This window comes from Ornithinimicrobium sp. INDO-MA30-4 (genome assembly GCF_021535045.1).
Classification (GTDB): Bacteria; Actinomycetota; Actinomycetes; order Actinomycetales; family Dermatophilaceae; genus Ornithinicoccus.
The window spans coordinates 343,935-569,189 of record NZ_CP091056.1 but is presented as its reverse complement, the minus strand read 5'-3'; the positions used below and the strand labels follow the sequence as shown (position 1 = coordinate 569,189).

At 61.8% G+C, this 225,255-nt stretch carries 218 protein-coding genes, 4 tRNA genes, 3 rRNA genes, 1 other RNA gene and 65 pseudogenes (1 of these 291 cut by a window edge); 112 read left to right on the top strand and 179 right to left on the bottom strand.

Annotation, left to right across the window (positions count from 1 at the left end):
- From L0A91_RS19495 to glnA, 43 genes and pseudogenes are all read right to left on the bottom strand, one after another.
- Positions 1-634 (bottom strand): annotated as a pseudogene (locus L0A91_RS19495) (AAA family ATPase) (its annotated part extends 74 nt beyond the left edge of the window); the annotation flags it as partial.
- Positions 635-788: 154 nt separating this feature from the next.
- Positions 789-2,602: pseudogene (aspS, locus tag L0A91_RS03320) on the bottom strand (aspartate--tRNA ligase).
- 3 nt (positions 2,603-2,605) lie between these two features.
- Entirely contained in the window at positions 2,606-3,304 is a 699-nt protein-coding gene (locus tag L0A91_RS03315; RefSeq protein WP_235245862.1) for an NUDIX hydrolase, read from the bottom strand.
- Positions 3,301-3,909 carry a glutamine amidotransferase-related protein gene (locus L0A91_RS18210; RefSeq protein ID WP_311197979.1) on the bottom strand — a complete coding sequence of 203 codons (609 nt, stop codon included), beginning with the start codon at positions 3,907-3,909 and terminating at the stop codon, positions 3,301-3,303. Before L0A91_RS18210 ends, L0A91_RS03315 begins: the two co-directional genes overlap by 4 nt.
- Before the next feature lie 11 nt (positions 3,910-3,920).
- A pseudogene (locus L0A91_RS18205) lies at positions 3,921-4,975 on the bottom strand (CTP synthase).
- A 29-nt stretch (positions 4,976-5,004) separates the two neighbouring features.
- Positions 5,005-6,123, bottom strand: coding sequence for a glycosyltransferase family 4 protein (locus L0A91_RS03305; RefSeq protein WP_235245861.1), 1,119 nt, complete (start codon positions 6,121-6,123; stop codon positions 5,005-5,007).
- 40 nt (positions 6,124-6,163) lie between these two features.
- On the bottom strand, positions 6,164-7,525 hold the full coding sequence (gene murJ / locus L0A91_RS03300) for a murein biosynthesis integral membrane protein MurJ (RefSeq protein WP_235245860.1): 1,362 nt from the start codon (positions 7,523-7,525) through the stop codon (positions 6,164-6,166).
- The gene (locus tag L0A91_RS03295; protein WP_235245859.1) at positions 7,503-7,796 is read right to left on the bottom strand and encodes a lipid II flippase MurJ; all 294 of its coding nucleotides are present in this window, start codon (positions 7,794-7,796) and stop codon (positions 7,503-7,505) included. Before L0A91_RS03295 ends, murJ begins: the two co-directional genes overlap by 23 nt.
- 205 nt (positions 7,797-8,001) lie before the next feature.
- Positions 8,002-8,445 carry a hypothetical protein gene (locus L0A91_RS03290; RefSeq protein WP_235245858.1) on the bottom strand — a complete coding sequence of 148 codons (444 nt, stop codon included), beginning with the start codon at positions 8,443-8,445 and terminating at the stop codon, positions 8,002-8,004.
- Positions 8,439-8,609 carry a hypothetical protein gene (locus tag L0A91_RS03285; protein ID WP_235245857.1) on the bottom strand — a complete coding sequence of 57 codons (171 nt, stop codon included), beginning with the start codon at positions 8,607-8,609 and terminating at the stop codon, positions 8,439-8,441. Before L0A91_RS03285 ends, L0A91_RS03290 begins: the two co-directional genes overlap by 7 nt.
- The gene (locus tag L0A91_RS03280; protein ID WP_235245856.1) at positions 8,606-9,616 is read right to left on the bottom strand and encodes a copper transporter; all 1,011 of its coding nucleotides are present in this window, start codon (positions 9,614-9,616) and stop codon (positions 8,606-8,608) included. The genes L0A91_RS03285 and L0A91_RS03280 overlap by 4 nt, the downstream gene beginning before the upstream one ends.
- Positions 9,613-10,799 (bottom strand): annotated as a pseudogene (gene steA / locus L0A91_RS03275) (putative cytokinetic ring protein SteA). The gene L0A91_RS03280 and the pseudogene steA overlap by 4 nt, the downstream one beginning before the upstream one ends.
- Before the next feature lie 88 nt (positions 10,800-10,887).
- Positions 10,888-12,642, bottom strand: a complete 1,755-nt coding sequence (gene recN, locus L0A91_RS03270) for a DNA repair protein RecN (protein WP_235245855.1) — start codon at positions 12,640-12,642, stop codon at positions 10,888-10,890.
- Between the two features lie 2 nt (positions 12,643-12,644).
- Positions 12,645-13,554 (bottom strand): annotated as a pseudogene (locus L0A91_RS03265) (NAD kinase).
- Entirely contained in the window at positions 13,451-13,861 is a 411-nt protein-coding gene (locus tag L0A91_RS03260) for an SAM-dependent methyltransferase (RefSeq protein ID WP_235245853.1), read from the bottom strand. Before L0A91_RS03260 ends, L0A91_RS03265 begins: the two are co-directional and overlap by 104 nt.
- Before the next feature lie 8 nt (positions 13,862-13,869).
- A complete protein-coding gene (locus L0A91_RS03255; RefSeq protein WP_235245852.1) occupies positions 13,870-14,118 on the bottom strand; it encodes an SAM-dependent methyltransferase in 249 nt (82 codons plus the stop codon).
- A gap of 35 nt (positions 14,119-14,153) precedes the next feature.
- A complete protein-coding gene (locus tag L0A91_RS03250; protein WP_235245851.1) occupies positions 14,154-14,372 on the bottom strand; it encodes a S4 domain-containing protein in 219 nt (72 codons plus the stop codon).
- Positions 14,369-14,572, bottom strand: a complete 204-nt coding sequence (locus tag L0A91_RS03245; RefSeq protein ID WP_235245850.1) for a hypothetical protein — start codon at positions 14,570-14,572, stop codon at positions 14,369-14,371. Before L0A91_RS03245 ends, L0A91_RS03250 begins: the two co-directional genes overlap by 4 nt.
- Positions 14,573-14,633: 61 nt before the next feature.
- Positions 14,634-15,419: an HAD-IIA family hydrolase gene (locus tag L0A91_RS03240; protein ID WP_235245849.1), complete on the bottom strand. Its 786-nt coding sequence runs from the start codon at positions 15,417-15,419 to the stop codon at positions 14,634-14,636.
- On the bottom strand, positions 15,412-16,149 hold the full coding sequence (locus tag L0A91_RS03235; RefSeq protein ID WP_235245848.1) for a lipopolysaccharide assembly protein LapB: 738 nt from the start codon (positions 16,147-16,149) through the stop codon (positions 15,412-15,414). The genes L0A91_RS03240 and L0A91_RS03235 overlap by 8 nt, the downstream gene beginning before the upstream one ends.
- A gap of 434 nt (positions 16,150-16,583) precedes the next feature.
- Positions 16,584-16,700, bottom strand: a 5S ribosomal RNA gene (rrf, locus tag L0A91_RS03230).
- Positions 16,701-16,875: 175 nt separating this feature from the next.
- Positions 16,876-20,000: ribosomal RNA gene (locus tag L0A91_RS03225) — 23S ribosomal RNA — on the bottom strand.
- 502 nt (positions 20,001-20,502) lie between these two features.
- Positions 20,503-22,023 (bottom strand): 16S ribosomal RNA (locus L0A91_RS03220).
- Together the 16S, 23S and 5S rRNA genes form the textbook arrangement of a ribosomal RNA operon.
- A gap of 449 nt (positions 22,024-22,472) precedes the next feature.
- A complete protein-coding gene (tyrS, locus tag L0A91_RS03215) occupies positions 22,473-23,732 on the bottom strand; it encodes a tyrosine--tRNA ligase (RefSeq protein WP_235245847.1) in 1,260 nt (419 codons plus the stop codon).
- Positions 23,733-23,741: 9 nt separating this feature from the next.
- Positions 23,742-25,162, bottom strand: a pseudogene (gene argH / locus L0A91_RS03210) (argininosuccinate lyase).
- A gap of 51 nt (positions 25,163-25,213) precedes the next feature.
- Positions 25,214-25,726: an arginine repressor gene (locus L0A91_RS03205; RefSeq protein WP_235246507.1), complete on the bottom strand. Its 513-nt coding sequence runs from the start codon at positions 25,724-25,726 to the stop codon at positions 25,214-25,216.
- A gap of 71 nt (positions 25,727-25,797) precedes the next feature.
- Positions 25,798-26,610, bottom strand: coding sequence for an SDR family NAD(P)-dependent oxidoreductase (locus L0A91_RS03200; RefSeq protein WP_235245846.1), 813 nt, complete (start codon positions 26,608-26,610; stop codon positions 25,798-25,800).
- A gap of 17 nt (positions 26,611-26,627) precedes the next feature.
- Positions 26,628-29,146 (bottom strand): annotated as a pseudogene (gene pheT / locus L0A91_RS03195) (phenylalanine--tRNA ligase subunit beta).
- Positions 29,146-30,240 (bottom strand): phenylalanine--tRNA ligase subunit alpha, encoded by a 1,095-nt coding sequence (gene pheS, locus L0A91_RS03190; RefSeq protein ID WP_235245844.1) that lies wholly within the window; start codon positions 30,238-30,240, stop codon positions 29,146-29,148. Before pheS ends, pheT begins: the two are co-directional and overlap by 1 nt.
- Before the next feature lie 10 nt (positions 30,241-30,250).
- Positions 30,251-31,066, bottom strand: a complete 816-nt coding sequence (locus L0A91_RS03185) for an RNA methyltransferase (RefSeq protein WP_235245843.1) — start codon at positions 31,064-31,066, stop codon at positions 30,251-30,253.
- 32 nt (positions 31,067-31,098) lie between these two features.
- Positions 31,099-31,479: a 50S ribosomal protein L20 gene (rplT, locus tag L0A91_RS03180; RefSeq protein WP_220120715.1), complete on the bottom strand. Its 381-nt coding sequence runs from the start codon at positions 31,477-31,479 to the stop codon at positions 31,099-31,101.
- Between the two features lie 58 nt (positions 31,480-31,537).
- Positions 31,538-31,732: a 50S ribosomal protein L35 gene (gene rpmI / locus L0A91_RS03175; RefSeq protein ID WP_220120716.1), complete on the bottom strand. Its 195-nt coding sequence runs from the start codon at positions 31,730-31,732 to the stop codon at positions 31,538-31,540.
- 95 nt (positions 31,733-31,827) lie between these two features.
- Positions 31,828-32,487, bottom strand: a complete 660-nt coding sequence (gene infC / locus L0A91_RS03170) for a translation initiation factor IF-3 (RefSeq protein WP_397333842.1) — start codon at positions 32,485-32,487, stop codon at positions 31,828-31,830.
- 253 nt (positions 32,488-32,740) lie between these two features.
- On the bottom strand, positions 32,741-33,070 hold the full coding sequence (locus L0A91_RS03165) for an MFS transporter (protein WP_235245841.1): 330 nt from the start codon (positions 33,068-33,070) through the stop codon (positions 32,741-32,743).
- The gene (locus L0A91_RS03160; RefSeq protein WP_235245840.1) at positions 32,974-33,966 is read right to left on the bottom strand and encodes an MFS transporter; all 993 of its coding nucleotides are present in this window, start codon (positions 33,964-33,966) and stop codon (positions 32,974-32,976) included. The genes L0A91_RS03165 and L0A91_RS03160 overlap by 97 nt, the downstream gene beginning before the upstream one ends.
- Positions 33,967-33,975: 9 nt before the next feature.
- A pseudogene (locus tag L0A91_RS03155) lies at positions 33,976-34,742 on the bottom strand (SseB family protein).
- A complete protein-coding gene (locus L0A91_RS03150; RefSeq protein ID WP_235245839.1) occupies positions 34,714-35,493 on the bottom strand; it encodes a HisA/HisF-related TIM barrel protein in 780 nt (259 codons plus the stop codon). The pseudogene L0A91_RS03155 and the gene L0A91_RS03150 overlap by 29 nt, the downstream one beginning before the upstream one ends.
- On the bottom strand, positions 35,490-36,080 hold the full coding sequence (locus L0A91_RS03145; RefSeq protein WP_235245838.1) for a hypothetical protein: 591 nt from the start codon (positions 36,078-36,080) through the stop codon (positions 35,490-35,492). The genes L0A91_RS03150 and L0A91_RS03145 overlap by 4 nt, the downstream gene beginning before the upstream one ends.
- Before the next feature lie 61 nt (positions 36,081-36,141).
- On the bottom strand, positions 36,142-36,672 hold the full coding sequence (locus L0A91_RS18200; protein WP_311197978.1) for a hypothetical protein: 531 nt from the start codon (positions 36,670-36,672) through the stop codon (positions 36,142-36,144).
- A 77-nt stretch (positions 36,673-36,749) separates the two neighbouring features.
- Positions 36,750-38,188, bottom strand: a pseudogene (locus L0A91_RS18195) (bifunctional [glutamine synthetase] adenylyltransferase/[glutamine synthetase]-adenylyl-L-tyrosine phosphorylase); the annotation flags it as partial.
- The gene (locus tag L0A91_RS18190) at positions 38,173-38,871 is read right to left on the bottom strand and encodes a hypothetical protein (RefSeq protein WP_311197977.1); all 699 of its coding nucleotides are present in this window, start codon (positions 38,869-38,871) and stop codon (positions 38,173-38,175) included. The pseudogene L0A91_RS18195 and the gene L0A91_RS18190, both read right to left, overlap by 16 nt.
- Positions 38,823-39,119: a hypothetical protein gene (locus L0A91_RS18185; RefSeq protein WP_311197976.1), complete on the bottom strand. Its 297-nt coding sequence runs from the start codon at positions 39,117-39,119 to the stop codon at positions 38,823-38,825. The genes L0A91_RS18190 and L0A91_RS18185 overlap by 49 nt, the downstream gene beginning before the upstream one ends.
- Positions 39,116-40,452 (bottom strand): annotated as a pseudogene (glnA, locus tag L0A91_RS03135) (type I glutamate--ammonia ligase). Before glnA ends, L0A91_RS18185 begins: the two are co-directional and overlap by 4 nt.
- Before the next feature lie 41 nt (positions 40,453-40,493).
- Here glnA and L0A91_RS03130 point away from each other — a divergent pair.
- From L0A91_RS03130 to L0A91_RS03105, 6 genes and pseudogenes are all read left to right on the top strand, one after another.
- Positions 40,494-42,286, top strand: a pseudogene (locus L0A91_RS03130) (NAD+ synthase).
- Positions 42,287-42,325: 39 nt separating this feature from the next.
- Positions 42,326-43,325: pseudogene (locus L0A91_RS03120) on the top strand (TIGR03557 family F420-dependent LLM class oxidoreductase).
- Positions 43,326-43,341: 16 nt separating this feature from the next.
- Entirely contained in the window at positions 43,342-43,989 is a 648-nt protein-coding gene (locus L0A91_RS03115) for a bifunctional 2-polyprenyl-6-hydroxyphenol methylase/3-demethylubiquinol 3-O-methyltransferase UbiG (protein WP_235245835.1), read from the top strand.
- 34 nt (positions 43,990-44,023) lie between these two features.
- A pseudogene (locus tag L0A91_RS19490) lies at positions 44,024-44,134 on the top strand (NAD-dependent epimerase/dehydratase family protein); the annotation flags it as partial.
- Position 44,135: 1 nt separating this feature from the next.
- Entirely contained in the window at positions 44,136-44,594 is a 459-nt protein-coding gene (locus L0A91_RS03110) for an NmrA family NAD(P)-binding protein (RefSeq protein WP_235245834.1), read from the top strand.
- Positions 44,595-44,822: a hypothetical protein gene (locus tag L0A91_RS03105; RefSeq protein WP_235245833.1), complete on the top strand. Its 228-nt coding sequence runs from the start codon at positions 44,595-44,597 to the stop codon at positions 44,820-44,822.
- 89 nt (positions 44,823-44,911) lie between these two features.
- On the opposite strand, the gene L0A91_RS03100 is transcribed toward L0A91_RS03105, so the two are convergent.
- The 7 genes from L0A91_RS03100 to L0A91_RS03070 all read right to left on the bottom strand — a co-directional run bounded on the left by L0A91_RS03100 (position 44,912) and on the right by L0A91_RS03070 (position 49,642).
- Positions 44,912-46,039, bottom strand: a complete 1,128-nt coding sequence (locus tag L0A91_RS03100) for an HNH endonuclease signature motif containing protein (protein WP_235245832.1) — start codon at positions 46,037-46,039, stop codon at positions 44,912-44,914.
- A gap of 262 nt (positions 46,040-46,301) precedes the next feature.
- On the bottom strand, positions 46,302-46,661 hold the full coding sequence (locus tag L0A91_RS03095; protein WP_235245831.1) for a hypothetical protein: 360 nt from the start codon (positions 46,659-46,661) through the stop codon (positions 46,302-46,304).
- Positions 46,662-47,066: 405 nt separating this feature from the next.
- A complete protein-coding gene (locus L0A91_RS03090) occupies positions 47,067-47,279 on the bottom strand; it encodes a hypothetical protein (RefSeq protein ID WP_235245829.1) in 213 nt (70 codons plus the stop codon).
- A gap of 19 nt (positions 47,280-47,298) precedes the next feature.
- Positions 47,299-48,099, bottom strand: a complete 801-nt coding sequence (locus L0A91_RS03085) for a M20/M25/M40 family metallo-hydrolase (RefSeq protein ID WP_235245827.1) — start codon at positions 48,097-48,099, stop codon at positions 47,299-47,301.
- Positions 48,063-48,254 (bottom strand): hypothetical protein, encoded by a 192-nt coding sequence (locus L0A91_RS03080; RefSeq protein WP_235245826.1) that lies wholly within the window; start codon positions 48,252-48,254, stop codon positions 48,063-48,065. The genes L0A91_RS03085 and L0A91_RS03080 overlap by 37 nt, the downstream gene beginning before the upstream one ends.
- An 8-nt stretch (positions 48,255-48,262) precedes the next feature.
- The gene (locus tag L0A91_RS03075) at positions 48,263-49,432 is read right to left on the bottom strand and encodes a PLP-dependent aspartate aminotransferase family protein (protein ID WP_235245825.1); all 1,170 of its coding nucleotides are present in this window, start codon (positions 49,430-49,432) and stop codon (positions 48,263-48,265) included.
- Between the two features lie 24 nt (positions 49,433-49,456).
- A complete protein-coding gene (locus L0A91_RS03070; RefSeq protein WP_235245824.1) occupies positions 49,457-49,642 on the bottom strand; it encodes a methionine aminopeptidase in 186 nt (61 codons plus the stop codon).
- A 36-nt stretch (positions 49,643-49,678) separates the two neighbouring features.
- Here L0A91_RS03070 and map point away from each other — a divergent pair, with 36 nt between their 5' ends.
- Both map and ppgK read left to right on the top strand, forming a co-directional pair.
- A complete protein-coding gene (map, locus tag L0A91_RS03065; protein WP_235245823.1) occupies positions 49,679-50,536 on the top strand; it encodes a type I methionyl aminopeptidase in 858 nt (285 codons plus the stop codon).
- 42 nt (positions 50,537-50,578) lie between these two features.
- On the top strand, positions 50,579-51,340 hold the full coding sequence (gene ppgK, locus L0A91_RS03060; protein ID WP_235245822.1) for a polyphosphate--glucose phosphotransferase: 762 nt from the start codon (positions 50,579-50,581) through the stop codon (positions 51,338-51,340).
- A 2-nt stretch (positions 51,341-51,342) separates the two neighbouring features.
- Here the strand turns inward: ppgK and L0A91_RS03055 are convergent.
- Positions 51,343-52,804 (bottom strand): annotated as a pseudogene (locus L0A91_RS03055) (GuaB1 family IMP dehydrogenase-related protein).
- Positions 52,805-52,890: 86 nt separating this feature from the next.
- On the opposite strand from L0A91_RS03055, the gene L0A91_RS03050 reads away from it, so the two are divergent.
- From L0A91_RS03050 to L0A91_RS03010, 10 genes and pseudogenes are all read left to right on the top strand, one after another.
- Positions 52,891-53,559 carry an MBL fold metallo-hydrolase gene (locus L0A91_RS03050; protein WP_235245821.1) on the top strand — a complete coding sequence of 223 codons (669 nt, stop codon included), beginning with the start codon at positions 52,891-52,893 and terminating at the stop codon, positions 53,557-53,559.
- Positions 53,444-54,395 (top strand): annotated as a pseudogene (locus tag L0A91_RS19485) (SDR family oxidoreductase). The gene L0A91_RS03050 and the pseudogene L0A91_RS19485 overlap by 116 nt, the downstream one beginning before the upstream one ends.
- A gap of 152 nt (positions 54,396-54,547) precedes the next feature.
- A complete protein-coding gene (locus L0A91_RS03030) occupies positions 54,548-55,489 on the top strand; it encodes a 2Fe-2S iron-sulfur cluster-binding protein (protein ID WP_397333780.1) in 942 nt (313 codons plus the stop codon).
- Between the two features lies 1 nt (position 55,490).
- Positions 55,491-55,649 carry an FAD binding domain-containing protein gene (locus tag L0A91_RS19480; protein WP_397333779.1) on the top strand — a complete coding sequence of 53 codons (159 nt, stop codon included), beginning with the start codon at positions 55,491-55,493 and terminating at the stop codon, positions 55,647-55,649.
- Positions 55,640-56,056 carry a hypothetical protein gene (locus tag L0A91_RS18180; protein WP_311197975.1) on the top strand — a complete coding sequence of 139 codons (417 nt, stop codon included), beginning with the start codon at positions 55,640-55,642 and terminating at the stop codon, positions 56,054-56,056. The genes L0A91_RS19480 and L0A91_RS18180 overlap by 10 nt, the downstream gene beginning before the upstream one ends.
- A gap of 28 nt (positions 56,057-56,084) precedes the next feature.
- Positions 56,085-58,409: pseudogene (xdhB, locus tag L0A91_RS03025) on the top strand (xanthine dehydrogenase molybdopterin binding subunit).
- A 94-nt stretch (positions 58,410-58,503) separates the two neighbouring features.
- Positions 58,504-58,602, top strand: a pseudogene (locus tag L0A91_RS18175) (XdhC family protein); the annotation flags it as partial.
- Positions 58,603-58,996: 394 nt separating this feature from the next.
- On the top strand, positions 58,997-59,269 hold the full coding sequence (locus L0A91_RS18170; RefSeq protein WP_311197974.1) for an XdhC family protein: 273 nt from the start codon (positions 58,997-58,999) through the stop codon (positions 59,267-59,269).
- The gene (locus L0A91_RS03015) at positions 59,266-59,580 is read left to right on the top strand and encodes an amidohydrolase family protein (RefSeq protein ID WP_235245817.1); all 315 of its coding nucleotides are present in this window, start codon (positions 59,266-59,268) and stop codon (positions 59,578-59,580) included. The genes L0A91_RS18170 and L0A91_RS03015 overlap by 4 nt, the downstream gene beginning before the upstream one ends.
- Positions 59,544-60,539 (top strand): guanine deaminase, encoded by a 996-nt coding sequence (locus L0A91_RS03010; protein WP_235245816.1) that lies wholly within the window; start codon positions 59,544-59,546, stop codon positions 60,537-60,539. Before L0A91_RS03015 ends, L0A91_RS03010 begins: the two co-directional genes overlap by 37 nt.
- 3 nt (positions 60,540-60,542) lie before the next feature.
- Here the strand turns inward: L0A91_RS03010 and rnpB are convergent.
- The 13 genes and pseudogenes from rnpB to L0A91_RS02945 form a co-directional block, all read right to left on the bottom strand.
- Positions 60,543-60,935, bottom strand: an RNA gene (gene rnpB, locus L0A91_RS03005) — RNase P RNA component class A.
- 10 nt (positions 60,936-60,945) lie between these two features.
- The gene (locus tag L0A91_RS03000) at positions 60,946-61,740 is read right to left on the bottom strand and encodes a hypothetical protein (RefSeq protein ID WP_235245815.1); all 795 of its coding nucleotides are present in this window, start codon (positions 61,738-61,740) and stop codon (positions 60,946-60,948) included.
- Positions 61,641-62,060 (bottom strand): RNB domain-containing ribonuclease, encoded by a 420-nt coding sequence (locus tag L0A91_RS02995; RefSeq protein WP_235245813.1) that lies wholly within the window; start codon positions 62,058-62,060, stop codon positions 61,641-61,643. The genes L0A91_RS03000 and L0A91_RS02995 overlap by 100 nt, the downstream gene beginning before the upstream one ends.
- Positions 61,963-62,400 carry a hypothetical protein gene (locus L0A91_RS02990; RefSeq protein ID WP_235245812.1) on the bottom strand — a complete coding sequence of 146 codons (438 nt, stop codon included), beginning with the start codon at positions 62,398-62,400 and terminating at the stop codon, positions 61,963-61,965. The genes L0A91_RS02995 and L0A91_RS02990 overlap by 98 nt, the downstream gene beginning before the upstream one ends.
- Positions 62,401-62,435: 35 nt before the next feature.
- Positions 62,436-63,253: pseudogene (locus L0A91_RS02985) on the bottom strand (HAD family hydrolase).
- A gap of 108 nt (positions 63,254-63,361) precedes the next feature.
- Positions 63,362-63,712: an SRPBCC domain-containing protein gene (locus L0A91_RS02980; protein ID WP_235245811.1), complete on the bottom strand. Its 351-nt coding sequence runs from the start codon at positions 63,710-63,712 to the stop codon at positions 63,362-63,364.
- The gene (locus tag L0A91_RS19475) at positions 63,664-63,810 is read right to left on the bottom strand and encodes an SRPBCC domain-containing protein (RefSeq protein ID WP_397333778.1); all 147 of its coding nucleotides are present in this window, start codon (positions 63,808-63,810) and stop codon (positions 63,664-63,666) included. The genes L0A91_RS02980 and L0A91_RS19475 overlap by 49 nt, the downstream gene beginning before the upstream one ends.
- A pseudogene (locus L0A91_RS02975) lies at positions 63,807-64,957 on the bottom strand (cystathionine gamma-synthase). The gene L0A91_RS19475 and the pseudogene L0A91_RS02975 overlap by 4 nt, the downstream one beginning before the upstream one ends.
- Positions 64,954-66,324 (bottom strand): annotated as a pseudogene (locus tag L0A91_RS02965) (cystathionine beta-synthase). The pseudogenes L0A91_RS02975 and L0A91_RS02965 overlap by 4 nt, the downstream one beginning before the upstream one ends.
- A complete protein-coding gene (locus tag L0A91_RS02960; RefSeq protein WP_235245809.1) occupies positions 66,303-67,619 on the bottom strand; it encodes a histidine phosphatase family protein in 1,317 nt (438 codons plus the stop codon). Before L0A91_RS02960 ends, L0A91_RS02965 begins: the two are co-directional and overlap by 22 nt.
- Complete coding sequence (locus L0A91_RS02955) at positions 67,616-68,359, bottom strand: zinc ribbon domain-containing protein (protein WP_235245808.1); 744 nt, start codon at positions 68,357-68,359, stop codon at positions 67,616-67,618. Before L0A91_RS02955 ends, L0A91_RS02960 begins: the two co-directional genes overlap by 4 nt.
- Positions 68,349-69,133: pseudogene (locus L0A91_RS02950) on the bottom strand (Nif3-like dinuclear metal center hexameric protein). The gene L0A91_RS02955 and the pseudogene L0A91_RS02950 overlap by 11 nt, the downstream one beginning before the upstream one ends.
- Before the next feature lie 94 nt (positions 69,134-69,227).
- Positions 69,228-69,300 (bottom strand) — tRNA-Val (locus L0A91_RS02945).
- A gap of 27 nt (positions 69,301-69,327) precedes the next feature.
- Between L0A91_RS02945 and L0A91_RS02940 the strand changes: the two genes are divergently transcribed.
- From L0A91_RS02940 to L0A91_RS02915, 6 genes are all read left to right on the top strand, one after another.
- A complete protein-coding gene (locus L0A91_RS02940) occupies positions 69,328-69,813 on the top strand; it encodes a GntR family transcriptional regulator (RefSeq protein ID WP_311197973.1) in 486 nt (161 codons plus the stop codon).
- Positions 69,810-70,502 carry an ATP-binding cassette domain-containing protein gene (locus L0A91_RS02935; protein WP_235245807.1) on the top strand — a complete coding sequence of 231 codons (693 nt, stop codon included), beginning with the start codon at positions 69,810-69,812 and terminating at the stop codon, positions 70,500-70,502. Before L0A91_RS02940 ends, L0A91_RS02935 begins: the two co-directional genes overlap by 4 nt.
- 169 nt (positions 70,503-70,671) lie before the next feature.
- Positions 70,672-71,505: a hypothetical protein gene (locus L0A91_RS02930; RefSeq protein WP_235245805.1), complete on the top strand. Its 834-nt coding sequence runs from the start codon at positions 70,672-70,674 to the stop codon at positions 71,503-71,505.
- 12 nt (positions 71,506-71,517) lie between these two features.
- On the top strand, positions 71,518-71,856 hold the full coding sequence (locus tag L0A91_RS02925; protein ID WP_235245804.1) for a hypothetical protein: 339 nt from the start codon (positions 71,518-71,520) through the stop codon (positions 71,854-71,856).
- Between the two features lie 29 nt (positions 71,857-71,885).
- The gene (locus L0A91_RS02920) at positions 71,886-72,260 is read left to right on the top strand and encodes a hypothetical protein (RefSeq protein WP_235245803.1); all 375 of its coding nucleotides are present in this window, start codon (positions 71,886-71,888) and stop codon (positions 72,258-72,260) included.
- Between the two features lie 557 nt (positions 72,261-72,817).
- Entirely contained in the window at positions 72,818-73,063 is a 246-nt protein-coding gene (locus tag L0A91_RS02915; protein WP_235245802.1) for a hypothetical protein, read from the top strand.
- A 266-nt stretch (positions 73,064-73,329) separates the two neighbouring features.
- Here the strand turns inward: L0A91_RS02915 and L0A91_RS02910 are convergent, their stop codons facing one another.
- Together L0A91_RS02910 and L0A91_RS02905 are read right to left on the bottom strand one after the other, a co-directional pair.
- Positions 73,330-73,641 carry a redoxin domain-containing protein gene (locus tag L0A91_RS02910; protein WP_311197972.1) on the bottom strand — a complete coding sequence of 104 codons (312 nt, stop codon included), beginning with the start codon at positions 73,639-73,641 and terminating at the stop codon, positions 73,330-73,332.
- A 168-nt stretch (positions 73,642-73,809) separates the two neighbouring features.
- Positions 73,810-74,223 (bottom strand): DUF3052 domain-containing protein, encoded by a 414-nt coding sequence (locus L0A91_RS02905; RefSeq protein WP_235245801.1) that lies wholly within the window; start codon positions 74,221-74,223, stop codon positions 73,810-73,812.
- Positions 74,224-74,447: 224 nt separating this feature from the next.
- On the opposite strand from L0A91_RS02905, the pseudogene aceE reads away from it, so the two are divergent.
- A pseudogene (gene aceE, locus L0A91_RS02900) lies at positions 74,448-77,208 on the top strand (pyruvate dehydrogenase (acetyl-transferring), homodimeric type).
- 136 nt (positions 77,209-77,344) lie between these two features.
- On the opposite strand, the gene L0A91_RS02895 reads toward aceE, so the two are convergent.
- Positions 77,345-78,259, bottom strand: coding sequence for a glycerophosphodiester phosphodiesterase family protein (locus L0A91_RS02895; protein WP_235245799.1), 915 nt, complete (start codon positions 78,257-78,259; stop codon positions 77,345-77,347).
- 80 nt (positions 78,260-78,339) lie between these two features.
- Between L0A91_RS02895 and L0A91_RS02890 the strand changes: the two genes are divergently transcribed.
- From L0A91_RS02890 to L0A91_RS02845, 10 genes and pseudogenes are all read left to right on the top strand, one after another.
- Complete coding sequence (locus tag L0A91_RS02890) at positions 78,340-78,594, top strand: hypothetical protein (RefSeq protein ID WP_235245796.1); 255 nt, start codon at positions 78,340-78,342, stop codon at positions 78,592-78,594.
- A 29-nt stretch (positions 78,595-78,623) separates the two neighbouring features.
- The gene (locus L0A91_RS02885) at positions 78,624-79,541 is read left to right on the top strand and encodes a CdaR family transcriptional regulator (protein WP_235245794.1); all 918 of its coding nucleotides are present in this window, start codon (positions 78,624-78,626) and stop codon (positions 79,539-79,541) included.
- 95 nt (positions 79,542-79,636) lie between these two features.
- Positions 79,637-80,558: pseudogene (locus L0A91_RS02880) on the top strand (ACP S-malonyltransferase); the annotation flags it as partial.
- A gap of 59 nt (positions 80,559-80,617) precedes the next feature.
- Positions 80,618-80,815 (top strand): biotin/lipoyl-containing protein, encoded by a 198-nt coding sequence (locus tag L0A91_RS02875; protein WP_235245792.1) that lies wholly within the window; start codon positions 80,618-80,620, stop codon positions 80,813-80,815.
- Positions 80,812-81,852, top strand: a pseudogene (locus tag L0A91_RS02870) (beta-ketoacyl-ACP synthase III). Before L0A91_RS02875 ends, L0A91_RS02870 begins: the two are co-directional and overlap by 4 nt.
- Before the next feature lie 69 nt (positions 81,853-81,921).
- Positions 81,922-82,170 (top strand): acyl carrier protein, encoded by a 249-nt coding sequence (locus tag L0A91_RS02865; protein ID WP_220120756.1) that lies wholly within the window; start codon positions 81,922-81,924, stop codon positions 82,168-82,170.
- A 120-nt stretch (positions 82,171-82,290) separates the two neighbouring features.
- Positions 82,291-83,540, top strand: a pseudogene (gene fabF, locus L0A91_RS02860) (beta-ketoacyl-ACP synthase II).
- A gap of 58 nt (positions 83,541-83,598) precedes the next feature.
- Positions 83,599-84,995: pseudogene (locus L0A91_RS18165) on the top strand (acyl-CoA carboxylase subunit beta).
- 63 nt (positions 84,996-85,058) lie between these two features.
- Positions 85,059-85,697: a glycosyltransferase gene (locus tag L0A91_RS02850; RefSeq protein ID WP_235245791.1), complete on the top strand. Its 639-nt coding sequence runs from the start codon at positions 85,059-85,061 to the stop codon at positions 85,695-85,697.
- Entirely contained in the window at positions 85,687-86,154 is a 468-nt protein-coding gene (locus L0A91_RS02845; protein ID WP_235245790.1) for a glycosyltransferase, read from the top strand. Before L0A91_RS02850 ends, L0A91_RS02845 begins: the two co-directional genes overlap by 11 nt.
- Before the next feature lie 23 nt (positions 86,155-86,177).
- Here the strand turns inward: L0A91_RS02845 and L0A91_RS02840 are convergent.
- The 4 genes and pseudogenes from L0A91_RS02840 to L0A91_RS02825 form a co-directional block, all read right to left on the bottom strand.
- Positions 86,178-86,680: pseudogene (locus L0A91_RS02840) on the bottom strand (DUF3145 domain-containing protein).
- Positions 86,681-86,848: 168 nt separating this feature from the next.
- A complete protein-coding gene (locus L0A91_RS02835) occupies positions 86,849-87,298 on the bottom strand; it encodes a hypothetical protein (RefSeq protein WP_235245788.1) in 450 nt (149 codons plus the stop codon).
- Between the two features lie 12 nt (positions 87,299-87,310).
- On the bottom strand, positions 87,311-87,955 hold the full coding sequence (locus L0A91_RS02830; protein ID WP_235245787.1) for an FAD-binding oxidoreductase: 645 nt from the start codon (positions 87,953-87,955) through the stop codon (positions 87,311-87,313).
- Positions 87,919-88,728, bottom strand: a complete 810-nt coding sequence (locus L0A91_RS02825; protein WP_235245785.1) for an FAD-binding oxidoreductase — start codon at positions 88,726-88,728, stop codon at positions 87,919-87,921. The genes L0A91_RS02830 and L0A91_RS02825 overlap by 37 nt, the downstream gene beginning before the upstream one ends.
- Positions 88,729-88,821: 93 nt before the next feature.
- Here L0A91_RS02825 and arsB point away from each other — a divergent pair.
- The 5 genes and pseudogenes from arsB (at position 88,822) to L0A91_RS02805 (ending at position 91,922) form a co-directional block, all read left to right on the top strand.
- A pseudogene (arsB, locus tag L0A91_RS02820) lies at positions 88,822-89,914 on the top strand (ACR3 family arsenite efflux transporter).
- Positions 89,911-90,402 (top strand): ArsR/SmtB family transcription factor, encoded by a 492-nt coding sequence (locus L0A91_RS19470; protein WP_397333776.1) that lies wholly within the window; start codon positions 89,911-89,913, stop codon positions 90,400-90,402. The pseudogene arsB and the gene L0A91_RS19470 overlap by 4 nt, the downstream one beginning before the upstream one ends.
- Complete coding sequence (locus L0A91_RS19465) at positions 90,327-90,896, top strand: three-helix bundle dimerization domain-containing protein (RefSeq protein WP_397333775.1); 570 nt, start codon at positions 90,327-90,329, stop codon at positions 90,894-90,896. The genes L0A91_RS19470 and L0A91_RS19465 overlap by 76 nt, the downstream gene beginning before the upstream one ends.
- Before the next feature lie 11 nt (positions 90,897-90,907).
- On the top strand, positions 90,908-91,315 hold the full coding sequence (locus L0A91_RS02810; protein ID WP_235245783.1) for an arsenate reductase ArsC: 408 nt from the start codon (positions 90,908-90,910) through the stop codon (positions 91,313-91,315).
- Between the two features lie 211 nt (positions 91,316-91,526).
- A complete protein-coding gene (locus tag L0A91_RS02805) occupies positions 91,527-91,922 on the top strand; it encodes a tyrosine-type recombinase/integrase (RefSeq protein ID WP_235245780.1) in 396 nt (131 codons plus the stop codon).
- Here L0A91_RS02805 and L0A91_RS02800 read toward each other — a convergent pair.
- The 4 genes and pseudogenes from L0A91_RS02800 to L0A91_RS02785 form a co-directional block, all read right to left on the bottom strand.
- Positions 91,919-92,722, bottom strand: coding sequence for a hypothetical protein (locus L0A91_RS02800; RefSeq protein ID WP_235245778.1), 804 nt, complete (start codon positions 92,720-92,722; stop codon positions 91,919-91,921). The two genes, L0A91_RS02805 and L0A91_RS02800, sit on opposite strands and share 4 nt — an antisense overlap.
- Before the next feature lie 396 nt (positions 92,723-93,118).
- On the bottom strand, positions 93,119-93,331 hold the full coding sequence (locus tag L0A91_RS02795) for a DUF5343 domain-containing protein (RefSeq protein ID WP_235245777.1): 213 nt from the start codon (positions 93,329-93,331) through the stop codon (positions 93,119-93,121).
- A gap of 370 nt (positions 93,332-93,701) precedes the next feature.
- Positions 93,702-94,871: pseudogene (locus L0A91_RS02790) on the bottom strand (IS481 family transposase).
- Positions 94,872-94,961: 90 nt separating this feature from the next.
- Positions 94,962-95,035: transfer RNA gene (locus tag L0A91_RS02785), tRNA-Ile, on the bottom strand.
- Between the two features lie 178 nt (positions 95,036-95,213).
- Here L0A91_RS02785 and L0A91_RS02780 point away from each other — a divergent pair.
- The 4 genes from L0A91_RS02780 to L0A91_RS02765 all read left to right on the top strand — a co-directional run bounded on the left by L0A91_RS02780 (position 95,214) and on the right by L0A91_RS02765 (position 98,482).
- Entirely contained in the window at positions 95,214-95,972 is a 759-nt protein-coding gene (locus tag L0A91_RS02780; RefSeq protein WP_220120766.1) for an amino acid ABC transporter ATP-binding protein, read from the top strand.
- 12 nt (positions 95,973-95,984) lie between these two features.
- Positions 95,985-96,830, top strand: a complete 846-nt coding sequence (locus L0A91_RS02775; RefSeq protein ID WP_235245776.1) for a glutamate ABC transporter substrate-binding protein — start codon at positions 95,985-95,987, stop codon at positions 96,828-96,830.
- Positions 96,831-96,983: 153 nt separating this feature from the next.
- The gene (locus L0A91_RS02770) at positions 96,984-97,586 is read left to right on the top strand and encodes an ABC transporter permease subunit (protein WP_311197970.1); all 603 of its coding nucleotides are present in this window, start codon (positions 96,984-96,986) and stop codon (positions 97,584-97,586) included.
- Positions 97,583-98,482: an amino acid ABC transporter permease gene (locus L0A91_RS02765; protein WP_235245775.1), complete on the top strand. Its 900-nt coding sequence runs from the start codon at positions 97,583-97,585 to the stop codon at positions 98,480-98,482. Before L0A91_RS02770 ends, L0A91_RS02765 begins: the two co-directional genes overlap by 4 nt.
- 173 nt (positions 98,483-98,655) lie before the next feature.
- Here L0A91_RS02765 and L0A91_RS02760 read toward each other — a convergent pair.
- The 5 genes from L0A91_RS02760 to dnaG all read right to left on the bottom strand — a co-directional run bounded on the left by L0A91_RS02760 (position 98,656) and on the right by dnaG (position 101,316).
- A tRNA-Asn gene (locus L0A91_RS02760) sits at positions 98,656-98,728 on the bottom strand.
- Between the two features lie 100 nt (positions 98,729-98,828).
- Complete coding sequence (locus L0A91_RS02755) at positions 98,829-99,383, bottom strand: hypothetical protein (protein WP_235245772.1); 555 nt, start codon at positions 99,381-99,383, stop codon at positions 98,829-98,831.
- A gap of 6 nt (positions 99,384-99,389) precedes the next feature.
- A complete protein-coding gene (locus tag L0A91_RS18160) occupies positions 99,390-99,854 on the bottom strand; it encodes a hypothetical protein (RefSeq protein ID WP_311197969.1) in 465 nt (154 codons plus the stop codon).
- Positions 99,854-100,270: a hypothetical protein gene (locus L0A91_RS18155; protein WP_311197968.1), complete on the bottom strand. Its 417-nt coding sequence runs from the start codon at positions 100,268-100,270 to the stop codon at positions 99,854-99,856. The genes L0A91_RS18160 and L0A91_RS18155 overlap by 1 nt, the downstream gene beginning before the upstream one ends.
- The gene (gene dnaG, locus L0A91_RS18150; protein WP_311197967.1) at positions 100,228-101,316 is read right to left on the bottom strand and encodes a DNA primase; all 1,089 of its coding nucleotides are present in this window, start codon (positions 101,314-101,316) and stop codon (positions 100,228-100,230) included. Before dnaG ends, L0A91_RS18155 begins: the two co-directional genes overlap by 43 nt.
- Before the next feature lie 78 nt (positions 101,317-101,394).
- Here dnaG and ligD point away from each other — a divergent pair.
- Positions 101,395-102,358, top strand: a pseudogene (gene ligD, locus L0A91_RS02745) (non-homologous end-joining DNA ligase).
- Between the two features lie 36 nt (positions 102,359-102,394).
- Here the strand turns inward: ligD and L0A91_RS02740 are convergent.
- From L0A91_RS02740 to L0A91_RS02725, 4 genes are all read right to left on the bottom strand, one after another.
- Positions 102,395-103,126: a hypothetical protein gene (locus L0A91_RS02740; RefSeq protein WP_235245769.1), complete on the bottom strand. Its 732-nt coding sequence runs from the start codon at positions 103,124-103,126 to the stop codon at positions 102,395-102,397.
- 91 nt (positions 103,127-103,217) lie between these two features.
- On the bottom strand, positions 103,218-103,502 hold the full coding sequence (locus L0A91_RS02735; protein ID WP_235245767.1) for an HD domain-containing protein: 285 nt from the start codon (positions 103,500-103,502) through the stop codon (positions 103,218-103,220).
- Between the two features lie 97 nt (positions 103,503-103,599).
- The gene (locus L0A91_RS02730) at positions 103,600-104,121 is read right to left on the bottom strand and encodes a hypothetical protein (RefSeq protein WP_235245763.1); all 522 of its coding nucleotides are present in this window, start codon (positions 104,119-104,121) and stop codon (positions 103,600-103,602) included.
- A complete protein-coding gene (locus tag L0A91_RS02725; RefSeq protein ID WP_235245762.1) occupies positions 104,118-104,393 on the bottom strand; it encodes a DUF2277 domain-containing protein in 276 nt (91 codons plus the stop codon). The genes L0A91_RS02730 and L0A91_RS02725 overlap by 4 nt, the downstream gene beginning before the upstream one ends.
- Positions 104,394-104,417: 24 nt before the next feature.
- Between L0A91_RS02725 and L0A91_RS02720 the strand changes: the two genes are divergently transcribed.
- From L0A91_RS02720 to L0A91_RS18135, 4 genes are read left to right on the top strand one after another with little or no spacing between them, the layout of a single operon-like run.
- Positions 104,418-105,011: an antibiotic biosynthesis monooxygenase gene (locus tag L0A91_RS02720; RefSeq protein WP_235245760.1), complete on the top strand. Its 594-nt coding sequence runs from the start codon at positions 104,418-104,420 to the stop codon at positions 105,009-105,011.
- Positions 105,008-105,178: a hypothetical protein gene (locus L0A91_RS18145; protein ID WP_311197966.1), complete on the top strand. Its 171-nt coding sequence runs from the start codon at positions 105,008-105,010 to the stop codon at positions 105,176-105,178. Before L0A91_RS02720 ends, L0A91_RS18145 begins: the two co-directional genes overlap by 4 nt.
- Before the next feature lie 53 nt (positions 105,179-105,231).
- The gene (locus L0A91_RS18140; protein WP_311197965.1) at positions 105,232-105,630 is read left to right on the top strand and encodes a rhodanese-like domain-containing protein; all 399 of its coding nucleotides are present in this window, start codon (positions 105,232-105,234) and stop codon (positions 105,628-105,630) included.
- Entirely contained in the window at positions 105,534-105,869 is a 336-nt protein-coding gene (locus L0A91_RS18135; RefSeq protein ID WP_397333840.1) for a sulfurtransferase, read from the top strand. Before L0A91_RS18140 ends, L0A91_RS18135 begins: the two co-directional genes overlap by 97 nt.
- Here L0A91_RS18135 and L0A91_RS02710 read toward each other — a convergent pair.
- The 8 genes and pseudogenes from L0A91_RS02710 to L0A91_RS02675 all read right to left on the bottom strand — a co-directional run bounded on the left by L0A91_RS02710 (position 105,866) and on the right by L0A91_RS02675 (position 112,550).
- On the bottom strand, positions 105,866-106,201 hold the full coding sequence (locus tag L0A91_RS02710; RefSeq protein WP_235245758.1) for an anti-sigma factor domain-containing protein: 336 nt from the start codon (positions 106,199-106,201) through the stop codon (positions 105,866-105,868). The genes L0A91_RS18135 and L0A91_RS02710 overlap by 4 nt on opposite strands.
- A gap of 13 nt (positions 106,202-106,214) precedes the next feature.
- Entirely contained in the window at positions 106,215-106,565 is a 351-nt protein-coding gene (locus L0A91_RS02705; RefSeq protein ID WP_235245756.1) for a hypothetical protein, read from the bottom strand.
- Positions 106,566-106,667: 102 nt separating this feature from the next.
- On the bottom strand, positions 106,668-107,138 hold the full coding sequence (locus tag L0A91_RS02700) for an RNA polymerase sigma factor (protein WP_235245755.1): 471 nt from the start codon (positions 107,136-107,138) through the stop codon (positions 106,668-106,670).
- 186 nt (positions 107,139-107,324) lie between these two features.
- Positions 107,325-108,545 carry a tRNA dihydrouridine synthase DusB gene (gene dusB / locus L0A91_RS02695; RefSeq protein ID WP_235245754.1) on the bottom strand — a complete coding sequence of 407 codons (1,221 nt, stop codon included), beginning with the start codon at positions 108,543-108,545 and terminating at the stop codon, positions 107,325-107,327.
- A gap of 31 nt (positions 108,546-108,576) precedes the next feature.
- Positions 108,577-108,822, bottom strand: a complete 246-nt coding sequence (locus tag L0A91_RS02690) for a hypothetical protein (protein WP_235245751.1) — start codon at positions 108,820-108,822, stop codon at positions 108,577-108,579.
- Positions 108,819-109,244, bottom strand: coding sequence for an NAD(P)H-dependent oxidoreductase (locus L0A91_RS02685; RefSeq protein WP_235245750.1), 426 nt, complete (start codon positions 109,242-109,244; stop codon positions 108,819-108,821). The genes L0A91_RS02690 and L0A91_RS02685 overlap by 4 nt, the downstream gene beginning before the upstream one ends.
- Positions 109,244-110,373: pseudogene (locus tag L0A91_RS02680) on the bottom strand (LLM class flavin-dependent oxidoreductase). The gene L0A91_RS02685 and the pseudogene L0A91_RS02680 overlap by 1 nt, the downstream one beginning before the upstream one ends.
- Positions 110,374-111,503: 1,130 nt before the next feature.
- Positions 111,504-112,550, bottom strand: coding sequence for a hypothetical protein (locus L0A91_RS02675; protein ID WP_235245748.1), 1,047 nt, complete (start codon positions 112,548-112,550; stop codon positions 111,504-111,506).
- A 168-nt stretch (positions 112,551-112,718) separates the two neighbouring features.
- Here L0A91_RS02675 and L0A91_RS02670 point away from each other — a divergent pair, with 168 nt between their 5' ends.
- From L0A91_RS02670 to L0A91_RS02660, 3 genes are read left to right on the top strand one after another with little or no spacing between them, the layout of a single operon-like run.
- Positions 112,719-113,168 carry a hypothetical protein gene (locus L0A91_RS02670; protein WP_235245746.1) on the top strand — a complete coding sequence of 150 codons (450 nt, stop codon included), beginning with the start codon at positions 112,719-112,721 and terminating at the stop codon, positions 113,166-113,168.
- Positions 113,152-113,385 (top strand): hypothetical protein, encoded by a 234-nt coding sequence (locus L0A91_RS02665; RefSeq protein ID WP_235245745.1) that lies wholly within the window; start codon positions 113,152-113,154, stop codon positions 113,383-113,385. Before L0A91_RS02670 ends, L0A91_RS02665 begins: the two co-directional genes overlap by 17 nt.
- On the top strand, positions 113,370-113,699 hold the full coding sequence (locus L0A91_RS02660) for a transposase (protein WP_235245743.1): 330 nt from the start codon (positions 113,370-113,372) through the stop codon (positions 113,697-113,699). The genes L0A91_RS02665 and L0A91_RS02660 overlap by 16 nt, the downstream gene beginning before the upstream one ends.
- Positions 113,700-114,090: 391 nt before the next feature.
- Here L0A91_RS02660 and L0A91_RS02655 read toward each other — a convergent pair whose 3' ends face one another.
- Entirely contained in the window at positions 114,091-114,399 is a 309-nt protein-coding gene (locus L0A91_RS02655) for a GNAT family acetyltransferase (protein WP_235245742.1), read from the bottom strand.
- A 19-nt stretch (positions 114,400-114,418) separates the two neighbouring features.
- Positions 114,419-115,818: pseudogene (locus L0A91_RS02650) on the bottom strand (glycine--tRNA ligase).
- A gap of 178 nt (positions 115,819-115,996) precedes the next feature.
- On the opposite strand from L0A91_RS02650, the gene L0A91_RS02645 reads away from it, so the two are divergent.
- The 6 genes and pseudogenes from L0A91_RS02645 to L0A91_RS19460 all read left to right on the top strand — a co-directional run bounded on the left by L0A91_RS02645 (position 115,997) and on the right by L0A91_RS19460 (position 119,449).
- Complete coding sequence (locus L0A91_RS02645) at positions 115,997-116,206, top strand: DUF6703 family protein (protein ID WP_235245740.1); 210 nt, start codon at positions 115,997-115,999, stop codon at positions 116,204-116,206.
- Between the two features lie 44 nt (positions 116,207-116,250).
- Positions 116,251-117,204, top strand: coding sequence for a metal ABC transporter solute-binding protein, Zn/Mn family (locus L0A91_RS02640; RefSeq protein ID WP_235245739.1), 954 nt, complete (start codon positions 116,251-116,253; stop codon positions 117,202-117,204).
- A complete protein-coding gene (locus L0A91_RS02635; protein WP_235245738.1) occupies positions 117,201-117,992 on the top strand; it encodes a metal ABC transporter ATP-binding protein in 792 nt (263 codons plus the stop codon). The genes L0A91_RS02640 and L0A91_RS02635 overlap by 4 nt, the downstream gene beginning before the upstream one ends.
- Positions 117,961-118,185, top strand: coding sequence for a metal ABC transporter permease (locus L0A91_RS18130; protein ID WP_397333774.1), 225 nt, complete (start codon positions 117,961-117,963; stop codon positions 118,183-118,185). Before L0A91_RS02635 ends, L0A91_RS18130 begins: the two co-directional genes overlap by 32 nt.
- 41 nt (positions 118,186-118,226) lie before the next feature.
- Positions 118,227-118,708: pseudogene (locus L0A91_RS18125) on the top strand (metal ABC transporter permease); the annotation flags it as partial.
- An 87-nt stretch (positions 118,709-118,795) separates the two neighbouring features.
- Positions 118,796-119,449 (top strand): Fur family transcriptional regulator, encoded by a 654-nt coding sequence (locus L0A91_RS19460; protein ID WP_397333839.1) that lies wholly within the window; start codon positions 118,796-118,798, stop codon positions 119,447-119,449.
- A 10-nt stretch (positions 119,450-119,459) separates the two neighbouring features.
- Here L0A91_RS19460 and L0A91_RS02620 read toward each other — a convergent pair whose 3' ends face one another.
- The 8 genes and pseudogenes from L0A91_RS02620 to dhaK all read right to left on the bottom strand — a co-directional run.
- Complete coding sequence (locus L0A91_RS02620) at positions 119,460-120,260, bottom strand: isoprenyl transferase (protein WP_397333773.1); 801 nt, start codon at positions 120,258-120,260, stop codon at positions 119,460-119,462.
- Entirely contained in the window at positions 120,257-121,006 is a 750-nt protein-coding gene (gene recO, locus L0A91_RS02615; protein ID WP_235245736.1) for a DNA repair protein RecO, read from the bottom strand. Before recO ends, L0A91_RS02620 begins: the two co-directional genes overlap by 4 nt.
- Before the next feature lie 70 nt (positions 121,007-121,076).
- Positions 121,077-121,394 (bottom strand): putative PEP-binding protein, encoded by a 318-nt coding sequence (locus L0A91_RS17165; RefSeq protein ID WP_260115274.1) that lies wholly within the window; start codon positions 121,392-121,394, stop codon positions 121,077-121,079.
- Positions 121,395-121,461: 67 nt separating this feature from the next.
- Positions 121,462-122,292, bottom strand: a complete 831-nt coding sequence (locus tag L0A91_RS02610) for a putative PEP-binding protein (protein WP_260115273.1) — start codon at positions 122,290-122,292, stop codon at positions 121,462-121,464.
- 301 nt (positions 122,293-122,593) lie between these two features.
- Positions 122,594-122,698, bottom strand: a pseudogene (locus L0A91_RS19455) (hypothetical protein); the annotation flags it as partial.
- Positions 122,699-122,706: 8 nt separating this feature from the next.
- Positions 122,707-123,564 carry a dihydroxyacetone kinase phosphoryl donor subunit DhaM gene (gene dhaM / locus L0A91_RS02600; RefSeq protein WP_235245735.1) on the bottom strand — a complete coding sequence of 286 codons (858 nt, stop codon included), beginning with the start codon at positions 123,562-123,564 and terminating at the stop codon, positions 122,707-122,709.
- A 108-nt stretch (positions 123,565-123,672) separates the two neighbouring features.
- On the bottom strand, positions 123,673-124,287 hold the full coding sequence (dhaL, locus tag L0A91_RS02595) for a dihydroxyacetone kinase subunit DhaL (RefSeq protein ID WP_235245734.1): 615 nt from the start codon (positions 124,285-124,287) through the stop codon (positions 123,673-123,675).
- 34 nt (positions 124,288-124,321) lie between these two features.
- Positions 124,322-125,318: pseudogene (gene dhaK / locus L0A91_RS02590) on the bottom strand (dihydroxyacetone kinase subunit DhaK); the annotation flags it as partial.
- Between the two features lie 113 nt (positions 125,319-125,431).
- Between dhaK and L0A91_RS02585 the strand changes: the two are divergent.
- Positions 125,432-126,526 (top strand): M4 family metallopeptidase, encoded by a 1,095-nt coding sequence (locus tag L0A91_RS02585; RefSeq protein ID WP_220120797.1) that lies wholly within the window; start codon positions 125,432-125,434, stop codon positions 126,524-126,526.
- 35 nt (positions 126,527-126,561) lie between these two features.
- On the opposite strand, the pseudogene era reads toward L0A91_RS02585, so the two are convergent.
- The 10 genes and pseudogenes from era to hrcA form a co-directional block, all read right to left on the bottom strand.
- A pseudogene (gene era, locus L0A91_RS02580) lies at positions 126,562-127,472 on the bottom strand (GTPase Era); the annotation flags it as partial.
- A 90-nt stretch (positions 127,473-127,562) separates the two neighbouring features.
- The gene (locus tag L0A91_RS02575; protein WP_235245733.1) at positions 127,563-128,930 is read right to left on the bottom strand and encodes a hemolysin family protein; all 1,368 of its coding nucleotides are present in this window, start codon (positions 128,928-128,930) and stop codon (positions 127,563-127,565) included.
- A gap of 24 nt (positions 128,931-128,954) precedes the next feature.
- Positions 128,955-129,460: pseudogene (gene ybeY / locus L0A91_RS02570) on the bottom strand (rRNA maturation RNase YbeY).
- A complete protein-coding gene (locus L0A91_RS02565; RefSeq protein ID WP_235245732.1) occupies positions 129,457-130,488 on the bottom strand; it encodes a PhoH family protein in 1,032 nt (343 codons plus the stop codon). Before L0A91_RS02565 ends, ybeY begins: the two are co-directional and overlap by 4 nt.
- An 8-nt stretch (positions 130,489-130,496) precedes the next feature.
- Entirely contained in the window at positions 130,497-131,711 is a 1,215-nt protein-coding gene (locus tag L0A91_RS18120; protein WP_311197961.1) for an MFS transporter, read from the bottom strand.
- Positions 131,651-132,181, bottom strand: coding sequence for an MFS transporter (locus L0A91_RS02555; protein WP_235245731.1), 531 nt, complete (start codon positions 132,179-132,181; stop codon positions 131,651-131,653). Before L0A91_RS02555 ends, L0A91_RS18120 begins: the two co-directional genes overlap by 61 nt.
- Positions 132,181-132,633 (bottom strand): RsmE family RNA methyltransferase, encoded by a 453-nt coding sequence (locus L0A91_RS02550; protein WP_311198127.1) that lies wholly within the window; start codon positions 132,631-132,633, stop codon positions 132,181-132,183. The genes L0A91_RS02555 and L0A91_RS02550 overlap by 1 nt, the downstream gene beginning before the upstream one ends.
- On the bottom strand, positions 132,534-132,926 hold the full coding sequence (locus tag L0A91_RS18115) for an RNA methyltransferase PUA domain-containing protein (RefSeq protein WP_311197960.1): 393 nt from the start codon (positions 132,924-132,926) through the stop codon (positions 132,534-132,536). The genes L0A91_RS02550 and L0A91_RS18115 overlap by 100 nt, the downstream gene beginning before the upstream one ends.
- A pseudogene (gene dnaJ / locus L0A91_RS02545) lies at positions 132,923-134,045 on the bottom strand (molecular chaperone DnaJ). The gene L0A91_RS18115 and the pseudogene dnaJ overlap by 4 nt, the downstream one beginning before the upstream one ends.
- A 22-nt stretch (positions 134,046-134,067) precedes the next feature.
- Positions 134,068-135,091 (bottom strand): annotated as a pseudogene (gene hrcA / locus L0A91_RS02540) (heat-inducible transcriptional repressor HrcA).
- A 99-nt stretch (positions 135,092-135,190) separates the two neighbouring features.
- Here hrcA and L0A91_RS02535 point away from each other — a divergent pair.
- Together L0A91_RS02535 and L0A91_RS02530 are read left to right on the top strand one after the other, a co-directional pair.
- A pseudogene (locus L0A91_RS02535) lies at positions 135,191-136,067 on the top strand (DUF3097 family protein).
- Between the two features lie 68 nt (positions 136,068-136,135).
- The gene (locus L0A91_RS02530; RefSeq protein ID WP_235245730.1) at positions 136,136-136,660 is read left to right on the top strand and encodes a DUF4870 domain-containing protein; all 525 of its coding nucleotides are present in this window, start codon (positions 136,136-136,138) and stop codon (positions 136,658-136,660) included.
- Positions 136,661-136,713: 53 nt separating this feature from the next.
- Here L0A91_RS02530 and hemW read toward each other — a convergent pair.
- From hemW to lepA, 3 genes and pseudogenes are all read right to left on the bottom strand, one after another.
- Positions 136,714-137,943, bottom strand: a pseudogene (gene hemW, locus L0A91_RS02525) (radical SAM family heme chaperone HemW).
- Between the two features lie 3 nt (positions 137,944-137,946).
- Complete coding sequence (gene trmB / locus L0A91_RS02520) at positions 137,947-138,690, bottom strand: tRNA (guanosine(46)-N7)-methyltransferase TrmB (RefSeq protein WP_235245729.1); 744 nt, start codon at positions 138,688-138,690, stop codon at positions 137,947-137,949.
- Positions 138,691-138,697: 7 nt separating this feature from the next.
- Positions 138,698-140,556 (bottom strand): annotated as a pseudogene (gene lepA / locus L0A91_RS02515) (translation elongation factor 4); the annotation flags it as partial.
- A 113-nt stretch (positions 140,557-140,669) separates the two neighbouring features.
- Here lepA and L0A91_RS02510 point away from each other — a divergent pair.
- Complete coding sequence (locus L0A91_RS02510; protein WP_235245728.1) at positions 140,670-141,209, top strand: type II toxin-antitoxin system PemK/MazF family toxin; 540 nt, start codon at positions 140,670-140,672, stop codon at positions 141,207-141,209.
- Between the two features lie 100 nt (positions 141,210-141,309).
- Here L0A91_RS02510 and L0A91_RS17160 read toward each other — a convergent pair.
- Both L0A91_RS17160 and L0A91_RS02500 read right to left on the bottom strand, forming a co-directional pair.
- Positions 141,310-141,983, bottom strand: a pseudogene (locus tag L0A91_RS17160) (fasciclin domain-containing protein).
- Positions 141,984-142,035: 52 nt separating this feature from the next.
- Positions 142,036-143,610 (bottom strand): molybdopterin-dependent oxidoreductase, encoded by a 1,575-nt coding sequence (locus tag L0A91_RS02500; RefSeq protein WP_235245725.1) that lies wholly within the window; start codon positions 143,608-143,610, stop codon positions 142,036-142,038.
- Between the two features lie 233 nt (positions 143,611-143,843).
- Between L0A91_RS02500 and L0A91_RS02495 the strand changes: the two are divergent.
- Positions 143,844-145,019 (top strand): annotated as a pseudogene (locus L0A91_RS02495) (IS481 family transposase).
- A 53-nt stretch (positions 145,020-145,072) separates the two neighbouring features.
- Here the strand turns inward: L0A91_RS02495 and L0A91_RS02490 are convergent.
- Positions 145,073-145,145, bottom strand: a tRNA-Ala gene (locus tag L0A91_RS02490).
- 154 nt (positions 145,146-145,299) lie between these two features.
- On the opposite strand from L0A91_RS02490, the gene L0A91_RS02485 reads away from it, so the two are divergent.
- A complete protein-coding gene (locus L0A91_RS02485) occupies positions 145,300-145,893 on the top strand; it encodes a nitroreductase family protein (protein WP_235245717.1) in 594 nt (197 codons plus the stop codon).
- An 84-nt stretch (positions 145,894-145,977) separates the two neighbouring features.
- Here L0A91_RS02485 and L0A91_RS02480 read toward each other — a convergent pair whose 3' ends face one another.
- The 4 genes and pseudogenes from L0A91_RS02480 to L0A91_RS02465 form a co-directional block, all read right to left on the bottom strand.
- Positions 145,978-146,598 (bottom strand): histidine phosphatase family protein, encoded by a 621-nt coding sequence (locus tag L0A91_RS02480; RefSeq protein WP_235245715.1) that lies wholly within the window; start codon positions 146,596-146,598, stop codon positions 145,978-145,980.
- 2 nt (positions 146,599-146,600) lie between these two features.
- Positions 146,601-146,987, bottom strand: coding sequence for a ribosome silencing factor (gene rsfS / locus L0A91_RS02475; protein ID WP_235245714.1), 387 nt, complete (start codon positions 146,985-146,987; stop codon positions 146,601-146,603).
- Positions 146,984-147,555: pseudogene (nadD, locus tag L0A91_RS02470) on the bottom strand (nicotinate-nucleotide adenylyltransferase). The gene rsfS and the pseudogene nadD overlap by 4 nt, the downstream one beginning before the upstream one ends.
- Before the next feature lie 14 nt (positions 147,556-147,569).
- Positions 147,570-147,785, bottom strand: coding sequence for a hypothetical protein (locus L0A91_RS02465; protein WP_235245713.1), 216 nt, complete (start codon positions 147,783-147,785; stop codon positions 147,570-147,572).
- 41 nt (positions 147,786-147,826) lie between these two features.
- On the opposite strand from L0A91_RS02465, the gene L0A91_RS18110 reads away from it, so the two are divergent.
- A complete protein-coding gene (locus tag L0A91_RS18110; protein ID WP_311197959.1) occupies positions 147,827-148,174 on the top strand; it encodes a glycosyltransferase in 348 nt (115 codons plus the stop codon).
- A complete protein-coding gene (locus L0A91_RS02460) occupies positions 148,143-148,841 on the top strand; it encodes a hypothetical protein (protein ID WP_311197958.1) in 699 nt (232 codons plus the stop codon). The genes L0A91_RS18110 and L0A91_RS02460 overlap by 32 nt, the downstream gene beginning before the upstream one ends.
- On the opposite strand, the gene L0A91_RS02455 is transcribed toward L0A91_RS02460, so the two are convergent.
- Positions 148,779-149,480 (bottom strand): CDP-alcohol phosphatidyltransferase family protein, encoded by a 702-nt coding sequence (locus L0A91_RS02455; RefSeq protein WP_235245712.1) that lies wholly within the window; start codon positions 149,478-149,480, stop codon positions 148,779-148,781. The genes L0A91_RS02460 and L0A91_RS02455 overlap by 63 nt on opposite strands.
- A 122-nt stretch (positions 149,481-149,602) precedes the next feature.
- Between L0A91_RS02455 and L0A91_RS02450 the strand changes: the two genes are divergently transcribed.
- The 7 genes from L0A91_RS02450 to L0A91_RS02420 all read left to right on the top strand — a co-directional run bounded on the left by L0A91_RS02450 (position 149,603) and on the right by L0A91_RS02420 (position 152,399).
- Positions 149,603-150,061 carry a hypothetical protein gene (locus L0A91_RS02450; protein ID WP_235245711.1) on the top strand — a complete coding sequence of 153 codons (459 nt, stop codon included), beginning with the start codon at positions 149,603-149,605 and terminating at the stop codon, positions 150,059-150,061.
- Positions 150,058-150,429, top strand: a complete 372-nt coding sequence (locus tag L0A91_RS02445; RefSeq protein WP_235245710.1) for a hypothetical protein — start codon at positions 150,058-150,060, stop codon at positions 150,427-150,429. The genes L0A91_RS02450 and L0A91_RS02445 overlap by 4 nt, the downstream gene beginning before the upstream one ends.
- Positions 150,384-150,530 (top strand): hypothetical protein, encoded by a 147-nt coding sequence (locus tag L0A91_RS02440; protein WP_235245709.1) that lies wholly within the window; start codon positions 150,384-150,386, stop codon positions 150,528-150,530. Before L0A91_RS02445 ends, L0A91_RS02440 begins: the two co-directional genes overlap by 46 nt.
- 87 nt (positions 150,531-150,617) lie before the next feature.
- A complete protein-coding gene (locus L0A91_RS02435) occupies positions 150,618-150,926 on the top strand; it encodes a 6-carboxytetrahydropterin synthase (protein WP_311197957.1) in 309 nt (102 codons plus the stop codon).
- Between the two features lie 465 nt (positions 150,927-151,391).
- Complete coding sequence (locus L0A91_RS02430; RefSeq protein ID WP_235245708.1) at positions 151,392-151,694, top strand: glycosyltransferase; 303 nt, start codon at positions 151,392-151,394, stop codon at positions 151,692-151,694.
- Entirely contained in the window at positions 151,604-151,954 is a 351-nt protein-coding gene (locus tag L0A91_RS02425; RefSeq protein ID WP_311198126.1) for a glycosyltransferase, read from the top strand. Before L0A91_RS02430 ends, L0A91_RS02425 begins: the two co-directional genes overlap by 91 nt.
- Positions 151,944-152,399: a class I SAM-dependent methyltransferase gene (locus L0A91_RS02420; RefSeq protein WP_235245707.1), complete on the top strand. Its 456-nt coding sequence runs from the start codon at positions 151,944-151,946 to the stop codon at positions 152,397-152,399. The genes L0A91_RS02425 and L0A91_RS02420 overlap by 11 nt, the downstream gene beginning before the upstream one ends.
- A gap of 4 nt (positions 152,400-152,403) precedes the next feature.
- On the opposite strand, the gene L0A91_RS17155 is transcribed toward L0A91_RS02420, so the two are convergent.
- A complete protein-coding gene (locus L0A91_RS17155; protein ID WP_260115271.1) occupies positions 152,404-152,532 on the bottom strand; it encodes a hypothetical protein in 129 nt (42 codons plus the stop codon).
- 9 nt (positions 152,533-152,541) lie between these two features.
- Here L0A91_RS17155 and L0A91_RS02415 point away from each other — a divergent pair, with 9 nt between their 5' ends.
- Complete coding sequence (locus L0A91_RS02415; protein ID WP_235245706.1) at positions 152,542-153,135, top strand: lysylphosphatidylglycerol synthase domain-containing protein; 594 nt, start codon at positions 152,542-152,544, stop codon at positions 153,133-153,135.
- On the top strand, positions 153,132-153,665 hold the full coding sequence (locus L0A91_RS02410; RefSeq protein ID WP_235245703.1) for a hypothetical protein: 534 nt from the start codon (positions 153,132-153,134) through the stop codon (positions 153,663-153,665). The genes L0A91_RS02415 and L0A91_RS02410 overlap by 4 nt, the downstream gene beginning before the upstream one ends.
- On the opposite strand, the gene L0A91_RS17150 is transcribed toward L0A91_RS02410, so the two are convergent.
- The 13 genes and pseudogenes from L0A91_RS17150 to L0A91_RS02355 all read right to left on the bottom strand — a co-directional run bounded on the left by L0A91_RS17150 (position 153,595) and on the right by L0A91_RS02355 (position 164,459).
- Positions 153,595-153,867 (bottom strand): dihydrofolate reductase family protein, encoded by a 273-nt coding sequence (locus L0A91_RS17150; protein WP_260115270.1) that lies wholly within the window; start codon positions 153,865-153,867, stop codon positions 153,595-153,597. The genes L0A91_RS02410 and L0A91_RS17150 overlap by 71 nt on opposite strands.
- A gap of 121 nt (positions 153,868-153,988) precedes the next feature.
- The gene (locus L0A91_RS17145) at positions 153,989-154,507 is read right to left on the bottom strand and encodes a dihydrofolate reductase family protein (RefSeq protein WP_260115269.1); all 519 of its coding nucleotides are present in this window, start codon (positions 154,505-154,507) and stop codon (positions 153,989-153,991) included.
- A 5-nt stretch (positions 154,508-154,512) separates the two neighbouring features.
- On the bottom strand, positions 154,513-154,773 hold the full coding sequence (locus L0A91_RS02400) for a hypothetical protein (RefSeq protein WP_235245701.1): 261 nt from the start codon (positions 154,771-154,773) through the stop codon (positions 154,513-154,515).
- Positions 154,774-155,041: 268 nt separating this feature from the next.
- Positions 155,042-156,291 (bottom strand): annotated as a pseudogene (locus L0A91_RS02395) (glutamate-5-semialdehyde dehydrogenase).
- 85 nt (positions 156,292-156,376) lie between these two features.
- On the bottom strand, positions 156,377-156,523 hold the full coding sequence (locus L0A91_RS18105) for a hypothetical protein (protein ID WP_311197956.1): 147 nt from the start codon (positions 156,521-156,523) through the stop codon (positions 156,377-156,379).
- Entirely contained in the window at positions 156,460-157,506 is a 1,047-nt protein-coding gene (gene proB, locus L0A91_RS02390; RefSeq protein WP_311197955.1) for a glutamate 5-kinase, read from the bottom strand. The genes L0A91_RS18105 and proB overlap by 64 nt, the downstream gene beginning before the upstream one ends.
- A 107-nt stretch (positions 157,507-157,613) precedes the next feature.
- Positions 157,614-159,112: pseudogene (gene obgE, locus L0A91_RS02385) on the bottom strand (GTPase ObgE).
- A gap of 88 nt (positions 159,113-159,200) precedes the next feature.
- Entirely contained in the window at positions 159,201-159,482 is a 282-nt protein-coding gene (rpmA, locus tag L0A91_RS02380; RefSeq protein WP_235246501.1) for a 50S ribosomal protein L27, read from the bottom strand.
- A 37-nt stretch (positions 159,483-159,519) separates the two neighbouring features.
- A complete protein-coding gene (gene rplU / locus L0A91_RS02375; protein WP_220120829.1) occupies positions 159,520-159,828 on the bottom strand; it encodes a 50S ribosomal protein L21 in 309 nt (102 codons plus the stop codon).
- A 166-nt stretch (positions 159,829-159,994) separates the two neighbouring features.
- Positions 159,995-162,924: pseudogene (locus L0A91_RS02370) on the bottom strand (Rne/Rng family ribonuclease).
- Between the two features lie 339 nt (positions 162,925-163,263).
- On the bottom strand, positions 163,264-163,764 hold the full coding sequence (locus tag L0A91_RS02365; RefSeq protein ID WP_235245699.1) for a hypothetical protein: 501 nt from the start codon (positions 163,762-163,764) through the stop codon (positions 163,264-163,266).
- A gap of 61 nt (positions 163,765-163,825) precedes the next feature.
- A complete protein-coding gene (locus L0A91_RS02360; RefSeq protein ID WP_235245697.1) occupies positions 163,826-164,011 on the bottom strand; it encodes a hypothetical protein in 186 nt (61 codons plus the stop codon).
- Complete coding sequence (locus tag L0A91_RS02355) at positions 163,983-164,459, bottom strand: hypothetical protein (RefSeq protein WP_235245695.1); 477 nt, start codon at positions 164,457-164,459, stop codon at positions 163,983-163,985. Before L0A91_RS02355 ends, L0A91_RS02360 begins: the two co-directional genes overlap by 29 nt.
- 99 nt (positions 164,460-164,558) lie before the next feature.
- On the opposite strand from L0A91_RS02355, the gene L0A91_RS02350 reads away from it, so the two are divergent.
- From L0A91_RS02350 to L0A91_RS02335, 4 genes are all read left to right on the top strand, one after another.
- Complete coding sequence (locus tag L0A91_RS02350) at positions 164,559-164,723, top strand: hypothetical protein (RefSeq protein WP_235245691.1); 165 nt, start codon at positions 164,559-164,561, stop codon at positions 164,721-164,723.
- Entirely contained in the window at positions 164,723-165,520 is a 798-nt protein-coding gene (gene serC, locus L0A91_RS02345; RefSeq protein ID WP_235245690.1) for a 3-phosphoserine/phosphohydroxythreonine transaminase, read from the top strand. The genes L0A91_RS02350 and serC overlap by 1 nt, the downstream gene beginning before the upstream one ends.
- Positions 165,521-165,654: 134 nt before the next feature.
- Positions 165,655-166,686: a 3-phosphoglycerate dehydrogenase gene (locus tag L0A91_RS02340; protein WP_235245687.1), complete on the top strand. Its 1,032-nt coding sequence runs from the start codon at positions 165,655-165,657 to the stop codon at positions 166,684-166,686.
- Positions 166,644-166,820 (top strand): hypothetical protein, encoded by a 177-nt coding sequence (locus tag L0A91_RS02335; RefSeq protein WP_235245684.1) that lies wholly within the window; start codon positions 166,644-166,646, stop codon positions 166,818-166,820. Before L0A91_RS02340 ends, L0A91_RS02335 begins: the two co-directional genes overlap by 43 nt.
- A gap of 67 nt (positions 166,821-166,887) precedes the next feature.
- On the opposite strand, the gene L0A91_RS02330 is transcribed toward L0A91_RS02335, so the two are convergent.
- The 9 genes and pseudogenes from L0A91_RS02330 to rimP form a co-directional block, all read right to left on the bottom strand.
- A complete protein-coding gene (locus L0A91_RS02330) occupies positions 166,888-167,448 on the bottom strand; it encodes a riboflavin kinase (protein WP_235246500.1) in 561 nt (186 codons plus the stop codon).
- A pseudogene (locus L0A91_RS02325) lies at positions 167,440-167,810 on the bottom strand (adenylyltransferase/cytidyltransferase family protein); the annotation flags it as partial. The pseudogene L0A91_RS02325 and the gene L0A91_RS02330, both read right to left, overlap by 9 nt.
- A gap of 60 nt (positions 167,811-167,870) precedes the next feature.
- Positions 167,871-168,803, bottom strand: coding sequence for a tRNA pseudouridine(55) synthase TruB (gene truB / locus L0A91_RS02320; RefSeq protein WP_235245682.1), 933 nt, complete (start codon positions 168,801-168,803; stop codon positions 167,871-167,873).
- Complete coding sequence (gene rbfA, locus L0A91_RS02315) at positions 168,800-169,252, bottom strand: 30S ribosome-binding factor RbfA (protein WP_235245678.1); 453 nt, start codon at positions 169,250-169,252, stop codon at positions 168,800-168,802. Before rbfA ends, truB begins: the two co-directional genes overlap by 4 nt.
- 129 nt (positions 169,253-169,381) lie before the next feature.
- Positions 169,382-172,367: pseudogene (gene infB, locus L0A91_RS02310) on the bottom strand (translation initiation factor IF-2); the annotation flags it as partial.
- A 206-nt stretch (positions 172,368-172,573) separates the two neighbouring features.
- Entirely contained in the window at positions 172,574-172,801 is a 228-nt protein-coding gene (locus tag L0A91_RS02305; RefSeq protein WP_235245676.1) for a YlxR family protein, read from the bottom strand.
- A gap of 102 nt (positions 172,802-172,903) precedes the next feature.
- Positions 172,904-173,896 carry a transcription termination factor NusA gene (gene nusA, locus L0A91_RS02300; RefSeq protein WP_235245673.1) on the bottom strand — a complete coding sequence of 331 codons (993 nt, stop codon included), beginning with the start codon at positions 173,894-173,896 and terminating at the stop codon, positions 172,904-172,906.
- Positions 173,896-174,072 carry a hypothetical protein gene (locus L0A91_RS02295; protein ID WP_235246499.1) on the bottom strand — a complete coding sequence of 59 codons (177 nt, stop codon included), beginning with the start codon at positions 174,070-174,072 and terminating at the stop codon, positions 173,896-173,898. The genes nusA and L0A91_RS02295 overlap by 1 nt, the downstream gene beginning before the upstream one ends.
- A 38-nt stretch (positions 174,073-174,110) precedes the next feature.
- The gene (gene rimP, locus L0A91_RS02290) at positions 174,111-174,416 is read right to left on the bottom strand and encodes a ribosome maturation factor RimP (RefSeq protein ID WP_235245672.1); all 306 of its coding nucleotides are present in this window, start codon (positions 174,414-174,416) and stop codon (positions 174,111-174,113) included.
- Between the two features lie 358 nt (positions 174,417-174,774).
- Between rimP and L0A91_RS02285 the strand changes: the two genes are divergently transcribed.
- The 4 genes from L0A91_RS02285 to L0A91_RS18100 are packed head-to-tail and all read left to right on the top strand — an operon-like array spanning position 174,775 to position 177,646.
- Positions 174,775-175,251, top strand: a complete 477-nt coding sequence (locus L0A91_RS02285) for a hypothetical protein (RefSeq protein ID WP_235245670.1) — start codon at positions 174,775-174,777, stop codon at positions 175,249-175,251.
- A complete protein-coding gene (locus L0A91_RS02280) occupies positions 175,167-175,610 on the top strand; it encodes a DUF4439 domain-containing protein (protein ID WP_235245669.1) in 444 nt (147 codons plus the stop codon). The genes L0A91_RS02285 and L0A91_RS02280 overlap by 85 nt, the downstream gene beginning before the upstream one ends.
- Positions 175,611-175,643: 33 nt before the next feature.
- Entirely contained in the window at positions 175,644-177,452 is a 1,809-nt protein-coding gene (locus L0A91_RS02275; RefSeq protein WP_311197954.1) for a thioredoxin domain-containing protein, read from the top strand.
- An 11-nt stretch (positions 177,453-177,463) separates the two neighbouring features.
- Positions 177,464-177,646, top strand: coding sequence for a hypothetical protein (locus L0A91_RS18100; RefSeq protein WP_311197953.1), 183 nt, complete (start codon positions 177,464-177,466; stop codon positions 177,644-177,646).
- 1 nt (position 177,647) lies between these two features.
- Here L0A91_RS18100 and L0A91_RS02270 read toward each other — a convergent pair.
- From L0A91_RS02270 to L0A91_RS02245, 6 genes and pseudogenes are all read right to left on the bottom strand, one after another.
- A pseudogene (locus L0A91_RS02270) lies at positions 177,648-178,396 on the bottom strand (sulfite exporter TauE/SafE family protein).
- A gap of 31 nt (positions 178,397-178,427) precedes the next feature.
- A complete protein-coding gene (locus L0A91_RS02265; protein ID WP_235245666.1) occupies positions 178,428-179,165 on the bottom strand; it encodes an HAD family hydrolase in 738 nt (245 codons plus the stop codon).
- Positions 179,162-180,941, bottom strand: a pseudogene (locus L0A91_RS02260) (proline--tRNA ligase). The gene L0A91_RS02265 and the pseudogene L0A91_RS02260 overlap by 4 nt, the downstream one beginning before the upstream one ends.
- Positions 180,942-180,998: 57 nt before the next feature.
- Entirely contained in the window at positions 180,999-181,535 is a 537-nt protein-coding gene (locus L0A91_RS02255; protein WP_235245665.1) for an aminotransferase class V-fold PLP-dependent enzyme, read from the bottom strand.
- Positions 181,522-181,953 (bottom strand): aminotransferase class V-fold PLP-dependent enzyme, encoded by a 432-nt coding sequence (locus L0A91_RS02250; RefSeq protein ID WP_235245662.1) that lies wholly within the window; start codon positions 181,951-181,953, stop codon positions 181,522-181,524. The genes L0A91_RS02255 and L0A91_RS02250 overlap by 14 nt, the downstream gene beginning before the upstream one ends.
- Positions 181,950-182,210 carry a hypothetical protein gene (locus L0A91_RS02245; protein ID WP_235245660.1) on the bottom strand — a complete coding sequence of 87 codons (261 nt, stop codon included), beginning with the start codon at positions 182,208-182,210 and terminating at the stop codon, positions 181,950-181,952. Before L0A91_RS02245 ends, L0A91_RS02250 begins: the two co-directional genes overlap by 4 nt.
- 114 nt (positions 182,211-182,324) lie before the next feature.
- Between L0A91_RS02245 and L0A91_RS02240 the strand changes: the two genes are divergently transcribed.
- On the top strand, positions 182,325-182,657 hold the full coding sequence (locus L0A91_RS02240) for a hypothetical protein (protein ID WP_235245657.1): 333 nt from the start codon (positions 182,325-182,327) through the stop codon (positions 182,655-182,657).
- Positions 182,617-183,027 carry a hypothetical protein gene (locus L0A91_RS02235; protein WP_235245655.1) on the top strand — a complete coding sequence of 137 codons (411 nt, stop codon included), beginning with the start codon at positions 182,617-182,619 and terminating at the stop codon, positions 183,025-183,027. Before L0A91_RS02240 ends, L0A91_RS02235 begins: the two co-directional genes overlap by 41 nt.
- Positions 183,028-183,109: 82 nt before the next feature.
- Here L0A91_RS02235 and L0A91_RS02230 read toward each other — a convergent pair whose 3' ends face one another.
- Both L0A91_RS02230 and L0A91_RS02225 read right to left on the bottom strand, forming a co-directional pair.
- A complete protein-coding gene (locus tag L0A91_RS02230) occupies positions 183,110-183,613 on the bottom strand; it encodes a hypothetical protein (protein ID WP_235245654.1) in 504 nt (167 codons plus the stop codon).
- Complete coding sequence (locus L0A91_RS02225; protein WP_235245652.1) at positions 183,580-184,623, bottom strand: APC family permease; 1,044 nt, start codon at positions 184,621-184,623, stop codon at positions 183,580-183,582. Before L0A91_RS02225 ends, L0A91_RS02230 begins: the two co-directional genes overlap by 34 nt.
- On the opposite strand from L0A91_RS02225, the pseudogene L0A91_RS19450 reads away from it, so the two are divergent.
- From L0A91_RS19450 to L0A91_RS02190, 5 genes and pseudogenes are all read left to right on the top strand, one after another.
- Positions 184,535-186,279, top strand: a pseudogene (locus L0A91_RS19450) (aldehyde dehydrogenase). The gene L0A91_RS02225 and the pseudogene L0A91_RS19450 overlap by 89 nt on opposite strands.
- 2 nt (positions 186,280-186,281) lie before the next feature.
- Positions 186,282-187,235, top strand: coding sequence for a catechol 1,2-dioxygenase (locus tag L0A91_RS02210; protein ID WP_235245642.1), 954 nt, complete (start codon positions 186,282-186,284; stop codon positions 187,233-187,235).
- A gap of 8 nt (positions 187,236-187,243) precedes the next feature.
- The gene (locus L0A91_RS02205; protein WP_235245640.1) at positions 187,244-188,107 is read left to right on the top strand and encodes a fumarylacetoacetate hydrolase family protein; all 864 of its coding nucleotides are present in this window, start codon (positions 187,244-187,246) and stop codon (positions 188,105-188,107) included.
- A 30-nt stretch (positions 188,108-188,137) separates the two neighbouring features.
- Positions 188,138-189,642, top strand: a pseudogene (locus L0A91_RS19445) (aldehyde dehydrogenase family protein).
- Between the two features lie 15 nt (positions 189,643-189,657).
- Complete coding sequence (locus L0A91_RS02190) at positions 189,658-190,356, top strand: gamma-glutamyl-gamma-aminobutyrate hydrolase family protein (RefSeq protein ID WP_235246498.1); 699 nt, start codon at positions 189,658-189,660, stop codon at positions 190,354-190,356.
- Here L0A91_RS02190 and L0A91_RS02185 read toward each other — a convergent pair.
- A complete protein-coding gene (locus L0A91_RS02185; RefSeq protein WP_235245636.1) occupies positions 190,353-190,859 on the bottom strand; it encodes a MarR family winged helix-turn-helix transcriptional regulator in 507 nt (168 codons plus the stop codon). The two genes, L0A91_RS02190 and L0A91_RS02185, sit on opposite strands and share 4 nt — an antisense overlap.
- Before the next feature lie 38 nt (positions 190,860-190,897).
- Positions 190,898-191,638, bottom strand: a complete 741-nt coding sequence (locus L0A91_RS02180; protein WP_235246497.1) for an acetoacetate decarboxylase family protein — start codon at positions 191,636-191,638, stop codon at positions 190,898-190,900.
- A 180-nt stretch (positions 191,639-191,818) separates the two neighbouring features.
- Here L0A91_RS02180 and L0A91_RS02175 point away from each other — a divergent pair, with 180 nt between their 5' ends.
- Together L0A91_RS02175 and L0A91_RS02170 are read left to right on the top strand one after the other, a co-directional pair.
- On the top strand, positions 191,819-193,171 hold the full coding sequence (locus tag L0A91_RS02175; protein WP_235245629.1) for a glutamine synthetase family protein: 1,353 nt from the start codon (positions 191,819-191,821) through the stop codon (positions 193,169-193,171).
- Positions 193,172-193,201: 30 nt separating this feature from the next.
- Positions 193,202-194,464 (top strand): cytochrome P450, encoded by a 1,263-nt coding sequence (locus tag L0A91_RS02170; protein WP_235245627.1) that lies wholly within the window; start codon positions 193,202-193,204, stop codon positions 194,462-194,464.
- A 68-nt stretch (positions 194,465-194,532) separates the two neighbouring features.
- Here L0A91_RS02170 and L0A91_RS02165 read toward each other — a convergent pair whose 3' ends face one another.
- Both L0A91_RS02165 and L0A91_RS02160 read right to left on the bottom strand, forming a co-directional pair.
- A complete protein-coding gene (locus tag L0A91_RS02165) occupies positions 194,533-195,558 on the bottom strand; it encodes an aromatic ring-hydroxylating dioxygenase subunit alpha (RefSeq protein WP_235245625.1) in 1,026 nt (341 codons plus the stop codon).
- 19 nt (positions 195,559-195,577) lie between these two features.
- Positions 195,578-196,543, bottom strand: a complete 966-nt coding sequence (locus tag L0A91_RS02160) for a PDR/VanB family oxidoreductase (protein ID WP_235245624.1) — start codon at positions 196,541-196,543, stop codon at positions 195,578-195,580.
- 119 nt (positions 196,544-196,662) lie between these two features.
- On the opposite strand from L0A91_RS02160, the gene L0A91_RS02155 reads away from it, so the two are divergent.
- The 4 genes and pseudogenes from L0A91_RS02155 (at position 196,663) to L0A91_RS02145 (ending at position 198,695) form a co-directional block, all read left to right on the top strand.
- Positions 196,663-197,646 carry a hypothetical protein gene (locus tag L0A91_RS02155; RefSeq protein ID WP_235245622.1) on the top strand — a complete coding sequence of 328 codons (984 nt, stop codon included), beginning with the start codon at positions 196,663-196,665 and terminating at the stop codon, positions 197,644-197,646.
- Positions 197,553-198,230 carry a prolyl oligopeptidase family serine peptidase gene (locus L0A91_RS17140; protein ID WP_397333769.1) on the top strand — a complete coding sequence of 226 codons (678 nt, stop codon included), beginning with the start codon at positions 197,553-197,555 and terminating at the stop codon, positions 198,228-198,230. Before L0A91_RS02155 ends, L0A91_RS17140 begins: the two co-directional genes overlap by 94 nt.
- A pseudogene (locus tag L0A91_RS17135) lies at positions 198,227-198,301 on the top strand (hypothetical protein); the annotation flags it as partial. The gene L0A91_RS17140 and the pseudogene L0A91_RS17135, both read left to right, overlap by 4 nt.
- A 217-nt stretch (positions 198,302-198,518) precedes the next feature.
- Entirely contained in the window at positions 198,519-198,695 is a 177-nt protein-coding gene (locus tag L0A91_RS02145) for a hypothetical protein (RefSeq protein ID WP_235245620.1), read from the top strand.
- Here the strand turns inward: L0A91_RS02145 and L0A91_RS02140 are convergent.
- Positions 198,692-198,850 carry a hypothetical protein gene (locus L0A91_RS02140; RefSeq protein ID WP_311197952.1) on the bottom strand — a complete coding sequence of 53 codons (159 nt, stop codon included), beginning with the start codon at positions 198,848-198,850 and terminating at the stop codon, positions 198,692-198,694. The two genes, L0A91_RS02145 and L0A91_RS02140, sit on opposite strands and share 4 nt — an antisense overlap.
- 309 nt (positions 198,851-199,159) lie before the next feature.
- A complete protein-coding gene (locus tag L0A91_RS02135; protein WP_235245612.1) occupies positions 199,160-199,549 on the bottom strand; it encodes a DUF4081 domain-containing protein in 390 nt (129 codons plus the stop codon).
- Positions 199,550-199,652: 103 nt separating this feature from the next.
- Here L0A91_RS02135 and L0A91_RS17130 point away from each other — a divergent pair.
- The 4 genes and pseudogenes from L0A91_RS17130 to glpK all read left to right on the top strand — a co-directional run bounded on the left by L0A91_RS17130 (position 199,653) and on the right by glpK (position 203,823).
- Positions 199,653-201,393: pseudogene (locus L0A91_RS17130) on the top strand (glycerol-3-phosphate dehydrogenase/oxidase).
- A gap of 94 nt (positions 201,394-201,487) precedes the next feature.
- Positions 201,488-201,697, top strand: a pseudogene (locus L0A91_RS19440) (aquaporin); the annotation flags it as partial.
- Entirely contained in the window at positions 201,673-202,209 is a 537-nt protein-coding gene (locus L0A91_RS02120) for an MIP/aquaporin family protein (protein WP_397333838.1), read from the top strand. The pseudogene L0A91_RS19440 and the gene L0A91_RS02120, both read left to right, overlap by 25 nt.
- Positions 202,210-202,276: 67 nt before the next feature.
- Positions 202,277-203,823: pseudogene (gene glpK, locus L0A91_RS02115) on the top strand (glycerol kinase GlpK).
- Positions 203,824-203,970: 147 nt separating this feature from the next.
- Here glpK and L0A91_RS02110 read toward each other — a convergent pair.
- The 12 genes and pseudogenes from L0A91_RS02110 to L0A91_RS02060 form a co-directional block, all read right to left on the bottom strand.
- The gene (locus L0A91_RS02110) at positions 203,971-204,294 is read right to left on the bottom strand and encodes a hypothetical protein (protein ID WP_235245610.1); all 324 of its coding nucleotides are present in this window, start codon (positions 204,292-204,294) and stop codon (positions 203,971-203,973) included.
- A 300-nt stretch (positions 204,295-204,594) separates the two neighbouring features.
- On the bottom strand, positions 204,595-205,764 hold the full coding sequence (gene ispG / locus L0A91_RS02105) for a flavodoxin-dependent (E)-4-hydroxy-3-methylbut-2-enyl-diphosphate synthase (RefSeq protein WP_235245609.1): 1,170 nt from the start codon (positions 205,762-205,764) through the stop codon (positions 204,595-204,597).
- A 14-nt stretch (positions 205,765-205,778) separates the two neighbouring features.
- Entirely contained in the window at positions 205,779-206,138 is a 360-nt protein-coding gene (locus L0A91_RS18095) for a site-2 protease family protein (protein WP_311197951.1), read from the bottom strand.
- 50 nt (positions 206,139-206,188) lie between these two features.
- Positions 206,189-207,103 carry a site-2 protease family protein gene (locus L0A91_RS02100; protein WP_311197950.1) on the bottom strand — a complete coding sequence of 305 codons (915 nt, stop codon included), beginning with the start codon at positions 207,101-207,103 and terminating at the stop codon, positions 206,189-206,191.
- Positions 207,100-208,335 (bottom strand): 1-deoxy-D-xylulose-5-phosphate reductoisomerase, encoded by a 1,236-nt coding sequence (gene dxr / locus L0A91_RS02095; RefSeq protein ID WP_235245607.1) that lies wholly within the window; start codon positions 208,333-208,335, stop codon positions 207,100-207,102. The genes L0A91_RS02100 and dxr overlap by 4 nt, the downstream gene beginning before the upstream one ends.
- On the bottom strand, positions 208,332-209,003 hold the full coding sequence (locus L0A91_RS02090; RefSeq protein WP_235245605.1) for a hypothetical protein: 672 nt from the start codon (positions 209,001-209,003) through the stop codon (positions 208,332-208,334). The genes dxr and L0A91_RS02090 overlap by 4 nt, the downstream gene beginning before the upstream one ends.
- 142 nt (positions 209,004-209,145) lie before the next feature.
- Positions 209,146-209,292: a hypothetical protein gene (locus L0A91_RS02085; protein WP_235245604.1), complete on the bottom strand. Its 147-nt coding sequence runs from the start codon at positions 209,290-209,292 to the stop codon at positions 209,146-209,148.
- 8 nt (positions 209,293-209,300) lie between these two features.
- Positions 209,301-210,224 carry a hypothetical protein gene (locus L0A91_RS02080; RefSeq protein WP_235245603.1) on the bottom strand — a complete coding sequence of 308 codons (924 nt, stop codon included), beginning with the start codon at positions 210,222-210,224 and terminating at the stop codon, positions 209,301-209,303.
- A gap of 247 nt (positions 210,225-210,471) precedes the next feature.
- The gene (locus tag L0A91_RS02075; RefSeq protein ID WP_235245602.1) at positions 210,472-210,819 is read right to left on the bottom strand and encodes a hypothetical protein; all 348 of its coding nucleotides are present in this window, start codon (positions 210,817-210,819) and stop codon (positions 210,472-210,474) included.
- Positions 210,820-210,877: 58 nt separating this feature from the next.
- Positions 210,878-211,216, bottom strand: coding sequence for a hypothetical protein (locus tag L0A91_RS02070; protein WP_235245601.1), 339 nt, complete (start codon positions 211,214-211,216; stop codon positions 210,878-210,880).
- A gap of 25 nt (positions 211,217-211,241) precedes the next feature.
- Positions 211,242-211,559 (bottom strand): annotated as a pseudogene (locus L0A91_RS02065) (hypothetical protein); the annotation flags it as partial.
- A gap of 64 nt (positions 211,560-211,623) precedes the next feature.
- A complete protein-coding gene (locus tag L0A91_RS02060; protein ID WP_235245599.1) occupies positions 211,624-211,794 on the bottom strand; it encodes a hypothetical protein in 171 nt (56 codons plus the stop codon).
- Positions 211,795-212,333: 539 nt separating this feature from the next.
- Between L0A91_RS02060 and L0A91_RS18090 the strand changes: the two genes are divergently transcribed.
- The 3 genes from L0A91_RS18090 to L0A91_RS18080 are packed head-to-tail and all read left to right on the top strand — an operon-like array spanning position 212,334 to position 213,114.
- Positions 212,334-212,597: a hypothetical protein gene (locus L0A91_RS18090; RefSeq protein WP_311197949.1), complete on the top strand. Its 264-nt coding sequence runs from the start codon at positions 212,334-212,336 to the stop codon at positions 212,595-212,597.
- Positions 212,579-212,854: a hypothetical protein gene (locus L0A91_RS18085; RefSeq protein WP_311197948.1), complete on the top strand. Its 276-nt coding sequence runs from the start codon at positions 212,579-212,581 to the stop codon at positions 212,852-212,854. Before L0A91_RS18090 ends, L0A91_RS18085 begins: the two co-directional genes overlap by 19 nt.
- Positions 212,833-213,114, top strand: a complete 282-nt coding sequence (locus tag L0A91_RS18080) for an LOG family protein (RefSeq protein ID WP_311197947.1) — start codon at positions 212,833-212,835, stop codon at positions 213,112-213,114. Before L0A91_RS18085 ends, L0A91_RS18080 begins: the two co-directional genes overlap by 22 nt.
- A gap of 6 nt (positions 213,115-213,120) precedes the next feature.
- Here the strand turns inward: L0A91_RS18080 and rlmN are convergent.
- The 5 genes and pseudogenes from rlmN to pyrH form a co-directional block, all read right to left on the bottom strand.
- Positions 213,121-214,271: pseudogene (gene rlmN / locus L0A91_RS02050) on the bottom strand (23S rRNA (adenine(2503)-C(2))-methyltransferase RlmN); the annotation flags it as partial.
- 32 nt (positions 214,272-214,303) lie between these two features.
- On the bottom strand, positions 214,304-214,618 hold the full coding sequence (locus tag L0A91_RS17125) for a phosphatidate cytidylyltransferase (RefSeq protein ID WP_260115267.1): 315 nt from the start codon (positions 214,616-214,618) through the stop codon (positions 214,304-214,306).
- A gap of 77 nt (positions 214,619-214,695) precedes the next feature.
- Positions 214,696-215,007, bottom strand: a pseudogene (locus tag L0A91_RS17120) (phosphatidate cytidylyltransferase); the annotation flags it as partial.
- A gap of 184 nt (positions 215,008-215,191) precedes the next feature.
- A complete protein-coding gene (gene frr / locus L0A91_RS02040; protein ID WP_235245598.1) occupies positions 215,192-215,758 on the bottom strand; it encodes a ribosome recycling factor in 567 nt (188 codons plus the stop codon).
- A gap of 41 nt (positions 215,759-215,799) precedes the next feature.
- Positions 215,800-216,551, bottom strand: a pseudogene (pyrH, locus tag L0A91_RS02035) (UMP kinase).
- Positions 216,552-216,669: 118 nt separating this feature from the next.
- Here pyrH and L0A91_RS02030 point away from each other — a divergent pair.
- From L0A91_RS02030 to nadC, 6 genes and pseudogenes are all read left to right on the top strand, one after another.
- Positions 216,670-217,416 (top strand): hypothetical protein, encoded by a 747-nt coding sequence (locus L0A91_RS02030; protein WP_235245597.1) that lies wholly within the window; start codon positions 216,670-216,672, stop codon positions 217,414-217,416.
- A complete protein-coding gene (locus tag L0A91_RS02025) occupies positions 217,416-217,559 on the top strand; it encodes a hypothetical protein (protein ID WP_235245596.1) in 144 nt (47 codons plus the stop codon). Before L0A91_RS02030 ends, L0A91_RS02025 begins: the two co-directional genes overlap by 1 nt.
- 124 nt (positions 217,560-217,683) lie before the next feature.
- Positions 217,684-218,661 carry a quinolinate synthase NadA gene (gene nadA, locus L0A91_RS02020; protein WP_235245595.1) on the top strand — a complete coding sequence of 326 codons (978 nt, stop codon included), beginning with the start codon at positions 217,684-217,686 and terminating at the stop codon, positions 218,659-218,661.
- Positions 218,662-218,663: 2 nt separating this feature from the next.
- The gene (locus tag L0A91_RS02015) at positions 218,664-220,193 is read left to right on the top strand and encodes an L-aspartate oxidase (protein ID WP_235245594.1); all 1,530 of its coding nucleotides are present in this window, start codon (positions 218,664-218,666) and stop codon (positions 220,191-220,193) included.
- Positions 220,190-220,618 (top strand): hypothetical protein, encoded by a 429-nt coding sequence (locus tag L0A91_RS02010; RefSeq protein WP_235245593.1) that lies wholly within the window; start codon positions 220,190-220,192, stop codon positions 220,616-220,618. The genes L0A91_RS02015 and L0A91_RS02010 overlap by 4 nt, the downstream gene beginning before the upstream one ends.
- Positions 220,555-221,041: pseudogene (nadC, locus tag L0A91_RS02005) on the top strand (carboxylating nicotinate-nucleotide diphosphorylase). The gene L0A91_RS02010 and the pseudogene nadC overlap by 64 nt, the downstream one beginning before the upstream one ends.
- A gap of 75 nt (positions 221,042-221,116) precedes the next feature.
- Here nadC and tsf read toward each other — a convergent pair.
- Both tsf and rpsB read right to left on the bottom strand, forming a co-directional pair.
- Positions 221,117-221,949, bottom strand: a pseudogene (tsf, locus tag L0A91_RS02000) (translation elongation factor Ts).
- Between the two features lie 38 nt (positions 221,950-221,987).
- A complete protein-coding gene (gene rpsB, locus L0A91_RS01995) occupies positions 221,988-222,899 on the bottom strand; it encodes a 30S ribosomal protein S2 (RefSeq protein WP_235245592.1) in 912 nt (303 codons plus the stop codon).
- 242 nt (positions 222,900-223,141) lie between these two features.
- Here rpsB and L0A91_RS18075 point away from each other — a divergent pair, with 242 nt between their 5' ends.
- The 3 genes and pseudogenes from L0A91_RS18075 (at position 223,142) to L0A91_RS18065 (ending at position 225,235) form a co-directional block, all read left to right on the top strand.
- Positions 223,142-223,819 (top strand): aminotransferase class I/II-fold pyridoxal phosphate-dependent enzyme, encoded by a 678-nt coding sequence (locus tag L0A91_RS18075; protein ID WP_311197946.1) that lies wholly within the window; start codon positions 223,142-223,144, stop codon positions 223,817-223,819.
- Positions 223,801-224,274 carry an aminotransferase class I/II-fold pyridoxal phosphate-dependent enzyme gene (locus L0A91_RS18070; RefSeq protein ID WP_311197945.1) on the top strand — a complete coding sequence of 158 codons (474 nt, stop codon included), beginning with the start codon at positions 223,801-223,803 and terminating at the stop codon, positions 224,272-224,274. Before L0A91_RS18075 ends, L0A91_RS18070 begins: the two co-directional genes overlap by 19 nt.
- A gap of 45 nt (positions 224,275-224,319) precedes the next feature.
- A pseudogene (locus L0A91_RS18065) lies at positions 224,320-225,235 on the top strand (tyrosine recombinase XerC).
- Positions 225,236-225,255: the final 20 nt, after the last annotated feature.

Here is a 225,255-nt window from a genome sequence, read left to right as displayed (position 1 = left end):
CGTAGGCAGCATCGGCAGCCACTCCAGCCGAGGCCTCCAACGTCGTCAGGGCACGCCGACCATCGCCGCCGCAGAGGCGCACGATGGCGGATTTTGCCTCCTCGTCCAACTCCACCGAATTGTCGAGGCCACGCTCATCGCTCAGCGCCCGGTCAATCAACGTGGCGATGTCCTCATCGGGGATCGAGCCCAACGTGACGAGAACAGAGCGGGACAACAGCGGCGCGATGATGCTGAAGGACGGGTTCTCGGTGGTCGCAGCCACCAAAATGATCAGACGGTTCTCGACACCGGGCAGCAGAGCATCCTGCTGGGCCTTGGTGAATCGGTGGATTTCGTCCAAAAACAGAACGGTGGCCCGCCCGTGCATATTGCGCTGACGAGTTGCCTCATCCATCACAGCACGAACGTCTTTGACCCCCGCTGTGACGGCGGAAAGTTGCACGAACCGTCGCCCACTAGCTTGGGCGACCAAGTTGGCCAACGTGGTCTTGCCCGTTCCAGGTGGACCCCACAGAATGGCTGACAGTGGACCAGCCTGTCCTGCGCCGCCCTCGATCAGCCGCCGCAGCGGACTGCCGGGACGCAACACGTCGCCCTGTCCGACCACCTCGTCGAGCGACGCCGGACGCATACGCACCGCTAGTGGAGGTCGAAGATCTGGGCCGCTGGTGTCAGCGCCAGAGTCGAACAAATCGGCTGGTTCAGTCATCGTCACTCACACTAACCCTCGGGGCTGAACGTCAAGGCCGCCTCGCGTGCTGCGAGACGGCCTTTGACGATGGTGATCAGCCCTGCTGGGCCTCATCGGTCTTGGCAGGTGCTGGCTTGGAATCCACACCAGCCTCCTTGCGCTGCTCGGACGTGATCGCGGCCGGAGCAGAGGTCAACGGGTCAAAGCCGCCACCAGACTTGGGGAAGGCAATGACATCGCGGATCGAGTCAGTGCCAGCAAGCAGTGCCACGACGCGGTCCCAACCGAAGGCGATCCCGCCGTGCGGTGGGGCGCCGAACTTGAACGCCTCGAGCAAGAAGCCGAACTTCTCGTCGGCATCTTCGGGGCTCAATCCCATGACGCCAAAGACGCGCTCCTGGATGTCGCGACGGTGGATACGGATAGAGCCGCCACCGATCTCGTTGCCGTTGCAGACCATGTCGTAGGCATAGGCAAGCGCTTCGCCAGGCTCAGTGTCAAGGAGTCCATGAACTCGGCCTTGGGCGAGGTGAAGGCGTGGTGGACAGCGGTCCACTTGCCAGCTCCCACGGCAACGTCACCGGCAGCAACCGCCTCAGAGGCGGGCTCGAACATGGGGGCGTCGAGAACCCAAAGGAAGGACCACGCCGACTCGTCGATGATGCCAACGCGGTGGCCGATCTCCAGACGTGCCGCACCCAACAGCGAGCGAGAAGCCTTCGCAGCGCCGGCGGCGAAGAATACGCAGTCGCCGGGCTTGGCGCCCACGTGCTCGGCAAGGCCGGCCCGCTCTTCTTCGCTCAGATTCTTGGCGACTGGCCCAGCCAGCGTGCCGTCGTCGACGATGGTGACGTAGGCCAGCCCCTTGGCGCCGCGCTGCTTAGCCCAATCCTGCCAGGCATCAAACTGGCGACGAGGCTGGCTGCCACCACCGGGCATCACGACCGCACCGACATACTCCGCCTGGAAGACCCGGAAAGGTGTGTTGGCGAAATAGTCAGTGCACTCCACCAATTCCAAACCAAAACGCAGATCTGGCTTGTCCGAGCCATAGCCAGCCATAGCGTCGGCATAGGTCATCTGCGGGAAGGGCGTGGGCAGGTCGACACCGATGGTCGCCCACACGGCCTTGGCGATCTGCTCACCGAGCGCGATGACGTCTGCTTGCTCGACAAAGCTCATCTCAACATCGAGTTGGGTGAACTCGGGCTGACGGTCAGCGCGGAAGTCCTCGTCGCGGTAGCAGCGAGCGATTTGGTAGTAGCGCTCCATGCCACCAACCATCAGCAACTGCTTAAACAACTGGGGGCTCTGCGGCAAGGCGTACCAAGCGCCAGGCTGCAACCGCGCCGGGACCAGGAAGTCGCGAGCACCTTCAGGGGTTGAGCGCGTCAGGGTCGGCGTTTCGATCTCGACGAAGTCTTGCTCGGCCAAGACCGACCGCGCGGCTGCGTTGACCTTGCTGCGTAGGCGCAGGTTGGCACCAGCAGAGTTTGCGCCGGGGCGACGCATGTCGAGATAGCGGTGCCGCAAGCGGGCTTCCTCGCCAACGGTCACCCGCTCATCAATCTGGAACGGCAACGGGGCCGCTTCGCTGAGCACCTCAAGGTCGTTGGCCAGCACTTCGACGTCACCGGTCGGCAACTCAGCGTTGGCGTTGCCCTCAGGGCGGCTGCGCACCGTGCCGACAACCTTGATGCAGTATTCGTTGCGCAACTCGTGTGCACCGCCCTGGGCAAGCACCTCGTCACGGGCAACAACCTGGACGACTCCAGAAGCGTCCCGCAAATCCAAGAACGCCACTCCGCCGTGATCGCGACGACGATCAACCCACCCGGTCAGGGTCACAGTTGCGTCGTTGGCGGCATGCTCGGCTCGAAGTGAGCCAGCCTGGTGAGTGCGGAGCACAATTCATCCTTTGTTCTTGGTTGTTGTGGAATCGGTAAGTCTACGGCGTGGGTGAGACAGCCACGGCTCACGGGGATCGCGCAGAGACTGCCATCCCGTTTCCATGGCACGCGCAGCGCTCAGCACCCCGATCATGGTCGTTGCGTTGCGCAACTTGCCAGCCATCACGGCCTCAACGGCATCGTCAAGAGCGACCCAGCGCAGGACCAGATCGGCCTCTTCGTCGGTCCGCTCAAACCGCTCATCCGCAGGTATGTCAGTCAGGTCGCGGGCCAAGAAGATCCGCAAGGCCTCGGACACACCGCCCGGCGAGGAGACTTCCTCAGCAAGCAGGTCCCATCGCTGCGCCCGCAGATCGGCTTCCTCGGCCAACTCCCGAGCAGCGCCAACCACCGGCTCCTCACCCTCGACATCGAGCAACCCGGCCGGCAACTCCCACTCATTTGCTCGAACTGGGTGACGGTACTGCTGCAACAGCAAGATCTCAGGCTGGCCGCGATCCTCGCGCAGGACCAAGATCGCCACTGCCCCAGGGTGATCCACGAAGTCACGAGTGACTTCACCGGCGTCACCAAGATCGACGCGCTCGGACACGACGTCCCACACTCGACCCTGATAGACGACTGCGGATTCCAGGACGGTCTTGCTGGTTAGTTCATCGACTAGTTCCGCGCGGTCAGCAAGCGGGACGTTCAAGGTCATGACGCAGCGTTCCGTTCGACCTCGACCAGTCGCTGGCTGCGCTGTGCCTCGACGGCGGCCGCGACCAAACCTTCAAAGAGCGGGTGTGCCTGATCGGGGCGACTCTTGAACTCTGGGTGGGCCTGGGTTGCCACGTAGTAGGGGTGCTCATCTGCGGGTAGTTCGACGAACTCCACCAACTGCCCGTCCGGCGACGTGCCGGAAATGACGAATCCGGCTGCCGTCAGGTGGTCGCGATAGTCGTTGTTGACCTCGTAGCGGTGTCGGTGCCGTTCGGTCACCTCGGTGGTGCCGTAAGCCTGGGCCGTGACCGAGCCCGCCACCAATGTTGCTGGGTAGGAGCCCAGCCGCATGGTGCCGCCCAGGTCCCCTGCTCCTTCAACGAACGCCATCTGTTCAGCCATGGTGGCGATCACCGGCGCTGGGCTGTCCGCCTCAAACTCCGTCGAGCTGGCACCCTCAATTCCAGCCTGGTGGCGTGCATACTCGATGACCATGGCCTGCAACCCGAGGCAGATGCCCAGGGTGGGCACCTTGCGCTCGCGGGCCCACCGCAAGGCACCGATCTTGCCCTCGATGCCGCGTACGCCGAAGCCGCCGGGCACCAAGATGGCGTCTACTCCCCGAGCGCCTTCGCTGCGCCTGATTCAGTCGCGCACTGGTCGGAGGCAACCCAGCGAATGTTGACCTTCGCGTCGTTCGCGAAGCCACCGGCGCGCATCGCTTCGGTGATCGACAAGTAGGCATCCGGCAGATCGACATATTTGCCGACCAAGGCGATTTCGACATCGTGCTCAGGTTGATGCACGCGCCGTAGCAGTTGATCCCACTGGCTCCAGTCGACGTCGCGGAACGGCAGACCGAGGTGCCGCACCACATAGGCGTCGAGGCCCTCGGAGTGCAGCACCTTAGGGATGTCATAAATGCTCTCGGCATCGATGGCGTTGGCCACGGCGTCGTCGTCAACGTCACACATCAGTGAAATCTTGCGCTTGATGGAGTCGGGGATGGGCCGGTCGGCGCGACAGACGATGGCGTCAGGGCTGATACCAACCTGGCGCAGCATGGCCACCGAGTGCTGAGTCGGCTTGGTCTTCAACTCCCGCTTGGCGCCAGATACGGGATGAGCGAAACGTGGAGGAAGAAGCAGTTGCTGCGACCCACGTCGTGACGGACCTGGCGAGCAGCTTCGAGGAATGGCAGCGACTCAATGTCACCGACTGTCCCACCGATCTCGGTGATGATGATGTCGGGGCGATCGGCTTCGTCGCCTGCAGCGTCGGCCCGCATCCGAGACTTGATCTCGTTGGTGATGTGCGGGATCACTTGCACCGTGTCACCGAGGTACTCGCCGCGTCGCTCCTTTGCAATGACGTTGTCGTAGACCTGCCCGGTCGTCACATTGGCGCGACCACGGAGGTTTACATTCAGGAAGCGTTCGTAATGCCCGATGTCTAGGTCGCATTCGGCACCGTCTTCGGTGACAAACACCTCGCCATGCTGGAACGGGTTCATCGTTCCCGGGTCCACGTTGATGTAGGGATCAAGCTTTTGCATCGTGACTTTCAGACCACGGCTACGGAGCAAGAATCCGAGGCTCGAAGCAGTCAGCCCCTTGCCCAAGGAAGAGGCGACACCGCCGGTGACAAAGATATGTTTCGTTGTTTCCACCACGGGATTCCAGCCTACGCGACTTCTGCTCAGATTGTTGCACCAACGCTGCCGTAGGCCAGCAATACAGCATCCAGAGCATCATCTGTGGTGGGGAGTTGGCCCGACCTGGCCCGTGCCCGCTGCGCCCAAATCTGTTGCTCACCATCGTCGGCCAACAACTCAGCGAATGCATAGCGCAGCCCCGAGGCAACACCGCGGTCATCTCCGTCGACGAGCCACCCGGCGCCTGCCAACACGGTGTTGGTCCCGCCGACGTTCGTCGCGACGATGGCGCAACCGGCGTGTAATGCTTCCTGAATCCACACGGGCTGTCCTTCCCAGCGCGCTGCAGAAACCGCCACGTCTGCGAGCGCCAACAAACTGGGGACATCCGTGCGGTGACCAAGAAGACCAATCGGCAGGCTCTCATTGATGATTCGCGCCTGGAGGCGTTCCCGGTCCGGCCCATCCCCGGCGATTAGCCATCGCGCGTTGAGTGGCCCCTCTTCCCGGGCCAGTTGCGCGACAGCCTCCAGCAGTCGGGTCAGACCTTTCTGTCGGGTCAGGCGGGCGGCCGTGACAAAGATCGTTTGGCCTTCTTCAAGGCCCAATTCAGTCCGCAATGCCTGTGCTTGGGCTGGCGTCAGTTCCGCACGAGGATTTGGCACGGCCGGGACGACGGCAAGCTCACACGCCACATCGGGCCCTGCGCTGATCTCGGCGGCCAGATCCGGTGACACTGCCAAGACGAGGTCACTGCCCTTAGCGACCACCCGTTGCAACTGCTGGTGTATGACGCGGGAGAGCCCGCGCTCTGGTGCCGCATTGTGCAGGGTCACGACCAGGGCCGGAATCTCCTGCGTTTCCATGGTCATCAGGCGTCGTCGGGCAAACACCGCCAGAGCCCCGGCGCGGACACCATGGGCGTGCACAACATCCTGACCGACCATGCGCTGAGCTAACGCCGAGAGCGCCCGACGATCTGCCGCCAAGGATGGACGCGAGCCAACCTCAAAGGCTGCCGCTGAGTCGGAGAACTCGTGCATCTCGAACTGGTCAATCACCGACTGTGGGGCAGCCACCGAAATCTGCTGACCCCTGCTGGCAAGACCTCGGGCTAGCTGGCGGACATGCTGCCCGATGCCGCCCGCGACGAGACCTGTCACGAGCAAGACACGGAGATGATCAGGTTGTTGAGGCACGGCCCTAGTGTGACCGACGGCGCAAGCGCTGGGTAACAGCGCCACCCAAACTTCGGTAGGTCGAACGGTCAATAACAGCAAGAACCAGCGCCAAAGTCAGCAGGGCCGCGACCGAAATCAAGCCGGCGGAAATGAGGGCTCCCCACCAAGTGCTCGCCCCGGCCAACGCGTCATAGGGCCAGAGCAAGGGGGCCGCCAGGACCAGGATGGCGGTCACGCCCAGACTGGCGAGCAACCGCAATGGCGGCCCTAGTTGAGCACCGGCAAATTCTTGGCTCGCCCACCGCGCAAGTACCAGGCCGCCCACCGTCATCCCCAGCGATGAGGCCAGACCGATGGTCGCCAGCGCCGGCGCAGCACCCCAACCGGCACCACCAAACCAGACGATCAGCGGCCCAAGCCCAGCGACAACCCAGGCGAGGCTTTGGCCAATGGCTGCCCGCCGAGGCCGGCCCGCGGCATACAGCGCTCGGGAGGCAAGCGCCATCAGGCCGAAACCCACCAGGCCAGGAGCGAAGGCTGCGATCGCCGTGGGCGATGCGCGCAGGGCCACGTTGCCAGGTCCGTCGCCGCCAGCATCAATGGCCAACCAGAAGTCCCCGATCTGCTCCCTGCTCGCGATCAGGATCAACGCGGCAGCAGTGCCGGTGACCAGGATCAGACTGGCCGTCCGGCTGAGCACCTGGCTTGCTTGCGATTTATCCGCCAACCGGGGAAAAGCCACTGTCGCGACCGGAACGACGAGCACCGCATACGGCAGCAAATAGACCGTCTGGGTGTAGTTGTAGGCGTTCACGACGCCGAGGTCGACTCGCCTGCTCGCGACAATAGTCAGCAGGACGGTCAGTTGTTGGGCCGCGACGGCGATGACACCGGCGAGCGCTAAGGCGCGAGCGATCCGAGCACTGTCGTCGGGGAAGCGCCAACTCAGACGCATCCGGGCGCCAGTGCGCCACGCCGGAATGATGAGGGGCAGACTCATCGCGACGACCCCGAGGGTTGTGCCGCCCGCCAGCAGCACGATAGAAGCAGTCGAAGCCACTTCCGCCGCCGGATCGGCAACCTGACCAAACGCAAAATAGGTGGCGATCACGACCACGCTCGAGAGCAATGGTGCGGTGGCGGCAGCCAAGAACCTGCGGTGTGCCTGCAGTATGCCGGTGAGCACCACCCCTACCGCGTAGAAGACAATCTGCGGTGCAAAAGCAGCAGCATCAAGGCAGCCATGTCTGCCGTTGCCGCCGCTGAGCACCCCTGGCTCGACCCCATCAGCGCACCCGAGATTGGCCCCGCTGTGACCATCAGCAGCAGCGCGATCGGAAGGGTAATGGAGATTGCCCAGGTCAGCGCCGCGCTGCCAAAGCATCAGCGGATCGCTCGTCTCCTTCGGCCAAGTATCTCGCCACGATCGGCACGATGACGGCGGCTAAGGCTCCGCCGACTGCCACCTCATACAAGACATTCGGAAGTTGGTTGGTGGTGGCGTAGGCGTCACCAACGCAGGTCGCACCGACCATGCTGGAAAAGACAACCCAACGGGCTAGACCAACAAGCCGCGAGAGCAGCGTCATGATGGCGACCCCGCCCGCAGCAGCAGCGAAGCCACCCGTGGCTAGCCGCGGGCTAGACCCGCTCACGGCTACTTCGCTTCACGCGCGTCCCCACTGATCCAATTCACGCAGCACGGGGTGTTGGCGATCACCGCTGAAAAACTCACGCGCTCAGAAAGCAAAGTAAGCCCAACCACGGCACTCGTGGCGACCAGCCTCTCAGTGCGACTCAGTGACCGCATGGCCCCCAGACCGAGCAACGCACCGATCGGGTTGGCGCCGGTATCCCCCATCATCGACTGACCAGCGAGGTCAGCGGAAGGCCAGCCAGGGACGCACCAAGCACGGCAGCCACTGCAGAGTCGCGGCGGTGCCACAAGGCCAGTGAAGAGAGCGCCGCGACCTTCAGCGCCCGCCCAGGCCGCAGATCAAAGAGGTTAATCAGGTTTGCAGCCCCAGCGACCAGGACTGACCCCAGCACGAGGTCTGCCCATCCCGCGTTTTCATCGCCGCGTTGATCCACCCAGGCGGCGATGACGGCGCTACTGCCCAATCCAAGGATTTTTAGCGCACCCGGACTGACCTCTCCGCGCGTCAACGCACCCAAGTGTCCGGCCAGGCCCTTGCGCGCTGCATCGGGATGTAGGTCATCCCACGCCCCAACGCTGCCCCCAGCCAGACACAACACCGCGCTGGTCGGGTCGCTGCAGGCAAGAGCCGCTGAGGTGCCTAACACCAGGGATGGACCTTCGAGCAGGCTGACGTTCTGGCCAGCGTGGTTAGTCCGGCTCCACCGCTGGTGTCCCCTGGCACGCCACGGTTTCGCCACCAGGCTGTGGCTGCTGCAGTGAAAGCTGCGCTGCCAGCCAAGATCGCTAACTGGTGGCCAGCGGTGCTCACGGCGTCGGAACTCGATCGTTAGTGGTCACCGGGTCTGGCGCACTAGAGGCACCCGCATCGTCTGCGAATCCGAAGTGGCCGACCTGGTCTGAGGCTAGCCAGGCCAGGGACCAGACAACGCTTAGCCGGCCGAGCGCCGAGTCGACGTTATCGACGGTGGAGACTTCGCTCGCCAAGTCTGAGTCTGCCCGGACAGTGCTCAATAGTGGGTGAGCAGCGAGGGCTTCAACATTGCCGGAAGGCTGTTCTGTGCCTTCGCCAGCAACCAAGATTGCGCTGTCTGTCTGGCCAAGAGCCTGAACGAGTGACGTTTCTTGGGGCTCGGCGTCGGTGTCGGCGCTTTCCGGCTCAGGTGAACTGCCGGCAACCAAAATCACCATCGAAACCGGCTCGATCGCTGACGTGCCCGGCACGATGGCACCGCTGCCAGCGCGAGACACCGAGATGAAGCCAGCCTCTTCAAGGATGCTCTGCCCCAAATCACCTGAGTAGACGCTGCCATCTGGACCCCAGCCGGTGATCGCTGTTGCCAAGGTTGCCTCAGCGGTCGCATTCTCTGGAGTGGCGAATCCTGCACCCCAGACGGCGGACATTTCTTGGGCTGCAGCTGCACGTTCCTCGGCAAGCTCAGGGTCATCCCAATCGTTCAGGATCTGCAGCCGCGGTGCGACTGTCCCACCCGCTTGGGTCACCGCTAGAGCTAGGTCATCTGCAGCATCAGTGTCGGCATCAGGAAGCTCGACGACGGCAACGCTCTGATCCGTCAGGAGCCCAGCAACGAGATCCGGCGTGACCTCATCCAAAAGGTCTTCACGAGTGTCTGCGCGTCGCTCCTGCAGGGCCAGGTCAGCCCGCAGCACATTGCGCTCTTCGCCGAGCTCAGCCACTTGACCCTCAATGGTGTCCGACAACTGCCCCCGCAGCGGCCCAGCACCCAGCACGATCCCCACCGCTAGCGCGATAAAGACCGCCACCAGCGAGACGACGTGATACCTAAAATCAATCACCAGGGAAGCACCCCACCTATCCATGCAAACAAGTCATCAAGGCGCAGCATAAACACGCTCAGAATGGTTCGCCCACCAGCCGTCGCGCCCAGCGCAGCCAGCAAAGCCAGTGCTCCAGCCAGCACCAACCACATCAGCGAGATCGTGGAAATCCGCGACCGGTAGAGCAAACTCACGCCTTTAGCGTCGACTAGCTTTGACCCGACCCGGAGTCGGGTCAAAAGGTGCTGGCCATACCTTTGCGGCCCTTGTCCAAGAACTCCACCAGGGTCGCGTGGGTGCCCACTGCGACGATCAACGATGCGCCAAGGCCATCAGCCAGCAACATCGCGATGTCTTCGCTGGTCCCGGTGGCAGGCAGCACGATGGGTTGCTGGACCCCGAGGGCCTCGACTCGCTCTAGCCCTGGAGCACGGCCGTCACGATAGGCGTGCACCACGATCTCGGCTCCGCTGGTCAGGGAGGCGTCACTGACTGAGTCCATGTCGCCGACGATGACGTCGGGGCGATAGCCCAACTCCAGGAGCGCGTCGGCTCCGCCGTCGACGCCGATCAAGACGGGGTCTGCTTCGCGGATAAACGGACGCAGCGCGACCAGGTCTTCTTTGTAGTGATATCCGCGCACCACAACCAAGACGTAACGGTCCTGCATTGGGGTACGCAGTGGTGGCAAGTCGATGCCGTCGAGCAGCAGGTCTTGCTCAACCTGCACATACTCCATGGTGTTGCGGGCGAAAGACTCGATTTGTGCGGAAACTTGGGTCTTTGCAAGCTCGGTCGCAGCCGCTACGTCCTCGGCACTGAGCAGATCACCGTGAGCGACCGCCTCGTCATCAACGAAAACCGTGTTGCCTTCGATGCGAGCTAGGCTCCCCTCGGGCAGCGCATCGAGAACTTCAGCCCCCGCGGCATCAATCAACGGAATGCCCGCATCAATCAAGATTTGCGGGCCACGGTTCGGATAGGCACCACTGGTCGATTTAGCCCCATTGACGACAGCCACTGGTTTGCACGCCACAAGTGCGTTGGCAGAAACCTGATCCAGGTCCTCATGCAGGATGACGGCAATATCGCCGACCTGCAGCCTTTTGGTCAGATTTTTCGTTCGCGCATCAACCCGGAGGGTCCCTTGTACTGGGCTTCCATCCGGGTCAGCGGAAGGTAGCCGACCGAAAAGTGACATGTTGTCCCCATCGTGTCATGCCCGACACCCCGTTGGAGCGCTTCTCGTGCGTGCAACTGATCACCTTTGGACGCTTAGCGACTAAGCCCTAACCGTGTGAAGCGAAAGTTCGCGAGTTGTCGGCGAGCAACTCACGCGCGTGTTCCAGTGCGGCGGCCGAGTCCGTGACCCCACCTAACATCCTGGCAATCTCGACCACGCGGTCGTTGCCGGTGACCGCGTGCACGTCGCTGGAAGTCACCTGTCCATCGGAGTCTTTCTGGACCACCAGGTGGTGATCGGCAAAGGCAGCGACTTGCCCTAAGTGGGTGACGACGAGGACCTGTGCCGTTTGCGCCAGTTTCGCCAATCGGGCGCCAAGGTCAAGCGCCGCACTCCCACCTACCCCGGCATCGACCTCATCGAAGACATAGGTCGGCACGTCGTTAGCCGAAGCGACCAGCTCCAGTGCCAACATCACGCGGGACAGTTCACCGCCGGAGGCAGCTTTGGTCACCGATCGTGCGGGCGCACCAGGGTTGGCCGCAAGCCGTATTTCAACGTCCTCTAACCCGTGTGGCCTAGGTATGCACCGTGCGCCAGCTACCTCAAGGGCGCCGTCGTCACCAGATTTGGCCGTCCTGGGGATGACCACTACCTCAACCGTTGCCGACCCCATCGCTAGGTGGCGAACCTCGGAGGTAACGTTCGCCGATAGTTCTGCTGCGCCCTTCTCGCGTGCTCTGCGAAGACTTTTTCCGTGCTTGACCACGGCAGCGGCCGACTCTTTGACCTCAGCTTGGGCCGCCTCGATGCGCTCTGATGAAGTGTCCAAATCAGCCAATCGAAGTGCTGATGCCTGGGCCCATTTCAAGACCTCAGCGGTGCTGTCACCGTAGTTACGCAACATCGCTGTGATGGTCGAGCGGCGCTGCTGGACTTGAGCTAGCCTGCCGGGGTCCGCATCAATCGAGTTCGCATAAGAGGCCATCTCTGTGGCCAAATCTGAGGAAAGATAGCTGATCTCATTCAGCCGCTCTCGGAAACCTTCAATGGCTGGGTCGTGCTCGCTGACCTGTGTCAGCTCATGCGCTGCCTGAGCAAGCAACTCCAACACCGAGGTGTCCTGCGGTCCGCCATCGTCATCGCCGCCTAAGGCAACTTGGGTTGCCTGCGCGGCCGACCTGAGACCAGTGGCATGACCCAATCTCGCCTCATCAGCTTGCAGGTCATCTTCTTCGCCCTCAGCTGGGTTGATTGCACCAATCTCATCCAGGGCTGTGCGCAGCATCTGCGCCTCACGAGCCCGCTCGGCGCCGCTGGTCGTGAGGTCAAGCAGTGTTTTCTGAGCTCGCGTCCACGAGCTAAATGCCCCTTGGTATGCGGTTCTCGCCTTCGCTAGCACTGTTCCGCCAGCCGAGTCCAGCATCATCCGGTGTTGCTCTGGGTCGCGCAAGCGCCACTGATCGGCCTGGCCATGGACGGCGACGAGATGTTGACCAACCTCAGCCAACACGCCAATGGGGGCCGCTCGTCCGCCGACATGCGCCTTTGAACCACGCTCGGCGTTAATCGTCCGCACCAAAATCAGGCTGCCGTCGTCAACCTCGCCGCCAGCCTCAATGACGCGCTGGCTGGCCTGATGCCCTTCACCGACTTCGGCGACACCTTCGACTACAGCGGCTCTAGCACCGACCCGCACGAGTCCAGCGTCAGCCCTCGAGCCCAACAACAGACCCAAACCGCTGACGACCATCGTCTTTCCGGCACCGGTCTCACCGGTGATCACGTTAAGGCCAGGCGAGAGCTCTAACTCGGCATCGTCAATGACCCCGAGCTGAGAGATCCGCAAACTGCGCAGCATGCTTAATCCTTCTGCTGACTGGCTGGCGGAGCGCCGCGCCAGCCTTGGACGTTGAGGCCAAATTTGGCCACCAGCCGGTCGGTAAAGGGCGAGTTTGTCAGCCTGGCGAGGCGCACTGGCGTCGACGAACGCTTGACCTCAACGCGGGCGCCGTGGGGCAGGTCGAAGGCTCGACGGCCATCGCACCACATGACGCCTCGACCGTGCGATTGCGGCGAGACTTCAACCGCGAGTTGGGTGTCGGGGCCAAGCACGAGCGGTCGGGCAAGAGCGCATGCGCCGAGATCGGCACAACCAAGATTGCCGCCACGTCAGGCCAGACAACCGGGCCGCCCCCGGAGAAGGCGTAGGCAGTTGAGCCAGTCGGGGTTGCCACGACGACTCCGTCGCAGCCCCAACTCGACAGGGGCCGTCCGTCGACCTCCACCAGCAACTCCAAGAGGCGCTCGCGTGCGGCCTTCTCGACCGTGGCTTCATTCATTGCCCAGCTCTGACAAATGACGGCGTCTTCGTGGATGACCTCGACGTCCAGAGTCATTCGCTCTTCGACCGAGTAGTCGCCAGCGACGATGCGCTCAGCAGTCCACGACATCTCTTCACGCTCAGCCTCAGCCAAGAAGCCGACCCGCCCGAGATTGACCCCCAGCAAGGGAACACCGGCAGGCCTGGCCAGCTCAGCTCCCCGCAGAATCGTGCCGTCGCCGCCAAAACGACCACCAGTTCGGCGCCTGCGGCAGCCGTGGGGTCGTCGTCTTCCGTCGCTGATCGGGGATTGGACGCATCAACAACCCGGGATTCGGGAAGGAGGTCAACCTCGATGCCGTGTCGGCCGAGTTGCTCGGTGAACTCGGCGATCAACTCCGGAACTTCCGGACGGCCAGGGTGCGAGACGAGCAGGATCCTGCGAGTCATTCGTGCTCCTTCGGATAATTTCTTGAACGTTGTCCCGGGCGGTGTCTTCATCCCAGAGCCCGGGCTGTTCCGGCTTAGCCCACACGACATACTCCCGATTGCCACCGCCACCGGTGATGACCGACGGCATGATGTCTTTGATCGCCAACCCAGAGGTGTAGATAGATCGCGTCACAGCCAGCAGCGCGTCGCGTCGGGCTTCGTGACTGCGCACGATGCCGTTGCGACCCACGCGGTCCGGCCCGACTTCAAACTGCGGTTTTGCTAGCAATAGAAGGTCAGCATCGGACGTCACCAGACTAGCCATCGCCGGAATCACGATTGATAGGGGATAAACGAAAGGTCGGCAACCAAAAGGCTGACTGCCCCATTGATCTCCTCAACCGTTGTTGACCGGATGTTTTTGCCCGACATGTCTGTCACTCGGGCATCGTTGGCTAGCTCGGCCACGAGTTGATCATGACCGACGTCGAGGGCGATGACGTGAGTGACTCCCGCGTCGAGGAGGACCTGGGTGAAGCCTCCGGTGGAGGCCCCGACATCAAGCGCCTTGCGACCGGACACCCTCAACTCGGCGCTCCAGTGGTCCAGTGCGCCGGCTAATTTTTGCGCCCCCGACCAACCCAGCGCTGCTCAGCTGTTGCCTCGACTGCAACATCGTGCGCCGAGACGACCGCGGACGGCTTGGTGACGACCTGTCCACCCACGCTGACTGCACCGGCAAGAATCAGCTCTCTGGCTTGGGTCCGAGAACGGGCAAGGCCTAGTGATGTCACCATCCGATCAAGGCGATCGGCGGCTGGAGTCTCAGCATTCACGATGAAGCCAGCCGAGCCTGGAGTCCCCGTTGGGCCGCCGAAACTGCTTCGACTGAGTCGCCTTCTGGGGCGCTGACTGCCCGGTGAAACTCGGCTAAGAGCGCGTCAACCTGGTCATCGCCCGTTCTCGTGGGGGCGGTGACTTCACAGGGAGCACTGATTTCGAGCGGCTCGCCGACTGGGGTGGGCTCACTATCCATCAGCCGGAAACAGATTCCTTGCCGAGCCACGTAGCGCGCAGCTCGGGGATCCCGGCCGCGATCAAGGTGGGCTGGTCTTGAGAAGGCCGGGCCTGCGCGTCCGCGGCCGTGTTGACCCGGTCAACACCAGCGCGGCCGGCACGTTCGCAGCGATGGCGCCGTCGATATCAGTGTCCAAACGGTCGCCGATAGCCAAGACCCGCTCAGCGGGTAGGCCCAACCGTTTCAGTGCCATCTCGTATGCGAAGGGCTGCGGCTTGCCGACAACCACCGGTGTGGCTCCCGTTCCGTGAGCCACGGCTGCAACCAACGCACCGTTGCCAGGCACCATCCCTCGCGGGGTGGGCAGAGTCGCATCCGTGTTCGTGGCGACCCATAGGGCTCCTGCGTTCACGGCCAGGCCTGCCTCGTGCAGATCCGTCACGCGCAACTCTGGGCCATAGCCCTGAACAACGGCAACGAAAGGTTGTGACGGGCCATCGCTGGCGATCTGGGAAGGCAGCATCGGACTAACGCCGACCTCATTGAGGGCATAGGAAACCCCGGGGCCTCCAACAGCCAAGACGCGTCCCTGCTCAATGTCATCGCCCAACTCACTCACGACATAAGCGGCAGCCACCTGGCTAGAAGTGAGGACTTCATCCGGGGTCGCCGCGACCCCAACGGACTCAAGGTGCGCCACCACGTCCGCAGGTTTCTTGGCCGCGTTGTTGGTCATAAAGAGAATCTTCAGACCATCTTCACGGGCCGAACTGATGCCTTCAGCAGCACCTTCGATCGGGAGTGCACCGGTGTAGACCACACCGTCCAAATCGATGATCAGTCCGTCAAAGGCCCGTTCAGTCACGACCTGACTCCCGTGGCCGCTCATCCGCACCACGCTCGTTGTCTTCGGCGGCGTCAAAGTCGTCCTCAGCGAAGTCGTCGAGGTCAATGAACTCCTCCGCCGGGTCGCCTAGCCGCTCTGCAGCATCGGTCTGCCCCTGGTCGTCGGCATCCGCGGCGCGCTGCAGCCACTCGGCCGCGTCCTCTTGCTTGTCGTCGGCAATCAGGGCATCGGCGTATGCGTAGTAGACGCGAGCAGACCACGGCTGGTTGGCGGGAATGGTGCGGGCAATCTCGCGCAGCGTTTGAACAGCGGCACCTGTCTGGCCAAGGTCGCGACGTGCACCGGAAACGACGACCGCCATTTCCATCCGCTCGGCCACAGCCAGCGTGTCGACCTCACGGCTCTGGCCCAACTCGATGGCCTTCTCCGGCCGGCCGAGGCCACGCTCGGTGTCGGCAATCAGGGGCAACAAGTGGTGAGAACCCGACATCCGTCGAGCCGTGCGGAACTCGGAAAGAGCCTTTGACCACCCCTTGCGGTAATGCACCAAGCCCATGTATTCACGGACAATCGGCACTCGTCCCGCTCGGCGAACTGCAGTTTGGGCGTGCTCCTGGGCGCGGTCCAACTCTTCATTCTCAAGGAACTCTTCAATCGCCAACAAGTGCAAGGCGACGCCTTCAGCGTTGTCTTTGGTGAGTGTGCGCAACTCACGGAAAACCGAGCGGTCAGCCTGGCTCGCTTCCAAGTGCGACGGAATCTCTGGCTCCTTGGCCCGAGGCGGCCCAACAGGTCGATCCGACGGGCCCCGATCATCACGAGAACCAAAGCCGCGGCCTTGACGCGAGTCGTCTGAACCCCGATAGCCCCCGGGCCCCGAGCGAGACGCACCCTGTCCACTCGAACCACCACGTGGGCTGTGGCCCTGCCGGCCACTGTCACCACGGAATCCACCGTTACGTTCACTCACGCAAAACTCCCAAACATCGAAAAAGACTTACCCCGATTGTCTCACGGACGCACGGGACGCAGCCGCGTCATGCACGGCCCGCCGCCATGGCGTTGTGCTGGTGCGTGCGCCCGTATAAGAGGCTCTGCTGGCTGGTCGGGTTTGGGGGGAACGCAGTTAGACCCCGCGAACACAACCCTGGGGTTGTGTTCGCGGGGCTAACCGTAATGGTTGTCCGGCGGTGTCCTACTCTCCCACACCGTTCCCAGTGCAGTACCATCGGCGCTGTCAGGCTTAGCTTCCGGGTTCGGAATGTGACCGGGCGTTTCCCTGACGCTATAACCGCCGTAACGTTGTCGAGTGTTACGAACAGATGTTTGAACCTTTTTCACACACACAGTGTTTACTCCTGCCGGCACCCTGTTGTGCAACCTTGTGGGGTTGTTTTGGGTGTGGTGGTGTGGTGTGTGTTGGGGTTCCCTGTTTGTATCTCGGGAACCACACAGTGGACGCGTAGCATTTTTGTTGTTTAAGTTATCGGCTTATTAGTACCGGTCAGCTTCACACATTACTGTGCTTCCACATCCGGCCTATCAACCCAGTAGTCTAGCTGGGAGCCTCTCCAGGAATTAACCTGATGGAAACCTCATCTTGAAGTGTGCTTCCCGCTTAGATGCTTTCAGCGGTTATCACGTCCGAACGTAGCTAATCAGCGGTGCCCTTGGCAGGACAACTGACACACCAGTGGTTCGTCCATCCCGGTCCTCTCGTACTAGGGACAGCTCTTCTCAAGTTTCCTACGCGCGCAGCGGATAGGGACCGAACTGTCTCACGACGTTCTAAACCCAGCTCGCGTACCGCTTTAATGGGCGAACAGCCCAACCCTTGGGACCGACTCCAGCCCCAGGATGCGACGAGCCGACATCGAGGTGCCAAACCATGCCGTCGATATGAGCTCTTGGGCAGGATCAGCCTGTTATCCCCGGGGTACCTTTTATCCGTTGAGCGACGGCGCTTCCACAAGCCACCGTCGGGTCACTAGTCCCCACTTTCGTGTCTGCTTGACATGTCTGTCTCGCAGTCAAGCTCCCTTGTGCACTTACACTCGAAACCTGATTACCAACCAGGCTGAGGGAACCTTTGGGCGCCTCCGTTACTCTTTGGGAGGCAACCGCCCCAGTTAAACTACCCATCAGGCACTGTCCCTGATCCGGATCACGGACCGAGGTTAGGAATCCAAAACGACCAGAGTGGTATTTCAACGATGACTCCACACACACTGGCGTGCATGCTTCATAGTCTCCCACCTATCCTACACAAACCGTTTCGAACACCAATACCAAACTATAGTAAAGGTCCCGGGGTCTTTCCGTCCTGCTGCGCGTAACGAGCATCTTTACTCGTAGTGCAATTTCGCCGAGTTCGCGGTTGAGACAGTGGAGAAGTCGTTACGCCATTCGTGCAGGTCGGAACTTACCCGACAAGGAATTTCGCTACCTTAGGATGGTTATAGTTACCACCGCCGTTTACTGGCGCTTAAGTTCCGAGCTTCACCAACCAAAGTTGATTAACCCATCCCCTTAACGTTCCAGCACCGGGCAGGCGTCAGTCCGTATACATCGTCTTACGACTTCGCACGGACCTGTGTTTTTAGTAAACAGTCGCTTCTCCCTGGTCTCTGCGGCCTTCAACGCTAACCAGCAAGTGGTTTCACGTATCCGGCCCCCTTCTCCCGAAGTTACGGGGGCATTTTGCCGAGTTCCTTAACCACGATTCACTCGATCGCCTTAGTATTCTCTACTTATCCACCTGAGTCGGTTTGGGGTACGGGCGGCTCGAACCTCGCTAGGAAATTTTCTAGGCAGCATAGGATCACCCTACTTCCCGCATACGCGGTCACTATCAAGCCTCGGAACATATCGGGCGGATTTACCACTCCCGGTTCCTGCGCTCTTAGACGTGGACAACCATCGCCACGCGGAGGCTACCTTCCTGCGTCCTTCCATCGCTTGCCTACTACAGAATCGGGTCACACGCTCCACACACAAGAATCCCGAAGGATTCAGCGCGCGTGCTTTGGGTGTTTAGCATCAACTGATTCAGCATGGGCGGTTCTTCGCCGGTTCCGGAATATCAACCGGATGTCCATCGACTACGCCTGTCGGCCTCGCCTTAGGTCCCGACTTACCCAGGGCAGATTAGCTTGACCCTGGAACCCTTGGATATTCGGCGGACGGGTTTCTCACCCGTCTTTCGCTACTCATGCCTGCATTCTCACTCGTGTGGCATCCACGACTGGATCACTCCGCCGCTTCACTCGCCACACGACGCTCCCCTACCCATCAATACGCTTGGACCACCCAAACACGTTGGGTAGCCGGGCAATGTATCAATGCCATAGCTTCGGTGGTGTGCTTGAGCCCCGCTACATTGTCGGCGCGGAATCACTTGACCAGTGAGCTATTACGCACTCTTTAAAGGGTGGCTGCTTCTAAGCCAACCTCCTGGTTGTCACAGCAACTCCACATCCTTTCCCACTTAGCACACGCTTAGGGACCTTAGCTGATGATCTGGGCTGTTTCCCTCTCGACTACGAAGCTTATCCCCCGCAGTCTCACTGCCACGCTCTCACTTTCCGGCATTCGGAGTTTGGCTGACGTCAGTAACCTGGTGAGGCCCATTAGCCATCCAGTAGCTCTACCTCCGGAAAGAAACACGTGACGCTGCACCTAAATGCATTTCGGGGAGAACCAGCTATTACGGAGTTTGATTGGCCTTTCACCCCTATCCACAGCTCATCCCCTCAGTTTTCAACCTAAGTGGGTTCGGTCCTCCACGCCGTCTTACCGGCGCTTCAACCTGGCCATGGATAGATCACTCCGCTTCGGGTCTAGACCCAGCGACTCAAACGCCCTATTAGGACTCGCTTTCGCTACGGCTTCCCCACACGGGTTAACCTCGCCACTGAGCACTAACTCGCAGGCTCATTCTTCAAAAGGCACGCTGTCACCAGACCGCAGTCCAGCTCCAACGGATTGTAAGCACACGGTTTCAGGATCTATTTCACCCCCTCCCGGGGTACTTTTCACCTTTCCCTCACGGTACTTGTTCGCTATCGGTCACCAGGGAATATTTAGGCTTAGCAGGTGGTCCTGCCAGATTCGCACGGGATTTCTCGAGCCCCGTACTACTTGGGAACAAACCAACGAAGTCACACACATTTCAGCTACGGGGGTCTCACCCTCTATGCCACGTTTTTCCAAACGTCTCGCCTATGCACATGATTTTTTACTCCGCACTGAGTTAGTAGACTCAGAACTGGTATGTCCCACGACCCCGACCATGCAACGCCTACTAGCTATCACACATGACCGGTTTAGCCTGATCCGCTTTCGCTCGCCACTACTCACGGAATCACTATTGTTTTCTCTTCCTGTGGGTACTGAGATGTTTCACTTCCCCACGTTCCCTCTACCTGCCCTATATATTCAGGCAGGAGTAACTGGAGATGAATCCAGCCGGGTTTCCCCATTCGGAAATCCTCGGATCAATGTCTGGTTATCGACTCCCCGAGGCTTATCGCAGATTCCTACGTCCTTCTTCGGTTCCTGGTACCAAGGCATCCACCGTGTGCCCTTAAAAACTTAAAGTTCACAAAGATGCTCGCGTCCACTGTGCAGTTCTCAACATACAAACAGAACCTCAACCCAACCCAACACCTACCCACACACGTGAGTGGTTTGTTGAACAGTTAAGGCCCCAACCACCAAACCCTGCTTCCCAACAACCCCAACAACCACACCCTCCCCAAAGGGAAGACCTGACTGCCACAGCTGTGTACTCACAGACTTGTTTAGTGGCCTAAGCAACCAACCACTCATCGTGGCCGATCCCTCAGGACCCAACAACGTGCTACACACCACACCCCATAACCCAGACACGTTCCACACCACACCAACACCCACAGCAAAAACTGTGAACATCTTCGGGTTGTACTAGCACCAGGCCACACGGCCGGCATGAACTAAATGATGTTCCACCCTTGAGCAGTCACCCCACGAACACTCGCCGTGGAAAGTAACTACCTTCTCACCACAACCACAAGACCCATAACGGGAAGTAGTTGCTTAATTGGTGTGAAGTGCTCCTTAGAAAGGAGGTGATCCAGCCGCACCTTCCGGTACGGCTACCTTGTTACGACTTAGTCCCAGTTACCAGTCCCACCTTCGACGGCTCCTTCCCACAAGGGGTTAGGCCACCGGCTTCGGTGTTACCGACTTCCGTGACTTGACGGGCGGTGTGTACAAGGCCCGGGAACGTATTCACCGCAGCGTTGCTGATCTGCGATTACTAGCGACTCCAACTTCATGGGGTCGAGTTGCAGACCCCAATCCGAACTGAGACCAGCTTTTTGGGATTCGCTCCACCTCGCGGTATCGCAGCCCTTTGTGCTGGCCATTGTAGCATGCGTGAAGCCCAAGACGTAAGGGGCATGATGATTTGACGTCATCCCCACCTTCCTCCGAGTTGACCCCGGCAGTCTCCTATGAGTCCCCACCATCACGTGCTGGCAACATAGAACGAGGGTTGCGCTCGTTGCGGGACTTAACCCAACATCTCACGACACGAGCTGACGACAACCATGCACCACCTGTATACCGACCCAAAGGGAACACCCATCTCTGAATGCGTCCGGTATATGTCAAGCCTTGGTAAGGTTCTTCGCGTTGCATCGAATTAATCCGCATGCTCCGCCGCTTGTGCGGGCCCCCGTCAATTCCTTTGAGTTTTAGCCTTGCGGCCGTACTCCCCAGGCGGGGCGCTTAATGCGTTAGCTGCGGCACAGATCACGTGGAATGTGACCCACACCTAGCGCCCAACGTTTACGGCATGGACTACCAGGGTATCTAATCCTGTTCGCTCCCCATGCTTTCGCTTCTCAGCGTCAGTAATGGCCCAGAGACCTGCCTTCGCCATCGGTGTTCCTCCTGATATCTGCGCATTCCACCGCTACACCAGGAATTCCAGTCTCCCCTACCACACTCTAGCCTGCCCGTACCCACTGCAGACCCGGGTTAAGCCCCGGGCTTTCACAGCAGACGCGACAAACCGCCTACAAGCTCTTTACGCCCAATAATTCCGGACAACGCTCGCACCCTACGTATTACCGCGGCTGCTGGCACGTAGTTAGCCGGTGCTTCTTCTGCTCCTACCGTCACTTTCGCTTCTTCAGAGCTGAAAGAGGTTTACAACCCGAAGGCCGTCATCCCTCACGCGGCGTCGCTGCATCAGGCTTTCGCCCATTGTGCAATATTCCCCACTGCTGCCTCCCGTAGGAGTCTGGGCCGTGTCTCAGTCCCAGTGTGGCCGGTCACCCTCTCAGGCCGGCTACCCGTCGTCGCCTTGGTGAGCCATTACCTCACCAACAAGCTGATAGGCCGCGAGTCCATCCTTGACCGAAAAACTTTCCACCCCCACCATGCGGCAAGGAGTCATATCCAGTATTAGCACCAGTTTCCCAGCGTTATCCCAGAGTCAAGGGCAGGTTACTCACGTGTTACTCACCCGTTCGCCACTAATCACCACCAGCAAGCTGGCAGATCATCGTTCGACTTGCATGTGTTAAGCACGCCGCCAGCGTTCGTCCTGAGCCAGGATCAAACTCTCCGTAAAAAAACAAACTCTTTTAACAAGAGAAGTTCAATACCCAACTATAAAAAACTACAAAATCGCTGACCACAATTTCCCGGGGGAGGAAAACACGGCCAACTAAACAAACTTGGCATCATTTTTTAGCACGCTGTTGAGTTCTCAAAAATCGGACACACACCAAACACACCACAAACAAACCTGTTTGCAACACCATTTGGGGCAACCCAGCCAACTTTACTACCGCGCACCCTCACAGTCAAAAGCCACGTTCAACCCACCAAAACAGTGAGGAACCACAAACTCCATCAACCCATGCCGCGTATGTAGCGAGACAAGACCAATCTCATCCACCAACCCCGGGACCAGCCAACCAAGCAACTTCTTGCTAATTGTCCGTGCCTCCCTGTCGGGCTGACAAAGAGAACACTACGGGCGGTCTAGCCAAACCACCAAATCAGCAGGTCACAGGCCTAGACGAGGTTGAGGGCAGCCAGGTTCTTACGGCCACGCTTCAGCAACGCTAGGCGAGAGTGCAGGAAGTCAGACTCACTCAGCACCTGTTCGGCATCAGTAATCTTGATGTTGTTGACGCTCACCGCACCGTCCGCGATCAGTCGTCGGGCAGCGCCCTTGCTTGCCGCCAGCTCAGTCGCCACGAGGGCATCGACCACGGACGTGCCGATGCTCCCCTCGCTGGCCCGCAGTTCGCCAGTGACGTCAACAAGGGTCTGCTCTTCCAGCTGAGCAGGATCTGCCTTGCCAAACAGCACTTGGCTCGCTGCCTCAACCTGCTCGGTGGCGTGGGCACCATGCACCAAGGTAGTGACCCGCTGCGCTAACTCACGTTGCGCTGCTCGGGCAGCTGGGCGCTCGGCTGTGGCCTGCTCCAACTCGACAACCTCGGCAGGAGTCATATCGGTGAACACCTTCAACAGGTGGACGACCGAAGCGTCTTCAACATTGATCCAGTATTGGTAGAAGGCGTAGGGGCTCGTCATCTCCGGACTCAGCCACACGGCGTTGCCTTCTGACTTGCCGAACTTGCGCCCGCTCGAATCGGTGATGAGCGGAGTCGTCAACGCGTGCACCGTGCTGCCTTCGGCTCGGTGGACCAAGTCAACACCGGCCGTCAGGTTGCCCCACTGGTCCGCTCCCCCGGTCTGCAGCGTGCAGCCGTACTCACGGAACAGGTGCAAGTAGTCGAGCCCCTGCAAGATTTGATAGCTGAACTCCGTGTAGGAGATGCCCTCTTGGCTCTCCAGGCGAGCAGCAACCGCGTCCTTACGAATCATCTGGTTGACCCGGAAGAACTTGCCGACATCCCGGAGGAAGTCCAGCGCCGACATTGGCGCAGTCCAGTCCAGGTTGTTGACCATGATGGCGCCGTTATCGCCCTCAAAGTTCAAGAACGGTCGAACCTGGTGCTGAATCTTGTCGACGTATTCAGCCGTCTGCTCTTTCGTCTTCAAGATTCGCTCGGAGCTCGGCCGAGGGTCACCAATTTGCCCGGTGGACCCGCCAACCAGGCAAATGATTCGGTGACCTGCCTGCTGCAGATGACGGAGCAGGATGAGTTGCACCAAGTTGCCGAAGTGCAGCGATGCTGCTGTCGGGTCGAAGCCCGCATAAATCGTCATACCGCCGCCATCGACGGCAGGCTTCAGCGCTTCTTCGTCGGTCGACTGGGCAATGAGCCCACGCCACTGCAACGAATCCCAGGTGCTAGTCACGACGTCCTCTCAGTCCCGGATCTTCGGGGCATCTTCAACCCAATGCCGGGCACGGGCTACTTCCTTCAATTGGTGCGCGCGCTGCTCTTTGACTCGTACGGGGCGGTGCCACCATGCGCATCCCTCGACGCCAACGAACCGTGCACGCTCAACACCTCGCGCACTGCTGGGGTGAGATGTTCACTGATCCGGGCCAAGTCTTCGTCGCTCAGTTCGTTCAAGGTGATGTCGCGAGCTTCGCACTCCTGCACGCAGGCGCCAGCAACCTCGTGAGCAATCCGGAACGGCACGCCCTGGCGAACGAGCCACTCGGCAACATCGGTCGCTAGCGAAAAGCCAGCCGGCGCCAACTCTTCGAGTCGTTCGGGGTGGAAGGTCAGGGTGTCGACCATTCCAGAGACGGCAGGGAGCAGCAGCTCGAAGGTGTCGATTGCGTCAAACACCGGCTCCTTGTCTTCCTGCAAATCGCGGTTGTAGGCCAGCGGCAAACCCTTCAGGGTTGCCATCAGACCGGCCAAGTCGCCAATCAAACGGCCCGACTTGCCACGAGCCAACTCTGCAACGTCAGGGTTCTTCTTCTGCGGCATGATGCTGGAGCCAGTGGAGTAGGCATCACCCAAGGTGACGAAGTTGAACTCAGCCGTGGCCCAGAGGATGACCTCTTCGGACAACCGCGAAATGTCGACGGCGATCATCGCCATGATGAAAGAGAACTCCGCGGCGAAGTCTCGACTCGCAGTGCCATCGATGGAGTTTTGCGTCGCCCCAGACATACCCAGATCGTGGGCGATTGCTTCTGGGTCCAGGCCAAGCGACGAGCCGGCCAGGGCACCACTGCCATACGGAGACCAGGCGGTCCGGGCATCCCAGTCACGCAGTCGATCGACGTCACGCAGCAGAGCCCAGCCGTGCGCCTGAAGGTGGTGGGACAGCAACACCGGTTGGGCGTGCTGCAGGTGGGTTCGTCCGGGCATCGCGACCTCAGGGTGGCGGTTGGCCTGGTCAACCAGCGCCTGGACGATGTCGAGGACCCCGGTAGCGACTCGGCGCGACTCCTGGCGCAAGTACATGCGGAACTGGGTTGCGACCTGGTCATTGCGTGACCGGCCAGCGCGAAGACGGCCACCGACATCGGAGCCGACTCGCTCAATGAGCCCGCGCTCAAGGGCGGTGTGCACGTCCTCATCACCTTCAGCGGGCAGGAACTCACCGCTGGTGACGTCATCGAGGAGCACCTTCAGGCCGCGCAACATCTCATCGAGGTGTTCGCGGGACAGGAGGCCTGCCTTGTGCAGCACCCTGGCGTGGGCGCGCGACCCCGCGATGTCGTATGGGGCCAAGCGCCAGTCAAAGTGCGTGCTCTTAGACAGAGCAGCCAATGCATCGCTAGGCCCGCCGGAAAATCGACCACCCCACAAACTCACAGTCATGCCCCCATTGTGGCCTAAAGGTGCACTGGGAGATAAACCGCTATGCCTGGGTTAGCCGCGCTCCAACTCAACGCCCGCCAAGGACAGCAGCCGCGCTGCCAACTCGGCTCCACCCTCGGGGTCCGCTGCGATGACCAGGATGGTGTCATCACCAGCAATAGTTCCCAGGAGGTCAGTCGCGTCGCTACGGTCAATGGCCGATGCCAAGTATTGGGCCGCACCTGGCGGGGTGCGCAACACAACTTGGTTGCCACTATGCCGCGCACTCACCAACAGTTCTTCGCAGAGTCGCATCAGGCGAGCGGACACCTCGGCGTTGTCCTGGGCTGGGCGAGGCGTGGTGTCCCCACCTTGCGCGGGCACCGCATACACCAAAGAACGTCCGGGTCCGGGGCGCACTTTGACAGCGCCTAACTCTAAAAGGTCACGGGACAGTGTGGCCTGGGTGACGCTGATGCCGTCTTGGGCTAGCAGTCCCAAAAGATCGGATTGTGAGGCGACAGCGTGACGCTCCAGGACATCAGCGATCAGCTGATGCCGAGCGGCACGGTGGTGGGGATCGATGAACTGATCGCCTCGCTAGTCGTCACGACTGCAACTATACACACTTACGTATGTTTATGCGCACGCCATCCCTAAGCGACAGGATCGCCGTCGCCCCAGGGCCGCAGGCGCAACATGCGCGCGCCATCGGACAGCCCAGCCTCGGCCTGGCTCTTCAGCGCTTCCACGGTGTCCACTCCTGCGCGCACCATGCGCCCGGAGTAAGCATCAAGCTCGCCAGAAGCGAGGGCCACGACCAAGCCCGTGACATCACCGGGATCAGTCCAGTCGGTGCGCCCACGATGCATGTCCATCGAGGCTGTCATGTCCGTGGCGACCACTCCGGGGGCCAGGTCAAAGGCGAAGACCTGATCGTCTGCGGCCGACGTAGCCACTGCTCCAGTGATCCGGGCAAGCGCAGATTTGGATGCGGTGTAGGCGCTGAGGACACCGTTCTCTTTGGTGCCTGCACCAGAGTTCATGTTGACGATGCGGCCGCCACCGGCAGCGATCATGGCGGGCACCACCGCACGGGACATCAAGAACGGTCCGCGCACGTTGGTCTCGATGACCTGCCACCACTGCTCGGGGTCTGCGTCCCAGAGGGCAACCTCAGGCTCGATCAGCCCAGCATTGTTGACCAAGAGATCAATGTGGCCCCACTGCTCCAGCACCGTATCGACGGCTGACGTGACCTGATCGACGTCGGTCACCTCACAGGCGAGCGTCATCACTTCGGCACCGGCTTCGGTAATCGCCGAGGCGACGTCGGACAACGAAGACTCCGACCGGGCAAGCGCAGCGATGGACCAACCTTCGCTGGCCAACGCGCGGGCAATGTGCGCCCCGATGCCTCGGGAGGCACCAGTGATCAAGGCGACCCGGGTGTGCTGGGTGTTTGTCATCGTATTCGCTTTCTCAGTTATCGCTGGATGGCGCCGTGATCGGCCGCGGCCTGCTTGACTGCGCCGTCTCGCGCCGCATTAACCTCTTCGGTGCGAAGCGTCCGATCGCTAGCGCGGAAGGTTAGCCGGAAGGCAAGCGACTGTTCGCTATCTGCAACGTGTTCGCCGCGATAGACATCAAACAGCGCGATGGACTCAAGGTCCTCCCCGCTCCCTGGCGCAGGGATTCTTCGACGTGCGCGTGCGGGACAGTCCGATCCACGACTAACGCGACATCGGACATCGCGACGGGGTGCGTCGAGATAGGACTGGCTTGGCTGATGCTCAGGCCTTGGTCGAGCAAGACCTGCAGGTCGACTTCGGCGGCAACAGAACGCTCCGGCAGTCCGAGTCGCTGGATCACCTTGGGGTGCAACTCTCCGGCCCAACCGACGATGTTGCCGTCGAGGGTGGCGAACTCCACGCAGCGGCCCGGATGCCACGGAGCACGCTCGGTCATCGAAGCGGTGATGTCGACGTTGAGGGCCTCAGCGACCAGACGCACCCAACTGGCGGCGTCGTTAGCTTCAGCGGCGCGGCCATCGCCCCACCAGCCAGCACGGTCGAGGTCACCGGCCGCGGCCATGGCTACGTGCCACGGCTGGGCTGGAACAGCAGCGTGGATCTGACCTAGAACTTCATCACTGGGCCGCTCACCGACACCGGGCACCGGGGCCTGCGCGCCAATCCGCGCTTGGGTAATGGTGTCCATCTCAAAGATGGCGACGTCCCGGGAGCCACGCGCGATGTTGCGACGCAGCGTCTCGGGCAGTGTCTGCAGCAACTCGGTGCGCATCCAGGGCGACTCTTCAGAGAGCGGGTTGGCCAACTGCACCATGTTCCGCCGCTCATCGTCCTTGGCGAGGCCCAGGTCATTGAGGACAGACTCACCAACGAAGGGATAGGTCAGAACTTCAACCAAGCCAGCAGCAGCCAAGGTGTTAGCCACAGTGCGGCGAGCTCGCTGTGACGCCGTCAGCCCACGCCCACCCGGTGCTGCCGGAACCAACGATGGGATGTTGTCGTAGCCATCGATGCGGGCAACTTCCTCGACCAGCGTTGGGGCGTCGGTGAGGTCGGGGCGCCAGCTTGCGGGGAGCACCGAGATCACTGGGCCGTCGCCGCTCACTTCGCAGCCGACTGCCTGAAGAATCTCGATGACTTTCGAGTCGGCATACTCGACGCCAACGAGGTCAGAGGCCTGACGAAGCGTGAAATCGAACGGCTCGCGGGCCACCCGGTTATCAACATCGGTGATCTCCAGGATCGACCGTGCCACCACCGAGCTCGACGAGCAGGTTGAGCGCCAGTTGCGCTGCGGCAGCGGTGACGTCGGGGTCGACGCCGCGCTCGAAGCGCTTGGAGGCCTCTGTGCTCAACTTGTGGCGCCGGGCGCTGCGGGCGACGCTGCGCTGATCAAAGTGTGCTGCTTCGATGAGGACATCGGCGGTCGTGGGAGAAACCTCGCTGGACGCGCCACCCATGACACCTGCCAATGCCAGGATGCTGTCGTCTCCGCCGTCGGTAATCAGCAGATCTTCTGCGCCAAGTGCACGGTCGACGTCGTCCAGAGTGCGCAACTTTTCGCCAGCGGCCGCACGACGAACCACAATAGGCCCGCGCAAAGAGTCGAGGTCAAAGGCGTGCAAGGGCTGGCCCAGAGCCAACATGACGTAGTTGGTGACGTCGACAACTGGCGAGATCGGCCGCATACCGGCTTCAGTCAGGCGCGTTGCCATCCAGGCAGGGGTGGATCGCGTGAGATCCAAACCGCGCACAATTCGGGCCAGGTAGCGGTCACATCCTTGGACACCGTTGATCGGAGCGTCGTCATTCAGCTCTACTGCGAACCCGCTCTTGTCGGCCTCGTCCACCGACAACTTTGCCGGATCGGTGTAGTTAGCCCCGGTTGCGTGACCATACTCGCGGGCGATCCCACGCATCGAGAAGCAATAGCCACGGTCGGGTGTCACGTTGACCTCGACCACCTCACGGTCTAGACCCAGCGTGGAGCGCAAATCAGTGCCGGGCACGAGATCTGCAGCCTGCGGACCCAGGTGTTGCGTCAGGACAATGATGCCGTCGTGCTCTTGGCCTAGACCCAGTTCTTTGGCAGAACAGATCATGCCTGCGCTGACGTGGCCGTAGGTCTTGCGCGCGCCAATCTGGAAGTTTCCAGGCAGCACGCCGCCAGGCAAAATCACGGCAACGAGGTCGTCGACTTCAAAGTTGTGGGCACCGCAGATGATGCCTTGCGGCTCACCTGTGCCGTTGGCATCACCGACATCAACCTGGCACCAGTTGATGACCTTGCCATTCTTTGCGGCTCCTTCACCAACTCCAGCACGCGCCCCACGACGAGTGGGCCCGTGACCTCAGAGCCAAAAATGCCTTCTTCTTCGAGCCCAACTCGCACCAACTGGGCAGCGACGTGCTCACCGGTGACATCGGTCGGAAGCGAGACATATTCGCCTAACCACTCAACTGGAACCCGCATCAGATCTCCATCCCGAACTGCTCGTTGAATCGCACATCGCCCTCAATCATTTCGCGCATGTCCGCGATCCCGTGCCGGAACATCGCGGTGCGCTCCACTCCCATGCCGAAAGCAAATCCTTGGTATTCATCGGGGTCGACCCCGGCTGCCTTCAATACATTGCGGTTGACCATCCCGCAGCCGCCCCACTCAATCCAGCCGGTGCCACCACAGGTGCGGCACGACGTGTCGTCCCCGCGACAGACGAAGCAGACCAGGTCGACTTCAGCGCTGGGCTCGGTGAAGGGGAAGAAGGCGGGGCGAAGCCTGCTGGTCACTCCGGCGCCGAAAAGGCTCTCTGCCAATCGGTCCAAGGTCCCCTTGAGGTGCGCCATCGTCAAACCCTTGTCGATGGCCAAGCCTTCGACTTGGTGAAACACCGGGGTATGCGTGGCGTCGAGTTCGTCTGTGCGGTACGTCTTGCCGGGCACCGCGACGTACAACGGTGCACCCCGCTCAAGCAGTGAGCGCGCCTGCCCCGGTGACGTGTGAGTGCGCAAAACGAGTCCAGCCTTAGCGGGCTCCACGAAGAACGTGTCCTGCATCTGACGGGCAGGGTGGTCTTTGTCGAAGTTCAGCGCATCGAAGTTCAGCCATTCCGCTTCGACCCCTGGGCCTTCGGCGACCTCCCAACCGATCGCTATCAAGGCGTCGGTCATCCGCTCTGCAGTCAAGGTCAGTGGGTGCCGACGCCCCACGGCACGGCGGGTGCGCGCTGTCGTGAGGTCGAGGGTTTCTTCGATCAGAATGCGCTCATCGCGCTCGGCTTCCAGGACCGCCTGCCGCGCTCCGAGTGCCTTGTTGACCTGGCCGCGGGCCTGGCCCACGAGCTTTCCAGCGACGGCCTTCTCTTTGCCCGGCAACTCACCGATCGACCGGTTTGCTAACGCCAACGGCGACCGCTCGGCGGCGTGCTCGAGCCGCGCTGCCTTCAGTTGCTCCAGGTCACCAGCCGACTCGATCGACGTCAGAGCGGCAGCAACGTGGCGCTCAATGACCTCGGGAGATAGCGGGTTCTGATCGGTGGTCTCGGGGGTGTTATCGGGTCCAGACACGCCGGTTAGTTTAACTGACCCCTCGCGCAGCGGCCGACGCGTGCAAGCACACCGTTGCAGCCATCGCTAGGTTGAGGGATTCTGCACGCACAATCGGCACTGACACGACCTCATCGCAGAGGTCGCGCTCACTTTGCGGTAGCCCCCAGGCTTCGTTGCCCATCACCCAAGCGTGCTGGCCACTCAGGTTGGCATCGGGCAGCGAAACACTGCCACTGCCATCGGCCGCAAGAGTGCGCACACCGGCTTGTCGGCACAACGACAGCAAATCAGTCACGCTGCCCTGAGTGCTGATGTTGAGGTGGAACAGTGATCCCACTGTCGAGCGAACCACCTTGGGGTTGTGGATGTCGACACTGCCGTCGCTGACCAAAACCCCTGCAGCGCCGAAGGCATCTGCACCGCGGATCACGGTCCCGGCATTGCCCGGATCACGAACGTTAGTCAGGATCACGACAAAGTCATCTGACGCCATACCTGCGAGCACTTGCTCGGGAGCGAGCGATTGAGTCTTGGCGACAGCGAGGACTCCCTGAGGCTGTTGGGTGTCCCCCATCAACGCCAGAACTTCGTCGCTGCACTCCTGCACCGGTATGCCGTGGTCTTGGGCGGCCGCAATCATTTGCTGGTGCGTTTCGATCGCCTGCTGCGTGACATACACGTGCAGGGCCCGATCCGGTGCCCACGCAATGAGCTCACGGACTGACTGGGGGCCTTCAACCAGGAACTTGCTCTGCTTGTCCCTGATAGCACGACGCCCCAGGCCACGCACGGCTTTGACTCGATCGCTGCGAGTGTTCGTCAGCGGCGGTAGGTCAAAGGTCACCGTGGTGTCCTGGGGCGTTGTGGAACGGTCGATCAGGCAGCCGGGCTGGGAGCCTGTGCCGGAGCGTTGGCCTTAGCCAACTCCACGAGGGCGGCGAAAGCGGCCTCGTCGTTAACGGCGAGCTCGGCAAGCATGCGACGGTCAACCTCGATCTCAGCAGCCTTCAGGCCCTGGATGAAGCGGTTGTAGGTCATGCCGTGTGCGCGGGCGCCAGCGTTGATGCGCTGGATCCACAGGCGACGAAAGTCACCCTTGCGGGCGCGACGGTCGTTGTAGCTGTAAACCAGCGAGTGAGTGACCTGCTCCTTCGCCTTGCGGTACAGACGGGAGCGCTGCCCCCGGTAACCGCTCGCGCGATCCAGAACTACTCGACGCTTCTTGTGGGCATTAACAGCCCTCTTCACGCGTGCCACGTGGGTACTCCTTGTAAATCAGTGGGTCAGAAAAAGTGTTTGGCGCAGAAGTGCGGTCTCAGAGACCGAGCATCTTCTTGGCGCGGCGCGTGTCAGCCTCTGCAACGGGCTTGTCGTTAACCAGGCGACGGGCTGCTGCCGAAGAGCGCTCCTGGAACTTGTGGACGTGGCGAGCACGCTGGTGCATGATCTTGCCACTGCCTGTCACGCGGAAACGCTTCTTAGCCCCGCTGTGGGTCTTCATCTTCGGCATGTGCCGATCTCCTAATCAATCGGGCGTGAGAAATAACCTCACGCAGTGGTACGGATATCAGGTCGAGCCGGTGCCTTTCGGCGCCCGCTCACCCCTCAGTTCTGCTCGACGGCCTCGGTCTGCTCAGGCTCAGCGGCCTGCTCAGCTTCGACTGCTTGCTCAGGCTCGGCAGCGGGCTTTTCTTCTGCAGGGTCAGCTTCGGCGGCACGAGCAGCGTCACGACGCTTTTCGTTGCGCACGGCCGTCTTCTTCTTGGACGGGCCAATCACCATCACCATGTTGCGACCGTCTTGCTTGGGCGAGCTCTCGACGAAACCAAGCTCGCCGATGTCCTCTGCCAACTTCTGCAAGAGACGGAAACCCAACTCAGGACGCGACTGCTCACGTCCACGGAACATGATGGTCACCTTGACCTTGTCGCCACCCTTAAGGAAACGCTCAACGTGTCCTTTCTTGGTGCCGTAGTCATGGTCATCAATCTTGGGACGGAGTTTGATCTCCTTGATGACGGTGTTGACCTGGTTCTTTCGGGCCTCCCGGGCCTTCATGGCGGCTTCGTACTTGAACTTGCCGAAGTCCATGAGTTTGGCAACCGGGGGGCGTGCCATCGGGGCGACCTCGACCAAGTCCAGGTCTGCTTCAGCAGCTAGGCGTAGCGCGTCTTCGACGCGAACGATCCCGACCTGCTCACCGTTGGGGCCAACCAACCGAACTTCGGGTACCCGGATTCGATCGTTGATGCGAGGCTCGCTGATGTGCTTGCTCCTTCGTCATGTCAGTGTCAGTCCCCAAGACGCGGAAAAGGCCTCCCGCGACATAAGCGCAAAGGAGGCCTGAGACACTAAGGACAACGGACGCACGGTATGCGGACGCTAGGACCTTATAGAAACCCGGCTGCCTCGTTCGGCAGACGCGGGTGGAAGCTCAGGGCTTCTCTTGCGCCGTGTTCGCTATTGCTATCACATGTTGTAAAACATGTAGACGGCACAACAAACACAGGGTCAGCCCTCAGTGTAGCACCGCGTGGCTCTCAGGCCGAATGCGCCGACGCACGGTCAGCCCGAGCAATCCACCGGCACCAGCCACGATGCCGATGCTGGCCGCTGCCACAAAGGCCGCGCTGGGGCCGGCTGTGTCGATCACGACGCCCAGGATCGGTGATGCCCCCGCCGCACCTAGCGTCATGGCAGCCGAGTGCCATCCCATCGCTTCTCCGCGCTGCTTCTCCCCCACTGCGTGGCTCACGGCATCCACGGTCGCAGTGATAGATGGAGCGCACAGGAGCCCCGCGACAAAGGCAAGAAAGGCGAATTGAAGCGGCGTCTGGCCAAGCGCCAAGGGCAGGGTGACAAGCCCCAACCCGAGCAGCAGCATCTCGGGGAGATCGCCCGAGGCAGGGCCCCGTAGACCAAGCCGCCAATCACCGAGCCCAGTCCCCACAGCGCGAGCACCTGGCCAAGTTCGGTCAAGGCGTCGAGCTCGCGAAGGGCTGCGGTGAGGCCCACTTCTGAGCCCATGACCACCGCAACCGAGGCCGCGGTGAGCACCAAAATGACTCCAAACCGCCCCGTCATCGCGGACATAAAGCCGGTATGCGGCTGCGCGGGAGCGAGAGGCAGCCCCAGCTCACTCGGCAGTTCGCTCGTCACTGGAGCATTCACCAACGGTGGGTTGATGCGGTAGAGGGCCAACCCGCCAAGCAAGCCAACAACCTGGACCGCGAGCAGGGTCCAGGTGGTGCCGATGACGGTCGACACCCAAATAGCACTCAGCGGTCCGACGATGAACGCAAACTCAACAAAAACGCCTTCGAGGGCCAAGGTCTGACGGCGCTGAGATATCGGCACGGCAGCGATGAGCACTTGGCGCACGATTGAATTGGCCGGCACGGCAAATAGCCCAGCGATAGCGACCAGCAGCATCAGCCACCAATAACTCATGAACGGCGCAATGCTCCAGCACAAGGCAGTGACTGTGATTGACGTAGCGATGACGGGGCGCAAAGCCACACGATCGAGCAGTCGCCCACGCCAGGGCTGGCTGATCGCCAACGCGATGGTGGCAACTGCGGCCAGCACCCCGGCGGCGGTCCACGAACGTCCGAGGTGGTCGACCACATGCAGGGTCAACAAAATCATCATGGCCATTTGCGGAATGCGCAGCACCAGGCTGAGCAACAAGATGGTGGAAACACCCGGTATACGCCAGATCCTGGCGTAGCGACTCAACAACACAGAACTAGGCTAGTCGTTCAGTTTGAAAGAAATCGCGTCGATCCGAGCCCGCACTTCGCCATCGGTCGCTAACCGCTCTCCGATGCGGGTAACGATCTGCTGGATCTGCTCCGAGGCAAGGTTCGGTTTGAGGGTAAGCGCGATCTGAAGGGCCGAGCGCTGGCCCAAGCCCAGCGTCGCCCCAAACACATCAGATTCGTCGGAGATGGCCTGATCGACAGCAGATTGCACGTGCTCGTCTTCGTGGGCGGGCAACCACGTGCGATTCATCGCCAGAGCCCAGACCATCGAGGAGCGTAGTGCCACCGGCGCTGGCTGGCTCTCGTCCCCACGGCCCGCCAGATCGATAACGATGACGCCGCAGCCCTCTTGGACAGCGGCTAGCGCCGCACGTTGGGCCGTGACGGGGACTGGCCGGGCTGAGCTATCCCATGCGGCAAGCGCAGCCATGCTGGTGAAGGCGGGCAGGGCTTTTCACCCGTCGGTGCCTGCAACGTCACCGCGGCCATATCGCTGCTGGCATCCGTGACGAGACCATTCACTTCGGTCGTTTCGCCCGCGACAGCCACCACCGGCACGATTAACCGCGCGGCAGCAATGGCAGCCACCAGCGCCTTTTCGTCGCTGCGATGGTCTAAGGCCGCCAGCACGTCGGCTTCGGCTGCCCCAGCATCGGCATCAAAGCCAGTGCCTAGGAGCGTCCGCCCAGACCAGGGCACGCCACCTGTGTCTGTGCCTTCCGTGGGCTCATGCCCGTCGAATCGTTTGGAACTCATGATTTCTTCTTTTTCCCGAATGCGGTTTCAGTGCCGCGATGGCCTCTTGAAGGGTGAAAGCACCGTGATAGAGAGCAGCGCCCAAGACCACGCCAGAGATCGAATCCAGACCTGGCTCGCCATCGGAGTCTCGGCCAATTTTGGCTAGCTGTTCAAGATCCTGAACCGAGCTCACTCCGCCAGAGGCAATCACTTGTCCCTGCAACTTCTTGGCCATCCGCTCAAACAGCGCAAAGTCCAAACCCTGGCGTGAGCCATCCCTGGAGGCATCAGCGACGACGAAGGTCTCAGCACCATAGCTTGAGACATCTTTGAGGACCTTCTTGACCGAGCCGACAGCGGTGCCGGTCCCGCGAGCCACGCACTCATCGCCGACGACATCGATGCCGATCGCAATGCGCGGGCCATATTCGGCGATCACTGCAGCAACCCATTTGGGATCGAGCAGTGCAGTGCTCGCCAGATTGATCCGCTCGGCGCCAGTCCGCAGGGCGTGGTCCAAGGTGTCCTGGTTGCTAATGCCACCAGAGACCTGCACGGGGACGTCGAGTTCAGCAACGAGACGCGCCAACAGCCGGGAGTTGGAACCGCGGCCATACGCCAGGTCGAGATCCACGAGGTGCACCCAGGTCGCCCCCGCGTCCACCCAGCGTTTTGCTACCACCAACGGATCCGTGCTGCCCATTCCGACGACTTGAGCGGCTTTGCCGTCAGCGACGTCAACGGCGGGCAACAACGTCAGAGTGCTCATCCTGGTGTCTCCAGTTCCTGTCGCAACATCACGGCGCCCTTGACGGCGTCATCGAAGTTGCCGACTTCCTTGCTGGTGGGGTGGAAAATTTTGGCCCCGGGCAGGTCTTCCGCGCTGAACGGATCGGACAAAACACCAGCCCCGGGCACCGACAAGATGGACATCACCGCGGACAGCAGGCGAACCGGCTGGTGCTGAGTTTCAGCAAACATCTCGCGCAATTCGCGGCGCGACCCGTGACCTGCAGCGGCGACGACCTGCTGAGTTGAGGCTCGCGGCAAGCCAGGCGTGCGCATGACCCCCAACTCGGGATCCCACACCACCCATCGTGTCTGCTCGCGCCATCCAGGGTTGCGCACGGTGAGCACCGCCCGGTCCTGAATCACCCAGAAGCCAATCGCCGGGGCCAGCCCGCGAGGAACCACCCTCGCGGCACTCAGCAGGGCCGCGTCGACATACGGAGGGCTAGCTTTTGGCCCACCACGCGGGGAGACCAGGCTGCGTCCTGACTGAGGCACCACCACCGTGGGGACCACAGCGTGCTCAGCCCACGAACAAGAGTCGGCAAAGAGCCTCTGGTGAGCCAAAGGCCATGCGCGACAGGGGGTCGCTGCGGGGTTGGCCGCTGCGCAGGGTCATGCCTTCATCCTACGAGCGCCGACTCGGATAGCCGCGCGGGCTGGGTGCCGGGTCGCCGTAGAACAAGCGCTCCACCACATTCCGGGACTGCCGGGCAGTGCGACGCCACTCCCCTGCCAGTTCGACGCCGTGGCCTGGTTTGCGCCCGAGAGCACGAGCAATGCCCTCGGCATCTCGATAGTCGCTGGGCACCGAATCGACTGCCCGACCACGCCACAAAACGCCGACATCTCGCAGTCGCGACGCCAAAAGCCACGCCGCCTCCATGACATTGGCATCTTCGGCGGAGATGATTCCGGCCTCAACACCCGCCCAGAGCGAGGGCAAAGTGCCAGTGGTCTGCATACCGCTGACTCGGGCGGCGTGCCGCAACTGCATTAGTTGCACCACCCACTCCACATCGGTCAGCCCGCCGAGGCCCAACTTGAAGTGGGTCCTGGGGTCGGCGCCGCGAGGCAGCCGTTCTGCCTCCATCCGAGCTTTGAGTTTGCGCATTTCGCGAAAGGCACTGCCGGAAATGCCATCGGTTGGCCAACGCAAGGGTCAATCAGGTCGATGAAGGCGGTAGCCAGGCCCTCATCTCCAGCGATGACTCGCGCTCGTAACAGGGCTTGCGCCTCCCAGCCGGCTGACCAGCGCGAATAGTAGGCAGTGAATGACTCAAGACTGCGGACCAGGGGCCCGATCGGCCTTCGGGCCGAAGATCAGCATCGAGCTCCAGCGTGGGGTCTGGGCCACTACCGCCGAGGCCCTTTCGCAGCACTGTGATGACCTCGCTCGCCTTTGTTCCGGCGTCCTTCGAGTCTGCACTGTGCGGGGCGAAGCAATACATCACATCTGCATCGCTGCTATAGCCAACTTCGCGCCCGCCCAGGCGGCCCATCCCGATGATGATGAGGTCGACGTCCAACTCGGCCTCACGCTTGCGTTCAATGTCGCGGGTAGCGATTTCTAACCCTGCGCCGATGAATGCGTCGGTCAGTCGGGTCAGCGCCAGCCTGATTTCCTTGTCGGTCAGATCTCCAACCAGGTCGCCCAACACAATGCGGATCAATTCGCGCAGTCGCACATTGCGGATCGCTGTGTATGCGTCGGCGGTGGATTCTTGCCGCTGCCAAGCCGTCGTCATCCGAGTTCGGATCGCCTCTGGCGTGAGCGGAACCAATCCGGAGGGGTCACCGAGGAGAGCTACCGCGTCAGGGGCCTTGATCAGCAAGTCGACTGCGTAGCGGCTGTTGGAGAGCACTCGAGCTAGACGCTGGGCGGCTGTTCCTTCATCGCGGAGCATTGCCAGGTACCAGTGCGAGGTGCCCAAGGCGTCGCTAATCCGGCGGAAGGCCAAGAGGCCAGCATCTGGGTCGGCCCCGTCGGCAAACCACCCGAGCATCACCGGCAGCAGAGTCTTTTGGATCGTGGCGCGCCGACTGACGCCAGAGGTCAGCGACTCAAGGTGACGGATGGCGCCGTTGGGATCGCGGAATCCCAAAGCTGCCAGTCGGGTCTTGGCCGCATCCGGCGAGAGCCGCAAAGCGTCCGGGCTGAGTTTGGCGACCGCCTGCAGCAGTGGGCGATAGAAGAGGCGCTCGTGCAGCCTGCGCACTTCGCGCTGCTGGGCTCGCCAGCGCTCGACGACTTCGCGCTCGGCCTCACCGCGCAGACCGATGGAGCGGCCCAAACGCCGCAAATCGCACTCGGCTGACGGCATGACGTGGTCACGCTTCATCCGATACAACTGCACGCGGTGCTCGAGCACCCTCAAGAATCGGTACGCGGTGTCCAATTCGGCAGCGTCGTCGCGCCCGACATATCCCCCGTCACGCAAGGCCTCAAGGGCTTCGAGCGTGGTGCCAGAATGCAGCGTCTCGTCTGAGCGTCCGTGCACTAACTGCAGCAGTTGGATGCTGAACTCAATGTCGCGCAAGCCGCCAGGGCCCAGTTTGAGTTGGCGATCGGACTGAGAGGCGGGCACGTGCTCTTCGACGCGCCGCCGCATACCTTGCACGTCTTCGACGAAGCCATCGCGGCTGCCAGCTTCCCAGACTATTGGCGCCACCATGTCGAGCCACTCTTGGCCCAAGCCCTCATCGCCAGCGATGACCGGGCCTTCAGCAGCGCCTGGAACTCCCAGGTGCTGGCCCATCGGGTGTAGTACTCACGGTGTGAGTCCAAGCTTCTGACCAACGGCCCACGCTTGCCTTCAGGGCGAAGCGCGGCGTCAACGGGCCAAAGCGACCCTTCAGCGGTCGCTTGGCCGCACACCCGCATCACTGCGCTAGCAATCGATGTTGCAGCACGCATCGCTGCTTCTTCGTCGGCGCCTTCCACGGGGGCGGCCAAGAAGATGACGTCAACGTCGCTGATGTAGTTGAGTTCGCGGCCGCCGCACTTGCCCATGCCAATGACGGTGACTTTGGCCAGTTCAGAGTTGGCGACCTCAACGCGGGCCAAATCTAGTGCGGCCTCAATCGCGGCACCAGCTAAATCAGCAAGTTGATGGGCCGCAATGGGCATGGCGACCAACGGGTCCTTGGCCATCAGGTCAGCGGTAGCAATCCGCAACAACTCTTTGCGGTAGGCCACGCGCAGGGCGTCTGCGCCGGGTCGACCCTCAAGGTCTTGCACCGCTTCGACGACCGCGGCTGGCTCTGGTTTGGCGGCCGTCCGCACCACGTCGACGTGTTCGGGGTGCTTCACGACATCGTCGGTGAGGGCGCAAGAGGCACCGAGGATGGCCAGCATCCGCTGGCGTTCAATGCCCTTTTGCTGAGGGAAGCAGCCGCCTCGGCGTTGCTTTCGACGACACGGACCAACCCGAGAACGGCCTGGTCCGGATCGGCCGTGTTGCTGATGTCAGCAATGAGACTGTCGAGATCTGTCCCCTCAGGCATCGCTTTGAGCGCGTCGCGCAACATCGTGTCCGCGCGTCGCGCATCTGTAAATCCTGCTCGAGCCAGTGCCGCCAACGGCGTACCGGGGCTAGCGGTCACAGTCGCTCCAGGTATCGATCCAACTCAAAGGACGTCACTTGCGAGCGATAGTCCGCCCACTCTTGCCACTTGTTGCGCAAGAAAAGTCGAAGACCTGCTCGCCAAGAACCTCTGCCACAAACTCGCTGTTTTCCATGATGTCGAGCGCTTCACCCAAGGACTGCGGCAACGGGTCGATGCCCATCGCCCGACGCTCGCCATCGGTCAAGGCCCAGACATCATCCTCTGCCTCATCGGGCAATTCGTACTCTTCTTGGATGCCCTTGAGTCCAGCGGAGAGGATCAGCGCATACGTCAGGTAGGGGTTGCAGGCGGAGTCGATCGAGCGAATCTCCAGGCGTCGCGAGTGGCCTTTGCCGATGGAGTACATCGGGACTCGCAGCAGAGCCGAGCGGTTGTTGTGACCCCAGCAGACGTAGGAAGGTGCTTCTTCGCCGCCCCACAGCCGTTTGTAGGAGTTGACCCACTGGTTGGTCACGGCGCAGATTTCGCGGGAGTGCGCCAAAACGCCGGCCGCAAATCGACGCCCGGTCGCGGAGATTTCGTATTTAGCCGACGGCTCGTAGAAGGCGTTGGTGTCACCTTCAAACAGCGAGACGTGCGTGTGCATGCCCGAGCCCGGCTGCCCGGCCAGCGGCTTGGGCATGAAGGACGCAAACGAACCATGCTGCAGCGCAACCTCACGGACCACGGTGCGGAAGGTCATGATGTTGTCGGCCATCGACATGGCATCGGCAAAACGCAGGTCAATTTCGTTTTGGCCAGGGCCGCCCTCGTGGTGGCTGAACTCCACCGAAATGCCCATTTGCTCAAGCATGGTGATCGCGGCGCGGCGGAAATCATGCCCGTCACCGCGTGCCACGTGGTCAAAGTAGCCAGCTTGGTCGACTGGGGTCGGCGCTTGTCCGGAGACGTAAGGCTCCTTGAACAGGTAAAACTCAATCTCGGGGTGCACAAAGAACGTGTAGCCCTGCTCAGAGGCCTTGTCCAAAGCTCGCTTCAAGACATGACGCGGGTCCGTTTGCGCGGGGCCACCGTGCGGCATTCGGATGTCGGCAAACATCCGGGCGGTCCCGGCGTTGCCACCGCGCCACGGCAAGACCTGGAAGGTGCTGGCGTCGGGCTGGGCCACCATGTCGGCTTCGTAAACCCTGGTGAAGCCCTCAATCGAACTGCCGTCGAAGCCGATCCCCTCGGCGAAGGCCTGCTCCAACTCGGCTGGCGCAACAGCCACGGACTTCAGCGTCCCCAGCACGTCGGTGAACCAGAGGCGCACAAACCTGAGGTCTCGCTCTTCAATGGTGCGAAGCACATATTCCTGCTGACGATCCATGCCCCCATCCTGCCCCATGCTCAAGCATCTAGGCTGTCGGCATGGCCCAAATTCGTCTTGCAATGGCTCAAATGAACGCTGTCGTGGGAGACCTGGCTGGCAACGCCGCCAAAATCCGCGAGTATGTCGCCGCCTCGGTGGCGCAGAATGCGCACCTAGTCGCGGTGCCGGAGATGGCCCTCAACGGGTATCCGGTCGAAGATATGGCGCTGCGACGCTCTTTTGTTGAGGCGTCCCGGGCAGCACTCACCCAGTTGGCAGCTGACTTGGCTACCGACGGTTTGGGCGAAACACCCGTGGTCGTTGGCTATCTCGACGCGATCGATGAGGCCAACATGGCCGATATCGACGGTGACGAAAACCCCGATGACGTGTCGGACAAGAGCCTGGGGAAGCGTTTGTTGCCGCAGAACTGCGCCGCGGTTCTGCGGCAGGGCGAAGTCGTGGCTCGCTATGCCAAGCACCACCTGCCCAACTACGGCGTCTTCGATGAGCAGCGCATCTTCGCTCCCGGGCGCGACTTGGTGGTGGTGCGGATCGGCTGCATCGACGTGGCCATCGCGATCTGTGAAGACCTATGGCAAGAGGGCGGCCCCGTTGCCAAAACACGCGAGGCAGGAGCCGAGTTGCTGCTAGTCCTCAACGGCTCGCCGTATGAGATGGACAAGGACGACACACGCCTGGAGTTGTGCCAGCGCCGCGCTGCTCAGGCTGGCGCGACCCTGGCATACCTGAATCTGGTTGGTGGGCAGGATGAACTGGTCTTTGACGGCGATTCGGTCGTGGTCAACCCGGCTGGCGAAGTGCTGGCTCGGGGTGCCCAGTTTGCTGAAGACCTGATGTTCGTTGATCTCGACCTTGAGCCCAACACGTGTGAACCAACACAGCCGCCCGCCGGAGTACAGCACTTCACGCTGAGTGATGAGCAGGTCGAAGCTTATCAGCCAATCGTGCAGGAGGTGCCCGAGCGACTTGAACCGTTGGCTGAGGTTTGGAATGCGCTGCAATTGGGCCTTGGCGACTATGTGCGAAAGAACGGATTTAAGAAGGTCTGTCTGGGAGTCTCGGGCGGTATTGACTCCACTTTGGTCACGGCGCTCGCGGCGGATGCCATCGGTGGGGAAAACATTATTGGGGTGTCCAACCCGAGCCAATACTCTTCGGAGCACTCAAGGATGACGCCGCTGACCTGTGCGCACGCGTTGGCGCCGACTATCGCGTGATCCCGATTAACCCGATGGTCACGGCCTTTTTGGACAACATGGACCTCACCGGTTTGGCCGAGGAAAACTTGCAGGCTCGGGTGCGTGGCGTGATCTGGATGGGCATCTCCAACTCCGAGGGTGCGCTGGTGCTGGCCAATGGCAATAAGTCGGAGGTCTCGGTCGGCTACTCCACGATGTATGGCGACACAGTGGGCGGGTTTGCGCCGATCAAGGACGTTTTCAAGACGATGGTCTGGGACTTGGCACGTTGGCGCAACGCTGAGGCCGAGCGCCGTGGAGAGCAGCCACCCATCCCGGAGAACTCGATCGACAAGGCACCTTCGGCGGAGTTGCGGCCCGATCAGGTCGACCAGGATTCGCTGCCGCCGTATGAGGTGCTGGACCAGATCTTGGATCGTTATGTGCAGCAACGCCAAGGTCGCGCCGATCTGCTGGAAGCGGGTTTTGATGCTGAGATGGTCGAAAAGATCGTGCGCTTGGTGGATGGTGCCGAGTGGAAGCGTCGTCAGGGAGCCATGGGCACCAAGGTGTCTTCGCTGGCGTTTGGCAAGGATCGCCGGTTGCCGGTGACGAGTCGTTGGGCTGCCCAAGCTGGGCCAACTGCTTGATCCACAACGCCACCTTTCCCAGCCTTTAAGGAGACACAGATGAGCGACCTGACCTTTGGCTACGCAGCCATGTTGGAGCAGTTCCACCCGCGTGAAGTGATCGAGTTGACGGCCTATGCCGAGGAGAAGGGCTTCTCCGGTTGCATGGCTGCCGACCACTTCCAGCCCTGGGTGCCCGCTCAAGGTGAGTCGTCGTTTGTCTGGAACGTGCTGAGCGCGGTCGGCGAACGCACTAAGGGTGACTTCGGGCCGGGCGTTGTCTGCCCGAGTTTTCGGTGGCATCCAGCCGTCGTGGCGCAGGCGGCGGCAACGATGGAAGCCATGCATCCTGGCCGCAGCTGGCTGGGGCTCGGAGCTGGTGAAGCTCTGAATGAGCACGTGTTGGGTGGCTATTGGCCGGAAGCCGGCGAACGTTCGCGGCGCATGTGGAAGCCATTGAGGTCATCAACAAGCTATTCACGGCGTCGCTCGCGGGCAAAGACACCAAGCACAACGGTGAGTTCTTTAAGTTGGAGACGACCGGCTATGGACCATGCCGGAGCAGGCACCGCCGATCTTGGTGGCCACTGCTGGCCCGCTGAATGCGAAGAAGACTGGCAAGTTTGCCGACGGCATCATCACCGTGGGCGCTCCGCTGGACAAGATTGAGATGTTGTTTGGCAAGTTCGCCGAGGGGGCCCGCGAGGTCGGCAAAGACCCAGACGCGATGCCCAAGGTGTTGCAGATTCACATGTCCTGGGCCCCCACTGATGAAGAGGCCATGGCAAACGCAATCACCGAGTGGCCCAATGGCGGGATGAAGTTTGCCAAGGCTGACATCCGCTCACCGCATGACTTCGCGGCGATGGCGAAGTTGGTGCGTCGTGAGGACTTTGAGGGGCGCATGGTGATCTCGTCCGATCCAGACGAACACCGCGCCGAGATCCAGAAGTATGCCGACCTGGGCTTTGACCGCATCTATCTGCACAACGTTGGTCGCAATCAGCGCGAGTGGATTGATGTCTTCAGCGAGCAAGTCCTGCCCAAGATCACCCGATGAGTGGTGAGTCATCGATATGAGTGGTGGCTGGCGAGAGATCGCCGATGACGAAAACGTGGCCGGCTATGACCAACGGATGGCAGGCAATCTGGAAGACGTCGCCGCTGCAGGTTTGAGCGTTCATGCTGAAGCAGACCTGGTGGATGAATTCGCTGCGCCCGGAGCCACGGTTTTGGATGGTGGCTGTGGAACGGGCCGCATCGCGTGGCGGCTGGCTGAATTGGGCTATCGAGTCATCGGCGCAGACAACGATCCGCGGATGTTGGCCCACGCACGTGCGGCTGACCGCGAAGTCGCTATCAAGCCGGTGTGGCTCGAGACCGATCTGGCGCACGTCGATCTCGCAAGCGTCCCCGATGACACCGCGGATGTCGTGCTGGTCGCTGGCAATGTCATGCCCCTGGTTGGAGCCGACGAACTGCCTGCTTCCCTCACGCAACTAGCCAAACAAATGTCGCAGGACAGTGTCTTGATCAGCGGCTTTGGCCTTGACTCAGACCACCTGCCGTCTGGCTGCGAGGTGCTTGCGCTGACCAATTTTGATCGCATGGTCACAGGTGCCGGTCTGGAACTTCGGCCCGCTGGGGCACTTGGCAGGGCGGCCCTTTGCTGGCGACTACGTCGTCAACGTGCACCGCCTAGTCCGGCCATACACACCGCCTAGTCCGCCCGTGCACACCGACTGATGGAGTCTTCGAATGGGTAACGCCGTTTTCGTTACTGGAGCGACTGGAATCGTGGGGTCATCGGTCGTATCGAGTTTGCTTGCGGACGACCAACAGGTCATCGCTGCCGTCCGCTCTGAGTCCAGTGCCTACGCCCTACCTGCTGGCGCCGAGGCCAGGGATTTCGATGCGACCGCCGCCGATCGAAAATGTGCAGAAGTACTTATTTCCGCTCATCGACGCCGCTATGCGCGCTGGCATCAAGCAAATTGTGTTTCTGTCGTTGCAGGGGGTGCAGGGCAATCGAAAGACCCCGCATCACGCCGTTGAGCAGTACTTGAAGGAGGTCGATGCGCCGTTTACGAACCTTCGACCAAACTTTTTCATGCAAAACCTCTCGACGACCTATGCAAAGGGAATTCGCGAACGGGACGAAATTTATGTCCCCGCAGGCCGTGCTTTCACTGCGCTTATAGACGCGCGAGATATCGGCCGGGTCGCAGCAGCCGTCTTCAGCGGCGGCAAACACTTGCGCACGTCGTACACACTGTCGGGCGAGCAAAGCCTCACCTATAAGAGGATCGCAAAGATGCTAACGGCCTAGTTGGGCCGACACATCGAGTACGCCCGACCGAGTGAGACCGAATACCTCGATTCTCTCGCGGCGGCAGGTATGCCGAGTGACTACATCGCGGTGCAGAAGATGATCTACCGCGTGGTGCGTTGGAACATTTCAGCGTTTCCCAATCGGACGGTGCGCAAACTGACGGGGAGACCAGCCACCACTTTCCCCGAGTTTGCTCGAGATGTGCGGGATGTCTGGCTGCCGTAGAAAACCTGCCCAGCGAGCAGCTCTTAGGCCACCAGAACTCGCCCCAAGGCGCAACGCTCAATGTTGCTTCGGCTCAATGCTGCTTCGGCTCAAAAGGGCGGCGAGTCGTCAGACGGATCAATCTTTCGCAGAGGGGCGTCGGGGCGACGAGCAGCCAGAACCTCAGGCGGGGGGCCTGGGCGTAAGGCCCCACCCCGAGTGTGGTGCCGCAGTGAGATTAGCTCTGCTGTTTCGGCGTTGTCACCCTCATCAGACATCGGTGATATTGAGCCATCCCGCCACAACTCGGCTAACGCCAGATAAACCTCGCTATCTGATGGCGAGACCCCGGAGTCACTCAGGACACCGCGTTGGCCCTCACTCGGCTCGTCAGTGGCAAGAGAGTCCGCCAAGTCAGATGCAATGTCTTGTCTCGGCTGGCGTGTTGAATGTTGCCCCAGACCATGTGGGTCCGGCTCGAGCGATCGGTAGTCAAAAGGCCCAGTGACATATTTCTGCCCAAACAGCGTTCTCCAGGTCACCCGGCGGTCAGGGCGCAACTCACTCTGCCAAAGTTTCAACGTCTTGTTGTTGTGGTGGAACGAGTGCTTCAACACGAGGTTCGTTTCACTCGTCGCCCCACCATCAGCGTGTGGCTGCTCATGATCCGGTTGGCAATGTCGGGCATCTCTCGTGCAGCCTTGGCCACGACATGTCCGGTCCACAGCACGAATCTGGTTGAGCATTTCTTGATCTGGCAAGTAGCTGCTGATCGAGCGTTCGATGCACCGCCCATCAGCTGGATCCGTCAGCAACCGGTGAATTGTTGCGTCAGGCGTGAGCGCCAGCTCTCGGGCGTGCTCAGCTGTGATGTAGCCCAATCCGGGGACGTGCGCAGTTTGAGACGAGGTGGGATCGATGAGCGCCGATAGCGGAACGACGACCTCGAGTCGCACAGGGGCCGCGTGTCGGCCCAAGGCCGCCCGCACGAGAGGACCAACCTCGGCCAAGTCGTCAGACTCGTGCCCAACGATCGACTCACGTGCGGCCGGCTCATCAGGAAGCGTGCCGTGAATGATCAGAGCCAAAGTCAGATCGGAACGAATCTCAGCAATCGTCCGAGGATCTCCGGCAGCCCTAGCTTTGCGAGCAATGGTGTCGACGCGCAGCGCTGCAGCGGCTACAGACGCCGCCCCGCTGGTCGCAATGAGCACACCGATGCCATCGTCATCAATCACAGTCTGGGTGTCTCGCTCCGCCCACCGATCGTGACGGCGTTTGTGTGCGTGCGTTGTGCGCCCCTCAATCGCAATGATTGACCTGGTAAGCCCTCTGCGAACTCGGCACGAGAAGGCCTGACAGGCTGCCCCTCTCCATCAGGGCAGGGCCCCAACGATGCGTCGGCGACCTGAGTGGCGGAATCCACGCTGAGCCCGCGCACTTTGCGCCAGAAATCTAAGGCGGCGCATGAGTCATTCCAGCCTTCCCGCAGGGACCTAACTACACGGTCGGCGATCGGCCTGGGCGCAAGGAAAGACCAACCCGGTCATGGCAGCTTTGAATGCCCCAGCCCGTAAGCGCGTTCAACTCCGATGCCACTGCAGACTTAGCACAGGCTCGCCAACGCTTCGCTTGGCTTTCGCTGAGCTCCGTGACGCTGGCTACTCCCAACTCTGGAAGCAAGGCTTCGCCGGCAGCAATCGTCATGTCACGGGCGGTCGTGAGCAGCTCGGCCTCACACCACCTGGACACCGTCACGGCGGAATCGGCCCGCTCAACTAGACGCTGACGTGCTTCGCGACCGGCAGCCGCACGGAGGCTGGGCCCTTCGTGGTCTTGCTTCGAGAACTTGGGGGCCAAACAGACCAGGTGCCGCGCAATCTCCGGTGCGAAGCCCCCTCCATCAACGTCGCAGCGGCGACAACAGCATCAGTGGACTGCGCAACTCGATCACTCCGACCGCTCGATGATTTGGCCGTTGGCCTGGTGATCGTCCCCGTGCCTGAATTCCCCATTTTTCGACTCCCCAGTCAGTTTCCCTTAGACGCAATAATAGTACATCTGTTCGATAAGGGCAAGGCTCTGATGGGCCGGATCGCGAGGGGCGCACAACGCGGGTTTGGCGCCTCACACCGTGCGGGCTGCAGCCGCCATGTGGGAGTGGGGAGGGAGTGGGAAACCGGATGGTCAAGCGGCACGCAGGAGGTGGAAACTGGACGGTCAAGCGGCACGCGGGAGCGGTAAATCCGGCGGCCACCGCATACCTCACTTTGAACCGCAAAAACTCCGGATCGCCGAAACCAAGCCGTCTGCGAAGGCACGGACCTGAGCCAGGTCGACCCACTCTTCAGCAGCGTGCAATCCGTCGCCAGCGGGGCCGCATACAACTGTGGGGACTCCCGCCTCTTCCCAGAGCGCTGACTCCATCCAATAGGGAAAAGCAACTTGTCGCGGCTCGGGCCGGCCGTTGGCCACCAACGCCCTCCCAGCACCTCGCTCAGCGCGGCACCTGCCGTCTGCTTTGGTCGAACTCCCACGCTTCACGTGACAAAGACACCGAGACCGACGTCTGCACCGACGGATCAGACCGACGCATCTCGCCGAGGATGCTTCCAACCTCGTCAAGACAATCTGCCGCCCGCTCCCCCGGGACAGTCCGACGCTCCACCACAACCGAAGCAGTGGCAGGAATTAAGAACGGCGAAACACCGCCCGAAGCCACCGTGGCCATCAGCGAACCGTTGCCCGCGACTGGATGCCCCGGCCCGGCTGCGAGCGCCATCCCCTGCGCTTCGACACCAACCAGGAAACGCCCCATGTGAGCGACCGCATTAACACCCAACTCGGGTTGAGCCGAATGCGAGGCGCGCCCTTCAAAACCCACCTCGACCACAGCATACCCACGGTGTGTCGCTGCGAAATCCAGCCACGTCGGCTCGCCAATCAGGCAGGCATCCGGCAACCCGCCCGCCAGGTGGGCCAACACTGCCTCGGTGCCGACAGAGGCATTCTCTTCGTCTGAGACCAGCGCCAAGATGATGTCGCCAGCACTCCCATGGGCTGCCACTTCTTCAGCCGCAACGACCATGGCGGCGATCCCAGCCTTCATGTCGCAGGCACCCCGGCCGTACAACCGCCCCGTTTCGCGATCGCCCTCAATGCGAGCACCAAACGGGTTGTCCATCCCTTCGACGCCAACAGTGTCGAGGTGGCCGTTCAGCACCAGGCTGCGCCCACCACCCGTGCCGCGATAGGTGGCGATCAGGCTCGGCCGGCCCTCATCCTCCGGCGCAGGCACGACTTCAACGGCAAACCCCGATGCGACAACCGCGCGGCGAGCAGGCCAACAATCTGGCTCTCACCTGCGGCGTCGGCAACTAGACCGGGGTTCACACTGTCAACAGAAACAAGTTGCGCGGCCAACTCGACGGCCGCATCACCCACACTCGCCATGGCCAGGCTCAGCCCATCGCTTGACGGAGGTCGTCAGCCAGCGTCTCGGCACCCTCAAGTCCCACCGAGAGTCGAATCAGACCGTCCGGAATCCCCGCGTCGCGACGCTGCTGCTGCGTCATGTTGAAGTGCGAAGAGTTAAACGGGACGCTTGCCAGCGTTTCAACGCCACCCAAACTCGTGGCCTCCAACCCGACCTTGAGTTTGCGCAAGACCTCCAAAGCGCGCTCATCGCCACCTTCGAGGACCAACCCAAGCATGGCTCCACGGGCATCGGGCATCACGGTTTTCACGAGCGCACCAGCATCAGGGTGGTCGTCGCGTCCGGGATAGCGCACGTGCTTCACACCCGGCTCAGCCACCATCGCCTCGGCAACAGCCGCAGCTGAGCGGCAGCCCTCGGCCAGGCGCACATTGAACGTCCGCATACCGCGCCAAGCCAGGTAGGCCGCATGCGCATCCAAACATCCACCGAAGGTAATCAGCCGGCGCTGAATCTCTTCACCCAGTTTGTCGTCATCAAACGTCACCGCCCCAGCAATCACGTCAGAGTGGCCGCCGAGGAACTTGGTTGCCGACTCCACGACAACGTCTGCACCCAACTGAAGCGGCCGGGTGCAGTAGGGAGTCGCAAAGGTGTTGTCGATGACCAGTTTTGCGCCGACTCCGTGAGCCAATTTTGCAACTGCGGGGATGTCGAGCAGTCGCAGCGCCGGGTTAGACATGGTCTCGCCGTAGAGCACGTGCGGCTGGTGCTTGTCGACCGCAGCCGCCCACGCAGCGTTGTCGAACGCGTCAACCCGGATCACGTTGATGCCCAGACCAGGGAGGTCGCGAACCAGCAAGTCATCGGTGTCGCCATAGACCTGTTTTGCAGCAACAACCGTGTCGCCAGCGCGCAGCAGGGTCACTAGCGTCGTTGAGATAGCGGCCATCCCGCTCGACGTCATCATCGACCCCGTCGCACCGTGGAGTCTTGCCACCTCAGCGCCTGCCGCGTCCACAGTCGGATTGTTGAACCGCGAATACCACGTGGCGTGCAGCCCGCCGGTTCCCTGAATGTCTTCGTATGAAGCATCGTCCAGTTCGAAGGTGGTGCTCAGATAAATCGGCGGCACCGCCGGGGACGTGCGCGACGTGAAATTGCGCCCCGGCCGGTGTGGGTTTTGCTCAACCATGATTCGCGCTCCTCTTTCTACCGCTTAGTTCCACTCATCTTCTTTGCGCTGCTCTTCGTCCCACGCTTCAGTGCGGGCAGCGGCCAGTTTGAGTGCTTCTTCGGCTTCGGCCTGCGTCTCATAGGGCCCCAGGAGGGCATCGGCCCGGGCGCGCTCTGGATCGTTGTGTGCTTCAACCTGCTTGGTCTTGACGTTGAACCAGTACTGCATCGTGGCCTCCTGCGTCCGGCGCTTAGACTTGAGCGCATGTCTTCTGTAGCTGTCGCCCCCGGGACCGTTTCGCCCCGATTAGCTGTGCCGTCGAGCATTGCACGCCCAGAGTATGTCGGGAAGCCAGGACCGGCACGCTTCACCGGCTCTGAGGTCAAAGATGCCGAGACCATCGAGAAGATCCGCCTGGCGAGCAAGATCGCTGCCCAGGCTCTCGAAGAATGTGGCAAGGCCATCAAGCCAGGCGTGACCAGCGACTACATTGACCGCATCGGTCACGAGTACGTGCTCGACCACGGCGCATACCCCTCGACTTTGGGTTACCGCGGTTTCCCGAAGTCGCTGTGCACATCCATCAACGAAGTGATCTGCCACGGCATCCCGGACAACCGGGAGATGCGCGAAGGCGACATCTGCAACGTCGACATCACCGCATACATCAATGGGGTTCACGGTGATAACAACGCCACGTTTGAGGTCGGCGAGGTTGATGAAGAATCGCACCTGCTCATCGAGCGCACCCGCGAGTCCCTCGCCCGCGCGATCAAGGCTGCTAAGCCGGGCCGCCAGGTCAACGTGATCGGTCGCGTGATCGAGTCCTACGCCAAGCGCTTTGGGTATGGCGTGGTGCGCGACTACACCGGGCACGGCGTTGGCGAGGCATTCCACTCTGGTCTCGTCATCCCGCACTACGACGCAGCGCCGGACTACGACACGGTCATCGAGCCAGGCATGACCTTCACCATCGAGCCGATGCTGAACTTAGGCACGCCCGACTGGAGCGAGTGGGACGACGGCTGGACTATCGTGACCGCAGATGGCCGCAGGTCGGCTCAGTTCGAGCACACCATTCTGATCACGGAAACCGGCTCAGAAGTTTTGACTCTGCCTTAATGGAGGTAGGGGCCAGCACGACAACGACGTCAAGGAGTAGGCATGTCTAAGGGCCACATTCTGGGGATTGATATTGGCGGCAGTGGCATCAAGGGTGCCCCCGTTGACCTTGAAAAGGGCGAGTTCGCCGAGGACCGTAAGCGCATTGACACCCCCGAGGATTCAACTCCTGAAGCGGTGGCAGAGGTTGTCGCTGAAGTCGCTGAGCACTTCAAGAAGGACATGAAGGACGACGCGCCCGTCGGCATCACGGTGCCGGCCGTCGTTCACCACGGCATCGTGCGCTCAGCCGCGAACATCGACCCATCGTGGATAGGCACCGACGCCGAAGCACTCTTTAGCAAAGTGCTAGATCGCCGCGTCATCGTCATCAACGATGCTGATGCAGCCGGCGCAGCCGAAATGCACTACGGCGCTGGCCGGGGGCACGAAGGGACCGTCCTGCTCACCACGCTAGGCACCGGTATCGGCACGGCCCTATTCCTGGGTGGCGAGCTGATGCCCAACACCGAGTTGGGCCACCTTGAGCTCGACGGCTACGACGCTGAAAAGCGGGCAGCCAGCAGCATTCGCGAGAACGAAGACCTCTCCTGGGAGGACTGGGCCGAAAGACTGCAGCGCTATTACAGCCACGTGGAAGATCTGCTCTGGCCCGACCTGATCGTGGTCGGCGGCGGCGTCTCCAAGAAGGCTGACAAGTTCTTGCCCTTGCTACACCTGCGCGCACCGATTGTGCCCGCTCAGTTACGCAACGACGCCGGGATTATCGGCGCAGCCTGGTTAGCCAGCCATCACCGCAGCTGAGGCTAAGACCACGAACTGTGCCTTGCGCGGCCTTCGTCATAGCCCGAAGCTCCCTGGATGCCGACGACAGAGCGCTCGCGGAACTCGTCAATCGACTTCGCACCGGCGTAGGTGAAGGCACCGCGAACCCCAGCAGTGATGTGGTCGATGAGGTCTTCGACGCCGGGGCGGGCTGGCTCCAGGTACATCTTGGACGACGAGATGCCTTCTTCGAACATGGCCAACCGAGCGCGATCAAAGGCGCTCCGGTCGCGGGTGCGGTTCTTGACGGCCCGGGCTGACGCCATACCAAAGCTCTCTTTGTAGAGCCGCCCATCGGGCGCGCGCATCAGATCACCCGGTGATTCATGTGTGCCAGCAAACCATGACCCAACCATCACCGAGCCGGCTCCCGCCGACAGCGCCAGTGCGACATCGCGTGGGTACTTCACTCCCCATCGGCCCAAACATGGCCCCCGGCTTGGCGGGCTGCGTCGGCGCACTCCAGCACCGCTGAAAACTGTGGCCGACCGACACCGGTCATCATCCGCGTGGTGCACATGGCGCCCGGTCCAACTCCGACCTTGGCGATATCGGCACCGGCTGCGACCAGATCCTGGGTGCCACCGGCCGAGACGACATTGCCTGCTACCAGGGGCACGCGCACCCCGGTGGTCTGTTCGTGCTCATCGCGCAACGGGACGATGGTCTGCAACGCCTCGATCATTTTGTCTTGGTGCCCGTGTGCGGTGTCGACGACCAGGACGTCGACCCCAGCCTCAAGCAGGGCCTTGGCGCGACCGGCCACGTCACCGTTGATGCCCACCGCGGCACCAATAATCAAGCGGCCTTGAGCATCGACGCCGGGGGTATACAGCGCCGAGCGCAGCAGGCCAGTGCGGGTGACGAGTCCGTGCAGTTGACCATCAGCAATGACCGGGGCAAACCCAACGCGCTGCTGATCGAGCAGGTCGAAGGCGTCACGAATGTCTGCGTCCGGCGCCACAGTCACGCCAATGTCCCCTTCATCACGTCCTTGACCTGAGCGAACCTGTCAACGGCAGCGCAGTCTTCTTCGGTGACGATGCCAACGGGGGCCTGGCCATCAAGGACGACGGCTGTGCGGTGCACTCGCTTGCCGAGGACAGCGAGCAACTCAGCCACTGGTGCGTTGGGCGCGATGGTGATCGGGGTTTCGAAGACGGTGTGACAGCCCTTGACCGCGGCAATCGTGTCGATCAACGCTGGCACCGGGATATCTTGCGGCAAGACCGCGATGCCACCGCGGCGCGCAACGGTCTCAGCCATGCGACGACCTGAGATCGCCGTCATGTTGGCCACCACGAGCGGCAACGTCGTGCCGACCCCGTCGGGGGTCGTGAGATCGACATCGAGCCTGGAGGTGACGGCTGAGCGTGACGGCACCATGAACACATCGCTGTAGGTCAGGTCATGGCTGGGTAGGAGACCGTTGAGGAACTTCACGAAAAGTCACTGTACGTGCCCGCACCGACACTGGGCTGCTCTCGCCTCGACCAGCTCTCGTTGACTCCGCGCCCTAGGGTGGCCGTATGCAGATCACGCACTTGGGTCACTCCTGCCTATTGATCGAAACCGGCGGCCAGCGCATCCTCATCGACCCCGGCAACTTTTCTGACTTCTCGCAGGTCCGAGACTTGACGCTGCTCCTGGCTACTCACCAGCACCCCGACCACATGGACCCAGAGGCCGTCCCTGCGCTGCTCGAGGCCAACCCAAAGGCACAGGTTGTCTTAGAGCCTGCCGCAGCGATGACTCTGCGCAACGCTGCACCGAACCTGGCAGCACGGATTAAGCAGTTAGAACCCTACGAGCCGCTGGTTAAGGGACCAATGAAAATCACCCCGGTCGGCGATCAACACGCGTTCATCCACGACTACGTGCCGAGGATTCACAACCTTGGCCTGGTCATTGAAGCCGACGGCCACAAACTCTTTCACCCCGGAGATGCCCTGGATGCGACCGGCAAGTGTTTGGAAGGCATTGACATTCTGTGCGTTCCCATCAATGCGCCATGGGCGCGGGTTGCCGACACTGTCGCCTTCGTCCGCTCGATGCAGCCACAGTCAGTGATCCCGATTCACGATGGGCTTCTCAAGCCCAACGGACGAGAGATGTACCTCGGGCACATTGCAAACTTTGGCCTTGAGGGTGGCGTCACCGTGCACGACCTGGCAGGGAAAGGACCGGTGGAGATTTAACATGGCGTTTCTATCGAAGAACAAGCACTCATTTACTGACCAAACCGTCCTCATCACCGGGGGCGGCAGCGGCATCGGACGACTGCTCGCGCTTGGCGCTTCGGCCCGTGGCGCACGAATCATTGTGTGGGACCTTGATGGCCAAGCCGCCGAGAGTGTGTGCGGCGAAATCAAGTCCCTCGGCGGGTCAGCGGATGCTTTGCTGTTGATGTTTCGGACCGGGACGCGGTGAAGGTGGCGGCGCAGGAGTCCGGGCCGGTCGACATACTGATCAACAACGCTGGGATCGTGACCGGTGAATATCTCCTGGACGCAACCGACGAGGCGATCGAGCGCACAATCCAGGTCAACACCTTGGCTCTCTTTGGGTCACCCGAGCTTTCCTGGGCGACATGATCAATAACGGTCACGGCACCGTGGTTACGATTTCCAGCGCGGCTGGGCTGGCCGGAGTTGCCAAGCAGACCGACTATTCAGCGAGCAAATTTGCGGCGTTTGGATTTGCCGAATCGCTCCGAGCCGAGATGGCAAAGCAGGAAACCGGTGTGACGTCGCTCGTGGTCTGCCCGTACTTCATCGATACCGGCATGTTCGACGGCGTGGAAACGAGGTTTCCGCTCCTGTTGCCTATCCTGAAGCCCGAATACGCCGTCGAGAAGACGCTGAAGGCCATCGAGCAAGGGCGGGAACAACTGCTCATGCCCCGATTTATCCACACGGTCGCGCCAGCGCGGATGTTGCCAGTGCGTGGGTTCGACGCACTGATGAACTTCCTCGGAGCAAACGACACGATGAACAACTTCGTGGGCCGAGCCAAGGAACGCGTCCGGCGTTAACCGCCTGCGGCCAGGCCAAACGAACCTGGTGTAATCTGCATCACCATTAGCCGCGCATTGTTCGCATGGATAACCTGTGCGCGGTCCCGCTCAGCGGCCTGCAACCATGCAAGCGCAATGACGCGCTAGGCCAGTGAGCCAGGAGTATGAGCGTGACGGACACTGCAGCAAAGGCCAGCACGCAGAGCCTGACGGTTCGGGTGAACGAGCAAGATCTCGACGTTTCGGACGTCGCGGGGCACACCACGACTCTCAACTTCTTGCGAGACTCTGGCCTGACCGGGGTTAAAGAGGGCTGCGCCGAAGGCGAGTGCGGAGCATGCGCCGTCATCGTGTCCCGCCCGGACGGCAACGGCGGCACGCAATGGACTTCCGTCAACTCCTGCCTGATCCCGATCGCAGCGCTCAGCGATCAAGAGGTGTACACCTCCGAGGGGCTTGCCGACGGCGATGAGTTGCACCCGGTCCAACACGAGATGGCGATGCGCGGGGGCTCGCAGTGTGGCTATTGCACTCCTGGGTTTGTGGCGTCGATGGCGGCCGAGTACTACCGGCCAGAGCGCCGCTCCTGCGCTGAAATCTGTGGCAGCCAGTCATGCGGCGCCTCTGCCGCAGTCGAGGAGTCACCGGCGCAATGCGGAAGTGATCACGAGCTTGGCGCGAATGGCTTTGACCTACATGCGCTCTCAGGCAACCTGTGCCGCTGCACCGGCTATCGCCCGATCCGCGATGCCGCCTACGCCCTCGGTGACGTGCCCGAGAACGACCGCTTGGCGAAACGCCGTGCGCAGCCAGCGCCCGCTGCTGGCCCCTTCCACCTAAGGCACGCCGAGGGTGACTTTGTCCGGCCAGCCAACCTGAGCGATGCGCTCGATCACCTCGCCGGCGAGCCGGAGGCCGTGTTGCTGGCGGGAGGCACCGACTGGGGAGTTGAGCTCGCCATTAAGCACCGCACAGCCCCGCTGACCATCGCCCTCGACCAGCTCGATGAGCTGCGCAAGCTGACGCAGGCTGACGATCACCTCGAGATCGGTGCCGCGCTGACCTTGTCGAGATCGAGCACCGGCTCGAGGGTGGCATCCGCTGCTAGCTGAGTTGTTCCCCCAGTTCGCGTCCCGGCTCATCCGAAATGGCGCGACGCTAGGCGGCAATATTGCCACCGGCTCCCCCATTGGCGACGGCGCTCCGGTGCTCTTGGCCCTGGATGCCTCGCTCGTCTTAACTTCTCAGGGGGTGAGCGCGTGGTGCCGTTGAGTGAATACTTCACCGGCTATCGGGCTAGCGTGCGAGAGGCGGACGAACTCATCCGAGCCATCCGCATACCCACGCCAGTTGCACCGCACGCTCGGTTCTACAAGATCGCCAAACGGCGCTTTGACGACATCTCTTCAGTCGCGGTCGCGATCAGTATGCAGGTGTCCGACGGGCAGATACGTGATGTTCGAATCGGCGTGGGTGGAGTGGCGGCAACGCCGATCAGAGCCACCGACACCGAGGCTGCCCTCGAAGGAAAGACTTGGTCGCAAGAAACGTTTGATGCTGCCGCGCAAGTGATGGCTGACGTGGGCACTCCGCTGGATGACCATCGCGCCAGTGCGGCCTATCGATCAGCGACAGCTGCCCAATCCATCCTGCGGTTCTTTGCTGAGGTGACCCCGTGAACTATCACTCAAGCGGCCACTTGCCGACATCCCGCAGTCTGCGGCAGTGGGATCCCGCGTGCCCCACGAAAGCGCCGTGCAGCACGTCACCGGCACAGCCAGGTTCACCGATGACCTGCACTCACGGCATACCGAGGTGTTGCATGCCTGGCCGGTCCAGGTCTTCGTGGCGCACGCCAAGGTGGACTCGATCGACACCGCTGCGGCCCTCGAGGTCCCCGGGGTGGTCCGCGTCCTGACCGCCGCCGATGTGCCAGGTGTCAACGACGCAGGCACCAAGGGCGATGAGCCGCTGTTTAACGACCACGTCCGCTACTACGGCCACTCGGTCGCTTGGGTGTTGGGCGAGACGGTCGACGCCGCTCGACGTGGGGCTGAGGCCGTGGTGGTTGACTACACCGAATTGCCAGCCATCTTGAATGCCACCCAAGCTATCGCTGCAGAGTCCTTCCAGGGCTTCCAGCCAGTCATGGCTCGCGGCGATCTCGACGATGGATTTGCGCAGGCGGAACACGTCTTTAGGGGCGAGTTTGAGTTTGGCGAGCAGGAGCACTTCTACCTCGAGACGCACGCGGCTCTGGCGATGGTGGACGAATCTGGCCAACTGTTTATCCAGTCCTCGACTCAACACCCCAGCGAGACGCAAGAGATCGTCGCGCACGTGTTGGACCTGAGCAGTAGCCAAGTCACCGTACAGTGCCTGCGGATGGGTGGAGGCTTCGGTGGCAAGGAGTGGCAGCCGCACGGGTTGGCTGCGATCGCGGCGATTGGTGCCACGCTGACCAATCGGCCAGTGCGAGTCCGACTGAACCGCACCCAAGACATGACGATGACCGGCAAACGGCACGGCTTCCACTCCACGTGGAAGGTGGGCTTCAGCAGCGACGGTCTCATCACGGCCCTTGACACCACGCTGACCGCTGACGGCGGATTCTGTCTTGACCTCTCCGAGCCGGTGCTGTCGAGAGCCTTGTGTCACGTCGACAACGCCTATTGGGTGCCCAACATTCGGGTCTCTGGTCGCATCGCCAAAACGAATAAGACCTCCCAGACGGCGTTCCGCGGGTTTGGCGGGCCCCAGGGGATGATCGTCCTGGAGGACATCCTGGGTCAGGTCGCACCGAAACTAGGTCTGAGCCCCGAGCAACTACGTCAGCGAAACTTCTATGTCCCCGGTCAGAGGACGCCATACGGTCAAGTTGTTGAGCAGTCGGAGCGGATGCCGCAGATTTGGGACCAACTGCTGGCCTCGAGTGAGTTTGCTTCCCGCCGCGCCGAGATCGATGAGTTCAATCAAGGCAGCGAGCACGTCAAGCGTGGCCTGGCGATCACGCCGGTGAAGTTTGGGATCTCGTTTAACCTCACCGCGTTCAACCAGGGTGGCGCGCTGGTGCTGATCTACAAGGATGGATCGGTGCTGATCAACCACGGTGGCACCGAGATGGGTCAGGGTCTGCACACCAAGATGCTGCAGGTCGCGGCCACTGCGCTGGGAGTGCCATATGACCGGGTCCGCTTGGCCCCGACGCGCACCGACAAGGTGCCGAACACCTCAGCCACAGCGGCCTCCACCGGAAGCGACCTCAATGGCGCAGCGGTCAAGAATGCCTGCGAAACGCTGCTCGCCCGCATCGCCCCAGTAGCCGCAGGTCTGCTCGGTGTCGCCGCCGATGACGTCCGCTTCGCTGACGGAGAAGTCACCGGACTGGGGCTGGATAAGAGCGTCAGTTGGGAAGAAGTGGTCAAAGCGGCCTACTTCCAGCGCATCTCCTTGTCATCGACGGGTTTCTATCGTGCCGATGGGCTGCACTGGGATCTGCCGACGTTCCAAGGGTCCCCTTTCAAATACTTCGTCTACAGCGCCGCGGTGTCTGAAGTTGAGGTCAACGGCTTCACTGGGGCTTACACCACTCGCCGTGTCGACATCTTGCACGACGCCGGCGACTCGATGTCACCGCTGATCGACATCGGCCAGATCGAGGGCGGTTGTGCAAGGCGCCGGTTGGTTGACGCTGGAAGAGATCGTTTGGGACTCCTCCGATGGAGAGAGCAAGGGCCGACTTGCCACCCAAGGAGCCAGCACCTACAAACTCCCGTCGTTCTCCGAAATGCCTGCGGACTTCCGAGTGAAGTTCTTTGAGCACGCCACCGAGCCTGGGGTTGTCTACGGCTCCAAGGCAGTCGGCGAGCCCCGTTGATGTTGGCGTTCTCGGTGCGAGAAGCGCTACGCGATGCTGCCGGAGCCTTTGGCGACCCAGCCCAGGGCGTGACGCTGGATTCGCCGGCGACACCCGAGGCTGTGTTTTGGGCGATTGAACGCGCTCGCTCCAACACTCCTGCTGAGATCGGCTAGGCCGCGGGATGACCGCAGATCATTGGTCTCCCCTGCCTCCGGCACCGATTGGCTGTCCGCGCTAGGTGAGTTGCGGGCTCACGGCCAGGGCGCAGTGCTGGCCACGATCACCGAGGTGCGCGGGCACTCACCTCGTGATGTTGGGGCCAAGATGGTTGTCACCTCGGCGACCAGCCACGGCAGCATCGGTGGCGGCAATATGGAAGCAACCGTCATTGACCGAGCGCGAGCCGTTCTCGGGACAGATGCCTCTGGCGACGAAGCAGCCCGCGTTACGACGATGGCGTTTGCCCTCAACGAGCACGCCAATAATCAGCACGGCAACCAGTGCTGCGGCGGCGAGGTTAGCGTGATCCTCGAGCACCTCCCGGCACGACCAGTCATCGCCATTTTTGGTCTCGGCCACGTCGGGCAGGAGATCGCGCGGATCATGGCCCGCCACGAGGTCATCTTGCATCTGACCGATTCGCGCAAGGATGTCGTCGATGCATCAGTCGCAGACGTTCTGGCCTCAGGGCCTGCGTCGGTTCATCTACACCTCCCCCGCGCCCGAGTCTGTCGCGGCAACCCTGCCCCAAGGCGCGCATGTGCTGGTGCTGACGCACGACCATACGGAAGATTTGATCCTTTGCGACGCGGCGCTGCGTCATGGCGAGTTGGGCACGATCGGCCTGATTGGCTCGCGGGCCAAGTGGCTGCGCTTCCACAAAAAGCTGGTCGACCTGGAACACCCCGCGAGTGCAGTCGAGCGGATCCAATGCCCCATCGGCGTGCCCGGCATCGAGGGCAAACACCCCGGCGTCATCGCCGTCAGCGTCGCGGCTGATCTCTTGCAGACGTTGAGTCAGGTGCGGTCATGAGCACCATCTATGCCGGTCTCGTGATGGACACCCCCGATTCGCCGTTTGACGGTGGGGCATTGCGCGCTGAAGAAGCCGCACTCGTCGTCGCGGACGGTGAGATCACCTTCCGAGGGTCTCTCCCGGCTGCTCAGTCGCAGTCACCCGACGCCGAGGTTGTTCACCTCGAAGGCGCTCTGCTCCCGGGGTTTGTCGACACCCATGTGCACTATCCGCAGTTGCCGATCATCGGTGGGCTCGGGATGCCACTGATGGAGTGGCTAGAAGACTGCGCTTGCCGCAGGAAGCGAGACTCGCTGACCCGGAGGTAGCCCAACAGGTCGCCGGGGACTTCTTGACGGGTTTGCGACTGGCGGGCACCACCACGGCGCTCGTCTTTGGTTCGCATTACGCCAGGGCGATGGACATCTTCTTTGCCGCGGCCGCTGAGTCAGGGCTGCGGATCACGTCGGGGCTGGTCGTTGGCGATCGGCTGCTGCGCGAGGATCTACACACCACACCGGAGCGGGCCTTGGCTGAGGCAGCCGAACTTGTGGCCAAGTGGCACGGCGTGGGACGACTCCGGTATGCGGTCACGCCCCGGTTTTCGTTGGCGACCACCGAAGACCTGCTCAAGGTATGCGCACAGACCCTGGTGAGCGCCGAGGGCTTGTTCTTCACCTCCCACATCAACGAGAACACGGATGAAATCGCCACAGTCAGCGACCTCTTCCCGCAGAGCACGTCCTACCTCGACACCTATGACCAGTTCGGGCTTGTGGGCCCACGAAGCGTCGTCGCACACAACGTGCACCCCAGCGGGGCGGAGTTGGCGAGGCTGGCTGAGACCGGAGCCAGCGTGTCGCACTGCCCCTCGTCGAACTCAGCGCTTGGCAGTGGGCTCTTCCCGCTAGCTGCGCACGTCGACCACGGTGTGCGCGTTGCTCTGGGGTCCGATGTCGGCGCTGGGACGGGGCTCAACCTGATCCAAGTCGGCCTGCAGGCCTATTTCCACCAGCAGTTACAACCCGACGGCTATCCACTAATGCCGGCGCACATGCTGTACTTGGCGACGCTAGCTGGAGCTCAAGCGCTAGACCTGCCAACCGTCGGGCATCTGAGCGAAGGCATGCAATTTGATGCTGTGCAGATCTCTCCGCGATCGGGATCGACGTTGAGCACCGTCTTGGGCCATGCGAACTCGCCGGCCGACGCCTTGGCCTCGATTTTCACCCTGGGCTCAGACGCTGACGTGGCACAAGTCTGGGTTGATGGCGACCTGATCGAATAAGTGTGGATGAGTCAGCCGATACGCCGGGTCCTGTCCCAACACGCCATTGCTGGCATTGTGCTGGTGACGGTCATCCATCTACGACGACTGTTGCCAGCCGCCTGTAGCGACCTACCCGCATACTCGGGCGAGCAGCCCTCAAACGCATACTGTCTGGTCTTGCTCCAGGTGGGGTTTACCTAGCCGCTCCAGTCACCTGGAGCGCTGGTGGTCTCTTACACGCACCGTTTCACCCTTACCACCGTTGCCGATGGCGGTTTGTTTTCTGTGGCACTATCCCGCGGGTTGCCCCGGGTGGCTGTTAACCACCACCTTGCTCTGTGGAGCCCGGACGTTCCTCGGCAAGTCCGATTGGGCTAGGCCCAAACGTCTTGACGCGACCGCCTGGCCGACTCATCCACGGGGATCAGCCTACCTGGGGCACGACCTTGAATCGGACCTTGCGCGCATTCAGGTCAGCGAGGGTCAGTTCAGCAGTGATCCGCTCCCCCAACTCGGCGTCGCCATCGCAATAGGCCAAGACCACAGGGTCGGTCACCTGGACGATGAGGTCATCGCGTGAGGTCTCCTCGACAACGCTGGCGGCAAACTCTTGGCCAACCCGGTCTTGCAGCACAGCCGCTTCGACAGCGTCGATGCAGGCTCGGTCGACGGAATTAGCCCGGCGGCCGCTTTCGCTCATCAGATCTGGCAATTCCTCCAGCGAGTTCATCACCCACTCGGGGACTTCTTCGCCGGCACTCAAGGCTGCACACACCACGAGGCCAAAGCGGTCGATGAGGCGACGCAGCGGAGCGGTGACGTGAGCATAAGGTGCGCCGATGGCGGCCTGCTCGGTCTCTTCCGGCACCACCCCGTTAAAGGGCGTGTACCCAGCCCCGCGGAACAGACTGGTGGCCGCGTGGATGATCGCCAAGTGCACCGGGTTGGCCCAATCGAGCCCGCGCAGGAAGTCGCCATAACTTACCGATTCGTCCCAGGGCAGATCAACGGCGAGCACCTGCATACGGAAACGGTCGATGGCGTCCTGGCGCGGTGGTGGCATGGTCCGCAGGATGCCGACCTTGCCAGCAATCATCAGGTCAGCGGCACTGCGACCAGTCAACAGCGAAATCTGCGCGTTCCAGTCTTCAGCTTCGAGCAACGGACGCAGTCGTAACTCATAGGTGCCGTCGGATTCTTCGACCTCTTGCTCGGGCATCGGCAACCAGCCCCACCGCGCGCCGACTCCTGGGCCACCAGCAAGCGGCCCACGTCGCGCAGCAGCATCAGCGTGCTTTCGCCATTGCCCTCGTCGACAGCCTGCTGGACCTCGGTATAGGTGTAGCGACGACGGCTACGGACCATCGCGCGGGCAACGCTGGCGCTCAAGGTGTCGCCATGCTCATCCAACACGATGTTCCACACGTATGCGGGGCGCGTCTCATCGGGCAGCAGGCTGGCTGCCGCTTCGCTCATCACCGGCGGGTGCAGCGCAACGCGCTTGTCGGGGCAATAGATCGTCTGGCCACGAAGTCGCACTTCGGCGTCCAAGCGCCGCCCGGGGCGACGAAGGCAGGCACATCAGCAATGGCGTAGCGGACCCGGAAAGCCCCTCGCCAGCATCGTCAATCGCCTCAATGTGCATCGCTTGGTCCAAGTCCATCGAGCCCGGAGGGTCGATGGTGATGAACTCGATGGCAGTCAGGTCTTCCTCGGGCAGCGAAGGATCTTTCGCTGCCGCTTCAGCCTCCGCGAGTGCCTCAGCAGAGAAGTCCTCACGCACGTCCTGCGACTCGCGAATATCCTGAAAGGCGCGCTCGAGGGCAGACTGATCTGCGTCGGCGTGCACCCTGGTCAGCGTCGTTGCTTGGTGGGTCATGCCCTCACCCTATGCCGACTCACCCGGTGAATTCACTAGTCCTTCAGCGCGGATGCCAATGCTTGCTCGATGACCTGGGCAACGCCGTCCTCGTCATTGCTGGCAATGTGGTCTGTGGCGGCTGCTTTGGCCTGCTCATGCCCATTGGCCATGGCGAAAGATCGTCCTGCCCAAGCCAGCATCGGGATGTCGTTGGGCATATCGCCAAAGGTCCACACATCGGCTGCCTCGACACCGTGCTCTTCGCACCAGGCTTGATCGCCATCCCCTTAGTCACTCCGGTGGCAACAATCTCAGCCATGCCCGCGGCGCCCGAGTGCGAGACTTCGGCGCGACCAGCCACAACCTGTTCCACCTGCTCAAACAGCTCATCGACGTCAGCGCTCGGCATCCGCACCAGCAATTTTCCCGGCGGGCTAGCGACGAGTTCATCCACTGGCCCGACAGCCCACAGCCCATCCGTTCGGCCAGACATTCGTTCAAAACCTGGCTCGTGGGCAAAACCAGCGACACTCTCCAGCGCAAGGTGGATGTCGGGGATGGAGTCGTGGAGTTCGGCGGCCAATTGCACCACCAAGTCTGGGTCCATCAGCCGGTGAGAGATGATTTCGCGCGAGTTGAGGTCATACGTGAATGCGCCGTTCCCGCACAGCGCGATGGCGCTCTCCCCCGCGACGCTCGCCAACTCATCCAGCCATCGAGGCGGCCGAGCGGTGACCAAGATGACGGTGATCCCAGCAGCCTCAGCAGCTTCAACCGCGGCTTGCGTCCGCGGTGAAATCGTGCCGTCGCTCCGCAGCAGGGTCCCGTCACAGTCGGTGGCAATGACCTTGGGCAATAGCGTGCGCGACATGGGCGTCAGCCTAGCCGGATGGCGACGACCCGAAGCGCCGAGCCAACAAGTATGCGGAAACGTGGGTGCTGTCGGTGAAAACTAAAGGCTAGTATGCTCAAACTCACTTCACCCCTGCTGCACGTGGGCCTGCAACGAATCGAGCACGCCAGCCCAACCGTCATACAAGAACCTGTCGCCCTGGCTGCCTTCAACGCCGCGCAGGTCGAAAGTTAGCTGAGTGCCGCCGTCAACCTCGTCGAGGTTAACCGTCACCAAAGGAGTGTCTTCTGGGTGTGCACCGGGAACGCCCCAGGTCAGCGAGAGCTTCTCGAAAGGCTCAACATCGATGAAGAAGCCGCCGGTCACGACGCTGTCGCCAGTGACGTCGTTGACCATTTCGTAGATGTATTTGCCGCCGGCTGCGGCGTTCATCTCGACAGTCTCGCGCGGGGTGCTAGACCCGGCGGGTGCCACCATTGGCTCACCTCGTCCGCCCTTGTCCAGGCTTGCCAGATCCGCTCTGGGGTGGCCGAGAGGACACGGACGATGGTGAAGCCCTTGGTGGCGTCGATCATGCCTGGCTGACCTTCTCCAATGCGTTGAGCACATCGACCACCAGGTCACCGCGGTCCTCGATGCCAACCGAAAGCCGGATGATGTTGTCCGGCACCTCCAACTCGGTGCCAGCAACCGAGGCGTGCGTCATCATCGCCGGGTAGTTCACCAGCGACTCCACGCCACCAAGCGATTCAGCCAACTGGAACAACTCAGTCGACTCGGCGAAAGCCTTGGCTGCCGCAGCGCCACCCTTCAGCGCGATCGAGACCATGCCGCCAAAGTTCTTCATCTGCTTGGCGGAAACGTCGTGGCCTGGGTGGTCCTCTAGCCCTGGGTAGTAGACGCGCTCGATCGCTGGGTGATCCACCAACGCCTGCGCAACTGCGGTGGCGTTGGCGCTGTGCTCCTTCATCCGGATGTTCAGCGTCTTGATGCCGCGAATGGTCAGGAAGACCTCCCACGGAGCCGAAACCGCGCCAGCAGCGAACTGGATGAAGCCAACCTTTGAGCGATCTCCTCCGAGCTCGTGACGACGAGGCCACCGAGCACGTCAGAGTGACCACCGAGGTACTTCGTCGCCGAATACACAACAATGTCGGCGCCGAGAGCCAGCGGCGTCTGCAGAGCGGGGGTGGCAAACGTGTTGTCGACAACCACGGTGAGGTTGCTCTCGTGGCCGACAGCAGCCACCGCTTCGATGTCGGAGATCTTCATCAGCGGGTTGCTGGGAGTCTCGACCCAGAGCATTTTGGTGTTCGACTTGATCGCCGACCGCACAGCCTCGACATCGCTCATCTCGACGGTGCTCAACTCCACGCCCCATGCAGCAAGGATCTGGTTGACGAGACGGTGCGTCCCGCCATACACGTCATTGCCCATCAGCACGTGGTCACCTGGTTGCAGCAGTGCGCGCAAGATCGCGTCTTCAGCTGCCAGGCCACTCGCGAAGGAAAAGCCGTGGTTGCCGCCGTCGAGGTCCGCAATCAACTCCTGCAGAGCATCACGCGTCGGGTTGGTGCCACGGGTGTACTCATAGCCTTCACGCAGGTCGCCGACGCTCTTCTGCACGAACGTCGAGGTCTGATAGACCGGCGGAATGACGGCACCGGTGGTCGGGTCGAATGCCTGGCCGGCGTGGATCGCGCGGGTGGAAAAGCCGTTCATGAGTTCACTTCGCTGACGTGATCGAGGATGTCCGTTGTCGTGAGAGTGGCAATGGGTTTGCCATCACTCATTGCGACTAACAACGCAACATGGCCTAATGCTTCCCGGGCGGCGTCAAAACTTTCGCCAGCGCCAATCAGGGTGGGCATCGGACCAACAACGGACTCAATCGAGTCAGTCGGCGAGACCGCGCCCGAAGCGAGCGCTTCGAGCAGATCGCCCTGGCTGAGGGTGCCTGCCACTTCACCCAAGACCACGGGCAGGTCAGCCTTCAGGACCGGCAAGGTATGGCCGGGGGCAGCCTTGAGCGCAGCGATAGCGTCGGCCACCGAGTGCTCGACACGAAGGTGGGCTATGTCTTCAGGCTGACGCCCCGTGACGGCGACGAGGTCAGCGACGCTGGTTCCTCCGCGGTCGCCATGAAGCCGTGCTGGGCCATCCAGCCATCATTGAAAATCTTGCCGAGATAGCCGCGGCCACCATCGGGCAGCAACACCACGACGACATCGTCTGGGCCCAGATCACGCGCTGCCTTAATCGCTGCGGCAGCCGCCAGACCACACGAGCCACCCACCAACAGACCTTCTTCGCGGGCTAATCGACGGGTCATCTCAAATGACTCGGCGTCGGTGATCTCGATAATGGCGTCGGGGATGCTCTGGTCGTAAGCGCCGGGCCAGATGTCTTCACCGACACCTTCGACGAGATACGGTCGGCCGCTACCCCCGAATACACCGAGCCTTGCGGGTCGGCGCCGATGACCTGGACGCGGTCTTCGGAAACGTCTTTGAGGAACTTGCCGGTGCCGCTGATCGTGCCGCCGGTGCCAACGCCTGCGACGAAGTGGGTGATCTTGCCTTCGGTGTCAGACCAAATCTCGGGGCCAGTGGTCTCGTAGTGGCTACGCGGGCCTTCGGGGTTTTCGTACTGGTTTGGCTTGAAGCCGCCAGGCGTCTCTTCCGCCAGTCGATCACTCACGCTGTAATACGAGCGGGGGTCTTCTGGCGAAACTGACGTTGGGCAGACAACAACCTCCGCACCGTATGCGCGCAGCACGTTGCGCTTGTCCTCGCCAACTTTGTCGGGGCAGACAAAGATGCAGTGGTAGCCACGCTGTTGGGCGATCAGCGCCAGGCCAATCCCCGTGTTGCCGCTGGTGGGCTCCACGATCGTGCCACCGGGCTTCAGTAGCCCTGCTCCTCGGCGGCATCGATGATCCGCTTAGCTATGCGGTCCTTCGATGAGCCACCGGGATTGAGGTATTCGACCTTGGCTAAAACGGTGGCGGAGACACCGTCCGTGACGTGGTTCAACTTCACCAGCGGGGTGTTTCCCACCAGGTCGATCACGGTCTGGGCGTAGCGCATGGTGATGTCCTCAGGCTTTCGGGGCTGTGGTTGCTAGGGACTGCAGGTGGTGCGTGTCGTTGAGGAAGGCGACGCGAGCGCCACCATCGGGCCAGATATCCAAGGCGGTAATTGAGGCCGGGTCGGTGGCCAACGCCCAGACCCGCTCGTGGTCCATGCCTAGCACTTCGGAGAGCACACAACAACGGTTTGCGGTGCGTTGCCACGATGACGGTGTCGCCCATGGCGACAGCGCGATGAAGTGCGGCTATAACCCGGGTGGCAAGGGCTCGGTGCGATTCCCCACCCGGCCTGGAGTAGTCGACGTCGCTCCAGAGGCTCTTGAGGTCCTCGCGACTTTGACCAGCGAGGTCAGCCATCGACATCCCGTCCCAGTCGCCGAAGGCTTGCTCGTCCCAGTCTTCGTCGACGGCGGCTTCGACTCCCAGCTGCTCGGCAATGGCGCCACCCGTTTGCTGTGCCCGGCGCAGCGTTGAGGTCAGCACGACTGCATCGTTGATGCCGTCATGGGCCAGGCGGTCTTTCATCGCTTGTCCTACGGCTGCCGCCTGCGCCAACCCCTCAGGCGCAAGCTCTGGGTTTGAGCCGCCGCGGCCATCCAACTTGCTGGCGAGGGTGAAGTCGGTGACTCCGTGCCGCACCAGATAGATGCGGGTCTCGCCAACAAGCGAGGCTCTGGCGGACATTGCGACTTCAGCAACCGGGGTACTGGAGTCATTGTCAGCGCCAGAACTATCGGCGACTGGGTCGTCAAACAAGCTGCCCTGGGCCGAGTCGCCCTGCGTAGATTTCGTTTCAGCGGCTGTTGCCTTCGGGGCCCGCACCGTCGCTGCGCTGGCTGCTGGCTCAACGTGATCACGGCGGATCGTCAGCCCATCCATGCCGTCATTCGACAGCGCATCGGCGGCCTTGTTTTCACCGCGAGGCATCCACTGCCAGGAGATCGATCCGCCCTGACGCTGAATGTCGTGGACCAGGTCGCGTGCTTCGAGCGCCAACCTTCGCATTGCTTCGTGCTTGATCTTCCAGCGGCCAGCCATCTGCTCGATGACTAACTTGGAGTCCATCCGCACGGCGACGTTGGCTTTTTCAGCCAACCCCAGGTCCACGACCGCCTGCAGGCCCGCGATGAGCCCCGAATACTCGGCGACGTTGTTGGACTCTTTGCCCAGTGGCGCGGCCCGCTCGGCGAGCAACTCCCCGGTGGCCACGTCTTGGACGAGCGCGCCGTAGCCGGCGACTCCCGGGTTTCCGCGCGATCCGCCATCGGCCTCAACGATGAGGCGACGGCTCACGAGGCGAGACCCGATTCAGGAGTGCGCACCAAGATGCGGCTGCACTCTTCGCAACGCAGCACCTCGTCCTCGTCGGCGGCCTTGATCCTGCTCAACTCGACTGGGTTGATCTCGATCTGGCAGCCACCGCAGCAACGTCGCGCCAAGGGCGCAGCGCCAGTGCCACTGTGGGCACGGAGCCGCTCATAGAGTGCCATCAAGTCCGAGCCCACGATGATGATGAGGTCTTCGCGGCCTGCCAAGACCTGTTCGCGCTCAGCAGCAATCTCTTGGAGTGTGGCGTCGCGGCGTTGCACAACTTCAGCCAACTTGGTCACTACGGCGTCACGGTCTTTGACCGCGGACTCAGCCTCGGCTTCAGCAATCTCGGCCTGCTCCATCACCTCAAGCTCTTCGTCCTCCAGCACACCCTGACGGCGAGCGAGAGACTCAAGCTCGTGCTGCATACCTTGCAGGTCCTTGGCTGAGCCCTGGCCAGCATCAAGGCGCTTGCGGTTGCGCTCGGCACGTTCGCGAACGACCGCGACGTCAGCCTCAGCCTTGCTGAGCACGCGCTTCACGTCGCCGTGCGCAGTTTCGGTCTTCACGACCTCTGCGTCCAAGTCATCTTGCTGCTTGGCCAGGGACGCCACCTCGGCGTGCTCGGGCAGCGTTTTGGCGCGGTGGTCCAGCTGAGCCAGCTTGGTGTCTAGCTGCTGCAACTCCAGGAGTTTGTTCTGCCGGGTGGGATCAGCTTTCATGCGGAGTCCTTGCTGGGAGTGGGTGTTGCCCCGCCGACGACGAACGTCCAGGGTCAGTGACGATGGTGCTCACATGCGCTTCCAGCGACTGCGCTGCATCGAAGTTGTGAGCGATCAGGCGGTCAGCTGGTCCTTGTAGCCACAGATACTCCGTGGCGAAGTGACCAGCATCAATCAGGTATGGCGTGCCGTTGCCGACGAGGGCTTCCTCACGGGCCTCGAGGGCGGCGTGGTGGCGCAAGTCGGCAGTCACATAGACATCGGCGCCGCTGCCGCGCACGGCACCGAACGCGCTGTCACCGGCCCCACCCAGCACAGCGATGCGCTGGACGACTGCATCGGCCGGGCCAGACACTCGCAGGCCAGCGGCTGTTGGGGGCAAGTTGTCGGACAACAAGCCAGCGAAGTCAGCCAGCGACATTGACGCAGAGAGGTCTCCGACGCGCCCCAACTCTTGGCCCTCGGTGATTTCGAGGGCTTGGGTCGTCGTCAGCCCGGCAGCCTGTGCCAGCGCCTGTCCGACCCCGGGGTCTGCGACATCGGCGTTGGTGTGGGCGCAGTAGAGGGCAACTTTGCGGAAATCAACCTGGTGACTGCCACGCCTTTGGCCGACGTCGTGGCGACCGAGTTAATGCCGCGCAGCAGCAGCGGATGGTGGGTCACGATGAGGTCATAGCCACCGGCGATAGCTTCATCAATCACGGCTAACGAGGGGTCAACAGCCAACAACGCCTTGGTCACAGGCTGCGTGGGATCCCCCACGGTGAGGCCCACTTGATCCCATGATTGGGCCGATTCGGGCGGGAAAAACTCATCAAGGGCAGCAATAACCTGTCCCAAGCGAAGCGCTGATGTTGAGTTCTCCACGTGGGCCCGGCCGGCCTCGAACCGACGACAACCGCGGTGTAAACGCGGTGCTCTACCAACTGAGCTACAGGCCCTGGGCGCATACACGCCGCGGCCACATTGTGCCATCTCTACCCACCAAATTGCGCATTGACGGACAACACATCTCGGTCTATGTTGCTTACATGGTTAATCAGTTGACTAATCAACCCATAGGGACCGACATGGCAGCGAGCAGCCCACAGGCGCCAATCTTTGTGGTAGTGGCCAAGTCCTTGGAGGATGACATCCTGCACGGCTCGCTGGATGAAGGCGCGCAAGCACCCTCGACCAACGAGTTGTCGGCCTTCCACCACATCAATCCGGCCACTGCGCTGCGGGGGCTCAATCACCTCGTTGATGCCGGCATCCTGCACAAAAAACGTGGTGTCGGCATGTTCGTCTCGCCCGGCGCTCGGGACGCCATCCGCGCGAGTCGTCGCGCAGAGTTTGGCCGCAACTTCGTGTTGCCCGCAGTTGCCGAGGCACAGGCACTGGGCCTGACCATCGATGAAGTTGTCGACGAAGTGCGCGCCGCCGACACCGCGACTGGCGGTGACTCTGCATGACCGAGCAATCAGTCGATGCGAAGGACACAATTTCGCACCAAGAATCCGTCACTGCCACCGGTATCAGTCATCGCTTCGGGCGGACCTCGGCGCTCACTGATGTCTCGCTCGCCATCATGCCGGGCGAGCTCACTGCACTCACCGGCGCCAATGGCGGTGGCAAGTCCACACTCATGCGCATCCTCGCTGGCCATCTCAGCCCAAGCAAGGGCGCTGTGACTCGGCCTCGCGACGTGATGTTGATGGCTGGCTGGCGGCCGCTGTGGGCTGACCAAACGGTTGCGAGCCTGGCTGGCCATTTCTCTCGCCGACACGCGGGTTTTGACCACAGTGTTTTCAACGACGGCCTTGCTGCGTTTGGGTTGGAAGCACGCTCGAAGTTTTCCAGCGTTGGGCAACGCAGCGCTGGCTTGGCCTGCTTGGCACTGGCCACCCGCGCCGAGTTCACCATGCTGGATGAGCCAGAGCGCGGGATGGATGACCGTAGTCGTTCGATCTTGATGCAACTCGTCAGCGACGAACTCGCTGAGCATCCACGCACACTACTGATGGCTACCCACCACATCGATGAGGCCGCACCGTGGTGCAGCAAATTCCTGGTGCTCACCCGCGGTCGCATCACCCTCGACGCCGAAGTCGACGAAATCGCCGAGCGTTACCACTGGGTGACTGGGCCCGAAGGCGCTTGAAGGCTTCCCGAAGCACTCGATCCTCAAGACGTCCACCTTGGTCGGCGCACTCGAGCCCTCGTCGATACCGCTGCGCTGCTCTCCCAAGAGCTGCAGCACCCCGGCTCACCGTGAACTCCGCGCAACTGAGTGCAGTCGTTTCGGCACTCACTCACGATCAGGAGGAATCATGACTCAGACACACGAAGCAGCCACGACCAGCCCTGACCGCACAGCCAAGACCGCCTCCTGGGGAGCATTCGCCCTCACGAGAGCCTTGATGGGTCGCTTTGGCTGGCGCCTCTGGATTGTTCCGGCCGTCGTGCTCCTGGCTGCGGTGGCTTCCTACTTGTCTCTGGAGGCCAGCAAGACCTCTTCGATGCAAAGACTGTCATCAGGCTGGACCTGGAGCGCTCTCATCTTCTCGCTGGTGCCTTGGACCATCATGTGGTGGCGCTGGGCGGTCCCCTTCGCCCTGAGCATGGGGCATACCCGAATTGTGACGTATGCCGTGGGGCTGGCCTACACGTCGGGGCTTCCCGCTCTCTGGTTCTTCTGCATGCATGCGCTGTCGCGTTGGGAAGGACAAACAAACCCTTTTGGTGGCCTGACGATCTTTGCCGGCACGCCTGATGTCGCATTCTTGCCCTACTCACAGATCAACGTCGGCGGCGGCAGCATGTTGGCTCCAGCTGGTAGCCCTCTGTGGGACGAAGTGACGGTGACTGATGTCGCGACCCACGCTATGGCGTCGACAGTCTCCTGGCTTTGTTTCGCTCTGGTCTTCGCCATCGTCGGGACTGTTTGGGCCGCTTGGGGGCTTATCGCCAGCGTGGTATCGGCTGCTGTTTTAACCCCTTTCCAGATTTGGGCAGGGTTTCAAATGCAAGCCTGGGTCGTCGAACTGGACGTGGCTACCGATTGGCAGGTGCCGATGCTCCTCTTCTTCAACGGCGTTCTGCTTTTGCCCTTCCTTTACACGCCAATTCACGCCTGGCTGTTCAGCCGAGTGCCAACCTCATGAAGGGACGAAGTCATGGCCACTGAAACAAGGATTCGCGAGACCACTGCTGTCGGCACCACATGGACCGTGACGCTGGCTCTACTCGGCCGCTACGCCTGGCGCGCATGGGTCGTCCCGGCCATCGTGCTCGTCACGGTCGCCCTCTGTCACCTGTACTTTGCATTGGGCTTGTACTACACCGGCGGCACTGAACGCGCCGGCGTGGTGCCGGAGCAAACAACCTCACTACCGATCACCGTTCTCTTGCTCTCGATCGTGGCGTGGTCGGTGATGTGGTGGCGCTGGGCCGCACCTTTCGCTCTCTCACTGGGGCTGCCTCGGCGTGAGACTTTGCAACGGCAGCCGGTCTAAGCCTGGCACTTCCGATTGTCTGGCTGGCTATGTTCACCGTTGGCACCTGGCTCGAGGTGGCCTTCCAAACTGATGCGTCCGTCTTGGGTTTTTGGCTCGACAACAGCACCTTCCTGTCGCCAATGCTGAGCGTGCTGGGCTTGGGTCCGATTGGCATTGTTGGCATTGGCGTTACGGGGACAGTCTGGGCTGGCTGGGGCCTAGCCAAAGCTGGCCTGACAGCGTTGGTCGCTGTGCTGGGCAGTTGGGCCTACGCAGCACTAGAGACCCTCATGTATTCGAGTTGGACCGACCCACCTCAGGGCCTCTCGACCCAAATCACACCGTTGATCATCGAGTTGCTGGTGATCACGCCGCTGATCCTGTGGGTCCAATATCGTTTCTTCCGCCGGCTCTCTGTTTAGCTCAGTACCCGCCACCCTGACGGCTCCATCGGACACGTCACACAAAGGGGAATGTCATGAATCTCGATATGCGACCTGCAGCAAGCAAAGCCAGCACGCCGGCGATCGCGCGAGCTTTGTTGAGGCCGCTACGCGTGGCGGTTGTGGGCCGTCCCGGTCCTTGTCACCTTCGCGTCGCTTCTGTCTGGCCTTTACCTGGTCATCAACGAACCATCGATTCGTTCAGCACAAACCGGTCGGATCTCTACCGGCTTTCCGGCAGATGTCTACGCCATCCTGGTCTTCGCGTGGGTTGTGCTGTGGTGGCAGAGCGCCGCGCCGTTCGCCTTGAGTTTGGGCTTCGCCCGCCGAAGAACTTTCCTCACAGCGGCGGTTCTTAGTTTCATCATCCCGGGCCTCTGGTCGGCGCTCTTCACGGCCTGGGCGGTTGCAGAGGCAACCCTTACCCCATACGGACGCGTCGCGCTGAGCCCAACGGCCGAGGGGCCGATGCGCTTTTCGTTAGGCGTATCGGACTATCTCTTTCACTTGGCCCTCTGGGCCTCGCCTGCCTCGGCGTGGCAGGTACGATTTGGGCCGGCTGGGGCGTCACCCGCGGTATCCTGAGTGTCGCTGTCGCGCTGATCGTGAACCTAGCGTTAGCGGCTATCGCGCTCTCGATCGCAGCGCTCTTTCTTGCCGTGGGGCAGGACTACCCCTCCATGGTTGTTGACCTCATGGCTCCGATGGCAATCGCCATTTTCGTGATCACACCGCTGATCCTGTGGGTCCACTACCGACTCTTCCGCCGAATGCCGATTTAGGAGGCAAGGCCATGACACTCACCCAACAGCAGCCCACCACGTCCACCAGAACAAGGCATGCCGATAGTCGAGGCCCTCGGTGGACGCTACGGCTGGCGCATCTGAATCGTTAACGAGGAGTCGACTCAACCGGCAGCGACATTCTTTGGATAACCCTGTGCGTCTGGCTAGCGACGTTGCCGCTCTACCTCTTCATCCACTGCAAACTGGTGCGGAGGCTTCCTCTTAGCAGAGCGAGACCAAGTGCGTCGTTTGATGGTGCAGCGTCAGATCAGGTGCTTGACCGCGTCGTGCAGAGTGCCAATGTCACGCTGCTGTCCAGGCCCGTGCACCAAGGACCAGTCGATCTTCATTTCCGGGCTCACAAGGAAAGTGCCACGGACAGCCATACCCGACTCTTCGTGGAAGACGCCATAGTCGCGGGCTACGTCACCGTGTGGCCAGAAGTCTGAGAGCAAGGGAAGGCGCAAACCTTCGTGAGCGCCCCAGGCTTTGAGGGTTGGTATCGGGTCGCACGAAACCCCGTAAACCTGCACTGCGTCATTGGAAAATCGATCAATGTTGAGTTGAACTTCCAACAATTCTCCGGTGCAGATACCGGAGAAAGCAAAGGATAAAACACCAACAGCGCGTGCTTGTCGGCTACGGCCTCAGACAGAGTGGTGGCCACGCCGTACTGATCGCTCAGGGTGAAGTCGAGCGCTGGCTCGCCGACTTTGGGCTGTCGAGGCCAAACTCAGGCTCGTTCACTTGCGTCCCACGAGTCGCTGAGAGACCCAGTCGGTGCCAATCGGGACGGCACCGGCCGCAGTCAGACCAGAGGTGTTGCACGCATCTTGCAGTTCATGGGCCTCGACACGGTCGGGGCTACTGATGCCAGGCGTCGCCACGGCGATAAAGCCGCCTTCTTCCACCATGGTGAGTGCGTCGACCAACTCATCAGTGAGGTCCCCGTCGCCTTCGCGCCACCAGAGGAGCACGGCATCGACGACTCCGTCGTAAGCCTCGTCTTCCAACGGTGACTCAACGATCTCGGCAATTGCTGCGCGGAAGTCTTCGTTCACATCTTCGTCATACCCAAACTCGATGACGATCTGTCCGGCCTTAAAGCCCAACTTCTTCACCGGTCCGGCCAAGCGGCCGCTATCGGTGCCTGCCACGTTCCACTCCTTTCAGAGGTTGCTCGGTCTCCTGATGAGACGCGAACACTGATGTAAATACCAACCTAGTGTTACGCAAGCACGCCGCAGAGTCGACTGGCAGGGGGAAAAGCCCTATTTCCCTGTCAAATATTCTCGGTTGGGCCACCGAGACTGTCGCCGTGCATACCGCCGTGACAGACTAATCCCCGAATACGACTGACCAACCAGAGAGAGGACGCGCCGTGGCGAATGACCGAGGCAACTCCGGTCCCATCCTGAACGGGCTCCCGAGCCAAATCCCGGACACGGACCCTGAGGAAACCGAGGAGTGGTTGGCGTCTCTTGACGGTGCCATCGACGCTGGCGGTCGGCGCAGGGCGCGCTTCCTCATGCTCAAGTTGCTCGAGCGAGCCAGGCAAGAGCAGGTCGGGATTCCTTCGCTGACGACGACGGACTACATCAACACGATTAGCCCTGAGTCCGAGCCTTGGTTCCCCGGTGATGAAGAACTCGAGCGCAAATACCGCGCCTGGATTCGCTGGAATGCCGCGGTCATGGTGCACCGCGCTCAGCACCCGGACATCTCTGTTGGTGGGCACATCTCCACGTATGCCTCGGCTGCGACTCTCTACGAAGTGGGCTTCAACCACTTCTGGCGCGGCCGCGATCACGAAGGCGGCGGAGACCAGGTCTTCTTCCAGGGACACGCCTCCCCCGGTATGTATGCACGCGCCTTCATGGAGGGCCGGCTCAGCGAAGACCAGATGAATGGCTTCCGTCAGGAAAAGAGCCACATTGTCGACGGTGAGGTCAAGGCGCTGCCTTCCTACCCACACCCGCGCAGCATGCCCGAGTTCTGGCAGTTCCCGACGGTGTCGATGGGCCTTGGCCCGATGAACGCCATTTATCAGGCGCAATTCAACAAGTACATGCACAACCGCGGGTTGAAGGACACGTCCAAGCAGCAGGTGTGGGCCTTCCTCGGTGACGGCGAAATGGATGAGCCCGAGTCACGCGGTCTGCTTCAGGTCGCAGCTAACGACGAGTTGGACAACCTCAACTTCGTCATCAACTGCAACCTGCAGCGACTCGACGGACCGGTGCGAGGCAACGGCAAGATCGTTCAGGAGCTTGAGGCGTACTTCCGCGGGGCCGGTTGGAACGTCATCAAGGTCCTCTGGGGCCGCGGCTGGGACCCGCTCATTGAGGGCGACAACTCCGGTGCTTTGGTCAACCTGATGAACACCACGCCAGACGGTGACTTCCAGACGTTCCGCGCCAACGATGGTGCCTACATCCGCGATCAGTTCTTTGGCCGCGACCCGCGGACCAAGGAACTCATTAAGGACTGGTCTGACGAAGAGATCTGGTGGAAGCTTAAGCGTGGTGGCCACGACTACCGCAAGGTCTTCGCTGCCTACCAGGCCGCGCAGAACCACACTGGTCAGCCCACCGTTATCTTGATGCACACGATTAAGGGCTACAGCCTCGGCAGTCACTTTGCTGGTCGTAACGCCACGCACCAGATGAAGAAAATGACCCTGGATGACCTTAAGGACTTCCGCGACGGGCTGAAGATCCCGATCACAGACGAGCAGCTTGAGGCAGATCCGTACGCGCCTCCGTATTACCACCCTGGTGCCGACGACCCGGCCATTAAATACATGATGGAGCGTCGGGAAAAGCTTGGTGGCAATGTGCCGGAGCGCCGCCCGCAGGCTGGCAAAAAGCTCAAGTTGCCCGACGACAAGGCCTACAAGGCCGCAAAGAAAGGCTCGGGTAAGCAGGGCGTCGCCACGACGATGGCGTTTGTCCGTATCTTCCGCGATTTGATGCGCGATAAGGAGTTCGGCCCGCACATTGTGCCGATCATCCCGGATGAGGCCCGAACCTTCGGTATGGACAGCTTCTTCCCGACGGCGAAGATTTATAACGTCAACGGGCAGAACTACAACTCGGTCGACGCTGACCTGATGCTGGCCTACAAGGAGTCCGTCTCCGGTCAGATCTTGCACGTTGGCATCAACGAGGCTGGCTCGCTAGCCGCGTTGACGGCTGCTGGCTCGTCGTATGACACACGGTGTGCCGATGGTGCCGTTCTATGTCTTCTACTCGATGTTTGGCTTCCAGCGCACCGGTGACAGCATTTGGGCTGCCACCGACCAGTTGACTCGCGGCTTCATGATTGGCGCGACCGCTGGCCGCACGACGCTCACCGGTGAAGGTCTGCAGCACGCTGATGGTCACTCACAGATGTTGGCCGCGACGAACCCAGCGGTTGTGTCATATGACCCGGCCTATGGCTACGAGATCGCGCACATCATCCGCAACGGGCTGGACCGGATGTATGGCGAGACGCCGGAAGACATCTTGTACTACATCACCGTTTACAACGAGCCGATGGAGCAGCCTGCTGAGCCTGAGGACGTCGATGTCGATGGCATTTTGCAGGGCATGCACCTGGTCAAGGCTGGCGAGGACGCCGGTGAAGGTAAGCACGTGCGCCTCTTGGCCTCGGGTGTTGGCATGTTGTGGGCTGAGGAGGCCCGCAAGTTGCTGCTCGACGACTGGGGTGTCACTGCTGACCTGTGGTCGGTGACTTCGTGGACCGAGTTGCGTCGTGAGGCTATGGACTGCGACGAGGACGCGTTCATGGATTCAGACGCCGAGCGTCGCGTCCCGTATGTCACCCGTCGCCTCTCCGAGGGCAATGGCCCGGTCATCGCGACCAGCGACTGGATGCGTCAAGTGCAAGACCAGATCGCGCAATGGGTCCCGGAGGACTTCTACGCGCTCGGCGCAGATGGTTTCGGTTTCGCCGACACCCGCGCCGCAGCCCGTCGCTTCTTCCACATTGATGGCCCATCCATGGCGGTCAAGGCCCTGCAGATGCTGGCGGATCGCGGCGAAATCGACCCGTCGGTCCCGCGCGAAGCCTTCAAGAAATACCGCATCGACGATGTGCGTGCCGGCAAGTCCGGCCAAGCAGGCGGCGACGCCTAAGTAACACGCAAGCGAAAAGCGCCACTCCTCACTACTGGGGGTGGCGCTTTGCGTTGCCACCAGGCATCTCGCGCAGCAACGGCCAGATCGGGGTGATCGCTAAAAACTCCGTCAACACCCAGGCCCAACAAGGCCGTCACTTCTGCGGCCACATCGCCGTGCTCACTGGGGGCTTCGCTTGATTGCCAGGCCTGTGCAAGGAAGGCATTCTCCGCCCGGCACGTCCAGGGTGCACCACGAGTCCAGCAAGATGGGCTCGCTCGACGAGTGACGGCACGCCGGGCAGTGGGTTCAACAGCAGTGGGTTCAACACCAGGTCCTTGTGGGGGCCAAGTGCATCGACGTCGCCCGCCAATTCGCTCAGTCCCGTTGCGGTGAGCCACTCCGCGTAGGTCTTACCGGTCGGGTCCCCAGCCGGCGCGCCATCAGTGTCAGCGAGAAACACCAGCCTGGCCCGACAGCCAAGGTCGCGACGCAGTTTTCTCAGGTTGCCGACCTCGAACGACTGGATATATATCGGAGCATCAGCATGGTTGAGTCCGGCATCCGTGATCACCTTCATCAGCGGCTCTTCCAGAGCCAACCCCAAACCCGCAAAGTATGTCGGGTGCTTGGTTTCCGGATAGACGGCCAGCTCGCGAGCAAGCTCATCGCTGAGCCGCTCGCGCAGCGCCAGAATCTCCTCAAACCTGGGCACCGCATACAACCCGTTGTAGTCCGTATTCGCGGGCCTCAACTGCGGGATCCGCTCGATGGCGCGCAGCGTCTGGACTTGCGCCCAGGTCAGGTCCTCGGTAAACCAGCCAACAACCTCGGTGCCGTCGATGACCTTCGTTGTGCGGTAGTCCGCAAACTCGGCTCGCTGCGCAATGTCGGTCGTTCCTGAGATCTCGTTCTCGTGACGGGCCACCAACACCCCGTCGGCAGTCGACACCAAGTCTGGCTCCAGGCAATCGGCCCCCATTCGAGCCGCCAATTCATAGCCGGCCAAGGTGTGCTCGGGTCGATACCCGCTAGCGCCGCGGTGGGCAATGATCAAAGGCTGCTCCATTCCCCCATCACACCTTCATTGTGAATCTGGCACAACTGCAGCCGCCCACGACAGCACCGATGGGGACTAGAGTTGACCCCATGCCTGCCGACCATCCGCGTGACTTGCCTGCCCGCCACGCTGGCACCGTGGCCACCGCAGCGGCTCAGCGGATGGAGGCCGATCTCGCTTGGTATCGAGAGCTTTCTGCCGAGGACCGCTCGTGGGTTTCACTTGTCGCCCAGGCTGGGGTGGCGGCATTTCTTTCGTGGTATCGAAGTGGAGCCGATCAGCCGACGATTGCCTCCGACATCTTCGGCACGGCCCCACGCGAGTTGGCCCAAAGATCAGCCTGAGCCAGACTCTCGATCTCGTGCGCACGACCGTGGACACTGTTGAGGACCATGTCGCGCTGTTGGCTGATGTTGAAGATCAGGCGCAATTGCGTGAAGGTGTCTTGCGCTATTCGCGGGAGGTCGCCTTCGCCACTGCCACCATCTATGCCTCGGTCGCCGAATCTCGCGGCGCTTGGGACGCGCGACTTGAATCTCTCGTCGTCCACGCGGTGGTCCGCGGTGAAGCCGACGACACGCTGCGTAGCCGAGCCGCCGAGTTGGAGTGGTCGGATGTCACTTCGGTGGCTGTGCTCGCGGGCACAGCGCCCCGACCTGTGGGTTCTTCCAACGCTGGCACTGTCTTGGTGGCAATCCGGCAGGCGGCTCGGCGCGCAGGTATTGAGGCATTGACGGCGGTGCAAGGCAATCGATTGATCTGTGTCCTAGGCCGAACAACCGACCCGCTAGCGCACGCCACCGTCTTGGCCCCCAATTTTGGGGAGGGCCCGGTCGTCATCGGACCTGTTGTCCCCCACCTCTTTGCGGCCGGCCGTTCAGCGCGCGCGGCTTTGTCTGGGCTCGACGCCGTCCATGCCTGGCCGCAAGCGCCGCGACCGGTCAGCGCCGACGAATTGCTCCCCGAACGCGCGCTGCTCGGAGAAGCCCCCGCCAGGCGAACTTTGGTAGATCGCGTCTACAAGCCGCTGCGCGATGAAGGCTCGTCGTTGCTGGAAACTGCGCAGGCATTTATTGAGACGGGTGGTGCGCTGGAGGCAACTGGTCGCCTCCTCTTTGTGCACCCCAACACGGTGCGATATCGCCTGCGCCGGATTGACGACATCGTCGACGTGGACCTGACTTCGTCGCGTGGCGCCTGGGTCGCGCAGATGGCCTTGTCGCTGGGTCTACTTAGCGAGCAGCGTTCCAGTGTGTGGCGCGACACAATGAGCAGTCGTCCTCGCCAGTAACCTGCCCCTTTTGTAGGATCCCTACAAACACCACCGGCGTATCTGGTCGGCATCGTTGACACATGTGGAGACTTTCACCCGGCAGAGTGGAACACGTGCTAGCAATTGTTGCGCCCGGACAGGGCTCCCAGACTCCCGGCTTCCTCGCCCCTTGGCTTGAACTGCCCGGTTTCCGTGATCGCATGGAGTGGCTCTCCGCTGTGGCCTCAATGGACTTGGTCGCACACGGGACCACTTCCGACGCTGCGACGATCAAAGACACTGCAGTGGCCCAGCCACTGATTGTTGGCTCAGGACTCATCTCGCTGCTCGCGCTCTTCCAGCACCCGGCCGACGGCTTCCGCGCAGTCGGAGTTGGCGCCGGTCACTCGGTCGGCGAAATCACCGCCGCCTCAGCCGCAGGTGTGTTGAGCGCCGAGCAGGCCATGGTGTTTGTGCGAGAGCGTGGCCGCGGTATGGCTGAAGCCAGCGCTGCCCGCCCCACCGGTATGTCTGCAGTCGTGGGCGGAGACGCCGACGAGGTTGCGGCCGCCATCGCGCAGCACGGTCTGACGCCAGCCAACATGAACGCCGCCGGACAAGTCGTTGCCGCTGGCACGCACGAGCAGTTGGCCGCGCTGAAGGACAACCCACCCGCCAAGGCACGAGTCATCCCGTTGCCGGTTGCAGGCGCCTTCCACACCGAGCACATGGCCCCAGCAGTCGACACCCTCGGCCGCTACGCACGAGCAATTTCGGTGCACGACCCCCACCAAACTGGTCTCGAACGCCGACGGCAACGTCGTGCAGGAGGGCCGCGAGGTCCTGCGTCGACTGGTTAGCCAGGTTTCCAGCCCGGTCCGTTGGGACCTGTGCATGCAGACCTTCGCTGATCTGGGCGTGACCGGCCTCATTGAGATTCCGCCGGCGGGAACCTTGGCTGGCCTGGCCAAGAGGGCCATGCCTGGCGTTGAACTCCTGGCGTTGAAGACCCCCGATCAGCTTGATGAAGCACACCGGATGATCCGCGAGCACTCCTCGGACGAGGACGAAGCCGAGAGCCCCACCTGGCGCCTGATCGTCTCTCCCGAAAGGGAATGCTGCAGCACGTCGTCGCTGTCGGCGACACGGTCGCACCAGGCGATGTCATCGGCCGCATCGAAGGCCGTCGCGATGTGCACGAGGTCAAGGCTTTGCACCCGGGCCACGTCACTGAATGGCTAGCCGAGCCCGGCGACCCAGTCGCCCCCGGCCAACCACTGCTGCGTTTGCACCCCACGGAGGATTCCGAATGAGCACGCCCAAGCCCAACCAGCCCGCTCTCACCATTCCGCCCGCGGTCCAGCACGCTCGCATCCACGGTTTGGGCAGTTACCGCCCCGAGCGTGTGGTCAGCAACGCCGAAATCTGCGAGAACATCGACTCCTCAGATGAGTGGATCCAGCAGCGCACTGGAATCATTGAGCGTCGCTTTGCCGCCCCAGACGAGTCGATCATCGACATGTCCGAGGCCGCCAGCCTGCAAGCCATGGAGCAAGCCGGTGTCACTGCCGACGACATTGACTTCATCCTGTTCGCGACGATCAGCCACCCGTACCAAACCCTGCGGCCGCTCCCTCTTGGCCATTCGGTTGGGCATTTCAAGCCCCGGCGCCCTCGACCTTTCGGCAGCCTGCGCTGGCTACTGCTACGGCATTTCGATGGCCAACGACATGGTCCGCTCCGGTAGTGCCAAGCATGTTCTCGTCGTCGGGGTTGAAAAGCTCTCAGACTTCGTGGATCCACACGATCGCGGCAGTGCCTTCATCTTTGCTGACGGAGCAGGCGCGGCTGTCGTAGGACCCAGCGACTTCCCGGGCATTGGCCCGACGCTGTATGGCTCGGACGGTGAGAAGTGGGACAACATCGTCCAAAGGACTCCTGGCTCAACCTGCGCGAAGCGATTGAGAACCCCGAGTCTGGCTTGACTCCTCGTTGGCCTTACATCGAGATGAAGGGTCAGTCGGTCTTCCGCTGGGCCGTCTTCTCGATCGCGCCGATAGCCAAAAAGACCCTAGAGGCCTCTGGCGTCACGCCAGACCAACTCGATGCCTTCGTGCCACACCAGGCCAATATGCGTATCTCCGATGCGATGGTCAAGGCGATGAAGTTGCCAGAAGACGTCCCGGTTGCCCGCGACATCGCCACGACGGGCAACACTTCAGCAGCTTCGGTGCCGCTGGCTATGCACCGGATGCTCCAAGCAGGCGACGTCCCTTCGGGTGGCCTTGCCCTGCAGATCGGTTTCGGCGCTGGGTTGGCCTATGCCGCTCAAGTCGTCGTCATGCCGTAACCACACCCTCCCGTGGCCCGGCGGGTATCCCGGGTCAGCCTCAAGCCGACAACACCAAGGAGAAACACCATGGCACTGAACGAAAACGAAATCCTCGCCGGCCTGGCCGAGATCGTCAACGAAGAGACCGGCGTTGAGACCGACGCAGTCGAGATGGACAAGTCCTTCACCGAGGACCTCGACATTGACTCGCTGTCGATGATGACCATCGTCGTCAACGCTGAGGACAAGTTCGGCGTTCGCATCCCGGACGACGAGGTCAAGAACCTGACCCACGTCCGCGATGCCGTCAACTTCATCAACTCGAACCAGGGCTGATCCACTTTCGGTCCGGTATGCCGCGCACGCCCCCGGGCAGTGCCGCATACCGGGCCTTGGCGGTCCCCACCGCCACTGCACTGCCTAGGTCTGAACTCGTAATTGCTGAGGAGCCACAGAATGTCCGCCAATAGTGAGCGTCGCGTAGTCGTCACCGGGTTGGGTGCAACAACCCCCGTGGGCGGCACCATGACCGAAACCTGGGAATCGATTTTGGCGGGGCGCTCCGGCGCACGTCCGTTGCCTCAGGAATGGCTCGATGAATACGAGCTGCCCGTTACTTTTGCCGCCACTCTGCAGACCAAGCCCAGCGAAGTGCTGCCTAAGGTCGAGGTTCGCCGCAATGACCCCGCTGGCCAGTATGCCCTCATCGCTTCGCGCGAAGCGTGGGCTGACGCCGGCATTGAGAACGTCGACCAGGAGCGCTTCGGCGTCGCTATCGGCACCGGCATCGGTGGCGTCTGGACGCTGCTCGACCAGTGGGACGTCCTGAAAGAAAAGGGCCCCCGCCGCGTCTTCCCGCTTGCTGTGCCCATGCTGATGCCCAACGGCCCCGCCGCTGCGGTCTCCTCGACCTGTCCGCACGTGCCGGTGCGCACTGCCCCGTGAGCGCGTGCGCTAGTGGCGCTGAGGGTATGGGCATGGCCGCCAAGATGATTCGGGACGGTCGCGCAGATGTCATGGTCGCCGGTGGCACTGAGGCAGCAATGCACCCACTGCCGCTGGCCGCTTTCTCCCAGATGAAGGCGCTGTCGACTCGCAACGACGATCCAACCGCTGCTTCTCGCCCCTACGACGTCAACCGCGATGGCTTCGTCATGGGCGAAGGCGCGGCAATGATGGTGCTGGAGTCTGAAGAGCACGCGTTGGCGCGTGGAGCCCGGATCTACGCCTACCTTTCCGGTGTCGGTATGTCGTCGGACGCGTACCACATCACCGCAGGTGAGCCCAATGGTGAGGGCGCTGCCCGCGCCATGGTCGAGGCTGTCGAAGACGGTGGCCTGCAGTTGAGCGACGTCAAGCACATCAACGCACACGCCACCTCAACCCCAGTGGGCGATCTGGCCGAGACCAAGGCAATCAACCGAGCGTTCGGTGATTTGGCTCCCACCATTCCGGTGACGGCAACCAAGTCAATGACTGGACACTTGCTGGGTGCTGCTGGCGCTCTCGAAGCCCTGATCACCGTGTTGAGCGTTTATCACCGCACCGTTCCGGCCGCGATCAACTTGGTCGACAAGGACCCTGAGATCAACCTCGACGTCGTCACCGGTGAAGCACGTGCTTTGCCGGACGGAGACATCGCAGCGTTGAACAACTCCTTCGGCTTCGGCGGCGCCAACGTCGCTCTCACCTTCCGGAGCGTCTGATGAGTGTCCACTCCCCTCGGCTGCTTCGTCGCAGGCTTCGGCCGCGGCCAGCGCCAAGGTGAAGCCGCCACGCGAAGACGATCCGCGCTACCCGCGCAAGCGCCTCGAGACGTTCTATGACGACGGCACGGTTGAACTCATCAGCGATGAGGACATGTCCGGCTTTCTAGCCGCCGTTGGCACCGTCAAGGGCACGCGCGTTGTGACCTTCTGCTCCGATGCCACCATCCAAGGTGGCGCCATGGGCGTCGAAGGCTGCAAAGTCATCGTGCGCGCCTATGAGCGGGCGCTCGAGGAGCAGGTCCCGATCGTCGGGCTGTGGCACTCCGGTGGCGCTCGGTTGGCTGAAGGCGTTGTCTCGCTGCACGCCGTCGGCGAAGTCTTCGCCATCATGACGCGGTCTTCCGGTGTTATCCCGCAGATCTCGGTCGTGATTGGTGCAGCCGCTGGTGGCGCCGCATACGGTCCTGCACTGACGGACATCGTGGTCTTGGGGCCCGATGGTCGTGTCTTTGTGACCGGTCCGGACGTGGTCCGCTCGGTCACCGGCGAATCAGTCGATGCGTTGCGCCTCGGTGGCCCAGAGCCGCACGGACGCCGCTCCGGCGTCGTCCACGTGGTCACCCAGACGACCGACGACGCCTACGAGCAGGGCCGCGTGTTGTGCAACCTGCTGGCGAGCCAGGGCGAGTTGAAGGTGGACAAGGTCAAGGACCGCGACCTGGCCTCGACCTTCCCTGAGTCGGCAAAGCGCGCGTATGACGTGCACCCCTCGTCGAAAACGTCTTGGACAAGAACTCTGAGGCCGTCGAGCTCTTCCCGAAGTGGGCACCGAACATCGTGACCACCTTGGGTCGATTCGGTGGACGCACCGTTGGTGTCATTGCCAACAACCCGATGCGCCTTGGTGGCTGCTTGGACTCCATCTCGGCTGAGAAGGCCGCACGCTTCGTTCGGATGTGTGATGCCTTCGGGGTGCCACTTATCGTCTTGGTCGATGTGCCCGGCTATCTGCCCGGTGTTGGCCAGGAATGGGATGGCGTGGTGCGTCGCGGCGCCAAACTGCTGCACGCCTTTGCCGAAGCTGTCGTGCCGCGCGTGACTCTGGTGACGCGCAAGACGTATGGCGGTGCTTATATCGCGATGAACGCCCGCTCGTTGGGTGCCTCGCGAGTCTTCGCTTGGCCCACCGCCGAGATTGCAGTGATGGGACACGTTGCCGCGATTCGCATCTTGCACCGCCGCAAGCTGGCTGAAGTTCCTGTTGAGGAGCGCGCAGCAGCAGAGGCCGAATTGGCTGAAAGCCATGCCAAGATGACGGGCGGCTTGCCACGAGCCGTCGAAATCGGCGTTATCGACGAGATCGTTGCGCCCAAGAAGACCCGCTCTGCACTAGCGAAGGCGATTTTGGATGCTCCGCAATTGCGCGGAAAGCACGGCAACATCCCGCTATAGTGACGAATCTCTAGTCGTCCGTGACAGCCGGATAGCCCCGTCAACCGATAGGTTGGCGGGGCTATGCATATTGTTCGAATTGCCAACTTCGTCAGCCCGACCTCCGGCGGGATCAAGACTGCCCTGCGCGAATGGGGGCAGGTCTATCGCGCACGCGGGCACCAAGTTTCACTGGTGATCCCGGGACCGGGTGAGCCCGAGTCGGAGGAGCCCCAGGGAAAGATTTATCGCGTCGGCGCCCTGCCAGTGGGCTCAAGCGGCTACTCCCTGATCTGGAAGCGCTCAGAGATCACTGCACTGCTTGATCGCTTGCAGCCCGACTCCATCGAGGTCTCAGATCGGTCCACCTTGCGCTGGACGGGAGCTTGGGCGCGTAAGAACGGCGTTGGATCGATCATGATCAGCCACGAAAACCTGACGGGCATCATGGACCGACGCACGCCGGTGCCGGCCAAGCCTGCCCACTTCCTCGCGAATGTGGTGAACGGGCGTAGCGCAAAGGCATACGACATGATCGTGGCCCCCAGCGAATACTCTGCTCAGGAGTTTCACCGGATGGGAGTGCCCGCCGAGGTCGTCCCGCTCGGGGTGGATTTAGAAACCTTCGCCCCGGGGCGCCCCGACCCCCGCTTGATGGTCGACCCGCGCACATCATTCACTGCGGCCGGTTGTCGCCCGAAAAAACCCCCAGTTGTCGATTAAGACAATGGAGGTCCTGCTGCAACGCGGCCACGACGTGGAGATGACTGTTTTGGGTCATGGGCCCATGCGCGACGAGCTGATTGGCATGGCGCAGGATCTGCCGATTAAGTTCCATGCCTACATCACCGACCGGGCAGAACTGGCTCATCAGATGACGTTGGCCGATGCCGCGATTGCTCCAGGGCCAGTCGAGACGTTTGGTCTGGCCGCACTCGAAGCACTTGCCTGTGGGGTCCCTACCGTCTGTCCCGTCGAGGGGGCTTTGGGCGAAGTGGTCGGTGAAGGAGGATTGGCAGCGCGGTCCCACCCGGGCGCCTTCGCTGATGCCATCACGGCGCTCCTGAACGATCCTGCAGCGCGCACCGCGGCGCGAGATCAGGCTGAGCACTTTACGTGGGAAGCATCTGCAGACCACATGCTTGCGGTGCACGAACTCGTGAGTTCAATGCACCGCTAAGCAATTCTGAGTTGACGCCCGGACTAGCCGACCTTGTGGAGCCACTTCACGGGTGCGCCCTCACCGGCGTAGCGGAAGTGCTCAAGCTCGGCATCCCAGGCCGAGCCAAGAGCGACGTCCATTTCTGCAGAGAAGGTGCCCCATTGGCCACCGGCACTGGCCATCATGCTGCGCACCCGGTCTTCATTGATGACAACGTCACCGTTGGCTGACAACCGGGCGTGGTGAATCCCCAAAGCGGGGTGTGCACCCACCGGGCACCATCGGCCCCGCGGCTGGCTTCCTCGACGACCTCATAACGAAGGCCGTCCCAGCCGCGCATGGCGCTGGCAAGTTGTGCACCTGTCCCCTGCTCACCGGTCCACGAAAACTCGGTGCGCATTCCACCGTTTTGGGCAGGCTGCGGGGTCCAGTCAAGAGCGACCCGGGTATCCAGGACGCCTTCCAGTGCCCACGCAATATGCGGGCACAGCGCAGTCGGGGTGGAGTGAATGAACACCACCCCGCGAGTCACAACTCGCGGCATCACAACGGACATCCTGGCCTCCTAGGTTTGAGGGACGTCTTCCCCAACGGCCTCACCTAGCCGACACCACGATCTACGCGTCGCGATACTGCTGCCCTCAGATTGCCACATAGACCCCTCGTGTCACAACTGTTACGGAGAAGTGATCGCGACACGCGGAGCAAATAGTCAGCCGGAGATCGGCCAGTCGAGAGTCACAACCTCTCCCCCATAGCCGAACTCCTGGTCTCGGCCCTCAATCGTCAGGCTGGTTGTCCCCTCGGGAATGTCGACTCCAGACTGCGTGCGGGTGAAGGTCTGCTCGCTGGCGTGGTCGTGACCCAACGTGTGCTCACCGAGAACTTCGCCGTCTTGATCCAGCACCCGCCAACCATCCGCATACCGCTCGGGAGTGTCATAGGGCGATGAGATGGTGACGGCGAACGAGGCCGACTCGCCCGAGGTTGTCGCCTCAACTTCGAGGACGTCTGGAAACTGCTGGCTGGAGTCGACAGCGCCGCTCCCCGGGCTCGACGTTGTCCCGGCGTCGTTCTGGGCAATGGTGGTAGCGCTCTCGCTGGAGCAGGCTGAGAGAGCCAGAGCAGTGGACACGGCGATGAGGGCTAGCGGTCGCTTCATGGCCCTAGTCCATCACGCCGGGCTATCGACTTCACCCGGACCCAGCACCTTCCCTGGGTTCAGGATGCCTGCCGGGTCAAGAGCATTCTTGATCTGTCGATGCATCGAAACGACCGGGTCGCTCAACTCTTCAAGGAGCCCATCGCGTTTCAACAACCCGATCCCATGTTCGCCCGTGATGGTCCCGCCCAACGCGATGGCTTTCGTCATCAACTCTGCGAAGGCAACTTGCGCGCGTGCCTGAGCAGGCTCGTCACCTGGGGGCGTGATCAGCAAGGGATGCAGATTGCCATCTCCGGCGTGCGCCACCGTGGCGATCAAAATATCGTGCTTCTTGGCGATCGATTCAACGGCGACCAACATGGCAGGCAAAGAAGATTTGGGCACGCAGACATCTTCAGAAAGCACCGTTCCCAAGCGCTCCAAGGCTGTATGCGACAGGCGCCGAGCCGCAAATAGCGCTTCGGCTTCGGCCGGGTCGTTGGAGAGGTCAGCCCAGGTCGCGCCCGCCTGGCGGAAACATGTGACGACGGCCTGCGCGGTCTCGTCGCCCTCGACGCCCGCATCATCGACCTTGGCCAGCAGCAGCGCCGCGACCCCCGCGTCGACGCCCATCGGGGTCATGGCCTCGACCGCGGCGATGACGTGCCGGTCCATGAGTTCAAAGTGGACGGCGTAATGCCTGCCTCAGCGACCGCGCGCACTCCTCTCCAGCCGCCCCGACGGACGGGAAGAACCCGACGATGGCCCTGGCTGGCCTGGGGCTTGGCCGCAGTCGCAGGGTGATCTCGGTGATGATCCCCAGGTTCCTTCGAGCCCACCAGCAGGCTGGCGAGGTCATACCCGGCAACGCCTTTGGCTGTGCGGCGACCGACTCGCACCAAATCGCCGGTGCCAGTCACGACTTCTAACTCGAGGACATAGTCGCCAGTCACGCCGTATTTAACACAACACAAGCCACCCGCGTTGGTCGCCACATTGCCCCCGATCGTCGACCAGGCCGAGCTAGCCGGATCAGGCGGATACCAAAGACCTTGCGCGCCAGCTGCCCGACGCAGATCGTCACTGATAACGCCTGGCTGCACGACCGCATATCGCTCGAGTGAATTCACCTCGACGATCCGGTTCATCTCTTCAAACGCGATGACAACCCAGCCGTCGCCAGCATTGGCAGCCCCGGCCAGGCCAGTGCCGGCGCCCCGGGCGACGACGGGCCGACCGTGCGCCAGGCATACCTGCACAACGGCTTGGACCTCGTGAGCGTGGGCAACGATAACGACCGCCACCGGATCACCGGATTCTGCCCAGTCAGCAAAGTCTCGGCTATGCCCGGCCATGATGGCCGCTGACGAAACGAGACGCCCTTGCGTCAATCGCGCCGCTAGATCCTGCAGCACTTGTGCGTCTTGAGATTCGGTGAAGCGCGCCATATCCCGATCCAAGCACGCCAGCGCAAAGAGTGTTCTATGGACACCGCATCGCTTGCGTCCTAATTCGATTCGCTTCAATATAGATACATGTCAATGCAAGCATCTGTTGCGGCCACGCCCTTTGCCCCGAAGCAACTGTCAGCGTTAGATAAGTGGCTGCCAGCCTGGATTGGCTTGGCCATGGTCGCCGGGCTCTTGCTCGGCCGCTTCATCCCCGCAATCTCTGACCTGCTAGCCAGCATGGAGGTGGGCGGCATCTCCATCCCGATCGCCATTGGTCTCTTGGTGATGATGTATCCGGTTCTGGCCAAGGTCCGCTATGACAAGGTCGCGGCAGTCACCGGCGACAAGCGGCTGCTGGTTTCCTCACTTGTGCTCAACTGGGTTCTTGGCCCAGCGCTGATGTTTGCTCTGGCTTGGATCTTTCTGGCTGACCTGCCTGAATACCGCACTGGCCTGATCATCGTGGGCCTGGCACGCTGCATCGCCATGGTCGTGATCTGGAATGACCTTGCCTGTGGTGACCGGGAAGCCACCGCGGTGTTGGTGGCCATTAACTCGGTCTTCCAGGTCTTCGCTTTGCGCTGCTTGGTTGGTTTTATCTGACTGTGCTCCCCGGTTGGCTCGGGCTGGACACCCAAGGCCTGGAGGTTTCGACCTGGCAGATCGCCCTCAACGTGCTGATCTTCCTGGGTGTGCCGTTGATCGCCGGCTTTGCCTCACGGTGGATCGGTGAAAAGCGGCGCGGACGTGAGTGGTACGAGGAGAAGTTCCTACCCCGCATCGGCCCCTGGGCTCTGTACGGCCTGCTCTTCACGATCGTTTTGCTGTTTGCGCTGCAGGGTGAAGCCATCACCTCGAACCCGCTTGATGTCGCTCGCATTGCCCTCCCGCTCTTCGTCTACTTCACCGTCATGTGGTTCGCCGGCCTGCTGATGGGCAAAGGCCTGGGCCTTGGGTACGCCCGCTCAACGACACTGGCCTTCACCGCGGCCGGCAACAACTTCGAGTTGGCCATCGCTGTCGCCATTGGCACCTTCGGGGCAACCTCAGGGCAAGCCTTGGCTGGTGTTGTCGGGCCACTCATCGAAGTCCCGGTCCTTGTTGGGCTTGTCTATGTCTCCTGTGGGCAGCCAAGAGTTGGTTCAACACCGACCCGTATGCGAGCCAACGGAAAGTCTCATGACCGACCTGGTCAGCACCGAGGCTGACTGCGGGCCCACGTCAACGAACGCGATGGGGACGGAGCAAGCTGGCGCACTCGCAGGCGTGCTGAAGGCACTGGCTGACCCGTTCCGGCTTCGGATGCTCTCAGCCATTGCCAGTGATCCGCGTGGCGAGTCGTGCGTGTGCGACCTGGCAGAGTTGGCGGAGGTGTCGCAGCCGACCGTCTCGCATCACCTGAAAGTGCTGAAGGACGTCGGGGTGCTCACAGCTCAGCGGCGTGGCACTTGGGTTTGGTATCAGGTGAACCCAAGCCATCGGGAAGGCGTCACCTTACTGCTGAGCACTTTGCTGCCCAGGCACTGCGGTCTAGCGCCCCGGCCGGTCCGGCTAATCGGGATCTTGACGCGCAGATCTCCCGTTTGGGCGAGGATTTGGCATCGTCGCATCCGTCGCTACCGCGCGAGACAGTGGTCGGGTTGGTGCGAGAGTCTTACGCGTCGCTGCTGAGCTCGGCTCGGATCAAGACCCACCTCATACCTTTGACTGAGCGGTTCGCGAAGCAACGGTTGGCCGACATCACCAAAGATCGAGACTCGGCAAGGCCCCAAGTCCTCTTTGTTTGCGTCGCCAATGCTGGTCGGTCGCAATTGGCGGCCGCGCTCACCCACCATCTCTCTGGTGGCTCAGTCATCGCACGCTCTGCTGGCTCATCCCCCGCGGATGACCTGCATCCGCACGTTCGTGAGCTGATTGACGAGATTGACGGCGTTGAGGGGCAAGAGACCTTCCCTAAGCCACTCACCGACGACGCGATTCGTGCATCAGATGTCGTCATCACCATGGGCTGCGGCGACGTATGCCCTGTCATCCCGGGAGTTCGCTACGAGGACTGGGCAGTTGGTGACCCTGCCCTTGCTTCCCGCGACGGAGTGATCGCGATCCGTGATGACATTCAAGCCCGTGTTGAAAACCTGCTGAACACCCTCAAACCCACGTCCTGAAAGAAGCCACCATGACTGACGCTCAGCCCAAGCCCTCTGTTCTCTTCGTGTGCATCCACAACGCGGGCCGCTCACAAATGGCAGCAGGCTTCTTGCGCCACCTCGGAGATGGCCGCATTCACGTCCGCTCAGCTGGGTCCATGCCTGCCGACAAGATCAACCCGGTAGCTGTCGCAGCGATGGCGGAGGAAGGAATCGACATCACTGCGGAGCAGCCCAAAGTGCTCACGCCAGAAGCCGTGCAGGCCTGCGATGTTGTGATCACCATGGGGTGTGGGGATGCCTGCCCGTTCTATCCCGGCAAGCGATACGAAGACTGGAAGTTGGACGACCCCGCCGGCCAAGGCATCGAGTCGGTCCGGCCTATCCGCGATGCCATCAAGGCACGGATTGAAGAGTTGATTTCTTCGTTGCCCTGAGGGGCACCTGTTCTCGGTTTTCAACGGGTGGGCCAGGTGGGGCTTGAACCCACGACCGACGGATCAGGAGGCTTTGCGGAGGCGAGTCCGGGAGCGACCAACTCGGCCCGGTTCTCACCAACTTTGCCATTTTGCCTGCCCCAATATACAGAAGAGAGGCGCGGAGCAGGCAGCCCAGTCGACGCCGAAGTCCCGCCGATCAACGCGCGACGTGCCACTGGTCAACCGTGCCCTCACAGCAGCGCTGCGCGAGTACCTCTTCGCACACCCCAACCGCGCGAATCCCGACGCGCGGCTGTGGCCGGGACGGATGCCCGGTACGCATGCCGTGGACTTCACGAGAGTGTTCGACGTGCAGTCTTTCCGCCGCGATTACCTCCGGCCCGCGCTCGCGATTGCCAATCCACCGCCGATGCGCTTACACGATCTCCGCCACACCTACGCGAGCCTGATGCTTGCCGTAGGCTTCCGGCCGTACGAAGTGAGTCGCTGGCTAGGCAAAGCGAGTCTCGCAACCACGGACGCTATCTACGCTCACATGTACCCCAGCGACTACGCGAGCCACGTCGACCGCTTCGAGGCGTTTGTGGCGAACACCGTTCGCTAATTGCTCAATGCGTCGAGCAGTCCCATAAGCAGTGCGAGTCTGTCGTTCGCAATGGCACTTTTCGGTTTAGTGGAAGAGCGCTTAACCTCGTCAAGGACCGCCGAGTAGTCCTCAAACTCAGCCGATTCCGCTGACTCCGACCGCTTGTCGCTAACTCCGAGCGAAGCCGCGACTGTTGGCGGCAGTACCGGTACACGGCCAAGCGCGGGCTTGTCATAAAGCGGTTGGCCGGTCAATGTACGAACAAGGCTCTCGAAAGAGTCAGCGTCCTCCGGGTCGACCCAGAAACGCGAGGCTCGCATCAAATCCTTGGGAATCGCTGCATCATCCTGTGATGGCAACACAACGAGCATGACTTTTCTCTGCCAGTGATTTTGATCGACTTGGAAGAGACCCCTAAGCGCGTCTGCTTCGGCTACCGCCCCCGCGCCAACATTTGCACTATTGGCACCGGACCAGCGCTGGGCCCAAGCCTCCGAAATCGCGACAATTACATAGTCTGCGCGCTCAACAGCCGCAGGCCCGAAACGTGTCCAATCGATTGCAGCCTCGTGAGCATGAAAGAGGTCTAGGTCGGCATCTATACCGTTGGCGCGAAGTCCTGCCGTGAATTCAACAACTTCCTGGGTCCACTTAGCGGCCTCTTCATCGGACCAACCCTCACCACGATGCGCCCAACTAACTAACGCGGTGGGGGCGCTAATTCCCGCGGCCAGTGCCGTCGGTCGTTCTTTGGTATCACCATCGGTGTGTGCTTGGCGCCAGGCTCCGTGCGGAGATTTGGGCCGCTTTGGCCGCACGCGTAATCCTTGGGTCAGCCTTAAGCGGTGCCATAAAGGTGCTTCGCCATACTCGCGAAAACTGAGTCAATCTGCTCAGTTGAAGCATCTGCGGAAATGTGAACTTGAACGTCTATGTGAAGGTTCGGCTGACTTCGGTCCGATTTCCCACTCAGCGTGGCGGCGTTCTGCCCTCCCTCGGGCTCCGCCGCCTTCGCAGTCTTGCCCTTGGGCTTGGCAGGTTTAGTGCTCGTCGTCTTCTGTGTGCTCGCAGTGCCCCCGCCATTATCTGAAGCAGATTTACTGCGCTCTGCCGACGGCAGTTCACCGGACACCAAAGACAAATAAAAGCGCGCCTGGGTTCCGGAGGATGCCTGACCTCCCCGGTCTCCCGCATGAACCAGTTCGTAACTTCACTCACATTTTCGGACGGACCAGGAAAAGTTCACGCAGTTCAGCAGGGTAGACCGAATCAACGATCTCCTTCACCGCGTCTACGTACTCCGCGTCCATCCGGTATCTTTTGGCCAAGTCCTGAGGCACACCCTCTGCGTCAATCAATCCGACGGTACGAAGTTGAGGGATCAAGTTTTTTGCGGCCTTTTCGGTGTTGTATCCAAGCACAGACATGAGATACGACGCCGTGACCTTGGTCGGAAGCGTTTTCTGGAAGCGCCGACGCAACTCGCCCCAGACGTTTGTGGAGATGTAAGGGTACGACTTTGTACCGGTGTCCGCTTCTGACATGTGTCTCCCCCATGAATCGATACCAGTTGCTAGCCCTAGGTTAGCGCTGACCTGTGTCAAGGGTAACGCGCCACGCCAACCTTCTCGATACAGGCGGCGCTGAAGACTTCACGTTGGTTCCAGGGCATCTGGAGGGGTTTTCAAACCACAACCGTGTAACGTCCGTCATCTTGCCATCTAGCAGGTGGGCCTGTGTAGCTTCGGGTCATGCTTTACGTGACTATGTCGGGTGTTCCTTGACACTCCTTGCGGTTTAGTCTGCCTGCTTTGTCTTGCTGAGCGCACCTCCTAGTGGTCGTTTGTTCTGGACTGGGCCCTTGCTTTGCCGGGCCACGGTGCGCAAGAGGTCGTTACCGATCTAGAGCTGCAATACTTTCTCGCCGACATGAATATCGCAATGTTCACCGGCGCGATGACGCCCAACACTGACTTGCTGCCAGGACACGCACACCACGCCTACCGTGGAGACTTTCCTCGCAACCCAGCCTGGGTCCGTGCGTTGCGCGATGGCCGCGACCTCACGCCGCGTGAGTGGTTGATACCGCTGTTGCGGGGGTATCTATACCTAACGACTGATGAGGACGATCCCGGTAACCTCAGGCGTCTAACTCTGCGTGTGCTTGGCGCATGCTCGGGAAGATTCGCCCCGTCAGGAACTCATCACGCAGCGAACGGTGAAACCGCTCAATCTTGCCCGTCGTTGTCGGGGATCGAGGTTTCGTCAACAAGTGCTTGATCCCGTTCTCCCGGCAAATTCGGTCAAACAACACCTCCACCGGCGGCTGATTGAACCGGCCCGTGAACACCTTCCCGTTATCGGTCAGGATCTGTTGTGGCGCTCCGTGCTTACGCAAAGACGCATCCAGCCCGTCACACACTGCCTGCGTCCGCTCCCGGCGCATGAGCATGGCACTGATACAAAACCGGGAATGGTCATCCACCCCGGTTAAGCACTTCAGCATCGACCCGCCTGTGAGCCCGAAACCACCAACTACGTCGAACTGTCACATCTCGTTAGGCTCGCCACGTTCCCAACGTTTCCACTCCCGGACCCTGCGCGAGCGAGGCCCTGGCTCGATCAACCCAGCCTGGCGTAACGCGCGATACACCCCGGACTCAGAAGCAACCAAGCCCATTCTGTTGATCTCGAACACGATCCTGCGCGGACCCCACCGCGGGTGAGTCCGCCGCGCTTCCAACACTGCGACTTCAACAACTGCATCCATCTGATGCGGAGACCGACCAGGACGGCGCGAACGATCAGCCAGGCCTTCCAGCCCGCCCTCTTCATACCGAACTACCACGCATGCAACGTCTGTCTCGACACACCCCAAGCCTGAGCCACCTCAGAAACTGGCCGGCCATCAGCAATGACCGCCAACACCGCTTTATACCTCTGCTCCGCCACACTCATCTCCCTCATACAAAAGGAGTGTCAAAAAACAACCGAAGTAGCTGTCAACCATCAGTCGAAATACTGTCAAGCATCAGGCGAAGTAACACACCTAGAGGGTGGGCCAGGTGGGGCTTGAACCCACGACCGACGGATTATGAGTCCGCTGCTCTAACCGGCTGAGCTACTGGCCCGAGGCGCTGGCAAGTCTGTCAGCGCCTCACACATTCTGCCTTACCCATAGCGGTCTGAGCGCCTTTGGCTCCACCAAACATGGCGTAATGGTCTGTCGGAATCTCGCAGGACACAATTTGGTATCGGGATTGCCGAACATGCACCAAAAACGTATGCAACTGTGTACGTTCCAGAAATATGACCTCTTCCGCAGCAGCGTCCCAGCCACTCGTGGTGATGGAGAACGTCAACAAGCACTTCGGTGACCTGCACGTGTTGCAGGACATCAACCTTTCGATTGCCGAAAAGGAGGTCGTCGTTGTCATCGGGCCTTCCGGCTCGGGCAAGTCGACCCTCTGCCGGACCATCAACCGCCTAGAGACCTACGAATCTGGGTCGATCACGATTGGTGGCGAGCAACTTCCCCAAGAAGGTAAGGAGTTGGCTCGCCTGCGCGCCGACGTGGGCATGGTGTTCCAGTCGTTCAACTTGTTCTCACACAAGACGATCCTGGAAAACGTGACACTGGGCCCCATCAAGGTGCGTGGGATCAAGAAGGCTGAAGCCGACAAGACCGGAATGGAACTGCTTGACCGGGTCGGCGTGGCCCACCAGGCCAAGAAGTATCCAGCGCAACTTTCTGGCGGTCAGCAACAGCGTGTCGCTATCGCTCGTTCTCTGGCCATGAACCCCAAGGTCATGCTCTTTGACGAGCCGACCTCGGCACTTGACCCCGAAATGATCAACGAGGTCCTCGAAGTGATGACCTCCTTGGCCAAGAGCGGTATGACGATGATCGTGGTCACCCACGAAATGGGCTTTGCGCGCCGTGCCGCAGACCGTGTCGTCTTTATGGCCGACGGCCAGATCCTCGAGCAGAACATCCCTGAAGAGTTCTTTAACAACCCGCAGTCCGACCGTGCCAAGGACTTCCTTGGCAAGATCATCACCCACTGAAGGAGACCCCCTATGAAGCGTGCAACATTCCGTCTCGCTGGCGTCCTTGCTGCCTCGTCCCTCGCCCTGGCTGCGTGCGGTTCTGACGATGGCGGCTCGGATGACGCCGGCTCCAGCGAAGCCTCCGGCGACGGCATCACCGTCGGCATCAAGTTCGACCAGCCTGGTCTTGGCTTGAAGGACGGCGACAACTACTCCGGTATGGATGTCGACACCGCCATCGCCGTTGCGGCCGAGCTTGGCTACACCGAAGACCAGATCACCTGGAAGGAGTCGCCTTCCGCACAGCGCGAGACCCTCTTGGAGACCGGCCAGGTCGACATGATCTTCGCCACCTACTCGATCACCAACGAGCGCAAGGAAAAGGTCCAGTTCGCTGGTCCTTACTTCGTTGCTGGCCAGGACCTCCTCGTCTCCGCTGACAGCGACATTGCCAGCCTCGACGACCTGGATGGCAAGTTGCTCTGCTCAGTCACCGGCTCTACCTCGGCTAACAACGTGAGCGACGCAGTACCCGGCGTTCAGCTGCAGGAATACGGCACCTACTCCGAGTGTGTCTCGCAGTTGGCCAACGGCACCATTGACGCACTGACCACTGACGACACGATCTTGGCTGGCTACGCCGCCCAAGAGCAGTACGCGGGTCAGCTCACGGTTGTCGGCGTGCCCTTCAGCGAAGAGCGCTACGGAGTTGGCCTACCCAAGGAATCCGAGCAGTGCGAAGAGATCAATGAAATCGTCGCCGGCTTCTGGGAGGACGGCACGATGGACCAGATCATTGAAGACAACTTCGGTTCGGACTACAGCCCCAACGCTGACCTGAACCCGCCCCAGGAAATGGGCGTTGACTGCGGCTGATTAGTACCACGTCAAATCCGGCTGGCTCACCGAGAGGTGGGCCAGCCGGACTGCCACTACTGCACGAAGGAGAGACATGTTTGAGCTGATTGAACAGTTCAACGTCCTCGATGCCTTCTGGGTCACCATTAAGTTGGCCTTTTTTCGGCAATCTTGGCCCTGATCTTGGGCACCATCATGGCTATTTTTCGGCTGTCGCCCGTCGGCGTACTTCAGCGCTTCGGTGCCGCCTACGTGACGATCTTCCGCAATACTCCGCTGACGCTCATCATCCTTCTGTGCAGTCTGGGCTTGTGGGGCCAGTTGGGCTTTGAGCCCGCTTCCCGCGACTCAGATACCTTCATCGTTGACCTGAACTTCCGCCTGGCGATCATCGGCCTCGCCGTGTATCACGCAGCGTTTGTGTGTGAGGCCATCCGAAGCGGTGTGAACACCATCCCGCTGGGGCAGGCTGAGGCTTCTCGCTCATTGGGGTTGGGCTTTCTCCAGGGTCTGCGTGAGGTCATCCTCCCCCAGGCATTCCGAGGCGCCATCACACCGCTGGGCAACGTGCTCATCGCTCTGATCAAGAACACCACTGTTGCCGTGGCCATTGGTGTCGCAGAGGCCGCCTATGCACTGCGAAACATGATGGAGTTCCGGCCGGACGTGTTCCTGTTGAACTTCATGGTGATCGCGATCGGGTTCGTCATTTTGACCCTGCCCACTGGGTTGTTTATCAGTTGGGCATCGCAAAAATGGGTGGTTCGCCGATGAGCGCACAACAAGTCCTCTTTGACGCTCCTGGCCCTAAGGCCATCGCGCGCTATCGCATCCTGGCCGTAGCCGGCCTTGCCCTCCTCGTCGGCATTCTCGGCTTCATCGGATTCCGGATGTATGAGAAGGGCCAGTTGACTGCTGAAAAGTGGTCCCCCTTCATCGACCCCAACACCTGGACCAACTACTACATCCCCGGCTTCTTGGACACGATTCAGGCCGCTGCCATCGCCATCGTGATGTCGATGATCTTTGGCCTCCTGTTGGCCATGGGCCGCATGTCCGACATCAAGCCGGTCAAGTGGTTCTTCACCGCCTGGGTCGAGTTCTTCCGGGCTGTTCCGGTGCTGATCATGATGATCTTCACCTTCTATTACCTTTCGAACTCGTCCTGGACCCCAGACAGCTGGAACCCATTCATCGGTGTCATTGCCGGCCTGGTTCTCTACAACTCGGCTGTCATTGGCGAGATCATTCGCAATGGTGTGCAGTCGCTGCCCAATGGTCAGCGTGAGGCAGGCCTGGCAGTTGGTCTGAGCCCGTCCAAGACACGACGCTTGATCTTGGTGCCACAGGCCCTGACATCGATGCTCCCGACCTTGGTCAGCCAGGTCATCGTGGTCCTCAAGGACACCGCCCTGGGTTACATCATCTTGTACCCAGAGCTGTTGACCCGGGCCCGCCAGTTGGGTTCGGCCGAGGCAAACGTGCTGCCCGCATACATCGTGGCGGCCGTGCTGTTCATCATCATCAACTACGGACTGAGCCGCCTGGCTGAGTACGTGGAGAACCGTCAGCGCGCCAAGAACGCGGGCGCAGCAAAGAAACCCGACGATGAGAAGAAGGCCGGGCCACCCGTGGTTAATCAAGACCCGACGAGCCAGGCGCAACAGTGACGAGCCACCTGTAGCAAGGTTCTCGAAGTGAAACACACGAAAGGCCCGGACCGCTTAAGGTCCGGGCCTTTCGTGTGCTCGTTCACGACTGGCAGGACTCCCCCAGCCCGCCTTCCCTACAACAAAGAGGGCCTCCGCTCAGCTTTCGCTAAACAGGGACCCTCTTTGTCTTGCTCCCCCGACTGGACTCGAACCAGTAACCTGCCGATTAACAGTCGGCTGCTCTGCCAATTGAGCTACAGGGGACTATCTTTGCCGCGTCAGCAGCGAGTCAGACTGTATCAAAACCCGGCCCCGCACACGAATCAGCAGGTCGCTGATGCTCAGTGCCGTTGCGCCACAGGAGTCACACCGGGCTCAGACCAGCCTGGCCCCGCAACTCTTGCCGGATCTCTTCCGTGGCGGCGGTCAATTCTGGGTCCACTCCATGAGTGGCTGGACCCAAGATGACCTGGTCAATTAACTCCCTGGTGGCCAGCACCTTGCGGATCGTGATGCGCGCCGTGCGCTTGCTGCCAAGGTTGACTTCGCGCACCAAGATCACGCTCGCGGACACTCGCTCGCGGAAGACTTCGGGGATCCGGCCGGGTCCGGTCACTTTGCGCAGTTGCCATTGCAGACCGCGCACGCTGTCGATCCAACTGGCCGACAGGGTGAAGGTGTCCGGGTCCCACGAGCCAGTGTCGACCTCGTGCCACTCGCGGTTGACCTGGACGTCGCCGTTCTCCGCCATCGTCAGGATCCGATAAGTCGTGAGAACAATCCAGACGCCGGTGTTGTCCTCCTGGGCCGAAGCCAGGACCTTCTCCCCACGCGTCAGCTCAGGTTGGCACTGGGCAGGCAACTCGGGCACCTTCGTGTCGCGAAGAGGATCTTGCTCACGGGGCTTTCGCTTAAACACGTGCAGTTACTCCATCCCGGCCCGAAGTTGGGCCCGTTCACGGTGCAGTTGGGTCAAGGTTTCGCTGAGTCGGCGTGCCAATTGATCGTCGTCGCCAGCCCGCTGAAGGGCGCTCATGGCGTCGGCAATCTTGCGACTCACCACGCTGTCGCGGACCCGATGGACAAGCGAATCCGCATACCTCTCGGGCGGGAGCCCGGTCTCAGCCTCGAGGGTCACAGGGAGCGAGGCGACAGCAATTTCTGGGAGCAGCTCAGCAACGGCAGGCGCGGCGTGACTGGCTACCGCGTTGGCCCAACCTCGGGCACTGAACTTGGTGGCCTCAGCGAGCCCGCCCGCCGCCACAATGGCATCCCAGATTGCGCGGTGCGCAGGTGCAGTAAAGGCGTCAGCGGGCAACAGTTGGACTTCATCAACCAACAGTGCGTCCGGGTATTGCAGAATCACCTGCAGCAACTGACGCTCGGCCATCACGACCGGGTTTCGCAGGTCGGGGCGGGCAGCACATGCCGCACCTCACGCTCTGGCTCATGGTCCCCGCCAGCAGACTGGGCCTGACGCGAGGGTTGTTGCGGATGTGCCGCAGCGGCACGTCCTGCCTTAGCCACTTCACGACCGAAGGTGTCGACGTCCATGCCGAGCCAGCCAGCCACACTGCGGACATACTCCACGCGCAGGGCCTGGTCACGGATGCTGCCAACAATCGGGGCGACTGCCCGCATCGCCCGCACCCGATCCTCGGCGCGGTTGAGGTCAAAGGCAGCGAGTCGCGTGCGCACGGCAAACTCAAACATTGGCTGAGCGCCGTCGACCAGGGCCTTCACCGCATCGGCCCCTTCTGAGCTCAGCAATTCATTGGGGTCTTGCCCGGCGGGGGCAACAGCCACAAACGACTGCGAGGCCCACCGCTGGTCTTGGTCAAAGCCTTCATCGCGGCCTTTTGCCCAGCCGCATCGCCGTCAAAGGTGAAGATGACCTTGGCCGGGTCGGAGCCTGGCTCATCACGCAAGATCCGACGCAGCACTTTGATGTGGTCAGTGCCAAACGCCGTGCCGCAAGTAGCGACCGCTGTCTCAACACCGGCGAGGTGCGCTGCCATCACGTCGGTGTATCCCTCGACGACGACAGCCGTCCGCTGCTGGCTCATCGGCTTCTTTGCCAGGTCGATCCCATAGAGCACGGATGTCTTCTTGTAGATCGGGGTGTCCGAAGTGTTGAGATACTTCGCCTCGATGCGGTCATCGTCATGAATGCGACGGGCCCCAAAGCCAATCGTGTCGCCGGTGATGTCTCGGATAGGCCAGACCACCCGCCCCCGAAAACGGTCATAGAGCCCTCGTTGGCCGCGGCCAACGAGGCCAGCCGTGACCATCTCCTCGGTGCTAAACCCCTTGCTCTGCAGCTCGGCTGCCAACGACGTCCCGCCACCGGGCGCATACCCCACACCAAAGGTGGCGGCCACGGACCGATCGAAGCCTTTGGCCAGCAGGAACGCTCGGCCAGCCCTCGCTTCTCCCGAGTCGACGAGGGCTGCGTGATAGTAGTCGGCGGCCACGCGGTGCGCCTCCACCAACCTGGTTCGCTTGCCAGGAGCGGCACCATCGCGGGGTCCCCCACGCCCGTTGCTTTCCTCATACCTCAGGGTGATCCCCAGTTGCCCAGCGAGCCGCTCGACAGCTTCGCTAAACGTCAGGTGATCAACTCCCATCAGATAGGCGATCACGTCGCCGCCTTCACCGCAGCCGAAGCAGTGATAGACGCCCAGCGCGGGGCGGACAGTGAAAGATGGGGACTTCTCGTCGTGGAAGGGGCATAGACCTTTGAGCGACCCCATGCCGGCCTGGCGAAGGGTCACTTGCTCGCGCACCACATCTTCAATGTTGGCGCGTTCTTTGACTGTCTGGACGTCCTCAGCCTTGATCAGTCCTGCCATGAGTGCAGTATCTCAGGACTTAGCGAACTGTGGTGCGGCTAGCCCCACAAGCACTCGTTCACGTGGCAAAGTGACTCTATGCCTAGCGCCGCGAGCCCCGCCTTGGAACTGCCGGTCGGCGATCGCCTGGTGCGGATCTCGAACCCGGAACGGGTCTACTTCCCCGCGTTGGGACTCACCAAACTGGATCTCGCGCAGTACTACCTCAGCGTGGGCGACGGGATCGTCAACGCGCTCCGCGAGCGCCCCTGCATGATGCATCGCTTCCCCAAAGGATTGGACGGCGAGAAAGTCCACCAAAAACGGCTCCCCGCGGAGCCCCCGATTGGGTTGAGACGGTGAAGATTCACTTCCCACGGTGGAACCGGACCGCCGATGAGCTGACCGTCACTGAGTTGGCCAGCGTGATCTGGGCAGTTCAAATGAGCACCGTGGAGTTCCACCCTGGAACAGTCGACGAGACGACGTCGAGCGACCTGATGAGTGGCGCATCGACCTCGACCCTGGCGAGGAGACCGACTTCGCGACTGCGCGCCGTGTTGCCTTGGTTGCCCGCGACGTGCTCGATGAGTTGGGTGCCGTTGGCTACCCCAAGACCACCGGCAGCAAGGGCATCCACATTTACGTCCGCATACCCCCAGAGCATTCGTTTGCCGATGTGCGACGAGCCGCGTTGGCCTTCGCTCGTGAGGTTGAGCGACGCACCGATGAAGCAACGACGACCTGGTGGCGCAAGGACCGCGACCCCAAGAAGGTCTTCGTCGACTACAACCAGAACGCTCGAGACCATACGATCGCGAGCGCCTATTCAGTGCGTGGAGTGCCTGAGGCGCGAGTGTCGGCGCCACTACGTTGGGATGAGGTCACCGACTGTGCGCCCAGCGACTTCACCGTGTTGACGATGCCTGCCCGCTTTGCCGAGTTGGGCGATCTGCACGCTGACATTGATTCCACACCGTTTGATATTGCTCCACTGCTGGAGTGGGCCCACCGCGATGAGGCCGCGGGCAAAGAGACACCCCCAGAGCCCGAGGCTAGCTAGCCCCGCAAACTTTGATGTATGCCGTAGGCCCGCATGTCAGAACAAGCTCGCCACCTGGTCAATCACCGCACGCCGAGCGGCGACCTCATCGCCCTGAGCGATGGCCTCTTCGCGAGCATCGGCGTGGATCTCATCCAATGACTCCGGGCGCTGCGTGAAGTGCTGGACCAGCTCGGTGATGACGTCGGTTTGATGTGCCATCACACCGCGCCGCTCATCGCTCAACATCACATAGTGAGCAGCTGCTGCTTTGAGGACTGCCGTTTGAGCGCGGAGATAGTCGGGGACGACGACATCTGCTGCATAGCGAGCCAGGTCACCTGGGCCGGCTTGCGCTCGCGTCGCATCGTGCACGCCCCGGACGAAGTGACCCACCAACCGGCTAGTCATTGCCTTGAGCGCTGCAAGGCCTGCCCGATTCGCCTCGTGCTTCTGCGGGATCCAGTCAGTATCGAGCAACGTCTGGAACTGCTCTTGCAAGAGCTCAGCTGAGAAGTCAGGCAGGTACCAGCGCTGGGCTAGCGCAACAACGAGCGCCTGTTGGTCAGGGTCACGCAGCGCTCGCAGATCAATGCGCCCAGAGGTCACCGCGTCTTCGACGTCATGCACGCAGTAGGCCACATCATCTGACCAGTCCATAACCTGAGCCTCAACGCATCGGCGCTGGTTCCCCTCGCCAGCGTCCCCCTGTCGCACCCATTCGTATGCCTCCTCGTCATCTGGATAAAACCCAAACTTCCCCGACCCCGCCACGTCGCCACGCCCCACGGATACTTCACGATTGCGTCCAAACTCGCTCGGGTCAGGTTCAATCCGGCCGACCTGCCATCGGGGTGCAGACGCTTAGCCTCGAGCCGGGTCAGCACTCGCAAGGTCTGGGCGTTGCCCTCGAAACCGCCGACGTCTTGGCTGAGCCGAGCAAGGATCGTTTCTCCGTGGTGGCCAAAGGTGGGTGCCCCAGGTCGTGCGCCAGGCCAGCCGTGTCGACGATGTCGGGGTCACACCCCAGCGCCGAGCCCAACTCTCGCCCGATCTGGGCAACCTCTAGAGAGTGCGTCAACCGGTTGCGGACGAAGTCATCGGAGCCTGGCTGCACCACCTGCGTGGTCAGAGCCAAGCGGCGTAGACCGGCTGAGTGCAGCACTCGGGCTCGGTCCCGCGCAAGTTGGTCCGGTCCCCCCGACCGGCCTCATGGCCCTCTGTCAGCCAACGCGCAGTGTCCGACTCTCGGTATGGCAGCGTCACGGGTTGACCCCAACCTGCTCGCCGGTCTGTGCCGCCTGCGTGCCAAGCAGTCGTCCGCGCAACCTCGTCACGGAGTCTCGGATGACCGGCAGCACCGGACGCACAGGCACGTCGCGATACCCGCCCATGGCCAAGCCAGCCCTGCGTTCAAAAACGCTTCGCGCGGCCCTGTCCCCCGTCCGCGCCATCGACCAACCCATCGAAGCGACATACAAGGGCAGGAACGGCAATCCGCCACACCAGGCCCACTGCCTTGAGTGTGCCTCTTCATGCTCCAACAGGCGTGGTCGGCGTGCGCACAACTCGTTGAGATCGTGCTTGCTGATCACCACGTCTCCGACGGTGAAAGCGCTCGCCACGGGGAAGTCATACCGATAGAGGTCTGCGAGATACAGCGCGTCTGGGCCACGGCGCAGTCGGCCGCCACCGACTTTGGCCACGGCAAGGCCCAACGGCGTCGAAAGATTCAGCCAGTTGGCTGCCCGGCGGATCTTCACCCGGCGGCTCAGACCGCTCATCCGGTGGTTCCAAACCGGGCAGCAGAGCGCGCCTTGGCTTTTATCGCTTCTTCTTCGCGGTCCTTTGGCGGAGCCGTCGTGACCAGCGAATCTAGCAAGCGCTGAGTGGCCTCACCAATCTCGGCAACCGCCCTGTCATAGGCGGCCTGGTTGGCCTGAGACGGCTTGGCCGCACCACCGATCTTGCGGACATATTGCAGAGCGGCAGCCTGCACTTCATCCGACGTGGCGGGTGGCGCGAAGTTGTGTAGTTGGCGAATGTTGCGACACATACTGCTCACCTTAGGCTGTAGGACGTGAGCAACACCGTGACAGTCAGCATCATCAGGCAAGTAGATCCAGAACAAGCCGACCGAATGGTGGCCTGGATCAACGCTGGTGCCTCCCTCGCCGAGCGATTCCCCGGATACCTCGGTATGGGGTGGGTCCGGTCAGGAGTGGAGTCCAGTCGGTGGCACATGCTCTTTCGGTTTGAGTCCCAAGACTTGCTGGATGCCTGGAGCGAATCAGAGCAGCGCCGCTGGTGGCTTGATGCAGCCCAAGGGATCGCCGAAGCAACATTTGTTGAGCAGCGGACAGGCATTGAGGGCTGGTTTGATGACCCGACCTCTCAGGACGTCGCTGACTTGCGCCCCGGCCCCAAAGCCCCACCACGGTGGAAGCAAGGCATCGTCATTTGGATGGCCTTCTTCCCGCTGAGTTTGCTGACCACCTGGCTACTCACCTTTGTCCTACCAACGGACTTCAACCTTGTTTTGCGGGTCCTGCTCAGCACCTTCATTCTCACTCCGATCATGACCTACTTCGCCTTGCCAGGCATCACCTCAGCGATGAGTTGGTGGTTGCAGGGGCAACCGGCCCCATGGCGCAAAGAAAGGCAGAAATCATGACCTCTCCCTTGATCTCGGCAGCAGAATTGGCTGCATGGATTGACTCCGCTGAGCCTGACCAGCGTCCTAGCCTTGTCGATGTTCGTTGGAAGCTAGGGCACAGCGGCGCGGGGAACCGTGGGGACTACTTAGCCGGCCATCTGCCTGGGGCTGGTTCCTTGACTTAGAGACTGGCCTATCGGGACCGGTGGGGCCTGGTGGCCACGGTGGGCGCCATCCGATGCCTTCGCTATCGGCTGCCAGTGACGCCTTCCGGGCCGCAGGTATCGACCAAGACCGCCCGGTGGTTTTCTACGACGCGGCCTCATCGCTCGGAGCAGCACGTGCGTGGTGGGTGCTTTCCTACTTTGGCCACAGCAACATCCGCGTCCTTGACGGCGGGTTAGCAGCCTGGACCAAGGCCGGGTATGCGGTGGAAACCGGGCCGGTCGAAGTGGCCCGTGGGAATGTGGCGCTCTCCCCGGGCACCGAGCTTTACGCGAAGCCGACGACTTCATCGCCGGTGTTGAGGTTGGCAGTCTCATTGATGCTCGCCCTGCGCCGCGCTTTCGCGGAGAGACTGAGCCAATTGACCACACCGCAGGTCACATCCCGGGTGCCGTCAGCTTGCCCACGCTGAACACGGTGGCCGACGACGGGCAGTTCTTGGACCGCGAAACCCTGCGTGAGATGTTCTCAGCTGCCGGCATCGCCCAGGGGCCGGTCAGCACCTACTGCGGGTCCGGCGTGCAGGCAGCCCATCTGGCGTTGGCCCTCGAAGCGTCGGGTCACGACGGTGAGGCTGCCGTCTATATCGGCAGCTGGAGCGATTGGATCAGCGATCCGGCCAGGCCTATCGCCAGCGGAGCGGAAGGCTAGCCCTGGGCTAGCGGTCCACGCCACAGGCTGTCGCCGCTGTGCCGAGTGTCGCCGTCATACGACTCCCGAGTGACCTCAACAACGGGGAACTCAGACGGAGAGAAATTATCGGGCAAGACGTAATTTGACTCGTAGCCTTCGAGGAGGCCGATCGGCAGCATTCGGTCGCCAGCGTCGTCGAGGAGCCACACCTCCAGGTAGCCGTCGTCCATCTCAGGCAACTCTTCAACGTTGAGGTCCAGCAGCACGCGGTCGCCCTCGACTGTGACCGAGCAGACGATCGGTCCCATGCCTGCCATGAGTGGTGCCAATTGGCTCTCGGAGCCAGCCATGGTTGGGGTGTCTTCAGGAGAACCGGCCAAGGTCAAGCCGGTCCAAAGGCCACCGCGCCAACGGCTGCTGCCACGGCAAGTGGAAGAAGTCGGCGGACCACGCCGGTCCGGCGCTGCCGCCCTCTCGTGCCTGATCAATATCGACGACTGTGGCCTCGACACCCGTCACCTCGGCGTGGATGGCTGTCCACACATGGGGCGGTGGCGGCACGCGGAGCGGAGCGAACTCGGCTAGCCGTCGAGCGATGTCACTCAGGGCTTCGACTTCAGCGGCGCATTTCGCGCAGTCAGCAACGTGCCCTGCTGCGTCGAGGTCTGTGCCGCCGATTGCTAACTCTGCAAGATCGTCACCCTTGATGTGCATCGCGCTCCTCCAATCGGATGCGCAGCCTGCGCAGTGTCCGAGCAATGTGGCTCTTTACTGTGCCCAGCGGCATACCCGTCTGCTCAGCCACCTAAGAGTGGGTCAGGTCGTGGAAAAGGCCAACTCCACCACCATCCGGCCTGGATCTCCGATCCGTTCCAACTCCTCAATCAGGGTCAATAACGTCAGAAGCCGATCTTGTTCATCGGCATTCGCAACCGGGACCTCTTCCAGATTGAATTGCAGCAACTCAGGGTCCGTCGCCACTTCGCTGCGGCGGTAGCGCTCGGCCCAGAAATCGGCGATCCGGTGGCGGGTGACTCCGACCAACCAGGCGGCAAGGGGCCCGCTGTCGGGGCGATAGGTGTGGCGTGAACGCCAGGCAGAGGCAAAGACTTGTTGAGTGACATCTTCGGCGTCGATAGGGCCGATGGCCTTGCGGGCCAGACCGAAGACGATGCTTCCCCATCTGAGATACATATCCTCAAGAGCAGAGGCCTCACCTTCGGCGAAGCGCACCGCTAAGGCGATGTCTGCATTCCGTTGGCTGGCAACGGATTCGGAGGTTGTCACTCACTGAACGTACAGGTCAGGCTGCCATTGTCTTAATTTGGTGTCGGCCCAGCGCTCGTCTCGAGGAAAATGGACCGGGCCGACACCATTCAGGTTGCTCTTGCGGGCGAAAGGGCCGCAAGAACTCACTGTACTAACTACTTCGATTATGGAAGTGGTTTTGGATGCAGGCAAGGCCCAGTTTTCTCAGCCTCCGCTGACGGACTCTTCGGCGAGGGCAATCATGGCGCGCTGTTCGTCGTTCAACTCTTGAGAGTCCAACCAAAACTCTGGCAATGCCACCTTGCGGGCTGACCCTGCTCGCCCACGCTGGCCATCGGCGGCTTCTGAGGGCCAGGGCTGACTGAGATCAAGGCTGGCGATGAGGTCATCCAGAGAGGCCAGTGAGTCCACCAAGCCAAGTTGCTGGCGCATCTGTCCGCCGACTGCGAAGCCCTTGAAGTACCAAGCGATGTGCTTTCGTATGTCACGGCACCCGCGTCCTTCATCGCCATGGAACTCGACTAGCAAGCGAGCATGTTCACGCAACACAGATGAGACCTCGGCCAAGTTTGGCTCGACACGGGCACTGGAGCCAGCAAACGCCGCGGCAAGGTCAGTGAACAGCCACGGGCGTCCAAGGCAGCCCCGACCCACAACGACGCCATCACAGCTGGTTTCGGCCACCATGCGCAGTGCATCATCGGCAGACCAGATGTCACCGTTGCCCAGCACTGGCACTGTCGTCACCGCTTGTTTCAAGGCTGCGATCCGGGACCAGTCTGCGTGCCCGGAATAGGCCTGTGAGGCCGTTCGAGCGTGCAACGCAACCGCGGCCGCGCCTTCACTCTCAGCAATCTTGCCTGCCTGCAGGAATGTGATGTGGTCATCGTCGATTCCTACGCGCATTTTGACGGTCACCGGCACGTCATACGGCGCAGCCTCGCGCACTGCTGCGGCCACAATGCTGGCGAATAAGGTGCTCTTCCATGGCAGCGCGGCGCCACCGCCCTTGCGAGTGACCTTGGGCACGGGGCAGCCGAAGTTGAGATCGATGTGATCGGTGCGATCTTCCGTGACCAGCATGCGCACGGCAGCCCCTGCGGTGACCGGATCCACGCTGTACAGCTGAATGGACCTGGGCTCTTCATCGGGGTCATGCTCAATGAGACGCATTGAGATTGGCGTCCGCTCAACGAGCGCCCGTGAGGTGATCATCTCGCTGACGTAAAGCGACGACGCGCCCGTGGCACCGCCAGCCCGCAGGCCCTCTTGACCATACTGGCGACACAACCGGCGAAATGCTCGGTTGGTAATGCCGGCCATCGGGGCCAAGACAACTGGGGAGTCGATGGTGTGCTTGCCGATTTGCAGGGGCGGCAAGATGGGGGTGCTGGGCGCCGTGGCGGAGTCTGGTGCGGTACTCATAAACTCACCATTCTCGCACCACGGCGCAGCACTAGCGTCCGAGCATGTCCGCGAACGACGGCATGATGCCCTCGAAGTCTGCGAGCTCAGCCAATGGCTGCGAGCCACTGGCTCCACTCACCGCAGCGCTCCTGGGCCCCGCGCCAGGACGCAATTGGGAGACCAGCTCGGCCGCAGCCCGGTCAATCCGGTCCGCCAAAGAGTCGATGTGCGCCTCCCCAGCATCGGCCGAGCCGAAGTCTGCCGAAGCAGCCATGATCGCTGTCGGCAACGTCAAAGCGCCGAGGTAGGCAAACAATGGTCGCATAGCGGTGTCCACGACGAGGGGTGTCGAGCAGTGCCCGCGGTTGCACCCAGCGCCACTGGCTTGCCGCGCATGGTGCCCATCTCCAGAACGTCAAAGAAGGACTTGAACAGCCCGGAGTACGACGCGCTGAAGACCGGCGTCACCGCCACCACTGCGTCAGCGGCGGCAAGGGCACGCTCGGCGGTGAGCAAGGCGCTCGACTTCATGCCGCCGCTGAGCATGGCGGACATGATGTCTTTGCCCAGCTCGCGCAACTCGATTCGGGTGAACTCCACCGGTTCATCGGCGCGACGCATTTGCAACTCCACCGATGCGGCGATCTGGTCGGCAAGAATCCCCGTTGACGACGGGATGTTCAGACCAGCACTCACCACGACAATGCGGTAACTCATCAGACAGACACCTCCTGCGTCCTGCTACGTGGCCCCATCAAGGCGTTGGGGTGGTGATCTCCGGCCGCCACCAAACTGGCGTGAACCGGTGGGTCGGAGGGCACATGCGCTGGACGCCGTGCCTCAAACTCCTTGCGAAGCACCGGCACCACTTCGGTGCCAAGTATCTCCATCTGCTCCAAGACCATTTTGAGCGGTAGACCAGCGTGATCCATCAAGAACAGTTGACGCTGGTAGTCGCCCACCTGGTCTGCGAACCCTAGAGTCCTCTCGATGACCTGCTGGGGGCTTCCAACAGTCAGTGGAGTCTGCTGCGTGAACTCCTCCAGCGAGGGTCCGTGGCCGTAGACCGGTGCTACATCAAAGTACGGCCGGAACTGGCGAACCGCCTCTTGGCTGTTCTTGTGCATAAACACTTGCCCACCGAGACCGACGATGGCTTGATCTGCTTGTCCGTGACCGTAGAACTCATATCTACGACGGTAGAGATTGACCATCTTGGCCGTGTGCTCCATGTTCCAGAAAATGTTGTTGTGGAAGAAGCCGTCACCGTAGAAGGCTGCCTGCTCTGCCACTTCCGGAGTGCGGATCGAGCCGTGCCACACGAAGGGGGCACACCATCAAGCGGACGCGGGGTCGAGGTGAAACCCTGCAGCGGCGAGCGGTATTTGCCCTTCCAGTTCACGACGTCTTCGCGCCACAACCGGCGCAGCAAGTCATAGTTCTCGACCGCCGTCGGCAAGGCTTCGCGAATGTCGTGACCAAACCACGGGTAGACAGGCCCACTGTTCCCACGGCCCATCATCAGGTCAATGCGGCCATCCGAGAGGTGCTGCAACATCGCATAGTCCTCCGCTAGCTTCACCGGGTCATTTGTGGTGATCAACGTGACTGCAGTGCTTGGCTCCAACGTCGTGGTTTGGGCCGCGATGTAGCCCAACATCGTGGTGGGTGAGGAAGGCACAAACAGCGGATTGTGGTGCTCGCCCGTGGCAAAGACATCGAGGCCGACCTGCTCGGCCTGCTTCGCGATTACGACCATGTCCTTGATGCGCTCGCCCTCGGTGGGGGTCCGCCCTGTGGTGGGGTCGGGAGTTACATCGCCGACCGAGAAAACGCCGAACTGCATGTCGTGTCCTTCCCTACTAACCGTAGTCGTTGAAAGTTGCACTACTTACAGCGCACGACGTGCCCAGTTCATTCCCTAAGCTTCCCACCGTGGGTCAAACTCTCCCGCCCCTCGCTGACGACGGCGACGGTCGCTGCTTCGAGCAGCGAAGAGGCTAGCGCCCAGTGCTGCCAATAGAGGCCAGTCGGCCGGACGCACGGCTCACTCAAGGACACAAACTCGCCCCCTGGATAGAGATTCCCGAAAGCCCGGTTGTAACAAGTACCGCCCAATCGACAACACCCCCGCCCGAAGAATAAATATTGTTCGGATAAAAGTCGACGGCTTTCAATAGGTCATAGATTTCTCTACCGACAAAATTGCTAAGATCTACTGCAAGCGCACACAAGTAGAAAGATATATTAACCAGAATGGCCCAAGCAATTAATTTGGGAAGCAGTCTTTTTGATCATAGTTCGAAACCCCAATGATGGCTATTTGTGAGTAAACTATTACCAGGAACGCCAGCACAAACACCTCGTTGCCAGTGTACGCATCATGCCCAAAGTGCAAAAGCGGTTGAGTCGCCGTTGGAATCTCGTCCAAAAGCCATTATTAATAGGGAGCATGCTGCTGATTGTTCCGCAGGCAGCATCTATAGTGTTACTGAGTGTGCGCATGAACCGACAAATAAACCAGCCGAGGGCGCCAATTTGACACAGATTGGTTCGCCGGTGGCATTTACTTCGTCGCTGTACTCGCTGTAACTAGTCACGACAGCCGCGTCTGGTTATTGCCGTTCGCATAGCTGGTGTACGTACTCGCTCGGTCACTTATTATGTTCGCCAGCTCCGAACAGGTCCCTCATTTTTAGTTTTAGTCGTCACTCGTCATTAACGTTTCTTCTTCGGAGCCTTTTGTCTGGACTCGGTCCTTGTTGGTGGTCGATCCAGCCATATCTGTGTATCGCCCGCATACATCTCTGACTTCGCTGCCTGTGTCTACATTGTTACGTCCGACCGCGCTGACTTCTATGTAGTTTGGCGATGATTCAGGGTCTACTAATTCGGCATCACTAGATTCTGATATCAGGACATAGCCCGATACCTGACACGCGGCCTCAAACGTTCGTATTACCGCGAGCGTGTCGTCTATTGCAAGATATCGAATACATGGCCGATGTCATAGTAGCGGCCATCAAACTCTTGAAAGGCTGCGCCCGAACGTATGATTATCTTTGGATCGATTAGATCCAGCGTTGAATTTCCAAACGTCCTTGAATAACTTAGAACGTTCGGAGATTCTTTGTCCGACCAGCTTTCGTCGTACAGTGTAAGCGTGAAGTCTACTGAGATTACGTCGGCATCTGGATTGGGCTCTGGCTGTTCATTCATTGTCACTTCGAACACTGGGGAAGGATTGACGTACTCTCCTTCGACGTACTCGAAGTTAGTAAGAGTGGAGTTTTTCATTAGCTGATGGCCCTGAGTTTGAGCGATACGGTTAAATATCTGGTCGTAATCTTGCACAGTCTGATTCTGAGTAAGGCTGCTAGTGTACTTGGTATCAGTCCAGCCACTTATTATATCCGGAGTAGTTTGAGTAGTTGAATCGGCATATGCGAGAGCGTCAGCCGCGGCGCCGCCATCTGCTTCCGGCATAGGTTCAAAAAATCCGTTAGCTTCGGCCGTTGACTGCTGGTAAATTGCGCCAAAATAGATATTCATTCCAAGTGCTGCTGCTAGTATTTTTCGGCCCTCTTCGGTGTTTTCGATAGAGAGCGCTTCTATCGCAAATAGATCAGCAAGGGCCTCAGAATCCATATTCTTTCGCAGATTTTCACGGATATATCGCTCACGATCTACGAGTAACTGGTGGTTTTCTGGTGATAAATTAAGGCTTGCATAGGGATTAGCTTCTGGTATCGACTCTGTTTCGACCTCACCGGGTATTACTGTGCGAGTCGATTCCTGGATACCTGCTGACGTTTCTGGTGCATCTCGTGTTGTGGTACCTTTCGCAGCCCCCGTGGGGGTAGACTGCTCGCCGGCATTTTGCCGTATTGGGTCTTGATCTCCACAGCCAGCGAGACCGGTTAATACTAGTGAAGCGATTGCTACGCTAGATATATTTGAGATGCTGTATTTCCTGCTGGATTTTACCATGTGCACGAATTTCCTTTTCTCGTTGAGGTTCATTTAATACCAATCTATATTGCGCCACAATACACTTTGGTTGAATAATGAGTCAATAGCCCGGCGTGCCTCAGCCACTTTGAGCGGGTAGGTGGGGGTGGTGCCTCAGCTTCTGTGAGCGCGTAGCTCCGGGTTCGGGGCAGGCTTGCTGGCGTGGAAGGCAAGATATCTATGGCCGCGCGACGACAGGTCACAAACAAGCTCTGGAACGTGTATCGGGGCGCAGGTAAACACGACAAGGCTCGGTTCCTTGATGAGGTGATGGCGTCCACCGGGATGGGCCGGTCGACGGCTCGGTGGATGGTGACGGGCCCCGCTGCTGCTGGAACACGTGTGGACGCTGATGGGCTGCCCCCGTGCGGGAAGCACCTGGTCGTGATGTTGGAGCTGTGGCTGCCACTGCTCGAGGAGGTCGGGGACCTGGACAAGCCCTTCGCCACTGCGGAGACGGTCGTGGAGTTGAAGGCCATGAGCGTGGCCACGATCGACCGGTATCTGGCCGCGGTGCGCCGGTCGATGCAGCTTCGCGGCATCGTCCACGAAGCCGTCGCCGCTGCTGCGCAACTCGATCGGACTGAGCAAGGTCGGCGACGAGCCGCAGACTGTGCCATTCGACTCTGACAATGGATCGGAGTTCATCAACCACGAGGTCGCCGACTGGCTCCAGGCGCGCGATATCGCCCAGACCCGGTCGCGGCCCTACAAGAAGAGCGACCAAGCCACCGTCGAGTCGAAGAATAACCCCGTCGTCCGCAAGCGCGTGTTCCACTGGCGCTACGACTCGCCCGAAAACTCGTCCTGCTGGGCGAGCTCTGGCCGCTGGTGTCGATGCGGCTGAACTTCTTCACCCCGACGAAGAAGCCAGTCGGCTACGACACCGGCACCGACGGGCGCCGCACGCGCCTCTACGACAAGCCGAGGACGCCCTGGCGCGCGTACCGGAATCCGGCCCTGCTCGCCGCCAGGCAGACCCGCACCGTACAGGCGCGCATCGCCGGCATCAACCCGGCCGATCTGACCCGGCGCATCAACCAGATCCAGCTTCGGCTAATCGAGGTCTCGCGTGGCAAAACCAAGGCCATGGCCGCGAATCGGCACCTCGACATGACACCCTTGGAACCATCGATCCGCCGACTCCAGACAACCCAATAAGCCGCCAGCCCTCGTGCTCACAACTCGTGAGGCACCAGACCACCGCACGCGCTCACCTTTCAGTGAGGCACCTCGTAGCGGTTGGACTATGTATGACTGCGCGTCAAAGCGCTACCGAAGGTTGTCTCGGTGGTTGCCTTCAACGATGCTTGAACTGATTTTGTATTTGTTCATCTGGCTAGGTCCTGGATGGGATTATCGCGGTAGTGATGGTCTTCCTCGGGACGACGCTGATCGTGAGTGGCTAAGTGCTAGCTCGACAACCGGTCTAGTCCGGGATGATGCGCTTGCCCATACCTGTCGCGCCATCGGGTGAATACCCCCAGCGCTGATATCGCTCAATCTGCGCATCGTTGCCGGAGCGCACCTGCATGTTGACCTTGGGACAGCCCTACTCCAGCAGCAGTCCCTCGGCGTGGGCGAGCATTTGCCGACCAAAGCCCGCGCCCTGGTGCGAAGGGTCAACCGCAAGGTAGTAGATCCAGCCGCGGTGACCGTCATACCCAGCCATGGCCGTCGCGATGACGCTGCCCTGAACTTCGCCGACCAAGAAAAGCTCAGGTTGCACGCGGAGTTTGCGCTCGATGTCGCGATAGGGATCATTCCAGGGACGAGTAAGCCCCGTGGCCTGCCACAACTGCACGACCGCCTCGGTGTCTGAGACATCAAATGGTCGTATGTGCATGGTGGGCTGGCTCACGGGGCTCCCGGTCAAACTGTTAGCAGCCGATCAGGCGCTGAGCGAGGTAGCCCTCGATCTCGTCCAGCGAGATGCGCTCTTGGGCCATCGTGTCGCGCTCGCGCACGGTCACGGCGTTGTCGTCGAGGGTGTCGAAGTCGACGGTGATGCAGAACGGGGTGCCGATCTCATCCTGACGGCGATAGCGACGACCAATAGCGCCGGAGTCGTCGAAGTCGATCATCCAGTGCTGACGCAACTTGGCAGCCAACTCCTTGGCTGCCGGGCTGAGCTTTTCGTTGCGAGACAGCGGCAAGACAGCAACCTTGACCGGTGCCAGGCGCGGGTCCAACTTCAACACGGTGCGTTTGTCGACACCACCCTTGGCGTTGGGTGCCTCGTCCTCGGTGTACGCGTCCACCAAGAAGGTCATCAACGAGCGGGACAAACCGGCCGCCGGCTCGATGACATACGGGGTGTAGCGCTCGCCGGTTGTTTGGTCGAAGTAGGACAAATCGGTGCCCGAGTGCTTGGAGTGCGTGGACAAGTCAAAGTCGGTGCGGTTGGCCACACCCTCCAACTCGCCCCACTCGCTGCCGGCAAACTGGAAGCGATACTCCAGGTCAACGGTGCGGTCGGAGTAATGCGACAACTTCTCTGCCGGGTGCTCAAAGAGACGCAGGTTGTCGGGGTTAACGCCCAGGTCGATGTACCACTGGTAGCGGGTGTCGATCCAGTACTGGTGCCATTCGGAAGCGGTGGAGGGCTCAACGAAGAACTCCATCTCCATCTGCTCAAACTCACGGGTGCGGAAGATGAAGTTTCCGGGAGTGATCTCGTTGCGGAAGGACTTGCCGACCTGGGCAATGCCGAACGGCGGCTTCTTGCGCGCCGACGTCATCACGTTGGCGAAGTTCACGAATATGCCCTGGGCCGTCTCGGGGCGCAGGTAGTGCAGACCCGACTCGTCCTGGAGCACGCCGAGGTAGGTCTTCAACATCATGTTGAAGTCCTTGGGCTCGGTCCAGCGCCCTTGGTGCCACAGTTGGGGCAGGCGATAGTCGCCAACTCAACCGTGTCAGGGTCGATCTCCTTGCCCTTCTTTGCTGCCTTGTCGGCAACAGCTTCCTGCAGGTGGTCAGCACGGAAGCGGCGGTGGCAAGACTGGCATTCGGTCAACGGGTCGTTGAAGACACCGACGTGGCCCGAAGCCACCCAGGTCTCACGAGGCAGGATGATCGAAGAGTCGAGGCCAACCACGTCTTCGCGCGATTGGACCATTGAGCGCCACCACTGACGCTTGATGTTTTCTTTCAGTGCCACGCCGAGGGGGCCGTAGTCCCATGCGGACCGGGTGCCTCCATAGATCTCCCCGGCGGGGAAGACGAAGCCTCGACGCTTACACAGGTTGACAACGGATTCAACGGTAGTGGGTGCCATGCCTTCATCCTAGAGTCCAAAAGGCAACTATCCTGACAGGTATGGCACACGGGCATTCAACCTCAGACACCTGCGCGGAGTATGGCACTCCTCCCCCAAGCGGGATCAGGCACCGCGTCGAGAGCGCAAGTGCGCCCGCGTTGAGGGCCCTGGCGAAGTTGCCCTTTGGGCTCCGCTGGTGGGCGTAGTGGTTTTGCTCGTTATCGGAGGACTGGTCGGTGGTGCCGCTGGCACGGTCATCGTGGCTCTTCCCGTCATTTTTGCAGCCTGGCTGCTCTACCTCGCTTGGCCGACACTCGGCCTTGCCGAACGAGCCATGCGCACATCCGTGTGGGTCGCACTGATTGCCGTGGCCGTCGTCATTGCCTTCCCTCGGGACATCTTCTAAATCTAGTTTTGACAATCATTCTCATTTTCATCAGAATCTGAGTTATGAACTTTCGCCCTCGTCTCATCCCTGTCACCGCGGTTGCTCTGATTGGGCTGACGGCTTGTGGCGGATCCGACGACACCACCGCAACTGACGACTCTTCGCGAACCGTCATGACCAGCATCTATCCGCTGGACTTCATCACCACATCGGTGGCGGCTGACCACCTCGATGTCGTCAGCCTCACGCCCTCAGGCGTCGACCCACACGATGTTGAGTTGTCCCCGCAGACGATCGGCGACGTGCAGTCGAGTGACCTGGTGATCTACTCCGCCGACCTTCAAACAGCCATTGACGAAGCCGTCGAGCAACAGGCCAGCGACCACTCAGTCGACGTCAACGGTGCCGCTGATCTGATCAGCACTGGAGCCGAACATGACCACGACCACGGTGATGGGCACGAAGAAGAACACGAAGACGAAGGTGACAGCGACGAGGTAGATCCACACTGGTGGCTTGATCCTGCTCGGATGGCAGATGTCACTCAGATGGTTTCCGACGAGCTGAGCGAGATCGACCCAGACAACGCCGCCGACTACGAATCAAACGCTGCTGCCCTCATCGCCGAACTCGACACACTCGACGGGGACTTCGAGGCAGGGCTGGCCAACTGTGAGCAAGAAGACCTCGTCACGACGCACGCGGCGTTTGGCTACTTGGCCGAAAACTATGGCTTCCATCAGATCGGCGTGACCGGCATCTCCCCCGAGGCCGAGCCAAGCCCGGCTCGTCTGGCCGAAGTCACCACCATCGTCGAAGACGCGGGAGTCGACACGATCTACTCCGAAGTGATCCTCGGCAGCGACATCGCCGACACCATCGCTAATGAGACCGGGGCGACCGTGCTTACACTGGACCCACTTGAGGGCCTTACCGATGCCTCCGCCGGTTCGGACTATCTTGAGGTCATGCGGTCCAACCTGGATGCCTTGGCTGAAGGCCAACACTGCTCGTGAGCACCTCTGCGGCCATCGAAGCGAAAAACGCCTCCTTCGGGTATGCGGGCCAACCCTTTATCGCGCACCTCAACCTGCGCGTGGAGCCCGGCGATGTCGTTGCCCTGCTCGGACCCAACGGCTCCGGCAAGTCAACGCTGGTGCGTGGGCTGTTGGGCCTGAATGAGCAACTGGGCGGCACCGTGCACGCGCTCGGCGGGCCCATTGGTGACCGCGATGTCCGCGAGCGCCTGGGATACGTGCCACAACGGCATACCCTGTCTGGGTCTGTCCGCTCCACCGTGCGTGAAATCGTGGCGACCGGCCGGCTGGCGCACCGCCGCTGGTGGCAGCATGCCACCAAGCGAGACGCCGAATTAGTCCAAGAAGCACTGGAAACCGTGGGCTTGGCCGACCGCGCCTCAGCTGACGTTGCGAACCTCTCCGGAGGTCAACAACGCCGAGTGCTGATCGCCCGAGCCCTGGCTGGCGAGCCGGATGTGTTGATCATGGATGAGCCCACGGCAGGCGTTGACGCCGCTTCGCAAGAAGTGCTGGCACGACTTATTGAGCGACTGGCTCAGCGGGGCGTGACCATGTTGATCGTCACTCACGAACTCACAGCGCTGCAGTCAGCCATCACGCACATCGTTGAGATGAATGCTGGCGAGGTTGTTTTTGATGGTCGAGTTGCGGACTACACCGCACCAGCGCTGCCCGGCCACGGCCACCACCACGACGCTCCAGTGAGGTCAACGCCGTTGATGGCTGGGCCTTATGACCCCAGAGTCGACGGCGACGAATCATGACCGACCTTCTTTCGCTGGAGTTCATGCGCAACGCTCTCCTCGCTGCTGCCTTCGTCGGGCTAGCTGCCCCCTCGTGGGGATTTTCCTGGTGCAACGACGACTATCCCTGGTCGGCGACGGCATGGGGCACGTGGCGTTGGCTGGTGTAGCTGTTGGTGTCCTGACTGACCAATCCCGGTGTACACGGCGCTGATTGCGGCCGTGTTGGCTGGTGTCGTCATCGAGGTCATCCGGATGCGTGGGCGCGCGAGTGGTGATATCGCGCTAGCCATCATGTTTTATGGCGGCATCGCAGCCGGTGTCGTGATCATCAACAAAGTCGATGGCAGTCAGACGTCCAATCTGACTGGCTATCTCTTTGGTGCGATCACCACCACCTCGCGAGAAGACCTCGCGGTTTTTGGCGCGTTGTCGCTGGTCATCATTGTGGTGACGACCGTGCTGAGGCAGCGCCTCTTCGCCGTCGCTGGCGATGAGGAGTATGCCCGCGCCAGTGGTCTGCCCGTCTTGGCGCTCAACCTCATCCTGGCTGTGCTCACCGCCGTCACCGTCGTGGTGGCCATGCGAGTTGTCGGCTTGCTGCTGATTAGTGCGCTGATGATCATCCCGAACGCCGCCGCTCAACAGGTGGCACGCAGTTTCCAGTCGGCAACCTTGTGGGCCGTCTTTTTGGGCTGGCCTCTTCGCTCGGTGGTGTCGTGACGTCGTATTACGCGGACACCGCAGCAGGAGGCACCATCGTGCTCGTCGCTATCGGTCTGTTTGCCGTTGTGGCCGTGCTGCGAGCCCTGATTAGCCCGTGGATGGCGCGGCGACATTTTGTGGCCGAGGCGCATCCGCACGAGCATGGCCCCGATTGCGGTCACCCCACGGTCCCGCATGGAGATCACGTCGACTACGTCCACGACGGACATCGGCACGCCCCACACGGCGGACACTACGACGAACATGCCGACGTGCCTCACGACCACGACCACAGTCGCGAGAGGCAAGAGGAGCGCTCATGGAGTCGCAGCACGCGCAAGCCAACCAAGCAGCAGCAGGCCGTTGCCGCTGTGCTCGAGGAGTCGGGCGACTTCAAGTCCGCGCAAGACCTGCACGCCAAACTTCGGGCGGAGGGACAAACAGTGGGCCTAGCGACGGTGTATCGGACGCTGACCGCCCTCGCCGATCAGGGCGATGTTGATGTCTTGCGCACCGATGATGGCGAGTCCGTCTATCGCAGTTGCAGCACCGGGCATCACCACCACTTGGTATGCCGTGAGTGCGGCCGCACCGTGGAGATTGAGGGGCCGACTGTCGAGCAATGGACCGAACTCGTAGCCGCTGAGCACGGATTCACCCAGACCGGGCATACCTTGAGATTTTTGGGTTTGCGACCGGCACTGAGTGCGCGTGCATCCTGGAGGTGCGATTTGAGCGGATCTGGCGCTATTTCGCTCAAATCCCTCCGCTAAGAAGCATGGCTCAAGGTTTAGCCTGATCGACAGCCCCGCCATAGCGGCGATCGCGCTCGGCATAGGTCTGCACCGCACCCCAAAGATCACGGCGATCAAAGTCGGGCCACAACGTGTCGACAAACACCAACTCTGAGTAGGCGCTTTGCCAAGGCAGAAAGTTTGACGTGCGCTGCTCCCCCGACGACCTCACGAAGAGGTCCACGTCAGGCATGTCCGGCGCATAGAAATGCTTAGCAATCGAAGCCTCAGTGATTCGCTCAGGCTTTTGCTCACCCCGGGCAACCGCCGCCGACAACTCACGCACCGCATCAACAATCTCGGCGCGGCCGCCGTAGTTCACACACATGTTGAGGGTGATGACGGAGTTGTTTTTGGTCTGCTCTTGAGCGACCTCAAGCTCCTTAATCACCGAGCGCCAGAGCTTTGGCCGACGGCCTGACCAGCGCATCCGCACACCCCACTCATCCATCATGTCGCGGCGACGGTGGATCACGTCACGGTTGAACTGCATCAAGAAGCGGACCTCTTCGGGCGAGCGACGCCAGTTTTCGGTGGAGAACGCATACGCACTGATGTGCTTGACGCCGATCTCGATGCCACCAGCCACGACATCCATCAGCGAGGCTTCGCCTGCTTCGTGCCCTGCGGTGCGTGGCAACCCGCGAGCGTTGGCCCATCGGCCGTTGCCATCCATCACGACGGCGACGTGATCCGGCACGAACTTCGCCGGGATCGCCGGGGCTTTGGCACCACCAGGGTGCGGGTAAGGCGCTTGAGGTGTTGAGTTTCCAGCCACCTGTCGAATCATGCCAGAGGAGCAACGCGCGGCACGCGTTTGAGGTAGTGCAGCGCTCGAACGCCGCGCTCCAAATGCCACTGCACGTAGGCGGCCACGATGCCACTGGCCTCATTGCGCTCACGCGGACCGCTGCCGTCGGCCTCAGCCCAATCCCCGGTCATCAATGCGCCGAGCAGCACCAATGTCGTCGGGGCCGGTGCGGTGGAGCCACCGGTGCGGCAGGAGGAGCAGACGGAGCCACCCGAGGTGATGTTGAAGGCCCGGTGTGGTCCTCCTGCGCCGCAGCGCGCACAGTCGTGAAAACTTGCCGCCCAACCAGCGACTGCGAGCGCTCGCAAAAGGTAGGAGTCCAACACCAACCGCTGGTCTTGCGTCCCGGATGCCAAGGTGGCCAGCCCTCCGGCTAACAGCACAAAGTGTTGCTGGGCAGGCTCATTTTCGCTGGTTAACTGGTCAGCGGTCTCCAACATCGCGTTAGCTGCAGTCCATGCGTCATAGTCACGGGCGATCTCTTCCCCGTAGGACGCCAGGCCCTCGGCCTGGGTGATGGTGTCGAGATTGCGACCCTCGTAACACTGCACGTCAACGACCATGCCGGGCTCAAGTCGGGCACCAAAACGCGACTTGGTGCGACGCACGCCCTTGGCCACTGCACGCACTTTGCCCCGGCTGCGCGTCAGCAGAGTGACGATACGATCTGCTTCTCCCAACTTGTGGGTCCGCAGCACGATGGCTGCGTCGCGGTACAGGGGCATGTCGCCATTGTCCCTCTTTGGGCTGACAGACCAACGGGGCGCGCCACTGCCGGGTGAGTTCGCCCCTGACTCAGGCCAGCAACTCGCGCACCTCATCCGCGCTGGCGCTCTGCATCGCGGAGTGGGCAAGGTCTTGCAACTCTGGGCAAGAGTGCTGGCGAATCTTGGCCTTCACCTCGGCCACGCTGGCAGCAGTCGCGCTTAACTCGGTCACGCCGAGACCGACCAGAATCGCTGCAATGTCAGGATCACTCGCGGAGGCTCCACAGACAGCAACTCGCACACCGTCGGGAACGTCGTTGGCAACCATGCCGATCATCCGCAGCACAGCCGGGTGCAGCACATCACCGAGTTCGCCCAGCGCTCCGTTGCCGCGCTCGGCCGCCATCACGTATTGCGTCAGGTCATTGGTGCCAATGCTGACGAAGTCGAGCCCTCGGCCAGCCGCGCAGCTGTCAAAGCCGCAGCCGGCACCTCAACCATGATCCCGACTTCGAGGCCGTCCGGTCGGCCATCGCCGGAGCGCTGCGCAGCCTCGTCGAGCAGTCCCAAACCCAATCAACCTCAGCCCGAGTGCTCACCATCGGGAACATCACCCGCACCGGTCCGACTTCGCGGGCCACCCGGCATACTGCGTCCAACTGGTCAACCAACAAAGCGGGATCGGCACGGAAAGCCCGCACTCCGCGTACTCCAAGAAAGGGGTTGGCTTCAGGCGTCTGCGGGAAGAACGGCATCGGCTTATCAGCGCCGATGTCCCAGGTCCGAATGGTGATCGAGTGATCGGGCATTGCTCGCGCCAAATCGGCGAACACCGCGAATTGCTCGTCAACACTCGGCGCCTTGGCGTTGCCCTCCCAGACAACCTCGGTGCGCACCAAACCTGAGCCCTCGGCGCCCTGCTTCACAGCCGACTCAGCCTCATCAATGTCAGTGACGTTTGCCTCCACCAGGACCCGACGCCCATCGGTGGTGACGGCTGGTTCGAGCGCTGCAGCATCAGCTTGGGCCCTGGACTCGCTGCGTGCGGCCATCAGGTCTCGCAGACGCTCCTGCTCGCTTTCATCGGGGTCAACGAAGATCTCATTGGTCCGCTCGATGATGCCCAACAACGTGCCGGTCTTGACCTCGGCCCGTTCGCCCGCACCAGTGACCACCGGCACTCCACGAGACTTGGCGATGATCGCGCCGTGCCCCGTTGCTCCACCCTGAAGCGACACGACGCCGGTGATCTTGGCTGGGTCCAACGTTGACGCTGTGGCTGGGTCCAACTCATCAACGACCAAGATGCCTTCGGCCTCTGAGTTGTCTGTCTCGGGATCTGCAGCAGCGCTCGCTCCACCCGGTGCATCACGCTGCGCACGTCCTGGCCACGTTCACGCTGATAGGGATCGGCCAGGCTTTCAAAGCCACAGGCAACCTTGAATACGGTGCCGTGCCAGGCGTCTGCGGCGCTCCCACCGTCAGTAATCGCTGCTTGCGACGCCTCAACCAGGGCTGGGTCGTCCAGGAGTGCCTGGTGCGCAAAAAGACGGCGGCTTCGGACTCACCGACCTGCTCCGTCGTGTGCTCGATTAGCGTGCCCAAGCCCAAACGAGCCTCATCGATGGCTGCTTGCAAGCGTTCTTGCTCTTGGGCGGAGTCATCGGAGGCTTTGTATGCCAACAGGTCCGGGGCTTCGCGTCGCCGCATTGCTGGCCCTAGGGCGATGCCGATGCCTGAGCCCATCTGTCGTGGCTTGGCTGCAGCCGCGGTGCTGGCAGATTGCTGAGCCTCGGGCGTGCTGGTTGGTCGATCACCGAAGCCCTCATCGGCCAGCGCTTGAAGATCCTGCTTGGCCTGATCAAAGGCCTGCGGAGTCTCGGCCGCGATGTCGAAGCGGACCTCATGGCCCTCCCGTGCGCCCAGAGTGGTGACGGCGCTAAGGCTGCCACCAGAGACAGGCCCTTGCCCGTGGTTGCGTTTGTCATGCTCACGGTCGTCGGGCGCAGTTGGTTCACTGCAGCCACGAGGCGCGCGGCTGGGCGAGCGTGCAGGCCGTGGGGAATGTCGACCACGACGACCAGGCTGCCAGTTTCGCCGGATCCGCTACTGGACGTTGATTCTGGTGCGCTGTCGCCTTGGGCGGCAGATGTTTCGACATCACCCAAGTGATCGCTCTTAGCTAAGGCTCCATTCATTGCCTCACTAGCCACTGTCGCCAGATCAGCACCGGTCGAGGCAGTGACGACTGCAGCAATCAAACCTTCAACCAGGGGTGCGCTGGTGAGCTTGACCCGATCAGCGATGTCAGGATCGACAAACTCAAGGGCCATCTCGGTGGAGAGGATGGCACTTCCCAAGTCAAGAAGCACCAAGACACCTGCCCCCTGCGAAGCGTCATCGGCGCGGCTGATGGCCTCGCTGATCGCAGCGGCATCTGTGCCAAAGGTGGTTTCATCAAGGCCTGCTGCGACCTCAATCACGGGTGCCGCGTCTGCGGACACCATCTCACTGGCCAGGGCCGCGGCCGCGTGGCCTAAGGCATGGGAATGGCTAACGAGGACAATTCCAATCATGGGATGACCTCCTGGGTCGCAGACAAAGTCGGTTGCGTCGGGCGTAACTTCTGTCGGGCGTAACTGATGGACAAACGACTGTGGAGCGCCCGGTCGGACGCCCCACAGTCAAGGCAATATGCGCTGATTAGGCCAGAGGCGCAGCGCGGACTCCAGCAAAAGCACCGTGCTGGTGGCGCCAGGGTCCTGGTGGCCCTTGCTCCGCTCGCCGAGATAACTCGCGCGCCCCTTCCGAGCAACCAAATCAACCGTTGCGTCGCGGCCCTGCTTGGCGCCGTCAACAGCGGCCTGCAGAGCTGCCTGGAGGTCGCCTCCGTCGGTCACGGCTGCGTCGTAAGCTTCAAGCGCTGGCGACCACGCATCGAACATGGTCTTGTCGCCAACTTCGGCCTTGCCGCGGGCTAGAACTCCGCCTACACCGGCATGAAGCGCCTTGCCAAAGGTGACCGCGTCGATGTCTTCAGCGTCGCCCAGGGCACCACCGAGGCGCAGGAAGAACGTGCCAAAGAGTGGCCCGGACGCGCCACCGACGTTGCTGACCAACGTCATACCCACCTTTTTGAGGTATGCGGCGCTGTTGTCGAATTCTTCAGCCTCGGCGAGGGCTGCCGTCTTGCTGGTGCCTCGGGTCATGTTGCTTCCGTGGTCACCGTCGCCGATAGCCCGGTCGAGGTCGGTCAGATGCTCAGCATTTTGACCGATAACCTGAGCAAAGTCCGACATCCATGCTTGGAAAGCGCTCAAGGCAGCCATCAGACCCCCAGCGCAGACCGGGCGTGTTCACCGGGGCATCCCAGTGACGCAGCATCTCGTCATCAACCTTGAGCAAGGTGAGCGAGCAGCCAGCCATCTCCAACGACGTGATGTAGTTGCCGACCAGATTGCGCTCAACCTTGATCCCTGCGGCATCCAGCAGTGCTGCGACCTCGTTGTACATGACGTAAAGCTCGATCAGCGGGGTGCCTCCCATGCCATTCATCATGGCAATCACCGTGTCGCCCTCGGCCAGGCCAAGATCACTGACCACTGGCTCGGTCAACATAGCAGCGATGTCCTTAGCCGGAGCCAACCTTTGGTCTCCCGGCCAGGCTCACCATGGATGCCAATCCCGATCTCCATCTCGTCATCGGCCAGCTCAAAGGTGGGCTTGCCAGCGGCTGGGACGGTGCAGGAGGTGAGCGCCATACCCATCGTTGCGCCCTGCTCATTGACTCTGGTCGCCAGGTTGAAGCACTCGTCCAGGGTCGCGCCGTCTTCTGCGGCAGCGCCCACGATCTTTTCCAGCAACACCGTGACACCTACACCGCGCCGTCCGGCGGTGAACAGTGAGTCTTGGACGGCCACGTCGTCGTCGGTTACGACCGAGCGGACCTCAGTGCCTGCCTCGGCTTCGGCTAACTCGGCGGCCATCTCGAAGTTCAGGACGTCTCCGGTGTAGTTCTTGACGATGTGCAGCACACCCGCGCCACCATCGACGGCCTTTGTCGCTGCCATCATTTGGTCGGGCACTGGTGAGGTGAACATTTCACCTGCACACGCAGCATCAAGCATGCCGACTCCAACGAAGCCTCCATGCAGCGGCTCGTGGCCAGAGCCACCTCCGGACACCAAGCCGACTTTGCCTTCGCGCGGCCCATCCTTGCGATAGATGATGCGGTTTTCGTGGTCAACTTTGATGCGGTCCGGGTGCGCGGCGGCGATGCCTTGAGTGCGTCGCTGATCACGTTGTCAGGGTCATTGATCAGTTTCTTCATGAAGCCCACTCAACCACCTGTTGCCCGGGATGACTAGAGGAACTCACGGCGATTTGTGAAGTGGCTCACGTCAAATTAAGAGCAATGTCAGTGCCACCTGGCAGAGTGCCGTCATGAACACTCCTCGACACTGCGGCTTCGTCCCTGATTATCTGTTGGCGCGCATCGCCAATGCTGATCCGCAACCGCCTCAGGGGTTGTTGGCCACCGTTGACGATCAGAGCAAGATTCGATCGCGACGCGAAGTTCGTGCCACCAGGTGGGTTGGTGGGCGACCGCCGCTGCCCGAGTCGGCCGTCGCCACCCAGAGTGCCGCCGATAGCCCGGCCCGCGAGATTTACGATGCGCTTTCCGGCATTCGGCTACCAGGCGTGCTGGTGCGACTAGAGGGCGCTGGACCGACCGACGACCAAGCTGTTACTGATGCTTACGACGGTCTCGGTCTGACCTGGAGCCTGCTCTTTGAGCAATACGGTCGCCGGTCTCTGGACGATACTGGAATGGAGTTGCTGGCCACGGTGCACTATGGCCGCGACTACGACAATGCCTTCTGGGACGGCTCGCAGATGGTGTTTGGTGACGGCGACGGGGTCTACTTCGAGCCGTTCACCGCGAGTCTTGACGTGATTGGCCACGAGCTCACGCACGGGCTCATCCAGTTCACCGCTGGACTGGTCTATGTGGCGCAGCCTGGCGCGCTCAATGAATCCATCAGTGACGTCTTTGGTTCACTGGTCCGGCAGCGCGCCCTTGACCAGACTGCAAATGAGGCTGATTGGCTTGTCGGCGCTGACATCTTGACCGACGCGGTCGCTGGCGATGGGTTGCGTTCGCTCAAGGCCCCAGGCACGGCATACGACGACCCGATTCTGGGCGTTGACCCACAGCCGGCTCACATGCGCGACTACGCCGATCTGCCACACGATGAGAGTGGCGACAACGGAGGAGTCCACATCAACTCTGGGATCCCCAACCATGCCTTCTATCTCGCGGCCACCCGGCTGGGCGGCACGGCCTGGGATCAGGCAGGGCAGGTCTGGTTTGACGTGCTCTCAACACCCGGGATGATCGCCAAAGACGCTTCATTCCAAGACTTCGCAGCCGCCACGGTTCGTGCAGCCGAGGGGCGATTCGGCGTTGGCGGAGATGTGGCCGGTGCTGTTGCCTCGGGATGGCGTGATGTCGGGCTCGAGGTCACCAAGAGCTGAAAGCGCATAAGCACAGGCCGGTTAGAAGCCCAGCTTTGCAACTGCTTAGGGTCCCGTTGCCAGTCCTTAGCCACCTTGACGTGAAGGTCGAGATAGACGCGATGGCCCACCAGTTTCTCGATGCCTTTGCGCGCCTGGGTGCCCACATCGCGTAGTCGGGAACCGCCCCGGCCGATGATGATGGCCTTCTGGCTGGGGCGCTCGACAAAGACGTGCACCCGGATGTCATCCATGGGCTTGCCCTCTGGGCGGTCTTCGCGGGGCACGATCTCGTCGACGACCACTGCCAACGAGTGCGGCAACTCATCACGAACGCCTTCGAGCGCGGCTTCGCGAACCAATTCGGCAATCATGACGGTCATCGACTCATCGGTCAGCATTCCCTCGGGATAAAGCGCGGGGCCTTCGGGGAGATAAGAGACGAGCACATCTGCCACTTCGTCGACCTGGTCACCGTTCACGGCTGAGCAAGGCACGATCTCGTCCCAGTCGCCCAACTTGTCGATAGCCATCAAGTGCTGGGCCATCCGGTCCCGATCGACCGCGTCAGACTTTGTCGCCAAGGCCACGATTTTGATCCCCTTACGGACTTGTCGCAGCTCGGCTAAGTCGTTGGCGATGTATTGGTCGCCGGGCCCGGGCCACTGGTCGGCCGGCAAGCAGAACCCAATGACATCGACACCCAGCAGGGTCTCGCGCACCAGATCATTCAGCCGCTCACCCAGCAGCGACCGCGGTCGGTGCAATCCAGGGTGTCTACCAAGACAAGTTGGGAGTCTTCGGCGTTACGAACTCCGCGGATAGCGTGCCGCGTCGTCTGCGGCTTGCTTGAGGTAATGGCGACCTTGTCACCCACTAAGGCATTCGTGAGCGTGGACTTGCCCGCATTGGGGCGCCCGATCAAGCACGCGAAGCCAGAACGGAAGGGAACTGACTCTGAAGACATACCCTCACTCTACCCGCGTCCCATGCGCCGATTCACTCGCGATGCACCAGAAAATTCTGGCTCCATGGCAGATGAAAAGGCGCATAGGGGTCAGTTGGCGTCGACTCGATTCGCATCTGACTGTTCGTTGGCTTCTTCGACATCACTGACGAGTTCGCCATCTTCGGCTGCGTCCTCATCGCTCTCGTCATCCTCGACCGACTGGTTGCGCATGTCGGCCACGATCACCGTCGCCACGCGTCGACGGCGACCAGCCATCCGCTCGGCGGTGAGTTCCAACCCGCCAATCTCTGCACTCGATCCGACGATCGGCACCTGCCCGGTTAGTGCCGCTAACAGACCACCAACCGTGTCGACATCTTCGATTTCGATTTCCATGTCGAACAGGTCACCTAGGTCGTCGACCGACATCGTCGCTGGGACTCGCGTTGTGCCGTCAGCGAGTTCTTCAACCTCAACGACGTCACGGTCGTATTCGTCGGTGATCTCGCCAACGATCTCTTCGAGAATGTCCTCAATGGTGACCAAGCCAGCCGTGCCGCCGTATTCATCAATCACGATGGCGAAGTGCAAGCGTTGGGCCTGCATTTCCCGCAGCAAACCATCGACGGCCTTGCTGTCGGGCACTCGCAAAACACCACGCACGACCTCAGTGACGCTGATGCCGCTGACTTCTTGACCGCCGGCATTGACCTTGCGCGCAACGTCCTTGAAGTACAAGGTGCCCAGCACGTCATCGCTGCCCTCACCAATAACCGGCATGCGGGAGAAGCCTGACCGCAAGAACAGCGACATAGCCTGCCGCAAAGTGCGATCCTTGCCGATCGTGACCATGTCCGGCCGGGGCACCATCACCTCACGCGCAACGGTGTCACCCAACTCAAAGATTGAGTGGATCATTTCCCGCTCGCCCTCTTCGATCATGGCGCTTTCGCCAGCCAGATCGACCAGACCCCGCAACTCCGCCTCGGAGGCAAACGGGCCCTCGTCATACCCAGAACCGGGTGTCACCGCATTGCCAAAAGTGACCAGCAATTTAGCGATGGGCCCAAGGACCGTACGCAGCAGGTTGACGACCGGAGCCGCCTGCAGCGCCACTTTGTCCACGTTCTGACGTGCCAAGGTCCGCGGCGAGACCCCAACGACCACGAAAGAGACAACCGCCATGATGGCAACCGCAATCAGCGCCGTCTGCCAGTGGCTGTTGGTCTGCGTGTCGACGGCAACAGCCACAGCGACAGCCGCCAACGCCTCAGCGATAACACGGGTGAAGTTCGTGACCGCGAGGTATGGCGCTGAGTCACTGACAATCTTGACCAGCGACTTGGATCCGCGGATGCCCTCACCGGCCAACTGCTCGGCGTGGTGACGCGACATCCGAGAGATCGCGGTTTCGGCTCCAGCGAGTAAAAAGGCGATCAGGATGGCGGCAATTGCCACCAGAATGAGGGCAGTCATAACAGGTAAATAGTCCGAGACGGTTTAGGCGCGGTCGCGGCGAGCAGCCGGCGCAGCGCTGGTGGTGCGGCCACGTTGGGCCAGGTACGAAAGTAACAACGTTCGTTGCAGGTCAAACATTTCTTTTCCTCGGCTTCATCAGCGTGATCAAAGCCAAGCAGGTGCAAAATGCCGTGAGTGGTGAGCAACAACAACTCATCCGCCACCGAGTGACCGGCTGCAGCAGCCTGTTGCGCGGCGACGTCAGAGCACAGCACCACATCCCCCAAGATGCCCTCAGTGCTGGGCTGGTCGTGGCTCCCGGGGCGCAACTCATCCATCGGGAAACTCATCACGTCGGTGGGACCTTCAAGGTCCATCCACTGCACGTGCAATGCCTCCATCGCAGCGGTGTCGACCAGAGTGATGGTTAACTCGGCAGCGGGGTGGACGTGCATGGCCTCCAACACGAAACGCGCCAGGTCTTGAAACTCCTGCTCCGGAAGCGCCGATGGCACCTGGCCGGACTCATTCAGAACCTCAATGCTCAACGCGGACCACGTCCACCGACGTACCCAGCAGTGGGCGGGTGCGTCGCGTCGTATTGACCGTAGGCATCGACGATCTTGCCGACCAGGTTGTGGCGCACCACATCTTGGCTGGTCAGATTAGAGAAGTGAACATCTTCGACGCCATCCAGGATCTCTTGCACGACACGCAACCCGGAGGTGGTGCCACCCGGAAGATCAACCTGGGTGACGTCGCCGGTGACGACCATCCGTGAGCCGAAGCCCAGGCGGGTCAGGAACATCTTCATCTGCTCAGCCGAGGTGTTTTGAGCTTCGTCCAAGATGATGAACGCGTCGTTGAGGGTACGACCGCGCATGTAGGCAAGCGGGGCCACTTCAATCGTGCCCGACGCCATCAGACGCGGGATGGAATCCGGGTCAACCATGTCGTGCAGGGCGTCATAAAGCGGGCGTAAGTATGGGTCGATTTTGTCGTTGAGCGAGCCGGGCAGGAATCCCAACCGCTCACCCGCCTCAACTGCTGGCCTGGTCAAAATGATGCGATTGACCTCTTTGGCCTGCAAAGCTGCGACCGCCTTCGCCATCGCCAAATACGTCTTGCCGGTTCCAGCCGGGCCGATCCCAAACACGATCGTGTGCGTGTCAATGGCATCGACATAGTGCTTTTGGTTCAGCGTCTTTGGCCTGATCGCCTTTCCGCGGCTGCTCAAAATATTCATCGTGAGCACATCAGCGGGTCGGTCTTGAGTCTGCCCACGCAACATCCCGATCGAACGCTCGACAGCATTGCGATCCAAGGCATGACCGTTGTTGGTCACCGAAATCAACTCATCGATCAACCGCTCAAGGAGCGCCATTTCAGCGGACTCCCCCGTCAATCGAAACTCGTTGCCCCGGACATGGATGTCGAGTTTGGGGAAACTGCGTTCAATGGTCCGCAACAGTTCATCCCGTGAGCCGACGAGAGCCACCATGGGCACATCGCTGGGGACGGTGATGACGTGCACGGGTTGTTGGTCAGGTGCTGGCGATTCGGGTAGTTCAGGCATGAGGCTGCTTATTCTACTCCTGCCGGTCCAACCAGCGCCCCGAGGTCGCGTCCACCTAAGACGTGCAGGTGTACGTGGTTCACGGTTTGCCCAGCATCGTCACCGACGTTGGACTCGAGTCGATAGCCAGAGGTGGCGATTCCCTCCTGATCAGCCACTTGCCCAGCCACGACAAATAGCTCGGCAGCCACCAGCGGGTTCACCGCAGCCAGCTCGGCAGCCGTAGCGTAATGCTCTCGAGGAATCACCAGCACATGAACGGGTGCGGCCGGGGCAATGTCGCGAAAGGCGATGACGTTCTCGGTGCGGGCAACAACTTCGGCGGGCATGTCGCCGGTTGCGATGGCGCAAAACAGGCAGTCAGTCATACCGAAACAGTAATGCGCGTCCGCTTCGCTGTCGCGACCGCCACCCCGCCAGCCAGCGCAGATACCACTGCAACCGACACAAAAGCCGTCTGCGGCGAGGTCGCGTAGAAGAGTCCAAAGCTGCTCCCGAAAGCGCCAAAACCCTGCGCTAGCTAGGGCTTCGCTGACCTGAAGCGATGAAGAGTTCTTGCCAACCTCTGATTCTGGTGATAACCGCAGCGTCAACAGCGACGTGATCGGATATGCCAATCCGACTCCGGCAGATGTCCAACCCCAGATCGTCAGGACGGTCCAACCAGGAGAGTCGACGCCAAGTGCCAGCACCAGAGCGGCCAGACCGATCAAGATAATGACGGAGCCGTGAACCAACAACTCATTGCGCCCGACTCGATCAGCCAACTTGCTCTGCGCCCACGAACCCACTGTCCAGGTCACCGATCCAACCGCGAGAATCGCGCCAGCCCACGCCGGCGAATACCCGTGAATCTCTTGCAACATCAACGGCAAATATGCTTCCGCAGCGATGAAGGACGCACCGATTGCTCCCCGAGCCGCAATGACCGAGGGCAGCCCTGGCACCAGGCGCAGAGTGCCAGCCGGCAGGAGGTGCGAGGACGCTAGGAGCAGCAACATCACCATGGGCACTGCCAACACGGCACGCCACCCGGCAATGTCTTCAGCCAGCACATTGAGCACTGCGGCGCTCAGGGCTGCCACACCCGCCCAGAGCAGCGTGCTGACTTTGAGGTAGGCCGCGTCGTCACTGGGCCGGGTCTTTCTCAGTGCGGGCCAAATCACGATGAGAGCGACGAGCACCAATGGGATGACTCCCAAAACACCCAGCGCCAACCCCACTGCTCGACGACGACACCGGTCAGGACCGGGCCCGCTAATCCAGGGATCACCCAAGCCGCGGCCAGCATCGAAAACAGCGCTGGCCTGCGTTCATCGGGCACGCCTTGGGCGATGATGACGTAGATAGACACCGTCGCCAGGCCGCTCCCCCACCCTTGCAGTCCACGCCCGACAACGAAGAGCTCCATCGTCGGCGCGAGGCCAGCGAGCAATAGGCCCCCAGCAAAGCTGAGACAACCGGTGAGCAGCACTGGTTTGGGGCCAGAGTGGTCCGACCACCAGCCACTCACCATCATCCCGACGACGCTGGTGGCGACAGTGGCACCGAAGGCCAACGAATACAGCGCTAAACCGTCAAGGTCGCGGGCCACCGATGGCATAGCGGTGCCGACCGCAATGTATTCAATGGCAAACAACGTAATGAGGCCAGCCGCGCCCCAGGTGATGCTGCGTGTCGAAACGTCGCTCATTACCGCCAGCGTGTCTGTGCTGACAACACCGCGATTGCTGCGCTGCCTGCTGTCGAGGTACGCAGCACGGTCGAGCCCAACCGCACAGACCGTGCACCGGCTGCCACGAAGTCGGCCAGTTCGGCTTCAGAAATGCCGCCTTCGGGGCCAACGATGAGCACGACTTCGCCAGCCTCAGCGGGAACGTCGATCTCAGCCAAAGGCTCCACGGCACTTTCGTGCAAAACCAAAGCGACATCCGCCGCCGCGATGCGATCCAGCACTATCTTGCGATCAGCCAACGGCGCCAACTCGGGTATGCGCGAGCGCCGGGCCTGCTTGGTCGCTGCGATGAGCGTCTGGCGCCACTTCTTCAAGCCTTTGGCGGCTCGATCGCCGCGCCAACGCACAATGCTGCGATCTGCTTGCCATGGCACGACAGCATCGACGCCGAGTTCGGTGCCGATCTCGATGGCCAGCAGGTCACGATCCCCTTGGCTAGCGCCTGGACCAGCGTGAATCCTGGATTTGGTGCGGGCTCGTGCACCAACTCTTCGATCACTGCGCGCAATTCGCCTTTGCCCGTGCCAGACACAGCGCAGTGAGCAATAGCGCCGCTGCCATCGGCTAGCGAAACAGCTTCGCCCGTCTTCAGCCTGGAGACATCCGCTGCGTGTCGCCCCTCAGAGCCGCGCAGCACCAGCTCGACTCCGACGCTGGCCTCAGCCAGCCCGCCGGAGTCGAGTAAGAACAGCGGAGCACTCACCGGCCGGAGAACGCTTCCCGGAACTTGCCGAAGATGCCGCCGTGCGAAGAAGCCATCTGACCCGACGGGCGTGATTCGCCACGGGACTCCGCGAAGTCGCGCAACATTTGGCGCTGCTCTTCGTTGAGTTTCGTGGGCACCTTGATGTCGAGGTGAACGATCAGGTCTCCTCGACCGGTGCCACGCAGATGCGTCACGCCCAAGTCTTTCAAGGTGATCGTCTCTTGCGGCTGTGCGCCGGCCTTGAGGTCAACCTCCTGGTCGCCGTCGAAGGAGTTGACCGTGAGGCTGGCCCCGAGCGCAGCCGCCGTCATCGGCACTTCGATGGAGGCGTGCAGGTCATCGCCACGACGGCGGAAGGTGTCGTGCGGCAGGATCGCGATCTCGACATAAAGGTCGCCAGCCTGACCGCCGGAGGGCCAACTTCGCCCTGGCCGGTCAGGCGAATGCGGGTGCCGGTGTCGACTCCACCAGGCACGTTGACCGAGATCTCACGGCGAGTCCGCACGCGGCCTTCACCGGAGCAGTCAAAGCACGGGTTCTCGATGACTTCACCGTAGCCGCGGCAAGCGCTGCAGGGACGAGACGTCATGACCTGGCCCAAGAAGGAACGCTGGACCTGCTGGACTTCACCGCGCCCCTGGCATACCGAGCACGTCCGGGTGCCAGCGAGCGGGCTGCGCGCCGGAGCCGGTGCAGGTCTGGCAGTGCACGGCAGTGTCGACGCTCAAGGTCTCTTCGGCGCCAAAGACGGCGGTCTTGAGATCGATGTCTCAACTGGACCAGGGCATCCTGGCCGCGCTGAGTCCGCGAACGAGGGCCGCGGCTGCCAGCCGAAGTGCCACCAAAGAAGGCATCCATGATGTCGGTGAAGGTGAAGCCCTGTCCGAACCCTGCCTGGGCGCCGCCGTAGGGGTCTTGCCCACGGTCAAAGTTGGCGCGCTTGTCAGCATCGGACAGCACGTCATAGGCCTGAGAGACCTTCTTGAACTCGGCCTCCGCATCAGGGCCGGGGTTGACGTCGGGATGCAGTTTGCGGGCCAACTTGCGGTAGGCGCGCTTAATGTCCTCGGCGCTCGAGTCACGGGAGACCCCGAGGTCTGCGTAATAGTCGTTCACGTGAGTCGTGTCCTGTTCGTCGTCACTGGTCAAGAATTGTCGATACATAGTGCGCAACAGCGCGCACCGAAGCCATAGCGGTTGGGTAGTCCATCCGAGTCGGGCCAACTACGCCCAACCCGCCGGCCTGCCCATACGAGGTCGTGATCACTGAAGTGGTCCGCAGGCTGGAGAACGGGTTCTCGGCGCCGATGCTCACCGCAACAGCGTCTTCGGACTCATTCAACGCAGCCATACTTCCCATTAACTTCAAAAGCACCACATGTTCTTCCAAGGCCTCTAAAACTTCTCCAAGCGAGGTCGGAAAATCGCTGCCCACTCGGGCCAGATTCGCGGTGCCGGAAAGCACGAGCCGTTCTTCGGTCTGCTCGCTCACCGCGTCCACCAAACTGGCAAAGACGGGCGAGCGACGTCGCGGTGCTCTGGCTTGACCGTCTCCATCGCGGTCTGGAGAAGCCCCTCGGCAGCGTTGAGCGGTTGCCCTCCCACCGAGGCGTTGATCGTCGAGCGGAGACTGCCGATCAATGAGTCGACATCGCCGGTCAACTCCCGGCCCACATCAACCACTCGTTGTTCCACCCGCCCGGTCGTCACGATCAAGACGACCATCAGGCGAGCCCTCCCAAGTTCACCAATTCAACGTGTCGCACGCTGGAGCGGCTCAGTGATGGGTACTGCATCACGGCAACCTGGTTGGTCAGCGATGACAGAAGGCGCACACTGCGGCCGACGACGTCATCCAGATCGATGGCGCCCTCAAGGAAACGGGAAACGGCGGTGCGCTCAGCCGCGCTCAGCGGCTTGACTGCAGAGAGCCGGTCAACAAACATCCGATAGCCCGCATCAGTGGGGACCCGGCCAGCGCTGGTGTGTGGCGCGCTGATCAGACCCTCGTCTTCGAGAGCGGCCATGTCATTGCGCACCGTGGCAGCGGAGACACCGAGTGAGTGGCGCTCAAGCAGAGCCTTCGATCCCACCGGCTCGCTGGTGCGCACATAGTCCTGCACGATGGCGCGCAAAATATGCAGTCGTCGATCTTCACTCATACCGGCCACCTCCTCATCGTTGCTGGCACTCCTGGCGTCCGAGTGCCAGTCTACGCGTGTCGTCAAAAGCAACGCATGCCTGGCTCCTAAGGTGGCCTGGTGGATGATCGCTATGGCAACGACGTGCTGTCCGGAGATTGGGATGCGCCCCGCGGGGGCCGCGCTCAATCTGTCGAAGCGACTCTCGGCTTAGTGGTCGAGGACGTTGAAACTGGGTGGGTCGGGGCCATCAAGCGCGTCGAAAAAGCCGGCGGTATGCATGTGGTGCACCTGGAGGATCGCCGCCGCAAACTCAAAGCGTTCCGTCTTGGGCCGGGGTTTCTGCTCGACGGCAAGCCGGTGATCTTGACCGAGGCCAAGGGTGCCGCCATCGCAGCGGTGGCCGCCGAGCGCAAGAAGTCCACCGTGACAGCGAGCGGTTCACGCGCTGTTGCCAACGCTCGCGCACGAGTGGCCAGCGAATCGCGGATCTTTGTCGAGGGCAAGCATGATGCCGAACTCGTCGAGAAGATCTGGGGCGATGACCTCCGGGTGGAGGGCGTTGTGGTGGAGATGCTCGATGGCGTCGACGACTTGCGCGGAATTATTGACGCATTTCGTCCCTCGGCAGATGCCCGAATGGGGGTGCTCGTGGACCACCTTGTGCCGGGCACCAAAGAGCAGCGCATCGTCGATCAAGTGGCAGGCCAGGGGCCCTATCATCGCTACGTCAAGATCCTCGGCCACCCCTATGTCGATGTCTGGCAATCGGTGAAACCAGACCGGTTGGGGCTCCGCACTGGCCCACGATCCCCGCAATATTGAGTGGAAACGCGGTATATTGGCCGAGTTGGGTTGGCCCCACCAGTCACAGATTGATGTGGCGCATGGTTGGAAGCGAATATTGGGCTCGGTAGAAACGTATCGGGACTTGGAACCAACGCTCCTGGCTAGCGTCGAAGAGTTGATCGACTTTGTCACCGTCCCCCAGGAGTAGCTCATGAGTAACCAACCACCCCCGCCACCCCCAGCGAGCCGCAGCATTCTGGCGACGAGCCCGACCAGATGCAGCAGCCCTACGTGCCACCGCAGCAGGCTCAGCCGCAGCCTACGCAGCAGCAGCCGATCACTCCGCAGGGCGCGCCGCGAGAGCACAACCAGGGCCCACCGTTTAACGGCCAGCAGCAGTGGAACAATTCGGGTCAATCGCTGCCATCAGGTGATCTATCCGCCTCAGAAGCTCGCACTTGGTCGATCGTTGCGCACTTGGCTAACCCCGTCGCCTCGCTGTTTTCAGCCGGCTGGCTGGGCTTCCTGGGGCCGCTGATCGTGTGGGCGATCTACAAGGACCGCAGCCCGATGGTGCGAAAGGCCTCCGCTGGCGCTTTCAACTTCAGCCTGACCCTGATGATCGGCTACATCCTTTTGTGGGTTGTCACGATCATCACCTTCGGCCTCGCGATTTTCATCACGTTGCCGCTGATGTTTGTGCTGTGGGCGGTCTCGCTCATTTTGCACATCATGGCCGCCATCAAGGCTGGCAATAACGAGGACTACACCTACCCAGCACAGATTCCTGTCCTGAAGTAGTCCGGACAAACTGCACGCAACGCGAAGGCCGTCACCGTTCCCGGTGGCGGCCTTTAGCCGTTAATGAGGTGATGGACCACGGTGTCTGCCAGCAGCCGTCCGCGCTGAGTCAAGACAATCGATCCGCGCAGGGCCGCGCGGCCTTCGATGAGCCCGTCGCCAATCAGCGGGGCAATGGCGCCCTGGCCCTCGTTTGGCAGTGCGGCAATCGGGTAGCCCTGAGCTAAGCGCACGCCAAGCAGTATGTCTTCATCGCTTCGCTGCTCGGCCGTCAAGACCTCGCGAGAGTGCGCGGGGCTTAAGCCTTGCGCCAAGCGGCTTGCATAGGCAGCAGGATGCTTCACGTTCCACCAGCGCACGCCGCCGACGTGGCTATGCGCGCCGGGTCCGATCCCCCACCAGTTCACTCCCCGCCAGTAGCCAAGGTTGTGTCGGCACTGAGTTGCCGGTCCGCGACTCCAGTTCGAGATTTCGTACCACCTCGTAGCCCGCATCCGTCAGCAACTCAGACGCCAACTCATACTTGTCGGCCTCGTCATCGTCGTCCGGGGTCGGCAACTGGCCTCGCTTCACCTGGGCACCCATCTTGGTGCCCTCTTCGATCGTGAGCGCATAGGCCGACAGGTGATCGGGCTCAAGATCGATTGCCTCTTCGAGGCTCATCCGCCATTGCCCCAGGGTCTCCCCTGGCGTGCCATAGATGAGGTCGAGGATACGGCCAATCCAGCGGCGCGGCAGGCTCGCAGAGCAGTCGCCACGTTCGCGGGATTGTGCGTGCGCTCAAGCGTCGCCAGCACCGAGGGGACAGCCGACTGCATACCTAGACTGACCCGAGTAAAGCCTCCTGCGGCTAGCTCAGCCGCTACCTCTGGGGTGATCGTGTCTGGGTTGGCCTCGGTGGTGATTTCGATGTTGTCGGCAAATCCCCACCGTTCGCGCGCTGCGGCCACCATCCGCACCAAATCCGCCGCGGGCAGCATCGTGGGTGTGCCACCGCCAATGAAGATCGTCGAAACCGACGGAGGGGTTGCCCCACCCGCAGTCAGCACCGCCTGCGCCACGTCCATTTCAGCGATCGCGGCGTCCGCAAAGGTGTCAATGGTGGCGCCGTGGCCGCCCAACTCTGGCTTGGTGTAAGTGTTGAAGTCGCAGTAGCCGCAACGCACCCGACAAAACGGGACGTGCAGATAGAGCGCAAACTCCGTGTCAGCGATTGTTGTGAGAGCACTGCTGGGTAACGCGCCGTTTGCTGGGACCGGGTCGCCAGTCGGTAAGGCAGGCACCGGCTAACTCGGCTCGCTCGACGGCTCGACCTTGGCATAGGCCAGATCTGTGATCGGCCGGCCAGCCTTGGTGCCCTTGCGCTCAAACCGGGTGATCGGCCGAGATTCCTCCCGCTCGGTGGAGACCAAAGACCAATCCGGGCGGTCATCCAGCACGTCATGCATGTGGTCGGCGTACTCCGGCCAGTCGGTGGCCAACCGCCACAGCCCACTGGGGCTCAGCAGCGAGTTCACCCGATCGGCAAAGACCGGTCCTACAATGCGTCGCTTGTGGTGCTTTGTCTTAGGCCAAGGGTCAGGAAAGTAGGTCCAGACTTCGGCGATCGAGCCAGGCTCAAACGCCGTGTCGAACGCCACGTGGGCATCGAGCGTGGCGAACCGCACGTTAGTCAGACCCCGACGCTGCAACCGATGAATGGCCTGGGCAACACCTGGTCGCCACACCTCGAAAGCAATGAAATCCCAGTCTGGGTGGGCCTGAGCGCCGGCGACCAAAGCGTCACCTGAGCCAGAGCCAACCTCAAGAACGACCGGTGCATTGCGGCCAAACCACTGCGAAGGCTGCGCCACAAAGGACGGGTCGATTGCTGTTGAGCCGCTGTCCCCTAGCGTCGGCAAATCCAGGATGTAGGCGTCGCCGTGCTTCTCATAAGCCCACTTGTGCTGCTCAGGAATGCGCCCGCCACGGCGAGTGAACGACCGCGTCCGAGCCCAGCGAACGGGCTCTTCCTCGTGTGCCGCAGTCACTTCTAGGCTTTTCTGCGCCTCCGCCATCCTGCGAGAGAGCAGCGATGAAGGCTTCTTGCGGAATCTCGACGGTGCCCACCATCTTCATCCGCTTCTTGCCTTCCTTCTGCTTCTCCAACAGTTTGCGCTTACGGCTAATGTCACCGCCGTAGCACTTGGCGAGCACGTCCTTGCGGATGGCCCGAATCGTTTCGCGCGCGATCACGCGCGAACCGATAGCGGCCTGGATCGGGACCTCATACTGCTGACGCGGAATCAGGTCTTTCAACTTGCCAGCCATCATCACGCCATACGCGTAGGCCTTGTCTTTGTGCACAATCGAGCTAAACGCATCGACCTGATCGCCCTGCAGGAGGACATCGACCTTGACCAACTGGGCATCTTGCTCGCCATCGGGCTCGTACTCAAGGAGGCATAGCCACGCGTCTTGGATTTCAACGCGTCGAAGAAGTCAAAGACAATCTCGGCCAGCGGCAAGGTGTAGCGCATCTCAACGCGCTCTTCGGAGAGATAGTCCATCCCACGCAGCGAGCCACGCCGAGACTGGCACAACTCCATGATTGCCCCGATGTATTCGCTGGGAGCCAAGATCGTTGAGCGCACGATGGGCTCGGTGACCGCGCCAATCTTGCCGCTCGGGAACTCGCTCGGGTTGGTGACGTGCACTTCGCTGCCGTCTTCCAACTGCACGCGGTATTCCACGTTGGGCAGAGTCGAGATCAACTCCAGGTTGAACTCACGCTCAAGACGTTCACGAACGATCTCCAGGTGCAGCATGCCTAGGAAGCCCACACGGAAACCGAAGCCGAGCGCAACGGAGGTCTCTGGCTCATAGACCAGGGCCGCATCGTTGAGCTTGAGCTTGTCGAGGGCATCCCGCAGCGTCGGGTAATCCGAGCCGTCGATTGGGTACAGCCCCGAGAAGACCATGGGCCTTGGGTCTTTGTAGCCACCGATAGACTCAGTCGCCATCCGCTGGGCGGACGTGACTGTGTCACCCACCTTGGACTGACGCACGTCCTTCACACCAGTGATCAGGTAGCCGACTTCGCCCACGCCAAGGCCATCGGAGGCCTTCGGCTCTGGGGAAATCACCCCGATCTCCAGCAACTCGTGCGTCGCCTTGGTCGACATCATCGCGATCTTTTCGCGCGGCGACAAAGTGCCGTCGACGACCCGGACGTAGGTGACGACTCCGCGATAGGTGTCGTAGACAGAGTCAAAGATCATCGCTCGAGCTGGAGCGTCAGCATCACCGACCGGGGCCGGCAAGTCACGCACCACGCGGTCCAGCAACTCCGGGACGCCCTGGCCAGTCTTACCCGAGACGTGCATGACCTCACTGGGGTCGCAACCAATCAGGCCAGCCAACTCGGCGGCATACTTTTCCGGCTGCGCTGCCGGCAGATCGATCTTGTTCAAGACCGGAATGATCGTGAGGTCGTTTTCCATCGCGAGATAGAGGTTTGCCAGCGTTTGGGCCTCAATGCCCTGCGCGGCATCCACCAGCAAGATGGCGCCTTCGCAAGCGGCCAGCGAACGGGACACCTCATACGTGAAGTCCACGTGGCCGGGGGTGTCGATCATGTTGAGCACAAACGTGCTCTGCTTGTCGTCTTCGTCCTCGAGCGCCCATGGCATCCGGACCGCTTGGCTCTTGATGGTGATGCCGCGTTCGCGTTCGATGTCCATCCGGTCCAAATACTGCGCCCGCATGGCTCGAGCGTCGACAACGCCGGTGACCTGCAACATACGGTCAGCCAATGTGGACTTCCCGTGGTCGATGTGAGCGATAATGCAGAAATTGCGGATGATCTCCGGCGGGGTTGCCAAAGGTCGAGGTGCGTTATGAGCGAGGGGCGACACGCGAGCCTTCCAGCAGGATGTTAAGAGTCGGAACTTCTATTGTCCCATGGTCTGCGGCAGCGCTAGCACACCGGCACGGTTAGCCTGGGGGCCGCAATCAAAGGAGTTCGGATATGAATTGGTCCTCGACGCTACGCCGGGTCGCGCGGGTCGCCTACGACGTCGCCATGGATGCTTCGCGCAAGTCCCAGCGGCAATCGAATAAGCCACAGAAACCCCGCAACGCACCTTCCACAGCCAAAGGATCCGACTACCCCGGCGACTACCGCGGCGCACTGCGACCTGAGTATGCGCCGGTCGACGACGACCTGCCCGACCCGGGCGAGATTGTCTGGAGTTGGGTGCCCTACGAAGAGGACTACAACCAGGGCAAGGACCGCCCGGTGTTGGTGATTGCCCGAGAAAACGCCGATTGGCTCTTGGCTCTGCAGTTGACGAGCAAGGACCACGACCAAGACGCTGCTCAAGAAGCCCGCGCAGGTCGATTTTGGACCGATATCGGCAGCGGCGACTGGGACGAGCAGCGTCGCGAGAGTGAAGTACGGGTCAACCGCATTTTGCGGATCGACCCATCAGGCGTGCGCCGCATTGGAGCCGTTCTTTCTCGCGAGGTCTTCAACGACGTCGCCCGGGAAGTTGCCAAGCATAACTAGGGGCAAACGCGTCTGGCCCCACCGGAGAAAGGGCAATCATCCGGTGGGGCCAGTGCTTGTTCGCTAGCGCCTTGCGCTAGTGCGAGTCACCCGAGGGTGATCACGGGGTGAGAACACCATCGATCAGGTAGACCGTTGCGTTCTCGGTGACAACGCCACCACAGATCACGTTGGCGTCGTTGACGGTGATCTCGTCGCCGCCGCCAGCAACCTCAACGTCCGCGCCGTTCACGGTGATCTGGGTGCCGATGACCTCGTCAGGGTCATCTGGCCGGGGACCACGTGGTAGGTCAGGATCGAGGTCAGCAGGTCTGCGTCGGTGCCCAAGGTGTCAACCGTCTCTTCGTCCAGAGCGGCGAACGCGTCGTCAACTGGTGCGAAGACGGTGAACTCGTCACCGTTCAAGGTGTCGACCAGGTTCACGTCGGGGTTCAACTCACCGGAGACGGCTGCGGTGAGGGTGGTCAGCAGCGGGTTGTTGCTGGCTGCAACGGCAACCGGGTCCTGAGCCATGCCAGCAACGGAGCCGTCGCCCTCGGGGACAGCCTCGGCGTAGTCGGCGCAACCAGCACCAACGAGGTTGGCGGCCGGGTCCATAGCGTCGCCGGTCTCCTCTGCCATGTCCTCTTCAGCCATGTCCTCATCAGCCATGTCCTCATCGGTCATGTCTTCGGTGGTCTCCTCGACGGCCGAGCCGGCGTCGTCTGCGACCTCTTCTGTGTCGCCACCGCAAGCGGAGACGGTCAGGACTGAGGCCATGGCAACTGCAAACATCATCTTCTGAACGCGCATGATGGTTCCTTTCAATGTGGTGGATACCGGTTGGTTAGGAGACGGTGACCGTCACGTTGTGCCATCCGGTAGACCCGTTGGGAGCGATGGGCTCCCGTTGGGACGTTTGGGTGTTGCCCGCACGGTCGGTCGCGCGGACCTCAAGGCGGTGAAGCCCCGATGTTGGTTGGGACCAGTCCCAACGCCAGGGGCGCCAGGTTTGGTCGTTGTCTTCGACGCCAAGCTCAGCGTCGCTCCACTCCCCTTCATCGACGCGTACTTCGACGCGGTCGATGCCTTCGTCCTGTGCCCACGCCACTCCCCCGACGACGGTGTCGTCTGAATTGAGTTGGGCGAAGGACCGCGGGACGTCGATGCGGGAGCTAAGTTTGATGGGGGCCAGCGCGGAGTAGCCACGGTCGGTCCAGTAGGCGGTGAAGTCTGCGAACCGCGTGACCTCAAGGTCCACGAGCCACTTGGTAGCCGACACGTAGCCATACAAGCCAGGCGTCACCATCCGGACGGGGAAGCCGTGCTCCAGTGGCAGCGGCTCGCCGTTCATCCCGATGGCAATCATCGCTTCACGGTCATCCGTCAGCACTGAGAGCGGTGTGCCGGCGGTGAAGTCATCGGCAGACGTGGACTTGACCGCGTCGGCTCCGTCTTGCACGTCAGCTTCGGCGAGCAATTCCTTCATCGGGACTCCGAGCCACGTCGCATTGCCTACGTAGTCGCCGCCAACGGGGTTGGAAACGCAGGTCAAGGTGACTCGACGCTCGATGAGATCGCGGTTGAGTAGGTCTTCGAAGGTCAGCTCAATGGGGTTGTCGACCATGCCGTGGATACGCAGGACGTAGCCTTCCAGCGGCACATCGGGCACCTCAAGGGCGGTGTCAACTCGGTAGAAGTCCGCGTTGTCGGTGAGGTATGGCGTCAGCCCGTCCAACTCGAAGGTGACACCGTCCGGGAGCGCTGAGACGGGGCTGGCCGGAGCGGGGAGCTGGATGGCCTCGCGAGACGCCGCAGCGGCTCCTCCGCCTAGTGCGCGGCTCACCACGCCACCGGCGGCGCCAACAGCGGCTACCGCCGATGCCGCGACCAGGAAGGCTCGTCTGTCGAAGGACAGTGCGCTTGGGTCCTCTGAGGTGCCGTCGTTGCTTGGCGCCACACGAGCAGGGGCCCAGGCCTTCAGTAAGAAGATGAAGCCGCCAATGCCGACCACGGCTGTCGCGAGGACGGCTACGAAACGCAGTCCTACTCCGGCGGTGGCCGCTCGGTCGGTGATCATGGCGAGCGAGGCTATGAAGATCAGGACGGAAAAGCCGATAACGGCTGCTCGAGGACGCTTCGTGCCGACGGCACCAAGCGCGAGAATGAGCAAACCCACGGTGACGAGGACCCCGCCGATCAAGACAATCTTGTCGGCATCGCCGAACGTCTCGATCGCGAATTCCTTCAGGGGACGCGGGGCCCAGTCAACGGCTCGGTTGCCGACGGCCAGCACGGGACCGGTAACGCCAGGAAGCACTGCAGCAGCCGCCTGTCCGGCAAGAATGCCGGCGGTGCCTGCAATTCCTCCGGCTAGGGCGCCAAGGCCGAGCCTGGCTGCTGTGTGCTGTCGCTGTGTCATGCCCGTTATTCGGAGCCACTGACAGGGCGGATTGTTTTAGATTCAAAAACTTTTGGCAGTGGCAGTAAGTACCGCTACCAGCACCCACATGCCCCTGGTGTAACAAATCGGGCGGCATCTCAATGAGATGCCGCCCGATCCAAACGGTGGAGCTGAGGGTGTTGTGGTTCACGACATTGTTCATAGATGAGTCGAGACATCGTTCATAGCCAGGTAGGCCGCGAAGATGGGTCATGTCCACGGCCAAGGTCATCGTGCTATCCGTCATCGAGCAAGGCCTCACTAAGGCCGAAACCGCCCGAAAATACGACGTGTCCTGGCGATGGATCCACACGCTGGTCCAACGCTATGAACAACACGGCCTGCACGGGCTAGAACCCCGCTCCACAGCACCACGCAGCAACTCCCGCGCGACCCCGCAACCTGTCAAGACCCGCATCCTGGAGTTACGCACCGAACTCCAGGATGCCGGGCTCGATAACGGGCCAGTGACCATCGCCTGGCATCTAGAACACGAAAGCCTCACCCCTGTGCCCGCTATCTCCACGATCAGGCGCATCATCACCAACGCTGGCCTGGTCACCCCAGCCCCACGCAAACGCCCCAAATCATCTCTGCGCCGCTTCGAAGCTGAGCAACCCAACGAAACCTGGCAATCAGACTCCCGCCCACTGGCCCCTCGCCGATGGCAGCAACACCGAAATCCTGAACTGGCTCGATGACCACTCCAGATACCTGCTGTCCTGCACCGCCCACGCCCGTGTGACCGGCAAACTCGTCGTTGACACGTTCACGACCTGTATCAACACCTACGGCCCACTAGCCTCAACACTGACCGATAACGGGTCGGTGTACACCTCCCGCTTCACCGGAGGCCGCAACGAATTCGAATACCTCCTGCACGCACTCGGCATCCAGCAAAAGAACGGCCACCCCGGCCACCCGCAAACCCAAGGAAAAATCGAACGGTTCCACCAAACCCAAAAACGTTGGCTTACCCAACAGCCACCGGCGCCCAACCTGGCGGCCTTACAGGCCCAACTCGACCAATTCGCCCTCGTGTACAACACCCAACGTCCCCACCGAGCCCTCGACCGAGCCACCCCACACCAGGCCTACAACGCCCGGCCCAAAGCAAAACCCGGCGGGACCACAATCAGTGGCCACTACCGCCTCAGATTCGACAAAGTCGACATCCACGGCGGAGTCTCCCTGCGCCGCGCCGGCCGAATGCACCACCTCGGAATCGGAGCCGCGAACCGCGGCAAACCAGTCCTGCTCCTCATCGACGAAACCACCATCACCGTCATCGACCGCACCACCGGCGAAATACTCTCCGCCCACACCATCAACCCCACCAAGTCCTACTGGCGCAACAACCAGAAAAGCCCGGCCGATGGCCGAGCTAAATCTGAACAATGACCCGACTCATCTATGAACGATGACTCGACTCACCACACGGTGGAGCTGAGGGGACTCGAACCCCTGACCCCCTCCATGCCATGGAGGTGCGCTACCAGCTGCGCCACAGCCCCGTTTGGGACGCTCAGATCATACGCAGACGCCGCGCGTGGTTCCAAATCGGGAATGCTGACCTGCACCGCGCTGTTAATTCCAGCGATGCACAAGGAAGTGCCGTTGTTCTTCACGCCGGATGTCGGCGCCCCTGCCTGAGAAGTTGAGATGATTATGAGCCTTGCCACGCAGTCCATTGATCGTGCCGCCGTCACTGATGCTGACTTGATCCCTGTCTTGCGCGACCGCTGGAGCCCGCGTTCGTTCGACCCCACTGCAGAGGTTCAAGATGACGTTGTCTCCACTGTTTTGGAGGCCGCTCGGTGGGCGCCTTCAGCGATGAATTCTCAGCCTTGGCGGTTCATCGTTGCTAAGCGCGGCGGCGCATCCTTTGCCAAGATCCATGAGGCTCTGATGGGCTTCAACAAGGTCTGGGCCGACAGCGCTTCGGTCCTGCTAGTGGCCTTGACCGAGACTGAGGACTCAGAGGGCAAGCCCCGTCCCTGGGCCCAGTACGACCTCGGCCAGTCCGTCAGCTCAATGATCGTGCAAGCCAGCGCAGAAGGTCTGCACGCCCACCAGATGGCAGGTTTTGACGCAGACCAACTCCGCGTATCGTTCGATGTCGAGGCTCAGTTGGCCCCCACCACGGTGGTCGCGTTGGGCTACCTTGGCGCTGCTGATGCGCTCCCTGAGGTTCTGCACGAGCGCGAGATCGCCCCGCGTGAGCGTAAGAGCCTCTCCGACATCGTCCTCGTCCAGGACTAACTGCCCCAGACACAACGAAGCCCGGCGCACTCTGGTCGAGTGTGCCTGGCTTTGCGTTGTCACGATGCGGCGGAAAGCGCCTCGCTACTCTTCGTCAATGTCGAACGCGCCGGCGTTCCACGACGCCAGGCGCCAGCCAGTGCGGTGCAGCACCAACTCTGCCCAATGCGCGTTATGCAGTCCCACCAGAGCCAGCCACGCTTGTTTCTGTGGCATGTCCAGCAACTCGGCCACGATGGTGCGCGCCGCTACCCCATGCGTTGCCACGACCGCCAAATCGTCTTCGCCCAATTCGGCCATGAGTTCACGAACCGCCGCAACGGACCGCTCCCCGACCTGAGCAAGCTTCTCTCCATCTCCGCCTCGAGGCACATCCTCGCCCGCTTCGGTGGCGGTAAGGATGTCGCCATCTTGGGCCTTGATTTGATCGAAGGAGAGGCCCGTCCACGAGCCCACATCGATCTCGCGCAACCTGGCGTCGTAGGTGATCGGCAGGTCGGCCACGTCAGCCAGCGCTCGCGCCGTTGAAGCCGCTCGGACGAGGTCGCTAGACCAAATAGCGCTGGGCTTGTAGGCGGCCAAGGCATTGCCCGCAACTCGCACCTGTTTTTGCCCCAGGGCTGACAGTTGGGTGTCGAGATGTCCTTGAAAGATGCGACCTGCGTTGTGCTCGGTCTGGCCGTGACGCCAAATGATGAGGCGCATGACTACTCAGCCTCGTCGGCGCTTTCGACCTCAACCTCAGGCAAGGGCACCGTCGGGCAGTCCTTCCACAACTTCTCCAACGCATAAAACTCGCGGTCTTCGGAGTGCATGACGTGGACGATGATGTCGCTGAAGTCCAGCAAGACCCAACGCGATTCACGGTGGCCCTCGCGACGCAGCGGCTTGGACTTCAAGCTCAGCAGCTTCTCTTCGACCGCGTCAACGATGGCATTGACCTGACGCTCGTTTGGCGCCGAGGCAATGACAAAAACATCGGTCAACGCCAACTGCTCGCTGACGTCGAGGGCGACAATGTCTTGCCCCAACTTGCTGCCAGCAGCAACTGCTGCGGCTTGGGCGAGCTCAACGGCTCGTTCGTTCGCTGTCATGGAGACTCCTTGTTATAAAGATCGTATTTGCCGATGTACTGCACAACGCCGTCCGGGACCAGATACCAAACTGGATCGCCCTTGGCTCTGCGCTCACGGCAGTCGGTCGATGAGATCGCCATGGCGGGGACCTCAAGCAGTGTCACGCGGTCTTGTGGCAGACCATCGTCGGAGAGCGCGTGCCCAGGTCGGGTCACTCCGATGAAGTGGGCTAGGTCCCATAGCTCATCGACGCCCTTCCAACTCAAGATTTGAGCGAGTGCGTCAGCGCCAGTGATGAAGAACAACTCGTCTTCGGGATGCTCCGCCTTCAGGTCGCGCAGCGTGTCGCGGGTGTAGGTCGGCCCGTCACGGTCAACATCGACCCGGCTCACCGTAAAGTGGGGTTAGACGCAGTCGCAATCACCGTCATCAAATAGCGGTGCTCTGCCTTCGTTACCTGGCTGACGTCCTTGCGGTACGGCTGCCCGGTCGGGACAAAGATGACTTGGTCCAGGCCCAATCGTGAGGCTGCCTCACTGGCAGCCACCAGGTGGCCGTGGTGGATGGGATCAAACGTCCCACCCATCACTCCTACCCGCATTAGTGCCCAGCGGAGGAGTCAGCCTCGTCCGTGGCTCCAGCGTGATCGCCGTGGTGGGCAACCGGGTCTAGAGCCAACGTGTTGCGGAAACTCCAGAGCAGGGCAAGCAGGCCCATCATGACGACGAGCGCGATGACACCAAACCAGAATGGGTCAAAGATCAACTCGACAAGCTCGTGCTCTTCTTCGGCAGCGGCAGCAAAGGCAAACGACATACGGCCACTCTACCGGGTCGCGTGGCGCTTAGAGTTGCCCCATGTCCCCTGTCTTGTCGATCGTCATCCCGATGTTTGACGAGCAGGATGTCTTGCCCACTTTGGTGGCTCGGCTGCGCCCAGTCTTGCAAGGCCTCGAATTGCCCTACGAAGTCCTCGCCATTGATGACGGCAGCCGTGACGCTACCCCCGTTTTGTTGCAGCGCTATCGCCGTGACTGGCCCGAGTTGAGAGTCGTCAGGCTCCGAGCCAATGCCGGCCACCAGGCCGCGATCTCGGCGGGTTTAGCGATGGCTGCAGGTGATTGGGTCGTCACCTTGATGCCGATTTGCAAGATCCCCCGAGGTCATCGCCCTGATGGTCGACGCCGCCTTGGAGCACAACGTTGACGTTGTCCATGGCGTGCGCACAGACCGATCGTCTGACTCCACCTTTAAGCGTGGGTCGGCTCGCCTTTTCTATGCCGGTATTCGAGCCGCCGGGGCCAAGGACGCGCCCACCAACGCCGGCGACTACCGACTGATGTCGCGGGCAACTGTTGACGCCGTCAACGCACTCCCCGAGGCGCACCGAGTGCTGCGCCTGGTGGTGCCATCGTTGGGCTTCCCCAGCGCCGAGGTCGGGTATGCGCGGGCCGAGCGAGCGGCCGGCACCAGCAAATATCCACTGAGCAAAATGATCCGATTGACCCTCGATGGATTTACCGGCTTTTCGCTAGCCCCATTGCGGCTGGCCACGTGGTTTGGCCTGGGCGGCTTTGCAGCAGCCATGGTGCTGCTGGCCTATGCGCTGATCTCCAAACTTGCTGGCTTTACGGTCGCCGGTTGGACTTCGACAGTAGCGATCGTCGCGGGCGTTGGGGCGATCCAACTGCTGTGTCTGGGCATTCTGGGTGAATACGTTGGGCGGATCTACGGCACTCTGCAAGGCCGCCCCACCTACTACGTGGCCTACGACTCTGCCGACTCCACCTCGGCTCCTGACCTGTCGAGGTCAGCGCGCTTGCCGCTGCAACCAGACGACATCTCGGCCGAACGACCAAACCAGGAGCGCTAGCGCTAGTGCGCACGCGGTGGTGGCCAGCCAAACCGGGATGAACGGGGCAAACACTGAGGCCAACACAACCCCTTGAATAGCTGCCACCACCCGCCGACTCTCGCGCGGAGGCAGCGCCCGACGCCAGGTTGGCTTGACCATGACGCCCAACCCAAAGGCGTAGCGCAGCAACCCACTGGCCAGGACCCACACCCCCACCAGCGGGGCCGCAATGAGGGAGAGAATTAGGAACAGCGCGGCATCGGTTTCGGCGTCTAGACGAGCCCCCGACCGGCTCTGGGTCCCCGTTGCGCGGGCCACGGCTCCATCCACGCCATCCAGCAACACCGCCAGCATTGCCACGGCAAAGATCAGCCAGGCTTGGGTCGGGACTTCGCCGCGCAACACGAGCACCGCATACCCCGCGGCGCCGCAGGCCAGACCACCTCGCACCAAAGTCACCAGATCAGCTGGACCCACTGCCGTGCGGGTCCGGTCTAAGAGAGACCCAGCGAGGAACGCATAGGTGGTCACAGCCACTAGCGTGGCTAACGTGGTGCCAAAACCGCCTGAAACGCGAGATGCCAAGATTGGGGTCGCGATAAGCAAAACTGCGACCACCAAGATGCGGATGGCAATCACGAGGCGAGAAGAGGGCACCCCGTCACCCTATGCCGACCTGCTCACACCTCCACTTTCGCCCGACACGAGGAGTCATCATCGCTGGTGAAGCACCATCGACCGCCCGAGGCCTGATCTCGCCACGTCCTGGGATTGCTGAAGTGCTGCCTGTTCCGCTAGCGCCACTGGGCGCCGATCAGGCCCTGGTCCGGGCCCTGCACACCGGCGTCAGCCGTGGGACAGAAGCGCTGGTCCTCAACGACCAAGTGCCACCGAGTGTCGCTGACTTGATGCGAGCGCCGTTCCAAGTCGGCGAACGCCCCGGACCGGTCCAATATGGCTACCTCAACGTCGGTGTCGTCGAAGACGGCCCGCAGGACTGGCTGGGACGTCGCGTGTTTTGCCTCTTCCCGCACCAGGACCGGTATGTCGTGCCGGTCAGCGCCCTCGTGCCGATACCCGACACCGTGCCCTCAGACCGGGCCGTGTTGGCCGGGACTGTCGAGACGGCGATCAACATCCTTTGGGACGCGCCACCGGCCTGGGGTGACCGCGTGGCGATCATCGGCGCTGGCCTAACTGGTCTGAGCGTTGCCGCGCTCTTACGCGACTTCCCTTGACCGAATTGGTCCTGGTTGACCCCGATCCGGACAAACGCCCCTTCGCTGCGTCGCTGGGTCTCGACCTGACCTCCCCCGACGCAATCCCCTCGGATCTTGACCTCGTCATCCATGCTTCAGCGACGCAGCAGGGTCTCGCATCAGGATTGAGTTCGCTGGGCGTGGAGGGCACGCTGGTGGAGGCCTCGTGGTTTGGCCAGGCTGCGCCAGTCGTCCCGCTAGGTGCTGATTTTCACGCCAAACGCCTGACGATTCGCAGCAGTCAGGTCGGACGAGTTCCGACGTCACAAGCCCTCGTCGGACCCTGCGGGATCGCCTGGAGTTGGCGCTCACCGAGTTGGCTGACCCGATCTATGACACCTGGTTAACTTCACGCAGCGACTTTGAGTCCTTGCCGCAGACGATGGCGGCGCTGGGGGCTGGTGAGTTGACCGGCCTGATGCATGTGGTCGACTATCCACATGTTTAGCCTCACGATCCGCAATCACATGATGATCGCGCACACCTTGCCCGATCCGTTTTTGGCCCAGCCCAAGGTATTCATGGCGCCACCTTCGTGACCGAAGTCAGTTTTCGCGCTCCTGCCTTAGATAACCATCAGGTCGTGCTCGACATCGGTGCAGCCAGCGAGCACCTTGAAGCAGTCTTGGCTACCTTGCGCTATCGCAACCTCGACGAAGTGCCCGAGTTGGCGGGGCAATTGACGACCACCGAATTCATGGCGTCCTACGTCGCTCATCAGGTGTGGAAGCGCTTGTCTTCCGCGGGGCTCGGAGGCAACCTCAGCGAGATCGCGGTCGTGCTGCGGGAGAACCCCGACGCCTGGGCCGAGTTTGCCATGGCGGTGCCGCCAGGTGGCGAGTAACTTCCCACCTTGGTCGTCGCCGATCTCGGTGGCAGCCCCAGTGGTGGCGATCGCTTCCACGAGCAGGTCGCGAGCGTTTGGCAGCAAGCCCTGATTCGTATTCCCGGATCCTGGCCCTGTCCAACAGCGAGCGAGCGCGATCATCTGGCGAGCATCTTGGACAGCGTGCGCGGACCCGTCGTCCTCGATGGCCTGCTCGGCTGCGCGGACCCAAAGCCTTGGCTCGCGCTCACTCTCAAGGCGCCCGACCGTGGCTGCTGGTTCACTTGCCGCTGGCCGCTGATCGTCAGAGCGCGGCCGAGGCCGGCGAACTCAACTGCCGTGAGAGGGCAGCCCTCGATCTGTCGGCTGGCGTGATCACGACCAGTGAGTGGTCCAAAGCCGACCTTGTGCGCCGGCATGGACCACAGGAAATCACCGTCGTTGAGCCGGGAGTCGCACTGCCGAGCACGATCGAGCCACGGCGTGTTGCCACCCCCGCATCTAGTGACCGTCGCAAGTTATACGCCCCGCAAAAACTACGAGTTGCTGATCGCCGCACTGGCACAAATCACCGACCTGGAATGGCAGGCGACCTGGGCCGGAGCCGCCCCTGAAGGTGAGACTCGACGGCTCCAGGAGTTGCTGCATACCCACGGTTTGACCGATCGGGTGCGGATGACGGGGCCCTCAACGACCTGGAAGTCTCACGCCTGTGGCGGCAAAGTGACCTGCTGGTTTTCCCTTCCCGGTTTGAGACCTACGGCATGGTCATCACCGAAGCGCTAGCCCACGGCATACCCGTGATCGTCAGCGCAGACACCGCGAGCGAGCAGACCTTGGCCGGGCCGATGGGCCTGCTCACTGGAATGGCGCCCTCTGCACAAAACCCCACGGCATGGGCCCGCTCACTGCGGCAATGGCTGGTCGAGCCAACAGTCCGCCAGAGTTGGGCCTCATGGGTGGCCGAGCGCAACCAGCACTTGCGCACCTGGGAGACTTGCGCGCATGACCTTGCCAAGACAGTCGGAGGCCGCAGTGTCAGATGAGGAAATCCAGTCAGACCCCATTGCGGCCGACTGGCTCGAGTTACGGCGTCCACTGGATGACCAGGCTCGCCGCAGCACAGTCGAGGCACTAGGACAGTTGATCGCCCAGTGCGGCCCGATCAGCTCTGTGATCGACGTTGGTGCTGGCACTGGCGCGAACACCGCGTGGTTGGCACACCACCTTGAGGCAATGGGCGAGGCGCCGCAGTGGATCCTGCTCGATCACGACCCCAACTTGTTGGCCAACATCGATCTGCCAGCGCGCTTGCCTTTTCCACCGTGGTTGGCGACATCGCCGATGTGGCCGGGGTCGTCGCTGCGAGCTCCGCGCCCTGCCTCGTCGGGGCATCTGCCCTCCTCGATGTGCTCACCTTCGAGTCCATCGACTCCCTCGTGGGTGCGATCTGCGAGCACGCCGACGCGGCGGTTCTGGCGCTTAGCGTGACAGGTCAGTTGTCGCTCAGCCCATCACACCCCTTGATCAGGACCTGATCCAGGCTTTCAATGATCACCAATCTCGCGGCACTCTGTCCGGGCCAGCAGGTCTTGAGGCTGCCGTCGCCGCCTTCGCCGCGCATGATTGGCAGGTGCTCCTCGTTCCGACGCCGTGGACGCTCGATGCGAGTTCCATGGCGATGACGCGTCGGTGGCTGCAAGACCGTGTCGCCGCTGCGAGCGAGCTGCTGTCAGATTCACCAGAGTTGGGCGCGTGGGCAGCAGCGCGTGAGGCTCAACTCAACGCGGGCGAGCTCAGCGTGATCGTCGAACACGAAGACCTTTGGCCTGGCCGCACGCCGCAGGCGCCCCCAACCCCACTGCACCTGGCTCGCCATGACGGCAAGGCAGCGATGGCAAGCCCTGGCGGGCATTTTGGTGCTGGTCGTCGTCATTGCTGGTTTTGGCTTAGGCCCCTTTTTGCTGCTTTTCAGTCTTTGACCCCCCTGGCCGCGCTGGTCGCCTTGGTCTGGGGGCTAGTGCCAGTCGTGACGCACGCCGAACGCTGGCGCTGTGTGGCCCACGCTTTCCAATCAGCACCCCCAAGAGCGACGGCGATGGCTGCCATTTATCAGAGTTCATTCCTCAATATGGTGCTTCCTGGCGGAGTTGCCGGTGATGTGCTGAGGGCTATCGATCATCCAGTTGGCACCAAACCCAAAGGCGGCTCGGGCGCGAGGTGGTGACCGCAGAGCGCCTCCTGGGCACGGCCGTGACGATGATGGGGGCAATCGTGGCCATCATGTTCACCGGGCTCAATCTTGCTTGGGGGCTGCTCGGCCTAGCTCTCACCGCAGTGCTGTTAACCCTGGTGTGGCTATTGGCGGCCCGACACCTGCCTGCTCTTCGAGTGCTGCGCGCGTTGGCCTGGTCGCTACTGATGTGGCTCAGCCTGCTCGCCCTCACGGTTTACGGTGCCAGGCTGGCGCTGCCAGAGTTGGGTCTGGCCTCCGCCACAGCCCTTGGTGCCATCTGTTTAGCGGCCATGGCCATACCGGTGAATGTCGGTGGTTGGGGCCCACGCGAGGGTCTGACTGCTTTGGCCGCTGTGGTCTGGGGGCTGCCGGCTCAGAGCGGAGTCACCCTGGCGGCAACATTTGGCGTGCTGGCGCTGATCGGCACCCTGCCAGGTGCCGTCGTCCTGGTTAGGACGGTGCTTCGCCCTCGGGAATCGCTCGGAACCACACCTGGGTCAGCAAGTCGTCTCCGAGCATGAAGCGGCGCACTGGAGCGCGCAAGGCTCCGGCGAGCGCTGGATTGCCAGCGAACCTCAATCCCGGGACACCATCACCAATGAGCATCGGCGCCGTGGTCAAAGACAACGAGTCGATGAGTCCGGCCTCCAAGAAGTCCGAAACGGTCTTGCCGCCACCCTCAACCAAGATGCGCCCCCAACCCTGACCTGAAAGTGCGGCCACAACGGTAGCAGCGGGAATGTGGAGTCGGTGAGTTGAATCGGCCAGTGGCTCACATGTGCAGCCAGCGCGGGCACATCAACGTCGCTGCCGGTGACCCACACCGTGGGCGCAGCCGGGTCATTCAGCACCTTGGCAGTGCGCGGGATCCGCCCTTCGGGTCCAAGACAACGCGCACCGGGTTGTCTCCAGGAGCATCACGCACCGTCAGTTGCGGGTCATCTGAGCACACTGTGCCGGCGCCTACGATGACCGCGTCAGCCAGGGCGCGCAATCGATGGAGATGCTGGCGATCTTGTGGCCCAGACACGAAGTTGGCATCGCCGGTGGATGAGGCGATGAAGCCGTCCAGACTCTGCGCGAGTTGGGCGAGCACGAAGGGCGAACCCGCATCCACGATCGGTGCGTAAATATCGACTAACTCACGGTCCACCCCGTCGCTGATCTCCGTCGGGACCCGCCCCTGCAGCAACTCATGCCACACGCCAGATTGATGGTCTGGCACGTCGTGGGCCATTCGTGCCCGCTTGGTTGCCAGATAGCGCGCGTTCTCGGCGTGCTCGGGGACGAACAGCGGGGAGCGCTGCGCCACGGTGATACCCAGGTCGCGCAGGGCGTCTTCTTTAGCAGGGTTCGAGGACAACAAGGTCACCGGGGCAAGCCCAAGTCGCTCAGCATGGCCGCCGCGGCGCGATAGTCCCGCGCGTCAGCGGGGTGTCCCAAGGCCAAATTGGCATCAACCGTGTCCACGCCCTGGTCCTGCAACCCATAGGCCTTGATCTTTTCCAGCAGGCCAATCCCCCGGCCTTCGTGCCCGCGCAGATAGAGAACTGCACCCGACCCGCGGCCAGCGATCACCTTTAGCGCGGCCTGAAGTTGCTGCCCGCAGTCGCATCGCAGGGAGCCCAAAGCATCGCCGGTGAGGCATTCGGAGTGCAGCCGGACCAGCGGCGCAGACTCCCCGTCTCGTCATGCAAGGGGTATGCGGCGCAATCAGCGCGACATGCTCGTGCCCGTCGGCATCGCGATAGCCAATCATCGCGAAAGTGCCGAACGGAGTGGGCAGTGTGGTGTCGGCGACACGCTCGACAAAGGAGCTATTCATGGCGGCTTCATATTACTCAGTGCAGATGCGGCACTCGTGACCGGCCCTCTTTCGACCGGCCCGACGCCCGAGTCAGCGGATCTGGCCGTTGCCCTCGACAACCCACTTTGTCGTGGTCAACTCCGGCAGCGCCATCGGGCCGCGTGCATGCAGCTTTGGGTTGAAATGCCGATCTCCGCGCCAAATCCGAACTCGCCGCCGTCGGTGAATCGGGTCGAAGCGTTGACCAACACGGCCGCAGCATCGATCTGGTTAACCCACGTCGTGGATGATCCCAAATCAGCAGTGACAATCGCTTCGGTATGCCCCGAGGTGTGCTCCTGCACGTGCGCAATCGCGGCATCGAGGTGGGGAACCACCCGCGCGCTGATGTCTAGTGACAGGAACTCGGTGTCGTCGTCCTCATCGGTGATCGCGACGCCAGTTGCCCCGGCCGCCTCGGCATACTTGAGCATCAACTCGTCGCCATGGACGGTCACACCGGCCGCCGCAAACTGGGCCATGATGCCCGGCACGACGGCCTCGGCGATGTCTTCATGGACCAACAGCGACTCCGCCGCGTTGCAGACCGAGGTGCGGTGCGTCTTGGAGTTGACCACGATCTTGGTGGCCATTTCGATGTCAGCGCTAGCGTCGACATACACGTGGCAGTTGCCGATGCCCGTCTCGATCACCGGCACGGTGGATTCGGTGACAACGGTCTGGATCAGGCTGGCACCACCGCGGGGAATGACTAGGTCAACGAGACCGCGCGCAGTCATCAGGGCCCGGCCCGCATCACGGCCACCCTCGGTCAGCAAGTTGATGGAGTTAGCTGGCAAACCAGAGGACACCATCGATGCTCGCATGATGTTGACCAGGGCTGCGTTGGTCGAAGCAGCAGCAGAGCCACCGCGCAAGATGACGGCATTGCCAGACTTCACGCCCAATCCAGCCGCATCGACGGTCACATTGGGCCGTGCCTCATAAATCATCCCGACAACGCCCATCGGGACCCGCACCTGGCGCATTCGCAGGCCGTTGGCCAGGGTCGATCCACGCACGATCTCACCCACCGGGTCTGCCAAACCCGCAACATCGCGCAGCGCGTCAGCCACCGCCCGCACCCGGTCTTCGTCGAGCGTCAGCCGGTCGATCAAGTTGATGGCCATCCCTTTGGCGCGGCCCCGAGCAATGTCCTCACCATTGGCGGCCACCACATCGGCGACCTGCGCGTCGATCGCATCCGCCATCGCAAGCAGCGCCGCGTCCTTCTGCGCGCGGGTCAGCAGCGCCAGGTCGCGCCCAGCCGCACGGGCACCCCGAGCAATCTCATGGACCATCTCAACGACGGCATTATCCAGGTCAGCAATCTGGGCGGGGCTCAGGACTCCTCGAAACGTAGGTAGAACAAACGAGAGTGAAGGGTTACAGGACGACGAGGTCGTCACGGCGCACCACGGTGCGGCCAGGGCCACGCCCGCGTGGGCTGATCCGGGAGGTCAGGTCATCTAGCCGGTGCCCGACCAACGGCTGGAGCTCTTTGGCGCCATAGCCAACGAGGCCTCGAGCCACCGGCTTGCCCTGCGGGTCGCACAGGTCGACAGTGTCGCCGGCGTCAAGGTGCCCTCGATCCGGGTCACACCGACGGGCAGCAGGGAGGTTTGTCGCTTCACCACGGCCTCCACGGCGCCAGCGTCCAAGATGAGTCGACCGGTCACGTGGCTGGCGTGGGCCAACCAGCGCCGACGAGCCGACTTTTGGGACCGGTGGGCGCAAAGGGTGCCGACGTCTTCGCCGGTCAGTGCTTCGTGAACTTGAGTCGCGGACGTCAGCAGCACAGGTATGCCTTCAGCCGCCGCCATGGATGCAGCGCCTACTTTGGTGACCATGCCGCCGGTGCCGACACTGCTGCCGGTCGTGGCGATGTCGATGTCGATGAGGTCACTAGCGTCTTTAACCAACGGAATCCTGGATGTTCCTGGCTTGCTCGGATGGCCGTCATACAGCGCATCAACGTCAGAGAGGAGCACCAAGGCGTCGGCGTCGACCAGTTGAGCCACCAGGGCCGCCAAGCGGTCGTTGTCGCCAAACCGGATCTCATCGGTCGCGACCGTGTCGTTCTCGTTGATGACCGGGACGACCTCCAACTCGAGGAGTCGCTCGAGCGTCCGTGAGGCGTTCACATAGTGGCTGCGCCGGTGCATGTCGTCAGCCGTCAGCAGGACCTGACCCACGTTTAGCCCAAAGGCCGAAAAAGCTTGCGTGTACGTCGCCATCAGGCTGCCTTGACCCGCGCTGGCTGCAGCCTGCTGCGTGGCCAAGTCTTTGGGCCGGCGCTCTAGGCCCAGCGCCAACATCCCCGCTGCAATTGCACCGCTAGAGACCAAGATGACTTGGGTTCCGGCCTGCCACTTCTTCGCGATGGCCGTTGAGAGGGACTGCAGGCGGAAACCGTCAACGCCGCCCTCGGGCAACGTGATCGAGGAAGAGCCGACTTTGACGACGACCCGATGGGCGCCAGACACCGACTGCCGAAGATCGTTCACGTTCAGCATACTAATCCATCCCGAGGCATACCCATACATCCCTCTCCCCCACGATGCACCTTCTCACTCGCCATGTGTACACGACTTTTGGTGCATAGCGGAAAAGGCACACAGGGCTATTCGTCGCTGTTGAACGAGCCCTTCTCTGCAGCCAGCTCCGCGCGAGCCGCCGCGGCCGCATCCATCTTGTTGTGGAACGCCTCTCGTTTCGCTTCGCGAGTCGGGCGATCGCCCTCTTCGAGCCGCAGGTCAGTGCCGCGCTGACCAAGCAGCTCAGCACCGGCGGCCATCGTCGGCTCCCAGTCAAAGACCACCGAGGAGTCCTCTGGGCCAATGACCACCGTTGAGCCGGCAACAGCGCCAGCCTTCAGCAACGCTTCTTCGACGCCGAGACGGTTCAGCCGGTCAGACAGGTAGCCGACGGCTTCATCGTTGTTGAAGTCCGTCTGGCGGACCCAACGCGTTGGGCGGTCACCCAGCACGCGGAACAATTCACCATCGGAGGTGTTCTCCCGACGCACGTGGAATCCGGTGTCGTCAAGGGCCTTCGGGCGCAAAATCGTCCGAGTAACCTGCTCCTCGGGAGCATCTGCCCGGCCTTGTTGACGGCGTTCGCCAGCGCGAACTTCAGCTCCTTCAAGCCTTGGTGTGCCACTGCGGACACGATGTGCACCTGCAACCCACGCTCTTCAAGGTCAGGCTTAACCAGCTCAGCCAAGTCACGAGCCTCGGGCACATCAGCCTTATTGAGGACCACAATGCGGACGCGGTCACCCAATGGAATGCCACCCAAGGAAGAGTCGGGGACATACTCAGCCAACTCGTGCTCGATGACATCAAGGTCAGTCATCGGGTCACGGCCAGGCTCCAGCGTTGCGCAGTCGATGACGTGCACCAGGACATGGCAGCGCTCAACGTGGCGCAGGAACTGCAGGCCCAAACCCTTGCCTTCAGACGCACCTGGGATGAGCCCGGGGACGTCGGCAATGGTGAAGCGGTTGCCACCTGCCTCGACAACACCGAGGTTGGGAACCAGCGTGGTGAACGGGTAGTCAGCAATCTTTGGCTTGGCCGCGCTGACGACCGAAACGAGCGAGGACTTACCTGCCGAGGGGAAGCCAATCAAGGCGACATCAGCAAGGGTCTTCAGTTCAAGAATTACCTCGTTTTCGAAGCCAGGCTCACCCAACAAGGCGAATCCTGGGGCCTTGCGTCGGGGCGAGGCCAGCGACTTGTTACCCAGGCCTCCGCGGCCTCCTTGCGAGCCGACATACTCTGAGCCCGCGCCAACCAGGTCGGCGAGAACTTCACCGTGGCGGTTGGTGACGACGGTGCCGTCCGGCACGGCCAGGATCAGATCTTCACCGTTTGCCCCGTGTCGCTCGCTACCCTCACCAGGACCGCCATTGGCAGCAGTGCGGTGCGGGTGGCGGTGGTACTCCAACAAGGTCGTGACCTGCGGGTCAACACGCAGAATGATGTTGCCACCACGCCCACCGTTGCCACCGTCGGGCCCACCGAGTGGCTTGAACTTCTCACGGTGCACCGAAGCCACACCGTGCCCGCCGTTCCCGGCTCGCAGGTGTAAAACGACACGATCAACAAAGGTGGCCATGATTCATCCTTTCAGGACAAACAGCAAAACGCCGGGGAGAAGCACTAGCTCCTCACCGGCGTTCTGCGTGAAAACTGCGTGGTGTTGCTCAGGCAGTGACAGTCTCGGCAGCCTCAGCTGCGACGATGTTCACTGTCTTGCGGCCGCGACGCTGGCCGAACAGCACAGTGCCGGGGACCATTGCGAAGAGCGTGTCGTCGTTGCCGCGGCCAACGCCTTCACCGGGGTGGAAGTGGGTGCCGCGCTGACGGACCAAGATCTCACCTGCACCGACGACCTGGCCGCCGAAGCGCTTCACGCCGAGGCGTTGCGCATTCGAATCGCGACCGTTGCGGGACGAGGATGCACCTTTTTGTGTGCCATGGCTGATGCCTACCTTCTGCTCAGAGTTTCGTTGACGGCTGTGATCAGGAGTTGATCGCGGTGATCTTGACCTGCGTCAGCGGCTGACGGTGGCCCTGACGCTTCTTGTAGCCAGTCTTGTTCTTGTACTTCTGGATGATGATCTTGGGGCCCTTGGTAGCCGTCATGACCTCAGCGGTCACGGAGACCTTCGCCAACGCGTCAGCGTCAGAGGTGATCGAGGCACCATCGACGAGCAGCAGCGGCGCGAGTTCAACGGACTCGCCAGCCTTGGCACTCACCTTGTCGATGGTGAGGACGTCGCCAACGGAGACCTTTTCCTGGCGGGCGCCAGCGCGAACGATCGCGTACACGTTCTACTCACTTCCTGCAGATTCATATGAGGACAAACCATGTCCCGGTCAATGGTGCAATGTGGGCTGCAACTTAAGTTCAGCAGGGCCTAAAATCCCGGCCGATCAATCAAGTGCGCACCGACGTGCAAGCCTACCGCCTGTGGGCGGTAGGTCCAAACTCGTCTCAGGCTTCGTCACTACCTCCAACAGGCGGACCTGCTGGTGCAACAACGCGGCCTCGGCTCCGGCGCTTTACTGGCTTGGTTGCCGCACCAGTGTCACCAGCTTGGGCTGAGCCGTCGGTAGCGGTGCTGGCGTCTGCGCTTGTCGCCGTCAAGGTCGCCGAACCTGCGACAGATGTCACTGGAGCGGTCTTGACTGGCTCGGCGCTCATACCTTCGCTGGTTGCCGAAGCAGCAGCCTGTGGGGCCTTGGCGCGCCGTGAGCCACGCTTTCGTGGAGCCGGAGCGCTAACAGCGACCGCTGGCTGCACTGGATCAGCCACAATGTGCGTGCTGCCCTGCTCGTCCGACTTCACCGACGAGTCCTGAGTCTGCACCTGTGGAGCTTGCGACTTTGGTGCCGTCGTCGTTGCGCTCTTGGCTACGCGCCTCTTTTTGGCAGCAGGCTTGGACTCGGCAGCCGGCTTCGCCTCGGCGACGGGCTCAGCTTGAGCCACTACCTCAGAACCCTTGGCCTCCGGCTTCTCTGCCTGCTGGCGGGGCGCGCTGTCCTCAGTCTTGGCTGACTCGGGCGCTACTTCAGCGACAACAGCCTCGGCTGTGGCGTTCGCGGCTTCGTCTGATGAGCCAGCCGTCAGCGCAGCAGCATGGGCAGCGGCAGCAATCTGAGCCGCTGTCGGGCCGGTCGGTGCTGGCTGCTCCGTCTCGACGGGTGCCTGGCGAGCCTTCTTACTGCGGCTGCGGTTGTTGTTCTGCCCGTTGCCACTATTGCCACCGTTGGAGTCCGAGGGACGGTCGATGGGCTCGGTGTGCACGACCAATCCGCGACCAGCGCAGTGCACGCAAGGCTCAGAGAAGACTTCAATCAGCCCTGCCCCGACGCGTTTACGGGTCATCTGAACCAACCCCAGCGAAGTCACCTCGGCCACCTGATGCTTGGTCCGGTCCCGGCCCAAGCACTCCAGCAGGCGACGCACGACTAGTTCCCGGTTGCTTTCCAGCACCATGTCGATGAAGTCGATCACGATGATGCCGCCGATGTCGCGCAGGCGTAGTTGCCTCACGATTTCCTCGGCAGCCTCAATGTTGTTCTTCGTGACTGTCTCTTCGAGGTTGCCGCCCGAACCGACAAACTTGCCAGTGTTGACGTCAACAACCGTCATCGCTTCGGTGCGATCAATCACCAATGAGCCACCCGAGGGCAGCCAGACCTTGCGGTCCATTGCCTTCGAGAGTGATTCAGAAACCCGGTGCGCGGTGAAGATGTCTTCCGTCTTGGTCCACTGCTCGACCCGGTCTGCCAGGTCGGGAGCGACGGAGCCGATGTAGTCGCTGACTTCGTCCCAGGCCTGGGCACCCGAGACAACCAGTTTGGAGAAGTCCTCGTTGAAGACGTCTCGGATGACCCGCACCGTCATGTCCGGCTCTCCGTGCAACAGCACCGGCGCGTTGGCCGACTTGGTCGCAGACTTCTTTCGATCCGCTCCCAAATGCCGGTCAGACGCTCGACGTCGGCGCGCAATTCGGCCTCGCTGGCACCTTCAGCAGCGGTGCGAACAATCACGCCGGCGTCTGCTGGGACTACTTCCTTCAGGATCTTCTTCAGACGCAAACGCTCTGTGTCGGGCAGTTTGCGCGAGATTCCGGTCATCGAGTTGCCTGGCACATAGACCAGGTAGCGGCCCGGCAGTGAGACCTGCGAAGTCAATCGTGCGCCCTTGTGGCCAATCGGATCCTTGGTGACCTGGACCAAAACCGAGTCGCCCGAGCTCAGCGCGTTCTCAATACGGCGCGGCTGGTTGCCCTCCATGCCAGCTGTGTCCCAGTTGACCTCACCGGCATAGAGCACCGCATTGCGGCCCTTACCGATGTCGATGAAGGCTGCTTCCATGCTGGGCAAAACGTTCTGGACTCGCCCCAAATAAACGTTGCCGACCATGGTGCTCTGGGTCTCGCGGGAGACATAGTGCTCAACGAGCACGCCGTCCTCCAAGACACCGATCTGGGTGCGGTCATCACGACCCCGCACAACCATGACGCGATCTACGCTTTCGCGGCGCGCCAGGAACTCTGCTTCGGTGATGATCGTGCGACGACGACCCGCTTCTCGGCCTTCTCGGCGTCGTTGACGCTTGGCCTCCAACCGCGTTGAACCCTTGATCCCGGTGGCCTCGTCGCGCGACGAGGGCTGGCTGCGTTCGGTGCCAGCGCCACGGGTGCGGCGCCGACGACGCTTGCTGCTGCCGTCGCCGTCATCGTCTTGGTTGGCATCATCGTTTGGCTTTTCAGCCTGCTCGCGGCCGCCGCTTTGCCCGTCGGAGTCGTTGCCTGCGGAATCTTGTGTGCGCTCGTTGTCCTCGCCATCGCCGCCCCCGCGGTTACGGCGTCCCTTGCCGCCACGACGGCGTCGGCGCCCATTGCCCGAGGACGCGTTGTCTGCGTCGTTTCCGTCCGAGTCATCGGACCGGTTGTCAGCATCATCGCTTGAGGAGTCGGCGGAAGCGTTGGCCTGAGCTTTTGGTTGCGCCTCCGGCTCGGTCGATCCGTTCTCTGCCGGATCTGAGGACGCTGCGGGCTGCTTCTTCTTGCCCTTGCCGCCGGACTTGCCGGACTTGCCAGAGCCCTTGTTGCCGTTGTTCGAGTTACCCGAGTCGTCCGAGCGCTTTGAATCCGCTCGGAGGGCGACTCGTCCTTGGGCTGCTGCCCCTTGGACTGGTCGTCGCTCGAGTCCTTGGCAGGTTTTTCGGCTGCCCGCTTGCGCTTTGGGACCTCGGTGAGGTCTGGCGCTTGAAAAGCACACCGAAGGGCGAGCCCCGGCCGGTGGTGTCGTCTTCTGAGGCGGTGCTGCAGCCGGTGCCCCATCAGCTTTGGCTGCACTGAACAACGCAGCAGTCGATGACTCTGCCTTCTTTGGCGTGTCGCTGTCACTCATGGACGTAACGTCCTTCCGTGGCTAGCAGAAAGCCCACACCGGGCCTGCTTGGCCCGCCCTCCGCGTAGCGCGGTTGCAGTCGTCGGGCCCTGGTGGGCCGGACGGAAGTCAATCCGGTACACCCGCTGGCTCGCGCTAGTCGCGCGTCACCTGCGTGTGCCGGGCACCCGCTCAGCGCCAAAGCTGCTCATCAGTCAATCGAAGGCGGCGCTCATCCGGGGTGTCACCGGGGCTCGCGACGGGTGTGGATGGACGCGAGACCAAGTGAAGTATCGCACATACAAGAGACAACCCGCGGGTCCAGCGATCTGGACACGCGGGTTGACTACCTCAGCAGCATCAGATTTGTGCGAGCACCAGACCGCCACGGGCCTTGGGCGTGAACCACGTTGACTTGCGAGGCATCTTTTCTCGCTCCAGGTTGACCCGGACAAAGTCATCCACTCGAACGGGCGCGATCAACAATGCCGCCACCGCTTCGCCAGCATCCACCTGCTCACGCAACCACTGCGCTGAGTAGTCGCCACCGATGTAGCGAATTCGCTTATCGCCAGCATCGAGTCCGAGGACCTCGTTCACCAGCAGGCGTTCGATCAGTGCGTGGTCCAGAGCCGCGACGCCGCTGGCGTCCTGCGGGACGGGCAAGGTGACAGCAAAGCCCCCATCGGCGGTATGCAGGTGCAAGACTCCCGGCTCCTGCGGAACCTCTGCGGGGGTGTCCAGGGCGACCACCGACGCGCCAATCGCGCTCAGAGCGTCGGTCACTGACCCCAGGCCTTCTGGCCACGAGGTGACCAACCGGTGGTACGGCTGGAGTTGGACCGACTCAGGCGTCGTCACGACCGCAAGGAAACGGTCCAGTTGGCGGTCTGAGCCGCGAGGCTTCGGTGGTTTCCGTCGGCTACGACCAAGTCGCCGCCGCCAGCCAAAGTGTGAGTTCCGCCACCGCGGCCGGATCGGAAATCGACCAAACTTCATGCAATCGCCCGGCCTGGTCCTGGTCGGTGACCGGCGCTGGGCCAGCCTGCTCAATGACCTTGGTTAGGGCCGTCTGCAGCTCATCGGCCTTCTCCGTCTGCAGCAACAAGACCGGCGACAGCAGGTGATCGATGGTCTGCAAAGCGCCACGCGCTCGCGGACTTTCTCGATAAAAACGTCTTCGTTGCGAATGACGAGACCCGGCTCATCGGCCGTCGTTGAGATCTCGTCAGTGTCCACCATGGCGAACATGCCCAGGAACGAATGACCGTCCTGACCACCACTAATGCGGTAAACACCAACGACATCATCGGCGGCTGTGTAGCACCATCGGCCTTGGCTGCAGCCAACCGCTGAGCTGCGGCGGGCAGGGTGTCGGCGAACGCCTGGCCCAGGGACTCCGGGGCGCAATGCGGCATCTCAACACCGAGCGCGCTGTAGGGAGCCGAAGCGATGAGATCAGTGATCTCAGCGTCGCTAGCAAACTCGTCGTAGTTCTGGGCACCGGTCGATCCGGCGCTAATCCAGGCATGGCTAATGGGGTGCACAGCGGTCATGCGAGCAGGTTACCGGGCTTGCCGTGTGGTCAAGGTATAGCGATGCGCGTTGATAGTCTGAGGGCTCCGCAACCTAGTCAATCTTGAAGGTGGAAAAGCGTGCGCGTCTACAACTTCGCAGCGGGGCCAGCGACCATGCCCCTCGAGGTTCTCGAAGAAGCCCAATCTCAACTCTCCGACTGGGACTCTCTGGGCATGAGCGTCATGGAGGTGAGCCACCGCAGTAAGGAATTCGTCTCCGTTGCGGACGAAGCCACTTCCTGATGCGCGAACTGATGGGCATCCCCGAGGGATACAGCGTCCTCTTCATGCAAGGCGGCGCGAGCGGCCAGTTCTCCGCCATCCCGCAAAACCTCACTGCCCCAGGCGACACGGTTGACATTGTCAACACCGGCTCCTGGTCAAAGAAGGCCATCGCCGAGGCAAAGAAGTACGTCTCGGTCAACGTCGTCGCCGACGAAAAGGCGTCGAACTACAGCACGGTGCCGGACGCCGCAGCCCTGGCTCAGACACCGGGCGCTGCCTATTTCCACTACACCGCCAACGAAACCATCGGCGGCGTGGAGTTCGACTATGTCCCCGACGTGGACGCTCCCCTGATCTGTGACATGTCGTCCACGATCATGTCCCGTCCGATTGATGTGTCGAAGTTCGGCTTGATCTACGCCGGCGCACAGAAGAATCTCGGCCCGGCTGGCATCACCGTCGTGATTGTTCGCGATGACCTGATGGGTAAGGCCCGGCCCGAGACGCCTTCGGTGTGGGATTACGCACAAATGGCCGCGGCCGACTCGATGCTGAACACTCCCCCGACGTTGGCTCTCTATCTCCTCAACCTGACGTTGAAATGGGTCAAGAAGAACGGTGGGCTCGAGGGCATGGCCGCTCGCAACCAGGCCAAGGCTGCCAAGTTGTACGAGGCCATCGACAACTCCGACTTCTACTCCAACCCCGTCGCACCGAATGCTCGTTCGTGGATGAACGTGCCTTTCCTCGTGGCAGACCCGTCCTTGGAGAAGGAATTCGTCAGCAGCGCCGCTGACGCTGGCCTCACCAACTAAGGCGGCCACCGCTCGGTCGGTGGCATGCGCGCCAGCATCTATAACGCGATGCCGCCCGAGGGCGTCGACGCACTCATCGACTTCATGAAGGAGTTTGAGCAGAAGCACGCCTGAGCGCGCACTGCGAACACACCATGACTCACCGCATTAAGACGTACAACGCGATCAGCCCCATCGGCTTGAACCGCTTTCCCGACGACTACGAGGTCGGCGCTGACGTCGCCACTGCCGATGGCATTGTGCTGCGTTCGGCCAACCTGCACGACGAGCCGCTGGAAGACAGCGTCTTGGCCGTGGCCCGCGCCGGCGCTGGCACCAACAACGTCCCGGTTGCCGACTTGTCGGCCCGCGGAATTGTGGTCTTCAACACCCCTGGCGCCAACGCCAATGCCGTTAAGGAGCTCGTGATCGCCGGCATGCTGCTGGCCGCTCGCAACCTCTACCCGGCAGCCGCCTTCACCGCTGGCCTGTCCGCCGCAGAGGGCGACATCAACGGCACCGTCGAAAAGGCCAAGAAGCAGTTCGCTGGCTTTGAGCTGCCAGGACGCACCCTGGGTGTCATTGGCCTCGGAGCCATTGGTGTTCTGGTCGCCAACGCTGCCGCTTCAATGGGTATGAAGGTGCTGGGCTTTGACCCCGCCCTCAGTGTCGAGCGGGCTTGGCAGCTCAACCCCTCGATCGAGCAGGCCTCCTCCATTGATGATGTTTTCTTGCGCGCCGACATGATCACCGTCCACGTGCCGCTGATCGACGCGACTAAGGGTCTGGTCAACGCTGAGCGTTTGGCGATGCTCAAGCCTGAAGGTGTCGTGTTGAACTTTGCGCGCGGTGGCATCGTTGATGACGAAGCCGTGGTGGCTGCCTTGGACGCCGACAAGTTGCACGCCTACGTGTGCGACTTCCCGACCCAGACGCTGGCTGGCCACAAGAAAATTCTGGCCCTGCCACACCTGGGTGCATCCACGGCTGAGGCCGAGGAGAACTGCGCTGTGATGGCTGCTGACCAGTTGCGCGACTACTTGACCGACGGGACGATCCGCAACAGCGTGAACTTCCCCAAGGCTTCGTTGGCCCGCACCCCGGCTCGACGCGTATTGCGATCTTCAACGCCAACGTGCCAAACATGGTCGGCCAGATTTCGTCGGCGCTGGCCGATGCAGGTTTGAACATCGCAGATTTGTTGAACAAGTCCACTGGCGACTTCGCCTACACACTGGTGGACACCGATGGCGATGTGCCCGACTCGGTCGTCACCGCCATCCGCTCCATTGAAGGTGTCATCCGGGTGCGCGTGCTGTAACCCGAGGTGACAACGCAAAAGGTCCGAACCGCTGATGGTTCGGACCTTTTGCGTTGCGCGGTGTTTGTCAGCGTCTGCCCGGCTGTGCCAGCAACTGTCGGCAGCGATCCACATCATTGGCCATTTGCACTAACAGTTCCTCGATCGAGTCGAACTTGAGGTTGCCTCGCAACCGCTGCACAAAGTCAATCGACACGTGCTCGTGATAAAGATCAAGGTCGACGCGGTCAAGAACATAGGCCTCGACGGTCCGACGCAGAACATCATCAAAGGTTGGGTTGGTCCCGACCGAGATGGCAGCCGGCAGTCGGTGCTCAGGATCGTTCTCAGCCAGGTCGTGGCGCACCATCCAGCCCGCATACACCCCGTCGGCTGGAATGAGACCCTCGCTCTCGGCACACAAGTTTGCGGTCGGATAGCCCAACTCCCGGCCCCGGTGATGCCCATGCACGACGGTCCCGGAGACTCGGTGGGTGCGACCTAAGACGTCGTTAGCGGAGGAGATATCGCCAGCCGCCAGCGCCTTGCGCAGTGAGGTTGAGGACCAGTGCCGTTGGCCCTCTTGGTGCTCCCCGACCGCGTCTTGAGTGACGACTTCAAAATTGAATTGCTTGCCCAACTCGCGCATCGTGTCGATGTCGCCGGAGTTGCGGACGCCGAACCTGGTGTCCAGACCAACGACGACGACGCAAGCATTGAGCGCCTCCACAAAAACTTGGCGCACAAAGTCTTCTGGGGTGAGCTGAGCAAATTCGTGGGTGAACTCGACCACGAGGGTCGCATCAAGCCCACTCTGCGCCAACATTTCTAGGCGGTGCTCCAGGCTGGTGATCTCTTTGGGGCGCGCTCTGGGTGCAAAACAGCAACCGGATGTGGGTCGAACGTGACCGCGATAGCCTGCGCCCCGTGCTCTTTCGCCAACGACGTCACCGTCTCTAAGACAGCTTGATGTCCTCGGTGAACGCCGTCGAAGTTGCCGAGTGTGACCACAGACTTTGCGAGGTCGCTGGGGATCGCTTCGAGGCCAGACCATTGATGCACAACGCTAGCCTAACGGGCGGCAAAGACGACGTGAGTAGCGACCTTGTTGCCGCTTTCGTCCAACAAGGCCGCAAGGCTGCCATCTGGGGCGATAGCCGCGACGACTGGGCCACGGGCCGCACCGGATTCAATGCGCTGGCCATAGCCGAGTTTCGTGGTTTCGCTCTCGGAGAGCTGTCGCACCGGAAATGCCGCTGTGGCTGCGTCCTGCAAAGGCAACACCTGCGCTGCGGCACCTTCATCAGCCAACTGCTCCAGGCTGTGTGCCTGCTCGAGCGAGAAGTCGCCAACCTTGGTGCGTTGCAGGGCGCTCAGGTGGCCTCCGACTCCCAGTGCAGCACCTAAGTCGCGGGCCAGGGCTCGAATATAGGTGCCCGAGCTGACCTCGACCTCGACATCAATATCCACGAAAGTTCCCTCGCGTCGTGGCTCGCCGAGGCGCATCAGAGAGTGGACTGTCACTGGGCGAGCCGCCAACTGCACGTCTTCCCCTGAGCGCACCCGGACATACGAGCGTTGGCCGTTGACCTTGATTGCGCTCACGGAGCTGGGGACCTGCTCAATGGCGCCCGTCAGATCACGCAAACCTGCGTCGATCGCGGCAATGTCCAGACCAGTTGCATCAAAGGTCTGAGTGATGTCGCCCTCAGCATCGTCCGTCACTGTGTCGGCGCCCAACCGGATAGTCGCAAGGTATGTCTTGTCGCACCCCACGAGGAACGTCAACAACTTCGTTGCCCGGTTGACGCCAACGACCAACACCCCAGTTGCCATCGGGTCCAGCGTCCCCGCGTGCCCTACCTTTCGGGTCTGGCAGAGGCGGCGCAGTCGCCCCACCACATCGTGGCTGGTCCAGCCAGCGGGCTTGTCGATGATCAACAGACCATCGCCAGCTGGCGGCCCGACTGGTGGAGGCAACGGCGCGCGGTCCTTGGGCGTCACTGCGAGTCCTGCTCCGATTCGTCGTCGGCCACGCGGGGCTTGCGATACGGGTCAGCTTCGCCGGCGTAGTTGTTCTCCTTGCGCGCCGCAGCCAACTCGGCATCTCGTTTGGCGGTCTCGCGCAGCAGGTCGGTGATGTGTGCGGCGTCCTCGGGCAGAGCGTCGAGGACAAACTCCAGCGTCGGGGTCAGACGAATGCCCAAACCCTTACCGACGTGGGTGCGCAACCGACCACGGTAGGCTTCCAGCACCTCGGCAGCGGCCTCACGATCCGCCTCCTGACCCATCACGGTGTAGAACACTGTGGCGTGCTGCAGGTCCCCAGTTACCCGGACGTCGGTGATGGTGACAAAGCCCAGGCGAGGGTCCTTGACTAATGTGTCCAGCCCTTGGGCCATCAATACCTTGGTGCGCTCCGCAACCTTACGAGCGCGTCCCTTGTCAGCCATGGTTCCTCCTGGTCATTCGGCAGCGGATTGGCTCAACGCCTGATTCGGCACCAGTCTAGATAGGTTTTTTAGCGGCGAAGGCCCCGCCACCTCGTGGGTGACGGGGCCTGCGACACGGTGATGCCACGAAGCGCGCGGGATTTCGCGCATTTCGTAGGTGGTGATGAGGTCATCAGCCTGAACATCGTTGAACGAGCCCAGGTTGATACCGCACTCGAAGCCATCGCGGACTTCGGTGACGTCATCCTTGAAGCGACGCAGACCAGCGATTTCCAGGCCCTCGGTGATGACAACACCGTTGCGGGTGATGCGCGCCTTGGCGCCGCGGCGGATCGTGCCACTGCGGACCAGCGAGCCAGCAACGTTGCCGAACTTGAGGAACGGAAGATCTCGCGGATCTCGGCCGTGCCAGTCTCGAACTCTTCGTACTCGGGCTTGAGCATGCCCTTCAGGGAGCTCTCGATCTCTTCGATCGCCCGGTAGATGACCGAGTAGTAGTTGATCTCAACGCCTTCGCGCTCAGCAACTTCAGCGTTCTGGCCCTCGGCCCGAACGTTGAACCCGATGATTACTGCATCAGAAGCCATCGCCAAGTTGATGTTGTTCAGCGTGATGGCGCCGACGCCGCGGTCAATGATCCGCAGGTCAACTTCATCGCCCACATCGATCTGCAGCAACGCGTCTTCCAGTGCTTCCACTGAACCGGACACGTCACCCTTCAGGATGAGGTTCAAGGTGTCGACCTTGCCAGCTGCGAGAGCCTCGCTGAGGTTCTCCAAGCTGATCCGCTTGCGTGCCTTAGCCAAGGCTGCCTGACGGTCAGCCGTGCCACGACGCTCGGCGATCTGACGGGCCGTGCGGTCATCCGGAGCCACGATGAACGTGTCTCCAGCGCGCGGCACTGAGGCCAAACCAAGCACCTGAACCGGGCGAGATGGCGTTGCTTCGGTGACATTGACACCGTGCTCGTCCAACATCGCTCGCACACGACCGTGGGCTGCACCAGCAACGATCGAGTCACCGACGTGCAAGGTGCCTTGCTGCACCAAGACGGTGGCAACAGGACCACGACCGCGGTCAAGGTTGGCTTCGATAGCCACACCGCGGGCGTCCTTGTCTGGGTTGGCGCGCAGATCCAGAGCGGCATCTGCGGTCAACACAACGGCCTCAAGGAGGCTGTCAATGTTCTGTCCAGCCTTAGCCGATACATCCACGAACAGCGTCTCGCCGCCGTACTCTTCAGCGATCAAGTTGTACTCGGTCAACTGCTGACGCACCTTGGCCGGGTTGGCACCTTCGACGTCAATCTTGTTAACGGCAACCACAATCGGCACATCTGCTGCCTGCGCGTGGTTCAAGGCCTCAATCGTCTGCGGCATCACGCCGTCATCGGCGGCGACCACGAGGATCGCGATGTCGGTGACCTTGGCACCACGAGCACGCATAGCGGTGAACGCCTCGTGACCGGGGGTGTCAACAAACGTGATGGCGCGCTCTTCGCCTTCGTGCTCGGCGTGCACCTGGTATGCACCGATGTGCTGGGTGATGCCACCGGCCTCGCCCTGAGCAACTTCCTCGGAGCGGATTGCGTCCAGCAGCTTCGTCTTACCGTGGTCAACGTGACCCATAACGGTCACAACCGGCGGACGAGGCATGAGGTCCTCATCGGACTCACCTTCGGCTTCGGCCTCAAGGTCGATGTTGAAGGAGTTGAAGAGCTCGCGCTCCTCTTCCTCTGGCGAGACCACGCGGATTTCGTAGCCCAACTCTTGACCGAGCAGCTCAAACGTCTCTTCGTCCAAGGACTGAGTGGCCGTAGCCATTTCACCCAGGTGGAAGAGGACAGTTACCAGTGCCGCTGCGTCAATGTTGACCTTGTCAGCGAAGTCGCCCAAGGACGCGCCACGACGAACAGTCACAACCTTGCCGCCACCACGGGGCACGTTGACGCCACCGATCGCCGGAGCTTGCATCTGCTCGAACTCTGCGCGCTTGGCCCGCTTCGACTTACGTCCACGGACCTTGCCGCCACCACGACCGAAGGCACCCTGTGTGCCACCGCGACCACGGGGACCGCCACCGCGGCCACCGCCACGGAAACCGCCACCAGCGGGACCGCCACCAGCACCGGGTCCGCCACCTGGACGACCGCGGCCGCCGGGACGTGCCGGGCGCTCACCGGGACGCGGGACGGCTGCCTTGTCGGGCATCATCGCCGGGTTTGGACGAGCACCCCCACCCTGCGGGCGAGGTGTTGCCGGGCGCGGGCCACCCGTACCTGCGGCGCCCTGACGGGCACTCGCGGGGCGGGGCATGCCCTGGTTGCTTGCATACGGGTTGTTACCCGGACGCGCTGCTCCACGATCGGGACGATCTCCGCCACGCTCGGGACGGTCGGTGCCGCGCTCGGGGCGCTCGCCTCGACCGGTACGCATGCCCTGGCTGGGCGCGAACGGGTTGTTGCCCGGACGCGGCGAGCCAGACTTGCCACGGCCACCGTCGGGACGGTTACCACCACGACCACCCTCGGGGCGGTCGTTACGCGGAGCCGGCCTGGGGCCAGGCTTGGCACCGGGACGGCTTGCGGCTGGCGTCGCTGGCTTAGCCGCGGGGCGGGGGCCAGGAGCCGGAGCGGCCTTAGCGGCTGCATCCTTGGGTGCCGATTCCTTCGGTGCGGGCTTGTCCGCCTTGGGCTCGGCCGGTGCGCCCTTGTCCTGGGCTGGTGCAGCCGGAGCAGCCTTTTCAGCCGTCGGCTGTGCCGGTGCTGGCTTTGAAGCGACTGGCGCCGACTTCTCAGCAGGTGCTGCGGAGCGGGCTTGGCGCCCGGCTTCGGGGCAGCGGGCCCAGGCGTAGCGCCGGACGGCTTGGGAGCCGCGGGCGTCGCTGGCTTTGCTGCACCAGACGTCTTTGCTGCCGGCGCGGAGGCACCGGACTTTTCCTTCGCAGCGGGCTTTGATGCCGCTGGAGGATTTTCGCGAATCTTGCGAACGACTGGAGGCTCGATCGTCGACGATGCCGAACGAACAAACTCTCCCTGCTGCTTCAAGTGAGCGAGCAGTTCCTTACTTTCAACCCCGAGCTCTTTTGCTAGCTCGTAGACCCGAACCTTGGCCACGTTTCTCCTACTTCGTTGCGCCACGGCTCGTCCCTCAAGGGGTTGCAGCCGTGCCTAGTACTGGTGGGTGCTCATCGCTGAGTACTCATCGGGTGCTCATCAGCGTCAAACCCGCTTCCGGTCCTCGATGACAGAGCCAATTCAGCTCCGCCTTCCGAAGGCCCAACCTTTTGATTGGGCCATGTTGCCGCCTCGTGGCGACTAGGTCACGACGACTGTTGCTTGAGGGCTGCCATCAACAGGTCCCCCGACAGCACACCTTGAATCTTCAAGGCACGCTCGAAAGCCCGACGTTGGATAGCCAGCCCACCGCACGTTAAGTCGCGGTGCACATATGCTCCACGACCCCCGTGGCGTCGAGACTCATCTGGATGCAATTCCCAACTCGTGGAGTCGGTCTCGCCCTTCACAGCAACGACGCGCAACAGCGCCATCTGCTCGTCCCGCTGACGGCATCCGACGCACGTTCGCACCGGTAGGTGCGCGACATGCCCGGATCCCCAGTGGGATACGCAGATGAAGCCAAGTCTACACGCTCAGGATTCAACAGTCGTGTCCGGGCGGATGTCGATCCGCCAGCCAGTCAACTTATTTGCCAACCGAGCGTTTTGTCCTTCACGCCCAATAGCCAGCGACAGTTGGTAGTCGGGCACGATTACCCGAACCTGCTTGGCCTGCGTGTCGACGACCTGTGCCGAAAGGACTCGCGCTGGCGAGAGCGCCGAGGCAACAAAGTCAGCCGGGTCGTCGGTGAAGTCGACGATGTCAATCTTTTCGTCTTGCAACTCGCCCATGACCGCGCGCACCCGCTGGCCCATCGGGCCGATGCAGGCGCCCTTGGCATTGATGCCAGGCACAGTGGCGATCACGGCGATCTTGGTGCGGTGCCCAGCCTCGCGGGCCAGGGCCCGAATCTCCACCGAACCATCGGCGATTTCGGGGGCCTCGAGGGCAAAGAGTTCACGAACCAGGTTGGGGTGCGTGCGCGACAAGGTGATTAGCGGGCCACGGTTGCCACGCTTCACGCTCGTGACGTAGCAGCGCAAACGCTGCCCGTGCACATACTTTTCACCGGGAACCTGCTCAGCGCTTGGCAACTCGCCCTCAACGGCACCGAAGTCGACCTTGACACTGCGGGGGTCGCTTGACTGCTGGATGACACCTGAAATCAGGGTGCCTTCGCGATCGGCAAACTGCCCCAGAACTGCGTCGTCTTCAAGCTCACGCAGACGGTTCACGATGACTTGGCGCGCCTGGGCAGCGGCCACGCGACCAAAGCCTTCCGGCGTGTCATCGAACTCCAGGCCAGGCTCGCCGCGCAGGCCATCTTCGGTGATCTCGCCTGGTTCTTGAGCCATCACCGAAACGTGACCACTCTTGCGGTCCAACTCCACGCGGGCATTGCGGTAGTAGCCAGGAACCTTCTCGTATGCGCTCAAGGTCGCCTGCTCAATGGCGTTGACCAGCACATCAAGGGAAATCTCTCGCTCGGCCGCGATAGCTCGCAGCATCGCCATATCGATATCCATCAGATTCCTTCTTTCTGGTCGGCTCGGGTGAACTCAACCTGCACTTTTGCTTTGCTGATCTGGGAAACGTCCAGGCTGACCGTTTCGCCGGATTCGTCACTGACCACAACGTTGTGCGTCGTCACCGAGGCAACACGTCCCGTGACCTGCGACTGGTCTTTAAGCGTCGCCTCGATAAGTCGCCCGACATTACGGCGGAACTGAGCGGCCGTTGTCAGCGGATGGGCAACGCCCAGGAGGTGACCTCAAGGGTGAAGGGGCGCTCGCCCATCACCGCCGACTCCTCCAACCATTCATCGCTGAGCCGAGAGGCATCAGCAACTTCGTCCAAGGTGAGCGGTTCCACTGGGGAGTCTGGATCGCCATCAAGCAGGTCCGTGACATCCCGTGCCACGGAAATACGCAAGAGGCGGCGTTTGCCAGCAGACTGCACAGTCACGTCTTCTACGACGAGGTTGAGGTCGGTTAACGCCGGATTTAGACCTTCAGTGATCTGGTCTCGCACGACTTGGCTGTCCACGGACGCTACCTCTCTCTGTTCTCCTGTGATCCCCGGGCACACAGCATCCGTCGGGGAAGCCCACTCTAACCTGTCGGGGACCTATTGCAGGGCATCGACAGAATTGGCGTCCCCCTGCGCATTCCGCAAGCAGGCCTTCGCGGATCACCCAAGCCGCTCTGCCATGATGACGGTCATGTCGCCTCATGCATCTCGTCGCCTTGTGCTCACTGCAGCGGCATTGGCAGGGTCAGGCTTCCTAGCCGCATGCAACTCCTCATCAACCAGTGATGCGGGCCCCACCAGGACAGACGGCGAACCTGTCGGGCCCGTGGCTCCAGACCTCGCTTTGTTGTTAGCAACCTGGGAACGAGTGGGCGTGCTCCAACAGTCGCTGCAACCCATCATGAGGCGCACCGAATCGAGCCAGTATGCGGCGCTGAGCGAGTTGCTGTTGGAGCAAGACGAAGTCCTCACTGGCCTGCTCAATGCGGCCGGCGCAGACCTGCCGCAACCCACACCTGCGGCCACGACAAACCCAGCAGCCACGGCTAGCCCGTCAGCGACCAGCGACGACGCCACCAGCACCAATGACGATGCGGCTGCCACTACGTCATCTCAACCATCGCTGGAGTCCCTGCGTACTGCTTTGGCACAAGACCTCAGCGAAGACGTCAATGCGGACAGCACCGCAGCGCTCGCAGACTCCACCGATCTCAACCTTGCGCTCCTCATCTCCATCAATGCTCAACACGCAGCATCAGCGATTCGGTGGGGCCAATCCCCCCTTGGCCCTCGATTGCGGGCACTAACCCGGCCACCGCCGCTGAGCTGGCGCGCATCCTGCGCCCACTGATCTACGCCCTCGAGGTCGTCACGGCGACGTCAAGCGGTGATGAGCGCGAGGGCTATCAGGAGGCACTCGATGAGCTCAGCGATTTGACCGATGAGTTGGTAATTGCGGCAGGCAGAGAGTTGGAGCCAGCTAAGTTGGGCTACGGGCTCCCGGAAGCTGAGGCAAGTCAGAACGGCCGCCGCAGTTTGCTGCTCAGCGCTAGCGAGAGCGCGGCAGCTCAAACCTTGTCACTCAGTGCCGAGGTGACAGGCGAGGTGGCCGGAATCGCCGCACTGACTCAAACTCTTTCGCTCGTCACATCACGCCGAACCGCTTGGGGTGCAACCCGTCTGGCATTTCCCGGGATGACCCGCCCGTAGGCCAACAGCCGTACTCTCCAGTACGCTCGCGGGATGGCCCAAAGACTGAGCTCAGCGACTTCACCCTACTTAGTGCAGCATGCCGGGAACCCAGTTGACTGGTGGGAATGGACCGATGAGGCCTTTTCGCAGGCCAAGGAATGTAACCGGCCAATTCTGCTTTCTATTGGCTACGCGGCCTGCCACTGGTGTCACGTGATGGCGCACGAGTCTTTCGAGGACGACGAGGTTGCCACGCTCCTCAACGAGCACTTTGTCTCGATCAAGGTGGACCGCGAAGAGCGCCCCGATGTCGATTCGGTGTATATGAACGCGACCACGGCAATGACTGGGCATGGCGGCTGGCCCATGACCTGTCTGCTCACACCCGACGGCAAGCCGTTTTGGTGCGGCACCTATCTCCCTAAATCCGACTTTGTTCAGTTGTTGACTGCCGCCAATGAAGCCTGGCGCGACCGCGAAGCAGAGGTTCGGGCAGGCGGTGACCATGTTGTGTCAGCCCTTGCCAAGGCTGCCGAAGACTCCCCCTCCGCCCGGCCGGTGAGCGAAGCCACCCTGGATACTGCTGTGCAGACGCTGTCTCGCGAATATGACCACGCCCACGGTGGGTTTGGCCGCGCCCCCAAGTTCCCGCCGTCTATGGTCCTGGCCTTCCTCTTACGGTATGCGGTGCGCACCGACCACGAAACGGCGTGGGACATGCTCCTGGGCACCACCGAAGCGATGGCCCGCAGCGGCACTTACGACCAGGTCAGCGGCGGATTTGCCCGCTATGCCGTTGATTCAGCCTGGGTCGTTCCACACTTCGAAAAGATGCTCTATGACAACGCACTGCTGCTGGCGGTGTATGCCGACCTGCTGCACGTGCAGCGCAGCAACGTTAGCGACTGGGCGCGCCCGGCAGTCGACGACACTGTGGCCTGGCTGCTGCGCGAGATGCGCACGGAACAGGGCGGTTTTGCCTCGTCGCTGGACGCCGACACTGAGGGCGTTGAGGGGTCAACCTATGTCTGGTCGCCGGCTCAACTGCGCGAAGTGCTGTCGGAAGATGATGCCGAGCGAGCGACTGAACTGCTCTTGGTGACCCCGGATGGGACTTTCGAGGACGGCCTATCCACCTTGCAGTTCGCCGCCGACGCCACCTCCGAAGACCGCCTCTGGTGGGCCAGCGTTAAACCGACCCTGCTGCGACACCGCAATGAGCGGCCACAGCCCGGACGCGACGACAAGGTGGTGACCGCCTGGAACGGTCTGATGATTGACGCTCTCGTGCGTGCCAGCATGGCTGCCCATGAGCCTGCCTGGTTAGATGCGGCTGCCGACTCCGCCCGCTTCTTGCTAAACGTCCACGTCCACGATGGCCGAGTTATTCGTAGTTCGCGCGACGGAGCACCAGGCAAGGCCGCAGGCGTTGCCGAGGACTACGGCAATCTGCTTGTTGGCTTGATCTCCTTGCACGCCGCCACCGGTGAGGCATCGTGGCTGGAGTCCGCAGAGCCCATTGTCACCCGGGCCATTGAGCTATTGAGCGACGGGCGCGGCGGATTCAACGACACCGCCAGCGACAGCGAGCCGTTGGTGCTGCGGCCACAGTCGAGCGGAGACAACGCCGAGCCCTCGGGTCACAGCGCTCCACCCTTGGGCTCATGCGCTACGCGACTTTCGCCGGGTCCGCCGAGATCCTGGCCCTCGCTGAAGGCGCCATTGCCGAGATCGGTGAGCTGGCGCATTCCGCTCCTCGGTTTGCCGGCTGGATTCTCACCGCAGCGGAGGAATCTTTGGCTGGTCCGTTGCAAGTGGCGATTGCCCGGGGCGACGATGAGGCTGGGGCACTTGCGCTGATCGAGGCGGTGTTGGACACACAACCGGCACTGGCCGTGCTCGCTGGAAGTGGCGACGACCAAGGCGTCCCGTTGCTCCGAGGCCGGGAGGCCATCAACGGCGCTGCCGCCGCCTATGTCTGTCGCGGCACTGTCTGCGACCTGCCAATCACTGACCCAGACGAACTGCGCACAGCGCTCAAGGCCAAGGGCTAGATCAAGCGAACTGGACGAACGTGTCGTAGCCGATCTTGAGAACAAAAGCGCTGACCAGCACGATGAACACGACGCGGATGAAGCCATCACCCTTGAAACCGCGGTGCGGGCACCGATGTAGCCGCCCAAAATGTTGCACAGCCCCATCACCAGGCCGATCTTCCACATCACTGCGCCTTGCGGGATAAAGATCATTAAGGCGGCCAAGTTAGTGGCCAAGTTGGTGATCTTAGCCTTGGCGCTGGCCTGCAGGAAGCCATAGCCCAGGAGTCCGACTAGGGCAAAGACCAACAGTGACCCGGTCCCAGGGCCGAGGGCACCGTCATACACGCCCATCACGAAGCCGATGATGGCCGCCACCACATGATGTTTGCGCCCGGTGAACCGCAGGCCAGAAATTTTGCCCATGTTGGGCTTGGCCAAGGTGTAGGCACCGACCCCGATCAGCACGACCAGGATGATCGGGTTGAAGGCAGACTTGGGGATAACAGAGCCGATCAGGGCCCCGCCGAGGCTGCCCGCGAAAGCCCAGCCAGCCATCGGCAGCGCAGTCTTTAAATCGGGTTTCACTCGCCGAAAATAGGTGATCGAGCTCGTTGTGGTGCCAAAGATTGAGGCCAGCTTGTTGGTCGCCAAAATCTGCACCGGGCTTGCCCCCGGAAATCCGATCAGCAGGGCAGGGAGTTGAATTAGCCCTCCCCCACCAACCACGGCGTCAATCCAACCGGCCGTGAGAGCCGCCAAACCCATCAGCGCAAAAGCCAAGGGGAGATGTCCTCCACTACGGCTCCCCTTGCCAACCTCGAATGATCCCAGCGATCTGGACAAGCTCGTGGGCCACCGCATGCGGCTGCGCATCGACCTCAACACGCTGCTCAGCGGGGATGTCGCTGTGTGGAATGTGGATCGTGCGCATACCAATTTGCTGCGGTCCGTAGATGTCCTCGTAGAGCCGGTCGCCGACGTAGACGCACTCACGCGGATCGGCCTCGACCGCCTGGGCAGCAGCCTGGAATGCACCGGCGGCAGGCTTCACAAACTCGATCTCGCTGGAGTAGATATCTCCATCAATGAGGTCGAGGACACCATCCCGCTCGAAAATATTGCGGTGATAGTCCCGCGACCACATGGTGTTAGAGAGCACACCCACCTTGATGCCCTGGCCGCGCAGCCACGTCCACAGAGGTCGGACTTGGGCGTCGGTGAAGGTGAAGGGCTCCCAGAACTCTCGGTATGCCGCTTGGGCCGGCTCGGTGTCAACCAACGCAAGGTCGACGCCTGTGGTCTCCGCAGCGCGCTGCAGGACTTGCGACATCCGCATACTCCGGTGCTCACGCGCCGACGTCGACCAACACCAGGCCTCGGCTGCGAGCAAGGCGTCGGCGAACTCATCAGCCTTGACGTCGTCGTCCCCAAAAAGGTGATGGGCAAACGTGTTGCGCCATTGAGCCTGCAGGTCAACCGGATGCCAAGGAGTCAGCGTGCCGCCCCAGTCGAAGATGACGGCTGAGATCTTCACCCGGCGCTCGAACTGCCGCGCACCTCATTGACAACATCGGTGACGGCCTCAGCAACGGCGACATTGCGACGTTCACCAGTGCGGCGGTCCTTCAACTCCAGGACACCGTCGGCCACACCTCGGCCGACGACCAGGATCGTCGGCACACCCAGCAACTCAGAGTCCTTAAACTTCACGCCGGGGAAACCTTGGGGCGGTCGTCGTAGATGACTTCAAGACCAGCAGCTTCCAGGCCAGCCAGCACCTCTTCGGCCGCCTCAAAAACAGCCGGGTCCTTACCTGTGGCTACCAGGTGGACGTCAGCCGGGGCGATGGCCCGTGGCCAGCAGAGGCCAATGTCATCGACGTTGGCCTCAGCGATCGCGGCAACGGCGCGAGTGACACCGACCCCATAAGAGCCCATGGTCACCGTTGCGAGTTTGCCGTTCTCGTCCAGCACCTTCAGGCCCAGGACCTCGGCATACTTGCGACCAAGTTGGAAGATATGGCCCATTTCGATACCGCGCGCCAACGTCAGCGCACCGCCACCATCGGGGCTTGGGTCGCCCTCTTGGATTTCGCCAGCCTGAATGGTGCCGTCCGCGGTGAAGTCGCGACCGTGCACCAAGTCGAAGACGTGCATGCCTGGCGCGTCGGCGCCGGTGATCCAAGCAGAGCCGACAGCGATCGACGGGTCAAGCAGGTAGCGAATGCCCGAGGCATTCTTTTCGCCCAACACGCCAGGCCCGATATAGCCCTTGACCAGGGCAGGGTTCTCGGCAAACTCCTTGCCCTCAAACGGCTGGACTTCAGCAGGTGAGACGGCCGACTCGAGGCGCTTGGCGTCAACGGCACGGTCACCGGGCAGGCCAATGGCCAACGGCTCACGGGTGCCGTCTGGGTGGCGCAGCATGACGAGCACATTCTTTAGCGTGTCGGCCCCGGTCCACTCGCGGCCGTCGCTACGGGGGTGCTTGGCGTTGGCCGCGGCCACCAGCGTCTCGATGGTCGGGGTTTCGGGCGTGGGCTCGACGTGGGCTGCGGGCGTCTGGCTAGCATCCACTTCGGGCGCCTGTGCCACGACGACAGCCTCCACGTTGGCCGCATAGCCACCAGCTTCGCAGCGCACAAAGTGTCTTCACCGTGCTGGCTGACTGCCAGGAACTCTTCAGAAGCCGAGCCGCCCATTGCGCCAGAGTCGGCGTGCACGATCACATACTCAAAGCCCAAACGGTCAAAAATCTTGATGTATGCCGCACGGTGGGCCTGGTAGGCCGCCTCTAGCCCTTCGTCACTGGAGTCAAACGAATACGCGTCCTTCATGATGAATTCGCGCCCGCGCAGGACGCCACCGCGCGGCCGCGCCTCGTCGCGGTACTTCGTCTGGATTTGGTAGAGGCCCAGCGGCAGGTCCTTGTAGGACGAGAACATGTCCTTAACCGTCAACGTGAACATCTCTTCGTGAGTCGGGCCAAGGAGCATGTCGACGCCTTTGCGGTCCTGCAGACGGAAGAGGTTGGGGCCGTACTCCTCATAACGACCAGTCGCTTCGTAGGGATCCTGGGGCAGCAGCGCCGGGAAGGAAACTTCCTGGTCACCAATGGCATCCATCTCTTCGCGGACAATGGCCTCGACATTGCGCAGCACCCGTAGGCCCAGCGGCAACCAGGTGAAAATGCCCGGGGCAGCGCGGCGGACATAGCCAGCACGAACCAGCAACCGGTGGCCTGGTAGCTCCGCGTCGGACGGGTCCTCTCGCAGGGTTCGCAGGAAGAGGGTCGACATGCGCAGGGCCACTGTGGCGCTCCTTGGTGCTTGAGAAATAGGGTTTGGAGACTCTGGTGAGCCTACCGGTCAGTCGCGCAACTGCTGCACGGCTGCATGGAGCGCCTCGCGGAATCGAGCCACCTCTTCGAGGGTCGAATAGGGAGCGGCAGACACGCGAATTGCTCCAGCCTCACCCAGGCCAAGCCGACGGCAGGCCTCCAAAGCATAGAAGTGGCTGGCCGGAGCATTGATGTTGGCCTGCGCTAGCCGTGAGCTGATCTCACTGGCGCTAAGCTCCTCGACAGTAAAGAACACCGACGGCGTCCGCTCACTGGCTCGCGAGTAGTTCGTCACTCCGGGAACGCTCTCGACTGCTTCAATCAAGGCCTGCGCAATCTGCCTTTCGTGTTCATGCAGGACAGCCATGGACGTCTCGAGGCGTTCTCGCCGCTCGCCTTGGCCGTTCGGTTCCAACCCGGCGAGGAAGTCAACTGCTGCCCGCACTCCGGCCAGCAATTCATACGGCAGCGTGCCCATTTCGAAGCGCTCCGGGACCGAATTGGGCGATGGTGCCAGCTTGGCAGGTTGGAGTTCATGCCAGAGGTCGGTGCTAGCGGCCTGCACGCCAATGTGGCCCCAAGAACTTGTAGGGCGAGCAAGAGATGATGTCGGCACCTAAACCCCGCATGTCAATCAACTCGTGGGCAGCCAAGTGAACCGCGTCGACGTGGACTCGAGCGCCGACCTTGTGGGCAGCCGCCGAGATGGCCGCGACATCCGGCTTGGTGCCGATGACGTTGGAGGCAGCAGTGATCGCTACCCACCTAGTGCGCGAATTCAACGCTGCGGTGATGGTCTCCACGGGAAGCTCGCCCGTCTTGGGGTCAAAGTCGAGCCAGCGCACGACAGCGCCCGCATGTTGGGCCGCCAACAGCCAGGGCCGCAGATTGGCGTCATGCTCAAGGGAGGTGACCACAATCTGGTCCCCTGGCTTCCACCTGGCGCTGAGGGTCCGAGTGAGGTCAAACGTCATCGCGGTCATACTGCGACCAAAACCACCCCGGCAGGGTCGGCGTTGAGGAAATCCCCCATCGCTTCTCGAGCCGCCAACGTGACGTCATCAGCGTGACGCGCCGATGCACTCCCCTTGCCGCGGTTAGAGATTGGGGACACCAACGAGTCATAAATGGCTCGCGCCACTGGCTCTGGGGTTTGCGTGCCCGCGGCCCCGTCGAAGAAGGCCGTTCCGCTGCCCAGACTGGGGAATTGAGACCTGACTTGCTCAATGTCATATGCCATGTCACCAGCCTAAACAGTCGCAGGCACCTTTGGTGGACGTGCCTCGCGCACGCCAGTTCAAAGTGACGCGAAAATAATCGTTCCGACCCGAACGAAATCGGCTAGCCTAGTGCCATGGAACTTCTCGTCGTTCAACATGACCCCATTTCCCCACCCGGCGCCATTGGCCGACGGTTTGAAGACCATGGCTACAACGTGACGCTGCACGAAATCGTGGGCTACGACAATTTCGAGACTCCCAATGTCGTTCCTGACCTCCCGTCGTTTACCCAATTTGACGCGATCTTGACCATGGGCGCGCGGTGGTCGGCCTACGACCATGACACGGTGGGCAATTGGGTGGTTCCAGAAATCGCGGCCCTTCGCGAGGCAGACGCGGCGGGGGTGCCGGTGCTCGGCATCTGCTTTGGCGGTCAACTTCAGCAGCCGCTCACGGCGGCTCGGTGATCGCGTCCCCGCACCAGAACTGGGCTGGGTCGATATCTCAACCACCGACGAGGCCACCGTCCCGCAAGGGCCCTGGTTTCAGTGGCACGGTGACAAGTGGATAATCCCGCCGACGGCCACCCAGATCGCTGAAAACCCGAGCGCCAGCCAGGCCTTTGCGCTTCGTCGCAACTTGGCGGTGCAGTTCCACCCTGAATTAGACCGGGCCATGTTGCAGGGGTGGCTCGACAACGGCGGCGCGGAGTACGCGACGAATATCGGTGTCGACCTGGAGGCTTTGCTCAGCGAAACCCAGGACCGTGAGGCCGAAGCGCGCACGCGGGCCCAGGCATTGGTGGATGGCTTCATCGCCAACGTCGCGAGACGCTGACACCAGCGCACGAGATCAACACCAAGAAGTGGCCGGAGCAAAATGCTCCGGCCACTTTTGGTGTTGCAGATGCGTTGTTGGCCTAGCGCATCATGTCCTGCAGTTCCTTGCTGTCGCTCTTCTTCACGCTGCCGACGGCAAAGCCGATCGCCAATGCGATGAATGGCGCGAAGACCAGGAAGTAGCCCAACGGAGTCAGCACCCAGGCTTCAACAGCAGGGTCAACCCCCTCGGGGACCGTGCCAGCCAGCAAGCCAAAGCGAGACATCAGGAGATACTCCCCCAGCGCCAATCCAACGGCGGCTGCTATCGGGGCAATCAGGGTGGCGAACGGCGAGCTGCCCTCGGTGTTCTTCCGGAAGTACCGCACGATGGCCGCACACACGAGGATTTCCACCAGCACAATCGCGACGACAGCCATGGCGCTGAACCAGAAGAACATTTGCAGGATCGGGTCTCCGCCAGTGACGGCAAAGATGGCAATCACCACACCAGCGATGACCGAGACCACAACGGAGCCGCGCAAAGGTGAGCCGACAGCATTTGCTTGACCTAGCCCCTTAGGCAACGCACCCGAGCGGCCCATTGCGAAGAAGTAGCGTGCTGCCGAGTTTTGAAGGCCAGCAGACCAGCGAAGAGGCTGCTGATGACAAGCCAACCCATCGTGGTGGCCAACCAACCGCCGACATACTGCTCGGCGATCGCGAAGAGCACCAGGGCTGAATCTGCCAGCGGCACCCCGTCAATCGACGAGAGCTCAACGGTGCGCTCCACCACCTGGTCAGCACCCAAAGCACTGACCACTGCGAAAGAGGTAAAGGCAAAGAGCAGCGTGATCAAGGTGATGGCGGTGTAGGTCGCCAGCGGAACGGTGCGCTTGGGGTCTTTGGACTCTTCGCCGTAGATCGCAGTCGCTTCAAATCCAATAAACGAGGCAAAAGCGAAGGCCAGGGCGATGCCAGCCGAGCCGGCAAAGCCGCCGACAAACACGTTGCCTGGGGCAAATGAGGCCGCGAAGTCAAAGCCATTGGCGCCACCCTGGAGGTAGACGGCTGCGGAGGTCAGCAACAGGGAGGCGACCTCCAAAATCATCAGCACGCCGAGAACACCGGCACCCACATCAACCTGGAACGACGACAGGATGAAAACGACCGCCCAGGCGGCCAAGGTGAGCACCCACCACGGGATGTCCCAGCCCCATTGGGCCGCTAGTTGCCCGGAAGCAACAGCCCCAAAGAAGCCGTAAATAGCCAGTTGGATCGCGAGGTAGGCGACCAGGGAAACGTAGGCCGAGCCAACACCGGCTGCGGTGCCGAGGCCGCGGGCCACATACGCAAAGAACGCTCCAGCGTTAGTCACCACCGTGGTCATTCGTGCATAGCCAACTCCAAACAGGAGTAGCACCAAACCAACGGCCAGGTATGCGCCAGGTGCCCCTGCTCCGTTGCCAACCACAATTGCTACGGGCAAAGCGCCCGTCATACCCACCAGAGGGGCTGCCGCGGCGATGACGAAGAAGACAATTCCTGCGACGCCTAGTCGACCTGATCTTAAGCCAGGGCGTTCATTGGTGGGCGCTTCACGTTGCGACTCCATGTGGTCTCCTTGGGTTTGTACGGGCCCGAACGATATTGGGAGTGTGACATCACCCCTAGCCCGCGTCAAGACCTTTTTGGGCCGAACGTTAAATCTTCATGCACCCTTGACGGGTGACGCATTTCCCAATTACGTTTGGACCCAAACGATCTATCGAGGAGGCGCAGTGGCCCAACACATCGCGGTGGTAGAAGGAGTGTCTGTAGACACTCGACACTGGATCGGTGGCGAGCGAGTTGCTTCGCAGTCCACCTTCGATGACACCTCTCCTATCGATGAAGCGGTGCTTGCGTCCATCAGCGCCGGCTCATCCGTTGAGGTCGACGCCGCGGTGTCCGCGGCGCGGGCTGCCTTTCCCGCCTGGGCGGCTATGCCCGTGGCGGAGAGGTCAGCCATCCTGCGTCGCGTTGCTGAAGGCATCGAAGCACGCGTCGAAGACTTGGCATTGGTTGAAACGCGGGATAACGGAGCCTTGATCAGGAGCCACCGCCGGGGCGTGATGCCCCGAGTGGCGATGAACTTCCGCTACTTCGCTGACTATGCCGAGCAAGAGTTGGGCCACCCTGACATGGAGGTCCGAGGCCACCGCGAGCGCGTGAGCTATGACCCTGCGGGTGTCGTGGCCATCATCACGCCGTGGAACGCTCCGCTGATGCTGGCGACGTGGCGGATCGGCCCAGCGCTGGCAGCCGGAAACTGTGTCGTCCTCAAGCCGCCGGAGTGGGCACCGCTGACCGCCTCGCTGCTCGCTGACATCTGCCACGAAGCTGGCTTGCCCGCCGGCGTCTTCAATGTGGTGCAGGGAACCGGTGCCGACGCAGGAGCCCCTTGACGGCTCACCCCGACATCAACCGCCTGTCCTTCACCGGGTCTGTCCCGACGGCGGGTGTCATCGCGAAGGCGGCGGCCCCCAACATCGTGCCGCTGTCGTATGAACTGGGCGGCAAGTCACCTCTCGTGGTTTTTGCCGATTCCGACCTTGACCTCGCTGTGAATTTGGCTGTCGAGCAGTTCGACAACGCTGGTCAGGTATGCCTGGGCGCGTTCCGCATCTTGGTGCAGGAAGACATCGCTGAGGAGTTCACTGCACGCGTTGTTGAGAAGGCTCGCACCATCAAGCAGGGTGACCCCCGCGATGAAGCCACGGACATTTCGGCGCTTGTCAGCCGCACCCACTTCGACAAGGTCACCGGCTTTGTCGAACGCGCAGTGGCCGATGGCGCCGAAGTCCTGCTCGGCGGCGGTCCAAACGAAGAGTTGGGTGGCCTGTACTTCTCACCCACCATCCTGGCCGGCGCCAAGCCGGAGTCAGAGATCATCTGCGAAGAGGTTTTCGGGCCGGTGCTCACCGTGCAGACCTTCACCGATGAAGCAGAAGCCGTGGCCATGGCGAACGACTCACGATTCGGCCTGGCCGCAACCCTGGTCACCGGTGACCGCGAACGCGCTGAGCGGGTCAGTCACCTGTTGGACGCAGGAACCGTTTGGGTCAACTGCTTCTTTGTCCGCGACCTGGGCGCTCCCTTTGGCGGCAACGGCAAGTCCGGGATTGGCCGTGAGGGCGGCATCTGGTCGTTTGATTTCTACACCAACATCAAAAACAGCGTGTTCAGCCCAGCCGGCTGGAACACTAACGATGCAGCCGAGGAGGCCTAGTAATGGGAGAAGTTGTCGGTGGCGGACTGATCGCTCACGTTCCAACAATCGTTTTGCCCGAAGAGGTGCGCCGCGAACTCAACAACGGCGAAGACTCCACTTTGGTGAGCGGGATCAAGCAACTCCGCAAGGAGGTCTTTGACACCGCGGACTACGACACGGTCGTCGTCCTGGACTCGCACTGGGCCACGACGGTCGAATGGGTTGTCACTGCTCAGGAGCAACGCAGCGGCCTGTTCACCTCCGAAGAGTTGCCGCGCGGGATGTGCCAGCGCCCCTACTCCTTCAAGGGTGACCCCGAGTTGGCCCACGCCATCGCGGCCAGGGCCAGCGATAACTCCACGTGGATCACTGCCATCGAGGATGACCACCTGCCGATCTTCTACGCCACCACGAACTTGTGGGAGTACCTGGGCGACGGCCTGGAAGACAAGAAGTGGATCTCGATCGGTGTCTGCCAGACCGCCGACGCCGAAGATGCGTTGCGATTGGGCCGGGCCCTAGGCCAGGCCATCGCCGAGAGCGATCGCAAGGTCTTGCTTCTGGCCTCTGGTGCGATGTCGCATACCTTCTGGCCGTTGCGACAGTTGCGCGACCACGAAGCCGCAGGCAAGGAGCACATCTTCACTCCCGAAGCGGTTGAGGCAGACTTCGAACGCCTGCAGTGGTTTGCCGACGGCGACCACGCCAGGGTTTTGGACACCATGCCGGAGTTCCGCAAGTACCGCCCCGAGGCCGGCTTCCAGCACTACTTGATGATGATGGGCGCGCTCGGCGAAGGAGACTGCACGGCGAAGGGCCGACAGTACGGCGAGTATGAAAACTCGATCGGCACCGGCCAAGTCCACGTGTGGTTCGACCGCCCCGAGGGTGGCTTCCCACCGGCTCGCCAGACCCCCACTGACCCCGACTTTGTCCGCCAGACTGGCGGCCCCGACCTAACCGCAGCAGGCTGAGGAGAACCATGACACTTCGCGAAACACGACGCATTCTGCTCGATGGCAACGTCGTTGACGTTGTTCGCAACGGCGACACTCTCGTGGCCGGAGATGGCCGAGAGGTAGCGATTGCCGACGCCACTCACCTGGCGCCGGTCACGCCCTCCAAGATCATCTGCGTTCACCTCAACTACTCCTCGCGAGTCGAAGAGATGCTGACCACACTGCCGCCGGCACCGACCTACTTCCACAAGCCGGTCTCTGCGCTGAATAGCCACGAGGGCTCCGTCGTGCGCCCCGAGGGCTGCAAGTGGCTCAACTACGAGGGCGAGATCGCCATCGTCATTGGCCGCACTGCCCGCAACATCTCTCCCGAAGAGGCTGGCGACTACATCCGCGGCTACTCCATCGGCAATGACTATGGCCTGCACGACTTCCGCGACACCGACTCCGGCTCCATGCTGCGAGTCAAGGGTGCCGACACGCTCTGCCCGGTGGGCCCCGGCATCGTCGAAGGCTGGGACTTCCGGGGCAAGCAGATCCGCACCATCGTCAACGGCGAGGTCCGCCAAGATGGCAACACCGATGAGATGAAGTGGAACATGCACTATCTCGTCGCGGACATCGCACGCACGATCACGCTGCAACCTGGCGACATCCTGATGTCCGGCACCCCGGCCATCAGCCGCACGGTCTATCCGGGTGACGTCGTTGAGGTTGAGGTCGAAGGCCTTGGCACCTTGCGCAACACCATTGTCGAAGGCCCGACGCCGATCCGCAGCGATGTCGGAGCCCAGCCCACGGAGAGCGAAGAGGTGCTCTCCACGGCACAGGGTGGAGATTGGGAGTTCCGCGGCGTCCGTGGCCCTGACCTATCCAAGACGCACTGAGCCCGACACTTTTCACCTCGGAGGCAAAGCATGACGACGCAGGCAGTAGATCACGTCAGCAGCATCGACTGGATCGAGAAAGCTCAACAGATTGCCTTGCCTGAGGGCATCTTTATCGATGGCGGGTTTCAGCAAGGTGCTGAAACCCGCAAGATCCTGACGCCACGTGACGGCTCGGTCCTCGGCACTCTGGCGTGGGCGGGCGTGGAAGACACTGACCGTGCCGTCGCTGCTGCGCGTCGAGCCTTCGATGACGGCCCTTGGCCCACGATGGCCGGCTCAGAGCGTGGCTTGGTGCTCAACCGCTGGGCCGACCTCATTGATGAGCACCGTGACGAGATCGCTCTGCTGGTCTCCCTCGAGATGGGCAAGCCAATTAGGGCACGCCTGGGAGATCGAGTTGCGGGCGTTGATCAACGGCCTGCGGTTCTATGCCGGTCTTGCCGACAAGGCGATGGGCGAAATCCTCGCACTCCACCTGGCGACTTGGCGATTGTGACGCGTGAGCCCTCTGGCGTCGTCGCGGCCGTCGTGCCCTGGAACTTCCCACTCACGATCGGTGGGTGGAAGTTGGGCCCGGCACTCGCTGCGGGCTGCACCATCGTCCTCAAGACTGCCGAGCAGTCGCCGCTGTCGATGCAGCGCGTTGCTGCCCTTGGTGCGGAGGCTGGGCTTCCCGCGGGAGTGTTCAACGTGCTCTCGGGTGACGGCACGGTCGTAGGTCGACGTCTGGGTGAACACCCGGACGTCAACGTGCTGACGTTCACTGGGTCAACGCAGGTCGGACGACACTTCATGCGGTATGCCGCCGACAGCAACCTCAAAAGGTGCACCTGGAGTTGGGTGGCAAGTCGCCGCACATCATCTTTCCTGAAGCGACCGACCTGCAGGCTGCTGCCGACTCGGCTGCCTGGGCGATCTTCTTCAATGCGGGTGAAATGTGCACTGCCGGGTCTCGACTCGTCGTGCACGAAGACATCGCCGAAGAAGTCATCACACGAGTGATTGAGACCAGCGCTGCGTGGCAGCCAGCAGATCCGCTGTTGCCTGACACGTTGATGGGTCCCCTAGTCGACAAGTCCAGCCTGACACGTATCCAGAAGCAGTTAGCGCAAGGTCTCGAACAGGGAGCCACCTTGCGCAGCGGCGGCTCCGCTGTGCACACCGAAACCGGCGGGCCCTACCTTGAGCCCACCGTGATCACGGATGCCGCTCGCGACAACTTGTTGGTGCAAGAAGAGCTGTTTGGGCCGGTGCTGGCCGTCCAGACTTTTAGCACCGAAGCCGAAGCGATCGAGATTGCCCGGGACACGCCATACGGTCTTGCAGCCGGCTTGTGGACCAGCGATCTGGGCCGAGCGCATCGAGTCTCGAACGCGATGCACGCTGGCATTGTCTGGGTGAACTGCTACGAAGAGGGCGACATGAGTGTCCCCTTCGGTGGCGTCAAACTCACTGGCGGCGGCCGGGACAAGTCCCACCACGCGATGGACGAATACACCGATTTGAAAACGACGTGGGTCAAATATGGCTAAGCGCCCTTGATTGCTGTGCCGAGTCGCTTCTCGGAAACCGCATCGGCTATCCGCTATCGGGCCGAGCTTGGCGCGCGAGCGTTGATCTCGGGTCTCTATGCCGCCGGAGCAGAGCCGTTGCTCGTGCATCCGCACGCACCTGACGCCCAGATTGATGTGGAAGCGGTGGCTGAGCGCCTGAGCTTTGCCGACGGCATTGTCTTGCCCGGTGGTGGCGATCTCTCGCACCGTTGGTCCAGTCAGGAGGCTCACCCCAGCCTGTACGACGTTGACGAGGAGCAGGACGCCTTTGACCTTGCGATCGCCAGCTATGCGCTAGACCAGGGCATCCCCCTGCTGGCTATTTGCCGCGGGCTGCAGGTCGTCACAACCCTGCTCAAGGGTGAGTTGCACCTCGACATGGCCGAAGTGCCAGAGATCGGCAAAGACCACCGACACTTGCGCCACGAGATCAGCCTGTCCCCTGGCTCGCGAATGGCATCAACCTTCGGTGACTCACTGCACATCTCGTGCTACCACCATCAGGCCATCAAGACGCTGGGCGCAGGCATGGTTTGCACCGCCCAGAGTGCCGACAGTGTCGTTGAAGCTGTGGAGATGCCCGAGTCGAAGGGCTGGTTCCTTGGGGTGCAGTGGCACCCAGAGGACACCTGGGACTCTGACCCGCACCAACTGGCAGTGCTCAAAGAACTCGTTGACGCCAGCCGGGGCTAGTCCCGGTCGGCTTCGACTGTCTCGACGATCTGACGCAACCCAGCGGTCATTTCTTCTAAGCGCTCGGGAGAAATCTGCGACACGAGCTGAGCCTCAACTGCGTTGAACTTCTCAAAGATGGTCTGCACCAACTCCGAGCCAGCAGGAGTCAGGCTTAGATTCACCATGCGTTTGTCCTCGGTGCCGCGGGCGCGGTCAAGCCACCCGCGGGTCACCAAGGTGTTGACCACGCCAGTCAAGGTCGCCTTGGAGATGCCAGCCGCTTCAGCCGCGCGGCGAGTCTCTAGGCCGTCCCAAATCCAAACGACCCACAGGACCACCCAGCCAGTCCAGGTGATGTCGTGCTCACGCAGCACGGAGTTAGTGAGCTTGGTTCTGGCTGCATTGGCCGCCCGATAGAGCGTTGAGACCGCTCGCGCCGAAGCGAAGTCGATGGGCAAGTTTCCAACCTTTGCCCTCATGGCTTCTTCCGATTCGGCTAGCGAATGGTCTCCAAGTTTCATGTCCTCAGCCTAACGGGAACTGTTGTCGCAGCGGCTATTCAGCCGTCCAACCGCTCCAGGCTGGTGCCGCCATTCCACTTCACGCCAATCTGCTGGAAATAGCCGCCAATGACCTCTTGGACGGGCAGACTGGTCAGCTCTTCGTTCGGCGAGTCATAGAGGTTCAACTCCGCGTCACCGGTCCAGGCCTGGCCGCCTTCGAACTCGGCAGCCCCAGACGAGATCAACTCCGAGAACGCGTCCCCTGGGCCATCAATGTTGGGGAAGACACGGTGGTGAGCCATCTTGTTTGCGTTGACGAAGCCGTTGGTCGGCGACTCTTCACGCAGCGTCACGACGGCATCAGCCAGACGGCGGTCGCCGGCTGCCAGTGAGGCGCCGAACATGCCGCCGGGTGCGATAGATGGTGATGCCTGCGGGAACGCGTGCGGACGGGTCTGCCACATCGAGCCCAACTTCTTGGGGTAGCCCTGGTGCAGGCCACGACCGATGGCAAAGTCCTTGTCCACCCAAATGAAGACACAGCGGGAGAATGTCTGTCCCTTATAGGAGCAGCGCACGACGACGAACGCTTCCTTGTACTGGCTCTGAACCGGGTCCAGCAGCTCCTTGCGCGAGCTAGAGCACGACTGCCAGTCAGCCCAAATCATTGCTACTGCGCCCGGGTCTTCTTCGGCTAGCGAGAGTGGTGCGGGGAGCAGATCGGCGACCCGAGCCGGGTCCGTGCGGTATTCGACCGTGAGGAGATCTCCGGAGTAGAACCACGGCGGACTGGGGATGATGCCGCCCTTGCCTTGTGCGGTTCGGGGTAGAGAAATCCGCTCATGTCAGCCATCTTGGACCTTTCATCGGGTTCGTTTGGGTCCGTACGATACCTCTAATCCGATGAGAATAAAAGGGGTTGTCTAGGGGCAAATACAGGGATATTGTTCGTACCCAAACGACGCAAGGAGGCGCGCATGGAACATCTGGATCCAGAGGAACTGGCTCGTAAGGCTGAGGAACTTGCTGCACAGGGGATTGACGTAGTCCGCCTGGGCTACTCAGACATCATTGGCACCGACCGGGGCCGCGACCTTCTCGTGTCAGGCTTCGAGCGCACTGCCGGCGGCGGCGTGGCCTTCTGCCGCTCGGTCTACGCCACCACCCCGATGGGTGATGTTGTCCCGATCGAAGGCGGGCTTGAGGCTGGCCTCCCAGACATCATTGCGCGTCCTGTGCTGGAAACGACCCGTGCCCTGCCCTGGGAACCGGGTGTAGCCCACTGCATCGGCGAACTCTTCAACGCCGACGGGTCTCCCTCTGAGGAGAGCCCGCGCAATGTGTTGAAGCGCGTCGCGGCAGCCTTCGCCGAGTTGGACATCACACCGATGATCGGCCCCGAGTTGGAGTTCTACGTCCTGGAAAAGAGCGAAACCTCCGAGAACGGTTGGGCACCGTATGGGCAGGCTCCGGGCAATGTGTATGTCTCCGGACTGCGCGGGGACCCGGACAACTCGCTCTTGGACTCACTGCGCAACTTGGAAAAATACGGCTTGGACGTAGTGGCCGCGAACCACGAGTTCAGCTCTGGTCAGTTCGAGATCAACATGTGGCACTCCGATGCCCTCGACGCGGCCGATCGCAGCCACCGGTTCAAGGCGGCCGTCCAAGAGTTGTCGCGCTATCACGACAAGCTCGCCACCTTTATGGCCAAGCCCTACAACGATGAGGGCGGGTCAGGATTCCACCTGCACTTCTCTGCACTCGACTCAGACGGCACCCCAGTCTTTGATGGCCCCAACTCCAAGGACGGCCTGTCTGACCTCGCACACCACGCGATTGCTGGCATCCTTGCCCACGCACCCGCGCTGGCAGCACTGAGCAACCCCACCATCAACTCCTACAAGCGCTTTGGCCCCGACACCTTGGCACCATGGTTGATCGACTGGGGCTTGGACAACCGCAGCGCCATGGTGCGGATTCCCCCAGAGCGCGGCAAGGCCTCGCGCCTCGAATTGCGTCTCGGCGACGCCAGCGCCAACCCCTACCTGGCCATCGGCGGAATGATGGCCGCCGCATACCTCGGTGTGCGGGACAAGTTGGAGCTCCAAGACCCGCTAGAGGGCTACGGCTATGACGTGTCGAAGGCCGATATGCTCCCGACATCGTTGGGCGAAGCGCTGGACGCTTTGGAGGCTGACGAAGCGATGGTCGACCTGCTCGGCCCCGCTTTCACCAAGACCTTCGTCGCCTATAAGCGAAACGAGATTGAGCGCTTCAATGCCTTCATCACGGACTGGGAGTTCCGTGAATACACGTATCACCTCTGATTCTGGCCCGTTGAGTGAACAGGAGCACCTATGAACCCCAGTGAACCCGTAGCCCTTGAGGACGTTGACCTCACCGACCTCGATGCTTTTCGTGACGGTCAGGCCTGGGCTCAGTTCGACACCTTGCGTCGCGAAGACCCCGTGCACTGGAACGAGGAGGCTGACGACGCAGGATTCTGGGCCGTCACCAAGTACGACGACATCTGGACCGTCGACAAGGACTCGGAAACCTTCACCTCGGAGGAGTTCGTCAACCTCGAGGAAGTCAGCCCGGAGAACCGTGACAAGCGCCGGTCCATGCTGGAAACAGATGGTCCCCGGCACGCGGCACTGAAGCAGTTGCTGGCGCGCGAGTTCAGCCCGCGCAACCTGATGAAGAACTACGAGGGGTTCCTGCGCGAAATCACCCGCAAAACGGTCGATGACGCCCTGCAGCACCCAGAGTTCGACTTCGTGCAGAAGATCAGCGCAGACTTCCCGATCCAGGTCTTGGCCAGACTTCTCGACGTCCCGCTCTCGGACACACCGCAGCTGATCGCCTGGGGCAACGAACTGGTGGCCAACACCGACCCTGACTACACGGCTCACTTGCTCGATGACCCCGAGAGTGAAAAGTACGCCCACCTACCCTTCCGCTCCCCCACGGTGCAGGAGGTCTGGGACTACGGTCGTGCGCTGCGCGACGCTCGAAAGGGTGGCGACGGTAAGGACCTGATCAGCCTGTTGGCCAACAAGGCTCCCTCCGACGGCATCCCGCTGTCCGAAGATGACTTCGACAACTACTTCACACTGCTGGTGATCGCCGGCAACGAGACCACTCGGCATGCCATCAGCTCTTCAATGCTGGGCCTGATGGAGCAGCCAGAGCAGTTGCGCAAGTTGCAGGACAACCCAGAGTTGATCGCTCCGGCCGTCGAAGAGTTGCTGCGCTGGGCCTCCCCGGTGCATCACTTCCGCCGCACGGCAACCAAGGATGTGGTCTTGGGTGGCAAGGAGATCAAGGAGGGCGACAAGGTCGTGATGTGGTTTGGCTCGGGCAACCGCGACGACGATCACTTCGAGAACCCCTACTCGATTGATGTCACCCGCACCAACGTTGACCACCTCACCTTCGGCAAGGGCAGCCCACACCTGTGCATGGGCAACAACCTGGCCCGGATGGAGATCCGGCTGATGTTTGAAGAGTTGCTGCCACGCTTGGAGTCCATCGAGCTCACTGGCGACGTCAAGCGCATCCGCTCCAACTTCGTCAACGGGATCAAGAAGTTCCCAGTGAAGGTCACGACCAAGTAGCGGCCCACCGCAGACAACAAAGGGCGCCGGGTGAAGTGAATTCACCCGGCGCCCTTGCGCTGCCCGCCCTAGGCTCCTTCTTCGGCAGCCAATCGGCGCATAATCCTGCGGACGCTCAACATCGCCGCGTCTGCCTGCACGCGCACCTCACGCTGAGGACCGTCGGCGTCCAGCACATCCTGCATCTCTTCAAGAAGCCCCTTGACCTTGGCGTAGTAGTCGAAGAACAAGGGCTTGAGGACGCCATCAGCAGCGGCGCCGGGGGCAAAGTTGCGACTGACCCGCCAGGCGTGCCAGGTGGAACTGCCATTGATCGGGGTGATGGAGTGGCTAAAGATGAGTTGTAGGTCCTCTTCGCCAGCACGTCGCACAGTCCAGCGGTCAACCCACTGCCCGGGGGCCACAAACTCGCCTTCTTCGCGCTGATCGAAGACCTCGTCCCGGTCAATATCCAAGAGCTCAGCTTGGAATGCCGGCATCGGCTGGCCAGGGAAATCGCGCCAGAACTTCACGCGGGTCTCGCTGACCTCGACCTCAAGGGTGGGCGTGCTGCCGAGCAGAGCCGGCGGACTAATCTCAGGGGCCACCGTGGCGACGTGGGTAATGTCCGAAAAGTTATCCTGCAGCAGGGTTGCCCCAGCCTGCGTGGTCCACTCCTCGCCCAGGGTTGACCAGGCGGCGTCATCAAGCCATGGCGTGGAGGGTTTTGGCCGTAGTCGTGCCACCGCTGGGTCGCCAATCCAGACATAGATCAATCCCCCGCTCTCGTGCACCGGGAAACTCTGGACCTTCGCGTCATAGGGCACCTCAGCCTGGGTGGGAACGGCGATGACAGCCCCGTCCAAGGAATAGGTGAAACCCGAGTAGCCATCGACGATGGTGTCGCCGGTGACGGTTCCCCGGCTGAGCGGGAACGGCAGATTGACGCAACGATCGCGCAGAGCGACCGCGGCGCCAGAGGTCTTGCGGGTGAGGAGAATGGGTTGGTCAATCAAGCGGCGGGCCACGGGCATACGTCCGACGTCCTCGCTGGTGGCCAACGCATACCAAGCATTGCGGGGGAAAGTGCTGCGGGTGCCTTCTCTAGTGCTCATCACAGATCTCCGTCTTGTCCTACAAATCGAGGGTGAGTCGGGCGGAACGGCAGCGAGAGACACAAATCATCATCACTTCGCCGGATTCACGCTCTTCGGGGTCGAGCACTGAGTCGCGGTGATCCAGATCGCCGGAGATGACCTCGGTCTCGCAGGTTCCGCAGATGCCTTCCAGGCAAGAGCCCAAGACACTCACCCCAGCCTCACGAACGACTTCGAAGACGCTTTGGTCGGCTCCCACCTGCAAGGTTTGCCCAGAGCGCTCTAGCACCAACTCAAAGGCAGTGTCGGTGGCGTCAGCATCTTGCTCCTTGGCGGTGAACCGCTCAAGGTGCAGACTGCCGGAGGGCCAGTGCCCGCACTGCTCTTCCAGCGCGTTGAGCATGCCCTCCGGGCCACACCCATAGACCAAGGTATTCGGGCGAGGCTCGCGCAGGATCTCTGGCAGATCTAAGTGGCCAGCCTCGTCCTGAGGAACGACCGTGACTCGGTCGCCGTAAGCGGCCAGTTCATCCAGAAAGGCCATTGAGTCTCGAGAGCGACCCCCGTAGAAGAGTTCCCAATCGCGCCCGGCCTCCTCGGCCTCCGCAATCATCGGCAACATGGGCGTGATGCCAATGCCGCCAGCGATGAACAGGTATTTAGCAGATGCGGCGAAGGAAAAGTGGTTGCGAGGGCCACGCACCGTCAGCGACGCGCCCTCGTGCAGGTTGTCGTGCACGAATTGTGAGCCGCCCCTGCTCTCGGGGCTCAGCAGAATGCCGATGCGATAGGTCTTGGACTCGGTCGCCGATCCGCACAGTGAGTATTGCCGGATGAGACCATCGCCCATCACCAAGTCAATGTGTGCTCCAGGCGTCCATGGCGGCAAGCTTTCGCCGTCCTGTGCTGCCAAGTGCAGTGAGACAACCCCGTCCGCCTCTTTCACGACGTCGACGACGTTGACTTGCACTTCGGCCTCTCGGACCACCGTCTGTGTAGCCATACGTTCCTCCGAATTTTGGTTGTCGTTTGGCTCCAAACGATAATCGTCAGAGCACAGTTCGGCAACCCTCAATCTGGGCAGGCCAACGCTGCCGGGGCTGCACATGATGAAGTAGGGCCATGAGCAACGATCCGAATCTGTGGCTGGAAGACGTGACCGGCGAGCGCGCGATGGAGTGGGTAGCGGCCCGCAGCGCCGAGGCCGAGGCGGACCTTGAGACCGAGCCCAGCTTTGCTGGCATTCACGCAGACGTCTTGGCGGCTTTGCAGGCCGATGACCGACTTGCAGTCGTCGCCCAAGCTGGCGACTTTCTCTATAGCTTCTGGACGGATGCGGAGCACCCGCGGGGATTGTGGCGCCGCACGACCTGGGACTCCTATCGCAGTGATGCCGTCGAGTGGGACATCTTGTTGGATCTGGACGCGCTGGGCGCCGCCGAAGGGGAATCGTGGGTCTGGCATGGAGCGCGATTGCTGCGCCCCGACTATCGCAAGGTCTTGATCACGCTGTCGCCGGGCGGATCGGATGCTGATGTCACGCGTGAGTTTGATCTGGAGACCCGTGAGTTTGCCGCCGATGGTTTCGTCCGGCCCGAGTCCAAGGGCGGGATCACCTGGCTCGATGCCGACACCACCCTGGTCTTCACCGATGGCGGAGCAGGCGGTATGACGACGTCTGGCTATCCACGGACCGTGCGGGAGTGGAAGCGCGGCACCGATCTCAGCGCGGCACCGATCGTCTTTGAGGGCGAGACGGAGGACCTCTTGGTTCAGGCCAGCCACGACCTCACGCCCGGATTTGAGCGGACTACTTTTTGGCGAGCCAAAGACTTCTACACCCACCAGCAATATGTGCTTATTGAGGGTGAGCAACGGCTGATCGATATCCCCGATTCGGCTGAGTCATCGTTGCACCGCGAATGGCTCACGATCTTGCTGCGTCACGACTGGGAAATCGGCGACGCGACCACCCCAGTGGGTCCGTGCTGGTCATCGACTTCGATCAGTTCATGGCTGGTAGCCGCGACTTCCGGGCGGTTTTTGTCCCGGATGCGCACTCCAGTTTGGATGGCTGGGCGTGGACGAAGAACTACCTCGTCTTAACTGTCCTGCACGATGTGCGCCATCAGGTCCGCACGATCAATCCCTCGACTGGCGTGTGGGAGGCCCAGGACCTTGAGCTCAGTGTCGAGGATCTCGCCACCGTCACGCTCGGCCCGGTGGACTCTCGGGAAAGCGATGTCGTCTGGGTCTACGCGACCTCTTTCATCACGCCCCTGACGGTTGGCTTGTTGGATCTCGCTGACCCCCGGGCAACCACCGAGATGTTGAAGCAAGGACCCTCGCGGTTCGACTCCACTGGGTTGGCAGTCACCCAACACTGGGCCACTTCAGCGGATGGCACCCGTATCCCCTATTTCCAAATCGGCTCCGCAGACCTGGACCTCGATGGGTCGAACCCCACGGTGATGCACGGGTATGGCGGATTCGAGATCCCCTTGACGCCGGCCTACGACGCCATCACCGGCCTGGCTTGGCTATCGCGCGGCGGTGTTTATGTCGTGGCCAATATTCGCGGTGGTGGCGAGTTTGGACCTGCCTGGCACCAGTCGGCGTTGCGCGAAAAGCGGGTCCGAGCCTACGACGATTTTGCTGCGGTGGCGCGCGACCTGGTCAGTCGCGGGTGACCTCAGTCGAGCATTTGGGCTGCGTTGGGCGATCCAATGGCGGCCTGCTGGTCGGCAACATGCTCACCGGCTACCCAGACGACTTCGGCGCCATCGTCTGTCAGGTGCCCTGCTCGATATGCAGCGCTACACCAAGCTATTGGCCGGAGCGTCGTGGGTGGCTGAATACGGCGACCCGGATGTCGCTGAGGACTGGGAGTTCTTGGAGGGGTATAGCGCCTATCACCGCTTTAATCCCAAGGACAACACGCCCCGACCTATCTTGCGACGTCCACCAAGGACGACCGGGTGCATCCGGGGCACGCGCGCAAGATGGCCGAGTTGCTGCGAACTGCTGGCAAGGAAGTCACCTACTGGGAGCAGACCGAAGGCGGACACGGGGGCGCCTCGACTGCTGAGCAAACGGCGCAGTGGCATACCCTGCCGTGGGCCTTCTTGCACCGCCACCTCGGCAGTAACGACTAGAGCAGAATGGTGGCAAACGTCCCGGTCTGCTGAAAACCGACGCGGCGGTACGTCGCGATCGCCGCCGAGTTGTAGTCGTTGACATAGAGGGTCACGGTCGGGGCCACGTGCGCTTGGGCATAGCGCACGACGGCGGCCATCGCGGCTGGAGCCAAGCCCTGCCCGCGTAGGTGAGGTGCCAGCCATACCCCCTGGTTGGGCGACCCCGAGCGCGACCGAGCCTAGGTCTGCCTTGAAGACGACCTTGCCGTGTTCGGTGCGGATCAACGTGTGCCCGCGGGTGATCAAACTGGCCACGCCACGGCGGTAGGTCTGATCAGAGCCGCGGTAGGGCGGGTAGCCAATCTCTTCGGTAAACATGGCGGCTGCTGCTGGAACAACGGCATCGAGATCTGTCAGGGTTGCGGGCCGCACCTGCTCATCGGTCGGCGCAGTCGAGGGCAACTCCCCCGAACCGATCGTCATTACCGGTTGAGCGCGTCGGTATTCACGCCTCGGCTCCCACGCCGGGCAAGCCGGGACCACAGTTCTTTCACTTGTTCCGCGGGCCCAAAAACGGAGGATGCTGTGCGGCGGCGTTTCATCACCTTGGCTGAGAAGGCGGCGATGGCAGCAGAGTCTGCGCTCGCGGGAACGATGTTGGCCGAGGCCCAGCAAATCGACTCGTGCCCGCCGTGGTCATAGCCGTAGGCCACAGGTCGGGCGCCTGAGAGACCAGACTCCAAAATGCGGGCCGCCACAAAGACATTGCTAATGGGGTCCTGGGCACAGACTTCGAGCGCCCAAGCCCGGTCAGAGGCCTCAAGGGGCGCACCGAGCCCAAGGTTCGCCACATACCGTTCAGCCTCCCTCATGGAATCACGCATGTCGACTCTAGGGGTGGCGTAACCTACTTCACATGCGAGACTCTGGGGTGTCCCAAAGTCATCACCTCCATTCCACCAACGGAAGGCAGCAATGAAAGCCCAAGCGCTGACAGCCAAGTCCCGTCAAGAAGCCTTAGATGCCCTTTCAGCCAGCGCTGAAGGTGGGCCAGTCATCGACGTTTTGGTGATCGGCGGTGGCGTCACCGGCGCCGGAACCGCACTCGACTCGGCAACGCGTGGCCTGAACACGGTCGTTGTTGACGCTCAAGACTGGGCCTCAGGCACTTCGCGGTGGTCCACCAAACTTGTTCACGGTGGCCTGCGCTACTTGCAGATGCTCGACTTCAAATTAGTCCACGAGGCATTGACCGAGCGCGGCCTCCTCCTCACCCGCATCGCACCTCACCTGGTGAAGCCGATGCCATTCCTGATTCCGCTCGAGCACCGCATCTGGCAGCGTGCCTATTACGGCGCCGGCGTGACCCTGTATGACGCGCTCGCCAACCTGATGCCGGGACGCCGGGCTCTGCCGATCCACCAGCACCGCAGCCGCAAGGGCTTGGCGAAGAAGTTCCCCGACCTCAAGCACGACCAGGCGATCGGCGCCGTCGAGTACTACGACGCCACCGTGGATGACGCCCGCCTGGTCGCCACGATTGTGCGCACTGCCGTGTCCTATGGCGCCAAGGCTGCCACCCGCACCCAGGTCGTCGAGATCCTCAAGGATGCTGCTGGCCGAGTCAGTGGCGCTGTCCTGCAGGACCTGGAGACCGGCAACAAGATCACCGCCAAGGTCAACCACGTCATCAACTGCACGGGTGTGTGGACCGACGATGTGGGCACGCTTGCCAAGACTGACGGCGGCTTGAACGTGCTGGCTTCAAGGGCATTCACATTGTCGTGCCCCGTGAGCGTTTGAAGGGCACCTCGGGCGTCCTGATCCAGACGGAGAAGTCAGTTCTCTTCTTCGTGCCGTGGTCGCGTTATTGGCTGATCGGCACCACGGACACCGCGTGGGAGTTGGACCGCCAGAACCCAGTCGCCACCGCGTCTGACATCGAGTACGTGCTGGAGCACGCCAACGAGGTCCTCAACACTGAGCTGACTCGCGATGACGTCATCGGTTGGTATGCGGGCTTGCGTCCGCTGCTGCAGCCAGGCACCAAGGAAGGCACCAACTCGGCCAAGGTCAGCCGTGAGCACACCGTCGCCAGCCCGATCCCGGGCTTGACGGTGATCGGCGGCGGCAAGTTGACGACATACCGGATTATGGCCAAGGACGCAGTTGACTTTGCCTTGGGCAACCGCGCCAAGGAACTGCCCAGCATCACCGACGAGATCCCGCTGTTGGGGGCCGTTGGCGAGGCTGCAATCCGCCGCCAGATGAAGGTCATCCAGAAGCAGCACGGCTGGAGTGACCAGATGGTCGACCACCTGCTGCACCGCTACGGCTCACTCATGCAGGAGTTGCTGGAGTCGATCGAAGAAGACGCATCACTGGCCAAGCCACTGGAGCACGCCACCGCTTACCTGCGCGCTGAGATTGCCTATGCCTGCACCCACGAGGGTGTTGTGCACCTGGAAGACCTCATGTGCCGTCGCACTCGGCTGGTCTATGAGGTCCTGCACCAAGGCCAGGAGGCAGTCCCGGAGATCGCCGACATTGCCGCCGACAAGCTGGGCTGGAGCGAGGAAAGAAGCAGGCTGAAGTCGATGCCTACATCTCCCGCGCTCAGGCCGAAGAAGCCGCAACTCACGCGGACAGCGACAAGGCCGCTGCCATCCTGCGCAGCCAAGCCGAATCTGTAGCACCTCTACAGCCCCTGGGCTAGGAGTCATCGGGGCGGCCTGGCTGATCAGGCCGCCTTGGCAAGACCCGCGGGAATCCCCGTTCCTGCGGCCAACTCGAAATAGATCGGAGCAGTAATGGGAGACATATTCCTCTCAGAGGTGATGGGAACGGGACTGCTGGTCCTGCTTGGTTGTGGTGTGGTGGCAAACGTGCTGCTCCCCAAGTCGAAGGGTTTTGACGGCGGCTGGCTGCTCATCAACTTCGGTTGGGGTTTGGCTGTCTTTTCGGGTGTGTGGGTTTCATTTGCTTCGGTGCCCACCTGAACCCGGCCGTCACCGTTGGCATTGTCAGCAGTGGCGCTGAAGAACTCGCTCCCGGCGTTGCTGTCTCGTTCGTCAACGTGTTGATCTACTTTGCAGCGCAGATGGTGGGTGCCTTCATTGGTGCCGTCCTGTGTTGGGCCGCCTACAAGGATCACTTCAACGAGGAAGCAGACCCCGCAGCCAAGTTGGGAATCTTCTCCACTGGCCCAGAGATCCGCAACTACACCAGCAACATGATCACCGAGATCATCGGCACCTTCGTGCTGGTTTTTGTCATCTTGAGCTTCGCCAACACGCCTTCAGGTCTTGGCCCGCTAGCGGTCGCGTTCTTAGTTGTTGGTATCGGTGCGAGCCTCGGTGGCCCCACCGGCTATGCCATTAACCCGGCACGTGACCTTGGCCCCCGTCTGGCACACGCCGTGCTGCCGATCAAGGGCAAGGGCGGCAATGACTGGGCCTACTCCTGGGTTCCCGTTGCTGGCCCCCTGGTCGGTGGCGTATTGGCCGGTCTGGCCGCCGCAGCCGCATTCTGAGCAACAACGAATCGCCTGACACGTTCACAATCCTGCAACACTCACACAACGATGTGGAGAACAACGCATGACTGATTACGTCATTTCGATCGACCAGGGCACCACGAGCAGCCGCGCCATCGTGTTCACGCACGAGGGCACGATTCACTCGTCGGGCCAACTCGAGCACGAGCAGATTTTCCCCAAGGCTGGCTGGGTTGAGCATGACCCGGCAGAGATCTGGAGCAACGTCCGTGAGGTCGTTGGCCAGGCACTGACTCGTGGAAACTTGACCTACGACAACATCGTGGCTGTTGGTATCACCAACCAGCGCGAGACCGCTGTCGTCTGGGACAAGAACACAGGCGAGGCTGTCTACAACGCCATCGTTTGGCAGGACACCCGCACGGACAAGATCGCTGCCGAGCTTGGTGGCGACGAGGGTCCAGAAAAGTACAAGGCCAAGGTTGGTTTGCCGCTGGCGACCTACTTCGCTGGCCCGAAGGTCAAGTGGATCTTGGACAACGTCGAGGGTGCCCGCGAAAAGGCGGAAGCCGGCGACTTGCTCTTTGGCACCACCGACTCCTGGGTTGTCTGGAACATGACTGGTGGCCCGGATGGTGGTGTGCACATCACCGACGTCACCAACGCCTCGCGCACCATGCTCATGGACCTCAAGACGCTGAGCTGGGACGAGGGCATCGCGGCCGACATGGGCATCCCCATGTCCATGCTTCCCGAGATCAAGTCCTCCTCTGAGGTTTACGGCCACGGCCGTAAGGGCGGTTTGGTTCCCGGCGTGCCGATCTCTGGCATCTTGGGCGACCAGCAGGCCGCAACCTTCGGACAGGCTTGCTTCGAAAAGGGCATGTCCAAGAACACCTACGGCACGGGTAACTTCATGTTGCTCAACACCGGCACCGAGATCGTCCCCAGCGAAAACGGCCTGCTGACCACGGTCTGCTACAAGATCGGTGATCAGGATGCTGTTTACGCACTGGAAGGTTCCATTGCAGTCAGTGGCTCTCTGGTGCAGTGGCTGCGTGACAACATCGGCATCATCTCCGATGCTCCAGAGATTGAGACGTTGGCCAAGAAGGTCGACGACAATGGTGGTTGCTACGTGGTTCCCGCGTTCTCGGGTCTCTTCGCTCCGTACTGGAAGGACGATGCTCGCGGTGCGATCGTCGGCCTGACCCGTTACGTGAACAAGAACCACATTGCACGCGCTGCGTTGAGTCAACCGCGTTCCAGACCCGTGAGGTTCTGGACGCGATGAACGCCGACTCTGGTGTTGACCTGGCTGAGCTTCGTGTTGACGGCGGAATGGTCGCCAACGAGACGCTGATGCAGTTCCAGGCCGACATTCTTGGTGTGGACGTTGTTCGTCCCGAGGTCGCTGAGACGACCGCTCTCGGCGCCGCGTACGCAGCCGGTATCGCTGTGGGCTTCTGGGATGGCGAGCAGGATGTCATCGACAACTGGAAGGAAGGCAAGCGCTGGAGTCCTCAGATGAAGGACAACGAGCAGGCTCGCCTTTACCGCAACTGGAAGAAGGCTGTTACGCGCACCTTCGACTGGGTCGACGAGGACACCGAGGCAGAAGAGGCTTCGGCTTCCGAAGCTGCTGAGTGACTCGCTTCTGACTAGCAGAAGCGCCTCACAGGAGGCATAGAGATGGGCCCAAACTGGTGAACAGTTCGGGCCCATCTTTCATGCACAGTGCTTTGATGCACAGTGCTTTGATGCACCGTATGTCGGCGCTCCCCCACGATGAAGACGCTAGACCACGGGCTCCTCGGGGTCGACCACCAGCAAGTGAGGTCGCTGTGGGTCGCTCAGATCAACCACCCACCGAGCCTGCTGCGCCGGGGACTGCTCAACGTAGAACTCCCACGCTTTGCTAGCGACGCTGGTGGCATCGCCTCCGCCGGCAGGGTGCACGAGCAACGACGCGTCCCACAGCGACGTCAACTCTGGTCGATGCAAGAACGGCCCGCTGACAATCAAGATGGAGGTGTCGCTCGGCTCAATGAGTTGCGGCTCTTCATCAGGGTTGCGTGGGTCAAGGACCACTTCTCGCCCCTGCTGAAAGGGCGTCAACAAGTCATTGTGCAACCGAGCGTGGTCGTAGTGCTCGCGGTAATAGTCCGCACCTGTTGCGGGCCCCTGTGCCTCGCTACCCGGCGCAGTGAAACTCTCCGTCGAAACCCCAACGAGGTCCCGGTCAGTGACGGCCGGGGCAAAGCAAGCAACTCTGCAACCAACTGCTGCTGATGGCGCGAGCCGTCACCGTCAAGGGCGACGACGGCTCGCTCAGTCGGCTTGGTGCCGACGATCAAAGCCAACAGATCGACAAGGACCAGTTGGCGGACAGGCAGGAAACCTGAAGGAGGCAACGGTGGACTAGCCAACCGTCACTGAGGGTGCAGCGCCTTCACCGTCGACCGGTTCGCCCATTTCTTCGGCAATGCGCATTGCCTCTTCGATGAGCGTCTCGACGATCTGGCTCTCGGGCACAGTCTTGATGACCTCACCCTTGACGAAGATCTGGCCCTTGCCATTGCCCGAAGCAACGCCAAGGTCAGCCTCACGGGCCTCGCCGGGGCCGTTGACTACGCAGCCCATCACGGCGACGCGAAGTGGGACCTCGAGGCCCTCAAGGCCAGCCGTTACCTCTTCTGCCAACGTGTAGACATCGACCTGGGCTCGGCCGCAGGAGGGGCAAGACACGATTTCCAGTTTGCGAGGCTTGAGGTTCAGGCTCTGCAAAATCTGGTTGCCGACCTTGACCTCTTCGACCGGTGGAGCCGAAAGCGACACTCGAATGGTGTCGCCGATGCCGCGGGACAGCAGCGCACCGAAGGCAACCGATGACTTGATCGTGCCCTGGAAGGCGGGGCCCGCCTCGGTGACACCGAGGTGGAGGGGCCAGTCGCCGCGAGCAGCCAACATTTCATAGGCCTGGACCATCACGACGGGATCGTTGTGCTTGACCGAGATCTTGAAGTCGTGGAAGCCGTGCTCTTCAAACAACGAGGCTTCCCAGACGGCCGATTCGACCAGAGCCTCCGGGGTCGCCTTGCCGTACTTAGCCATGATGCGCTTGTCGAGCGAGCCAGCGTTGACGCCGATGCGGATCGAGACACCCGCATCTCCAGCAGCCTTGGCAATCTCCTTGACCTGGTCGTCAAACTTGCGGATGTTGCCTGGGTTCACCCGGACGGCCGCGCAGCCAGCGTCGATCGCGGCGAAGACATACTTCGGCTGGAAGTGGATGTCAGCAATCACCGGGATCTGTGATTTGGCGGCGATCGCCTTAAGCGCTTCGGCATCATCAGATGTCGGGCAGGCGACTCGGACGATGTCACAACCGGTCGCGGTTAGCTCAGCGATCTGTTGCAGCGTGCCGTTGATGTCAGTCGTCTGGGTGGTGGTCATGGATTGCACCGACACGGGTGCGTCGCCACCGACCTCAACCTTGCCGACCTTGATCTTGCGCGACTTGCGACGCGGCGTGACCACGGGAGGCGGTGCGGACGGCATACCAAGGGAAATAGGGGTTCCAGCAGTCATAGTTTCAGCATCTCTCAGCCTATGAGTCGAATCGGGTTAACAAGGTCTGCATAGACCAACAACAGAGTCATCGCGATCAGTCCAATCGCGACGGTATAGGCCACTGGCAACGCCTTGGCGATGTCCACGGGGCCTGGATCGGGGCGACCCAGAACTTTTGCGTATGTCTTTTTGACGCCCTCCCACAGGGCGCCGGCAATATGCCCACCATCAAGTGGCAGCAACGGGATCATGTTGAAGACGAAGAGGGCGATATTCAGCGAGGCGAGCAGCGAGAGCAGCAGCACCATCCGCGCCGTCATGCCATCAGCAAGCAAGCCAAGGTCGCCCGAGGTCACTTCGCCCGCGACTCGGCCAACGCCCACCACGGACATTGGGCCTTCCGTGTCTCGCTCGCCATCGCCAAAGGCTGCGTCATAAACACCTACCAGCTTTGCGGCAGCAACAAGAAGATGCCTGCGGTGTCAGCCACCGCGCCACCCACGAAAGCAGGGGCCTCGGTGATGGGCTGTGTCACGTACTCCACCGAACCACTCGCGCCGAGGTAATTGACCAAACCAATAACCGGCTCCCCCGCGGCGTCGGTCTGCAGTGATCCGTCGGCGTTCAACAGCGGTCGCTCGCGTTGCAGCAGTTCAGCGGTCAAGGTCTGTGTCTGACCCGCACGCTCTACCTCAATCGTGGCGGGGTTAGAGGCGTTCTGAATCAAGTACGACGCGGTCGTCCAGTCGGCTGTGGCCTCACCGTTGATCGAGACAATCTGATCTCCGGTTTGCAGCCCGGCCGCTTGGGCGGGGGCCTCTGGCTCCCCAGCACAATCGGTCGCTGCAACATCAACAGGTGCGCACGCGGCCACTGAGGAAACGGTGGTGGTCACGGCTGGCAGACCATAAACAGTCAGGATGCCGGTCAGCAGCACGGCAGCAATGACCAAGTTCATCACCGGCCCTCCGGCCATGATGATGACGCGCTTCCAGACGGGCAGTTTGTAGAAAACTCGGTCCCAGTCGTCAGGACCAACCTCTTCAAGAGACTCGGCGCGGGCCTGCTCAGTCAGTTGGCTAAACCTGCCCGTGGTCGACGGTCGGAGGCGCTCGCCATCTTGGGCCCGTGGCGGAAACATCCCGATCATTCGGATATAGCCACCGAGCGGGATCGCCTTGACGCCATATTCAGTCTCGCCGCGCTTGCGTGACCACAGAGTTGGACCGAAGCCGACCATGTACTGCGTGACTTTCACGCCAAATTTCTTGGCCGGCACGAGGTGGCCTATCTCGTGCAGCGCAATAGACAGAGAGATGCCGATCAGCATGAGCAGCACGCCAAGCATGTACATCATTGCGTTTGCTCCTCTCGCTGGCCGGTCAACTCACTCTTCTCGATGATCTTACGCGCGGCTTTGCGAGCCCACTGGTCGGCCGCCAACACGCGGTCGAGTGTGACCTCGGCGGCTTCCTTGGTGGCAATGTCGGCCTGCTCATGCTGGCCTAGCACTTGGCCCACGGTCTCGACGATCTCAACGAAACTCAGCACGCCCGCATGGAAGGCCTCGACACACTCTTCATTGGCGGCGTTGTAAACCGCGGGATAGGTGCCTCCAGCCAAGCCGGCCTGACGGGCGAGTTGTACTGCGGGGAATGCCTCATCGTCCAGCGGCGCAAAGTTCCACGTTGATGCCTGCGTCCAGTCGCAGGGCTCATCGACATCGGTGAGGCGCTCTGGCCACGACAGGCCCAGCGCGATCGGCACCAGCATCCGTGGCGGGCCCATCTGGGCGATGGTTGAGCCGTCGTGGAACTCCACCATCGAGTGGATTTGTTGCTGTGGGTGCACGACAACGTCAATCCGGTCATAGGGGATGTCAAACAGCAGGTGCGCCTCGATCACTTCGAGGCCCTTGTTAACCAGCGTCGCTGAGTTGGTCGTGATGACCTTGCCCATGGAAAAATTAGGGTGCTTCAAGGCTTGCGCGGGCGTGACGCTTTGCAATTCTTCTTTGCTCCAGCCGCGGAAGGGTCCGCCACTGGCTGTCACGACAAGCCGCCGCACTTCCTCTGCCCGTCCACCACGGAGCGATTGCGCGATCGCGCTGTGCTCTGAGTCCACGGGGACAATCTGCCCGGGCTTGGCCAGTTCTTTCACGAGTGGCCCACCGATAATCAGCGACTCTTTGTTGGCCAGCGCCAGGGTGCTGCCTGCTCGCAGTGCGGCCAGCGTCGGAGCGAGGCCAATGCTGCCGGTAATCCCGTTGAGGACCACATCAACACCAAGCTCGGCGACCTTCTCGGCTGCCTGAGTGCCAGCGATGATCTTGGGTGAATACCCTGCGAGGTTGACCCGTCGCGCCGCCGTTTCGATGGCTGCTGCCAACTCAGCAGCAACGTCTGCCGCAACTCCAACGACGGGGACCTGGAGGTGAACAGCCTGCTGCGCCAAGACGTCGATCTGTCCACCGCCGGCGGCGAGCGCCTGCACCTCATAGAGGCCTGGGTGGTTGTCGATGACCTCGATGGCCTGGGTGCCAATGGACCCCGTTGATCCCAGGATGACGACAGAGCGCGCACTATTCACGCGCTCATTGTGCCTTGATCACCTGGAAGGCTGCTGACTTCTCGCCGCTGTCGATCATTGGCGCTGCGAAGCAGGTCTGCTACCTGGGTCACGATCACCGTTGACGACGTTGGCTCAAAACTGAAGTGCCCTGCGGAGGCCTCCCCGCTGCGGTAGCAGCCACCACCGCCTAAAGCCAGGATGGCTGGCTCAGGCACAGTCCAAGGCGTCAGCAGACAAACCTCGGCCAGAAGAACAGGGCGATGCAGTGACGCGTCAACGCCGGCGGGAGGCAATGACTGCTGGACTACGACAGGTTCGCACTCCGGGGCTTGGGCCGCTCCTGGCGGCACGAGGAACTCACTGAGCAACTCGTCTAAGTGGCTGAGTGACCCGATGGAGAGCACATGCATACCCTCGGCGGTCACGTCTTCCACCACGACAACTTCGTCCAGGACGAAGAGATAGCGGGTCAACTCCCGACCGAACGGCGAGGTTGGCCCGACTCGGCAGATCGTGCGATGGGCGACCAAGATCACCAGCGCCCCGCGTCGCACGGCAACCACTGGGCTCAGCGATGAGTCAACCACTGCGGTGCCTGACTCAGTGTCGATGACGTGGGGGTCGGTTGCCGCCGAACTGGCCACGGTTGCCTCATCGGCAAACCGCAATAAACCACGGGCTTGCAACTCCGCTCGGCGGCGAGTCGAGCTCTGGCGCTTTCGTCCCTGCTGAGCGAAGCCAAGTATGGGTAGATGACCGGATCTCCCGGCCCGTCCATCAGGACTTGGGTCTCCTCGTCAGTCAGTTGGGCCACCACCTCGCGGACGCTCATGGCATCATCTCCGTCGGAGGCACGGCTTCAGGGGCAACATTGGTGCGCGGGAGCAGCGGCGGCCAGTCAAACTCCATGGGGTTTGGGATGGGGATCGGTGGCATAGGCCCCAGGTAGTCACCCCACTTCTGGATCTCGGGCAAGTCCAGATTCAGGTCATCGACGTCAATGGTGGGTATCCGTGGGATGGGCACGTTGACCGGGACCCGAATCCCCGGCAACCCGACCGAAACTGGCACTTTGACCTCGCCTGGATCTGGTAAAGAGACAACGTTGTCGTGAAGCCACTGCCCGGTCGCCTCCTGAACATCGTCCGGATCGGGCAGCTCCTGCGCCAGTTGCGCGGCACTCTGCTTGCCCAAGCAAAACCCAAGGAGCCGTAACGCATGATGACCGCTCGGTTGTCATAGACCGCGTTCCCACCCATCCACGCGGTGTAAGCCCCGACAACGACAGCACCTGTCCCAACTGTGACCGGCGTGGGGATGGAAATCGCCACGCTGCCTACCAGCGCGCCACCGGCTAAGACTTGGGTGGTCGTTCCTCGCCATCCTTCGTAGTCATTGCCATCGATCAGGTCTGGAATGGCGGTGGAGGCCGTGCTGACAACGGACGCGACGGGGACAAATCGAAGGGGGACGCGGGCGACCGGCCCAACCCGCCGGGCAAGGTCACTGAAGAGGCGAATATCGCTCAGGATGCGCGACCGCGCTGCAACATCGACGGCCCTGGACAGTTGCACGGCCAAGGAGAGAATCCCGGTGCCCAGCGCGGCCTGAGTGAGCCCGGTGAATCCGCGCGTGGTGCCCTTATAGATGCCATACCCGTTGATTCCGTCCCGCACGAGTTGGGCTGGCCAGGAGTCCCTGATCTGCTGCCCCAGCGCCACGGCATGTTCGTCTAACTCATCGTCCAGGCCCGAGAGCGTTTGCCGGCCGGATCTGATCGACACCGTCAACTCTTCCCAACGCTGCTCAAGAGCAACGCGGGTGCCGGGGTCTGCGCTAGCCAGCAGGGCCCAGATCCGGTCTGCTTCGGCGGACCACCCTGGATGTGGGCATCCCAGCGGCTCCATTGCTCCTGCAGCGCCTGGACCGTGGCGGAGTAGCGCGCTATCTGCTCCGCCAGTTGGTCAAGGGCCGGAGCGCAGTGGGTTAGCTCAGCACACCATTGGTCTTCGCATGCTTGCTGCTCCCAGGCGGCCAGTCCACGCCAAAGCCCCGTCGCACTGCCACCCTGCCCCAGTGTTCGCAGCCCTTGGGAGTGCGCGCCGAGATCCCTTGCCAGTGCTGAGAGTGCGGACGGCGAGGCGTTCATCACGCTCATTGGCCAGCCCCGGTGGTTGGCAAGAAGCGCGACTGGCTGGCCCACTCGACATCACGATAAGCCTGGGCACTTGCCTGAGTTGCCAGCCCCAGTGATTCACCAGCAGCCCCGACGCGGTCAAGGCCCACGCTCCACCTGCTCGCACCGTCCAAGGCGGCGGCGTTGAGGCTGGCCACACCGGCTACCTGCCCCAACTGTTCCAGGGCGGCCTGCACTCGGACGCCAATACGCCGACTTGAGTCTGCCGATTGCACCAGTGCCTTGCCACGCGTTTCGACCGCCCCTGGGTCAACGGCGAGGTCCCCTGCGATGTCATCTTGCCCCTCCCGGCTTACCGCACCCAAGCGGGCACGGAAACAATCTAGAGAGACTTCACCGATGGTGGCTTTCGTTGTCCACAGGTTAGGGGGTCAGCGGCCAGGCGCCTTCCTGGTGCGCTGCATACAGGGGCGCGCCGATCGTGGCACTGACTTCGCGTCGAATAGCCTCTGACCAGGACCCGACAGGGGTGGCGCACACCACGGCAGGCACACCAGAGAGCATCGGCACCAAGACACTCATCAAAGCTGCCTGGCTCCAAACTCGGCCGTGGGCCCAGCACCAAGCGCTGTCAGCTGCCGCCTCGTCTTGACTCTCGCCGGTGAAGGCGCCACGCAAAGCTACTGCCAACGTCGCGGACCACCGAGGTATGTCCTTGCTCGCGTCAGGGCATGGCGCACTGTGCCGACCAATGGCCGCCATCCGGCCGGTTGCACGACGCCAGGCTTCATGACGCCGGCCCACGCGAGTTCGTCATCCCCCAAGATCCTGCTGCTGGCTCGCGCTGCACCACCACAGAGCGCAGCGGCTGATGCTCAGCGTCGCTCAAGGCTGACCGCACCTTAGTCAACGGATCGTCGTCTCCCCCGCTGCTAGACGTCAGCACGACATGCGACCTCTGTGCCTGGATGACGTCACGCAATTCCTGCACATCAGCAGTGGCTGGATCGATAAGGGCGACGGCAACGCCAAGGCGCAAAGCTCCTAGATAGGCGATGACACTTTCGGCGCAGATGGGCATCGCGATGAGCAGGCTTTGGCCGCACCGGTGTCCAGCGCCTGCAGCACGCCGCTGAACTGCCCCGTCTCCTGCACCAGGTGCGCAAAGCTCAAGGTCCGGCTAGGGCCCCGGTCTCATCAGCAAACACCAGCGCAACCTCATCGATCCGCCCATCGATGATGTGCCGATCCACGGCGTTGTAGCCCAGGTTGAAGCGCGACTTTTCCAGTCGTTGCCCCAGGCGGCGTCCGCAGATGCACGGGCCGGCTTCTTCACCCAAGACAGGCGCGTGACATCGTGCTCCCAGTCAGGTCGCGCTGCCCACTGCTCATCAACAGGCTGCGGCTGCGGAGTCGTTGCATCAGTCATACCCGCATGGTCTCTCGCCCTGGGCTCGGATACCAACTAACCTCGGCCCATGCCCGATCCTTCTGCCCTCCACCAGGTCCCAACCGGCGAGGTCACCTATCGCCGGATGGCTCGATCCACACCGGCTCGCCAAGCTGGTATAGAAATCGAGTCCCTCGATGCGCTCCGGGAGGTTCTGGCGCGCGACACATCCCTGGCTGGGTTGCGTTGGCAAGGTTTGGCCCTCGGCGATGTTGAAGCCACGCTGATGCAGCGCAAGGACTTCTCCGGCTTGGTCGTGTTAGGCGGCGAAGTGTCGATGACCCTGGAGCATCACCTGCGGGTGGGCGGGGCCATCATTTTCCGGCGGCCCCTGATGCGCCGGTCCGGCCCTACCGAGGGACGCTCTATACCGCTGAAGAACTCTACGAAGGTGTCAGCGAACACGGATATGAACACACCCCCGACGCCATGTCGTATGCATGGGCAGAGGACGCCTGTCTGCGCCACGATGCCTACGTCACGGTGTTGCGGGCAATTCACGACGACGCCATGAGCGATGCGCTCGCGGCGCATACCCGCAATCGCCCGGTTGTCGGCGTGATGGGCGGGCACGCGCTGGCCAGAGGCACGGACGCTTTGCGCAGGCTGCACAGTTGGGTCATGCCCTCGCCAACGCCGGGTGCCTCGTGGCGACAGGCGGCGGTCCGGGTGCCATGGAGGCTGCCAATTTAGGTGCGTGGGCGCCCACCCAGGCGATCCTGACCCAAGCCCTCGAGGCCATCGCCGCCGTGCCCAATTTTGCCGAGGACATTGGCGCCTGGGCCTTAGCTGCGCTCGAGATCACTCGCGCCTATCCCCAAGATCGCGACGACGACAGTGTCCGCAGTCTGGCCATCCCCACCTGGTTCTACGGCCATGAGCCACCAAACGTGTTTGGTGACCACATCGCCAAGTTTTCTCCAACGCCGTGCGCGAAGATTTGCTGCTAGAGCACAGCACGGCTGGCTTGGTGGTATTGCCGGGTGCTGCCGGGACCACTCAGGAAATCTTCCAGATGTCGACCCGGATGTACTACGAAAAGGACGGCCCGCTGCCACCGATGATTTTGGTCGGAAAGGAGCACTGGAACGAGAAACTGCCGGTGTGGCCGTTGCTGCATGCTCTCGGCGCTGGTCGACCCATGGGCCAGGCCCTGCACCTCGTCGACTCGATTGACGAGGTGCCCGACCTGATTGCCGCTACGCCTTAGAACTGTCGCGGCCAACTGGCCGCAGGCGCCGTCGATGTCCGAGCCACGGGTGTCCCGCACGGTGGTGGGAATGCCGTGCGCCCGCAAGCGCTCAACGAACTGCTGCTCAACTCCGGGGCGCGACGCAGTCCACTGGAGCCTGGCGTCGGGTTCAACGGGATCGGGTTGACGTGCCACCAGCCCTTGCCGCGCGCAGCAAGCTTTTCGCCGAGCAGGTCAGCCCGCCAGGCGTGGTCATTGATGTCCTTGATCAGCGCATACTCAATGCTGACTCGGCGACCGGTTGCTTCGTAGTAGCGGTAGGCGGCGTCCAGCGCTTCGTCGACCTTCCACCGGGTGTTGATCGGCACGAGTTCGTTACGCAGTTCGTCATCGGGGCGTGCAGCGACAGCGCCAATGTCACCGGGATACCTTCCCCAGCCAACTTGTCGATTGCTGGCACCAAGCCGACGGTGGACATCGTGATGTGACGAGCGGACATACCCAGACCAGAGGGTGCGGGCTCAACCATGCGGCGGATCGCGCCCATCGCTGCCTTGTAGTTAGCGAGGGCTTCACCCATGCCCATGAAGACCACGTTGGAGACACGCAGGGCCTGCTCGGTGGACCCGTCTCCGCCAACGCCTTGCACGGTGCCTTGACGAACCGCACGGGCACCAGCAACGACCTGCTCGACAATTTCGGCGGTGGACAGGTTGCGCGTGAGGCCAGCCTGGCCAGTGGCGCAGAAGGGCAGTTCATCCCGCAGCCAGCCTGGCTTGAGATACACATAGTGACCCGGCCGGGGTAGCGCATCAGGACCGCTTCGACCATGGCGCCGTCGTGCAGTTTGTGCACCTGCTTGACGGTGTCGCCACCGTCCGCGGTGAGGGTGCGAATGGAGTCAGCAACTCCGGCAGCATGACGCCTGCAATATCGCCACGGGTCGCCGCGGGGAGGTCAGTCATTTCCTCCGGGTCAACGACAAGACGCTCAAAGTAGTGGCGCGAGAGTTGGTCAGCGCGGAACTTCTGCTGCCCCAGTTCAGCAGCCCACTCGCGGCGTTCAGCCACGTCGAGGTCTGCCAAGTGCTTGGGAGCCTTGCCCCGCTTGGGTGCCTTGAAGGTCAGGGCTCCCGGCGGGGGCGCTGCGGTCGGAGTAGGAAGATCAGTGCTCATCCCCTCCAGTGTCTCAGGTTTATAACGCGGTGCTACACCGGGACAAAAATCGTCAACAATGCCCAGGTCACCGGCACGACAACCAGCAGCGAGTCCATCCGGTCCATGATGCCGCCGTGGCCCGGCAGGATGGAGCCCATGTCCTTGATGCCCAGGTCCCGCTTCAAGGTTGACTCCGCGAGATCACCGACAGTGGCGAAACACGCCGCGGCAACTCCGACCATTACGCCGACCAGCCAAGAACCGTCAAGCAACAGGACGACAGCGGCAATCCCGACCGCGACGCTCCACACCACTGATCCGGTGAAGCCTTCCCACGACTTCTTCGGGCTGAGGGATGGGGCCATGGGGTGTTGCCCCACAGGACACCAAACATGTAGCCACCCGTATCGCTAGCAATAGTGACCAAGATGAAGGTGAGCACCCGCGCTGGCCCGTCGTCCTCAGCCACCATCAGGACAGCGATACCGGCCAACAGCGGCACGTAGGCCAAGACAAAAACTCCGCCGGCCACATCGCGCAAGGCGTGTTCGCCTCGTTCGGAGGCCCGCCAGACCAGCACCAAGAGGCAGGCCAGGGCGAATCCCCCAGCCAGCCCCTCCGTACCAGCGATGTATGCGGTTGCGCCCAATACCAAAGTCCCACCCATGACGGGGACGTAGGGGACGTTGACCCGCCCTTCTTTGAGCGCATCAATCAATTCGGTGACGGCCAACGCGGCCGCTGCGGTCAGCACGATGACGAAGGCTGGCTTCCAAAAAATAGCGAAGCCATGATGACGAGGACCAGCCCAACACCCACCCCGATGGCGGCAGGCAGATTCCGACCGGCGCGCGACGGGGTATTTTCTCGCGCGGCCAAGTCTTCGGCCCGTCGCTTATTGCGGTAGGCCCGTCGGGAGGTGGGAGCGTTGGTCATCATCACACCGCGAGGAGCTCTGCCTCCTTGTTCTTCAGCAGCTCATCGACCTGGTCGGCGTGCTTCTTCGTGAGCGCCTCAAGTTCTTTTTCAGCGCGGTTGCCCTCGTCCTCACCGATGTCGCCGTCCTTGACGGACTTATCGATGGCGTCCTTGGTGTGGCGACGCACGTTGCGCACGGCAATCTTGGCGTCTTCACCCTTGGTGCGAGCCAATTTGATGTAGTCCTTGCGGCGCTCTTCGGTCAGCTGCGGCATCACGATGCGGATTTGGTTGCCGTCGTTGCCCGGGTTTACGCCCAGATCCGACTCGCGCAGCGCCTTTTCGATCGCGCTCATGGAGCTCTTGTCGAAGGGCACGATCAGAACCGTGCGGGCGTCCTGCACCTGGAAAGACGCAAGTTGCTGCAGCGGCGTGGGCGCACCGTAGTACTCCACGGTCAGCTTGCTGAACAAACTCGGGTGGGCACGACCAGTGCGAATCGAGGACATGTCCTCGCGGGCGACCTCAACGGCCTTGCCCATCTTTTCTTCGGCCTCAAGCATGACCATTTCAGTTTCTTCTGACATAAATACGCCTTGCTCCTTGTGGTGGTTGTTGACCTCGGCACTCAGCCTGCGGTCACCAATGTCCCAATCTTCTCACCTTGAATAGCGGCCGCAATAGTCCCCGGGTTATCCATCCCGAAAACCAGCATCGGCAGGTCGTTGTCCATGCACAGGCTGAACGCCGCAGCATCCACCACTCGCAGGTTTTGGGCCAGCGCTTCGGAGAAGGTCAACTGATCGAGTTTCACTGCTTCAGAGTCAACGCGTGGGTCAGCGGTGTAGACGCCGTCGACCCCATGCTTGCTCATCAAGACCGCGTCGCACTTGATCTCAAGCGCCCGCTGGGCCGAAACCGTGTCGGTGGAGAAGTACGGCATGCCAGCGCCGGCACCGAAGATGACGACCCGGCCCTTCTCCAGGTGGCGAATCGCGCGACGAGGGATGTAGGGCTCAGCAACCTGCCCCATCGTGATCGCCGTCTGCACGCGCGTGTTAATGCCTTCCTTTTCCAGGAAGTCCTGCAGCGCGAGACAGTTCATCACCGTGCCCAGCATGCCCATGTAGTCAGCGCGCGCACGTTCCATGCCCCGTTGTTGCAACTCAGCACCCCGGAAGAAGTTTCCACCCCGATAACGATGGCCACCTGCACGTCGTCGCTGATCGCTGATGCGATCTGGCGCGCGATACCGCGCACAACATCGGGATCTACCCCGATGTTGCCCCCACCGAACGCCTCCCCCGACAGTTTCAGCAGCACACGCCTGATTGATTCCGGCTTATCTTGCAGCGGAACATCCCCGTCGTGGTCGTTCATCGGCGCATCATTCATTTTTGGCCTCCCGGCAGCGCGACTAACTTCAGCGGTCGCTCGATACTGCCACATTCGGAGCGGCTCACCCATCTGGTGACGTAAGGCAAGGCATGATGGCGTCGTGAGCGATGAGCAAATGCGAGCCGAGTTGGTGGCAGTCATCACCTCCGTGATCGACGGCGTGCCTATGGTGCTCACGGCAGGAGAGGGCACCCGGCTGCCCTCTGGCCCCCTGCAGTCAGACCACCAAACCATGCAGTCAGGTATGCGGGCGTGGGTAGAGCGTCAGACCGGACATGAGCTGGGTTATGTCGAGCAGCTCTACACCTTTGCCGACCCTGGCCGGGAAACCGGGGACATTCGGGTTCTCTCGGTCTCCTATCTGGGCTTGACTCGCGGAAACGCCGGTGAGGCCGGATGGCGGCCTTGGTATGACTATTTCGGCTGGGAAGATCGCCGTGGAGGCGCCCCAACCACGACGCCGTGGCTAGCCGCGTTGCAGCGGTGGTCCCTGGAAGCGGGCCAGCCAGGCGCAGAACGCGCACTACGGGCCGCTGTCACCTTCGGGCTGGACCAACGTCCGTGGCGCTCCGACCTGGTGCTCAACCGATACGAACTCCTGTATGAAGCAGGTTTACTTCCCGAATCACCGGGCTCCACCTCGCTGTCTGCGCCCGCCCCTGGCCGAGCGATGGAGCAAGATCACCGCCGCATCCTCGCCACCGGCCTCGCACGGCTGCGGGCCAAGATTCAGTATCGCCCCGTCGTCTTTGAGTTGATGCCTCCAGAGTTCACCCTGGGGCAGTTGCAATCGGTGGTTGAGTCGTTGGCCGGCACGCCCTGCACAAGCAGAACTTCCGCCGACTGATGCTGCAGCAAGACCTCGTCGAGGAAACTGGAGCGACCGTTTCGGCCACCGGAGGTCGCCCGGCCAAGGCGTACCGCTTCCGGCGCGATGTCTTGGACGTTCGCAGCGTGGCAGGGACAAAACTGCCTATTGCCCGCCCCTGAGCATTCGCGCTCCCACATGTGAAACTCGTCTCTTTCCTGCCCTTGTGACACTTATGCTCAAATGAAGCATTACAGTATTGCTCAGAGTCAGCATAAGGCTGACATTGAGATGAGGTGCATCCCTATGAGCACGACGACCATCGACACCCAATCGTTGTACCGCCGCATCGAGCACGTCGTACCCGAGGTTGAGTGGGCTGGCTTCGAGGCTGACATTGAGGCCATCAATCGGCTCAAGAAGGAACGCAATGCGGTCATCCTGGCGCACAACTATCAAACGCCAGAGATCTTTCACTGCGTAGCCGACATCGTGGGCGACTCACTCGCGCTGGCTCGTGAATCGGTCGATGTCGAGGCAGACGTCATCGTGATGGCCGGTGTGCACTTCATGGCGGAGACCACCAAGATGCTGAACCCAGACCGCACCGTCCTCATCCCGGACCTGCGCGCTGGCTGCTCATTGGCGGAGAGCATCACCGCCACCGACGTGCGCGGCTTGCGCGAGACATACCCAGGGGTGCCGATCGTCACCTACGTCAACACCTCTGCCGCGGTGAAGGCAGAGAGTGATATCTGCTGCACGTCGGGCAATGCGATCAAGGTCGTCGAGTCCCTCGGTGTTGATCGCGTCATCATGCTGCCCGATGAGTACTTAGCCCAAAACATTGCTGCTCAGACCGACGTCGAGGTCATCACCTGGGCCGGTCACTGCGAAGTGCACGAGCGCTTCAGCCCCGGTGACATCGAGCAGATTCGGACCGACCACCCCGGAGCAGTGGTGGTGGCTCACCCCGAGTGCCCACCGGAGGTGATCGCGGTTTCGGACATGTCCGGATCAACCGCCCAGATGCTCAACTTTGTCGAAACCACCAAACCCGCCAAGGTCGCGTTGATCACCGAGTGCTCCATGAGCGACAACATCGCCGCCGGGATGCCCGAAGTCGAGTTTGTCCGCCCCTGCAACCTCTGCCCACACATGAAGCGGATCACCCTGGCAAATATCCGGCGCGCGTTGGAGACCATGAGCCACCCGGTCGAGATCGACCCCGATGTGGCTGATCGGGCTCGATTGGCTGTGCAACGCATGTTGGACGTGAAGTAACCATGGCTGCTGGCCAGACGCAGGGCCCCATCGTCATCGTGGGCGCTGGGCTGGCTGGTCTGACCACCGCCCTCTCGTTGGCGCCGCACCCCTGCCTGGTCCTGACCTCAGGTGAATTCCCTGGGGTATGCGCGAGCGACTGGGCACAGGGCGGCATCGCAGCCGCCGTGGGGCCAGGCGGCAGCATTGCTGAGCACGTGAACGACACCCTGGCCGCTGGTGCTGGGCTGTGCGATGCCCAGGCCGTCCAGCACATTGTGCGTCAGGGCGCACAGGCTGTCGACTTCCTAGAGACCAACGGCGTGCAGTTCGACGTCAATACCTCCGGTCAGTACGACATGGCTTTGGAAGGTGCCCACGGCCGACCACGGGTCTTGCATATTGGCGGCGACACCAGCGGCCACTTCATCATGCAGGCCATCGTGGACTCAGTTCGCCGAACGCCCTCGATCACGGTGGCTGAACATCACACTGCCCTCGAATTGATCTCGCAAGAGGGTCACATCACAGGTGTCACGGTCCAACACGGTGAGACTGTCCGCACCATCGCCGCAAGCGCCGTGGTGCTGGCGACCGGCGGCGCTGGCTCGCTCTGGCAGTTCAGCACCAACCCAGCCGGCGCGATGGGTTCGGGGTTGGCCCTCGGGTTGGAGCAGGGCGCCTTGGCCCGAGACCTGGAGATGGTGCAATTCCACCCCACAGCGCTCTTCGCTGGCCCAGGTCCGATGCCGTTGATCAGTGAAGCGGTGCGCGGGCACGGAGCGGTGTTGGTCAATAACGAGAACCAAGAATTCGTCGATTCCCTGGCCGCCCGCGACGTGGTAGCTCGGGCTATCCACGACCAAACCTTGGCTGGCCACTACGTGTTCCTCGATGCCCGGGCAGTCGGCGCAGACCTCTCAGCGCACTTCCCCGCCATGATGAGGGCCTGCCTGCAGGAAGGCTTGGACCCACGCCTGGACCTCATTCCGGTGCGGCCGGCTGCCCACTATCACTGCGGTGGCCTGCTGGTCGATGCTCACGGACGGACGTCAGTCCCCGGGCTGTGGGCCGTGGGTGAGGTGGCCAGCACCGGGCTGCATGGCGCCAATCGCTTGGCAAGCAACTCCTTGCTCGAGGCTGTCGTGACTGGACGGGAAGCCGCAGTGGACCTTCTCGATGATGCACGTGATCCCGGCAGTGCCCTCGGCACGCCGCGCGCTGTTGCCGCGCCGTCGCACGACCACGCTGCATTTCTCATCCAACGCCAGGTTGAGTCGTGGCGTGCTCTTGCCACCATCGCACCGCTGATGACCAGCGCAGCAGGGCTGGTCCGCGATGCGCAGGGCTTGCAGGGGGCTATCGACCTCATCGAGCACCACTATCGGAGCAACCCGCCATCGGCGGCCGTCGCCACAATGGTGTTGAAGTCTGCGCTTGCTCGCCTGGAAAGCCGAGGAGGACATTTCCGCAGCGACCACCCCGTGCTGCGCCTCGGCGAGGCTCAGCACACCGTGATGGCCGCGCAAACAACCGCCAGGAGCGCCCGATGAGCATTACTCCCCTGCCCACGATCCTGTATGCCGACACCATGCGGTTGGCATTGGCCGAAGACCTGGGCCGGGTCGGAGACATAACAACCACGGCCACCGTCGGCTCTGGCACCCAAGCAGTCTTCAACATTGTTGCTCGCCAAGCCGGAACCATCGCTGGCCAAGAGGTCGCGCGCGAGACTTATCGTCTTGTCGATACCGGCGTCAGGTACACCAGCATGGTGAGCGATGGCGCTCGCGTGATCGCCGGTCAAGAAGTTGCCAGTATTTCCGGCCAAGCCGCGAGCATCCTGACCGCCGAACGGGTCGCGTTGAACTTCCTAGGCCATCTGGTGGCGTCGCCACCGAGACGACGAAACTGGTGGACGCCGTGGCTGGCACAGGCACTGCGATCACCTGCACGCGGAAAACTACGCCGGGTCTGAGGGCGTTGGAGAAGTTGCCGTGCGCTGCGGTGGTGGCAAGAATCATCGCTTTGGCCTTGACGATGCCGTGCTGATCAAGGACAACCACATCGCGGTCGCTGGCAGCATCACTGCCGCCGTTCAAAGTGTTCGAGCGTCGGTGGGCCACCTCGTTGCAATTGAAGTTGAGGTCGACACCCTGGACCAGTTGCGCGAACTGCTCCAGAGCCCGGTTGATGTGGTGATGCTCGACAACATGCCACCGATAATGCTGCGCGAGGCTGTCGCTCTGATCGATGGGCGGATGACCATCGAGGCTTCGGCAATGTCACGCTGAGCACGGTGCGCGATATCGCCAAGACCGGCGTGGACACCATCTCAGCCGGCTGGATCACCCACAGTGCCCCCACGCTCGATCTTGGGTTGGACGCGGTCGGCGACTGACGGCATACACAATGGCTGTGGCCGGACCCCCGATGGGATCCGGCCACAGCCATTGTCTAGCTGATCAGGTGAAGATCAGACGCCAACCTTGAAGCGCACGAAGGAGGAGATTTCGAGGCCGCCTTCCTTGGCCACCTGGGCCACGGACTTCTGTGGCTCCTTGGCGAACGCCTGGTCGAGCAGGACGTTCTCCTTGAAGTAGCCGTTGACGCGGCCTTCGATGATCCGCGAAAGAGCAGCCTCGGGCTTGCCCTCCTCGCGTGCGGTCTCCTCGGCGATGCGACGCTCAGACTCAACGGTCTCAGCGTCGACCTCGTCACGAGTCAACACGGTCGGGCTGAAGGCTGCGACGTGCATCGCGATGTCACGCGAGAGCTGCTCGTCGCCGTCCGTTGCCACCAAGACGCCGATCTGCGCGGGCAGGTCGGGGCTCGTCTTGTGCAGGTAGGACACGACAGCGCCACCGTCAGCGGCCTCGACGCGTGCAACGCGACGGACCTCGATCTTCTCGCCGATGGCCGCGTTGGCCTCGTCGAGGATTTCCTTGACAGTCTTGCCATCACGCTCGGAGTCCAGGAAGGTCTCCGCGTCGACAGCGCCAACCGCAGCGGCCTGTGCCAACATCTCGTCGGCCAGCTCGCCGAACTTCGGGCCCTTGGCGACGAAGTCGGTCTCGCAGTTGACCTCAACCATGGTGCCAACGTTGTTCTCAACCTGGACGCGGACCAGACCGTTGGAGGCTGCACGCCCTCACGCTTGGTCACACCCTTGAGGCCCTTGACGCGCAAGATGTCGCGTGCCTTGGAGCTGTCGCCCTCGGCCTCGTCAAGAGCCTTCTTGACGTCCATCATGCCGGCGCCAGTCTGCTCACGCAGAGCCTTAACATCGGCAATCGTGTAGTTCGCCATATCTGTTCTGTGCTCCTTAAAGAAGAAGGAAGGAAGAATCAGGACTTGGACTCGTCGGCGGCCGGAGCGGCAGCCTCGGTGTCGGCAGCCTCAGCAGCAGGAGCCTCAGCAGCAGGAGCCTCAGCAGCAGGAGCTTCTTCGGTCGCGGCCGGGGCAGCAGCCTCGGTGTCAGCGGCCTTGGTCTCCTCGGAGCCAGCGAGCAACTCGCGCTCCCACTCAGCCATCGGCTCAGCGGCCTCGTCGGTGCTGGAGCCGCCGCCGGAGCGAGCAATCAGACCATCAGCAACAGCGTCGGCGATCACGCGGGTCAACAGAGTGACCGAGCGGATGGCGTCGTCGTTGCCGGGGATCTTGTAGTCGACCTCGTCGGGGTCGCAGTTGGTGTCGAGGATGGCGATCACGGGAACGCCAAGCTTGCGAGCCTCAGTAACTGCGAGGTGCTCCTTCTTGGTGTCAACGACCCAGATGGCCGACGGAACGCGGCCCATGTCGCGGATACCACCAAGGGTGCGGTCGAGCTTGTCCTTCTCGCGACGCATCATCAGAAGCTCCTTCTTGGTGCGGCCCGAACCGGCCACATCGTCGAAGTTCACCTCTTCGAGCTCCTTGAGGCGCGACAAACGCTTGGAGATGGTGCCGAAGTTGGTGAGCATTCCACCCAACCAGCGGTAGTTCACGTAGGGCATGCCCACGCGAGTCGACTGCTCGGCAATGGACTCCTGAGCCTGCTTCTTCGTGCCCACGAAAAGCACCGAGCCACCGTGAGCAACGGTCTGCTTCACGAACTCGTACGCTTCGTTGATGTAGGTCAGCGACTGCTGCAGGTCGATGATGTAGATGCCATTGCGCTCGGTCATGATGAAGCGCTTCATCTTCGGGTTCCAACGACGAGTCTGGTGTCCGAAGTGGACACCGCTGTCGAGGAGTTGACGCATTGTGACGACGGCCATGCCGTGTCTCTCTTTCTTTAGATGTGCAGTTGGCCCTGGTGCCACCACCCACCTCCACCGCAGCTTCTGCTGCGGACCGCGAAGGTTGGCCCACTCATTGCGGGTGGCTCGATGACACGCGAATTCGCCCAGTGAGCACACTGAGCGTGGTCTAAGTCTAAGCCTTGAGCACAAGGACACGAAATCGGTGAGCACGCCTCGATTGGCCTGGTCATGAGTGACTCTCCTACTACGGTGGAGGTATGTCGTCACCACTAGTTAGCCGGATGCAAGGGTTCGCGGATTCGATCTTCTCTGAGATGACTCAACGCGCGCTCCAATACGAAGCGGTCAACCTGGGCCAAGGGTTTCCTGACCAAGACACACCTGCTTCGTTGAAGCAGATTGCCCAGGACCAGATCGCTGGCGGCGCTAACCAATACGCCCCGGGGATCGGCAAGCCAGTGCTGCGACAAGCAATTGCCGAGCATCAACGCCGGTTCTATGGGCTCACTGTTGACCCCGACACCGAAGTGTTGGTGACAGTCGGTGCGACCGAGGCGCTGACCGCATCGGTGCTTGCCCTCGTGGAGCCTGGCGATGAGGTCATCACCTTCGAGCCGTTCTTCGACATTTACGCCTCGGCGATAGCACTTGCCGGTGGCGTTCAGCGCACAGTCCCGATGCTCTTTCCCGATTTCGCCTTGGACTTCGACGGGCTCGAGGCGCAGATCAACAGCCGCACCCGGGCCATCATGCTGAACAACCCGCACAACCCGACCGGGCGAGTGTTTAGCAAAGAAGAGTTGGACCAGTTGGCCGCCATCGCCAGTGCGCACGACCTGATCGTCATCAGCGATGAGGTCTATGAGCACTTAGTTTTGACGGTCACACTCACACGCCGATCGCCGCGCTGCCAGGGATGGCGCAGCGGACCCTGACGATCTCTTCAGGTGGCAAAACCTTTTCAGCCACTGGATGGAAAGTCGGCTGGGTCCATGGAAGTGCTGAGTTGATCTCCGCAGTTAAGGCGGTCAAGCAGGTGATGACCTTCGCGGCTTCCGGTCCGTTCCAGGATGCGATCGCCGAAGGCTTGGGCTTCCCGGATGAGTTCTTCGCGGCTGGCGCCGAAGATTTGCAGTCGCGCCGCGATTTGCTCCTTGCTGGCCTGACTGAGATCGGCATACCTTTGCGCAGCCAGCGGGGACGTACTTCGTCGTGGCCGACGTCTCCGGCGTTGGCGGTGAAGATGCCCTTGCCTTCTGTAGGCGAGCGCCACAAGAGTATGGCGTGGTCGCCGTGCCCGTCTCTGCGTTCTGCGTCACGACTGAACACTCGGCATCGTTGGTGCGACTGGCCTATTGCAAGCTGCCAGAGACCATCAGCGCCGGGTTAAACAAACTCTCCGCCCTCGCCGCTGGCCCCGCGAAAACGCCCTGAGATGTCGCAGCAGGCACTCCCGGCAACGCTGCTCGACTCCTTTGCCGATCATCTGCAGGTTTCGCAGGGCAGGTCAGAGCACACGGTGCGTGCCTACCTGGGTGATCTGCGCTCCCTCAATGACGCGCTCGCCAAGCAAGGGATCACCTCGATTCATCACGTGACCCTTCGTGTGCTGCGCTCCTGGTTGGCGCTGCAAAGCGAATCTGGCGCGGCGCGCTCCACCATTTCGCGCCGGTGTGCGAGCGCCAAGACTTTTTTCGCTGGGCTCTTGACCGCGGTGTCATCGTCGCTGATCCCTCACTGCGCTTAGTGGCTCCAGCCAAAGAACGCCACCTGCCCGAAGTGTTGGCTGCCGACCAGGCAAGTGGACTGCTCGACCTTGCAGCCCTGGCTAGCGATGACGGTGACCCTTGCACGCGCGCAATAGGGCTGCGCTGGAGTTGTTGTACGCCAGCGGCATCCGGGTAGGCGAGCTCGTTGGGCTCGACATCGACGACGTCGATTTGATGGATGCCACCGTGCGAGTCCTGGGTAAGGGCAAAAAGCAGCGCGTCGTGCCCTTTGGCAAACCGGCTAGCGATGCCATCGAGGCCTATCTCAAGGGCGCTCGCCCACAGCTGGTGACAGCAGAATCTGGCGCAGCGCTTCTATTGGGCAGGAAAGGCAAGCGAGCCGACCAACGCCAGATCCGAGCCGCCCTCAGCGATCTGCTTCAGCACTTACCCGATGCACCCGACGCTTCACCCCACGCGTTGCGGCATAGCGCGGCGACTCACCTGCTCGATGGCGGCGCCGACGTGCGGACCGTGCAAGAAGTGCTCGGCCACGCCAGTTTGGCGACCACGCAGATCTACACGCACGTTTCGACTGAGCGGCTCCGCGCTGCCTATCGGCAAGCACACCCGCGGGCCTAGTCACCACCCCATGCCATTGC

Bases quoted from the DNA above. Each gene is read 5' to 3' on its own strand.
- L0A91_RS02355 (WP_235245695.1), bottom strand. From the start codon at position 164,459: ATGACCGCTGTGCACCCCATTAGCCATGCCTGGATTAGCGCCGGATCG.
- L0A91_RS02530 (WP_235245730.1), top strand. From the start codon at position 136,136: ATGCAGCAGCCCTACGTGCCACCGCAGCAGGCTCAGCCGCAGCCTACG.
- L0A91_RS02955 (WP_235245808.1), bottom strand. From the start codon at position 68,359: ATGAAAGCTGATCCCACCCGGCAGAACAAACTCCTGGAGTTGCAGCAG.
- L0A91_RS02835 (WP_235245788.1), bottom strand. From the start codon at position 87,298: ATGAAGCGACCGCTAGCCCTCATCGCCGTGTCCACTGCTCTGGCTCTC.
- L0A91_RS02275 (WP_311197954.1), top strand. From the start codon at position 175,644: ATGGCCCAAAGACTGAGCTCAGCGACTTCACCCTACTTAGTGCAGCAT.
- map (WP_235245823.1), top strand. From the start codon at position 49,679: ATGTCTTCTGTAGCTGTCGCCCCCGGGACCGTTTCGCCCCGATTAGCT.
- L0A91_RS02240 (WP_235245657.1), top strand. From the start codon at position 182,325: ATGGAACTTCTCGTCGTTCAACATGACCCCATTTCCCCACCCGGCGCC.
- L0A91_RS03315 (WP_235245862.1), bottom strand. From the start codon at position 3,304: ATGACCTTGAACGTCCCGCTTGCTGACCGCGCGGAACTAGTCGATGAA.
- L0A91_RS02930 (WP_235245805.1), top strand. From the start codon at position 70,672: ATGACTCAGACACACGAAGCAGCCACGACCAGCCCTGACCGCACAGCC.
- L0A91_RS03115 (WP_235245835.1), top strand. From the start codon at position 43,342: ATGAGTGGTGGCTGGCGAGAGATCGCCGATGACGAAAACGTGGCCGGC.
- L0A91_RS03260 (WP_235245853.1), bottom strand. From the start codon at position 13,861: ATGGCTAGTCTGGTGACGTCCGATGCTGACCTTCTATTGCTAGCAAAA.
- L0A91_RS02585 (WP_220120797.1), top strand. From the start codon at position 125,432: ATGAACACTCCTCGACACTGCGGCTTCGTCCCTGATTATCTGTTGGCG.
- dhaL (WP_235245734.1), bottom strand. From the start codon at position 124,287: ATGTCGGACTTTGCTCAGGTTATCGGTCAAAATGCTGAGCATCTGACC.
- L0A91_RS03075 (WP_235245825.1), bottom strand. From the start codon at position 49,432: ATGGTTGAGCAAAACCCACACCGGCCGGGGCGCAATTTCACGTCGCGC.
- frr (WP_235245598.1), bottom strand. From the start codon at position 215,758: ATGTCAGAAGAAACTGAAATGGTCATGCTTGAGGCCGAAGAAAAGATG.
- L0A91_RS03080 (WP_235245826.1), bottom strand. From the start codon at position 48,254: ATGGCGAGTGTGGGTGATGCGGCCGTCGAGTTGGCCGCGCAACTTGTT.
- L0A91_RS02710 (WP_235245758.1), bottom strand. From the start codon at position 106,201: ATGGCTGGCTCCGAGAGCCAATTGGCACCACTCATGGCAGGCATGGGA.
- proB (WP_311197955.1), bottom strand. From the start codon at position 157,506: ATGCTGAACGTGAACGATCTTCGGCAGTCGGTGTCTGGCGCCCATCGG.
- L0A91_RS02185 (WP_235245636.1), bottom strand. From the start codon at position 190,859: ATGAAACTTGGAGACCATTCGCTAGCCGAATCGGAAGAAGCCATGAGG.
- L0A91_RS02080 (WP_235245603.1), bottom strand. From the start codon at position 210,224: ATGGAGCCGCTGGGATGCCCACATCCAGGGTGGTCCGCCGAAGCAGAC.
- L0A91_RS02875 (WP_235245792.1), top strand. From the start codon at position 80,618: ATGCTGCAGCACGTCGTCGCTGTCGGCGACACGGTCGCACCAGGCGAT.
- L0A91_RS18110 (WP_311197959.1), top strand. From the start codon at position 147,827: ATGTCCCCTGTCTTGTCGATCGTCATCCCGATGTTTGACGAGCAGGAT.
- L0A91_RS02010 (WP_235245593.1), top strand. From the start codon at position 220,190: ATGAGCATTACTCCCCTGCCCACGATCCTGTATGCCGACACCATGCGG.
- L0A91_RS18075 (WP_311197946.1), top strand. From the start codon at position 223,142: ATGTCGTCACCACTAGTTAGCCGGATGCAAGGGTTCGCGGATTCGATC.
- L0A91_RS03070 (WP_235245824.1), bottom strand. From the start codon at position 49,642: ATGCAGTACTGGTTCAACGTCAAGACCAAGCAGGTTGAAGCACACAAC.
- L0A91_RS17140 (WP_397333769.1), top strand. From the start codon at position 197,553: ATGGCTGGTAGCCGCGACTTCCGGGCGGTTTTTGTCCCGGATGCGCAC.
- L0A91_RS02330 (WP_235246500.1), bottom strand. From the start codon at position 167,448: ATGCGCGAGTTGGGCAAGCAATTCAATTTTGAAGTCGTCACTCAAGAC.
- L0A91_RS02990 (WP_235245812.1), bottom strand. From the start codon at position 62,400: ATGACCCACCAAGCAACGACGCTGACCAGGGTGCACGCCGACGCAGAT.
- dusB (WP_235245754.1), bottom strand. From the start codon at position 108,545: ATGAGTACCGCACCAGACTCCGCCACGGCGCCCAGCACCCCCATCTTG.
- L0A91_RS02895 (WP_235245799.1), bottom strand. From the start codon at position 78,259: ATGGAGCAGCCTTTGATCATTGCCCACCGCGGCGCTAGCGGGTATCGA.
- L0A91_RS18190 (WP_311197977.1), bottom strand. From the start codon at position 38,871: ATGCTGGCCATCCTCGGTGCCTCTTGCGCCCTCACCGACGATGTCGTG.
- L0A91_RS02765 (WP_235245775.1), top strand. From the start codon at position 97,583: ATGAGCGCACAACAAGTCCTCTTTGACGCTCCTGGCCCTAAGGCCATC.
- L0A91_RS02305 (WP_235245676.1), bottom strand. From the start codon at position 172,801: ATGGCGCTGTTGCGCGTCGTTGCTGTGAAGGGCGAGACCGACTCCACG.
- L0A91_RS02920 (WP_235245803.1), top strand. From the start codon at position 71,886: ATGTTCACCGTTGGCACCTGGCTCGAGGTGGCCTTCCAAACTGATGCG.
- L0A91_RS19470 (WP_397333776.1), top strand. From the start codon at position 89,911: ATGACCGACCTGGTCAGCACCGAGGCTGACTGCGGGCCCACGTCAACG.
- L0A91_RS02685 (WP_235245750.1), bottom strand. From the start codon at position 109,244: ATGAGTTACCGCATTGTCGTGGTGAGTGCTGGTCTGAACATCCCGTCG.
- L0A91_RS02210 (WP_235245642.1), top strand. From the start codon at position 186,282: ATGGGAGAAGTTGTCGGTGGCGGACTGATCGCTCACGTTCCAACAATC.
- L0A91_RS02205 (WP_235245640.1), top strand. From the start codon at position 187,244: ATGACACTTCGCGAAACACGACGCATTCTGCTCGATGGCAACGTCGTT.
- L0A91_RS02160 (WP_235245624.1), bottom strand. From the start codon at position 196,543: ATGGCTACACAGACGGTGGTCCGAGAGGCCGAAGTGCAAGTCAACGTC.
- rpsB (WP_235245592.1), bottom strand. From the start codon at position 222,899: ATGGCCGTCGTCACAATGCGTCAACTCCTCGACAGCGGTGTCCACTTC.
- L0A91_RS02500 (WP_235245725.1), bottom strand. From the start codon at position 143,610: ATGACACAGCGACAGCACACAGCAGCCAGGCTCGGCCTTGGCGCCCTA.
- L0A91_RS02865 (WP_220120756.1), top strand. From the start codon at position 81,922: ATGGCACTGAACGAAAACGAAATCCTCGCCGGCCTGGCCGAGATCGTC.
- L0A91_RS02830 (WP_235245787.1), bottom strand. From the start codon at position 87,955: ATGGACCGGCACGTCATCGCCGCGGTCGAGGCCATGACCCCGATGGGC.
- L0A91_RS19460 (WP_397333839.1), top strand. From the start codon at position 118,796: ATGGCGCGGCGACATTTTGTGGCCGAGGCGCATCCGCACGAGCATGGC.
- L0A91_RS02890 (WP_235245796.1), top strand. From the start codon at position 78,340: ATGCCTGCCGACCATCCGCGTGACTTGCCTGCCCGCCACGCTGGCACC.
- L0A91_RS18085 (WP_311197948.1), top strand. From the start codon at position 212,579: ATGGAGGCTGCCAATTTAGGTGCGTGGGCGCCCACCCAGGCGATCCTG.
- L0A91_RS03200 (WP_235245846.1), bottom strand. From the start codon at position 26,610: ATGACAAACACCCAGCACACCCGGGTCGCCTTGATCACTGGTGCCTCC.
- rsfS (WP_235245714.1), bottom strand. From the start codon at position 146,987: ATGACAGCGAACGAACGAGCCGTTGAGCTCGCCCAAGCCGCAGCAGTT.
- L0A91_RS02025 (WP_235245596.1), top strand. From the start codon at position 217,416: ATGCTGCAGCAAGACCTCGTCGAGGAAACTGGAGCGACCGTTTCGGCC.
- rpmI (WP_220120716.1), bottom strand. From the start codon at position 31,732: ATGCCGAAGATGAAGACCCACAGCGGGGCTAAGAAGCGTTTCCGCGTG.
- L0A91_RS02810 (WP_235245783.1), top strand. From the start codon at position 90,908: ATGACTGACGCTCAGCCCAAGCCCTCTGTTCTCTTCGTGTGCATCCAC.
- L0A91_RS02555 (WP_235245731.1), bottom strand. From the start codon at position 132,181: ATGAGCGACGTTTCGACACGCAGCATCACCTGGGGCGCGGCTGGCCTC.
- L0A91_RS02335 (WP_235245684.1), top strand. From the start codon at position 166,644: ATGGTCGGCCAGATTTCGTCGGCGCTGGCCGATGCAGGTTTGAACATC.
- nusA (WP_235245673.1), bottom strand. From the start codon at position 173,896: ATGGATATCGATATGGCGATGCTGCGAGCTATCGCGGCCGAGCGAGAG.
- L0A91_RS02460 (WP_311197958.1), top strand. From the start codon at position 148,143: ATGGTCGACGCCGCCTTGGAGCACAACGTTGACGTTGTCCATGGCGTG.
- nadA (WP_235245595.1), top strand. From the start codon at position 217,684: ATGAGCACGACGACCATCGACACCCAATCGTTGTACCGCCGCATCGAG.
- L0A91_RS02135 (WP_235245612.1), bottom strand. From the start codon at position 199,549: ATGAGGGAGGCTGAACGGTATGTGGCGAACCTTGGGCTCGGTGCGCCC.
- L0A91_RS03015 (WP_235245817.1), top strand. From the start codon at position 59,266: ATGAGCACCATCTATGCCGGTCTCGTGATGGACACCCCCGATTCGCCG.
- serC (WP_235245690.1), top strand. From the start codon at position 164,723: ATGCGCGAACTGATGGGCATCCCCGAGGGATACAGCGTCCTCTTCATG.
- L0A91_RS02250 (WP_235245662.1), bottom strand. From the start codon at position 181,953: ATGACCGCGATGACGTTTGACCTCACTCGGACCCTCAGCGCCAGGTGG.
- recN (WP_235245855.1), bottom strand. From the start codon at position 12,642: ATGCTGCGCAGTTTGCGGATCTCTCAGCTCGGGGTCATTGACGATGCC.
- L0A91_RS17165 (WP_260115274.1), bottom strand. From the start codon at position 121,394: ATGGCGGCCGAGCGCGGCAACGGAGCGCTGGGCGAACTCGGTGATGTG.
- L0A91_RS02465 (WP_235245713.1), bottom strand. From the start codon at position 147,785: ATGTCGTTTGCCTTTGCTGCCGCTGCCGAAGAAGAGCACGAGCTTGTC.
- L0A91_RS02245 (WP_235245660.1), bottom strand. From the start codon at position 182,210: ATGGCATATGACATTGAGCAAGTCAGGTCTCAATTCCCCAGTCTGGGC.
- L0A91_RS03000 (WP_235245815.1), bottom strand. From the start codon at position 61,740: ATGCCCGAGCAAGAGGTCGAAGAATCCGACGGCACCTATGAGTTACGA.
- L0A91_RS18070 (WP_311197945.1), top strand. From the start codon at position 223,801: ATGGCGCAGCGGACCCTGACGATCTCTTCAGGTGGCAAAACCTTTTCA.
- L0A91_RS03150 (WP_235245839.1), bottom strand. From the start codon at position 35,493: ATGAGCACTCTGACGTTGTTGCCCGCCGTTGACGTCGCTGACGGCAAA.
- recO (WP_235245736.1), bottom strand. From the start codon at position 121,006: ATGCCCCTGTACCGCGACGCAGCCATCGTGCTGCGGACCCACAAGTTG.
- L0A91_RS02230 (WP_235245654.1), bottom strand. From the start codon at position 183,613: ATGGGCCGCTCGGGTGCGTTGCCTAAGGGGCTAGGTCAAGCAAATGCT.
- L0A91_RS02015 (WP_235245594.1), top strand. From the start codon at position 218,664: ATGGCTGCTGGCCAGACGCAGGGCCCCATCGTCATCGTGGGCGCTGGG.
- rbfA (WP_235245678.1), bottom strand. From the start codon at position 169,252: ATGGCTGACAAGGGACGCGCTCGTAAGGTTGCGGAGCGCACCAAGGTA.
- L0A91_RS02175 (WP_235245629.1), top strand. From the start codon at position 191,819: ATGGAACATCTGGATCCAGAGGAACTGGCTCGTAAGGCTGAGGAACTT.
- L0A91_RS17155 (WP_260115271.1), bottom strand. From the start codon at position 152,532: ATGCGCGGCGAAGGCGGCGACGGCAGCCTCAAGACCTGCTGGCCCGGA.
- L0A91_RS02730 (WP_235245763.1), bottom strand. From the start codon at position 104,121: ATGAGCGGTCTGAGCCGCCGGGTGAAGATCCGCCGGGCAGCCAACTGG.
- L0A91_RS02165 (WP_235245625.1), bottom strand. From the start codon at position 195,558: ATGAGCACTAGAGAAGGCACCCGCAGCACTTTCCCCCGCAATGCTTGG.
- L0A91_RS02670 (WP_235245746.1), top strand. From the start codon at position 112,719: ATGGCCGCGCGACGACAGGTCACAAACAAGCTCTGGAACGTGTATCGG.
- L0A91_RS02620 (WP_397333773.1), bottom strand. From the start codon at position 120,260: ATGATTCGACAGGTGGCTGGAAACTCAACACCTCAAGCGCCTTACCCG.
- L0A91_RS03245 (WP_235245850.1), bottom strand. From the start codon at position 14,572: ATGGATAGTGAGCCCACCCCAGTCGGCGAGCCGCTCGAAATCAGTGCT.
- L0A91_RS02935 (WP_235245807.1), top strand. From the start codon at position 69,810: ATGACCGAGCAATCAGTCGATGCGAAGGACACAATTTCGCACCAAGAA.
- L0A91_RS02070 (WP_235245601.1), bottom strand. From the start codon at position 211,216: ATGGCGGCCATTGGTCGGCACAGTGCGCCATGCCCTGACGCGAGCAAG.
- L0A91_RS03050 (WP_235245821.1), top strand. From the start codon at position 52,891: ATGCAGATCACGCACTTGGGTCACTCCTGCCTATTGATCGAAACCGGC.
- L0A91_RS19475 (WP_397333778.1), bottom strand. From the start codon at position 63,810: ATGATCGACGCCACCAAGGGCTTCACCATCGTCCGTGTCCTCTCGGCC.
- L0A91_RS02980 (WP_235245811.1), bottom strand. From the start codon at position 63,712: ATGGTGGCACCCGCCGGGTCTAGCACCCCGCGCGAGACTGTCGAGATG.
- L0A91_RS02675 (WP_235245748.1), bottom strand. From the start codon at position 112,550: ATGAACCTCAACGAGAAAAGGAAATTCGTGCACATGGTAAAATCCAGC.
- L0A91_RS17125 (WP_260115267.1), bottom strand. From the start codon at position 214,618: ATGGCCCCATCCCTCAGCCCGAAGAAGTCGTGGGAAGGCTTCACCGGA.
- L0A91_RS02485 (WP_235245717.1), top strand. From the start codon at position 145,300: ATGAGCCTTGCCACGCAGTCCATTGATCGTGCCGCCGTCACTGATGCT.
- L0A91_RS02825 (WP_235245785.1), bottom strand. From the start codon at position 88,728: ATGGCGCGCTTCACCGAATCTCAAGACGCACAAGTGCTGCAGGATCTA.
- ispG (WP_235245609.1), bottom strand. From the start codon at position 205,764: ATGACTGCTGGAACCCCTATTTCCCTTGGTATGCCGTCCGCACCGCCT.
- L0A91_RS18130 (WP_397333774.1), top strand. From the start codon at position 117,961: ATGACCCCAGAGTCGACGGCGACGAATCATGACCGACCTTCTTTCGCT.
- L0A91_RS02155 (WP_235245622.1), top strand. From the start codon at position 196,663: ATGAGCAACGATCCGAATCTGTGGCTGGAAGACGTGACCGGCGAGCGC.
- L0A91_RS02725 (WP_235245762.1), bottom strand. From the start codon at position 104,393: ATGTGTCGCAACATTCGCCAACTACACAACTTCGCGCCACCCGCCACG.
- L0A91_RS18140 (WP_311197965.1), top strand. From the start codon at position 105,232: ATGCCTTCGCTATCGGCTGCCAGTGACGCCTTCCGGGCCGCAGGTATC.
- L0A91_RS02795 (WP_235245777.1), bottom strand. From the start codon at position 93,331: ATGTCTGTGCTTGGATACAACACCGAAAAGGCCGCAAAAAACTTGATC.
- L0A91_RS02575 (WP_235245733.1), bottom strand. From the start codon at position 128,930: ATGACTGCCCTCATTCTGGTGGCAATTGCCGCCATCCTGATCGCCTTT.
- L0A91_RS02705 (WP_235245756.1), bottom strand. From the start codon at position 106,565: ATGCACATCAAGGGTGACGATCTTGCAGAGTTAGCAATCGGCGGCACA.
- L0A91_RS02480 (WP_235245715.1), bottom strand. From the start codon at position 146,598: ATGCGCCTCATCATTTGGCGTCACGGCCAGACCGAGCACAACGCAGGT.
- L0A91_RS02225 (WP_235245652.1), bottom strand. From the start codon at position 184,623: ATGGAGTCGCAACGTGAAGCGCCCACCAATGAACGCCCTGGCTTAAGA.
- L0A91_RS18095 (WP_311197951.1), bottom strand. From the start codon at position 206,138: ATGTCCGTGGTGGGCGTTGGCCGAGTCGCGGGCGAAGTGACCTCGGGC.
- L0A91_RS02775 (WP_235245776.1), top strand. From the start codon at position 95,985: ATGAAGCGTGCAACATTCCGTCTCGCTGGCGTCCTTGCTGCCTCGTCC.
- L0A91_RS18160 (WP_311197969.1), bottom strand. From the start codon at position 99,854: ATGGCCGAGCGTCAGTTGCTGCAGGTGATTCTGCAATACCCGGACGCA.
- L0A91_RS02780 (WP_220120766.1), top strand. From the start codon at position 95,214: ATGACCTCTTCCGCAGCAGCGTCCCAGCCACTCGTGGTGATGGAGAAC.
- L0A91_RS02925 (WP_235245804.1), top strand. From the start codon at position 71,518: ATGGCCACTGAAACAAGGATTCGCGAGACCACTGCTGTCGGCACCACA.
- L0A91_RS02340 (WP_235245687.1), top strand. From the start codon at position 165,655: ATGACTCACCGCATTAAGACGTACAACGCGATCAGCCCCATCGGCTTG.
- L0A91_RS18090 (WP_311197949.1), top strand. From the start codon at position 212,334: ATGTCGTATGCATGGGCAGAGGACGCCTGTCTGCGCCACGATGCCTAC.
- L0A91_RS02170 (WP_235245627.1), top strand. From the start codon at position 193,202: ATGAACCCCAGTGAACCCGTAGCCCTTGAGGACGTTGACCTCACCGAC.
- dhaM (WP_235245735.1), bottom strand. From the start codon at position 123,564: ATGATTGGAATTGTCCTCGTTAGCCATTCCCATGCCTTAGGCCACGCG.
- L0A91_RS02100 (WP_311197950.1), bottom strand. From the start codon at position 207,103: ATGATGTACATGCTTGGCGTGCTGCTCATGCTGATCGGCATCTCTCTG.
- L0A91_RS02640 (WP_235245739.1), top strand. From the start codon at position 116,251: ATGAACTTTCGCCCTCGTCTCATCCCTGTCACCGCGGTTGCTCTGATT.
- L0A91_RS02510 (WP_235245728.1), top strand. From the start codon at position 140,670: ATGAATTGGTCCTCGACGCTACGCCGGGTCGCGCGGGTCGCCTACGAC.
- dnaG (WP_311197967.1), bottom strand. From the start codon at position 101,316: ATGGCAGGACTGATCAAGGCTGAGGACGTCCAGACAGTCAAAGAACGC.
- murJ (WP_235245860.1), bottom strand. From the start codon at position 7,525: ATGCTTTGGCAGCGCGGCGCTGACCTGGGCAATCTCCATTACCCTTCC.
- L0A91_RS02850 (WP_235245791.1), top strand. From the start codon at position 85,059: ATGCATATTGTTCGAATTGCCAACTTCGTCAGCCCGACCTCCGGCGGG.
- ppgK (WP_235245822.1), top strand. From the start codon at position 50,579: ATGTCTAAGGGCCACATTCTGGGGATTGATATTGGCGGCAGTGGCATC.
- L0A91_RS18145 (WP_311197966.1), top strand. From the start codon at position 105,008: ATGACCTCTCCCTTGATCTCGGCAGCAGAATTGGCTGCATGGATTGAC.
- L0A91_RS02565 (WP_235245732.1), bottom strand. From the start codon at position 130,488: ATGCCTGAACTACCCGAATCGCCAGCACCTGACCAACAACCCGTGCAC.